This is a genomic window from Agromyces sp. S2-1-8, assembly GCF_021129215.1.
GTDB lineage: Bacteria > Actinomycetota > Actinomycetes > Actinomycetales > Microbacteriaceae > Agromyces > Agromyces chromiiresistens.
Genome location: NZ_JAJOLP010000001.1, coordinates 2,338,122 through 2,567,014, shown reverse-complemented (window position 1 = coordinate 2,567,014; position 228,893 = coordinate 2,338,122). Strand labels below are relative to the sequence as shown.

Sequence of the window (228,893 nt, the reverse complement as noted above, 5' to 3'; positions counted from 1 at the left end):
GAGGATGCGCGTGTAGTGCGTGATGAGCAGGATGCCGAGGCCCGTGTTCGCCTTGGCCCGGTTGACGCCCTCCGAGACGATCTTGAGCGCATCGACGTCGAGGCCCGAGTCGGTCTCGTCGAGGACCGCGAACCGCGGCTTCAGCAGCTCGAGCTGGAGGATCTCGTTGCGCTTCTTCTCGCCGCCCGAGAAGCCCTCGTTGACGTTGCGCTCGGCGAAGGCCGAGTCCATCTTCAGGTTCGACATCGACTCGCGGACGTCCTTCACCCACGTGCGGACGCTCGGCGCCTCGCCGTCGATCGCCGTCTTCGCCGTTCGGAGGAAATTCGTGACGGTGACGCCGGGAATCTCGACCGGGTACTGCATCGCGAGGAAGAGACCCGCGCGAGCACGCTCGTCGACCGACATCTCGAGGACGTTCTCGCCGTCGAGGAGGATCTCGCCCTCGACGACCGTGTACTTGGGGTGGCCGGCGATGGTGTAGGCGAGCGTCGACTTGCCCGATCCGTTCGGGCCCATGATGGCGTGGATCTCGCCCTCGTTGATGACGAGGTCGACGCCGCGGAGGATCTCGCGGGTGCCCTGGTCGGTCTCGACGTTGACGTGCAGGTTCTTGATCTCGAGCACAGACATGTTCTTGGGAATTCTCTTTCGGTAGCCGGCCGCGGCCGGAGCAGCGTGGGTCAGACGGTCAGCGTGACCGAGGGGTCGATGTGGACGTCGCCGCCCTCGATCTCGACCCGGTAGACGGGAACCGGCTCGTAGGCCGGGAGGGTGAGGGGCTTGCCGGTCTTCAGCGAGAACTTCGAGCCGTGGGCCCAGCATTCGAGCGTGTCGTCCTCGACGAAGCCCTCGGCGAGCGAGATGTCGCCGTGGGTGCACGTGTCGCCGATCGCGAAGACATCGCCCGCGGAGTCCTTCACGACCGCGATCGGCACGCCGTCCAGAACGAATCGCGACGCCTGGTTCTCGACGAGCTCGTCGACGGCGCAGACACGAACGGATGCCACGTCAGTTCCCCTGCAGTTCGGCTTCGATGGCGGCGGTGAGCCGCGATTCGAGCTCGGGCGAGCCGATCTTCTGCACGACCTCGGTGAGGAAGCCGCGCACGACGAGGCGACGCGCCTCCTCTTCGCGGATGCCGCGGGCCATCAGGTAGAAGAGCTGCTCGTCGTCGAACCGGCCGGTCGCCGACGCGTGGCCGGCGCCCTCGATGTCGCCGGTCTCGATCTCGAGATTCGGCACCGAGTCGGCGCGCGTGCCCTCGGTGAGCACGAGGTTGCGGTTCTGCTCGTAGCTGTCGGTGCCGGTCGCCTTCTGGCCGATGAGCACGTCGCCGATCCAGACGGTGCGCGCGCCCTCGCCCTGCAGGGCACCCTTGTAGGTCACGCGGCTCTTGGTGTGCGGCGCGTCGTGGTGCACGTAGACCTGCTGCTCGAGGTGCTGTCCGGCGTCGGCGAAGTAGAGGCCGAGCGCCTCGACGTCGGCGCCCTGCTCGGCGAGGTGGGTCGAGGGGTTCACCCGCACGACCTTGCCCCCGAGGGAGACGACGATGTGCTTGAGGAAGGCGTCGCGGCCGACCTTCGCGAACTGGCTCGCGAGGTGCACCGAGTCGTCGCTCCACTCCTGCAGCGAGACGACGGTGAGCTGAGCGCCCTCGCCCACGAGGATCTCGAGGTTCTCGGACAGGCGGGCGTCGCTGGTGCCTCGGAGGACGACGAGGCCGCGGCTGTTCGGCGCGATCTCGATGATCGTGTGGGCCGCGCGAGGCGTGGCGCCGAGACCCGAGCGGGTGACGGTCGCGACCTTGTCGTCCTCACCGGTCACGGAGATGAGGAGCGCCTCGTCGAAGCTCGACCAGGCGTTGGCGCTCGCGCGCTCCTCCGGCGTGCCGGCCGTGCCGATGCGGGCGTCGTCGCGGGCGATCCACGAGACGGCGACGCCGTCGACCTCATCGGCTTCGACGTCGGGACGAGAGCCGTCGAGCGCACCCGAGGTCAGGTCGGCGAACGCCGCGACGGGCGACAGCTTCCACTCGTGCTCGCGGCCGTTGACCGGCTCGAAGTCCTCGACGTTCACGGAGCGGAAGCGCTCGGAACGGGTCTGGACCGGGACGAACGCGCCGTCGGAGTGCGCGACGAGCCCGTGCTGCTCTGCGGTGGGCATAGCGGTGCTCTGCATTGCGGTGGTCATCGCTTAGCCGACCGATCCTTCCATGCCCATCTCGATGAGCTTGTTGAGTTCCATCGCGTATTCCATCGGCAGCTCGCGCGCGATCGGCTCGATGAAGCCGCGCACGATCATCGCCATGGCCTCGTCCTCGGGGATGCCGCGGGCCATCAGGTAGAACAGCTGCTCCTCCGAGACCTTCGAGACCGTGGCCTCGTGTCCGAGCTGCACGTCGTCGACCCGGATGTCGATCGCCGGGTACGTGTCGCTGCGCGAGATCGTGTCGACGAGCAGCGCGTCGCAGCGCACGGTGTTGGCCGCGTGGTGGGCGTTCGCGTCGACGCGGACCTCGCCGCGGTAGCCGGCGCGGCCGCCGCCGCGTGCGATCGACTTCGAGACGATCGACGACTGCGTGTACGGCGCCATGTGGATCATCTTCGCGCCCGCGTCCTGGTGCTGGCCCGGGCCGGCGAAGGCGACCGAGAGGGTCTCGCCCTTGGCGTGCTCGCCCATGAGGAAGATCGACGGGTACTTCATCGTCACCTTCGAGCCGATGTTGCCGTCGACCCATTCCATGGTGGCGCCCTCGGCAGCCGTGGCGCGCTTCGTGACGAGGTTGTAGACGTTGTTCGACCAGTTCTGGATCGTCGTGTAGCGAACGCGGGCGTTCTTCTTCACGATGATCTCGACGACGGCCGAGTGCAGCGAGTCGCTCTTGTAGATCGGGGCGGTGCAGCCCTCGATGTAGTGCACGTACGAGCCTTCGTCGGCGATGATGAGCGTGCGCTCGAACTGGCCCATGTTCTCGGTGTTGATGCGGAAGTAGGCCTGCAGCGGGATCTCGACGTGCACGCCCTTCGGCACGTAGACGAACGAGCCGCCCGACCAGACCGCCGTGTTCAGCGCGGCGAACTTGTTGTCGCCGGCGGGGATGACGGTGCCGAAGTACTCCTCGAAGAACTCGGGGTGCTCGCGCAGCGCCGTGTCGGTGTCCATGAAGATGACGCCCTGGCGCTCGAGCTCTTCGTTGATCTGGTGGTAGACGACCTCGGACTCGTACTGGGCCGCGACGCCCGCGACGAGGCGCTGGCGCTCGGCCTCGGGGATGCCGAGTCGCTCGTAGGTGTTCTTGATGTCGTCGGGCAGGTCCTCCCAGGTCTGGGCCTGCTTCTCGGTCGAGCGCACGAAGTACTTGATGTTGTCGAAGTCGATCTCCGACAGGTCGGCGCCCCAGGTCGGCATGGGCTTGCGCTCGAAGAGCTGCAGGCCGCGCTGGCGGCGCTGGAGCATCCACTCCGGCTCGTCCTTCAACCGCGAGATATCGGCGACCACCTCCGGCGAGATTCCGCGACGGGCCGAGGCCCCCGCGGCGTCGGAGTCGGCCCAGCCGAACTCGTAATTGCCGAGCCCTTCGAGCTCGGGGCGGTCGATCAGTACGTCCGTCATGCTCTCCCTCTTCTCCTCCCGTGCGACCGGCTATCAGTCCGGCTCATCCCCCTCGCCAGTCGAGGCACTCGGTGAGCGGGTGATGATGTGCGGGTGGCTCCAGTGCGAACCTAAGATGGCTGGTGCCTGCGTGCCGCGCTCTTGCGCGCGTCGCAACAGTTGCGCCAACCACTCAAGTCTATAGGGTCGCCGCCGTGTGGGTCCTGGGACTCCCAGCCCCGTCACAGCGCGACCCGGATCAGGAACGACCCGCGTGCCCCGTTCACTCCGCTTCTTCGCCTGGGCCTCCTTCGTCGCGCAGGTGACGATCATCGCGACCGGCGGCGCGGTGCGCCTCACCGGTTCGGGCCTCGGATGCCCGACCTGGCCGACGTGCACGCCGGAGTCGCTCGTGCCCACCGAGGAGCTGAGCTACCACTCGCTGATCGAGTTCGGCAATCGGACGATGACCGGAGTCGTGGGCGTCCTCGCCCTCATCGTGTTCCTGCTCGTCTGGCGCATCCGGCGCGAGCGGCGCGACCTGTTCGTGCTCTCGCTGATCGTCGGCATCGGCATCGTCGCGCAGGCGATCGTCGGCGGCATCACCGTCTGGACAGGCCTCAACCCGTTCATCGTCGGCTTCCACTACGTCTCCTCGCTCGTGCTCGTCTGCGTCACCGCAGCTTTCCTCGCCCGTCTCGACGAACCCGCAGGCCCTCGTGAGCGGGCCGTTCCCGCCTGGTACGCGGGACTCACGCATGCGACGAGCGCGGTGCTCGCGATCTCGATCGTCTTCGGCGTCCTCACGACCGGGTCGGGTCCCCACTCGGGCGACGCGGCAGCCGGTCGCACCGGCTTCGACTCCGAGGTCCTCGAGCACGTGCACGCGTGGCCCGGCTACCTGCTGTTCGTACTCACCCTCGTGCTCGTCATCGCCGCATGGCGCGACGGCCTGCCGACCCGCCGCTGGGCGACCGCGCTGCTCGTCGTCGAACTCGTGCAGATCGCGGTCGGCCTCTACCAGGCGCGCAACGGCCTGCCGCCGCTCGCCGTCGGGGTGCACATGGTGCTCGCCGCCCTCTCGGCCGCCGCGATGACCCTCGTCATCCTGCACCTGAAGCGCCCGATCGCTGCCGAGGTGTCGCGTACCCCGGTCGCGGCATCCGCCTGACCCGCGCCACCATTTCGGAGATCAGCGCAGGTTCGGGCACCTGGAGCCCGATCGCTCCGCGTTCACGGCGATCCCCGATCTCTGTCGCACTCCCGATCCGGATGCCATGACAAAGACAGCAGTCAGCGCCGGTGCAGGCCCTGCGCGACCGCCCGCGCGATGCGGTCCTGCACTCCCGGCCAGTCGTGGACGACGTGGTGAGAGCCCACCCTGATGACGTGGTAGCCGAGCAGAACGAGCCACGAGCGCAAGGACGTTCTCGATCGGGTCGAGGAGCGCGTCGGGATGCCGCGGCACAAGCGGTCTCGACCAGTGGACTCGTGCGGCGAGCGGCGGCACGGCGCCGTGCGCGTCCTTCGCGACGTGCGCGCCGTCGTCCTCGAGTACCCAGAGTCCGCCCGACGCCGCCCGATCGGAGATAATCCAGCTTTCGGAGCCACGGGCTGACACCCTTCCGAGTCGGTGGCGATCTCCGAAGAGGCGACGGGCGCAAATTGCGCCCGGAAGGGAGGTGAGACCCCGACTCAGAAGGGCAGCAGCGGGTCGACGCCGACCGCGAGGAACAGCAGCGACAGGTACGCGATCGAGCCGTGGAACACGCGCATCGGCGAGACCTGGACGTGCCGGATCGCGAGGTTGTACAGGCGGTGCGTCTCGTAGATGAACCAGACGCCCGTGACGATCGCGACGGTCGAGTACACCAGCCCCATGTCGGCAACGGGGATCAGCAGGAGCGAGCAGGCGACCGTCGCCCACGCGTAGAGGATGACCTGGAGTCCGACCTGCGCCCGACCGCGCACGACGGCGAGCATCGGAACACCGGCCGCCGCGTAGTCGTCCTTGTACTTCATCGACAGCGGCCAGTAGTGCGGCGGGGTCCACAGGAAGATGATGAGGAACAGGATGAACGGTGCCCAGTCGAGGCTGCTGGTGACGGCCGCCCAGCCGATGAGCACGGGCATGCAGCCCGCGATGCCGCCCCAGACGATGTTCTGCGCGGTGCGGCGCTTGAGGATCAGGCTGTAGAAGACGACGTAGAGCAGGATCGCCGCGAGCGAGAGCAGTGCGGCGAGCCAGTTCGTGAAGACCCACAGCCAGACGATGGATGCCGCGCCCAGCGCGTACGCGAAGACGAGCGCCTCGCGGTCGCTGAGTTCACCGGTGACGAGCGGGCGCCCCTGGGTGCGCTTCATGACCCGGTCGATGTCGCGATCGATGTAGCAGTTGAACGCCCCTGCGGAACCGGCGCTCATGGCACCGCCGATGAGGGTCGCGAGCATCAGCCACAGGCTCGGCAGCCCCTGCTGCGCGAGGATCATGGTCGGCGCCGTCACGACGAGCAGCAGCTCGATGACGCGCGGCTTCGTGAGCGCGAGATAGGCGGCGAGCTTGCGCCGAACGGTCATCGCCGGTCGGGCTTCACGGGTGTCTACGGCTGCCTGCATCGTTCCTCTTCCGAGGCGCGCGCGCAGGCTCGTGCCGGGCGCCGCGCCGCCTCCCGACGATTCTAGGCCATCCGGCCGGCCGGGCCCGGTTCGGCGCCACCGCAACCCTCACACGAGACACCGCGCGGTGTGAGTCATACCCCGTCATCGCGCGTCACGAAGTCCATATACTGAGGAATGCGCGCTTGGCGCCGTGATCCACGATTCCCCCCAAGGCATCCCAACCGGTTCACGCGCCCGGCGGTACCGCGCCGCAACGTCCTCGGCGGGTCGGGGACGAGTTCCCCGTCGCCGTCACGAACGGAAGGAACTGCACCTCGTGGCAACTCTGCACTGGGAATCCATCGACGATCGCGCGGTGGACACCGCCCGGGTGCTCGCGGCTGACGCCGTCGAGAAGGTCGGCAACGGCCACCCCGGCACCGCGATGAGCCTGGCCCCCGCCGCATACCTCCTCTTCCAGAAGGTCATGCGCCGCGACCCGGCCGACCACGCCTGGCTGGGCCGCGACCGGTTCATCCTCTCGGCGGGGCATTCGTCGCTCACCCAGTACGTGCAGCTCTACTTCGCCGGCGACGGCCTCGAGCTCGACGACCTGAAGGCGCTCCGCACCTGGGGCTCGAAGACCCCCGGCCACCCCGAGTACGGCCACACCGCCGGCGTCGAGATCACGACCGGCCCGCTCGGCCAGGGCCTCGCCTCCGCCGTCGGCTTCGCGTACGCCGCCCGCTACGAGCGCGGCCTCTTCGACCCCGACGCCCCGGCCGGCGAGAGCCCCTTCGACCACTTCGTCTACGTGATCGCAGGCGACGGCGACCTGCAGGAGGGCGTCACCTCGGAGGCGTCGAGCCTCGCCGGCCACCAGCAGCTCGGCAACCTCGTCGTCATCTACGACTCGAACCAGATCTCCATCGAGGACGACACCAACATCGCCTTCACCGAGGACGTCGCGAAGCGCTACGAGTCGTACGGCTGGCACGTGCAGACGGTCGACTGGAAGAAGACCGGCGAGTACGTCGAAGACGTCCACGAGCTCCACCGCGCGATCGATGCCGCGAAGGCCGAGCAGGCGAAGCCCTCGATCATCATCCTGAAGACGATCATCGGCTGGCCCTCGCCCGGCAAGCAGAACTCCGGCAAGATCCACGGTTCCGCCCTCGGCGGCGCCGAGCTCGCGGCGACGAAGGAGGTGCTCGGCTTCGACCCCGAGGAGAGCTTCGTCGTCGCCGAGGATGTGATCGCACACACCCGCGCCGCGCGCGAGCGCGGTGCTGCCGCGCACGCCGAGTGGCAGCAGACGTTCGACGCGTGGGCCGCGGCGAATCCCGAGCGCAAGGCGCTGCTCGATCGCCTCGAGGCGGGCGAGCTTCCCGAGGGCATCGCCGACGCGCTGCCCGTCTTCGAAGGCGGCACCGAGGTGTCGACGCGTGCCGCTTCCGGCAAGGTCATCAACGCCCTCGCCGCGGAGCTGCCCGAGCTCTGGGGCGGTTCGGCCGACCTCGCCGAGTCGAACCTCACGACCATCAACGGCGGCGGCTCGTTCGTGCCGACGGAGCACTCGACGCACGAGTGGGCGGGCAACCCCTACGGCCGCGTGCTGCACTTCGGAATCCGCGAGCACGCGATGGCCGCGATCGTGAACGGCATCGTGCTGCACGGCTCGACACGTGCGTTCGGCGGCACGTTCCTCATCTTCAGCGACTACATGCGGCCGTCGGTCCGGCTCGCCGCGCTCATGCAGGTCCCCTCGATCTTCGTCTGGACCCACGACTCAGTCGCCCTCGGCGAGGACGGACCGACCCACCAGCCGATCGAGCAGCTCGCGACGCTCCGCGCGATCCCGGGCCTCGACGTCGTGCGTCCCGCCGACGCCAACGAGGTCGCCCACGCGTGGCTCGAGATCCTGAAGCGACGCGGCGGACCGGCCGGCATCGCCCTCACCCGCCAGAACATCCCGGTGTTCGAGCGGGGCGACGGCGAGGCAGCCGGCGACGTGCTCGCGAGCGCCGCGAACACCGCGAAGGGCGCCTACGTGCTGGCCGACGCCGCGTCGGGCGAACCCGACGTGATCATCATCGCGACGGGCTCCGAGGTGCAGCTCGCACTCGCCGCCCGCGAGACGCTGGCCGCTGAGGGCATCGGCGCCCGCGTCGTCTCCGCCCCCAGCCTCGAGTGGTTCGACGAGCAGGATGCCGCGTACCGCGAGTCGGTGCTGCCTGCGTCGGTGACGGCACGGGTGTCGGTCGAGGCCGGCATCGCGCTCACCTGGCACCGGTACGTCGGCGACCGCGGCCGGTCGGTGTCGATCGAACACTTCGGCGCGTCCGCCGACTACAAGACCCTGTTCCGCGAGTTCGGCATCACGGCCGAGGCCGTCGTCGCCGCCGCGAAGGAATCGCTCGCGTCGGCCTGACGCGAGCCAGAAGAGGAGACACCCCATGACCAGCTCCCCCACCGCCGCCCTCTCGGAGGCCGGCGTCAGCATCTGGCTCGACGACCTCTCGCGCGAGCGCCTCGTGACGGGCGACCTCGCCCGCCTCATCGCCGAGCGCAACGTCGTCGGCGTCACCACGAACCCCACGATCTTCGCGAACGCGCTCACCGCGGGCAACGGCTACACCGAGCACCTGCACGAGCTCGCCGTCGCGGGCGCCGACGTCAACACCGCGGTGTTCGACATCACGACCGACGACGTGCGCGCGGCGGCCGACGTGCTGCGGCCCGTCTACGACCGCACCGGCGGCGTCGACGGCCGCGTCTCGATCGAGGTCGAGCCCGGTCTCGCCCACGACACCGAGGGCACCGTCGCCCAGGCGAAGGCCCTGTGGGCGAAGGTCGACCGGCCGAACGCGATGATCAAGATCCCCGCGACCGTCGAGGGCCTCGACGCGATCCGCGAGACGATCGGCGCCGGCATCAGCGTCAACGTCACGCTCATCTTCAGCCTCGACCGCCACCGCGAGGTCATCGAGGCCTACCTCTCCGGCCTCGAGCAGGCGAAGGCGGCGGGTCACGACCTGTCGCAGATCCACTCGGTCGCCTCGTTCTTCGTCTCCCGCGTCGACACCGAGATCGACAAGCGGCTCGTCGCCATCGGCACGCCCGAGGCGCTGGCCCTCAAGAGCAAGGCGGGCGTCGCGAACGCCCGGCTCGCGTACGAGCTGTTCGAGGAGCAGTTCGCGACCGAGCGCGCCCAGGCGCTGATCGCCGCCGGTGCGAACCTCCAGCGTCCGCTCTGGGCCTCGACCGGTGTCAAGGACCCGACGCTGCCCGACACGCTCTACGTGACCGAGCTCGTCGCCCGCGGCGTCGTCAACACGATGCCCGAGAAGACGCTCGAGGCGACGTTCGACCACGGCGTCGTCGAGGGCGACACCGTCACCGGCAACTACGCCGGCGCCGGCGAGGTGCTCGACGCGCTCGCGACCGTGGGCGTCGACTACGACGACGTCACCGCACTTCTCGAGCGCGAGGGCGTCGAGAAGTTCAACGTCTCCTGGGGCGAGCTGCTCGACTCCGTGCGCACCGCGCTGGAGGCCGCCCGATGAGCTTCCGCATCTCCGTCTCGGGCGCGGCCGCCGATGCGGTGCGCCGCACGGTCCCGGCACTCGTCGCCGACCTCGTGGCGAGCGGCATCACCGCGCAGGACCCCGCGCTCTGGGGCCCCGCGGCCGAAGAGGAGGCCGGCAAGCGCCTCGGCTGGACGGAGGCCGTCGCGGTCTCGCGCCCGCTCGTTGCCGAGATCGAAGCCCTGCGCGACGAACTCGAGGCCGCCGGCGTGCGCCACATCGTGCTCGCCGGCATGGGCGGCTCATCGCTCGCACCCGAGGTGATCACGCGCACCGCACGCGTCGATCTCACGGTCCTCGACTCCACCGAGCCGGGGCAGGTCCGCGCCGCGCTCGGCGACCGGCTCGAGGCATCCGCCCTCGTCGTCTCGTCGAAGTCGGGCTCGACCGTCGAGACCGACAGCCAACGCCGGGCCTACGAGCAGGCGTTCCGCGACGCCGGCATCGATCCGACCGACCGCATCATCGTCGTGACCGACCCGGGTTCGCCGCTCGACGAGTCGGCCCGCGCGGCCGGATACCGCGTCTTCAACGCCGACCCGAACGTCGGCGGCCGCTACTCGGCGCTCACGGCCTTCGGCCTCGTGCCCTCGGGCCTCGCGGGCGTCGACATCGCGGAGATCCTCGACGAGGCCGAGACCATCGAGCTCTCGCTCGCGATCGATACGCCCGACAACCCCGGACTCGTGCTCGGCGCCGCGATCGCCGCGACCGCGCCGCTGCGCGACAAGCTCGCGATCGTCGCCGACGGCACCCACATCGTCGGGTTCGCCGACTGGGCCGAGCAGCTGATCGCCGAGTCCACGGGCAAGGAGGGCACCGGCATCCTGCCCGTCGTGCTCGACGCCGATGCCCCCGAGCTCGGCGAGTCGCTCCCCGACCTGCAGGTCGTGCGCCTCGTCGACGACGCAGGAGACTCGATCTTCACCCACGACCGGTCGGGCGACATCCGCGTGTCGGGCACGCTCGGCGCCCAGTTGCTCGTGTGGGAGTACGCGACCGCCGTGGCGGGGCGTCTCCTCGGCATCAACCCGTTCGACCAGCCCGACGTCGAATCGGCCAAGGTCGCCGCGCGCGGCCTCCTCGACGCGCGTCCGGCACCCGAGCCCGCCGCGTTCGTCGCCGACGGCATCGAGGTGCGCGGCACCCCTGAGGTGATCGGCGCCGCGAGCGACCTCGTCTCGGCCGTCGACGTCCTGCTGGAGGAGCTGCCGGCGAACGGCTACGTGTCGATCCAGGCCTACGTCGACCGGGTCGCCCACCCCGAGGTCGCGAAGCTGCGCGACCTCATCGCGGCGCGAGCCGGTCGCCCCGTCACCTTCGGATGGGGCCCGCGGTTCCTCCACTCGACGGGCCAGTTCCACAAGGGCGGCCCCGCGGTCGGCGTGTTCCTGCAGATCACGCAGACGCCGGTCGACGACCTCGCCATCCCCGAGCGCCCGTTCACCTTCGGGCAGCTCATCGCAGCCCAGGCCTCCGGCGACGCGAGCGTGCTCGCCGAGCACGGGCGCCCGGTGCTCACACTGACGCTCACCGACCCGGCCGCGAACCTCGGCCCGCTCATCGACGCCATCGGGTGACCGAACGAAAGGACCGGCACGTGGTTTCGGCAGAGATCTCGGCGCACCACAACCCCCTCCGATCTCCCAAGGACTACCGGCTCAACCGCATCGCGGGGCCGTCGAGCCTCATCATCTTCGGCGTGACGGGCGACCTCTCGCGCAAGAAGCTGATGCCGGCGGTCTACGACCTCGCGAACCGCGGGCTCCTGCCCCCGGGCTTCGCGCTCGTCGGGTTCGCCCGCCGCGACTGGGAGGACGAGGACTTCGCACAGATCGTGCACGACTCCGTGAAGGAGTACGCCCGCACCGAGTTCCGCGAGGACGTCTGGCAGCAGCTCGCGCGAGGCATCCGGTTCGTCACCGGGACGTTCGACGACGACGCGGCGTTCGACCGCCTGCGTGACGTCGTCGCGACGCTCGACCGCGAACGCGGCACGATGGGCAACCACGCGTTCTACCTGTCCATCCCGCCGAAGTCGTTCCCGCTCGTCACCGAGCAGCTCAAGCGCTCGGGCCTCACCGAGCAGCGCGACGGCCAGTGGCGGCGGGTCGTGATCGAGAAGCCGTTCGGCAGCGACCTGGCGTCGGCGCGCGAGCTCAACGACGTCGTGGCGAGCGTGTTCCCGCCCGACTCGGTCTTCCGCATCGACCACTACCTCGGCAAGGAGACGGTCCAGAACATCCTCGCCCTGCGCTTCGCCAACCAGCTGTACGAGCCGATCTGGAACACCAACTACGTCGACCACGTGCAGATCACGATGGCCGAGGACATCGGGGTCGGCGGTCGTGCCGGCTACTACGACGGCATCGGCGCGGCCCGCGACGTCATCCAGAACCACCTGCTGCAGCTGCTCGCGCTCACCGCGATGGAGGAGCCGATCTCGTTCGACGCCGCCGACCTGCGCGCTGAGAAGGAGAAGATCCTTGCCGCCGTGCGCATCCCCGAGGACCTCGCGACGGGCACCGCGCGCGGTCAGTACTCGGGCGGCTGGCAGGGTGGCGAGCACGTCGTCGGCTTCCTCGAGGAGGACGGCATGAACCCCGCCTCGACGACCGAGACCTACGCGGCGATGAAGCTCACGATCGGAACCCGGCGCTGGGCCGGCGTACCGTTCTACCTGCGTGCCGGCAAGCGCCTCGGGCGTCGCGTCACGGAGATCGCCGTCGTGTTCAAGCGGGCGCCGCAGCAGCTCTTCGCCGACAGCCAGACCTCCGAGCTGGGCCAGAACGCGCTCGTCATCCGCGTGCAGCCCGACGAGGGCGTCACCATCCGGTTCGGCTCGAAGGTTCCGGGTGCCGGCATGCAGGTGCGCGACGTCACGATGGACTTCGGATACGGCCACGCGTTCACCGAGGCGAGCCCCGAGGCGTACGAGCGGCTCATCCTCGACGTGCTGCTCGGCGACCCGCCGCTCTTCCCCCGCCAGGAGGAGGTCGAGCTCAGCTGGAAGATCCTCGACCCGATCGAGGAGTTCTGGGCGACCCAGGGTCAGCCCGAACAGTACCGGCCCGGCACCTGGGGGCCGAGCTCGGCCGACGAGCTGCTCGCCCGCGACGGACGCACTTGGAGACGCCCATGATCGTCGAACTGCCCGACACGACCACGAGCCAGGTCTCGAAGACGCTCGTGAAGATCCGGGAGGACGGCGGCGTCGTCGCCCTCGGCCGGGTGCTCACGCTCGTCATCGCCACCACGCCCGACGCCGAGGAGGAGGCCATCGAGGCGGCCAACGACGCCTCGCGCGAGCATCCGATGCGCGTCATCGTGGTCTCGATCGAGCCCGGTACCGACTCCGATGCGATCGAAGCCCGACTCGACGCCGAGATCCGGGTGGGCGGCGACGCGGGTGCGAGCGAGGTCATCATCCTCCGCGCGCACGGCGACGCCGCGCGCTACGAGGAGAGCCTCGTGATGGCCCTGCTGCTGCCCGACGCCCCGGTGGTCACGTGGTGGCCCGGCGCCGCGCCGGCGGTGCCCGGGCGCTCACCGCTCGGGCGCATCGCGCAGCGACGCATCACGGATGCCTCGACCCAGCCCGATCCGCAGGCGGCCCTGCATGCGCTCGCGGCGAGCTACACCCCCGGGGACGCCGACTTCTCGTGGACGAGGCTCACGCTCTGGCGGGCCCAGCTCGCCGCCGTGCTCGACCAGCCGCCCTACGAGCCGATCACCGCGGTGCACGTGTCGGGCGCGATCGACTCGCCGTCGACGACCCTGCTCGGCGCCTGGCTGCGGCTGCAGCTCGGCTGCTCGACCGAGGTCGAGCTCACCGGCGTCGACGAGGGGTCGCACGGCATCCACGGTGTGCGGCTCGATCGCCCGAGCGGCCCCATCGAGCTCGTGCGCGACGTGCCGGGAGTTGCGACGCTGCGTCAGCCCGACCAGCCGCTGCACGACGTCGCGCTCCCCCGACGCAGCCTTCGCGACTGCCTCGCCGATGAGCTGCGCCGACTCGACCCCGACGAGCTGTACGGTGAAGTCATCGCGAAGGGGCTCCGGCTCCTCGCCGACGACGGTGCGGAGGAGATCGAGTGACGAACGAACGCCGGGTGCTCGTGCACCCCGACAAGGCGACGCTCGCCGGCGCGGTGGCCGCGCGATTCATCACGAAGACGCTCGACCTGCTCGACGCGCAGCCCGTCGTGCACGTCGTGCTCACGGGCGGGTCGATGGGCTCGGCCGTGCTCGAGGCCGTGGCCGCCTCCCCCGCTCGCATGTCGATCGACTGGTCGCGCGTGCACTTCTGGTGGGGCGACGAACGGTGGGTTCCGCACGGCGATGCCGATCGCAACGATCGCCAGTCGCGCGACGCCCTCCTCGACGATCTCGACCTCCCCGACGAGAACGTGCATCCGTTCCCGGCTTCCGACTCCGGACTGACGCTCGACGAGGCCGCCGTCGAGTACGCGGCCGAGCTGGCCGACCATGCCGCCGAGGGCGCCGAGCACCCGATCTTCGACATCACGTTCCTCGGCGTCGGACCCGATGGACACATCGCCTCGCTCTTCCCGCACCGGTCGGGCATCGAGGTCGCCGACCAGACGGTCATCCCCGTGCGCGATTCGCCGAAGCCGCCGCCCGAGCGCCTCAGCCTCACCCGCCCGGTGCTCAACGCGTCTCAGCGCGTATGGATGGTGCTCGCGGGTGCCGACAAGGCCTCCGCCCTCGGGCTCGCACTCGCCGGCGCGAGCCGCGACGAGGTGCCGGTCGCCGGCATCAAGGGACGCCGGCGCACCGTGTTCTTCGTCGACCGCGACGCCGCGGCCGAGGTGCCCGAGGCGCTCATCGCCCGGGAGTACTGACGCGGATCACCCCACGCACGACGAACGGGGCGGGCCGATGGCCCGCCCCGTTCTCGTCGCCCAGGGAGCGAAATCAGTCTTTGGGAAGCTGCCCGCGCCGGGTGCGGAGCTGGGTGAGCGCCTCGTCGAGCAGCGCGGCCGCCTCGTCTTCGGTACGACGCTCCTTCACGTACGCGAGGTGGGTCTTGTACGGTTCGAGCTTGGTCACCGCGGGAGGATTCTCACGGTCACGACCAGCCGGCAGCCCCGTGGACGGGCTGTCGATGACGTCGGGGATCTCCTCTTCGGGCAGGTTCGCCGCGAAGTACCGGACGGTCTCGTTGCCCTGGGCGTCCCAGTAGCTGATCGCGACGCGATCGGCGTGGAAGCCGCGGTCCTGCTCGCCCATCGGTCCGGCTCCCACGCGGGAGCCGCGGATGGCGCTGTTGCCTGATGCCATGTCTCCTCCTCGTCAGGCGCCGGTCTGGAACTTCGTGATGAGCCCGAGGATCACGATGCACGTGATCCAGACGAGGCCCAGCACCACCGTGATGCGGTTCAGGTTGCGCTCGGCGACGCCCGACGCACCCAGGCTCGAGGTGACGCCACCGCCGAACATGTCGGACAGACCGCCGCCGCGACCCTTGTGCAGCAGGATGAGCAGCGTCAGCAGCAGGCTCGTGAGGCCGAGCAGCACCTCGAGCACGACTTGGAGAATCTCCACGGTGAACCTTTCCGGGCACGACGCAGGGGGTCGATGCCGACAATCGAGTATAGCCGGGCGCGGCATCGGAGGTCGGAGACTCGCGCCGACCCCCGACGCGGGTCAGGCGCCGACGTGCTTCTTGAAGCGGACGATGCTCGAGAACTCGTCGATGTCGAGGCTCGCACCGCCCACGAGCGCACCGTCGACGTTCGGCTCGCGCAGGAACGCGGCGATGTTGGCCGCCTTGACCGATCCGCCGTAGAGGATGCGGGTCGACGCGGCGATCTCGTCGCCGGCGATCTCGGCGAGCACCGCGCGCAGGGCGGCGGCGACCTGTTCGGCCTGGGCGGGCGTCGCCGCCTGACCCGATCCGATCGCCCAGACCGGCTCGTAGGCGATGACGAGGCCCTTGGCCGCATCGACGCCCTCGAGCGCCGCGCGCAGCTGTGCGACCGGCACCGCGCTGGCACCGTGCGCCTCGAGGTCGTCCGCGGTCTCACCGACGCAGAGCACTGGCACGAGGCCGTGGCGGTGGGCGGCGATGACCTTCGCGTTCACGTCGTCGTCGGTCTCGCCGTGCAGCGTGCGCCGCTCGGAGTGGCCGATGATGACGTACCCGCAGTCGAGCTGCTTCAGGAACGCGCCCGAGATCTCACCCGTGTAGGCGCCGGAGTCGTGCTTCGACAGGTCCTGCGCGCCATAGCCGATCGACAGCGAGTCGGCTGCGACGAGCGTCTGCACGCTGCGCAGGTCGGTGAACGGCGGGAAGACCGCGACCTCCGCGTCGGCGAAGTCGTGCTTCGCGTCGCCGAGCGCCCACGCGAGCTTCTGCACGAACGCGATCGACTGCAGGTGGTCGAGGTTCATCTTCCAGTTGCCTGCGATGAACGGGGTGCGCTTCACTGCCATCCGAGGACCTCCAGTCCGGGGAGCTTCTTACCCTCGAGGAATTCGAGGCTCGCGCCCCCGCCCGTCGAGATGTGTCCGAATCGTTCGTCGTCGAAGCCGAGCACGCGCACGGCAGCGGCCGAGTCGCCTCCGCCGACGACGCTGAGGCCGTCGACCTCGGTGAGCGCCTCGGCCACCGCACGGGTGCCGGCGGCGAACGGGGCGAGTTCGAAGACGCCCATCGGGCCGTTCCAGAACACCGTCTTCGAGTCGCGCACGAGCTCGGCGAACCGCGCCGCCGTCTCGGGACCGATGTCGAGGCCGAGCCCGGAGGCACCGAACGGCGTCTCCTCGATCGCGTCGGCCGGGGTGACGACGTGCTCCGCATCGGCCGAGAACGATGCCGCGACCACGACGTCGGTCGGCAGCACGAGTTCGACCCCGCGCTCGGCGGCCTCGGCGAGGTAGCCGTTGACGGTGTCGATCTGGTCGGCCTCGAGCAGGCTCGACGCGACCTTGTGCCCCTGGGCGGCGAGGAACGTGAACAGCATGCCGCCACCGATGAGGAGGCGATCGACACGGGGCAGCAGGTGGGCGATGACCCCGAGCTTGTCGGAGACCTTCGAACCGCCGAGCACGACCGTGTACGGGCGCTCGGGGTTCTCGGTGAGCCGGTCGAGCACGTCGAGCTCGGCGGCGATCAGCAGTCCCGCGGCGCTCGGGCGCAGCTCGGCGAGCTCGTACACGCTCGCCTGCTTGCGATGCACGACGCCGAAGCCGTCGGAGACGACCGCGTCGGCGAAGGCCGCGAGCTCACCGGCGAACGCGGTGCGCTCGGCCTCGTTCTTCGAGGTCTCCCCCGGGTTGAAGCGCAGGTTCTCGAGCACGAGCACGTCGCCGTCGCCGAGCGCCGCCGCCTTCGCCGAAGCATCCTCGCCGACCGTGTCGGTCGCGAACGCGACGGGGGCGCCGAGCAGTTCGCCGAGCCGCGAGGCGACGGGCGCCAGGCTGTACTTGGGGTCGGGCGCGCCGTCGGGGCGACCGAGGTGGGAGATGACGATCACACGGGCGCCCTGCGAGCGCAGGGCGTCGATCGTCGGGACGGACGCGCGCACGCGGCCGTCGTCCGTGATGACCCCGTCGTTCAACGGAACGTTGAGGTCGCAGCGGACGACGACGCGCTTGCCCGCGAGGTCGCCGAGTGAGGAGATGGTTCGCAGGGTCACGTTTCTCGCTTTCAGAGCCGGTCGGCCACGTACTCGGTCAGGTCGACGAGGCGGTTGGAGTAGCCCCACTCGTTGTCGTACCAGGCGGACAGCTTCACCTGGTCGCCGATCACGCGCACGAGTCCGGCGTCGAAGATCGACGAGTGCGGGTCGGAGACGATGTCGGAGGAGACGAGCTCGTCCTCCGAGTACTTGAGGATGCCCTTCAGCGGCCCCTCGGCGGCGGCCTTGTAGGCGGCCTTGATCTCGTCGACCGTCACGGGGCGCGAGGCCGTCACGGTGAGGTCGGTGATCGAGCCGGTCGGCACGGGCACGCGGAGGGCGAAGCCGTCGAGCTTGCCGACGAGCTCGGGCAGCACGAGCCCGATCGCCTTGGCGGCGCCGGTCGAGGTCGGCACGATGTTGATCGCCGCGGCGCGTGCGCGACGCAGGTCCTTGTGCGGGCCGTCCTGCAGGTTCTGGTCGGCGGTGTAGGCGTGCACCGTGGTCATGAGACCGCGCTCGATGCCGAACGCGTCGTTGAACACCTTGGCGAGCGGCGCAAGGCAGTTCGTGGTGCAGGAGGCGTTCGAGATGATGTGGTGGCGCTCGGGCACGTACGTGTCTTCGTTCACGCCCATGACGAACGTCGCGTCCTCGTCGGTCGCGGGTGCGGAGATCAGCACCTTCTTCGCCCCGGCCTCGAGGTGCTTGCGCGCGTCGGCGGCCTTCGTGAAGAAGCCCGTCGACTCGATGACGATGTCGACGCCGAGGTCGCCCCACGGGAGGTTCGCGGGGTCGCGCTCCGCGAAGGCGCGGATCGGCGTGCCGTCGACGATGATGTGCTCGTCGTCGTACTCGACGGTGGCGTCGAGCTGGCCCGTGACCGAGTCGAACTTCAGGAGGTGGGCGAGCGTCTTGTTGTCGGTGAGGTCGTTCACCGCGACGATCTCGAGGTCGGCGCCCTGGGCGAGTGCCGCGCGGAAGTAGTTGCGGCCGATACGGCCGAAGCCGTTGATGCCGATCTTTACAGACACGGATGTCTCCTGACGTGGCGCGGATCGCGCCGTTTCACGGATGGACGGATCGGACGACGGCGTCCCCGGACGATGCCGGGGACACCATCCGATTTACGACAGTAGCAGCAGCCCTGAGGTCTTCTCACCAGCTGCGGTGAAGCGCTGCTGGACGTTCTCCCAGTCGACGATCGTCCAGAACGCCTTGACGTAGTCGGCGCGCACGTTCTTGTAGTCGAGGTAGTACGCGTGCTCCCAGACGTCGAGCATGAGGAGCGGAACGATCCCGGCCGGCAGGTTGCCCTGCTGGTCGAAGAACTGCACGATGATCAGGCGCTGACCGAGCGAGTCCCACGCCAGCACGGCCCAGCCCGAGCCCTGCACGCCGAGCGCCGTCGCGGTGAAGTGGGCCTGGAACTTGTCGAACGAGCCGAACTGGTCGTCGATCGCGGCGGCGAGCTCTCCGGTCGGCTTGTCGCCGCGGTTCGGCGACAGGTTCGTCCAGAAGATCGAGTGGTTGACGTGGCCGCCGAGGTTGAACGCGAGGTCCTTCTCGAGCTTGTTGACGTTCGCGAGGTTGCCCGAGTCGCGCGCCTCGGCGAGCTGGGCGAGCGCGGTGTTCGCGCCGGTCACGTACGCCTGGTGGTGCTTCGAGTGGTGCAGCTCCATGATCGTGCCGCTGATCGCCGGCTCGAGCGCCGAATAGTCGTAGGCGAGATCGGGGAGGGTGTAGTCAGCCATTGCTTCTCCTTGTCAGACGCGCCGGGGCACCCGGGCGTCTCACCCGGGTCTCCACGGCCGCTCTCCCGAGTCTATGCCCGACCCCGACGCCGCCATCGGGGCTCGTCACGCGGGGCAACGGCGGGAAGGACGACTGGGGCTCAGACCTCGTCGAGATCAGCAGGCAGGCTCGCCTCGGTGCCCGGGACGCCGAGGTCGGCGGCACGCTTGTCGGCCATCGCGAGCAGTCGCCGGATCCGTCCGGCGACGGCGTCCTTCGTCATCGGCGGGTCGGCGTGGTGGCCGAGCTCGTCGAGGCTCGCATCGCGGTGCGCGAGCCGGAGCTCGCCGGCGTAGCGCAGGTGGTCGGGGATGTCGTCGCCGAGCAGTTCCATCGCCCGCTCGACCCGCGCGCACGCGGCGACTGCGGCTTGGGCCGACCGGCGCAGGTTCGCGTCGTCGAAGTTGACCAGCCGGTTGGCCGTCGCCCGCACCTCGCGGCGCTGGCGGAGCTCCTCCCAGTTGCGGACGGTGCCGGTCGCCCCCATGGCCGAGAGCATCGCGCTGATCGCCTCTCCGTCGCGGATGACGACGCGGTGCACGCCCCGCACCTCGCGCGCCTTGGCGGAGATGCCGAGTCTCCCGGCCGCCCCGACGAGCGCCATCGCCGTCTCGTTGCCGGGGCAGGTGATCTCGAGCGCGGCCGAGCGGCCGGGATCGGTGAGGCTCCCCTGCGCGAGGAAGGCGCCGCGCCAGACCGCGGCGATCTCGTCGCGCGAGCCCGTCGTCAGCTTGTTCGGGAGGCCGCGCACCTGCCGGCGACGCGCATCGAGCAGCCCCGTCTGACGGGCGAGGGTCTCGCCGCCGTCGAGCACGCGGATGAGGTACTGGTTGGTGCGGCGGACACCGGACGGCGAGATCACCGAGACGTCGGGACGAACACCGTAGATCTCGCCGAGATCGCGGGTGACGCGCTTGGCGACCGTCTTCGAGTCGAGCTCCGCTTCGATCGCGATGCGGTTCTGGATGATGTGGAGTCCGCCGGCGAAGCGCAGCACGGACGCGAGTTCCGCGACTCGTACGCTCGTCTTGGAGACCTCGACGCGGGCGAGCTCCTCTTTCACATCAGCGGTCAATGGCACCTGTGTTCCAATCTGTGTTGCGGGCCCGGCGTCATTCGCGACCGAGGTCGCGATGCTTCACGCTCACGACGACGCCGGGCATGTTCGCGACGCGCTCGCTCAGCTCTCGGACCATCGCCACCGAGCGGTGCTTGCCGCCCGTGCAGCCGATCGCGATCGTCGCGTGCCGCTTGTTCTCTCGCTGGTAGCCGGCGAGGACGGGTTCGAGCGCCTTGGCGTAGGCGTCGATGAACTCCATGGCGCCCGGCTGGCCGAGCACGAAGTCGCGCACCGGGGCGTCTTCGCCCGTGAGGTGTCGCAGTTCGGGATTCCAGAACGGATTGGGCAGGAACCTGGCGTCGGCGATGAGGTCGGCGTCGGTCGGAGCACCGTACTTGAAGCCGAAGCTCTGCATCGTCACCCGGAGGCCCGCATGGTCGGCGTCGGCGAACGTCTCGGTGATGAGGTTGGCGAGTTGGTGGATGTTGAGGTCGGAGGTGTCGACGACGAAGTCGCTCGCCTCGCGAAGGGTCGCGAGGCGAGCACGTTCGGCGCCGATCCCGTCGAGGAGGGTGCCGTTGCCCTGCAGGGGGTGCGGCCTGCGGACCGCCTCGAAACGCCGCACGAGCACCGCGTCGTTCGCGTCGAGGAAGACGACGCGGACGTTCACGCCGGTGCGCAGCGCCTGGATGATGTCCTGGAGCTCGGCGAAGAAGTCACGGCCGCGGATGTCGACGACCGCCGCGATGCGCGGCAGCGACGTGCCGGCTCGTTCGACGAGCTCGACGAGCGGGCGCAGCATCTGCGGCGGCAGGTTGTCGACGACGTACCAGCCGAGGTCCTCGAGCGCATTGCCCACGGTCGATCGTCCGGCACCGGACATCCCCGTGACGATGAGCATCTCCTGCCGCTCGGGCTCCCCCGCCGCCATGCCAGCCCCCTTCTCGTACCGACACACCAGCCTAGCGGGGTGCGGGCGCGGGATCGGCGTGCAGCTGCGCGTGGACGGTCGCCGCGAGCGTCGGGCCGATGCCCTTCACTTCGGCGATGGCGTGCTCGTCGGCCGCACGCAACCGCGCGACCGAGCCGAAATGGCGCAGCAACTCCTTCACCCGGGCGGGGCCCAGGCCCGGGATCTCGGCGAGCACCGACCCGATGTCGCGCTTGCGACGCTGCCGCTGGTGCGTGATCGCGAACCGATGGGCCTCGTCGCGCACCCGCTGGAACAGGAAGAGCGCGTCGCTGTTGCGCGGCAGGATGACCGGGAAGTCGCTCTCGGGCGTCCAGATCTCCTCGAGACGCTTCGCGATGCCGCAGAGGTAGATGCCCTGGACTCCCGACTCCCGCAGGGCGCGCTCCGCGGCCGCGACCTGCGGCTGCCCGCCGTCGACGACGAGCAGGTTCGGCGGGTAGGCGAACTTCTTGCGCCGCTCGGGAGCGTCGCCGGCGTCTCCCTTGCGCTCGGCCGCAGCCTCGTACGCGTTCGCGAGGTACGCCAACCGTCGGGTGAGCACCTGATGGATCGAGTCGGTGTCGTCGCTCGACTGCGGGATCGTGAACCGGCGGTACTCGTCTTTGCGCGGCAGGCCGTCTTCGAAGACCACCATGGATGCCACGATGTTGGTGCCGCTCAGGTGCGAGACGTCGTAGCACTCGATCCGGAGCGGCGCATCGGCCATGCCGAGCGCCTCCTGGATGTCTTCGAGGGCACGCGAGCGCGTCGTGAAGTCGGCGCTACGACGGGTCTTGTAGAGCATGAGCGTCTGGCGTGCGTTCTGCGTCGCGGTCTGCAGGAGCGAGGCCTTGTCGCCGCGCTGCGCCACCCGCAGGCGCACCTTCCGTCCGGCGGTCGCGCCCAGCCAGTCCTCGAGCGCCGCAGCGTCGTCGGGGAGCTCGGGAACGACGACCTCGGCCGGCGGAGTCAGCCCATCGGCGTAGGCGTTCTGCACGATCGAGTCGACGAGGTCGCCGAGCGGCACGTCGAGCTCCTTGTCGACGGTCCACGAGTGCACGCCGCGCACTCGACCGCCCCGGACGATGAACAGCTGGACGGCGGCGGCGAGCTCGTCGTGGTCGACGCCGAAGACGTCGAGGTCGACCTTGTCGCCGAGCACGACCGCGCTCTTCTCGAAGAAGGCGTTCGCCGCCTGCAGGCGGTCGCGGTAGCGGGCGGCTGCCTCGTACTCCTGCGCGGCGGCGGCGGCCTGCATGCGATCGGTCAGCTCGCCGACGATGCGCCGGTCCTGATTCTGCATGAACCCGACGAAGCGGTCGACGTTCTCGCGGTGCTCCTCGATGGTGACGAGCCCTGAGCACGGCCCGAAGCAGCGACCGATCTGACCGGCGAAGCACGGCTTGCCGCTCGCCATCGCCCGCCGGTAGTCGCTGTCTTTGCACGTGCGGATCGGGAAGAGCTTCAGCAGGATCTCGAGCGTCTCGTTGATCGCCCACACCTTCGGGTACGGCCCGAAGTAGCGGGCGCCGCGGATCTTGCGATTGCGCGTGACGAAGGCGCGCGGCGCCTCGTCGGCCATCGTCACGGCGAGGTACGGGTACGACTTGTCGTCCTTGAAGCGGACATTGAACGGGGGATGGAACTCGTTGATCCACGTGATCTCGAGCTGGAGCGCCTCGACCTCGCTGCCGACGACCGTCCACTCGACCGACGAGGCGCTCGTGACCATGCGCCGGGTGCGCTCGTGGAGGCTCCTCAGCGGAGCGAAGTAGTTCGAGAGCCTCGCCCGCAGGTTCTTCGCCTTGCCGACGTAGAGCACCCGCCTGTCGGCGTCGCGGAAGCGGTACACGCCGGGACTCGTCGGGATCTCGCCCGGCTTCGGGCGGTACGGAACCGTGTCGGAGCTCGGTCGCGCGCTCACCATCGGCTCAGCTGGCGACGTCGGCGCGCTCGGCGGCGGCGTCGAAGATCTCGCGGAGGAAGTAGCCCGTGTGGCTCTCGGCGACCGTCGCGACATGCTCGGGAGTGCCGGTGGCGACGACCTGGCCGCCGCCCGAGCCGCCCTCCGGCCCGAGGTCGATGATCCAGTCGGCCGACTTGATGACGTCGAGCGAGTGCTCGATGACGATCACGGTGTTGCCCTTCTCGACGAGCTTGCCGAGCACCCGGAGGAGCTTCTGCACGTCTTCGAAGTGCAGGCCGGTCGTCGGCTCGTCGAGCACGTAGACGCTGCGGCCGTTCGACCGTCGCTGCAGCTCGGTCGCCAGCTTCACGCGCTGCGCCTCGCCGCCCGAGAGCGTCGTCGCGCTCTGTCCGAGCTGCACGTAGCCGAGTCCGACATCGACGAGCGTCTTGAGATAGCGGTGGATCGCCGAGATCGGTTCGAAGAACTCGGCCGCCTCGGAGATCGGCATCTCGAGCACCTCGGCGATGTTCTTGCCCTTGTAGTGCACCTGCAGCGTCTCGCGGTTGTACCGCTTGCCGCCGCACACCTCGCACGCGACGTAGACGTCGGGCAGGAAGTTCATCTCGATCTTGATCGTGCCGTCGCCCGAGCACGCCTCGCAGCGCCCGCCCTTGACGTTGAAGCTGAACCGCCCCGGAAGGTAGCCTCGGGCCTTGGCCTCGGTCGTCTCGGAGAAGAGCGTGCGGATGCGGTCGAACACGCCCGTGTAGGTCGCGGGGTTCGATCGCGGTGTGCGCCCGATCGGCGCCTGGTCGACGTGCACGACCTTGTCGAGCTGCTCGAGGCCGGTCACCCGGCGGTGCTTGCCCGGGACCTTGCGTGCGCCGTTGAGCTTGTTCGCGAGAACGCGGTAGAGGATGTCGTTGACGAGCGACGACTTGCCCGAGCCGCTCACGCCGGTCACCGCCGTGAACGTTCCGAGCGGGAACTCGACGTCGATGCCGCGGAGGTTGTTCGCCGCGGCGCCCTGCACCGAGATCATGCGGTCGCGGTCGATCGGCCGGCGTCGCGCCGGGGTCGCGATCTCTTTGCGGCCGGACAGGTAGTCGCCAGTGAGCGAGCGCGTGTTCTTCAGCAGGTCGTCGTAGCTGCCGGAGTGCACGACGGTACCGCCGTTGACACCGGCCCCGGGGCCGATGTCGACGATCCAGTCGGCCGTGCGAATGGTGTCTTCGTCGTGTTCGACGACGATGAGCGTGTTGCCCAGGTCGCGCAACGCGACGAGGGTGTCGATGAGACGCCGGTTGTCGCGCTGGTGCAGGCCGATGCTCGGCTCGTCGAGCACGTACAGCACGCCCGTGAGGCCCGAGCCGATCTGCGTGGCGAGGCGGATGCGCTGCGCCTCGCCGCCGGAGAGGGTGCCGGCGGCGCGCGCGAGGTCGAGGTAGCTGAGGCCGACCCGGATGAGGAAGTCGAGGCGGACCTTGATCTCGCGCAGCACCTGGGCGCCGATGGCCTGCTCGCGATCGGTGAGCTCGAGGCGGTCCATGAATGCGCGCGCATCGGTGAGGCTCAGCAGGCCGACGTCGGCGATGCTGTGATCGTGGATCAGCACGGACAGCACCTCGGGCTTCAGCCGCTTGCCGTCGCACACGGGGCAGGGCACCTCGCGCAGGTACTCGGCCCACCGCGCCCGCTGCACGTCGGTCTCGGCCTGGAGGTACTGCCGCTCGATGTACGGCACGACGCCCTCGAAGCCCGAGGTGTAGCTCATCTCACGGCCGTACCGGTTGCGCCAGCGCACCTTGACCTCGAAGTTCTGCCCGCGCAGGACCGCCTGCCGTGCCTCGTCGGGGAGCTCGGCCCACGGCGTGTCGAGGGAGAAGCCGAGGTCGCGGGCGAGCCCGTCGAGCAGCTTCTCGTAGTAGTTGTAGAGGCTCTTGCCCTGCGAGGTCCACGGGAGGATGACGCCGTCGGTGATCGAGAGGGCCGGGTCGCCGAGCAGCAGCTCTTCGTCGACCGACATGCGCGTGCCGAGGCCGGAGCACTCGGGACAGGCGCCGAACGGCGCGTTGAACGAGAAGGTGCGCGGCTCGATCTCGGTGAGCTGGATCGGGTGCTGGTTCGGGCACGAGAGCTTCTCGGAGAAGGTGTGCCAGGCGTCGGGACCCGACTCGTCGACGAAGTTGACCTGCACCAGGCCGTCGGTGAGCCGGAGCGCCGTCTCGAGCGAGTCGGTGAGCCGGCCCAGCACGTCGGGCCCGGCGACGAGCCGGTCGACGACGACGGAGATGTCGTGCTTGATCTGCTTCTTGAGCTTCGGCGGCTCGTCGAGGCGGATGAGTTCGCCGTCGACGACGGCACGCGAATAGCCCTGCGCCGCCAGTTCGCGGAAGAGGTCGACGAACTCGCCCTTCTTCTTCGACACCACGGGGCTCAGCACCTGGAACCGGGTGCCCTCCTCGAGCTCCATCAGCCGGTCGGCGATCTGCTGCACCGTCTGCCGCTGGATCTTCTCGCCGCAGACCGGGCAGTGCGGCACGCCGATGCGCGCCCACAGCAGTCGCATGTAGTCGTAGATCTCGGTGATCGTGCCGACCGTCGAGCGGGGGTTGCGGTTCGTCGACTTCTGGTCGATCGACACGGCGGGGCTCAGGCCCTCGATGAAGTCGACGTCGGGCCGGTCGACCTGCCCGAGGAACTGCCGGGCGTATGCCGACAGCGACTCGACGTAGCGTCGTTGCCCCTCGGCGAAGATCGTGTCGAACGCGAGCGACGACTTGCCCGAACCCGAGAGGCCTGTGAACACGACCATCGCGTCGCGCGGGATCTCGACGTCGACGTTGTGCAGGTTGTGCACGCGGGCACCGCGGACACTCAGGCGCGAATGGGCATCGAGACGTGAAACTGGCACCCTTCGAGTCTAGAGAGACCCACCGACACGGATGCCTCGACCGATGCGCTGTCGGCGAACAGATGTTCGAATCGGACCGGCGGGCGCCCCCGTCGAGACTGCAGCGCGCCCGCCGTACCCGTCAGCCCAGGTGCCCCGCCTTCTCCATCTGCCGGAGCTCGCGCTTGAGCTCGGACACCTCGTCGCGCAGTCGCGCGGCGAGTTCGAACTTGAGCTCGCCGGCCGCCTCGAGCATCTGGTCGTTGAGGTCGCGGATGAGCTCTTCGAGGTCGTTCGCGCCCTCGGCGGCGATGCCTTCGGTACGGAGGTTCGGCACCGGCGACTTCTTACGGCCGTCGCGGCCCGCGAGCAGCGCAGCGGTGTCGGCCTCTTCGCGCGCGAGCACCTCGGTGATGTCGGCGATGCGCTTGCGCAGTGGCTGGGGATCGATGCCGTTGACGCGGTTGTACTCGAGCTGCCGGTCGCGCCGACGCGTCGTCTCGTCGATCGCCTGCTTCATCGAGTCGGTGAGCACGTCGGCGTACATGTGCACCTCGCCCGAGACGTTGCGCGCGGCGCGCCCGATCGTCTGGATGAGCGAGGTCGACGACCGGAGGAACCCCTCTTTGTCGGCGTCGAGGATCGCGACGAGCGACACCTCGGGGAGGTCGAGACCCTCGCGCAGCAGGTTGATGCCGACGAGCACGTCGTAGACGCCTGCGCGAAGCTCGGTGAGCAGTTCGACCCGCCGGAGCGTGTCGACGTCGGAGTGCAGGTAGCGCACCCTGACCCCGGCCTCGGTGAGGAAGTCGGTGAGCTCTTCGGCCATCTTCTTCGTGAGGGTGGTGACGAGGACCCGCTCGTCGCGCTCGGCACGCTTGCGGATCTCTTCGAGCAGGTCGTCGATCTGCCCCTTCGACGGCTTCACGACGATCTGCGGATCGACGAGGCCGGTCGGCCGGATGATCTGCTCGACGACGCCGTCGGCGATGCCCATCTCGTATCGGCCCGGCGTCGCGGAGAGGTACACGGTCTGGCCGACGCGCGCCTTGAACTCGTCCCACTTGAGGGGGCGGTTGTCGAGGGCGCTCGGCAGCCGGAACCCGTGCTCGACGAGGGTGCGCTTGCGCGACGAGTCGCCCTCGTACATGGCACCGATCTGCGGCACCGTCACGTGCGACTCGTCGATCACGACGAGGAAGTCGTCGGCGAAGTAGTCGAGCAGGCAGTGCGGCGCTTCGCCGGGCGCGCGCCCGTCGATGTGCCGCGAGTAGTTCTCGATGCCCGAGCAGAACCCGATCTGCTCCATCATCTCCAGGTCGAAGGTCGTGCGCATGCGCAGCCGCTGCGCCTCGAGCAGCTTGCCCTCGCGTTCGAGCTCGGCGAGGCGCTCGTCGAGCTCGTCGCGGATGGTTCCGATGGCGCGCTGCATCACGTCGGTCGATGCGACGTAGTGCGATCCCGGGAAGACGGGAACCGCGTCGAGCTGGCGGACGATCTGCCCCGTGAGCGGATGCAGGCTGTAGAGCGCCTCGATCTCGTCGCCGAACATCTCGATGCGGATCGCCAGCTCTTCGTAGACGGGGATGATCTCGATCGTGTCGCCGCGCACGCGGAACGTGCCCCGCGAGAAGTCGACGTCGTTGCGCTGGTACTGCATCGAGACGAACTTGCGGATGAGCCAGTCGCGGTCGACCCGTTGGCCGACCTGCAGCGGCATCATCGCCCCGAGGTACTCCTCGGGCGTGCCGAGGCCGTAGATGCAGGACACGGTCGACACCACGACGACGTCGCGCCGGCTGAGCAGGGAGTTCGTCGTCGAGTGGCGCAGCCGCTCGACCTCGGCGTTGATCGAACTGTCTTTCTCGATGAACGTATCGGTCTGCGGGACGTAGGCCTCTGGCTGGTAGTAGTCGTAGTAGGAGACGAAGTACTCGACCGCGTTGTTCGGCAGCAGCTCGCGGAACTCGTTCGCGAGCTGCGCGGCGAGGGTCTTGTTGTGGGCCAGCACGAGGGTCGGACGCTGGACCTGCTCGATGAGCCAGGCCGTCGTCGCCGACTTGCCGGTACCGGTCGCTCCGAGCAGCACGACGTCGGTCTCACCCGCGTTGATGCGGCCGGCGAGTTCGGCGATCGCCTGCGGCTGGTCACCGCTCGGTCGATACTCGCTGATGACCTCGAACGGGCGAACTGAGCGCGTGGCCTGCATGCTCCAAGTCTAGGAGCGGCCTCCGACATCGCGTCCGGAGCGCTCGGCCACGACCCGCGCCCACAGGGCGTCGGTCTGGCTCATCGTGTGCGCGAGCGAGCCGTCGGTGTCGATGACCACGTCGGCGATCGCGAGCCGCCGAGTGTTGTCGACCTGCGCGTCGACTCGCGCCTCGGCCTGCATCAGGTCGAGGCCGCGCTCCTCGACGAGCCGCTTCACCTGGGTGCGGCGCGGCGCGTTCGTCACGACGACGAGGTCGAACGGGTGATCGACGGATGCCTCGACGAGGAGCGGCACGTCGTACACGACGACGGCATCGGGGTCATCGGCCTCGGCGCGGGCGATGAGCCGCGACGACAGCTCCCGCACCGCGGGGTGGACGATGGAGTTCAGGCGGGCCCGCGCGGCGTCGTCCTTGAAGACGATCTCGCCGAGCTTCGCGCGGTCGAGTGAGCCGTCGGGTCGGAGGACGCCCTCGCCGAACTCCGCGATGACCGCCGCGAGCCCGGGGGTGCCCGGTGCGACGACCCGCCGGGCGAGGTCGTCGGCATCGATGTGAACCGCCCCGTGTTCGTACAGCCTGCGCGCGACGGTCGACTTCCCCGAGGCGATACCACCAGTGAGCCCGATCAGATACACGACACCACTCTAATCGTGCGACACTCGACTCGACCCACGAGGAGGCGCGGATGCTCGAGCTGCTCACCGGCACCGGGCTCGCGCTCGCGGCCGGTCTCAACGCCTGGATCCCGCTCGTCGTGCTCGGTGCGCTCGATCGCTTCACGACCCTCGTCGAACTGCCGCCCGCGTGGGCGTGGCTCTCGAACGAGTGGGTCCTGCTCGTGCTGGTCCTCCTGCTCGCGGTCGAGTTCATCGCCGACAAGGTGCCGGGTCTCGACTCGGCCAACGATGTCGTGCAGACGGTCGTCAGGCCGACCGCCGGCGGAATCGTCTTCGGCACCGGGATCGACTCGACGACCGCCGTCGTGACCGATCCCGGGTCGTTCTTCAGCTCGAACGCCTGGGTTCCCGTCGCGATCGGCGTCGGCCTCGCGCTGCTCGTGCACGTGGCGAAGGCCGCCGCCCGGCCGGTCGTCAACACAGCGACACTCGGATTCGGCGGCCCGGTCGTGAGTGCCGCGGAAGACGCCGGGAGCTTCGCGCTCGCGTTCGCCGCAGTGCTGGCGCCCGTGCTCGTGGTCTTCGGCATCGTGGCGCTCGTGATCGCGCTCGTGTTCGTCGTGCGGCGTCGTCGCGCCCGCCGCGAGGCATCCGCGAGGCATCCCGCGACGACGCCCTGAAACGGCCGAAGGCCGGTTCCCCAGGGAACCGGCCTTCAGTCGTGTCGCAGGTGCGATCAGTTGTTGCTCGAGAGCTTCTCGCGCAGCGCCGCGAGCGAGGCGTCGTCGGCAAGGGTGCCCGTGCCGGCCGAGTCGCTCGAGTAGGAGGCACCGCCGGCCGAGAACGAGTCGTCGGCAGCCTGGGCGGCGAGCGAAGCAGCAACCTGCTTCTTGTGCGCCTCCCAGCGAGCCTGGGCGGCAGCGTAGTCCTGCTCCCACTTCTCGCGCTGGGCCTCGAAGCCCTCGCGCCACTCGTTGGTCTCGGGGTCGAAGCCCTCGGGGTACTTGTAGTTGCCCTGCTCGTCGTACTCGGTGAGCATGCCGTAGAGCGCCGGGTCGAACTCGGTGCCCTCGGGGTCGACGCCCTCGTTCGCCTGCTTCAGCGAGAGCGAGATGCGGCGACGCTCGAGGTCGATGTCGATGACCTTGACGAAGACCTCTTCGCCGACCGACACGACCTGCTCGGCGAGCTCGACGTGCTTGCCCGACAGCTCCGAGATGTGCACGAGGCCCTCGATGCCGTCGGCGACGCGAACGAACGCACCGAACGGCACGAGCTTGGTGACCTTGCCCGGAGCGACCTGGCCGATCGCGTGGGTCCGGGCGAAGACCTGCCACGGGTCCTCCTGCGTCGCCTTGAGCGACAGCGAGACGCGCTCGCGGTCGAGCTCGACGGAGAGCACCTCGACGGTGACCTCCTGGCCGACCTCGACGACCTCGCTGGCGTGCTCGATGTGCTTCCACGACAGCTCGGAGACGTGCACGAGGCCGTCCACGCCGCCGAGGTCGACGAACGCACCGAAGTTGACGATCGACGAGATGACACCCTTGCGGATCTGGCCCGGGTGCAGGTTCGCGAGGAACGTCGAACGCGACTCGGACTGCGTCTGCTCGAGCAGCGCGCGGCGCGAGAGCACCACGTTGTTGCGGTTCTTGTCGAGCTCGAGGATCTTCGCCTCGATCTCCTGGCCGAGGTACGGCGTGAGGTCGCGCACGCGGCGGAGCTCGATGAGCGACGCCGGGAGGAAGCCGCGGAGGCCGATGTCGACGATCAGGCCGCCCTTGACGACCTCGATGACCGAACCGGTCACGACGCCGTCGGCCTCCTTGATCTTCTCCACGTCGCCCCACGCGCGCTCGTACTGCGCACGCTTCTTCGACAGGATGAGGCGGCCTTCCTTGTCCTCCTTCTGGAGAACGAGGGCCTCGACGGTGTCGCCGACGCCGACGACCTCGCTGGGGTCGACGTCGTGCTTGATGGAAAGCTCGCGCGAGGGGATGACGCCCTCGGTCTTGTAGCCGACGTCGAGGAGGACCTCGTCGCGGTCGATCTTCACGACGGTGCCCTCGATGAGGTCGCCGTCGTTGAAGAACTTCAAAGTCTTCTCGACCGCGGCGAGGAAATCGTCAGCAGATCCGATGTCGTTGATCGCGACCTGCTTGGGCGCCTTGGTCGTTGCGGTTGTCATGTAGTGAATGCTCCGTAAAGGACAATATCGAGCCCATCGCGCGGTAGAGCGTTATGTGTTTCCGCGATGGGCATGCGGACAGGGATGTCACACGAGTGACGCTCCATCCTAACGGAACCGCTGCGTGCGCGGCAACCGCACGGCTCCGGGGCTCATCCGAGCCGAGCCGGGCCGGCGGCGACGGCACCCTCCGTCGGTCGGAGGATGCTCGCGAGCGCCGGTTCCAGCTCGGGGTACCTGAACTCGAAGCCGGCGTCGAGCAACCGCTGCGGCAGCACCCACCGGCTCTTGAGCAGGAGCTCGGTCTCGGTGCCGATGACCGCCGACCCGAGCTCGAGCATCCATCGCGTCGTGGGCAGGCCGACCGGCGCACCGACGAGTCGACGGATGGTGCGCATGAGGGTGCGGTCATCGCTCGGGTTCGGCGAGCTGACGTTCACCGGACCGCTGAGGTCGGCGCGGTCGCGAAGGAAGTCGATCGCGCGCGCGACATCCTCGACATGCACCCAGCTGAAGCGCTGCCGGCCGCGGGGCGTGCGGAACACGTGCTGCGTGCCGGCCCCGCGGCGCGCCCGCGACGACGGCCACCGGCCGTCGAGGTGCGCGCCGCCGAGCCCGAGCCGGGCGAGCATCGCGAGCGGGCGCAGCGCACTGCCGTCGCCGAGCACGATCGCGATCCGCAGCGCGACCCGCCGGGTCATCGGCAGCTCCCCGTCGAAGAACTCCCGCTCCCACGCTTTCGCGACGGCGACCGAGAACCCCGTGCCGAGCTCACCGCTCGACTCGGTCATCGGCCGGTCGTCGGCGTGCCGGTAGATCGTCGCGGTCGAGGAGTTGAACCAGACGGCCGGCGGCTCGTCGACGTCGGCGACCGCCTCGCGCAGTTCGGCGGTCGTCGTCAGCCGCGACTGCATGATCGCCTCACGGTTCGCAGGCGTGTACCTGCAGTTCACGCTCCGCCCGGCGAGGTTGACGAGCACGTCGGCGCCGTCGAGCAGCCGGCGGATCGCGTGAGGATCGGACCACGAGGCGTCCCCGCCGGACCGGCCGATCGTCGCCACCGAATCGCCCGCGACGCGGTAGCGGTGCACGAGGTGCGCGCCGATGAACCCGGACGCGCCTGCGATGACGATACGCGCCACGTCGCGCCCGGGACTCAGCCGAGCAGCGCGGAGCGCAGTGTGTCGAGTCCGACGCCGCCGAGCGCCAGCGCGCGCCGGTGGAAGTCGCGGATGTCGAAGCCGGAGCCCTCCCGGCGGGCGACCTCGTCGCGCAGCTGCTCCCAGATGCGCTGGCCCACCTTGTACGAGGGTGCCTGCCCCGGCCAGCCGAGGTAGCGGTGCACCTCGAAGCGCACGAAGCCCTCGTTCATGTTGACGTTCTGCCCGAGGAACTCGAAGGCGTAGTCGCCCGTCCAGACTCCCTGCCCGTCGGGGCGCTGCTTGCCGAGGTGCACGCCGATGTCGAGCACGACGCGGGCGGCGCGCATGCGCTGGCCGTCGAGCATGCCGAGCCGGTCGGCCGGATCGTCGAGGTAGCCGAGCCCCTGCATCAGACGCTCTGCGTAGAGCGCCCATCCCTCGGCGTGACCCGACGTGCCGGCGAGCTGCCGGCGCCAGGTGTTGAGCTGGCCGCGGTTGACGACCGCCTGGCCGATCTGGAGGTGGTGACCCGGGACCCCCTCGTGGTAGACCGTGGTGAGTTCGCGCCAGGTGTCGAACTCGGTGACGCCCTCCGGCACCGACCACCACATGCGACCTGGCCGTGAGAAGTCGTCGCTCGGGCCCGTGTAGTAGATGCCGCCCTCCTGGGTGGGGGCGATCATGCACTCGAGGGTGCGGATCTCGGCGGGGATGTCGAACTGCGTGCCGGCGAGCTCCGCGACCGCGCGGTCGCTGGTCTCCTGCATCCACCGTTGGAGTGCGTCGGTGCCGTGCAGCTTGCGGCTCGGATCGTCGTCGAGGAACGCGATGGCCTCGGCAACGGATGCCCCGGGCTTGATCTCGTTCGCGATCGACTCCTGCTCGGCGACCATGCGCGCGAGTTCTTCGATGCCCCATTCGTAGGTCTCGTCGAGGTCGATCACGGCGCCGAGGAAGCGCCGCGACTCGAGGGCGTAGATGTCGCGGCCGACGGCATCGGCGTCGCCCGCTACCGGCGCGAGCTCGGACTCGAGGAACTCGGCGAGCCGGTCGTACGCCTCGCTCGCCGTGCCGGCGCCCGCCTCGAGGTCGCGCCGAAGCGCGTCGGGGAGCTCGGACTCCCCCGCCTTCGCGCTCGCGGCGAACGTCGCGAAGAAGCCGTCGGCCTTCGCGATGCGCCGCGCCTGCGCCGCGACCTCGTGCACCTGCCGGACCGCGGGGACGATGCCCGCCCCGACGCCCGCGCGCAGGGTCTCGATGTAGCCGTCGAGCGCGCCCGGGACCGCTCCGAGGCGATTCGCGATGCGCGACCAGTCGTCGACCTCGGCGGTCGGCATGAGGTCGAACACGTCGCGGATCTCCTGCGTCGGGCTCGCGATCACGTTGAGGTCCCGGAGGTGGAGCCCGGCGTCGTGCCGGGCGAGCTCGAGCTCCAGCTCGGAGCCGAGGTCCGCGACCGTGATGCGGTCGACGTCGTCGGCCGGGTCGGCGGCCCGAAGCGCGGCGGCCGCCTCGCGGATCGCGGCGACCCGCCGCTCGTGCCCGGCCGGCGAGTAGTCGGCGAGCCGGTCGTCGTGGCTCGTCCGGCCGATGTAGGTGCCGATGCTCGGGTCGAGGTCGACCAGCGTGTCGACCCAGCCTTCGGCGATGCGGTCGACGTCGGTCGGGGTGCGCTCACTCGATGCCATCCTCCGAACCTAGGACAGCGAACCCGCCCGTGTCGACGTCGAGGATCCCTCGATCAGTGCGCCGCGTCCTCCCAGTCGCTGCCCCGCCCGACCTGTACGTCGAGCGGCACCTTGAGTTCGGCCGCGTTCGCCATCTTGTCGCGCACGAGCGCCTCGAGCGCCTCGGATTCGCCGCCCGCCACCTCGAAGATGAGCTCGTCGTGGACGGTGAGCAGCATGCGGCTCTCGAGCCCCTGCGCGCGGATCTCGCGCTCGACGCCGACCATCGCGATCTTCATGATGTCGGCGGCCGAACCCTGGATCGGCGAATTGAGCGCGGCGCGCTCCGCGTTCTCGCGGTGCACGCGGTTCGGGCTGTTGAGGTCGGGGAACGGACGGCGCCGGCCGAAGATCGTCTCCGTGTAGCCGTCGATCTTCGCCTGCTCGACCACGCCGCGCAGGTAGTCGCGCACCGCTCCGAAGCGCTCGAAGTACTCGCGCATGAGCTGCTGCGCCTCAGCGCGATCGATGCGCAGCTGCTTCGAGAGGCCGAACGCGCTCAAGCCGTAGGCGAGGCCGTACGACATCGCCTTGACCTTCGTGCGCATGAGCGGCGTGACGTCGGCGGGGTCGACCGCGAACACGCGCGCACCCACGAACCGGTGCAGGTCTTCGCCCGCGTTGAACGCCTCGATGAGCCCGGGGTCGCCGGAGAGGTGCGCCATGATGCGCATCTCGATCTGCGAATAGTCGGCCGTCAGGAGTTCTGCGTACCCGGCACCGTGGCGGAACGCCTTTCGGATGCGTCGCCCGTCTTCGGTACGGATCGGGATGTTCTGCAGGTTCGGATCGTTCGACGACATGCGCCCGGTCGCCGCGCCGATCTGGCCGTAGTTCGTGTGGATGCGGCCGTCGGCCGCGATCGACTTGTCGAGCGAATCGACGATCTGGCGCAGCTTGGTCGCATCGCGGTGCTCGAGCAGGTAGCCGAGGAACGGGTGCGGGCTGGACTCCTGGAGGTCGGCCAGCGCACTCGCATCCGTCGTGTAGCCGGTCTTCGTGGCGCGCGTCTTCGGCATGCCGAGCTGGTCGAACAGCACCTCCTGCAACTGCTTCGGCGAGCCGAGGTTCACCTCGCGACCGATCTCCGCGTACGCGGCCTCGGCGAGGCCGGCGGCCCGCTCGCCGAGTTCGGCGGACAGCGCTGCGAGCTCGGCGTGGTCGACGGTCACGCCGCGCAACTCCATCGCGGCCAGCACGGGGACGAGCGGCATCTCGATGTCGGCGAGCAGCTGACGCGACCGCTCGGGCAGGGCACGCAGAACGGCGGGCGCCACGCGCACCGTGAACCACGCGTACTCCGGCGCGCCGGCGTCGGTGCCCTCTTCGGGGACGAGCTGCGCGGGATCGGCCTGCGGCACCGTCTCGCCGAGGTAGCGGTCGACGAGGTCGGGCAGGGTCTTCTCGACCAGGTTCGGTCGCACGAGCCAGCCGGCCACGAGCGTGTCGAGGACGAGCCCGTCGAGGGCGAGACCGGATCGCGCGAGTGCCTCGAGCTGCGGCTTCGCATCGGTCATGATCTTCGGGGAGTCGGAGGCGAGCCACGCCTCGAACGGCCCTGCTTCGGCCGCGCCGGATCGCCAGGCGAGGTGCACCGTCTCGGTCGCCGTCGCAATGCCGGCACCCACCACGAGGCCGTCGATGACCTCGAGGCTGAGGCCGAGCCCCGCGGGCTCTGCGGCGACGGCGCGCTCGAGCCACGCCGCGAGTTCGGCGCCGGCGAGGCTCTGCGAGGTCGGCATCGTCGGCGCGGCGATGAGCGGTGCCGGCTCGGCCGCGGGCGCCGCCCCGTTGCCGTTGCCGTTCGTCTCGCCCGCCGCGAGCTTGCGCAGGCGCTCGAAGAGCGTGCGGAACTCGAGCCGCTCGAAGAGCGGGCGGACCGCTTCGATGTCGATCGGACGCGCGGCGAGCTCGGGGATCACGACGTCGAGTTCGACGTCGTCGACGAGACGGTTGAGCTTGCGATTGCGGATCGCGTTCTCTTTCTCGTCGCGCAGGTTCTGCCCGACGACGCCCTTGATCTCGTCGGCGTGGGCGAGGATGCCGTCGAGGTCGCCGTAGAGCCCGAGCCACTTGACCGCGGTCTTCTCGCCCACCTTCGTGATGCCGGTCAGGTTGTCGCTCGTCTCACCGACGAGTGCCGCGACGTCGGGGTACTGCTCGGGGCGGATGCCGTACCGCTCGACGACCGCCTCGGGGTCGTACCGCTTGAGCTGCGAGACGCCCTGGGCGTTCGGGTAGAGCAGCGTGACGTCGTCGTTCACCAGCTGGATGGTGTCGCGGTCGCCCGAGACGAGCAGCACGCGATAGCCCTCGGTGCGCCCGCGCGCCGCCAGGGTCGCGAGGATGTCATCGGCCTCGAAGTCCTCTTTCTCGAGGACCTGGATCCCCATCGCCTGCAAGGCCTCTTGCAGCAGCGGCACCTGGCCCTTGAACTCGGGCGGGGTCTCGCCCCGGGTGCCCTTGTACTCGGCGTACTCGCGCGTGCGGAAGGAGTGCCGCGACACGTCGAACGCGACCGCGAGGTGCGTGGGCTTCTCGTTCTGGAGCAGGAGCAGCAGCATCGAGAGGAAGCCGTGGATGGCGTTCGTGTGCTGACCGTCGCGCGTCGTGAAGCTGTCGACCGGAAGGGCGTAGAAGGCTCGGAAGGCCAGCGAGTGGCCATCGACGACGAGGAGGGTGGGCTTGTCTGCGTCCGTCACCGCACCAGCCTACAAGCGGCCGCCGACACCGCCGGACGTCCGGCCGGCTCCCGGCCCCGGCCCACGTGCCGCGACCACGAACGGCGGATGCCTCGACGAGACCGTGCTCGTCGAGGCATCCGCCGTTCGATGTTCTGCGGGCCCTACTTCTTGGGCGCGAGCTGTTCGATGATCGCCTGCGAGACGTCCTTCATCGTGAGGCGGCGATCCATCGACGCCTTCTGGATCCAGCGGAACGCCTCGGGCTCGGAGAGGCCCATCTTCTCGTTGAGGAGGCCCTTCGCCCGGTCGACGAGCTTGCGGGTCTCGAAGCGCTCGACGAGGTCGCCGACCTCGGCCTCGAGGGCGATGATCTGCGCGTGGCGGGCCAGGGCGATCTCGATCGCCGGCAGCAGGTCGTTCGGGGTGAAGGGCTTCACGACGTAGGCCAGTGCACCGGCCTCGCTCGCGCGCTCGACCAGCTCCTTCTGGCTGAAGGCGGTCAGCAGCACGACCGGGGCGATGTGGCCCTTCGAGAGGCGCTCGGCCGCGGAGATGCCGTCGAGCTGCGGCATCTTGACGTCCATGATGACGAGATCGGGGCGCAGTTCGGTCGCAAGCGCCACGGCGGTCTCGCCGTCGCCCGCCTCGCCGACGACCTCGTAGCCGTTGTCGCGCAGGATCTCGACGATGTCGAGGCGGATGAGCGACTCATCTTCTGCCACGACCACGCGGCGCGGAGCTGCCGGCTGAGTTGATTCGGTGTCAGTCACGCAGGAAAGCCTACGGTATTCTGGGCGAGGCCTCTGGCCGGTGTGGCGGAATGGCAGACGCGGAGCACTCAAAATGCTTTGCCCGAAAGGGCGTGTGGGTTCGACCCCCACCACCGGCACCATCGCCCGCGCGGCGTTCGCGTATCAGCCCGTCCCGCGCTCCGCGAGGTGGGCGTTCCGAGCCTCGATGAGATGCCGCAGATAGGGCCCGAGCACGACCTCCGCGATCCGACCGAGCGGGCCGAACGGCGCGTCGAACTCGACCTCGTCGGTCATGATCGCGCCGGTGCCGTCGGCGGTCGGTTCGAACCGGTGCACATGACGAAACGACCGGAACGGGCCGCGCACCTGTTCGTCGATGAAGCATCGCGGTTCGTCGTACGCGGTGATGCGGCTCGTCATGCTGAGCGGAACGCCGAAGTGCCACGCGCGCCAGGTCACCTGCTCGCCGGGCCCGATCCTGCCCGACGTCACCCCGGCGACGGCGCGCTCGCGGGAGCGTGCCATCGACGCCATGTGCAGGTCGATGTCGAGCGAGCGCTCGAACGCCTCCGACGGGCTCAGGGCGAGGACCGTCCGGCACTCGAATCTCACGACCACGATCGGATTCTGCCACGACGCGCGACCGAGGCATCCCGCCGCGGTGCCCGGAAGACGGCGAAGGGCCGGTCATTCCTGACCGACCCTTCACCGAGGAACCGCTAGAGCACCTCGCCGACGACGTGCACGCGCACGTCGTTCGTGGTGCCCGGAATGCCGGGAGGCGAACCCGAGATGATGACGACCTTCTCGCCGTTGACCGCCTTGCCGGTCTTCGCGAGCGCCTCGTCGACCTGCCCGACCATCTGGTCGGTGTGGGTGACGCGCGAGACCACGAACGACTCGACGCCCCAGTTGAGCGCCATGCGGCGTCGGATCGCGGGGTCGGGCGTGAACGCCAGGATCGGGATCTTCGAGCGCAGGCGCGTCATGCGGCGCACCGTCTCGCCCGACTCGGTGAACACGCAGAGGTACTTCGCCTCGACGAAGTCGGCGACCTCGACCGCGGCGGCGGTGATGGCGCCCGACTGGGTGCGCGGCTTCGTGCCGAGCGGGGCGATCCGGTCGAGCCCGTGCTGTTCGGTCGACTCGATGATGCGGGCCATGGTCTGCACCGTGATCACGGGGTACTCCCCCACGCTCGTCTCGCCCGAGAGCATGACCGCGTCGGCGCCGTCGAGGACGGCGTTCGCGACGTCGGAGGTCTCGGCGCGCGTCGGCACGGGGCTGTGGATCATCGACTCGAGCATCTGCGTCGCGACGATGACCGGCTTCGCGAGGCGGCGGGCGATCTCGACGGCGCGCTTCTGCACGATCGGCACGGCCTCGAGCGGCAGCTCGACGCCGAGGTCGCCGCGCGCGACCATGACCGCGTCGAACGCCTCGGTGATCTCCTCGAGCGCGTCGACCGCCTGCGGCTTCTCGACCTTCGCGACGACGGGCACGCGGCGGCCGACCTCGTCCATGATCTCGTGCACGCGGGTGATGTCGGCGGCGTTGCGCACGAACGACAGCGCGATGAGGTCGGCGCCGAGCTCCAGGCCCCAGCGCAGGTCGGCCTCGTCCTTGTCGGAGAGGGCCGGGACGTTGACCGCGACGCCGGGCAGGTTGATGCCCTTGTTGTTCGAGACGGGACCCGCGACGATGACCTTGGTCGTGACGACCGTGCCGTCGGTCTCGAGCACCTCGACCCGAACCTTGCCGTCGTCGATGAGCAGGAAGTCGCCGGGCTTCACGTCCTGCGGCAGCCCCTTGAACGTCGTGCCGACGATCTCCTTCGTGCCGAGGATGTCTTCAGTGGTGATCTTGAAGATGTCGCCCTCGGCGAGCTCGTGCGGCCCGTCGGCGAACTTGCCGAGGCGGATCTTCGGCCCCTGCAGGTCGACGAGGACGGCGACCGCACGGCCGGAGTCGGCCGCCGCCTTGCGCACGTTCTGGTAGACGCCCTCGTGGACGTCGTACGTGCCGTGGCTGAGGTTCATGCGGGCGACGTCGACGCCCGCATCGATGATCGCCCGGATCTGCTCGTAGCTCGATGTCGCCGGCCCGAGGGTGGCGACGATCTTCGCTCGTCTCATGTGGTGTTACTCCCGGTGTTCCGCGCCGAGGCGCTGATCGTGGTTCGGACGACGCGCCGAGCGGCGCGCCTGGGGTTCAGACGGCGATGGCGCGCGCCGTCGCCGCGATGGGGCTCGGCAGCGAGGTCTCGCCTTCAAGGTACCGGTCTACTGCGGCGGCCGCAGCACGGCCCTCGGCGATCGCCCAGACGATGAGCGACTGGCCGCGGCCCGCGTCGCCAGCCACGAAGACGCCCGGCTCGGCCGTGGCGTACGCCGCGTCGCGCGAGAGGTTGCCGCGGTCGGTGACCGCGAGCTGCAGCTGCTCGTCGAGCTCGTTCGTCTCGGGACCGGTGAATCCGAGGGCGAGCAGTACGAGGTCGGCGGGGATCTCGCGCTCGGTGCCCGCCTTGGGCACGCGGCGGCCGTCGAGGTACTCGGTCTCGGCGACCCGGATGGCTCGGACCTCGCCCGCCTCGTTCGCGAGGAACTCGACCGTGGAGGCGAGGAACTCGCGACGGCCGCCCTCTTCGTGGGCGCTCTGCACCTCGAAGACGGTCGGGTGCATCGGCCACGGCTGGTGGTCGGGCCGCTCCTGCCCCGGCTGCTTGCCGATCGCGAGGTTCGTCACCGACAGCGCGCCCTGACGGTGCGCGGTGCCGATGCAGTCGGCGCCCGTGTCGCCGCCGCCGAGGACGACGACGTGCTTGCCCTCGGCCGTGAGCTGGTCGAAGACCTCGTCGCCCGCGATGTGCCGGTTCGACTGCGTGAGGTACTCCATCGCGAAGTGCACGCCCGGCAGGTCGCGGCCGGGAACGGGCAGGTCGCGCGGGACCATGGCGCCGGTCGCGATCACGACGGCGTCGTAGCGCTCGCGGAGCTGGTCCCACGTGATGTCGACGCCGATGTTCATGCCCGCCCGGAAGCGGGTGCCCTCGGCGGTCATCTGGGCGAGACGGGCCTCGAGGTGCTTCTTCTCCATCTTGAAGTCGGGGATGCCGTAGCGGAGCAGGCCTCCGATGCGGTCGTCGCGCTCGAAGACCGCGACCGTGTGACCGGCGCGGGTGAGCTGCTGCGCCGCGGCGAGCCCGGCGGGCCCTGAGCCGACCACGGCGACCGTCTTGCCGGTGAGACGCCCTGGCGGCTGCGGCTGCACCCAGCCGTTGCCGAACGCCTGGTCGATGATCGACACCTCGACCTGCTTGATCGTGACGGCGGGCTGGTTGATGCCGAGCACGCACGCCGACTCGCAGGGTGCCGGGCAGAGCCGGCCCGTGAACTCGGGGAAGTTGTTCGTCGCGTGCAGCCGCTCGATCGCCGCGCGGCCCTCGCCGCGGTACATGAGGTCGTTCCACTCGGGGATGAGGTTGCCGAGCGGGCAGCCCTGGTGGCAGAACGGGATGCCGCAGTCCATGCAGCGTCCCGCCTGCCGACGGAGCTGGGCCGGGTCGCCCTGCTCGTAGACCTCTTTCCAGTCCATGATGCGCACCGGTACGGGCCGCCGCTTCGGCAGCTCCCGCTCGGTGACCTTCAGGAAGCCCTTGGGGTCAGCCATTGGTCACCTCCAGGCAGTTCATGTGCGCAGCCGTTCCCAGCGTCTGAAGGATCTCAGCCATTGGTCACCTCCAGAATTCGACCCCAGACGACGTCGCCGTCGGGGTCGAGCCCCTCGTCGACCGCGCTCTGGCGGGTACGGAGCACTGCCGCGTAGTCGCGCGGCAGCACCTTGGTGAAGCGGTCGAACGCGGCGTCGCCCTCGGCGAGGAGCGCCGCGGCCACCGCGGAGTCGGTCTCGGCGACGTGCTGCTCGAGCAGGTCGCGCACGATCTCGCCGTCGGCGCTGCCGAGCGGGAGGAGTTCGAGCTCGCCGGCCGCGAGCGACTCGCGGTTGACCCGTCCTTCGCGCAGGTCGAGCACGTAGGCGGTGCCGCCCGACATGCCGGCCCCGAGATTGCGCCCGGTCTCGCCGAGGATGAGCGCGAGCCCGCCGGTCATGTACTCGAGCGCGTGGTCGCCCACGCCCTCGACGACCGCCGTCGCGCCGGAGTTGCGGACGAGGAACCGCTCGCCCACGATGCCGCGGATGAACATGCTGCCGCTCGTCGCGCCGTACCCGATGACGTTGCCGGCGATGACGTTGCGCTCGGCGACGAACCCGCTGTCGCGCGCGGGTCGCACCACGATCCGCCCGCCCGAGAGGCCCTTGCCGACGTAGTCGTTCGAGTCGCCCTCGAGCCGGATCGTGATGCCGCCGGGCAGGAAGGCGCCGAGCGACTGGCCGGCCGATCCGCTGAGCGTGACCTCGATCGAGCCCGTCGGCAGCCCCTGCTCGCCGTGCCGCGAGGTGACCTCGTGGCCTAGCATCGTGCCGACCGCGCGCTCGGTGTTCTTGATCGGCAGCTCGATCGAGACCGACCCGCCCTCCTCCAGGACGATGCCGGCCCGGCGGATGAGCTCGTTGTCGAAGTGCTCGTCGAGCTCGTGGTCCTGAGCGCGGGCGTTTCGGCGGGCGTCGGCCTCGGAGAAGTCGGGACCGACGAGCACGGGCGTGAGGTCGAGCCCCGACGCCTTCCAGTGGTCGACCGCGCGGTCGACGTCGAGCAGCTCGCGGCGGCCGATGATCTCGTCGATCGAGCGGTAGCCGAGCTCGGCGAGGTACTCGCGCACCTCCTGGGCGATGAACTCGAAGAAGTTGACGACGAACTCGGGCTTGCCGCTGAATCGCTTGCGGAGCTCGGGGTTCTGCGTGGCGACGCCGACCGGGCAGGTGTCGAGGTGGCAGACCCGCATCATGACGCAGCCCTCGACGACGAGCGGCGCCGTCGCGAAGCCGAACTCCTCGGCGCCGAGCAGCGCGCCGATCACGACGTCGCGACCCGTCTTCAGCTGGCCGTCGACCTGCACGACGACGCGGTCGCGCATGCCGTTGAGCATGAGCGTCTGCTGCGTCTCGGCGAGGCCGAGCTCCCACGGGGTGCCCGCGTGCTTGAGCGAGTTGAGCGGGCTCGCTCCCGTGCCGCCGTCGTGCCCCGAGACGAGGATGACGTCGGCGAGGGCCTTGGCGGTGCCCGCCGCGACCGCGCCGATGCCCGACTGGCTGACGAGCTTCACGTGGATGCGAGCCTTCGGGTTCGCGCGCTTGAGGTCGAAGATGAGCTGCTTGAGGTCTTCGATCGAGTAGATGTCGTGGTGCGGCGGGGGCGAGATGAGCCCGACGCCCGCGGTCGCGTGCCGCGTGCGGGCGACCCACGGGTACACCTTCGTCGGTGGCAGCTGGCCGCCCTCGCCGGGCTTCGCGCCCTGCGCGAGCTTGATCTGAATGTCGTCGGCGTGCGTGAGGTACATGCTCGTGACGCCGAATCGACCGGACGCGACCTGCTTGATCGCGCTGCGGCGCTCGGGGTCGAGCAGGCGGTCCAGGTCCTCGCCGCCCTCACCGGTGTTCGACTTGGCGCCGAGGCGGTTCATCGCGATCGCGAGGGTCTCGTGCGCCTCCTTCGAGATCGAGCCGTAGCTCATCGCGCCGGTGGAGAACCGCTTGACGATCGACGAGACCGGCTCGACCTCGTCGATGGGCACCGCGGGCCGGGTGCCGGTGCGCAGCGCGAACATGCCGCGCAGCGTGAGCAGCTCCTCGGCCTGCGAGTCGACGAGCGAGGTGTACTCGCGGAACACGTCGTATCGGCGGTTGCGCGTCGAGTGCTGGAGCCGGAACACGGTCTCGGGGTTGAACAGGTGCGGCGAACCGTCGCGACGCCACTGGTACTCGCCGCCGGTGGCGAGCCGCTCGTGGGCACGGACCGCTTGGTCCTGCGGATAGGCCCGGGTGTGGCGGTCGAGGTTCTCGGCTGCGATGACGTCGATGCCGACTCCGCCGAGCTTCGACGTCGTGCCGGTGAAGTACTCGTCGATGAGCGCCTGCGACAGGCCGACAGCCTCGAACGCCTGGGCTCCGGCGTAGGACGAGATCGTCGACACGCCCATCTTCGACATGATCTTGAGCACGCCCTTGCCGAGCGCCTTGATCACGTTGTGCACGGCCTGCTCCGGCGAGACCCCGCTGATGATGCCGGCTCGAACGAGGTCCTCGCAGGTCTCCATCGCGAGGTACGGGTTGACGGCAGAAGCGCCGTAGCCGACGAGGAGTGCCACGTGGTGCACCTCGCGCACGTCACCGGCCTCGACCACGAGCCCCACCTTCATGCGGTTCTCCGACCGGATCAGGTGGTGGTGCACGGCCGACAGCATGAGCAGCGACGGGATCGGCGCGAGGTCCTTGTTCGAGTCACGGTCGGAGAGCACGACGAACTTCGCGCCCTCCTCGATCGCCTCGTCGACCTCGGCGCACATCGCCGCGAGCCGGTCGCGCATCGCGTCGGGGCCCTCGTCGAACCGGTAGAGGCCACGGATCGTGACCGTCGTGCGACGACCGGGCATCGGGTCGATGTGCACGATCTTCGCGAGCTCGTCGTTGTCGATGACCGGGAAGGTCAACGAGACCTGCCGTGCGTGCTCGGGGCCGGCGCTCAACAGGTTGCGCTCGGGCCCGAGCGAGGTGCCGAGCGAGGTCACGACCGCTTCGCGGATCGAGTCGAGCGGCGGGTTCGTCACCTGCGCGAACTGCTGCGTGAAGTAGTCGAAGAGCAGGCGCGGGCGCTTGGAGAGGACCGCGATGGGCGTGTCCGACCCCATGGCGCCGAGCGGCTCCTGCCCCGTCTTCGCCATCGGCGTGAGCAGGATCTTCACCTCTTCTTCGGTGTAGCCGAAGGTGCGCTGGCGGCGGTTGACCGAGGCGGGCGGATGCACGATGTGCTCGCGCTCGGGCAGGTCGGCGAGGCGGATGCGCCCCTCTTCGAGCCACTCGCCCCAGGGCGATGCCTGCTCGAGCTCGGACTTGACCTCGTCGTCCTCGATCAGGCGGCCGTGCTCGGTGTCGACGAGGAACATGCGCCCCGGCTGCAGCCGGCCCTTGCGGACGATGCGCGACTGCTCGAGGTCGAGCACGCCGATCTCGCTCGCGAGAACGACGAGGCCGTCGTCGGTGACGATGTAGCGACCGGGGCGGAGGCCGTTGCGGTCGAGCGTCGCACCGACGAGCGTGCCGTCGGTGAAGACGATCGCGGCCGGGCCGTCCCACGGTTCCATGAGCATCGAGTGGTACTCGTAGAACGCGCGGCGCTCGGGGCTCAGCTCGGCCTGGTTCTCCCACGCCTCGGGGACCATCATCATGATGGCGTGCGGCAGGCTGCGGCCGGCGAGCGTGAGCAGTTCGACGACCTCGTCGAACGAGGCCGAGTCGCTGGCGCCGGGCGTGACGATCGGCAGGATCGGGTCGAGGTCGCCGAGCACCTCGGACTCGAGCTGCGACTGGCGGGCGCGCATCCAGTTGCGGTTGCCCTGGATGGTGTTGATCTCGCCGTTGTGCGCGATCATGCGGAACGGCTGAGCGAGCGGCCACGACGGGAACGTGTTCGTGGAGTACCGCGAGTGCACGAGCGCCAGCTTCGAGGCGAACCGCTCGTCGGACAGGTCGGGGTAGAACGGCTCGAGCTGGAGCGTCGTCACCATGCCCTTGTAGACCATGGTTCGGCACGAGAGGGACGCGAAGTAGAGCTCGAGCTCGCGCTCGGCCCGCTTGCGGAACCGGAAGGTCAGCCGGTCGAGCGCGATGCCGGAGAGCCGCGCGCCCGTCGACGTCGTCGCGGACGATCGCACGAAGAGCTGCTGCACCGCCGGCATGGCGGCGCGAGCGAGCGTGCCGAGCTCGTCGGGGCGCACCGGGACCTCGCGCCAGCCGAGCACCTCGAGGCCCTCGGAGGCCGCGAGCTCGGCGAGCTGCTGCTTCACGCGGCTGCGCGTCGTCGGGTCGACCGGCAGGAACGCGTTGCCGACGGCGTAGGCCCCCGCCTCGGGCAGCGGGAACGAGCTCACCGCGCGCAGGAATTCGTCGGGGATCTGGGTGATGATGCCCGCTCCGTCGCCGGTGCCGGCGTCGGAGCCGACCGCACCGCGGTGTTCGAGATGCCGCAGCGCGTCGAGCGCCGCGGTGATGATGTCATGCCCCGCGGTGCCGCGGAGCGTGGCGACCATCGCGAGGCCGCACGCGTCTTTCTCCGCGGCGGGGTCGTACATGCCCTGGGCAGGCGGAACGGTTCCGAACCGCGAGAAGGGAGGAGTGAGCGACACAGGGAACCGTCCTCATCAACTAAGGGGAAGCGGGGACGCCATCGGCCCTACACGGGGATGCACGACGCATGGTGCGGCGTCGCTTCGGAGAACGGGTGGGGCGGCCTGCCTACGAGGTGGTACGGCTCGGGCTTGTGGCCGCCGTCTCGCCCTGGGGGTCGTTCTCGCCCTCGACGCCGTCGTCGAGAGAGTCTGAGTCGGACTCGATTTCGTCTGAGTCTACCTCAGCGTCGGGGCCCTTCCATTCACGTCCGGGAACGTACGGGCTGGGCTCGTCACCCGTGTGGCGACGGCGCTGCACGAGGTACAGCACGATGCCGAGCACGATCGCGGCGAACGAGGTCCAGACGTTCACGCGGATGCCGAGGAACATCTCGCTCGGGTCGACGCGGATCGACTCGAAGAACGAACGACCGAGCCCGTACCAGATGAGGTAGATCGCGAACGCCTTGCCCCAGCGCAGGTTGATGCGGCGCTCGAGCATCACGATCACGGCAGCGCCGAGGAGGTTCCAGATGAGCTCGTAGAGGAACGTTGGGTGGAAGAGCGTCCCCTCGACGAGTCCCTGCGGCCAGGCCGGGTTGCCGAACTCGATCTCGAGACCCCACGGCAGGTCGGTGGGGGCGCCGTACAGCTCGTGGTTGAACCAGTTGCCGAGCCGGCCCACGGCCTGGGCGACCAACAGGCCCGGCGCGAGCGCGTCGGCGAACGACCAGAATCGGAGTCCGGTGAACCGGCAGCCGATGATCACACCGATCGCGCCACCGATGAGCGCACCGTAGATGGCGTTGCCGCCCTCCCAGATCGCGAGGACCTTCCACGGCTCCTGCCCGGCGAAGTAGTCGGCCGGGTGCGTGAACACGTGATACGCACGGGCGCCGATGATGCCGAGCGGCACCGCCCACAGTGCGATGTCGAGCACGACGCCGGGCTCGGCCCCGCGCTTCGTGAGACGCCGCGAGGTGATGATCACGGCCAGGATGATGCCGGCGAGGATGCACAGCGCGTACGTCTGGATCGGGATGATGCCCCACGGCACGGGGATCTCGATCGTGCGCCAGTCGTAATCGGGGCTCGGGATGCTGATCGGGGCGATCACTCGGGATCTTGCCTTTCCTCGGAAGCGACGTCGGCCGCGTGGGCCTCAGTCAGCGTACTTCAACTCGCGACCGTGCCGCGTGCGAGCTCCGCGGCGAGGTCGCCCGCCCCGCGGACCCCGCCGTCGGCGAGGGCCTTCACGAGCGCCGAGCCCACGATCGCGCCCTCGGCGTACTCGAGCACCTCGGCGACCTGCGCGGCCGTCGAGATGCCGACGCCCACGCAGCTGGCGGGCGCACCGGCGGCCTGCAGGCGCTCGACGACGCCACGCGCCGCACGGTCGACATCGGCGCGCGCACCGGTGATGCCCATGGTCGACACGGCGTACACGAAACCCCGGCTCGCCTCCACCACGCGCGCGATGCGCGCATCGGTCGACGTCGGTGCCGCGAGGAAGACCCGGTCGAGCCCGGTTCGCTCGGATGCGGCGATCCAGTCGGCGCCTTCGTCGGGGATCAGGTCGGGCGTGATGAGGCCTGCTCCCCCGGCGGCGGCGAGGTCGTCGGCGAACCGCTCGACGCCGTACTGCACGACGGGATTCCAGTACGTCATGACGAGCACCGGAGCGTCGACCCGCTCGGTGATGCGCCGGACGGCCTCGAAGCCGTCGGCGAGGCGGAAGCCGTTCGCGAGCGCCTGCTGGGTCGCCGCCTGGATCACCGGGCCGTCCATCACGGGATCGGAGTACGGCAGGCCCAGTTCGAGCGCGTCGACGCCGTTCTCGACGAGGGCGACGGCGGCCTCGACGCTCTCGTCGAGTGTCGGGAATCCGACCGGGAGGTACCCGATGAGGGCTCCGGATGCCTCGACGTTGCGCCGAGCGATGACCGGGCCGACCGTGCTGCGGGCGCTCATTCGCCGGCCTCCTCGTCGTAGAGCTCGAAGTACCGCGCCGCGGCGTCCATGTCCTTGTCGCCGCGGCCGGAGAGGTTCACGAGGATCGTCGCGCCGTCGCCGAGCTCGCGACCGAGCTCGAGTGCGCCCGCGAGCGCGTGCGACGACTCGATGGCCGGGATGATGCCCTCGGTGCGGGTGAGCAGGCGCAGCGCCTGCATCGCGGCGTCGTCGGTGACCGGGCGGTACTCGGCCCGCCCGATGGCGGCGAGCCAGGAGTGCTCGGGTCCGACGCCGGGGTAGTCGAGTCCTGCCGAGATCGAGTGCGATTCGATCGTCTGGCCGTCTTCGTCCTGCAGGAGGTAGCTGCGGGCGCCGTGCAGCACACCGGGCCGGCCCATCGTGATGGTGGCCGCGTGCCGCTCGGTGTCGACGCCCTCGCCGCCGGCCTCGAAGCCGTAGAGGCCGACGCCCTCGTCGTCGAGGAAGGCGTGGAAGATCCCGATCGCGTTCGAGCCGCCGCCGACGCACGCCGCCACCGCCGTCGGCAGCGAACCCGTGAGGTCGAGCACCTGCTGGCGGGCCTCCTCGCCGATGATCTTCTGGAAGTCGCGCACCATCTCGGGGAACGGGTGGGGGCCAGCGACCGTGCCGAAGATGTAGTTCGTCGTCTCGACGTTCGTGACCCAGTCCCGCATCGCCTCGTTGATCGCGTCCTTCAGCGTGCGCGAGCCCGCCGTGACCGCGACGACCTCGGCGCCGAGCAGGCGCATGCGGGCCACGTTGAGGGCCTGCCGCTCGGTGTCGACCTCGCCCATGTAGATGGTGCAGTCGAGCCCGAAGAGGGCCGCCGCCGTCGCCGTCGCGACGCCGTGCTGGCCGGCACCGGTCTCGGCGATCACGCGCTGCTTGCCGATGCGCTTCGTGAGCAGCGCCTGCCCGAGCACGTTGTTGATCTTGTGCGAGCCCGTGTGGTTCAGGTCTTCGCGCTTCAGGATGATGCGCGCACCACCGGCGTGCTTCGCGAACCGCGGCACCTCGGTGATGATCGACGGCCGGCCCGTGTAGCTCCGGCCGAGCTCCGCGAGTTCGGCGCCGAACGCCGGATCGAGCTTCGCGAGGTCGTACGCCTCACCCAGTTCGTCGAGGGCGGCCACGAGGGACTCGGGCACGAAGCGCCCGCCGAAGTCGCCGAAGTACGGACCGGTCTGCGCTCTGAGCGCCATGTCACACCGCCAGGAATGCTGAGAGATTGGCAATCGGGTCGCCCGTGACGAGCGCCTCACCCACGAGCACGACGTCGGCGCCCGAAGAGCGGTAGTGCGCGACGTCGGCCGGTGAGAGCACCGCCGACTCTGCGACACGGATCGCGTCGGCCGGGAATCGGTCGGCCAGTCGGCCGAACAGGTCGCGATCGAGTTCGAAGGTCGAGAGGTCGCGGGCGTTCACGCCGATCAGGCGTGCGCCGAGCGCGGCGGCCCGATCGAGCTCGTCGGCCGAGTGCGTCTCGACGAGCGGCGTCATGCCGAGCTCGACGATGAGGTCGAAGAGCTCGCGCAGCACCCGGTCGTCGAGCGCGGCCACGATCAGCAGCACGAGGTCCGCACCGGCGGCGCGAGCCTCGAACACCTGATACGGCGTCGCGATGAAGTCCTTCCGCAGCACCGGGAGCGCGACCGCGGCGCGCACGGCCTCGAGGTCGGCGAGCGATCCGCCGAACTTGCGCTGCTCCGTGAGCACGCTGATCGCGCTCGCGCCACCGAGCTCGTAGCTGCGCGCGAGCGCAGCAGGGTCGGCGATCGCGGCGAGCGAGCCGCGCGAGGGGCTCGAGCGCTTGATCTCGGCGATGACCTTGACGTGCGACGCCGGCCGGAGGGCGGCCAGGGCGTCGAGTGCGGCCGGGCGAGCCATGGCGGCGGCCTCGACCTCGTCGAGCGGACGCGTCTCACGGCGCGCGAGCGCGTCGGCGACCGCGTTCGCCGTCAGCTCGGCCAGCACCTAGTGCGCCTTCTCAGCGACCTTCGCGCCGCCGACACCGTAGCCGGCACGGGCAAGCACCCAGCCGACGATGAGGCCGACGACGAGGAGTCCTGCCGACGCCCAGACGAGCCACTGCACGTCGAGGAAGAACGCGACCGTGCCGATCACGAACGCGATGAGCATGATGGTGACGGAGGTCCACGCCGCGGGCGAGTGTCCGTGGCCGGGATCTGCGGTCTCAATGCTCATGATGCTCCTTCGTGCGGGGGTTTTCGCCCGCAAGTCTAGCGGGTCGGTTCGGGGCCGGTCGTGTCATCGGTCGGGTCGTCGCCCCGGCTGAGCTCGTCCCAGTCGTCGACGGCGCGCTCGGCCGCGCCGCGCTCGACGGCGGGCGCGCCGTCGGCGGGTTCGAGGCCGCTGCGGTAGCGGCGGGAGGATCCGGGCCAGCGGGTCCCTGTGGCGAGCACGAGTCCTCCGGCGGCGGCGACGAGCACGCCGCCGACGACGGCGACGGCGGGCCAGGCGGTCGCCACGGCGGCGCCCACGAGCTCGGCCGTCGGTCCGTCGCCGGCGACGCCCGTCGCCTCGGTGACCGACGCCGAGACGGCGGCCACGGGGTCGGCGAGTGCGAGCCAGGCGGCGAGCACGAGGCATCCGCCCAGCACGATCTCGAGCACGCCGAGCACGACCCTGATCGCGGGACCGGCGAGGGCGAGCGCCGCGGCGAGGGCGAGGCCGGCGAGGCCGAGCGCGGCCAGCGCCGGGGAGGCGACGCTGCCGGGTACCGCGATGACCTCGGCGTTCACGTGCGCGCCGGTGCCGCTCGCGAGGACGAGGCCGAACCAGGTCTGGCTCCATGCCAGCAGGGCGAGGCCCGATCCGACCACGGAGGCGATGATCGCGGGGAGCTTCATGCGGGCGCGGCTCACGACTCCACCCTCCGCATCGCGTTGGCGACGGCGACGGCCCGAAGCGGCGCGGCCGCCTTGTTGCGCGACTCCTCGAACTCGCTCGCGGGGTCGGAGTCCGCGACGAGGCCCGCACCCGCCTGCACGCGGGCGACACCCCCCGAGATCGCCGCCGTGCGGATCGCGATCGCGAGGTCGGCGTCGCCGCCGAATCCGAAGTACCCGACCACTCCCCCGTACAGTCCGCGCTGGGCGGGTTCGAGCTCGTCGATGATCTCGAGCGCCCGCGGCTTCGGCGCGCCGGAGAGGGTGCCGGCGGGGAACGTCGCCCGGAACACCTCGATCGCGTTCACACCGGGCTCGAGGTCGCCCTCCACCGAGGACACGAGGTGCATGATGTGGCTGAACCGCTCGACCCGCATGAACTCGGTCACCTCGACCGAGCCGGCTGCGCAGACCTTCGCGAGGTCGTTGCGCGCGAGGTCGACGAGCATGAGGTGCTCGGCCTGCTCCTTCGGGTCGGCGACGAGCGCCGCCTCGAGGTCGGCGTCCTCCTCGGGGGTCGCACCGCGGGGCTTGGATCCCGCGATCGGGTGCGTGAAGACGCGTCCGTGCTGCACCTTGACGAGGGCCTCGGGCGACGACCCGACGATCCAGTAGGGCTCGCCCGCTGCATCCTCGAGGTGGAGGTAGTACATGTAGGGGCTCGGGTTGAGGCTGCGCAGCACCCGGTAGACGTCGAGCGCCGGCGCGGTCGCCTCGTGCTCGAATCGCTGGGAGATGACGACCTGGAAGACGTCGCCGTCGCGGATGAAGTCCTTCGACCGGTCCACCGCCGCCAGGAAGTCGGCCTCTGCGGTGCGATGCGTCGGCGTCGCGGCCCGGGCGAGGTCGATCTCGGCCAGCCACGCCTCCGCCGGGGTGGCGAGGCCCCGCTGCATGCGGTCGAGGCGCTCCTGCGCGTCGTCCCACAGCTCGCGGGCGTCGGCGCCGGTGTCGTTCAGCACCGAGGCGATGAGCTGCACGGTGCCCGTGCGGTGGTCGATGACCACGAGCTCGGCGACGAATGCGAACGCCTGCCCAGGGATCGAGGACTCGGCCGGCGGCCGGTCGGGCAGGTGCTCGATCTGGCGCACCGCCTCCCAGCCGATGAAGCCGACGAGGCCGCCGGTCAGCGGCGGCGCGCCCGGCACGTCCTCCGTGCGCCAGCGCTCGAACAGCGCCTCGAGCGCCGCGAGCGGCGGCAGCCGGGATGCCTCGCCGAGCGCCCGCTCCGCCGACAGCCCGTGGTCGTGCCATTCGACGCGGTCGTCGTGCTCGGTGATGACGCCGTACGACGAGACGCCGACGAACGAGTAGCGCGACCAGATGCCGCCCTGCTCCGCGGACTCGAGCAGGAAGGTGCCCGGGCGCCCCTCGGCGAGCTTGCGGTAGATGCCGACCGGGGTCTCGCCGTCGGCGAAGAGCTCGCGCACGACGGGCACCACCCGACGGCCGGCGAGCAGGCCCGAGAACTCGTCGAAGGTCGTCGTGGCGGTCATCGTGTCTCCTCGTCGCGTGTGTCGGTCGGGGTGGCCGGTCCGTCAGCCGACAGGCGCCGGATCATCGGGAAGCCGCCCCTGCACGACGTCGATCGGGTCGCCGTCGAAGCAGGTGCGGGTGCCCGTGTGGCAGGCCGCACCGATCTGCTCGACCTTCACGAGCAGGGTGTCTGCGTCGCAGTCGAGCGCGGCCGAGCGCACGTACTGGGCGTGGCCCGACGTGTCGCCCTTGCGCCAGTACTCCTGGCGCGAGCGCGACCAGAACGTGACCCGGCCCTCCGTGAGCGTGCGGCGCAGCGCCTCGCGGTCCATCCAGCCGAGCATGAGCATCTCGCCGGTGTCCCACTGCTGGATCACGGCGGGCAGGAGCCCCTGATCATTGAAGACGGCACGTTCGAGCGCCTGCTCCGCGGTCGACGGGTTCTCGTTCATCGCACGATCCTTCCGTCGGCCGCGAGCGCCTGCTTGACCTCGCCGATCGTCAGCTCGCCGTTGTGGAAGACCGAGGCCGCGAGCACCGCGTCGGCGCCCGCTGCGATCGCGGGCGGGAAGTCGGCGACGCGACCCGCGCCGCCGGAGGCGATGACGGGCACCGTCGACAGCTCGTGCATGAGGGCGGTGAGCTCGAGGTCGAAGCCCTGCTTCGTGCCGTCGGCGTCGATCGAGTTCACGAGCAGCTCGCCGGCGCCGAGCCCGATCGCACGCCGGGCCCACTCGAGCGCGTCGAGGTCGGTCTCGGTGCGGCCGCCGTGGGTCGTCACGACGAAGCCCGACTCGGTGCGTTCGGATCGCTTGACGTCGAGCGACAGCACGCAGACCTGCGCGCCGAAGCGGTCGGCGATCTCGGCCACGAGCGCGGGCCGGGCGATCGCCGCGCTGTTCACGCCGATCTTGTCGGCGCCGTGGCCGAGCAGCCGCGCGACGTCGTCGGTCGAGCGCACGCCGCCGCCGACGGTGAGCGGGATGAACACCTGCTCGGCGACGCGCTGCACCATGTCGTAGGTCGTCGACCGGTCGTCGACCGTCGCGGTCACGTCGAGGAACGTCAGCTCGTCGGCGCCCTGTTCGGCATAGCGGGCGGCGAGCTCGACGGGGTCTCCGGCATCGCGCAGGTTCTGGAAGTTGACGCCCTTCACGACGCGGCCGGCGGCGACGTCGAGGCACGGGATCACGCGGACGGCGAGGCTCATGCGCTCACCTCACAACCGTGCCGCGTGGATGGCGCTCACGAGGATCGCACGAGCGCCGAGGGCGTAGAGCTCGTCCATCACGTGGTTCATGTCGACGCGCGGGATCATGACGCGCACGGCGACCCACTCGGGGTCGTGCAGGGGCGACACCGTCGGCGACTCGAAGCCGGGCGCCGCAGCGGTCGCCTGCTCGAGGTGCTCGACCGGCACGTCGTAGTCGAGGAGAACGTACTGCCGGGCGACGAGGACGCCCTGGAGGCGCCGCAGCAGCGTCGCCGCGCCGGGCTTGTCGACGCCCGAGCCGATGAGCACCGCCTCGGACTCGAGGATGACGGGCCCGAAGATCTCGAGCCCGGCCTGACGCAGGGTCGCACCCGTCGACACGACGTCGGCGACCGCGTCGGCCACGCCGAGCCGCACGGCCGACTCGACCGCGCCGTCGAGCTTCACGAGCTTCGACGGGGTGACGCCCCGGCCCGTGAGGAAGGCGCCGACGAGGCCGGGATAGCTCGTCGCGACGCGGACGCCCTCGAGGTCGCCGAGCTCGGCGAACCGGCCGGCCGGGCCTGCGAACCGGAAGGTGGAGTCGCCGAAACCGAGCGGGGCGATCTCCGAGGCATCCGACCCGGAGTCGAGCAGGAGGTCGCGACCGGTGATGCCGACGTCGAGCGCGCCCGACCCGACGTAGGTCGCGATGTCGCGCGGCCGCAGGTAGAAGAACTCCACCCCGTTCCGCGGGTCGGCGGTGTGCAGGTCGCGCTGGTCCCGGCGACCGGTGTACCCGGCCTCCCACAGCATCTGCGCGGCGGTCTCGGCGAGCGAACCCTTGTTGGGCACGGCGATTCTGAGCATGTCTGAGCTTTCGTGTCGACGGAACTGATCGGGCATGGCGCGATCAGAGATGTCGGTACACGTCGGCCGGCGAGAGCCCCTTCGCGAGCATGAGCACCTGCAGGTGGTAGAGCAGCTGCGAGATCTCTTCGGCCGTCTCGGCGTCGCTCTGGTACTCGGCGGCCATCCACACCTCGGCGGCCTCTTCGACGATCTTCTTGCCGATGGCGTGCACGCCGGCGTCGAGCTCGCGCACGGTGCCGGAACCCTCTGGGCGGGTGCGGGCCTTGTCGCTCAGCTCGACGAAGAGTTCGTCGAAGGTCTTCACGCTCACAGACTACCGGTGGCGGCGAGGGGTCAGTGCGCGTGGGTCGCTGCGGCGGCCCGCAGGGCGGCGATCTGGTCCTCGGGGATGCCGCGGAACACCGCCGAGCCGGCGACGAACGTGTCGGCCCCCGCCTCGGCCGCGATGCCGATCGTGTCGACCGTGACGCCGCCGTCGACCTGCAGCCACACGTCGAGGCCGCGAGCGCGAACGGCGTCGGCCACGCGCCGCAGCTTCGGCATGGTCTCGGGCATGAACGACTGCCCGCCGAACCCCGGCTCGACCGTCATCACGAGCACCTGGTCGAACTCGTGCAGGACCTCGAGGAAGGGCTCGGCCTCGGTCCCGGGCTTCAGTGCGATGCCGGCTCGGGCCCCGATCTCGCGCAGGCGGCGAGCGACGGCGACGGGATCGCTCGCGGCCTCGACATGGAACGTCACACTCGCAGCGCCCAGCTCCGCGTAGCCGGGCGCCCAGCGGTCGGGATCGTCGATCATGAGGTGCACGTCGAGCGGGATCGGGCTCGTCGCCTGGATGCGCTCGACCATCTGCGGACCGAACGTGAGGTTCGGCACGAAGTGGTTGTCCATGACGTCGACGTGCACCAGGTCGGCGGTCGCGATGCGGGTGAGCTCGTGCTCGATGTTCGCGAAGTCGGCGGCCAGGATGCTCGGGTTGATGCGCGTCGTCATGGGCAGCAGCCTAGCCAGCGGCGGGATGCCTCGTGCCGGCGCCGACCTCGGCCGCGTGGTGCCGCCCTCAGGCGCTGCGGCGGACGAGCGCGATGAACATGGCGTCGGTGCCGTGCCGGTGCGGCCACAGCTGCACGGTCTCGGCGTCGCCGGCGAGATCGAGCTGCTCGCGCGCGACCGACTGCAGCACCGCGCGCGTGTCGAGCTGCTCGAGCTCGGGGTGGCGCTGCAGCCCCGCGCGGAGGGTGCCGCGCGTCTCGGCGGTGTGCGGCGAGCAGGTGACGTAGGCGAGGACGCCGCCGGGTGCGAGCAGGCGCACGGCATGGTCGAACAGCTCGCCCTGGAGCCTCGTGAGCTCGGGCACGTCGGCGGGCTGCTTGCGCCAGCGTGCTTCCGGCCGGCGCCGGAGCGCGCCGAGTCCGGTGCACGGCGCATCGAGCAGGATGCGATCGAAGCCGCCCTCCGCACCGAGTGCGACGGCCGCGGTCTCGCGTCCGTCGCCGACGGAGACGTGGACCTCGAGCGGGACGCCGGCGATCGCGCGGCGCACGAGTTCTGCCCGGGCGGGCACGAGTTCGTTGGCGACGAGCGTCGCATCGGCGGCGAGCGCCTCCGCCGCGAGGATCGCGGTCTTGCCCCCGGGGCCGGCGCAGAGATCGAGCCAACGCTCCCCCGGACGGACCGGCGCCGCCCTCGTGAGGGCGAGTGCTGCGAGCTGCGACCCTTCGTCCTGCACGCGGACGCGGCCCTCGTGCGCGGCGACGAGGGCGAGCGGCCGGTCGGCCGTGAAGCCGATCGGCGAGAAACGGTTCGGGGTGCCGAGCGCCGCGGCATCCTCGTCGCCGAGACCCGGCAGGGCGACGAGGTTCACCCGCGGAGCGGCGTTGTCGGCCTCGAGCAGGTCATCGAGTTCGTCGGCGCGACCTTCGCCGTCGAGCGCGGCGCGCAGGGCGCGCACGACCCACTCGGGGTGGGAGGCGAGCACGGCCGTGCGGGCGTCGCCGTCGTACTCGGCGGCGACCGCGTCGCGCCACTCCTCGGCGCTCGTGCGGGAGATCGTGCGGAGCACGCCGTTCACGAACCCGCTCGCCGTCGGCGCGACGCGCTTCGCGATGACGACCTGCTCGTTGACGGCCGCGTGCGTGGGCACCCGAGTCGAGAGCAGCTGGTGCACGCCGAGGCGGAGCACGTCGAGCACGGGCGGGTCGATGCGGTCGACGGGACGGCCCGCGGCGATCGCGATGACCGCGTCGTAGAAGCCCAGCATCCGGAGGGTCCCGTACGTGAGCTCGGTCGCGAGCGCGGCGTCGGCTTCGGTCAGACGGGAGCGCTCGATGCGATTCGGCAGCAGCAGGTTGGCGTACGCCTCGTCGTCGCGGACGGCCTCGAGCACCTCGAATGCGACGATGCGCGGCGGCGACACCCTGACCTGCGCGGGTGCGCGTCTGCGGTCGGGCCTGCGGGAGCGGCGTTCGTCGTTCACCCGTCAACTGTACGCGGCGCCGGCCCGGCCCGGCGATGCGCCGCTACTCGAGCGTGCGCGTCTCCGGCGCGAGTCCGCGTGCCCAATCGGCCCCGGCCATCGCGCCCTTGCCTGCGGGCTGCACGCGCACGAGCTCGACGGGCTCGGTCGCGGTGCCGACGAGCACGCGCCGGCGCTCGGGGCGCAGCTCGCCGGGGGCGAGCACGCCCTGCTCCCCCGCCTGCCCGAACTCGACCGGCCGCGCCTCGAGCACCTTCAGCCGTTCGCCGCCGATCGTCGTCCACGCACCCGGTTCGGGGGTCACCCCGCGGTACCTCGCGAGCACCGCGCGTGCGTCACCCGTCCAGTCGAGGCGGCCGTCGTCGATCGTGAGCTTCGGCGCGAAGCTCGGCTCGCCCGCCTGCGGCACCGCGACCGCCGTGCCGCCGGCGATGCCGTCGACCACCGCGGCGAGCACCTCGGCCCCCTCGTCGGCGAGCAGCTCGAGGGCGCCGCCGGCGGTCAGCCCGTCGGCGGCCGGGCGCCGGTGCACCGCGAAGACGTCGCCCGCGTCGAGCTCGGGCACCAGCTGGAAGACGGATGCCGCGAGCTCGGCGTCGCCGGCGATGATCGAGTGCTGCACGGGAGCGGCCCCGCGCCAGGCGGGAAGCGCCGAGAAATGCAGGTTGATCCACCCGTGTCGCGGCAGAGAGAGCAGCGGCTCGCGCACGAGGCCGCCGTACGCGACGATGACGCCCAGATCGGGACGGAGCGCCTCGATGCCGGCCGTCGCCGCGTCGTCGAGCCGGGCGGCCTTCACGACGGGAAGCCCCAGCCGCTCGGCCGCGGCCGCCACCGGCGACGGCGTGAGCACTCGCTTGCGGCCGAGCAGGGCGTCGGGCCGCGTGACGACGCCGACGATCTCGTGGGGGCCCGCGGCGAGGCGTTCGAGGCTGGGCACGGCCGGGGCGGGCGTTCCGGCGAAGACGAGGCGCAGGGTGTTCACCCGGCCATTCTTCCGGATCCCGACGACGGGCTCGCTCGGCGACGTGCGGCTACGGCACGTCGGGATCGTCGAAGCGGACGCGCAGCACCCGGGGCCGGCGGGGCGGGCGACCGCCCACCGGTCGGCGCCGTTCGGTCGCGACCGTGATCATCTCGGCCCGCAGCGCCTTCGCGACGGCGTTGCCCGCACCGTAGTCGAAGCGGACGATCGCCCGCTCGAGGTCTTCTTCGGCGGGGGTCGGACCGAGCACGTCGACGCCGGGGGCGGCCGCCTTCGACGCGGTGATCGCCCGCTCGACGCCCGCGTGCGGGGCGGTGACGCTCGCCACCCGCACCGCGGGCGGGAATCGCAGCGCCCGGCGGGCGGCGAGCTCGGTGCCGGCCCACTCCAGCTGGCGCCAGCCGGCGAGCGTCTGCGCGAGCGCGCCCGCGACGCCGACGAGGAAGACTGGTGCGCCCGGCGCGGCGAGGGCCGCGGCGTTCGACCACCAGCGCAGGCAGTCCTCCGCGACGCGGAGCGATTCGCGCAGCAGCATCCGCTCGCCGTCGAGGAGCAGCACCGCACGATATCCACCGTCGGCGATGGGTTCGGCCCCGCGGGTCGCGACGACGAGTGCCGGTTCTGGACCGACCCGCAGCACGGGGCGCTCGCCGTCGGAGAGCACGACCTTCGCCCGAGGGAAGGCTCGCCCGAGCTCGTCGGCGGTGCGGGTGGCTCCGACGGTCGCGGCGCGGAGCTTCGTCGACTCGCAGACGGGACACGTCCAGGAGGCGGCGCTCGCGCCGCAGAGCGTGCAGCGCGGGACACCGCCCGACCGCGGCACGGCGAGGCCGCCGCCGCAGGCGGCGCACCGGGCGGGTTCGCGGCAGCGGTCGCACACGAGCATCGGCGTGTGCCCGGGACGGGCGACCTGCACGAGGACGGGGCCCTCCCGCACGGCCTCCTGCGCCTGACGCCACGCGGTCGACGGGATGCGCGCCGACCCCGGCTCGGGGCTCGACTGCTGCTCGGTCAGGATGACTCGGGGCCGGGTGTGCCGGTGCGACGCGACGTGGCGCACCCAGCCGATCTCGACGAGCCGTTCGACTTCGACGCTTCGCGTGTGGCCGAGGAAGATCAGCGCGGCACCCGACTGCTCCTGGCGGATGAGCGCCGCGTCGCGCGGGTGGACCCCCGGTGACAGCGGCTCGTGCTGGAGCGCGTCGCCGTCGTCCCACATCGCGATGAGCCCGAGGCGCGCGGCAGGTGCGTACACCGTCGACCGGTTGCCGATGATGATGCGGGCCGCGTCGCCGGTCGCGTCGAGGAAGGCCCGGAAGCGCGCGCCGCCCGATTGCCTGGCGTCGGTGCGCAGCACCCGTCTCGGGTCGACGACGGCGGCCAGCGCCGCCTCGAGCTGTTCCTGGTCGCGGTAGTCGGGCACGATGACGAGGCTCGACCGGTCGCCCGCGAGCGTGCGCGCGGCAGCCTGCGCGAGCGTGACCGCCCATGCGCCGACCCACTCGCCGTTCGGCAGTCGCACCGGTCGCGGGTCGGCGGCGAGCGACAAGCGCTCCCCGGCCGCGATGCCCGCCTCGACGGCACCGGGTTCGAAGCCGCCGACGGCGACGGCCTCGGAAGGCAACGGGCCGGCATCGGGTTCGGCGGCACGCCACGCGCGCTCGACCCGCACATACCGGCTCGGGATCGCGAGGCGCAGGATGTCGCTCGCATTGCCCGCGGCACGGTCGGCTGCCGCGCGGGCGAGCCTCCAGACGTCGGGCGTCAGCAGCGGCACCTCGGACACGACGTCGTCGACGTCGGAGAGACGGCCCTCGTACTCGCTCGACGCGGCGAGCTCGACGAGCCAGCCGTCGGCGATCCGCCCCCCGGAACGCAGCGGAACCCGGACCCGGACGCCGGGCCGGGCGGCCTCGGCGAGGCGATCGGGCACGCGGTAGTCGAAGAGCTGGTCGAGCTGCGGCAGCGGCGAGTCGACGAGCACCCTGGCGACCGGGCCGCCCGTCACCTCAGAGCCCGGCGGCCGTGCGGAGATCGGCGACGCGGTCGAGCCGCTCCCACGTGAAGTCGGGCAGCTCACGGCCGAAGTGGCCGTAGGCGGCGGTCTGCGCGTAGATCGGGCGGAGCAGGTCGAGGTCGCGGATGATCGCGGCCGGGCGCAGGTCGAACACCTCGCGGATCGCCGCGATGATCTGCTCGTCGGGCAGCGCACCGGTGCCGAACGTCTCGACGTAGAGACCGACCGGCGAGGCCTTGCCGATCGCGTAGGCGACCTGCAGCTCGAGTCGGTCCGCGAGCCCCGCCGCGACGGCGTTCTTCGCGACCCAGCGCATCGCGTACGCCGCCGATCGGTCGACCTTCGACGGGTCCTTGCCGCTGAAGGCGCCGCCGCCGTGCCGGCTCGCGCCGCCGTAGGTGTCGATGATGATCTTGCGGCCGGTGAGACCCGCGTCGCCCTGCGGCCCGCCGATCTCGAAGCGGCCGGTCGGGTTGATGAGCACCGCGAGCTCGGGGCGGGCCAGTTCGACGGTGTCGAGCACCGGGCGGATGACGAGCTCTTCGACCTCTGCGCGCAACTGCTCGTTGGAGACCGCCGGCGAGTGCTGCGTCGAGAGCACGACGGTCTCGATCGTCTTCGGCACCTGGCCGTCGTAGCCGACGGTGACCTGGGTCTTGCCGTCGGGGCGCAGGTAGTCGAGCTCGCCGGCCTTGCGCACCTGCGCGAGCCGCTCGGCGAGGCGGTGCGCGAGCCAGATGGGCACCGGCATGAGCTCGGGCGTCTCGCGGGTCGCGTAGCCGAACATGATGCCCTGGTCGCCGGCGCCCTGCCGGTCGAGCGCGTCTTCGCTCGAACGCTCGCGTGCCTCGAAGGCGTGGTCGACCCCCTGCGCGATGTCGGGCGACTGGCCGCCGATCGACACCGAGACGCCGCAGGAGCGACCGTCGAACCACACGTCCGAGGAGTCGTACCCGATCGACGTGACCCGCTCGCGGACGATCGCGGGGATCTCGACGTAGCCCGAGGTCGTGACCTCGCCCGCGACGTGCACGAGGCCGGTCGTCACGAGCGTCTCGACCGCGACGCGGCTGTGCGGGTCGACCGCCAGCAGTGCGTCGAGGATCGAGTCGGAGATCTGGTCGCAGATCTTGTCGGGATGCCCCTCGGTCACGGACTCGGAGGTGAACAGTCGGAGGGCGCTCATGCGGGGTCGGCTTCTTTCGTGCGTTCGGCGGTGCTCGTCAGCTTCGAGACAACCACGTCGAGGATGCCACCGGCCACCGACGCCTTCGTTCCGTGAAGCCGTGTGACGATCGAGTCGTCGCCGTCGATGACGACGACCGCGTTCTCCTCGGTCGCGAAGCCCTCGCTCCAGCCGACCCGGTTCACGACGAGCAGGTCGGCGCCCTTGGCCCGGCGCTTGGCCCGGCCGAGTTCGAGCAGCCGGTCGTCGTCGGGCTCGGTCTCTGCGGCGAAGCCGACGAGCAGCGTGCCGTCGTGCGGTGCCGCGCCGAGGCCGGCCAGGATGTCGGGATTGCGGACGAGCTCGAGAGTGAGGCCGTCGTTCGAGGCATCCTTCTTGATCTTCGACTCGCTGACGCTCGCGGGCCGGTAGTCGGCGACCGCCGCGGCCATGACGACCGCGTCGGCGCCCTGCGCCGCCTCGGTCACCGCCGCCTGCAGTTCGAGGGCGCTCGACACGCGGCGTACGTCGCAGCCGTCGGGTTCGGCGATCTCGAGGTTCGCGGCGACGAGCGTGACGCGGGCCCCGCGGGCCCGTGCCGCCTCGGCGATCGCGACGCCCTGCTTGCCGCTCGATCGGTTGCCGAGGAAGCGCACGGGGTCGAGCGGTTCGCGCGTACCGCCGGCCGTCACGACGATGCGGCGTCCGGCGAGGTCGCCCTCTGACGGGGATGCCGCGCGCTCGAGCGCCGCCGCGACGATGACCTCGGGCTCCTCCATCCGGCCCGGTCCGCTGTCGGCGCCCGTGAGCTGGCCGACCGCCGGGCCGACGACGGTGACGCCGCGCGCCTCGAGGGTCGCGATGTTCGCCCGGGTCGCCGGGTTCCGCCACATCTCGGTGTGCATCGCCGGCGCGATCACGACCGGCGCCTCGCTCGCGAGGACCGTGTTGCCGAGCAGGTCGTCGGCGAGGCCGGCGGCGAGCTTCGCGATCGTGTTCGCCGTCGCCGGCGCGATCACGATGAGGTCGGCCGCCTGGCCGATCGCGACATGGCGCACTTCGGCGACACCCTCGTAGAGATCGGTGTGCACCGGGTTGCGCGAGATCGCCTCGAGCGTCGGGCGGCCGACGAAGCGCAGGGCTCCCTCGGTCGGCACGACGTGGACGTCGTGCCCGGCGAGCACGAGGGCCCGCACGACGCCGACGGCCTTGTACGCCGCGATGCCGCCGGTGATGCCGACGACGATGTTGAGGGTCATGCGGCCCTCGGCGTCACTCGCCGAGGGGGCGGAGCCGCAGCTTGTCTTCGTTGATCTCGTGCATGGCGACCGAGAGCGGCTTGTCGTCGATCGACGAGTCGACGAGCGGGCCGACGTTGTCGAACAGGCTGCCCTCGTGCAGGTCGGCGTAGTAGTCGTTGATCTGGCGCGCGCGCTTCGACGCGAAGATGACCAGCTGGTACTTCGAGTCGACCTTCGAGAGCAGGTCGTCGATGGGCGGGTCGATGATGCCGGACTGCTTCTCAGCCATGGAATGACTCCTTGATCGTGGGATGCGCTCGTGGCGCTCGAAAGCTCGTGGCGAGGGAGGCCGAACCGGGAACGGCTCAGCGTCGGCCCTTGCGAGGTCGCATCAAGTCTACGACCTTCTGGGCGGCCTCGCCGACGTCGTGGTTGACGACCTGGTGGTCGAACTCGTCGACGGCGGCCAGTTCGACCTTCGCCGTCTCGAGTCGACGCTGCTGCTCGGCGGCCGTCTCGGTGCCCCGGCCGACGAGCCGGCGCACCAGCTCGTCCCAGCTCGGGGGCAGCAGGAACACGAGGGTCGCGTCGGGCATCGCACGTCGCACCGAGCGTGCGCCCTGGATGTCGATCTCGAGCAGCACGCTCTGGCCGGCGGCGATCGCCTGCTCCACCGGCTTGCGAGGGGTGCCGTAGCGGTACGCGTTGTGCACGGTCGCCCACTCGAGCAGTTCGCCCGCCTCGACCATGCGGTCGAACTCGGCGTCGTCGACGAAGTAGTAGCTCTCGCCCTCGACCTCGCCCGGCCGCGGCGCGCGCGTGGTCGCCGAGACCGAGAGCCGGACCTCGGGGTGGTGCTGGCGGATGTACCCGGCGACGGTGCCCTTGCCGACCGCGGTCGGCCCCGCGAGCACCACGAGACGATCGCCGGTGCCGCCGTGGGCGGCGACCCACTCGGCGATGAACTCGCGCAACCGACGTCGCTGCAGGCGGCCGAGGCCGCCGAGACGCTTCGACGTCGAGATCTCGAGGTCCTGCATGATGCGGGCCGACTTCGTCGCGCCGATCGCGGGGATCGACGTCAGGAACTCGGTGACCCGGAGTCGCCCCTCGACGCCCTCCGGCTCTTCGTAGGCGACGCGGAGGACATCGAGCGGGCTCCTTCGCGAGGCGGCGACCTCGGCCTTGACGCCCGCGCGCGCCCGTCGCGCGGCGACGGCGGCGCGCGAGGCTGCGACGCGGTCGACCTCGGGCGGGTTGGCGGCGGTGACGGGACGATCAGACATCGATGGCGCCGATCTCGTCGATGCGGCGCGCGACGGCGTCGGCGAGGCCGTCGGGACCGGCCGAGAGCAGCGACCGCGACTCGCTCACGATGACGCCTGCCGAGAGGGCGCCGAAGATCGCGCGCAGGTCGCGGACTTCGCCGCCCTGGTGGCCGAACCCGGGAGCGAGGACCGGGAGACCCGGCCGGGGCACGTCGCCGTGCACGTCGATCCCCGCTGCCGAGAGGTCGACGGTCGCGCCGAGCACGAGGCCGATCGAGGCGAACTCGCGCTCCGCCGCGTCGGGACGACCCTGGTTCCAGCTCGTCACGCCCGAGGCGATCGCGCCGGCGACCGTCGACCCCTCGCGGCTCGACTGGGTGAGCACGGCGCGCTGGATGGCGGCCGCCTCGGGGTTGGAGGTCGCCGCGAGCACGAAGAGCCCCTTGCCCCATCGCTCGGCCGCGCCCATGACCGATTCGATCGACCCGAGGCCCTGGAAGGCGCTGATCGTCATGGCATCGGCCTCGAGCGACGAGCCGGGCCGCAGCCACGCCTCGCCGTAGGCGTCGACGCTCGTCCCGATGTCGCCGCGCTTCGCGTCGGCGATCACGAGGAGCCCGGCGTCGCGCGCCTCGGCGAGCACGCGCTCGAGGGCCGCGTAGCCGGCGGCGCCGTGCCGTTCGAAGAAGGCGACCTGCGGCTTGACGATGCCGGCGCGTCCGGCCGCGGCATCCACGGCGCGCAGCCCGAATTCGCGGACGCCCGCTGCCGAGTCGTCGTAGCCCCACGCCGACAGGAGCGAGGCGTGCGGGTCGATGCCGACGCAGAGCCGACCGTAGGCCGCGAAGACGGCGCCGAGCCGCTCGCCGAACGGGATGAGCTCGTCGGTCACGCCGTCTCCTCCCGCTTGCGGGCGTAGTCTTGCAGGCTCGTCACTTCGAAGCCGCCGTCCTTCGCGTCGAGCGACGCCACGGCGGCCGACAGTTCGGCGATGGTCGTGAAGAGGGGGATGTCGGCGGCCACGGCCGCGGCACGGATCTCGTAGCCGTCGGCGCGCGAGCTGCGACCGCTCGGCGTGTTCACGACGACGTCGACCTCTCCGCGGTGGATGAGCTCGACCACGCTCGTCGCGTCCGCGGTGGGCTTGTCGTGGAACTTCAGCACTTCGCTCGCCCGGATGCCGTTGCGACGCAGCACCTCGGCGGTGCCCTCGGTCGCGGTGATCTCGTAGCCGAGCTGCTGCAGGCGGAGCACCGGCAGGATGATCGCGCGCTTGTCGCGATCGGAGACCGAGACGAAGACCGTGCCCGAGTCTGGCATGCCGCCGTAGGCCGCGAGCTGGCTCTTCGCGAAGGCACGCGGGAAGTCGCGATCGATGCCCATGACCTCGCCGGTCGAGCGCATCTCGGGGCCGAGGACCGAGTCGACCATGATGCCCTCGCGGGTGCGGAACCGGTGGAAGGGCAGCACGGCCTCCTTCACGGCCACCGGTGCGTCGAGCGGGACGCGCGACCCGTCGGACGCGGGCAGCATGCCCTCTGCGATGAGCTCGGCGACGGTCGCGCCGACCATGATGCGGCTCGCGGCCTTCGCGAGCGGAATGCCGAGCGCCTTCGACACGAACGGCACCGTGCGACTCGCGCGCGGGTTCGCCTCGAGCACGTAGAGCACGCCCGCGCCGATCGCGAACTGCACGTTGAGCAGGCCCTTCACGCCGACGCCCTCGGCGATCGCGCGCGTCGCCTCGCGCACGCGGTCGACCTCGGCGCGGCCGAGGGTCACGGGCGGCAGGGTGCAGCTCGAGTCGCCGGAGTGGATCCCGGCCTCCTCGATGTGCTCCATGACCCCGCCGATGTAGAGATCGGTGCCGTCGTAGAGCGCGTCGACGTCGATCTCGATCGCGTCGTCGAGGAAGCGGTCGACGAGGAGCGGATGGCTCGGCCCGACGATGCCCTGACCCTCGATGCGAACGAAGTAGTCGGCGAGCGAGGCCGTGTCGTAGACGATCTCCATGCCGCGTCCGCCGAGCACGTAGCTCGGACGCACGAGCACCGGGTAGCCGATGCCCTCGGCGACCTGCTGGGCACCGGCGAGATCGATCGCGGTGCCGTTGCGCGGCGCGAGCAGCCCGGCGCTCTCGAGGATGCCGGAGAAAAGCCCGCGCTCCTCGGCGAGGTCGATCGCGTCGGGAGTCGTGCCGAGGATCGGCACGCCGGCCGCCTCGAGGCCCTTGGCGAGGCCGAGCGCCGTCTGGCCGCCGAGCTGCACGACCACGCCGACGAGCTCGCCCGTCTGCGACTCGGCGTGGATGACCTCGAGCACGTCCTCGAGCGTGAGCGGCTCGAAGTAGAGGCGGTCGCTCGTGTCGTAGTCCGTCGAGACCGTCTCGGGGTTGCAGTTGATCATGATCGTCTCGAAGCCCGCGGCCGAGAGCGCGAAGGACGCGTGCACGCACGAGTAGTCGAACTCGACGCCCTGGCCGATGCGGTTCGGACCGGAGCCCAGGATGACGACCTTGCGACGCTCGCTCGGCTCGACCTCGGTCTCGACGTCGTAGCTCGAGTAGTGGTACGGGGTGAGCGCCGGGAACTCGCCCGCGCAGGTGTCGACCGTCTTGTACACCGGTCGGATGCCGAGGATGTGGCGCACCTCTCGTGCGTCCGCCTCGCTGCCGAAGCCGCGGAGCTCGGCGATCTGCGCGTCGGAGAACCCGTGGTCCTTCGCGAGCAGCAGCGTGTCGTGATCGAGCGCCTCGGCGGCCGCCACGTGCGCCGCGACCTCGTTGATGAGCACGATCTGGTCGAGGAACCAGGGGTCGATCTTCGTCGACTCGAAGGCCTGCTCGATCGTGGCGCCCTTGCGGAGCGCCTGCTGCACGAGGACGATGCGCCCGTCGGTGGGGACCGACGCGAGCTCGAGCAGCTCGTCGGCCGAGCGCTCCTCCTCACCCCAGTGGAAGGACGAGCCGCGCTTCTCGAGGGAACGCAGGGCCTTCTGCAGCGCCGTCGAGAAGTTGCGGCCGATCGCCATCGCCTCGCCGACCGACTTCATGGTCGTCGTGAGGGTCGGGTCGGCGGCCGGGAACTTCTCGAACGCGAACCGCGGAACCTTGACGACGACGTAGTCCAGCGTCGGCTCGAAGCTCGCGGGCGTCACGCGGGTGATGTCGTTGGGGATCTCGTCGAGCCGGTAGCCGATTGCGAGCTTCGCGGCGATCTTCGCGATCGGGAAGCCGGTCGCCTTCGACGCGAGCGCGCTCGAACGCGACACTCGCGGGTTCATCTCGATGACGATGATGCGGCCGTCGGCCGGGTCGACCGCGAACTGGATGTTGCAGCCGCCGGTGTCGACGCCGACGGCGCGGATGATGTCGATGCCGATGTCGCGGAGCTTCTGGTACTCGCGGTCGGTGAGCGTGAGCGCCGGGGCGACGGTGATCGAGTCGCCCGTGTGCACGCCGACGGGGTCGACGTTCTCGATCGAGCAGACCACGACGGTGTTGTCGTGGGTGTCGCGCATGAGCTCGAGCTCGTACTCCTTCCAGCCGAGGATCGACTCCTCGAGGAGCACCTCGGTCGTGGGCGAGTCGTGCAGGCCCTGCGTGACGATGCGGACGAGGTCGTCCTCGGTGTAGGCGAAGCCCGAGCCGAGGCCGCCCATCGTGAACGACGGGCGCACGACCAGCGGGTACCCCAGGTCTTCGGCGAACGCCTTCGCCTCGTCGAGCGTCTTGGCGACGTGCGAGCGGGCGACGTCGGCGCCCGCCTCGATCACGAGGTCCTTGAAGAGCTGGCGGTCCTCGCCCTTGCGGATGGCCTCGACCTTCGCGCCGATGAGCTCGACGCCGTGCTTCTCGAGGATGCCGGCGTCGTGCAGCGCGATCGCGGCATTGAGCGCGGTCTGCCCGCCGAGCGTCGGGAGCACCGCGTCGGGGCGCTCCTTGATGATGATCTGCTCGATGATCTCGGGCGTGATCGGCTCGATGTAGGTCGCGTCGGCGAAGTCGGGGTCGGTCATGATCGTGGCCGGGTTCGGGTTCACGAGGATGACGCGGACGCCCTCGGCACGGAGCACCCGGCACGCCTGGGTGCCGGAGTAGTCGAACTCGGCCGCCTGGCCGATGACGATCGGTCCGGAGCCGATGACGAGGACGGAGTTGATGTCGTCGCGCTTGGGCATTAGTTGCCTGCCTCCTGGCTGGTCTCGGTGGTTGGCGACTCGCCCTGGGCCTGTCGAAGGACGACCATGTCGCGGAACCGGTCGAAGAGGTAGTTCGCGTCGTGCGGGCCGGCCGCCGACTCGGGGTGGTACTGCACGCTGAATGCGGGGATGTCGAGGCAGTTGAGTCCCTCGACGACGTTGTCGTTGAGGCCGATGTGGCTGACCTCGACGCGCCCGAAGCCCTCGCTCGACTCGCTCACCGCGTCGATCGGCGCATCCACGGCGAAGCCGTGGTTGTGGGCGGTGATCTCGACGCGACCCGTCGCGCGGTCGAGGACCGGCTGGTTGATGCCGCGGTGCCCGAAGGTCAGCTTGTAGGTGCCGAAGCCGAGCGCCCGGCCGAGCAGCTGGTTGCCGAAGCAGATGCCGAAGTACGGCACGCCGGCGCGCAGCGCGGTGCGCAGGATCTCGACGTGCTGGTCGGACGCCGCGGGGTCGCCGGGGCCGTTCGAGTAGAAGAGCGCGTCGGGCTGCATCGCGAGGATCTCGTCGGCGGTCGCCGTCTGCGGGAGCACGTGCACGTCGAACCCGCGCTCGGCGAGGTAGTGCAGGGTCGACGTCTTCACGCCCAGGTCGAGCACGGCGACCGAGCCGACGCGCTCGCCCTCCGCCGGCAGGGTGTAGGGCTCCGCGGTCGAGACGGCGGCCGACAGGTTCTGCCCCGCCATCTCGGCACCCGACTGCACGACGGCGAGCTGCTCGCCGGCGCTCAGGCGCGCATCGTCACCGGAGAAGATGCCCGCCCGCATGGCGCCGGCCGAACGAAGGTGCCGGGTGAGCGCGCGGGTGTCGATGCCCGAGATGCCCACCACGCCGGAGCGCACGAGGTCGTCGTCGAGGCTCCGCTGCGAGCGGAAGTTCGACACGACCCGGGAGGGATCGCGGACGATGAAGCCGGCCACCCAGATGCGGTTCGATTCCTCGTCGTCGTCGTTCATGCCCGTGTTGCCGATGTGCGGCGCCGTCATCATGACGATCTGCCCGGCGTACGACGGGTCGGTCAGCGTCTCCTGATAGCCGGTCATGCCGGTGGCGAAGACGGCCTCGCCGACGGTGCGCCCGCGGGCGCCGTAGGCACGGCCCTCGTAGCGGGTGCCGTCCTCGAGGACGAGCACGGCCGGCTCTGACATTGGGGTGGCGGTCTCAGTCATCCGAGGCCTCGCTCTCGTGTTCCGGCCGCGGCGCGTCGGGCGCGGCGGCGATGTCGTCGATGGCCCGGATGATCCGGGCCTGGTCGCCCGGGTACCGGGCGCGGAGGTAGCTGTCGACGCGGGGAGGTTCGGCCTCCGCGTCGTCGAGGGCGGCGATCCAGCCGACGGCGATGAGGCCCTCGGGTTCGACCGCACGGTCGATCGCGTACGTCGCCGTGGACGCTCCGATCAGCTTGTCGGCCGGGATGAAGGTGACCGGCTCCCCCGCGATGCGGAGGACCAGCCCCTCCGGCACGATCTCGACACGTCCCGACCCGCGGAACGCGAGGCCGGGGATCGCGAGCCGCTCGAGCGGCTCGCCCGCCGGAGTCGTGGCGACGTAGAGCACCTCGGACTCGAGGGTCGCGACGCCGAGGTCGGCGGGCACCGGGTGCGCCGACAGCGTCGCGTCGCGTCGCGTTCGTCGGCGCCACGATCGGAGCACGAGCCAGGCGACGAGCGCGATGACCGCGACGGCGACGATCGCGCCGATCACCTTATCCATGCGCGCCTCCTGCGGCCTCGGCCGCGAGTCGCGCGACCTCGTCGGCCGGACGCGCACGTCCATCGAGGCAGGTCGCGTAGCCCGCATGGAAGGTCGCGACCACGCGACCGGGCAGGGTGCGGCCGAGGTAGGGCGAGTTCACGCTGCGGCCGGCGAGCCGGTCGAGGTCGAACACGCCGCTCGACTGCGGGTCGTAGAGCGTGAGCTCGGCCGCGGCGCCGGCGGCGATCGCTTCGCCGTGCCCGCGAAGCCGGCCGATGCGGGCGGGCGCCTGCGACAGCACCCGGGCGACGTCGGCCCAGCCGATGAGGCCGGTCTCGACCATCGCCGCGTGCACGACCGGCAGCGCCGACTCGAGCCCGACCATGCCGTTGGCCGCGGCGTCCCACTCGCTCTCCTTCGCCTCCACCGGATGCGGGGCGTGGTCGGTGGCCACGATGTCGATCGTGCCGTCGGCCAGGGCCTCGCGCAGCGCCAGCGTGTCCTCGGTGCGGCGCAGCGGGGGGTTCACCTTGAAGCGCGGGTCGTACCCGGCGACGAGGTCGTCGGTGAGGAGCAGGTGGTGCGGTGTGACCTCGGCGGTGACGTCGATGCCGCGGGCCTTCGCCCAGCGGATCACCTCGACCGAGCCGGCGGTCGAGACATGGCAGACGTGCAGGCGGCTGCCGACGTGCTCGGCGAGCAGCACGTCGCGCGCGATGATCGACTCCTCGGCGACGGCCGGCCAGCCGGTGAGCCCGAGCTCCGCCGAGAGCGGACCCTCGTTCATCTGCGCGCCCTCGGTGAGCCTCGGCTCCTGGGCGTGCTGGGCGATGACGCCGTCGAACGCCTTCACGTACTCGAGCGCGCGGCGCATGAGCAGCGGGTCGAAGACGCAGAAGCCGTCGTCGCTGAACACCCGCACGTTCGCACGCGACCGCGCCATCGCCCCGAGCTCGGCGAGTTCCGCGCCCTTGAGCCCGACGGTCACCGCGCCGATCGGCTGCACCGTCGCGAAGCCGGCGGCACGACCGAGGCTCGCCTCCTGCTCGACGACACCGGCGGTGTCGGCGACGGGGAAGGTGTTCGCCATCGCGAACACGGCGGTGAACCCGCCGACGGCCGCGGCCTGGGTGCCGGTCAGCACGGTCTCGCTCTGCTCGTAGCCGGGCTCACGGAGGTGCGTGTGCAGGTCGACGAGTCCGGGCAGTGCCACGAGGCCGTCGGCGTCGTGGACCGTCGCGCCCGAAGCATCCGTGATGGTGCCGACCTCGGCGATGACGCCGTCCGACAGCAGGATGTCGGCGCGTTCGCCGCTCGGCAGCGTGGCGCCGGTGATGAGGTGGCGCTCGCCCATCAGACCTCACCCCGTTCGCCCGACAGCAGCAGATAGAGCGCGGCCATTCTCACTGATACTCCGTTCGCGACCTGTTCTCGCACCGTCGACCGCGGCGAATCCGCCGCACGGGCCGAGATCTCGAGCCCGCGGTTCATGGGGCCGGGGTGCATGACCATCGTAGTCGGCGGCAGCGCGTCGAACCGGGCGTCGTCGAGCCCCCACGTGCGGGTGTACTCGCGGCTGTTCGGGAAGAACGCGGCGTGCATGCGCTCGGCCTGGATGCGCAGCATCATGACGACGTCGGGCGAGCTCGCGAGGGCGGCGTCGAGGTCGTAGCCGACCACGGCGGGCCAGGAGCCCGTCGCGACGGGAACGAGCGTCGGCGGCGCGACGAGTTGGACCTCTGCACCGAGGGTGTCGAGCAGCCACACGTTCGAGCGGGCGACCCGCGAGTGCAGGATGTCGCCGACGATGACGACGCGCACGCCGTCGAGCCCCTTCCCGCGCGACGCGGTGCCGTGCAGGCGCCGGCGCATGGTGAAGGCGTCGAGCAGGGCCTGAGTCGGATGCTCGTGCGTGCCGTCGCCGGCGTTGACGACGCCCGCGTCGATCCAGCCGCTCGTCGCGAGCGTGTGCGGGGCGCCCGACGCGTGGTGCCGGATGACGACGCCGTCGGCGCCCATCGCCTGGAGGGTCTGGGCGGTGTCCTTGAGGCTCTCGCCCTTCGAGACGCTCGAGCCCTTCGCGCTGAAGTTGATCACGTCGGCCGAGAGCCGCTTCGCGGCGGCCTCGAACGAGATGCGGGTGCGGGTCGAGTCCTCGAAGAAGAGGTTCACGACGGTCTTGCCGCGCAGCGTCGGGAGCTTCTTGACCTCGCGCTCCTGCACGGCGGCCATGTCCTCCGCGATGTCGAGCAGGGCGATCGCCTCGTCGCGTGCGAGGTCGCGCGTGCCGAGCAGGTGCTTCATTCGTCGCCCCCCTCGATCGTGACGGCGTCGTCGCCGTCGGTCTCGACGAGGCGCACGTTGATGCGCTCGCGCGTCGAGCTCGGGAGGTTCTTGCCGACGAAGTCGGCGCGGATCGGGAACTCGCGGTGCCCACGGTCGACGAGCACGGCGAGGCGCACCGCGCGCGCCCGGCCGAGGTCGGCGAGCGCGTCGAAGGCGGCGCGGATGGTGCGACCCGAGTAGAGCACGTCGTCGACGAGCACGACCGTCTTGCCGTCGATGCCGCCCGGGGGCAGCTGCGTCGGCGAGGGCGTGCGGGTGCGGGTGCGGCCGAGATCGTCACGGTACATCGTGACGTCGACGGCGCCGGCGAGCACCGCGGGCTCCGGCGCATCTGGTTCGATGCGCGCGATGGTCTCGGCGATGCGGCGGGCGAGGAACACGCCGCGCGTCGGAATGCCGAGGAGGACGAGATCGCGGCTCCCGCGATTCGATTCGAGGATCTCGTGCGAGATGCGGGTCAACGCCCGCTGGATGTCAGCCTGACTGAGCACAGCACGTGCCATCAACCGACTCCCTTCTCCGCCTCTCAGGACGGCCTTAAAGGTTGCCAAGTCCAGCAAGTCTACCGGGTCGGCCGCACGCAGCATGTCGCGGCGCGGCCGCACCGCGGTGCGCCGGACTGTCGCGGTGCGACGGTCGGCGCTAGGGTTCGGGCATGCGACGGCACCCTTCGAGACCCTGGTGCGTGGTCGCCGCCCTCGCGGCGGCGGCATGGGCCTTCTTCCTGCTTCCACCGCAGCAGGCGGTGTGGTCGGGCGCGGATTCGCCCGACTGGCTCGCGGCACTCGACGACTCCGCCGTCTACGACGCGCTGCGGTCGGCGCTCGCCTCGATGGGATGGGGCGACTTCTACCTCGTGTTCGGCGCCGCCTCGGCCCTGTCGTTCGTGCTCGTGTGGCTCGCCACGGGCCCGGCCTTCGCGGCGCTCGGCTGGACCGGACGGGTGCTCGGCTGGCTCGTACTGGCCACTGCTCCGATCACCGCGCTCTCGTACGCGAACCATCCGCTGGACGCCCCGTGGCACGCGATCTGGGGCGCGGAGCTGTTCGCCCTCCTCGCGATCGGCGTCTGGGCGATCGTCGTCGCCCTGGCGAACGGCCGCGGTGCACCGCTCTGGGAGCGGCTGCTGCTCGCGGCGACGCTGCCGATCATCGTCGGCTCGACGGTGCTGCTCACGTACTGGCCGCACGGCAGCCTGGTCGGCCTCGGCCTCGTCGCCGCCGCCCTCGCGGCCTGGGGCGAGCGTGCCGACGATGCCGACGCCGGAACGGCTCCCGCACGGGGCGGGAGCCGTTCGGGCTCGGGCGATGTCGGCCGGGGCGGTACGGCCCGTGCGCTCAACGGCGGCGGATCGGGCGCGTGAGCGCACCAGCGGCCACGACCATCGCCGCGGCCACGAGCACGACGTCCTTGAGGATGTACTGGGCCGTGAGCGTCGGCCCGGCGGTGCTGAAGAGCTCGCCGGTGAAGAAGACGAGCGGCGAGAAGATGCCGACGAACGTCGCCGCGAGGGCCAGCAGGCCGATGCGCAGGAACCAGCCGGTGATGAAGGTGAGGCCGACGAACACCTCGAGCGCGGCCGTGAGGGCCATCGCCGCGTAGCCGTCGACGATGCCGAACGAGAGCGCGTTCCACGTGCGCGTCACGAGTTCGTCGACGGGGCTCGCGCCGGGGATGAACTTGAGTGCGCCGAAGACGGCGAACACGAGTCCGAGCGCGATCCGCAGGGCCGGCGCTCCGGTGCGGGCGAAGAAGCGCTGCAGCACGGCCTGGGCCGCGTCGGCGCGCTCGAGGACGTGGTCGAGGCCGGCGGTCGGTGCGGTGCGACCGGTGCCGAGAGTGGTGGAGGACATGACGGAGCCTTTCGGTTCTGGGTGATGGGATGCACGCCGAGGGGGCGACGGTTCCCCATCCCATCGCGGGCTCGGGTCGCCGTCGCCCGGAGTACCGCTGAATCCCGCTCGGGGCGGACACCGAGCCCGCGCTCGGGGTCGGCCTCGCACTCCCCCCGTTCACGGGCCGCGGCCGTGGCACCGTCGGTGGTGGAATCGTGCATGGCCGACGTGATGATCGCCGTGACGCCGTTCCACGGTCACGCCGCTCCGATGGCCGCGGTCGCCGCGGCGTTCGTCGAGGCCGGCCACTCGGTTCGCGTCGACACCGGCGAGGCGTATGCGGCCCGATTCGAGGCGGTCGGCGCGGAGGTGCTGCGGTGGCGGACGGCGCCGGACTTCGACGAGCACGACCTCGCGGCGACGTTCCCCGCGCTCGCCGGCCGGAAGGGTCCCCGGCAACTGCTCCTCAACGTCGAGCACCTCTTCGTGCGCACCGGTTCGGGGCAGTTCGACGACCTGCGCGCGGCCTTCGCCGCGCGCCCATGGGACGTCATCGTCGCGGAGTCCACGAGCCTCGGGGCGGCACTCGTGGCCGAGTCGACGGGCACCCCGTGGGCGACGGTCGCACTCACGCCGCTCACGTTGCCGAGCATCGCGCTGCCGCCTCCGGGGCTCGCCCTTCGGCCCGCTCGCGGTGGCCCGGGCCGCGCGCGCGACCGCCTGCTGCACCGGGTCGCCCGGCTCGTGACGAGGCCCATCCAGCGGGCGTACGCCGAGCAGCGGCTCGCGGCGGGACTCCCGCCGACCGCGACGACGTTCGACGAGGCGTGCTACTCACCGCAGCTCGTCTGCGCGAACGGCGTCGCCGAGCTCGAGAACCCCCGCCCCGAGGCATCCGGTCGCCTTCGTTCCGTCGGCCGGCTGGCCCGACCGGGCGACGACGACCTCGAGCGGCCGGATTGGTGGCACGAGGTGCCGCCCGCGTCGCATGGGCGGGCGCCGGCGTCGACCTGCACACGAGGCGGCCGACGGCGCGAGCGGTCGCCCGCGCGGTTCGCCGGCTCGCACGGGACCCCGCGTACCGGGTGAACGCGCGTGCGATCGGTCGGTCGCTCAGGACACACGACGCCCCTCGCGAGGTCGTCGAGCACACGATGCGGATGCTTCGGGGCGTCCGCGACCCGCGGGCGTGAGCGGCGATCGAGCCGCCGAGTGCGGTATGGCGGCGGCGGCGGAGATCAGGCCTTGGCGTGCGAGACCGCGGCGAGCAGCCCGTTGACGAAGCCGGCGGAGTCGTCGGTCGACAGCACCGTCGCGGCCTCGACCGCCTCGGCGATCGCGACCGGGTCGGGCACCTCGTCGTTGTAGACGATCTCCCAGACGCCGATGCGCAGCAGGGCGCGGTCGACCGCCGGCATGCGCTCGAGCGTCCACCCGCGCGAGTGGGTCTCGATGAGCTCGTCGATCTCGGTGCGATGGTCGACGATGCCGTCGACGATCTCGCGCGCGTAGAGCCACGAGGCGGCCCGCTCGGGCTCGTTCGCGGCCTTCTCCGCCTCGACGACGAGCATCTGCTCGACCGGCACCTGGCGCATGTCGGCCGAGTACAGCATGTCGAGCGCGCGCTTGCGCGCCTTCGTGCGTGCGCTCACTAGTCGTTCACGCGGCCGAGGTAGTCACCCGTGCGGGTGTCGACCTTGACCTTGGTGCCCGTCTCCAGGAAGAGCGGCACCTGGATCTCGTAGCCGGTCTCGACGGTCGCGGGCTTCGTGCCACCCGTCGAGCGGTCGCCCTGCAGGCCGGGCTCGGTGTAGGTGATCTCGAGCACGACCGACGCGGGAAGGTCGACGTAGAGCGGGTTGCCGTTGTTCAGGGCGATGGTGACGGCCTGGTTCTCGAGCATGAAGTTCGCGGCGTCGCCGACGACCGTCGCGGGCACGGTGATCTGGTCGTAGTCGGTCGCGTCCATGAACACGAAGCCGTCGCCGTCGTTGTAGAGGTAGGTGAAGTCGCGGCGGTCGACGTTCTCGATGTCGACCTTCGCGCCGGCGTTGTAGGTGCGGTCGACGGTCTTGCCGCTGACGACGTTCTTCAGCTTGGTGCGCACGAAGGCACCGCCCTTGCCGGGCTTGACGTGCTGGAACTCGATGACGCTCCAGAGCTGGCCGTCGATCGAGAGGACGACGCCGTTCTTGATGTCAGCGGTGCTTGCCATGCGTATACGATCCGTTCGGTTGCGAAGAGGCTCGGCCGGAGATCGGCCCGAGAGAGTTCAGTCGGTCGAGTTTAGTCGCTCGGCTCCGGCAGCGCCAACGCGCGCGGGCCGCAGGCGGATGCCTCGTGCCGGGCCTGCGCCGATGACCTACGCTGACGGGATGATCGCACCTCCCCGACGCGGCCCCCGGCCGCAGGTCTCCACCGAGGGCCCGCAGCGCCAGCTCACCCAGCAGGCTCCGCCCGAGATGTGGGGGCGGCTCGTCGCGGCCGTGTTCGCCCTCGACGGCGTCGTCGAGGGCCACAGCCAGGTGTCGCCGATGTCGTCGCGCGCGGTGTTCCTCACCGAGGTCGAGACCGCAGGCTCCCCCGAGACCTCGCTGTTCCCCGACGGCCGGCTCGAGCCCGTGCACCTGCACGGAGTCTCCGACACCTCGATGCACCTGGTGCTGCCCGCCTGGCGCGGGGCTCGGTTGACCGAGCTGGGGTGGGCCGAACCCCACCAGTACGAGGACCACGGGACGGAGTACATGGTCTACGGTCCGCGCGACGAGGCCGAACTCGCGGTCGTCGTGGCGATCGTCGTCGAGAGCCTCGACTTCGCTCGGGGCGGCTGAGCGACGGCCGGCCGGCCGGCATCGGGTCAGCCGTCGGCCTGGCCCTCGATCGCAGCGATGAGCCGGCGCACCGCGGTCGCGTAGCCGGCGACCCCCTCGCCGACGACGTGCACCACGGCCACGTCGGCGACGTACGAGTGGTGGCGGAACGGCTCGCGCTGCATGACATCGGAGATGTGCACCTCGGCGACGGGCAGTGCGACGCCCGCGAGTGCGTCGCGGAGCACGACCGACGTGTGCGTCAACCCGCCCGGGTTGATCACGATGCCGGCGCAGTCGGCGCGCGCATCGTGGATGGCGTCGATGAGCACGCCCTCGTGGTTGCTCTGCACGGCCCGGACGTCGAAGCCGAGCACTGCCGCCGAATCCTCGACCAGCCGCTCGACATCGGCGAGCGTCTCGGTGCCGTAGACCTCGGGCTCGCGGGTGCCGAGCAGGTTCAGGTTGGGTCCGTTGACGAGCAGGAGCCGACGCCCGGTCATGCCGCGGGTCCCTTCGGGGCAGTGGTGTTCGTCATCCGGGCAGCCTACCGCTGCCGCGCGCGTCGGCCCGTTCTGCCCCGCGGTCCGCCGATGCTCACCGACTCGCGCACCACCTCACTCCGCGGGCTGCGGCTCCCCCTGATCCTCAGCGTGGTACTGCGCGAGCAGTTCGCGCTCCCGCTGGGCGTTCGGGAACTTCCAGATGACGAGCACCGCGCCGATCAGCACCGCGATGATGCCCGCGAGGTACGCCCAGTCCTGCCCCTGCTCGAACGACTGCTTCGCCCCCTGGATGATGGCATCGGAGTACTTCGGGTACTGCTCGGCGATGTCGGTCGCGCTCGCGAACGACTTCGTCAGCTGGCTCTGCACCGAGCTCGTGATCTGGTCGGCGTCGGGCGAGCCCTTCATGAGCGCGGTCGCCGACGCGGCGTAGCCCGCGGTGAGCAGCGCACCGAGGATCGACTGCATGATCGCGCCGCCGAGGTCGCGCTGCAGGTCGGCGGTGCCCGAGGCCATGCCCGCACGTCGCACCGGCACGGCACCGGTGAGCGACCTCGACGCCGGCGTGCCGGCGAGCCCGACGCCGGCGCCGACGAACGCGTAACCGAGGCCGACCACCCAGTACTGCGCGCCCTCGCGCCAGAGCAGCAGCATCGTCAGGAATCCGAGGAGCACGCCCGTGTAGCCGAGCAGCAGCGTGAAGCGGGCGCCCCGCGTCTCGACGAGCTTCGCCGACCGGGGTGCGAGCAGGACCATGAAGATCGCGGCCGGCAGGATCGCGAAGCCCGATTCGACGGTCGTGTACCCGAGCACGTTCTGCAGGTACTGCTGGCCGATGAACATGGCGCCCATGAGCGAACCGAACACGATGATCCCCGCACAGGCCGCGACCCAGAAGATCGGGCGAGCCGCGATCGCCAGATCGTACAGCGGGTTCTTGGCGAGGCGCTGGCGGATGACGAAGCCGATGAGCGCCGCCGCGCCGATGATCGACAGGCCGAGCACGAGGGTGCCCGAGTTCGGTACTGCCGCGAAGTTGATCGCCAGGATGAGGCCGCCGACCATGAGGGCCGAGAGCAGGCCACCGAGGTTGTCGACCCGCTCGGTCGACTCGTTCACGTGCGCGGGCACGAACTTCAGCACCATCGGCACCGCGACGACGATCAGGGGCAGCGTCACGAGGAAGACCGACCCCCAGGAGAAGATCTCCAGCAGGAACCCGGAGATGAGCGGCCCGAGCGCGGAGATGGCGCCGCCGATCGCCGACCACAGCGCGATCGACCTGGTGCGTTCGGCACCCGACCACAGGGCCGTGATGAGCGCGAGGGTCGTCGGGTACGCCATGCCCGCGGCGAGGCCGCCGACGATGCGGGCGATGATGAGCACCTCGATCGTCGGCGCGAACGCCGCGACGAGGCAGGCCGGCAGCGAGAGCAGCACGCCGATGAGCAGCATCGACTTCCGGCCGTAGCGGTCGCCGACCGCGCCGAGCCACAGCACCGACGCGGCGAGGCCGAGCGAGTAGCCCACCGCGACGAGGTTGAGCTCCGTCTGGGATGCGTCGAACGCCTTGCCGATGTCGGGCAGCGCCACGTTCGCCACGGCGAGCGGCAGGTTCGCGACCGCCGCCACGAGGATGAGCGTGACGAGTGTCGCGCCCGTGGCCGTCTTCTTCATCGTGCTGCTCATGCCGTTCCCCCTCGGGCGCCCCTGCGCGGGCGCCAGTCTGGCACCGACGTCACGGGGCCGGCATCACGCGATCTCTGTGAATCGCGGCGGGGCGTTCAGCTCGCGATCTCCTGATAGGCGGCGAAGAGCAGCGACTGGTCGGGCGCCAGCATGACGGTGGGCTTCGCGAGGTCGTCGAGCACGATGAACCGAAGCTGGCCGGCTCGTGCCTTCTTGTCGCGCTGCATGGTCGCGAGCAGCGTGTTCCATCGCCCGGCCGGGTAGCTCGTCGGCAGGCTGAGCAGGTCGAGCACTCGCTTGTGGCGGTCGGCGACCTCGTCGGAGAGGCGGCCCGAGAGCCGTCCGAGCTCCGCGGCGAACGCGAGTCCGACCGACACCGCCGCGCCGTGCCGCCACTGGTAGCGCTCGGCATGTTCGACCGCGTGGCCGAGCGTGTGCCCGTAGTTCAGGATCTCGCGCAGGCCCTGCTCGGTGAAGTCCTCGGAGACCACGTCGGCCTTCATGCGGATCGACAACTCGATCACGCGACGGAACTCGGGCGTCGACGGGTCGGTGGCCCGCTCGGGGTCGGCCTCGATCGTGTCGAGGATCTCGGGGTAGCGGATGAAGCCGGCCTTGACGATCTCGGCGAACCCGGCGAGGATCTCGTTCTTCGGCAGGGTATCGAGCAGGTCGAGGTCGCAGATCACCTCGGCGGGGGCGTGGAAGACGCCGACGAGGTTCTTGCCCTCGTTCGTGTTGATCCCCGTCTTGCCGCCGACGGCGGCGTCGACCATGCCGAGGACGGTGGTCGGCACCTGCACGACGCGCACGCCGCGCAGCCACGTGCCGGCGACGAAGCCCGCGAGGTCGGTGATCGCTCCACCCCCGAAGCCGACGATGGCATCGCTGCGCGTGAAGTCGGCCTGGCCGAGCACCTGCCAGCAGAAGGCCGCGACCTCGATGCGCTTTCCGGCCTCGGCGTCGGGCACCTCGGCGAGCAGCACCTCGAACCGGTCGGAGAGCGATTCACGCAGTTCGGCGGCGCGCGCGCCGAGCGTCGCCGGGTGCACGACGAGCACCTTCTTGACCGCCGATCCGAGTGCGTCGGCGATGCCGGCGGTGACGCCCCGTCCGATGATCACGTCGTAACCGGACTCGCCGCCGACCCGGATGCTCGTGCGCTCGTCGCCTGCGGTCATCGTGCTCCTCCGAAACGCTCGGTGATGTCGTCGACGATCCGCGCGACCGAGCGGCGCGAGGTGTCGATGGCGAGGTCGGCGACCGCCTCGTAGAGCGGTCGGCGCGCCTCGAGGATCGCCGCCCAGGCCTCGATGCCGCCGGCCGCGATCAGCGGCCGGTTGCCCCCGGTGAGCCGCGGCGTCACCGCCTCGCGCGAGACCTGCAGCCACACGACCGGCAGCGACGCGAGATCGTCGCGGGTGTCGGCGTGCAGCACGGCGCCGCCTCCGAGCGACACGACCGCCTCCTCGCGGAGCGCCTCGGCGACGACCTCGCGCTCGACGATGCGGAAGTACTCCTCGCCCTCGCGGTCGAAGATCTCGTCGATCGGGCCGTAGCGCTCGGCGATGCGCACGTCGGTGTCGACGAACGGCGCCCCGGCGTCGTTCGCGAGCCGCTGTCCGACGCGCGACTTGCCGGCGCCCATCGGCCCGACGAGCACGATCGGCAGCGCGAGGCGTGCGCGCTCAGACACCGGCGACCGTCGCACCGGTCGCGCCCTGGGTGCGGAGTGCTTCGGGGATGGCGGTGAGGTACGACTCGAGGTTGCGGCGCGTCTCGACGACGGAGTCACCGCCGAACTTCTCGAGGACGGCGTTCGCGAGGACGAGCGCGACCATCGCCTCGGCGACGACGCCGGCCGCCGGAACCGCGCAGACGTCGGAACGCTGGTGGTGCGCAGGAGCGGGCTCCCCCGTCGCGACGTCGATCGTGGGCAGGGCGTGGGGCACGGTCGCGATGGGCTTCATACCGGCACGTACGCGCAGGACGGTGCCGGTCGACATGCCGCCCTCGGTGCCGCCGGCCCGATCGCTGGCACGTTCGATCCGCCCGTCGGCGAGGTGCAGTTCGTCGTGCGCGGCCGACCCGCGACGACGCGTGGTCTCGAACCCGTCGCCGACCTCGACGCCCTTGATCGCCTGGATGCCCATGAGTGCGGCCGCGAGCTGGGCGTCGAGCCGACGGTCCCAGTGCACGTGCGACCCGAGTCCGGGCGGCACACCGTAGGCCAGCACCTCGACGACGCCGCCGAGCGTGTCACCCGACTTGTGCGCGTCGTCGACCTCGGCGACCATGCGGGCGCTCGTGTCGGCGTCGAAGCAGCGCAGCGGGTCGGCATCGACCGCTGCGAGGTCGGCCGGCAGGGGCAGCGCCGCGTCGTCGGGCACGCGCACCGGGCCGATCGAGAGCGTGTGGGCGATGGTCGTGATGCCGAGCTCGGCGAGGAACGACTTCGCCACCGCGCCGAGGGCGACCCGGGCGGCGGTCTCACGCGCGCTCGCCCGCTCGAGCACGGGGCGCGCCTCGTCGAAGCCGTACTTCTGCATGCCGACGAGATCGGCGTGTCCGGGGCGCGGGCGGGTGAGCGGTGCTCCGCGGCCACGACCGAGCTTCGCCGGGTCGATGGGCTCAGGGCTCATGACCTCCTGCCACTTCGGCCACTCCGTGTTGCCGACGCGCAGCGCGATGGGGCTGCCGAGGCTGAGCCCGTGACGCACGCCGCCCGAGATCGCCAGCTCGTCCTGCTCGAACTTCATGCGGGCGCCGCGGCCGTAGCCGAGCTTGCGGCGCGCGAGATCGTCGCGGATGAGATCGAGTGAGACGGGGGTGCCGGCGGGAAGACCCTCGAGGATCGCGACGAGCTCAGGGCCGTGCGACTCTCCGGCAGTGAGCCAACGGAGCATGCCTTCTATACTTCCACAGCGTCAGCGCACGGCTTCGCGCATGACGCGGAGCACGTCGTCCTCGTCGGGCAGCTCGGTGAACGGGTCGCCGTGCACGAACACGCGCACCTGCAGCAGCGCCTGGTGCAGCAGCATGCCGAGTCCGTGCACCACTCGCCCCGATCGCGCGAGCCAGGCCGCGCCGAGGGTGCTCGGCCACGGGTCGTAGGCCACGTCGAGCAGCACGCTGCCGTCGACGAGTACGGCCGACGGCGCGACCCCGAGGTCGGAGCCGCCCGGCACGGTCGCGATCACGAGCTCGGCATCACCGGCGCCGAGCTCCGCGAGCGCGTCGATCGGAAGCTCGTCGACGACGACCCCTGCACGCCGCCCGAGGTCGCCGAGCGCCGCGGCCGAACCCGGTCGGCGCACGAGCACCCGCACCTCACGGGCGCCGAGCTCGGCCATCGCGATGAGTGCCGATGCCGCCGTCGCACCCGCGCCGATGAGCGCACCCGTGCGGACCCGGCCGACGCCCGACTCCCCCAGCGCACGCACGATCCCGCCGACATCGGTGTTGAAGCCCCGCCGCACACCGTCGTCGAAGACGACGGTGTTGGCCGCCCCCGTCAGCCGTTCGAGCTCGTCGACCTCGTCGACGAGCGCCAGCACGTCCTGCTTGAGCGGCATCGTGAGCGACAGGCCGCGCCACGAGTCATCCAGCCCGTCGATGAAGCCCGGCAGTCGCTCACCGGTCATCTCGACCGCCGTGTACTCCCAGTCCAGGCCGAGCCGCGAGTAGGCGGCGCGATGCAGCGCCGGACTCTTCGAGTGCGCGATCGGCGACCCGAGCACCGCGAGGCGAGCGCCCGGTCGAGAAGGCAGCGGCTCAGCCATACTCGGGGTGGTCCTCCATCCAGGCGAGCCACTTCTCGACGGCGGCATCGTGCTCCTCGACGGTCGAGGAGAAGATCGTCTCGCCGGTGTCGAGGTTCCACGTCACGAAGAACAGCCACGGTCCGTCGGCGGGATGGACCGCCGCATCGATGGCGAGGTCGCCGGGGTTCGAGATGGGGCCGACCGGCAGGCCGGGGTGCACGTACGTGTTGTACGGGTTCGACGCGTCCTCGCGCTCGGCGTCGGTCGTCGTGACGAGGTGGGTGTTGCCGGTGCCGTAGGCGACGGTCGCGTCGGACTGCAGCAGCCCGCTCTCCCACTTCGCCGGGTCGAGCCGGTTGAGGAAGACGCGGGACACCTTGTAGTAGTCGTCCTTGAGGCCCGCCTCGCGCTGCACGAGGGCGGCGAGCACGATCGTCTTCCAGCGGTCCTCGGGGGCGACCCCCGCCTCGTCGAGCGCCTGGAACTGCCGGTCGACGAGCGTCTGCAGCACGGCACGGGCGTCGGCGTCTGGGTCGAGCGTGTACGTCGCCGGGAAGAGGAATCCTTCGAGGCTCTTCGCCTCGGCGGGCAGCCCGTACGACTGCGGCGACTCGGCCGCAGCGGCCTCGAGCTCCTCGAGCGGGATGCCGGTGCCCTCTGCGATCCTCGGCAGGGCGTCGACGGTCGCGGTGCCCTCGGGGATCACGAAGGTGTTCTCGAGCTTGCTCGCCGGGTCTTCGAGGGCGTCGAGCGCGGCCTGGGCGCTCATCTTCTCGGCGAGCTTGTATGCGCCCGGGTAGAAGATCGGCGACGGGTCGGCGTCGGCGACCGCCTCGAGGAAGGCGTCCTCGCTCGCGACGACCTTCTCGGCGACGAGGTTCGTGGCGATCGACTCGCCCGTGTCGCCCTCGTGGATCATGAAGACGACCTCGCCCGTGCCCTGGCCTTCGTAGTCGGCGGCGGGCTGGAACCGCTCGATGACGGCGTTGATCGGGCCCTGCAGGAAGAAGAAGGCGCCGACGCCGAGACCCGCGACCACGAGGAGGCCGATGAGGCAGCCCCAGCCTCCGCGGCGACGGGGCTTCTCGTGCCCATCGGGTTCGTGATGGTCGAAGGATGCCGCGGCGCGGCGTTCGGCGCGGGTGGGCTTGCGCCGCGGCGGCTCGGGTCCGTCGCCGGTCTCGGGCCCGCCGAGCAGCGCCGCGAAGGCGGCGGCCGGAGCGTCGGGCGCGAGCGCGGTGGCGTCGGTCTGCGACGCGCCGGGTGCCGAGACCGGGGCGATCGACGGCACCGGGCCCGACGCCGCTGCGGCGGCGGAGACCGGCGCCGCGAACTGCTCGGCCACGGCCGAGAGGCCCTGACTCGTCGGGGCCGGTCCGGTCGGCGGCGTGGTCGGCGCGGGACCGGTCGCCGTGGGCCCGTCCCACGGCGCGGCCGTTCCGGCGCCGGTCGGTGCTGCGGCGGGGGCGGGGCCCGTCCAGGGCGCCGCCGGGGTGGGACCGGTCGAGGGGGCGACCGGCGCGGCGCCGTTCGATGTCGCGGCTTCGACGGCCGCCCGGCGCTGTTCGGCCTCGCGGGCTTCTCGACGGGTCATCTGCCGACCCTCGGGAGGTCCGTCGGGGGCCGCGGATCCCGGTGCGGGCTCGACGGGTGCAACCGGCCGGTCCGCAGCGGGTCGGACGGGCTGCCGGGGAGACGCCGGCGGTGCCGCCTGCGCGCCGGGCGAGGTCGACTGCGCCGGCGGAGCCGTGGGGAGCGGCATGACCGGCGAGGGCTTCGTCGTCGTCGGCTGCTGGCCGGCGAGCATCGCCTGCCAGTCGCGCATGAGCGCGTCAGCCTCTGGGTGCTCTGGGGGGAGCTGGGTCACAGGGGTCAGGGCCCTTCATCGGTGTCGAGGGTTCGACCCGGAGCGTGCCCGGAGGCGCGCTCGGCGTCGATCGCATGTTGCAGAATGATAACGGCTGCGACTTGGTCGACGATGGGACGCTGCTGCTTCGCCTTCTTCCCGGTCGCGCGCAGCGCCTGCTGCGCGCTCACGGTCGACAGTCGCTCATCGACGAGGCGCACCGGACGTCCGGGGCTCGCGCCCGCGAGCCGGCCCGCGAACTCGACGGCATCGTCCGTCGACGGCGTCGGCGCGCCCGAGAGCGACAGCGGGTTGCCGACGACGAGCTCGATCGCCTCGTACTCGTCGGCGATGGCGAGGATGCGTCGCACGTCGGCGTCGCCCTCGGCCGAGCGCGGCACCGTCTCGACCGGTACCGCGAGCAGCCCGCCGCTGTCGCATCGCGACACGCCGATCCGGGCGCGCCCGACGTCGATGCCGAGCCTCGCCCCGGATCGCATCGCTCGTCTACCCGCCGAGCCCGCGGCGCACGGCCTCGAGGGCCGCGGGGATCGCCGAGAGGTCGCTGCCGCCGCCCTGCGCGAGATCGGGCTTGCCGCCGCCACCGCCGCCGAGCGCGGCCGCGGCCGCCTTCGCGAGGGCGCCCGCGTTCGCACCGTGCTCGCGCGCACCCGGCGTCGTCGCGACGATCGTGAGCGGCTTGCCGCCGACCTCGCCCGCGAGGGCGACGACCGCGTCGACGTCGCCGAGCTGTGCGCGCACCGAGAGCGCGAGCGAGCGCAGCTCGTCGCCCGAGCCCAGTTCTCCGGCCGGCTCGGCCACGAGCAGCACGTCGCCGACACGCGTGGCCTTCGCGGCCAGCGCCGGGACGCGGTCCTTCAGCGCCTTCGCCTCGAACGCCTGAATGCGCTTCTCCGCGGCCTTCAGGCTGGTCACCAGTTCGCCGACGCGGTCGACGAGCTGCTCGGGTCGCGTCTTCAGCGTCGAGGTGAGCTCCGTGACGAGTGCGCGCTCGGCAGCGAATCGCCGGAACGCCTCGAGACCGACGAGGGACTCCACACGGCGATTCGACGCACCCACCGACGACTCGCCGACGATGTTGATCATGCCGATCTCGGAGCTCGTCGACACGTGGGTGCCCGCGCAGAGCTCGCGCGACCAGGGACCGCCGATGTCGACGACGCGCACGACGTCGCCGTACTTCTCGCCGAAGAGCGCCATCGCCCCGAGCGCCTTCGCCTCGTCGAGCGGGAGCTCGCGCGTGACGACCTGCAGGTTGTCGCGAATCGCCGAGTTCGAGATCTCCTCGATCTCGCTGCGCGTCTCAGCCGAGAGCGCCGAGTTCCAGCCGTAGTCGAGGCGCAGGTAGCCGGCCTTGTTGAACGAGCCCGACTGGTGCGCGTTCGGACCGAGCACCTGACGCAGCGCGGCGTGCACGATGTGCGTCCCCGAGTGCGCCTGGGTCGCCCCTCGCCGGTAGTCCTCATCGACGAGGCTCGTCGCCCGCTCCCCGACGCCGACCTCGCCCGAGACGACCTTGACCGTGTGGCTGATGAGGCCCTTGACGGGCTTCTGCACGTCGAGCACCTCGAGCTCGTAGCCGTCGCCGACGATGCGCCCCTGGTCGGGCGCCTGTCCGCCGGACTCCGCGTAGAGCGCCGTCTCGGCGAGGATGACCTCGGCCGTCTGTCCGGCGACGGCGCGCTGCGCCGGCCGGCCGTCGACGAGCAGGCCGAGCACGCTCGACTCGGTCGCCAGTTCGGTGTAGCCCGTGAAGACCGTCTCGCCCTTGGCCCGGAAGTCGGCGTACACCGAGAGATCGGCGAGCACCTTCTTCTTCGACTTCGCGTCGGCCTTCGCACGGGTGCGCTGCGCCGTCATGAGTTCGTCGAACGCGGCACGGTCGACCGCGAGGCCGGCCTCGTCGGCCATCTCGAGCGTGAGCTCGATCGGGAAGCCGTACGTGTCGTGAAGGAGGAACGCCGTGTCGCCGGCGAGCTGCGCGCGCCCGGCGTCCTTCGTCTTCTCGACGGCGAGGTCCAGGATCGACGTTCCGGCCGACAGTGTGCGGAGGAACGTCTCCTCCTCGCCGAGGGCGAGCTGCTCGATGTGCGCGTAGTCGCGCGCGACCTCGGGGTAGGCCGACTTCATCGCGTCGCGCGATGCCGCGAACAGCTCGCGGAACGTCGGGCCCTCGACGCCGAGCAGCCGCATGGCCCGGATGCTGCGGCGGAGGAGCCGTCGCAGGATGTAGCCGCGCCCCTCGTTCGACGGGCTCACCCCGTCGCTCATGAGCATCAGCGCAGAGCGGATGTGATCGGCGATGACGCGCATCCGCACGTCGTCCTCGTGGTCGGCGCCGTACCGGCGCCCGGAGAGCTCGGCGGCCTTGTCGAGCACCGGACGCACCTGGTCGATCTCGTACATGTTGTCGACGCCCTGCTTGATGAAGGCGACGCGCTCGAGCCCCATGCCGGTGTCGATGTTCTTCTTCGGCAGTTCCTTGACGATGCGGAAGTCGGTCTTCGACACCACGTCGTCGATGAGGTACTGCATGAACACGAGGTTCCAGATCTCGACGTAGCGGTCGTCGTCGGTCGCGGGACCGCCGTCGATGCCGTACTCGGGGCCGCGGTCGAAGAAGATCTCGGAGCAGGGTCCCGCGGGGCCGGGCTGCCCGGTGTGCCAGTAGTTCGTGTCCTTGCCGAGGCGCTGGATGCGCTCGTCGGGCAGGCCCGCGACGCGCTTCCAGATCTCGATCGCCTCGTCGTCGTCTTCGTAGACGGTCACCCAGAGGTCGTTCGGGTCGAAGCCGTAGCCGCCGCCGTCCTCGGGCGTGGTGAGCAGTTCCCACGCCATCGAGATGGCGCCTTCCTTGAAGTAGTCGCCGAACGAGAAGTTGCCGTTCATCTGGAAGAACGTGCCGTGACGCGGCGTCTTGCCGACCTCTTCGATGTCGTTCGTCCTGATGCACTTCTGCACGCTCGTGGCACGCGGGTACGGAGCGGGCACCAGCCCGGTCAGGTACGGCACGAACGGCACCATGCCGGCGACCGTGAAGAGCAGCGTCGGGTCGTCGGAGACGAGCGAGGCCGAGGGCACGACGGTGTGGCCGCGCTCGGCGAAGAAGTCCAGCCAGCGCTGGCGGATGTCGGCAGTCTGCATGGTTCCGTTCTGGGGTCGAGCCCGGGGTCGCCCGGGCCGGAAGGAGATGGGGTGGTGGCTCAGCGCTCGGCGGCGGGGCCCGCCTCGGCGCGCAGCTCGGCGTCGCGGGCGTGGTAGCCCTCGGCGATCGCGTGGCCGAACGCTCGCGCCTTCGCGTCGATCGACTCGAAGAAGTCGCGGCCCTGCTTGGTCTGGTTGACCTGGTGCGCGACCACGAATCCGGCCGCGACGCCGACGGTGAACCACAGAATGCTCTTCACGGGTGCTCCCTGTTCGATCTCTCGCCGACGCCATGGCGCTCGGCACGCCTCGGATCAGTCTAGTGGCGCGGGCCGGGCCGCCCGCCGAATGCGGAACAGGGGCCGCGGGAAACCCCGCGACCCCTGTTCGGTGCAGCCTGCGTCAGCGAGCCGCGTAGTACTCGACGACGAGCTGGACGTCACAGGTCACGGGGACCTCGGCCCGCTTCGGGCGACGGACGAGCTTGGCCTGGAGCTTGTCGAGCTCGACCTCGAGGTAGCCCGGAACCTTGGGGAGCACGTCGGCGTGACCGCCGGCGGCGGCGACCTGGAACGGCTCGGTGCCCTCGCTGCGGGTCTTCACGTGCACGAGCTGGCCCGGCTTCACGCGGAACGACGGGCGGTCGACGAGCTGGCCGTCGACGAGGATGTGGCGGTGCACCACGAACTGGCGGGCCTGCGAGATGGTGCGGGCGAAGCCGGCGCGCAGCACGAGCGCGTCGAGGCGCATCTCGAGCAGCTCGACCAGGTTCTCACCCGTCTGGCCGGCGGTGCGCTTGGCCTCGACGTAGGCGATCTTCAGCTGCTTCTCGCGGATGCCGTACTGGGCGCGCAGGCGCTGCTTCTCGCGCAGACGGACCGCGAAGTCGCTGTCGGCCTTGCGCTTGGTGCGGCCGTGCTCACCGGGAGCGTAGGGGCGCTTCTCCATGTAGCGGGCGGCCTTCGGGGTGAGGGCCACGCCGAGCGCACGGGAGAGGCGGGTCTTGCTGCGGGAACGGTTCGACACGAATGTCCTTTCGGAAGAATCTCAAGTGAAACCCGCGGCGCGTTCGTGCGCCGCAGATCTGTGTCAGAGGGATTCGCCAGGGGTGGATCGGCTACAGATCGCACCCACTCGCCGGTGACCCTCTCGCAGCCGCGCTCGAGGATCTGGCTTCAGGCCAGCGACCATCGTATCACGCCGGGGGCGCGCCGACTTCGAGGGCGCTGCCGTCTCGCGACGCCCGCCGGCGCCCCGACTCAGCGCTCGCCGCGCACGATGCGCCGGATCTTCGCGAGGCGTGCGGAGACCTCGCGCTCGTTGCCGTGCTCGGTCGGCTCGTAGTAGACCGCGCCGCGCAGGGTGTCGGGCAGGTACTCCTGCGCGACGACGCCGATCGCGTCGTCGTGCGGATACCGGTAGCCCTTGCCGTGCCCGAGCCGCTTCGCCCCCGGGTAGTGCGCATCGCGCAGGTGTTTCGGCACTCGCCCGGCCTTGCCCGCGCGCACGTCGGCGATGGCCTGGTCGATGCCGAGGTACGCGGCGTTCGACTTCGGCGCCGTTGCGAGGTGCACCACGGCCTGCGCGAGCGGGATGCGCCCTTCGGGCATGCCGATGTACTGCACCGCGTCGGCGGCGGCGACCGCGACGCCGAGCGCCTGCGGGTCGGCGAGGCCGATGTCTTCCGAGGCGAGCACGATGATGCGGCGCGCGATGAACCGCGGGTCTTCGCCCGCCTCGATCATGCGCGCGAGATAGTGCAGTGCAGCGTCGACGTCGCTGCCGCGCACCGACTTGATGAAGGCGCTGATCACGTCGTAGTGCTCGTCGCCGTTTCGGTCGTAGCGCAGGAGCGCCCGGTCGACGGCGCGCGCCACCACATCGGCGGTGATGACCGGCGAGGATGCCTCGGCCTCGCGCTCCCCCGACTCGGAGTCGCCGTCGGACGTCTCCGCCGCCACGGCCGGCTCGGCCGCGGCGGAGATCGCCGAGGCCTCGAGCGCGGTGAGCGCGCGACGGGCGTCACCCGAGGCGAGCCGCACGATCGCCGCTCGCGCCTCGGGGTCGAGCACGACCTTGCCCGCGAGCCCTCGCGGATCGGCGACGGCACGGTCGACGAGCACACCGAGATCGTCGTCGCTCAGGAGTTCGAGCGTCAGCAGCAGGGACCGCGACAGCAAGGGCGAGATCACCGAGAACGACGGGTTCTCGGTCGTCGCGGCGACGAGGATCACCCACCCGTTCTCGACGCCCGGCAGCAATGCGTCTTGCTGCGCCTTCGTGAAGCGGTGGATCTCGTCGAGGAAGAGGACGGTGGAGATGCCGTAGAGGTCGCGGCTGGCCTGGGCCTCCTCCATCACGTGGCGCACGTCGCGCACGCCGGCAGTGACGGCGGAGAGTTCGACGAACTTGCGCCCCGACGATCGGGCGATCGCCTGGGCGAGCGTCGTCTTGCCCGTACCGGGCGGCCCCCAGAGGATGACCGACACCGACCCGCTCTCGCCGGTGCGATCGCCGGCCAGCGCCACGAGCGGCGAACCGGGGGTCAGCAGATGCCGCTGCCCGGCGACCTCGTCGAGGCTGGTCGGGCGCATGCGCACTGCGAGCGGGGTCGCGCCCGAGCGCAGTCCCGGGCCGGAATCCACCATGCGATCAAGCGTAGCCGCGGCATCCGACACCGCCTTCTGCGCCGCCGTGCAGCGCGGCGATTGGTGCACGCCCGAGGGCTTTTGTAGAGTCGGCTCGCAGCAGCACTCCCACGAGGGGGTCGGCCGAGAAGGAGCAGGCGTGGCATCGAACGACCGTCAGGCACGCGAGGAACGCGCACGCCTCCGCACCTACCAGGCCAGGCAAGAGGTGCACGCCGGCAAGCAGCGGCGTCGCACGCGCGACAACGTCATCGCGAGCATCACGCTCGTCGTCGTGCTGGCCCTCGCCGTCGGTGCGCAGCTCTTCTTCTTCAACGGCGGCCCGGGGAGCCCGGAGCCCGAGGCCTCGGCCACGCCGACGCCGTCGGCCGCCGCCGGCGAGAACCAGGGCGACGTGCCCTCGGCCGACCTGGCCGAGGACCGGACCTGGACCGGGACGCTGACGCTCAACGAGATCCCGCTCGGGGTCGAGCTCGACGGCGCCGCGGCACCGCAGGCGGTGTCGAGCGAGATCAGCCTCATCCAGTCGGGCTTCTACGACGGCGTCAGCTGCCACCGGCTCACGAAGGACTCGATCTGGGTCCTGCAGTGCGGCGACCCGAACGGCGACGGCAGCGGTGGCCCGGGCTACAGCTACGGCCCCATCGAGAACGCGCCGGCCGACGGGGTCTACCCCGCCGGCACGATCGCGATGGCGCGCCAGCCCGGAAACACGTACAGCCAGGGCAGCCAGTTCTTCATCGTCTATGAGGACACGACGCTCCCGACCGACGACGGCGGATACACGGTGATCGGTCGGGTGACGAGCGGGCTCGACGAGCTGCGGGCGGGCATCACCGATGCCGGACCGGCCGATGGAGCGTCCGACGGCGCCCCGACCGTCCCCACGACGATCACCTCCGTCACGATCGAGTGAGCGCGGCGCCGTCTTCGACCGGTGCAATAGGCTTGACAGCACATCGCCGCCGATGGCGGCATCCGACCTACGACGCGGCGGCACAGCCCGTGACCGCCGCTCAGTAGGCTTGACCGCAGCATCGCCGCCGATGGCGGCATCCGACCTACGACGCGGCGGCACAGCCCGTGTCCGCCGCTCAGTAGGCTTGACCGCAGCATCGCCGCCGATGGCGGCATCCGACCTACGACAGGGTGAGGCCGTGACCGAATCAGATCAGCAACCGTGGGGCCGCGTCGACGAGACGGGCACCGTCTTCGTCCGCACGAGCGACGGCGAACGCGAGGTCGGCCAGTACCCCGATGCCACGGCTGAGGAGGCGCTCGCGTACTTCGAGCGCAAGTACGCCGACCTCGCCGGTCAGGTCACGCTGCTCGAGCAGCGCGTGCGTCGCGGCGCGCCCGCGGCCGACGTGGCGAAGGCCGTGGCGGCGCTCACCGACTCCGTCGCCGATGCCCACGCGGTCGGCGACCTCGACGCGCTCTCCCGTCGGCTCGAGGCCCTCTCGGGCACGACGAAGGAGCTCACCGAACAGCAGCAGGCCGAGGCGAAGGCGGCGCTGGGCGAGGCGATCACCGAGCGCACGCGCATCGTCGAGCAGGCCGAGCGGCTCGCTGCTCAAGACCCGGCGAAGACCCAGTGGAAGCAGACCTCCGCAGAGCTCGACGCCCTCTTCGCGAGCTGGCAGCGCCACCAGCAGGAGGGCCCCCGGCTTCCCAAGGGCGAGGCGAACGACCTGTGGAAGCGGTTCCGCGCCGCACGCTCGACCATCGAGCAGCATCGCAAGGCCTTCTTCGCCGAGCTCGACGCGAGCCACCGCGATGTGCGCGCTCGCAAGCAGCGACTCATCGAGCGCGCCGAGGCGCTCGCACCGCGCGGTGCCGACGCGGTCGGCGATTACCGCAGTCTCCTCGACGAGTGGAAGCTGGCCGGACGCGCCGGCAAGAAGCTCGACGACCAGCTCTGGGCACGCTTCAAGGCCGCGGGCGACGTGCTCTTCGACGCCAAGGCCGAGATCGACGCGAAGGAGGACGAGGCGTACCGCGCGAACCTCGACGAGAAGCTCGTGCTCCTGACCGAGGCCGAGGTCCTGCTCGGCGAGAAGGACCCGAAGCCCGCGCGCGCCGCGCTCAACCGCATCCAGCGCCAGTGGGACGAGATCGGCCGCGTCCCCCGCGATCAGGTCCGCCCGATCGAGGATCGCCTCCGCAAGGTCGAGAACCACGTCCGCTCGCTGGAGGACGAGCGCTGGCAGCGCGAGGACCCCGAGAAGAAGGCGCGTTCCGAGGGCATGCTCGGTCAGCTCCAGGAGGCGATCGAGAAGCTCGAGTCCGAGCTCTCCGCCGCAGAGGCGGCCGGCGACGACAAGGCCGCCGCAGAGGCACGCGAGGCGCTCGAGGCTCGCCGTGCTTGGCTGAAGGCCGTCGGCGGCTGAGGTTCGACTCCTCCGCGACATCCACGTGTGATCGGCCGTTCTCCACAGGACGGCCGATCGCCCGTTTCCGGCACCGCGGATACCGCAGCATGGGGTGATGGCGCGACTTCCCGCAGTGCTCGGCACCGATGACCTGCCGCTCGCCGAGCTGTGCGCGGCCCGCATCGACGGCGAACTCTTCCATATCGACGACGCCTGGGCGCCGATCGACGAACCCGACCTGCCGAGCCTGCGCGCGGCGGTTGTCGCCCGGCGCGCGCCCCGCGCACTCATCATCGAGCGGTTGTCAGCGGCCTGGGTGCACGGCGCGCTCGACGCTCCGCCGGAGGTCGCGCAGTTCTGCGTGCCGCACGAGGCCCGCGTCGCTGTCGTCTCCGCCCGTGCCGCGGTGGTCCGCGAGGTGTCGATCGGCGACGACGAGGTCGTGCGCCACGACGGCATCGCGTGCACCGACGACGTGCGCACGGCGTTCGACCTGCTGCGCGATCCCACGATCGGCGACGAGCCGGTCGAGCAGGTGCTGGCGCGCATGATCGGCGCTCGCGACGGCTTCGCCGGACGGGTGCGCGATCGTCTCGCCGACGCACACCGGCTGCCGCACCGTGCCCGAGCGTTCGAGCGCCTCGGCCGCGCCGAGACGGCCGTACGCGTCGAGGGGAGGCTGCGTGCGGAGTTCGCGCGCGAACCGTCCTCGGCGCGGTTCGGCCGTCGCTGACGGTTCGGCCGTCGCTGACGCTTCAGCCGTCGCTGACGCGGTAGACGTCGTAGACGGCGTCGATGCGGCGGACGGCGTTCAGCACCCGGTCGAGGTGCGTCGTGTCGCCCATCTCGAAGACGAAGCGGCTGAGCGCGAGACGGTCGGTCGACGTCGAGACGTTCGCCGAGAGGATGTTGACGTGGTGCTCCGAGAGGACGCGCGTCACGTCGGAGAGCAGGCCCGATCGATCGAGCGCCTCGATCTGGATCTGCACGAGGAAGACGCTCTTCGAGCTCGGCGCCCACTCGACGTCGATCATCCGCTCCGGCTCGCGCATGAGCGACTGCACGTTGTGGCAGTTCGCCTGGTGCACCGAGACGCCGGCACCTCGGGTGATGAAGCCGACGATCTGGTCGCCCGGCACGGGCGTGCAGCAACGAGCCAGCTTGACGAGGATGTCGGGCGCTCCGCGCACGAGCACCCCGGAGTCGGAATGTCGCGGAAGCGGCCGCGAACGGGCCGGCAGCGGAAGGTCGGGCTCGTCGACGTCGTCGATGTCGCGCACGAGCGAGACGACCTTCTCGAGCACCGACTGCGTCGAGACGTGCCCCTCGCCGACGGCCGCATAGAGCGAGGAGACGTCGTCGTAGTGCAGCTGCGCGGCGACCTCGGCGAACGACTCCTGGCTCATGAGCTTCTGGAGCGGCAGGTTCTGCTTGCGCATCGCGCGGGCGATCGCGTCGCGGCCCTGCTCGATCGCCTCGTCGCGGCGCTCCTTCGTGAACCACTGCCGGATCTTGTTGCGGGCGCGCGGACTCTTGACGAACCCGAGCCAGTCTTTGCTCGGGCCGGAGTCGGGGTTCTTCGAGGTGAACACCTCGACGACGTCGCCGCTCGACAGCTCGCTCTCGAGCGGGACCAGTCGCCCGTTGACCTTGGCGCCCATCGTGCGGTGGCCGACCTCGGTGTGCACCGCGTACGCGAAGTCGACCGGCGTGGCCCCTGAGGGAAGGCCGATCACACGCCCCTTCGGCGTGAACACGTACACCTCTTTCGCACCGATCTCGAACCGGAGCGAATCGAGGAACTCCCCCGGGTCGGCCGTCTCGGCCTGCCAGTCGGAGATGTGGGCGAGCCAGGCCATGTCGGTCTCGTTCGCGAGCGCCGGACCGCCGGCCGACTTGCCGGTCGTCTGCTCCTTGTACTTCCAGTGCGCGGCGACGCCGTACTCGGCGCGCTGGTGCATGTCGTGCGTGCGGATCTGGATCTCGACCGCGCGGCCCTTCGGCCCGATCACCGTCGTGTGCAGCGACTGGTAGAGGTTGAACTTCGGAGTCGCGATGTAGTCCTTGAACCTGCCGGGCAGCGGGGTCCAGCGGGCGTGGATGGCACCGAGCACGGCGTAGCAGTCGCGCACCGAGTTGACGAGCACGCGGATGCCGACGAGGTCGTAGATCTCGTCGAAGTCGCGGCCCCGCACGATCATCTTCTGGTAGATCGAGTAGTACTGCTTCGGACGCCCGACGACCTTGCCGCGGATCTTCGCAGCCTTGAGGTCGTCATTGACGAGGTCGATGACGTTCTGCACGAACTCCTCGCGCTGCGGGGTGCGCTGCTTCACGAGGCTCTCGATCTCGGCGTAGAGCTTCGGGTAGAGCACCGCGAACGAGAGGTCCTCGAGCTCCCACTTGATCGCCTGGATGCCGAGGCGATGCGCGAGGGGGGCGTAGATCTCGAGCGTCTCGGTCGCCTTGCGCGCCGCCTTCTCGGCCGGCACGAAGCCCCACGTGCGTGCGTTGTGGAGTCGGTCGGCGAGCTTGATGATCAGCACGCGGATGTCCTTCGACATCGCGACGATCATCTTGCGCACCGTCTCGGCCTGGGTGGAGTCGCCGTACTTGACCTTGTCGAGCTTCGTCACGCCGTCGACGAGCATCGCGATCTCATCGCCGAAGTCGGCACGCACCTCGTCGAGCGTGTATGCCGTGTCTTCGACGGTGTCGTGCAGCAGCGCCGCCGCCACCGTCTTGGAGCCGATGCCGAGGTCGGCGAGGATCTGCGCGACGGCGATCGGGTGCGTGATGTACGGCTCGCCGCTCTTGCGCTTCTGCCCCTCGTGCGCCCGATCGGCGACCGTGTACGCGCGTTCGATGAGCGCGACGTCGGCCTTCGGGTGGTGCATGCGCACCGTGCGGATGAGCGTGTCGACCGCACCCGACGGCTGCGCCTTGGAGAAGATCCGCGGCACGAGACGGCGCAGCGACGCCGTCGAATTGACCCCGGTCTCCGTCACCCGCGCACCTCCAGAACTCAATTATCACCGCTCCGGAGGGTGCGGCGTGCACGAGGGCGCACGCCGGGGGCGAACGTCATGCGCTGGGCAGCGCCTCGACCGTGCTCGCCGACGACCCCGCGCGCTCCCGCTCCTTGAGGACCTTCTGGTCGTGACGCTTGATCTCGGGCTCGCCTTCGCGGAGCAACGAGTACAGTGGCGCCGCGAGGAAGACGGTCGACCAGGTGCCGACGAGGATGCCGATGAGCAGTGCGAGCGAGATGTCGCGCAGGGTGTCGGCACCGAGCACGCCCGCACCGATGAACAGGATCGACGCGACCGGGAGGGCGGCCACGACGCTCGTGTTGATCGAGCGAACGAGGGTCTGGTTGACCGCGAGGTTCACCGACTCGGCGAAGGTGCGCCGCGACTCCTGCCCGTCTTCGGCGGTGTTCTCGCGGATCTTGTCGAACACGACGACCGTGTCGTACAGCGAGTAGCTGAGGATCGTGAGGATACCGATCATCGCCGCCGGGCTGATCTCGAAACCGACCGCGGCGTACACGCCCGTCGTGATCACGAGGTCGGCCATGAGCGCGAGGATCGCGGCGAGCGACATCTTCCACGTGCGGAAGTACAACGCCATGACGAGCGCGGCCAGCAGCACGAACGCGATGAGGCCGACGACGGCCTGGCGCGTGACGTCCGCGCCCCAGCTCGGGCCGACGAACGAGGTCGTGACCTCGGACTCGGGCACGTCGTACGCCTCGGCCAGCGCCGAGGCGACCTCGTGCGAGTCGTCCTGCGAGAGCTGGTCGGTCTGCACGCGAACGCCGACGTCGCCGACGATGGTCACCTTGGTGGTCGTGTCGGGGACGACCGACTCCACCGCATCGATCGCCGGCTGCGCCGTCGCGTTGTCGACGCCGGAGATCTGGAACTGCGACCCGCCGCGGAACTCGATGCTGAAGTTCACGCCGGTCAGGAGCGGGATGACGACCGAGAGCAGGACGATCACGCCGGCGATCGTGAACCACTTCTTGCGGCCGCCGACGAAGTTGAACGAACGCTTGCCGGTGTAGAGGTCGTTACCGAAGGTCGTGAGACGGTTCGCCATCAGGAGTCCTTCCCCTCGTTCTCGGTACTGCCGGCCCCGACGGCGGCCGCCTTGCGCTCGGCGATCGTCTGCCGGCGCTGCGCCTCCTTGGCGCTCGATGCGGCCTTCTTGGCGGGCAGGGCCGTCGGCTTGCGGAACTCGGCACGACCGCGATACACGGCGCCGAGGGCGTTCGGGTCGAGACCCGACCACGGGTTGCCGCTCGAGAAGAACTTCGTCTGCGCGAGCAGCTGCAGCATCGGGTGCGTGAACAGGATGACGATGACGACGTCGATGATCGTCGTGAGGCCGAGGGTGTAGGCGAAGCCCTTCACGCTGCCGACCGCGAGGATGAACAGCACGATCGCGGCGAGCAGGTTGACGCCCTTCGAGGCGAGGATCGTGCGGAAGGCGCGCTTCCACCCGGCCTCGACCGCCCCGACGAGCGGACGGCCGTCGCGCAACTCGTCTCTCACGCGTTCGAAGTACACGATGAACGAGTCGGCGGTGAAGCCGATCGCGACGATCAGACCCGCGATGCCGGCGAGCGACAGTCGGTAGCCCTCGCGCCACGACAGGATCGTGATCATCAGGTAGGTGATGAGCGCCGCGATCATGAGCGACGCGATCGTCACCGAGCCGAGCGCGCGGTACTGGAACAGGGTGTAGATCACGACGAGGATGAGACCGATGAGACCGGCGACGAGCCCCGACTGGAGCTGGGAGGAGCCGAGCGTCGCCGAGATCGTGTCGGACGACTGCACCGTGAAGCTGATCGGCAGGGCACCGAACTTCAGCTGATCGGCGAGGGCCTTCGACGACTCCTGCGTGAAGCTGCCGGTGATCTGCGGGCGACCGTCGGTGATCGCGCCGTTCATCGCGGGCGCCGTGAGGACGGCGCCGTCGAGCACGAACGCGAACTGGTCGCGCGGCGTCTGCCCCGACAGGGCGAAGAGCCGCGTGCTGACCTTGGCGAACTCGTCGGTGCCCTTCTCGTCGAAGGTGATGTTCACGGCCCACTGGCCGGTGGAGGCACCGGTCTGCGTGGTGACCATGCCGTTCGTCGCGTCGACGATGTTCTCGCCGCTCGCCTCGACGGGGCCGAGCAGGTACTTCGCCGTGCGGGTCACGTCGCACGTGACGAGCGGCTCGTCGGCCGGCGCGACGCTCGCGTCGGTCTCGTCCATCTGCGAGCAGTCGAACGAATCGAACTCCTCCTGCAGCGCGGGCGTGATCCACGCGGGGTCGCTGCCGTCGGTCGGCACGGCCGTCGGCGTCGATTCGAGCTCCTCCGCAGGGGCCTCGGTCGGCGACGGGCTCGCGCTCGGGTCGATCGTCTGGTTCGTCGCCGCATCGGCGAGCAGCACCGCGCGCAGTTCGAGCTTCGCGGACTGCTCGATGCGAGCACGGGTCTGGTCGTCGAGCTCACCGGGGATCCGAACGACGATGTTCTGGCCCTCGGTGTTGATCTCGGCCTCGGCGACACCGGACGCGTCGACGCGCTGGCGGATGATCGACACCGCCTGGTCGAGCTGCTCCTGCGACGCCGTGTCACCCGTCTCGAGCTTCGGCGCGAGGATGATCTGCGTGCCGCCCTCGAGGTCGAGGGCGAGCTTCGGCGTCCACGAGCCGCCGCCCCACATCACGCCGGCCGCGTTGATGCCGAACAGGAGGGCGATGATGACCCCGAGCCAGATGAGGGATCGCCATGCCTTGCGGACGGGCGTCGGCCGGGATGACCGCTTCGATGGTGCAGCCACGTGTTCTGCTTTCTCTGCAGGAGCCCGCGCGACATCGCGCGGGCCGAGCCTCGTTGGGTGAGTCTGAGCCGCCGACTACTTGGTGTCGGGCGTCTCGTCGGTGTTCGACTGGTCGGTGCCCGACGTGTCGCTCGGCGTCTCGTCGGCCGGCGCCTCCGACACGCGCTCGCCGAACTCCGGCTCGCCGTCATCGGTCGTCGCGGACTCGTCAGCGACCGCGGTCGGCTCCACGACGCGCGCGATCGTCTGGCGGTGCACGGTCAGGATCGTGCCGGGCGAGGTCTCGAGCAGCACCTGGTTCTCGTCTTCGTCGATCGAGAGGATGGTGCCGAAGACGCCGAAGTTCGTCATCACCTGCGCACCGGGCTGGACCTTCGACTGCATCTCCTTCGCGTCGGCCTGGCGCTTCCGCGAGTTGCGGAACATGAAGAAGATCAGCACCGCCAGGACGGCGAGCATGATGATGGTGATCGGATCGAACGTCATGAGGGTGAAATACCTTCCGGGGTGCGCTTCGCGCACGAAGTCGAGTGGCGTTGAGGGTGACGCCTCAAAGGATTATAGGTCATCGATCGGAAGGACCGCTGCCGCACTCTCGACGCCCTCGGAGAGCCCGAAGTGCCGCCAGGCCGCAGGGGTCGCCACCCGCCCCCGCGGCGTGCGCGTGATGAGGCCGATGCGCACCAGGAACGGCTCGACGACCGCCTCGATCGTCTCGGCCTCCTCGCCGACGGACACCGCGAGCGTGTTGAGGCCGACCGGGCCGCCGCCGAAGCGGGTGAGGATCGTCTCCATCACCGCGCGGTCGAGCCGGTCGAGGCCGAGGGCGTCGACGTCGTAGAGCTCGAGCGCGGCGCGCACGGCTTGGATGTCTGCCCGGCCGGTGCCGTCGAACGAGCCCGACGACGTGTGCACGAGCGCGTAGTCGCGCACCCGGCGCAGCAGGCGGTTCGCGATGCGCGGCGTGCCGCGGCATCGGCCGGCGATCTCCGCGAGAGCCGCGCGATCGATGTCGAGCCCGAGCAGCTCGGCGGCGCGGCCGAGCACCTGCTCGAGCTCCGACTCGTCGTAGAACTCGAGATGCGCCGTGAAGCCGAACCGGTCTCGGAGCGGGTTCGGCAGCAGCCCCGCGCGCGTCGTCGCCCCGACGAGCGTGAACGGAGCGAGGTCGAGCGGCACCGACGTGGCACCGGCGCCCTTGCCGACCATGATGTCGATGCGGAAGTCCTCCATCGCGAGGTACAGCATCTCTTCGGCCGACCGCGCCATGCGGTGGATCTCGTCGATGAACAGCACCTCGCCCGGCACGAGCGAGCTCAGGATCGCGGCGAGGTCGCCGGCGTGCTGGATCGCCGGACCGCTCGACATGCGCAGGGGGCGGCCGCCCTCGTGGGCGACGATCATCGCGAGCGTCGTCTTGCCGAGCCCGGGCGGCCCCGCGAGCAGGATGTGGTCGGGAGTACGCTGCTGGAGCGTCGCCGCGGTGAGCAGCAGCTGCAACTGGCCGCGAACGCGGGTCTGCCCCACGAACTCGGCGAGGCTCCGGGGTCGCAGCGCACCCTCGAACGCGAGTTCCGCCTCCGACGCGAGCCCGGGGTCGGTGAGGTCTTCACCGGGGCGGCTCATCGACCGCCCCTCCCCGACTGCTGGGCCGGACCGAGCCGGGCGAGCGTCAGTCGCAGGAGGGTCGGCACCGACGTGGACTCGACCTCGCCCGCCGTGGCGAGCGTCTCGTCGAGTGCCTCTGCGGCCACCCGCTCGGACCACCCGAGCCCGGTGAGCGCTGCGAGGACGCTTTCGGCGACGCCGCCCGATGCGACCGGCGCCGTCGTCGGGCGAGCGGCCGGCGCCGCGAGCTTGCCCGCGAGCGAGACCGTGATGAGCTTCGCCGTCTTCGGCCCGATGCCGCTGACCTTGCGGAACACCGCATCGTCTTCACGGTGCACGGCCTCGGCGACCTGCTCGGGCGAGAGCGAAGACAGCACGCCGAGCGCCGACTTCGGGCCGACCCCGGTCACGCCGATGAGCAGCTCGAACACGTCGAGCTCGTCGCGGGTGCCGAACCCGAAGAGGGTCAGCGAGTCTTCCCGGACGATCAGCGAGGTGTGCACCGCGAGCTCGTGCCCCTCGCGGCTCGCGAGTACGAGCGCCGGGGTGGTGTTGACCTGGAAGCCGACGCCGCCCACGTCGATGACGACGGAACTGCCGGCGGCGGCGAGCACGCGCCCACGGAGAGAGGAGATCACTCCTTCACCCTACGGGCCGCCCCCGACACGGCGGCGGAGCGCTCCGCGGCGAGCCACGCGCGTTGCGCCGGGGTCAGCGCCGAGGCATCCGCCGTCGCCGCGCCGCCCCGCGCGCGACCGAGCGCCTCCTCGCGGATGGCCGCCCCCGCGACGCCGCCGGTGCGCCAGGCGTGGCAGATCGCGAGCGCGAGCGCATCCGCGGCGTCGGCGGGCTTCGGCACCGCCTCGAGCCCCAGGATGCGCGCCACCATCGCCCCGACCTGCTTCTTGTCGGCGCGGCCGTAGCCGGTGATCGCGGCCTTCACCTCGGACGGCGTGTGCAGCGCGACGGGCAGTTCCCGGCGCGCAGCGATGAGCATCGCGACGCCCGAGATCTGCGCCGTGCCCATGATCGTCGACACGTCGGACCGGGCGAACACCCGCTCGAGCGCGACCGCCTGCGGCCGGTGCTCGTCGAAGATCGCCTCGAGCCCGTCGGCGATGCGCGCGAGGCGACGCTCGATCGGCGCGTCGGTCGGCGACCGCAGCACGACGACGTCGACCAGCCGCGCCGTGCGGTCGCCCTGGACGTCGACCACGCCGACGCCGCAGCGGGTGAGCCCGGGGTCGATGCCGAGCACCCGCATGGCGATCGACCTACTCCGCCTCGAGCTCGGCCTGCACCTCGGGCGTCAGGTCGAAGTTGCTGTAGACGTTCTGCACGTCGTCACTGTCTTCGAGCGCGTCGATCAGGCGGAACACCTTGCGCGCCGTGTCGGCGTCGATCTCGACCTTGAGGTTCGGCACGAACTCGATGTCGGCCGACTCGTAGTCGAGGCCGGCCTCCTGCAGCGCCTTGCGCACCTCGACCATGTCGGACGGGTCGGTGATGACCTCGAAGCCCTGCGCGTGCGGCTCGATCTCCTCAGCACCCGCCTCGAGCGCCGCCATCATGACGTCGTCCTCGGTGGTGCCCTCGCCCGAGACGACGATGACGCCCTTGCGGGTGAAGTTGTAGGCGACCGAACCGGGGTCGGCGAGCGTGCCGCCGTTGCGGTTGAGCCCCGTGCGCACCTCGGCGGCGGCACGGTTCTTGTTGTCGGTCAGCACCTCGACCATGAGGGCGACGCCCGACGGGCCGTAGGCCTCGTACGTGATGCTGAGGTACTCGACGGCTTCGCCGCCGATGCCCGCGCCGCGCTTGATCGCGCGATCGATGTTGTCGTTCGGCACCGAGGTCTTCTTGGCCTTCTGCACCGCGTCGTACAGGGTCGGGTTGCCGTTCAGGTCGGCGCCGCCGAGCTTGGCCGCGACCTCGATGTTCTTGATGAGCTTCGCGAACGACTTCGCGCGACGCGCGTCGATGACGGCCTTCTTGTGCTTGGTCGTCGCCCACTTGGAATGCCCGGACATGCTGCTCCTGTATCGACTTCTCGGCGGGGGCGCCCGCCGACGGTTCATTCTAGTCGAGCGCGCGGGTCGCGCTCGGGCGCACGGTCCGGATGTCTCGCCCGCGCTCCGTGCTCACGCGGCGAGCTTGCGCAGCGTTCGCAGGTTGCGCGTCGTGATGCTCGGTTTGAACCGCGCCTTCGCCGTGACCTTCGAGAACGCGCTGTCGACCCCGCGTGCGCGACGGTTGTGCCAGTAGAGCACCCCGTCGCCCGGGGCGACGACGTCGTCGGCCGCATCGACCCCGACGGCCGCCGCGAAGAGTTCGTCGAGCGCGGCCTGCGACGACGAGAAGACCACGTACGGGTGCCAGCCTTCGCGCTCGTCGTCGAACGGGAACGATGCGATGACCCGCTCGAGCTCGTCGCGCGAGACGAGCACGATCCACGCCTCGTACCCGAACCGGTCGGAGAGCGCCCGCTCGATGGTCGACTTCAGCGCCGAGGCATCCGCCTCGCCCGCCGCGCCCGTCGAGAACGCGACGTTGCCGCTCGCGAGCACGGTGCGCACGGCATCGAAGCCGAGCCCCCTGAAGAGCTCGGCGAGCTCGGCCGACCGCACGGTGATGCCGCCCACGTTGACCCCGCGCAGCAGGGCGATCCATTCGCTCACGTGGGCGAGCGTAGCGCGCGCCGCCGACGGGCGGAGCGCGCGCCGCCGCGCCCGGCGACCGGGCACGGGCTCACACGAGCGCGGGCATCCCCTCCGGGAACAGCTCACGCTGCCACGCCGTGTACTTGCGGCGCATGAGCAGCACCCAGAGCAGGCGGATCGGCGCGGGCAGGTTCGAGCGCACCCATTCGTCACGCTCCGCCGTCGGCACGGCGTCGATCATGAGGCCGAGCTGGACGGGCATCGCGTCCTTCGGCAGCGCCCTGCGTCCGTGCTCGCCGATCTCCTCCCACTCGGCCTGGCTGAGCACCCGCGCGGCGACCGGCACCATGTCCGCCTCCTCTCGGCCGAGGTGCACGCCGAGGGTCGAGCCGACGTCGTCGAGCGCCGCGGCGAGCCGCTCGGCCGTCGCCGGATCGGCCGTCGTGCGCCACTCGGCGACGATCGGGTCGACGAGTGCGAGCAGCTCGGCGACCTGCGCATGCTGCGCCTTCATCACGTCGACGTGCATCGAGCACCCCGGCTCGCGCCGCTCGAGGCGATCCCAGAGCAGCTCGTCCTCGCCCTCGTGATGGACGTGCAGGCCCTGGTCGATCCGGTCGACCGCCTGCGCGACGGTCTCGGCGCGACGGACGTCGCCCGCCGGGACCTCGCGCACGGCCCTCGGCAATTCGCGATACCCCCAGCGGAAGATGCGGTGGATGAGGAAGATGTCGCTCGTGTCGCACCCGGTCTCGTCGACGATGCGGTCGTCGGCCCCGGTGCTCGGCAGTCGTCTGGTCATGCGGGCGACGCTATCGACGCATCCCGCCGCCGGAATCGGTGCCGGCACTGAGAACCGCTCCCCCGTTCGGGGCTCAGACGCGCGCTCGCACCTTCGACAGGAAGTACTCGTGGAAGCGGTGCTCGCCGTTGATCTCAGGGTGGAAGCTCGTGCCGAGGAGGCTCCCCTGCTCGACCGCGACGACCCGGCCGTCGTCGAGCGTCGCGAGCGCGGTCGCCGCGGGACCGACCGACTCGACCACCGGCCCGCGGATGAACACGGCGTGCACCGGCGCGTCGCCGAGTTCGGGGATCGCGAGGTCGGTCTCGAACGACTGGTTCTGCGAGCCGAAGGCGTTGCGCCGCACCACGACGTCGAGGCCGCCGAGGGACTGCTGCCCCTCGATCGCGTCGAGCACGGTGTCGGCGAGCATGATGAGGCCGGCGCACGTGCCGTAGACCGGCAGTCCGGCGGCGATCGCGGCCTTGAGCGGAGCGGCGAGGCCGAACGTGCGCGACAGCTTGTCCATCACACTGGACTCGCCGCCGGGGATCACGAGGCCGTCGACCTCGGCCAGCTCTTCGGGACGTCGCACGAGCGTGACGCGCGCACCGAGCGCGGCGAGCACGTGCGCGTGCTCGCGGAAGTCGCCCTGCAGGGCGAGCACGCCGACGCGGGGTCCGGCCGTTGCCGGCCCCGCGTCGACGGAGCCGGCTCGCAGGGTCGTCGTCACCAGCCGCGCTCGGCGAGTCGGTGCGGCGCGGGCAGGTCGCCGACGTTGATGCCGACCATCGCCTCGCCGAGGCCGCGCGACACGTCGGCGATGACCGAGGGGTCGTCGTAGAACGTCGTGGCCTTGACGACCGCGGCGGCGCGGGCCTCGGGGTTGCCCGACTTGAAGATGCCCGAGCCGACGAAGACGCCGTCGGCCCCCAGCTGCATCATCATGGCCGCGTCGGCCGGCGTCGCGACGCCGCCCGCGGTGAACAGCACGACCGGCAGCTTGCCGGTCTCGGCGACCTCGGCGACGAGCTCGTACGGCGCCTGCAGCTCCTTCGCGGCGACGTACAGCTCGTCCTTCGTCATCGACGAGAGCGCGTTGATCTCGGAGGTGATCTTGCGGATGTGCTTCGTCGCCTCGGAGACGTCGCCGGTGCCGGCTTCGCCCTTCGAGCGGATCATCGCCGCACCCTCGTTGATGCGGCGGAGCGCCTCGCCGAGGTTGGTCGCACCGCAGACGAACGGCACCGTGAAGTTCCACTTGTCGATGTGGTTGACGTAGTCGGCGGGCGAGAGCACCTCTGACTCGTCGATGTAGTCCACGTCGAGAGCCTGCAGCACCTGCGCCTCGACGAAGTGACCGATGCGTGCCTTCGCCATGACGGGGATCGAGACCTCGGCGATGATCGCCTCGATGAGGTCGGGGTCGCTCATGCGGGCGACGCCGCCCTGGGCGCGGATGTCGGCGGGCACGCGCTCGAGCGCCATCACGGCGACCGCGCCGGCGTCCTCGGCGATGCGGGCCTGCTCGGGGGTGACGACGTCCATGATGACGCCGCCCTTCAGCATCTCGGCGAGGCCGCGCTTCACGCGGCTCGAGCCCGTCTCGGGTACGGTCACGGGGAATCCTTTCGATGAGCGCGCAGCGACTCGCGCTTCAGAACAGACCAACGGAATGATTGACCTAGGCCAAAAGATAGCATGGTCGGAGAACGACGAAAGGGCGGTGACGTGATCATCGACATCGAGGGACGATCGGCGGCTGAGATCGCGGAGAGCCTGCGCGCCCTGGTCGAGCGCGGGGCACTGCGCCCGGGCGACGCGCTCCCACCGGTGCGCAGCCTCGCCGAGCAACTCGGCGTCAATCGCAACACCGCCGTGGCCGCATACCGGCAACTCACCAGCGCAGGCATCGTCGTGACGCTCGGCCGTGGCGGCACCCGCGTCGCGGGCTCGGCACCCGTCGCCCAGGAGGGCTTCGCCGCCGACACCGCGCTGCGCGACATCGGCACGGGCAATCCGGATGCCTCGCGCATCCCCGATCCCTCGCCGGTGCTCGCGAGCATCGCCCGACGCCCGGTGCTCTACGGCGAACCGGTCATCGACCCCGGACTCGAACGCTGGGCCGACGACTGGATGCGCGGCGACCTCCCACCCGGCACCCCGATGCGCCTGACCGTCACGAGCGGTGCCGCCGACGCGGTCGAGCGACTGCTCGCGCAGGCGCTCACGCGCGACGACGCCGTCGCCCTCGAAGATCCGTGCTTCCTCACGAGCATCCACACGGTGCGGGTCGCCGGCTACCGCCCCGTGCCGGTGGCCGTCGACGAGGAGGGCATGACGGTCGACGGGCTGCGCGCCGCGCTCGAGCAGGGGGTGCGCGCCGTCATCTGCACGCCGCGCGCCCAGAACCCGACCGGTGCGAGCCTCACGGCCGCACGCGCCGCCGAACTGCGCGCCGTGCTGCGCGACCACCCGTACGTGCTCGTCATCGAGGACGACCACTACTCGCTCCTCTCGCGTCAGCCGTTCCATTCGCTGATCGGCCCCGAGCACCGCCGCTGGGCGCTCGTGCGGTCCGTCTCGAAATTCCTCGGCCCCGACATGTGCCTGGCGGTGTCCGCCTCCGACCCCGAGACCGCCGACCGCCTCGCGATGCGGCTGACTCCGGGCACGACGTGGGTGAGCCATCTGCTGCAGCGCCTCGTGCACGCGCTGGCGACCGACCCGGCCGTCGCCCATGGCATCCGCACCGCAGGCGAGCACTACGCCGCCCGGAACGCCGAGTTCGCAGCACTGCTGACGGCGGCCGGCGTGCCGACGGCCCCGGGCGACGGGCTCAACGTCTGGGTGGGGCTCGACGCTCCGGCCAGGGACGTCGCCGAGCAGCTCATGCGCCGGGGCTGGCTGGCCCGACCCGGCGACGAGTTCGCCCTCGGCGACCGGGCGCCGTCGGATCGGCTGCGGCTCACGGTGCACGATCTCGACGACGCCGACCTGGCGAAGCTCGCGGCCGACGTCGCGGCCTCGATCCGAGCGGTGTCGAGCCCGGGGGCACCCGTCGCGCGGGCGCGCTCGTCGGAGATGCGATGATCGAACGGTGAAGATCCTCTCGATCCAGTCGGCGGTCGCCTACGGCCACGTCGGCAACTCCGCGGCCGTGTTCCCCCTGCAGCGCATCGGCGTCGAGGTGCTCCCCGTCTACACGGTGAACTTCTCGAACCACACCGGCTACGGCGCCTGGCGCGGGCCTCTCATCTCCCCCGACGACGTCCGCGAGGTCATCACGGGCATCGAGGAGCGCGGCGTGCTCGGCGGCATCGACGTCGTGCTGAGCGGCTACCAGGGCAGCGACGGCATCGCCGACGTCATCCTCGACGCCGTGTCGCGGGTGAAGGCGGCGAACCCGTCGGCGATCTACGCCTGCGACCCCGTGATGGGCAACGCGAAGTCGGGATGCTTCGTCGCCCCCGCGATCCCGGTGCTGCTCCGCGAGCGCGTCGTGCCGGCGGCCGACCTCATCACCCCGAACCAGTTCGAACTCGGCTACCTGACCGGCACCGAACCCGACACGCTCGAGTCCACCCTCGCGTCGGTCGACCTGGCGCGCGCGTCGGGGCCGTCGACGGTGCTCGTCACGAGCGTCGAGCGGCCCGACCGCACGCCCGGCACGATCGAGATGCTCGCGGTCGACGAGCGCGGCGCATGGCTCGCGCAGACCCCGCACCTGCCGCTCAAGGCGAACGGCTCAGGGGATGTCACGGCGGCGCTCTTCACCGCGCACTATCGCCGCACGGGCGACGCCGCCGATGCCCTCGCCCGCACGATCTCGAGCGTCTACGACCTGCTGGCGACCACGCACGAGTCGGGCGAACGCGAGCTGCAGCTCGTCGAGTCGCAGGAGTTCTACGCGAATCCGCGCATGCAGTTCGAGGTGCGGCAGGTTCGCTGACCCGAGGCCGGTCGAGCAGGCGCGAGGCGCCGACTCGAGACCATCCCGCGATGGTCTCGAGACGCCGCTCCGTCGCCACTCGACCGACCGGAGGCCTATCCGGCCGGGGCGGGCCAGCCGTCCGCGATCTCCTGCCGCACCTCGCCGAGCAGCCGCGGCAGCGCCTTCGTGCCCGCGATGATCGGGAAGAAGTTCGAGTCGAGCGCCCAGCGCGGCACGATGTGCTGGTGCAGGTGCTCGGCGATGCCGGCACCCGCGATGCGCCCCTGGTTCATGCCGATGTTGAACCCGTCGCACTTCGAGACCTGCTTGACGACGCGCATGGCGGTCTGCGTGAGCTCGCCGATCTCGGCGACCTCGTCGGCGTTCGCCTCGTCGTAGGTCGCGATATGGCGGTACGGGCAGACCAGCAGGTGGCCCGAGTTGTAGGGGAACAGGTTGAGCAGGACGTAGGCGTGCTCCCCGCGCGCGACGATGAGCGACTGCTCGTCGCTCATCTCGGGCGCTCGGCAGAACGGGCAGGCGTGCTCGTCGGGCTGCTGGCCCTGCTGGATGTAGACGAGCCGATGCGGGGTCCAGAGTCGCTGGAACGCGTCGGGCACGCCGGCCAGGTCGGCCGAGGCATCCGTGGGCACCCCGTCGAACTCGTCGGCCCCGTAGCTGGTCATGCGAAGAGGTCGTCGCGGGTGGTGACCTGGCGGTGGTCGGCGATCGCCGCTCGCACGAGGTCGATCGCCCGGGCGATCGGCACCCCGTTCTCCTGGCTGCCGTCGCGGAACCGGAAGCTGACCGTCTCGCCCGAGCGGTCGTTGTCTCCCGCGATGAGCTGGAACGGCACCTTCTGGGTGGTGTGGGTGCGGATCTTCTTCTGCATGCGATCGTCGCTCACGTCGAGCTCGGCGCGCACGCCGAAGCCCTTCAGCTGCTCGATGATCGCCCCGAGATACGGCGCGTACTCGTCGGCGACGGGAATGCCGACGACCTGCACCGGCGCGAGCCACACCGGGAAGACCCCGGCATAGTGCTCGAGCAGGATCGCGAAGAAGCGCTCGATCGAGCCGAACAGCGCTCGGTGGATCATGATCGGCCGGTGCTTCTCGCCGTCGGGGCCCATGTACTCGAGCTCGAACCGCTCGGGCAGGTTGGGGTCGACCTGCACGGTCGACAGCTGCCAGGTGCGACCGATCGCGTCGCGGGTCTTGAGGTCGATCTTCGGGCCGTAGAACGCCGCCTCGCCGGGCACCTCGGTCAGCTTCAGCCCGCTCGCGAGGGCGACGTTGCGCAGCGCGTTCGTCGAGTACTCCCAGAACTCGTCGGTACCGATCCACTTCGACTTCTCGTCGTCGCGCATCGAGAGCTCGAGCTCGAAGTCCTCGAGGCCGAAGTCGCGCAGCATCGAGATGACGAACTCGAGCACGCGGGTCGTCTCCTCCTCGAGCTGCTCGGGGGTGACGAACAGGTGGGAGTCGTCCTGGGTGAACCCGCGCACGCGAGTGAGGCCGTGCAGGGCGCCAGAGAGCTCGTTGCGGTACACGGTGCCGTTCTCCGCGAGCCGCATCGGCAGGTCGCGGTAGCTGCGCGCGCGCTCCTTGTAGATGAGGATGTGCATCGGGCAGTTCATCGGCTTCAGGTAGTAGTCCTGGCCCTGCTTCGTGACGTTGCCATCGGCGTCGCGCTCCTCGTCCATGACGATGGGCGGGAACATCCCCTCGCGGTAGGTGACCAGGTGGTTCGACTGGAGGAAGAGGTCCTCCTTCGAGATGTGGGGCGTGTACACGTAGGTGTAGCCGCCCTCGACGTGGCGGCGACGGGCGTGCTGCTCCATCTCACCGCGCACGATGCCGCCCTTGGGGTGCCACACCGACAGGCCCGAGCCGATCTCGTCGGGGAAGCTGAACAGGTCGAGCTCCTTGCCGAGCTTGCGGTGGTCGCGCTTGGCCGCCTCCTCCAGGCGGTGCTGGTACGCGCGCAGCTCGTCCTTCGTCGGCCATGCGGTGCCGTAGATGCGCTGGAGCTGCGGGTTCTTCTCGCTGCCGCGCCAGTAGGCGCCGGCGACGCGCTGCAGCGCCCATCCGTTGCCGATCATGCGGGTGTTCGGCAGGTGGGGCCCGCGGCACAGGTCCTTCCAGGCGACCTCGCCGGTCTTGGGGTCGACGTTGTCGTAGATCGTCAGCTCGCCCGCGCCGACCTCGACGTTCTCGTTGTCACCGCCGGTCGAAGCCGCCCCCTTGAGCCCGATGAGCTCGAGCTTGTACGGCTCGTTCGCGAGCTCGGCGCGCGCCTCGTCGTCGGTGACGACCCGGCGCACGAAGCGCTGGCCGGCACGGATGATGCGCGCCATCTCCTTGTCGAGGGCCTTCAGGTCGTCGGTCGAGAACGCCTCTTCGACGTCGAAGTCGTAGTAGAAGCCGTCGGTGACGGGCGGACCGATGCCGAGCTTCGCCTCGGGGTTGACGTTCTGCACGGCCTGCGCCAGGACGTGCGCAGTCGAGTGGCGCAGGATGTTCAGGCCGTCGGGCGAGTCGATGGTGACCGGTTCGGCGACGTCGGCGTCCGTCACCGTCGTGGCGAGGTCCTTGAGCTCGCCGTTGACGCGCATCGCGACAACGGATCGGTCGGTGAAGAGCTCGAAGCCGTCAGCCACCTGGATCCACTCCTTGGATTCTCTTGAAACGAACCCTTCAACTGTAGTCGGCCGCCGACCCTCGCTCCGGCGCACGGCTTGCGCCGAGTTGCGTGCGATCGGATGCCTCGGCGCACGAGGGCTTGCACCCGCTTGCGTCCGATCGCGCAAGAACTCGACACTTCATCGACATTTCACATCAGTGCCTTGTGCGACATCGGGCCGCGCTCCTACAGTCGGCCGCATCCGGGCCGTGCAGTGCCCGCGAGCTGTCCGATGGCGCACACGACTCGAGAGGACCCGTGCCGACATGACCCGCCGCTCCCCCACCTCATCGATACGATCGAGCGGCGCCGCCGCCGCCGCCGCCGCGACCATCGTGATCGCCGTCGCCGCGACGGCGCTCCTCACCGCCCCCGCCGCGGCGATCGCCGCACCGGCCTCGACGCCCCCGGCAGCCGCCGTGCACGTCACCCGCGCCGGGCTCGACCCGGCGCTCGTCGCCGGCCGCGGCGCCGACGTGGCCTTCCTCGAGCAGGAGGCCGAGCACGCGACGACGAACGGTACGGTCCTCGAACCGGTCCGGGACGCCTACACCCTCGCGGCCGAGGCCTCCGGTCGGTCGGCCGTGCAGCTCGCCCCTGGCGACTACGTCGAGTTCGCGCTGCCGGAGCGCACGAACGCCATCACGGTGCGCTACTCCATCCCCGACGCGCCGGGCGGCGGCGGCATCGAGGCTCCGCTCGAGGTCACGGTCAACGGCAAGCAGCAGCGCTCGATGACCCTCACCAGCGAGTACTCGTGGCTCTACAACCAGTACCCGTTCACGAACGATCCGAACGCCGGGCTCCTCCACCCCGACTGGTGGATCACCGAGTGCGGCTGCGTGCCGGGCGACGGGTTCGAGGTGCAGAAGCCGTTCCGCCCGATGCACTTCTACGACGAGCAGCGCCTGCTGCTCAAGAAGACCTACCGGGCGGGCGACATCCTCCGGCTCACCGCCCCCGCGGGCTCGAGCGCCGCGCTCACGACGATCGACCTCGTCGACACCGAGTTCGTCGGGGCGCCGCACGTCCGCGTCGAGGCCGCCAACGTGCTCGCGTTCGGCGCCGACCCCACCGGGCGGCGCGACGCCGCCGATGCGATCGACCGCGCGATCGCGTTCGCCAAGCGCAAGGACGTGCCGGTGTACCTTCCGCCCGGAACCTTCCGCGTCGATCGCCACATCATCGTCGACGACGTCACGATCGAGGGGGCCGGCAGCTGGTACACCGTCGTCCGCGGTTCCGAGGTCGCACTCGACGAGCCCTCACCCGACGGCTCGGTGCACACGGGCGTCGGCTTCTACGGCAAGGACGCGTCGGACGGCGGCAGCACGAACGTGCACCTGTCGGGCTTCACCGTTCGCGGCGACGTCGCCGAGCGGATCGACACCGACCAGGTGAACGGCGTCGGGGGCGCGATGAGCGACTCGACGATCGAGGGGCTGTACATCGAGCACACCAAGGTCGGAATGTGGTTCGACGGCCCGATGAGCGGCCTCGTGGTGCGCGACAACATCATCGTCGACCAGGTCGCCGACGGACTGAACCTGCACCGCGGCGTCACCGACTCGCTCGTCGAGCACAACTTCGTCCGCAACACCGGCGACGACGCGCTCGCGATGTGGTCGGAGGGCACCGCGAACGCCCGCAACTCCTTCGCACGCAACACGGTGCAGACGCCGACCCTCGCGAACGGCATCGCGATCTACGGCGGCACCGACAACACCGTCTCCGGCAACCTCGTCGCCGACCCGATCCGCGAAGGCAGCGGCATCCACATCGGAGCCCGCTTCGGTGCCGAGGCGTTCGCCGGCACGCTCGCGATCACCGACAACACGACGGTGCGCGCCGGCACGTACGAGCTGAACTGGAACATCGGGCTCGGCGCGATCTGGTTCTTCGCACTCGACCGGTCGATCGAGGGGGCAGACATCACGGTGTCGGGCGACCACTACCTCGACAGCACCTACAACGCGATCATGCTCGTGACCGACTGGCCTGTGAAGGACCGCCACCGGATCGAGCACGTCGCATTCCGCGACCTCCGCATCGACGGCACGGGCACCTCCGTGCTCAGCGCCCGGACGGCCGGCAGCGCCTCGTTCGAGAACGTCGACGCGCGCAACGTCGGCGCGGTCGGCATCAACAACTGCGGCGCGTTCAACTTCCCGCCATCGGGCTCGGAGTTCTCGGTCGCCGATCTCGGCGGCAACGACGGCGGCGGCACGACGGGACCGTGGCTCGCACCGTGGGAGCTCCCGAACACGATCACGTGCGACGACCGGCCGCCGGTCGTCGCGCCGCCTGCACCGGGCGCCTGGGCGCAGCCCTGACGCCGCGGGCGGTGCGGACCGGTTGGACCCGGGTCGCACCGCCCCGCAACCGATTGCCCCGAACGGGGGTGTACCCCGAAGTAGGTGATTCGGGGGACAATTCCCCGTGGACCGACCATGTCGGCCCACCGGATCCCGGTGAAAGCGAAAGCCGGTCACCGGGGTCCGGCCCACCGCTCCGACCCACCGCTCCGGCTCGCCGCGACGGGGATGTCTCGCGCCAGCGCCGAACCTCGCACTGCGGTCGCCGCAGCGACGAGAAAAGCCCCGGCTGAGCCGGGGCTTTCATTGTGGTGGGCGATACTGGGATCGAACCAGTGACCTCTTCCGTGTCAGGGAAGCGCGCTACCGCTGCGCCAATCGCCCGAGTCGAGATGGGAGGATCTCGGCTTGGAGGTGGATACGGGATTCGAACCCGTGTATACGGCTTTGCAGGCCGCTGCCTCGCCTCTCGGCCAATCCACCGTTCATGGGTTCACCACCAAAGAACAGGAGCCGGGCTTTCGCCCGACCCTGATCAGAGCGGATGACGAGACTCGAACTCGCGACCCTCACCTTGGCAAGGTGATGCGCTACCAACTGCGCCACATCCGCGTTGCTCCGCATTTCTGCGTGCAGAGAAGACTTTATACACACTTCGAGCGATTCACAAACCGAGCGGGCCTCGCGCGATGTTCTCCCCGGTCACAGTGCCATTCGTCCCATGATTCCCGGGCGTGTCGATCGAAGCGGCACCCCCGCGCCGCGCCCGGCGGCAGCTCGATGTGCATTCGCCCTGCTCCGTCGGCTAGTATCGAGTCCGGTCACCGCAACGGAGACCGAAACCCACTTGGGCGATTGGCGCAGCTGGTAGCGCGCTTCCTTCACACGGAAGAGGTCGTCGGTTCGAGCCCGGCATCGCCCACAACGAGAAGCCCCCGGTAGCCCGGGGGTTTCCGCATTTCACGGCCGCATCCGATTCGGAACCCCTCGAGCACGCCGCACGCCGACAGCGAGACACCGCGTTCCGCGCCGATGGCACGTGGCTGCACGTGTCTGCCGGAAGTCAACGCACCGAATGCGTTCGGCCCGCATGATCTGCCGCCATGGCCTGAGCCCTGCGATTCGCCTTCACGAGGATCGCCACGATGAAGATCGCCAATGCGTCCACGACCGACACCATGAACACCGAGGCGTTGGCTGCCAGCCAGAGCAGGTTGGCGTTCGGCGGCATTCGCGACGCGTCCCAGCCGGACGCGGACTCCATGTGATTGATCGCAGCAGTGTCCGCGATCTGCCAGAGAACGTAGAACGCGACGACGGCGATGTTCAGGCCGACGAGCGCCAGCCCGCCGATCACACCAACCGTCCTCTCAAAAGCCTGCGACATTCCGGCTCCTCGTTGCATCCGTTCGAAACAGGTCCCCAGCCCCAGCCGCCATGCGGCCCGTCGTGCTGCCGCTGCGGAGATTCGACCAAACCCGGTGGGATACGGACGTTCATCGTTTCGAGGTCGGCGATCAGCTCCAGCCGTAGCGGCGATTGAGCGCATCGGCCACCCGCGTGTAGCGCTCGGCGTCGAGCGAGGCGGCCTCGCGCCGCATGCCGCCGGTGCGCACCCTGAAGACGCGATCGGTCTTCGCCCAACTCGGCCGCCCCTCGGCGTCCCAGGCGCCCTCGCCGAGCGAGACGTAGTCGCGGTCGCCGTCGTGCGGCTTGCTCGTGAGTTGCACGGCGAGGAAGTCCCCCGCCCCCGACGCCGCCACGATCACGACCGGACGGTCCTTGCCCCGGCCGTCGCGCTCCTCGTAGGGCACCCACGTCCAGACGACCTCACCGGGATCGGGATCGCCGTCGCGACTCGGCGCGTAACCGAGCCGGACTCCCCGGAGGCGCCGCGGATCGACCTCGACGGTCGCATCGGATCCCATCTGCCCCGGGGAGGGCTCGCCATCGGCGAGCCGCGCCGGCGAGGCATCCCGCCCGGTCGTCGTCCGTGGCGCGGCCGATGTCTTCGAACCGCCCGAACCGAGCGCCCGCAGGAAACGGCCGACGGCGGTGAGGAGGCGGCCGGTGTCAGTCACACCGGGCACACTACCCCACCGCCGTCGGCCGGCCGAGGCTCGATGACTCGCGTCAGACGGTCTCGAGCTTGTAGGCGTCCTCGCCGTGCACGACGGTGTCGATGCCGGCGATCTCGTCCTCGTTCTTCACCCGGAAGCCCATCGTCTTCTGGATGAGCGTGCCGATGCCGAAGGTCAGTGCGAAGGAGTACACGAGCACCGAGACGGCCGCGATGGCCTGCACGGCGAGCTGCGTGAAGTTGCCGCTGTAGATGAGACCGGTCCCGTTCGCGAAGATGCCGAGGTACAGCGTGCCGATCAGGCCGCCGACGAGGTGGATGCCCACCACGTCGAGCGAGTCGTCGAAGCCGAACTTGAACTTGAGGTCGATCGCGAGGGCGCAGACGGCACCGGCGATCAGGCCGAGCACGATCGCCCAGATCGGCGTCAGCGAGGCGCAGGCGGGCGTGATCGCCACGAGACCGGCGACGGCGCCCGAGGCGGCGCCGACGGACGTCGGCTTGCCGTCCTTGATCTTCTCGACGAGCAGCCAGGCGAGGAGCGCCGCGGCGGGCGCGGCGATCGTGTTCACGAACGCGAGCGCCGCGGTGCCGTCGGCTGCGAGCTCCGAGCCGGCGTTGAAGCCGAACCATCCGAACCAGAGCAGGCCAGCGCCGAGGAGCACGAACGGCGGGTTGTGCGGGACGTGCGCGCCCTTCGAGAACCCGACCCGCTTGCCGAGCACGAGCGCGAGGGCGAGCGCCGCAGCGCCGGCGTTGATGTGCACCGCCGTGCCGCCCGCGAAGTCGATCGCGCCGACGCCGAACGCCTCCTGCAGGCCGTACGTGATCCAGCCGCCGTAGGCGAAGCTGCCGTCCTCGGCGAGGCCGAAGTTGAACACCCAGCTCGCGACCGGGAAGTAGACGATCGTCGCCCAGATCCCGGCGAACACCATCCAGCCGCCGAACTTGGCACGGTCGGCGATGGCGCCGGAGATGAGCGCGACGGTGAGGATCGCGAAAGTCGCCTGGAACGCCACGAACGCGAGCGGGGGGTACGCCGCGCCCTCGGGCGTCTCGAGGAGGCTCTCGAGCCCGATCGCCGACCAGTCGATCGACCACGGCGGCACGAGGCCCTCCGAGCCGGGGAAGGCGATCGCGTAGCCGTAGAGCACCCAGAGGACGCCGATGAGGCCCATCGCGCCGAAGCTCATCATCATCATGCTGATGACGCTCTTCGCCTTGACGAGGCCGCCGTAGAAGAACGCGAGCCCAGGGGTCATCAGCAGCACGAGTGCCGCCGAGATCAACAGGAACGCGGTGTTGCCTTGATCCATCTCTCGAACCTCTCTCGGATGCAGGTCGTGGGGGGAACCTGTGCCGCAAGTGTCACGAGTGGGCGTTTCGATCGATTCGTCGTTGTGTTTCGGGGCCGTTACGGTCGGGCGTCTCGTGTGAACAGCAGATTTCGGGATGCCTCGACGGCACGGTGAATCGGCTGCGGGAGTGCCCCGATCAGTCGTGCGGCGGCAGCTCGCCCGACGTCAGCGCGATCATGCGGCTCATCGACCGGAGGTACTTCTTGCGGTAGCCGCCGGCCATCATCTCGGCGTCGAACACCTCGTCGAGGGCGACGCCGCTCGCGACGACCGGCACCTCGGCGTCGTAGACGCGATCGATGAAGGCGACGAGGCGCAGCGCCGCGTTCTGGTCGTGGAGTTCGTGGGCGCCGGTGAGCGCGATCGTGTCGAGCCCCTCGACGAGTCGCACGTACTTCGACGGGTGCACGGTCGCGAGGTGGGCGATGAGCTCGTCGAACCCGTCGAGCGAGACACGATGGCCGCGCTCGGCCAGCGCGCCGGCCGTGCGCCGCACGGCGGCGTCGTCGCCCGCGACGACCGCATGCCCTTCGGTGTCGCGCCGGCGATAGTCGAGTCCGTCGATGCGGAGCGTCTCGAAGTTCGACGAGAGCGCGTGGATCTCGCGGAGGAAGTCGGCCGCCGCGAAGCGCCCTTCGCCGAGCGCATTCGGCGGGGTGTTGCTCGTCGCGGCGACGCGCGTGCCGCCGGCCATGAGCTCACCGAGGAACCGCGTCATCAGCATCGTGTCGCCGGGATCGTCGAGTTCGAACTCGTCGATGCAGATGAGCTTGGCCCCGCGCAGCAGTTCGACCGCCTGCGCGTAGCCGAGGGCCCCGACGAGGGCCGTGTACTCGATGAAGGTGCCGAAGTACTTCGGGCCGTGCGCCACGTGCCAGAGCGAGGCCAGCAGGTGGGTCTTGCCGACGCCGAAGCCGCCGTCGAGGTAGACGCCGGGCAGCTCGATGCGCGCGGGCCGCTTGCGCGAGAAGAACCCGCCGGGACGCTGGGCGGCTCGCCACGCGCCGGCGAACTGGTTCAGCCGGTCGAGCGCCGCCTGCTGCGAGGGGAAGTCGGGGTCGGGCCGGTAGGACTCGAACGAGGCGTGCTCGAACTGCGGCGGTGGCACGAGCTCGGCCGCGATCTCTGTCCCCGAGATCGACGGATTGCGGTCGACGAGGTGGATGGGCGCCTGGCTGGAGGCCGTGGTCATGCTGGAGAGCTCCCGTGTTGCACCGGATGACGGGTGCTGTGACTGCGCCCCGCGGGCCGCGTAGATTCGGAGGGTGGACAGGTCATCAGCCTAGTCCGCTCCCCCGATCACCCCGCCCGACCGGGCGACCACAGGAGGCCCCCATGTCCGCCGAGTTCGACTCCGCCGCGAAGTTCGCCGAGTACGCCCATCCCGAGCGTCTCGTCTCCACCGCCTGGCTCGCCGAACACCTGGGCGAACCCGGCCTCGTCGTCGTCGAGTCCGACGAGGACGTGCTGCTCTACGAGACCGGCCACATCCCCGGTGCGGTGAAGATCGACTGGCACACCGACCTCAACGACCCGGTCGTCCGCGACTACGTCGATGCCGAGCAGTTCGCCGCGCTCCTCGGCTCGAAGGGCATCGCCCGCGACACGACCGTCGTCGTCTACGGCGACAAGAACAACTGGTGGGCGGCGTACGCGCTCTGGGTGTTCACGCTCTTCGGCCACGAGGACGTGCGCCTGCTCGACGGCGGTCGCGACCTGTGGATCGCCGAGGGGCGCGAGCTCACCACCGACGCATCCGACGTGACCCCCGTCGAGTACCCCGTCGTCGAGCGCGACGACCGCGCCGTGCGGGCGTTCAAGGACGACGTGCTCGCCCACCTCGGCAACCCGCTCATCGACGTGCGCTCGCCCGAGGAGTACACGGGCGAGCGCACGACCGCCCCCGCCTACCCCGAGGAGGGCGCGCTCCGCGCCGGGCACATCCCGACCGCGGCATCCGTGCCGTGGGCGCGCGCAGCTGCGGGCGACGGCACCTTCAAGTCGCGTGCGGAGCTCGACGCGATCTACCGCGACGAGGTCGGACTCGCCGACGGCGACGACATCGTGGCGTACTGCCGTATCGGCGAGCGGTCGAGCCACACGTGGTTCGTCCTGCAGCACCTCCTCGGCTTCGAGAACGTGCGCAACTACGACGGCTCGTGGACCGAATGGGGCAGCGCGGTGCGGGTGCCGATCGTGACGGGTGCCGAGCGCGGCGAGGTGCCCGGCCGCTGATCGTCGGCCGAGCGGACCGTCGGCGACCGGCCGACGGTCCGGCCGCCCGTGGGAGAATGGACCGGATGGAACAGACGACCCTGCCCCCCGCCCTCGCCGAGATCCGCGACGACTTCCTCGCGCTCGGCGTGCGCGATCGGCTGCAGCTGCTGCTCGAGTTCTCGAACGAACTGCCCGCGCTCCCCGAACGGTATGCCGACCACCCCGACCTGCTCGAGCGGGTCGAGGAGTGCCAGTCGCCCGTCTTCATCTTCGTCGAGGTGGCCGACGGCGTCGTGCACCTCTTCGCGACCGCGCCCGCCGAGTCGCCGACGACGCGCGGGTTCGCATCGATCCTCGTGCAGGGGCTCGCCGGGCTCTCCGTGCAGGAGGTGCTCGACATCCCCGCCGACTACCCGCAGTCGCTCGGCCTCGCCGAGGCGGTGTCGCCGCTCCGGGTTCGCGGCATGACGGGCATGCTCGCCCGCACGAAGCGGCAGCTGCGCGAGCGCGTCGCCGCCTGATCAGCCGACGATCTCGGCGTCGCCCTCGGCCGCCGGTTCGTCGCGTCGTCCTCTCGTCGCGAGGAAGGCGACGATCAGCTCGCTCCACCGCTCGGGATCGTGGTTCCACAGCTTCGTGTGACGGGCTCCGGTGAACTCCTCGAACTGCACGAGATCGGGGCGGGATGCCGCCAACCGGCGCGACCCGTCGATGGGGACGAACCCGTCGTCCACGCTGTGCATGAGCAGCATCGGCACGGTGAACTCCTCGGCCCTGGCCACGAGGTCGAGCGCCACGAGGTCGATCGGTGCGGCGGCACCCGTGAGTCCCGCGCCGACGGGTGCTCCGAGCACACCGGCGACGAGATCGCCGAGGCCTGCGGGCAATCCCATGGCGGAACCCTGGAACCGGAGGATGTCGACCCAGTCGATCGCGGGAGAGTCGAGGACGACCCCGACCAGGTGCTCGCGCACCTCCTCCGAGCGCAGCACCGCCTGCAGCGAGATCATGCCGCCCATCGACCAGCCCATCAGCACGATCTCGCGGGCCCCCCGCGCGACGACGAAACGCACCGCGGCGACGACGTCCTCCCACTCGGTGCCTCCGAGACCGTATCGGCGATCGGTGCTCTCGGGAGCCTCGCCGTCGTTGCGGTAGGAGATGAGGAGGCTGTTCCAGCCGGCCTCGCGCACGGGGCGGACGGCTCGCAGGGTCTCGTGCCGTTTCGCCCCCCGGCCGTGCACGTGCACGACCCAGCGATCGGTCGGTGCGTCTGCCGGCACCGACCACGCCGGCGCGGCGCCGAGGGGCGTCTGCACGACGGCCTCGCGGTATGGGACGTCGAGTTCCCAGGGGCCGAGGAAGTACCAGCCGTCGATCCGGCCCCGTCGGGCTCGGTCGAGGCGTCCGAAGTCGACCGAGTCGATCCCCCTGATGACCATGCCGCCGCGCGCTTCGTCGACCTCGGCGATGCGGGCGTGGCCGGCGTCGCCGTCGAACCAGAGGCCGTACCGGCCACGCATCCTCGCTTCGTCGCCGTCGGCGAGCGTGATCCGCCGCCCGGCGAGATCGACGGCGAGGATCCGCACGTCCTCCTCGCGCTTCGTGGAGGGGGTGACGACCTTGCGGGCGAACACCACGGTGGCCAACGCCGTGACGGCGGCCGTGATGACGGCGATCGCGCCGGCGACCATTCCGACCGCGGCGAGCGTCGTGCCGATGATGCGGAACCCGCCCCGCCGCTGTGCCATCCGCCGCTTCCTCCCCGATGAACCGATCCCACTGCGTGCCGGTGCGGCGTGCCGCCGCTGCCGGTTCCGATGGAGACTCTAGTCTGCACTCGTGCCCGACCACCCGACCTCCTCCCCCGCCGAGTTCGAGAACGCACTCGCCTCGATCCGGGCCGCCGCGCCGCGCGCCGAGCTCTCGGTGTCGGAGATCCCGGCGCCCGGCGGTCTGGCCCCGTTCGCGGCGGCGCTGTCGGCCGACGTCTCGCCGACGCGCCACGGCGACGACTCCGAACTCGGCACCGGCCGGTTCATCGTGCTGTACGACCCGAGCGAGCCCGAGGCCTGGGGCGGGCGGTTCCGCATCGTGTGCTTCGCGCAGGCACCCCTCGAGACCGACATCGGCCTCGATCCGTTCCTCGCGGACGTGGCGTGGTCGTGGCTGATCGACGCGTTGGACGCACGCGGCGCGCGCTACATCGCGGCGTCGGGCACGGCGACGAAGATCCTCTCGACCGGCTTCGGCGAGCTCGCCCACCAGGGTGACGGCGCGCAGATCGAGCTGCGCGCGTCCTGGACGCCCCTCGACGCCGCCATCGGCGCCCATGTGGAAGGCTGGGGTGAGTTGTTGTGCATGCTCGCGGGACTGCCGCCGCGTGCTGAAGGGGTGACCGCACTGCCCCGCCGGAGGTCGGATCGTGGATGAGTATCGGGTGATCGAGACGCCCGCGGCGTTCGACGAGGCCGTTGACCGGTTGCTGGGCGGATCGGGGCCCATCGCCGTCGACGCCGAGCGTGCGAGCGGCTTCCGCTACTCCCAGCGCGCCTACCTCATCCAGATGTACCGGCGCGGTGCGGGCGTCTTCCTCTTCGACGCCCCCGAGGTGCCCGACTTCTCCGCGCTCGAGAACGGCATCCGCTCGGAGGAGTGGGTGCTGCACGCCGCGAGCCAGGACCTCGCATGTCTTCGCGAGGTCGGCCTCGACCCCGATCGCATCTTCGACACCGAACTCGCGGCGCGCCTGCTCGGCATGCCTCGCGTGGGCCTCGCGTCGGTCGTGGAGGACCTTCTCGGCATCAAGCTCGCGAAGGAGCACTCGGCGGCCGACTGGTCGACGAGACCGCTGCCGCAATCGTGGCTGAAGTACGCGGCCCTCGACGTCGAACTGCTCGTCGACGTGCGCGATCGGCTCGCCGAGCGCCTCGACGCGACCGGCAAGGCCGGCCTCGCCGTCGAGGAGTTCGACGCCGTGCTGCACCGCGCGGCGAAGCCGCCCGCCGCCGAGCCCTGGCGACGCCTCTCCGGCATCCACGCCATGCGGAGTCCCCGCAACCTCGCCGTCGCCCGCGAACTGTGGGTGTCGCGCGACGCCCTGGCCGCCGAGACCGACATCGCGCCGGGCCGACTCGTTCCCGACGCCTCGATCGTCGCCGTCGCGCGCGCCCTGCCGTCCACTCGGCGCGCACTGGCGGACCTCCGAGAGTTCACCGGTCGCGCGAGCCGTACCGAGCTCGACCGCTGGTGGACGGCGCTCGAGCGCGGCCTCACCACCGACGAGCTGCCGGCGGTGCGCGTGCCGAGCGATGCCCCGCCTCCGCCGCGTGCATGGGCGAGCCGGAATCCCGAGGCCGACGCCCGTCTGAAGGCCGCGAAGGCCGCGGTGGCCGAGGTCGCTGAAGAGCTCGAGATGCCCCTCGAGAACCTCCTCACGCCCGATTTCCTGCGTCGGGTGGCCTGGCACCCCCCACAGCCGGCCGACGCCGCGGGCGTCGGCGCGACCCTCGCGCAGCTCGGCGCGCGCCCGTGGCAGATTGCGGCAACCGCACAGACGATCGCCGATGCGTTTGTCGAGGCGTCACAATCGCTCCTCGACGCGACCTCCGAGGGTTCGTAGGAACCGTCAAGCGATTCACGGGCGCTCGGCACCGGTTCGTAGGATCGAGGCATCCTGATTTCGAAACGGAGCTGCAGCGTGGCTGAACGAGCTGATGTCGTGTTCGTCGATGGGGTTCGGACCCCGTTCGGACGAGCCGGTGAAAAGGGCATGTACTGGAACACGAGGGCCGACGACCTCGCGGTCAAGGCGATCACCGGGCTCCTGGAGCGCAACCCGAACCTTCCTCCCGAGCGCGTCGACGACGTCGCCATCGCTGCGACGACGCAGCAGGGCGACCAGGGCCTGACGCTCGGCCGCACGGCGGCGATCCTCGCCGGCCTGCCGATGAGCGTTCCCGGCTTCGCGATCGACCGCATGTGCGCCGGCGCCATGACCGCGGTGACGACGACGGGTTCGGGCATCGGCTTCGGGCAGTACGACGTCGTCATCGCCGGCGGCGTCGAGCACATGGGCCGTCACCCGATGGGCCTCGACGCCGACCCGAACCCCCGGTTCCTCACCGAGAAGCTCGTGGCCGCCGACGCACTCAACATGGGCAACACGGCCGAGCGCCTGCACGACCGGTTCCCCGAGCTCACGAAGGAGCGCAGCGACCGATTCGGCATGCTGAGCCAGCAGAAGGTGCAGGCCGCCTACGACGCCGGCCACATCCAGCCCGATCTCGTGCCGGTCGCGATCCGCACCGCCGAGGGCTGGGGCCTCGCGAGCGAAGACGAGGGTCGCCGCCCCGCGACCACGATGGAGGGGCTCGCGAGCCTCAAGACCCCGTTCCGCCCGCACGGCCGGGTGACCGCGGGCAACGCGTCGCCGCTCACCGACGGTGCGACCGCTGCGATCCTCGCGAGCTCCGACGCCGCGAAGGAGCTCGGCCTCACGACGAAGATGCGCATGGTGAGCTTCGGCTTCGCCGGCGTCGAGCCCGAGGTCATGGGCATCGGGCCGATCCCCTCGACCGAGAAGGCGCTCAAGCGCGCCGGCCTCTCGATCGACGACATCGGCCTCTTCGAGCTCAACGAGGCCTTCGCCGTGCAGGTGCTGAGCTTCCTCGACCACTTCGGCATCGCCGACGACGACGCCCGGGTCAACCCGTGGGGCGGCGCCATCGCGATCGGCCACCCGCTCGCCGCCTCGGGCGTTCGCCTCATGCTGCAGCTCGCGCGCCAGTTCGAGCAGCACCCCGAGGTCCGCTACGGCATCACCGCGATGTGCGTCGGCCTCGGCCAGGGCGGCACCGTCATCTGGGAGAACCCCCACCACAAGCGCTACGGAAAGGGCCGCTGAGCGACATGACCGACTACTCGAAGATCGACTTCTCCGAGCTGGCGGCCGCGTTCGCCGACGACGAGGTCGTCACGCACTCCTACGTGCGCGACATCCGCCTGGCGTCGGGCCGCGTGATCGCGCTCATCACGCTCGACAACGGTCGCGACCACACCCGGCCCTCGACGCTCGGCCCGGTCACGCTGATCGAGCTCGGCGAACGGCTCGACGAGCTGACGGCCCGTGCCGCCGCCGGCGAGATCCAGGCGGTCGCGATCACCGGCAAGCCGTACTTCCTCGCCGCAGGCGCCGATCTCTCGAAGGTGGGCGAGATCCCGAGCCGCGACATCGCGCTGAAGATGGGCCAGCTCGGCCACATGGTGTTCGGCAAGCTGGGCGAGCTCGGCGTGCCCTCGTTCACGTTCATCAACGGCCTCGCCCTCGGCGGCGGCCTCGAGGTCGCGCTCAACAGCGACTACCGCACCGTGGATGCCTCGGCGCCCGCGATCGCGCTGCCCGAGGTCTTCCTCGGCATCGTGCCCGCCTGGGGCGGGGCGTACCTGCTGCCGAACCTGATCGGCATCGAGAACGCCCTCAAGGTGGTCATCGAGAACCCCCTGAAGAACAACCGGATGCTGAAGGCGAAGGACGCCCTCGAGCTCGGCATCGCCGATGCGATGTTCGCGCCGGTCAACTTCCTCGAGGATTCGCTCAAGTGGGCCGACGGCGTGCTCGGCGGCTCGGTTCAGGTGAAGCGTCCCAACGTTCCCGGCAAGCTCGAGCGGCTCGCCAAGTGGGACGTCGCGGTCGGCATCGCCCGCAAGAGCATCGAGGGCAAGCTCGGCACGACCGCGAAGTCGCCGTACGTCGCGCTCGACCTCCTCAAGGCGGCGAAGTCCGGCACCAAGGCGGAGGGCTTCGCCCGTGAGGATGAGGCGCTCGCCGACCTCGTCTCGGGCGACCAGTTCGTCGCCTCGATCTACGCCTTCAACCTCGTGCAGAAGCGTGCCAAGCGCCCCGCCGGCGCGCCCGACAAGTCGCTCGCCCGGAAGGTGACGAAGGTCGGCATCATCGGCGCCGGCCTCATGGCGAGCCAGTTCGCACTGCTCTTCGTGCGTCGCCTGCAGGTGCCCGTCGTCATCACCGATCTCGACCAGGCCCGCGTCGACAAGGGTCTCGCCTACATCCGCGACGAGATCGGCACGCTCGAACAGAAGGGCCGCATCGACGCCGACGAGGCGAATCGACTGCGGGCGCTCGTCTCGGGCACGACCGACAAGGCCGACTTCTCCGACTGCGACTGGGTCATCGAAGCGGTCTTCGAAGACCTCGCCGTGAAGCAGCAGGTGTTCGCCGAGGTCGAGCCGCACCTCTCGGAGACCGCGATCATCGCGACGAACACGTCGTCGCTCTCGGTCGAGGAGATCGGCGAGAAGCTCACCCACCCCGAGCGCCTCGTCGGCTTCCACTTCTTCAACCCGGTCGCGGTCATGCCCCTCATCGAGATCGTGAAGACCCCGAAGACCGACGACGAGACGCTCGCCACCGCGTTCGCCACCGCCGCGAAGCTCAAGAAGAGCGCCGTGCTCACGGCCGACGCGCCCGGCTTCGTCGTGAACCGACTGCTCGCGAAGGTCATGGGCGAGGCGGCGCGCGCCGTCGACGAGGGCACCCCGGTGCCGGTCGTCGAGAAGGCGCTCGCGCCGATCGGGCTGCCGATGGGGCCGTTCGAGCTCATCGACCTCGTCGGCTGGGCGGTCGCCGCCCACGTCCAGGACACGATGGTGCGCGAGTTCCCCGAGCGGTTCTACGCCTCGGAGAACATGCACGCCCTCTCGAAGCTGGGCTCGCCCGTCGTCGAGAAGGACAAGCACGGCAAGGTCACCGATCTGACCAAGGACGCGAAGAAGGCGATCACCGTCGGCAAGACGTCGGTCGACGCCGCGACGATCCTGCGCCGCGTCGAAGACGAACTCGCACGTGAGATCAAGCTCATGCTCGACGAAGGCGTGGTCACCGCGGCCGAAGACATCGACCTCTGCCTCATCCTCGGCGCCGGCTGGCCCTTCCAGGCCGGCGGTGCGACGCCGTACCTCGACCGGGTCGGGGCCTCGGAGCGTGTGTTCGGCGACACCTTCCACCATCCGGCGATCCGCGGCGTGGGCGCGTAGCGCACTCGCCGAACCAGAGCGGGCCCGCGACCACACGGTCGCGGGCCCGCTCTCGTTCGAGGTCCTCGTGCCCTGCGGCGATCCTCCGCAAGGCGGTGGTCTCAGTCTGCGACGTGCGCGATGACGGGCTGCGTGCCCGTGTCGCCCGACGCGCCGCGCGCATGCGGCAGCTTCGTGCCGAGCACCATTGCGGTGACGTCTTGGGCGATGTGCTGCGGGGTGAGGCCGACGCGCTCCAGGATGTCGGAACGGGAGCCGTGCTCGAGGAACTCGTCGGGCAGGCCCAATTCGGTGACCGCGGTGTCGACCCCGGCCTCGCGCAGGTCCTGACGGATGCGTGTACCGACACCGCCGACGCGGATGCCGTCTTCGAGCGACACCACGATGCGGTAGTCGCCGGCGAGCCCGACGAGGCTGCGCGGCACGGGCACGACCCACCGGGGGTCGACGACGGTGGCGCCGATGCCCTGCGCCTCGAGGCGCTCGGCGACCTCGAGGCCGATGCCGGCCATCGGCCCGACGGTGACGATGAGCACGTCCTTGCGCTGGGACTCGACGAGCACGTCGACGCCGTCGTCGGTGCGACGCACCGCGTCGTACTCGGTGCCGACCGAACCCTTCGGGAATCGCAGGACGGTCGGTGAATCCGTCACCTGCACGGCCTCGCCGAGCTCTTCGGCGAGGCGGATCGCGTCGCGCGGTGCGGCGATGCGGATGCCGGGGACGACCTGGAGGATCGAGAGGTCCCAGACGCCGTGGTGGCTCGGGCCGTCGGGCCCGGTGACGCCGGCGCGGTCGAGGACGAACGTGACCCCCGCCTTGTGGAGGGCGACATCCATGAGCAGCTGGTCGAACGCCCGGTTCATGAACGTCGCATACACCGCGACGACCGGGTGCAGGCCGCCGAACGCCAGGCCGGCGGCGGACGTCACGGCGTGCTGCTCGGCGATGCCGACGTCGAAAACCCGTGTCGGGAAGCGCTCGGCCATCCGGTGAAGGCCCGTCGGGCGGAGCATCGCGGCCGTGATGCCCACGAGGCGGTCGTCGCCCTCGGCGAGGTGGACGAGCTCGTCGGCGAAGACGCTCGTCCAGCTCTTCGCCCCGCCGGTGTCGAGCGGCTCACCGGTCTCGGGGTCGATCTGCCCGACGGCGTGGAACTGGTCCGCGACATCGTTGCGGGCGGGCTCGTAGCCGCGGCCCTTCTCGGTGATCGCGTGAACGATGACCGGCGCGCCGTAGTGCTTCGCCTGCCGGAGCGCGGCCTCCATCGCCTGCTCGTCGTGCCCGTCGACGGGACCGACGTACTTGATGTCGAGGTTCGAGTAGAGCGCCTCGTTCCCGGTGAATCGGGAGAGGAAGCCGTGCAGGCCACCGCGCACGCCGCGGTAGAACGCCCTGGCCGGGCCGCCGAGGCGGTTGAACGCGTCGCGGCTCGAGAGGTGGAGGTTGCGGTACGTGCTCTTCGTGCGCACCGAGTTGAGGAAGCGCGCCATGCCCCCGATGGTCGGCGCGTACGAACGGCCGTTGTCGTTCACGACGACGATGAGCTTGCGCGTGTTGTCGTCGGAGATGTTGTTGAGCGCCTCCCACGTCATGCCGCCGGTGAGGGCGCCGTCGCCGACGACCGCGACCACGTGCCGGTCGTGCTGCCCGGTCATCTCGAACGCCTTCGAGATGCCGTCGGCCCACGACAGGGAGCTCGAAGCGTGAGAGGACTCGACGATGTCGTGCTCCGACTCGCTGCGCTGCGGGTATCCGGCCAGACCGCCGGTCTGCCGAAGGGTCGAGAAGTCCTGCCGGCCGGTGAGCAGCTTGTGCACGTACGACTGGTGACCGGTGTCGAACACGATCGCGTCGCGGGGCGAGTCGAACACGCGGTGGATCGCGATGGTGAGCTCCACCACCCCGAGGTTCGGACCCAGGTGCCCGCCCGTCTTGGCGACGTCGGAGACGAGGTGCTCTCGCACCTCGACCGCGAGTTGCTCCAGTTGCTCCTTCGAGAGAGCGTCGAGGTCGCGCGGGCCTCGGATCGTCTCGAGCAAGGTCATGCGTTGGGCCTCCGGGATGACGCGGGCGATGCCGCCGAACGGAACGAGTCTACGCCGGGCAACCTGAGCGCCCGGGCAGACGACAGGGCGATCGGCGGAAACGCCGATCGCCCTGTCGTCGAATGCGTCTGCGTCAGACGAGGCTGCGCAGCACGTACTGCAGGATGCCGCCGTTGCGGTAGTAGTCGGCCTCACCCGGCGTGTCGATGCGGACGACCGCGTCGAACTCGACAGTCGCCTTGCCGGGCGCCGAGTGCTCGCTCGGCGATGCGACGACGTGCACCGTCTTCGGGGTGGTGCCCTCGTTGAGCTGCTCGAGACCCGTGATCGAGACGATCTCGGTGCCGTCGAGGCCGAGCGACGCCCAGCTCTCGCCCGCCGGGAACTGCAGCGGAACGACGCCCATGCCGATCAGGTTCGAGCGGTGGATCCGCTCGAAGCTCTCGGTGATGACCGCCTTGACCCCGAGCAGGCTCGTGCCCTTGGCCGCCCAGTCGCGCGACGAACCCGAGCCGTACTCCTTGCCGCCGAAGATGACGAGCGGAGTGCCCTGCGCCTGGTAGTTCTGCGATGCGTCGTAGATGAACGACTGCGGACCGCCGGCCAGCGTGAAGTCGCGGGTGTAGCCGCCCTCGACGCCGTCGAGGAGCTGGTTCTTCAGGCGGATGTTCGCGAACGTGCCGCGGATCATCACCTCGTGGTTGCCACGGCGCGAGCCGTACGAGTTGAAGTCCTTGCGGTCGACGCCGTGCTCGGTGAGGTAGCGGCCCGCCGGGCTGTCGGCCTTGATCGAACCGGCCGGCGAGATGTGGTCGGTGGTGACCGAGTCGCCGAGCTTCGCGAGCACGCGCGCGCCCGAGATGTCGGTGACCGGGGTCGTCTCCATCGTCATGCCGTCGAAGTACGGGGGCTTGCGAACGTAGGTCGACGCCTCGTTCCACTCGAACACCGCACCGGTCGGCGTCTCGAGGTTGCGCCAGCGCTCGTCGCCCTCGAACACGCTCGCGTACTGGTGCACGAACATGTCCTTGTTGATCGAGTTGTCGATCGTCTCCTGCACCTCGGCCGCGTCGGGCCAGATGTCCTTCAGGAAGACGTCGTTGCCCTCGGTGTCCTTGCCGAGCGCGTCGACCTCGAAGTCGAAGTTCATCGAACCCGCGAGGGCGTACGCGATCACGAGCGGCGGCGACGCGAGGTAGTTCATCTTCACGTCGGGGTTGATGCGGCCCTCGAAGTTGCGGTTGCCGGAGAGCACCGCGGTGACGGCGAGGTCGGACTCGTTGACCGCCGTCGAGATCTCATCGATCAGCGGACCCGAGTTGCCGATGCAGGTCGTGCATCCGTACCCGACGGTGTAGAAGCCCAGCGCCTCGAGGTCGTCGGTCAGGCCGGCCTTCTCGTAGTAGTCGGTGACGACCTTCGACCCGGGCGCGAGCGTGGTCTTCACCCACGGCTTCGCCTTCAGGCCCTTCTTCGCCGCGTTGCGGGCCAGCAGGCCGGCCGCGAGCATGACCGACGGGTTCGAGGTGTTCGTGCACGAGGTGATCGCGGCGATCGCGACCGCACCGTGGTCGAGCGTGAACTTCTCGCCGTCGGCGAGCGTCACCGGAGTCGGGTTCGACGCCGTGGCGGGCGCGTGGCTCGCGTGGTGGTGCTCGTGGTGGCTGTGCTCGTCTTCGGGCGAGTTGCCGGGCGGGTCGGACGCGGGGAACGACTCGGCGATCTCGAGGTCGACGAGGTCGTGGTCGACCGTGGCGTAGTTCAGGAGGTCCTGCTCGAAGGCCGACTTCGAGTTCGACAGCTCGATGCGGTCCTGCGGACGCTTCGGACCCGCGATGGAGGGAACGACCGTCGAGAGGTCGAGCTCCATGTACTCGCTGAAGGCGGGCTCGTTGTCGGCGTCGTGCCAGAGCTTCTGAGCCTTCGAGTAGGCCTCGACGAGCGCGATCTGCTCGTCGCTGCGGCCGGTGAGGCGCAGGTAGTCGAGCGTGACGTCGTCGATCGGGAACATCGCGGCGGTCGAGCCGAACTCGGGGCTCATGTTGCCGATGGTCGCGCGGTTCGCGAGCGGCACCGAGGCGACGCCCGACCCGTAGAACTCGACGAACTTGCCGACGACGCCGTGCTTGCGCAGCATGTCGGTGATCGTCAGCACGACGTCGGTCGCGGTGACACCGGTGGGGATCGAACCGGAGAGCTTGAAGCCGACGACCTTCGGGATGAGCATCGACACGGGCTGGCCGAGCATCGCGGCCTCGGCCTCGATGCCGCCCACGCCCCAGCCGAGCACGCCGAGGCCGTTGACCATCGTCGTGTGCGAGTCGGTGCCGACGCAGGTGTCGGGGTACGCGCGGAGGACGCCGTCGACGGTGCGGGTGAAGGTCACCTTCGCGAGGTGCTCGATGTTCACCTGGTGCACGATGCCGGTGCCCGGCGGGACGACCTTGAAGTCGTCGAACGCCGTCTGGCCCCAGCGGAGGAACTGGTACCGCTCGCCGTTGCGCTCGTACTCGATCTCGACGTTGCGCTCGAGGGCGTTCTCGGTGCCGAAGAGGTCGGCGATGACGGAGTGGTCGATGACCATCTCGGCCGGAGCGAGCGGGTTGATCTTGTCGGGGTCTCCCCCGAGGGCGACGACCGCCTCGCGCATGGTGGCGAGGTCGACGATGCACGGCACGCCCGTGAAGTCCTGCATGACCACGCGCGCGGGCGTGAACTGGATCTCGGTGTCGGGCTCGGCCGTCGGCACCCACGAGCCGAGCGCCTCGATCTGCTCCTTGGTGACGTTCGCGCCGTCCTCGGTGCGCAGCAGGTTCTCGAGCAGCACCTTCAGGCTGAACGGCAGCTTCTCGTGCCCCGGCACGGTGTCGAGCCGGAAGATCTCGTAGGACTTGTCACCGACGTGGAGCGTGTCCTTCGCCCCGAAACTGTTCACTGCAGACACGATGTCCTCTCCTTCGCGGATGACGCCCGGCACGCGGGCGACTCTCCATCTTCTCCGTCAGACAGGGGGCCGATCCAGCAAGGGTAACCTAAGCCGTTCGCCCGCCGACAGGCTTCGCACGGTGTGCGGATTTATCTTGACGTCGAGATAACTGTATCACTCGGCCGATCGATGTGCCGACGGGTAGACGGCACGTACGACAAGCCACGAGAAGATGAGCGCGAGGGCGTAGAGCGGGACCCCCATGAGCAGCCTGAACGCACCGAGCGCCTCGACGTTGTCGACCAGGTAGAAGGGCACCTGGACGGCGAGCCGGGCGACGAAGAGGCCGATCCAGACGAGCGTCAGGAACTGTGCTGCGCGATACTTGCGGCGGTCGTTGCGCCAGGCGACGCCCTCGCCCATGAGGAATCCGACGATGAGCCCGATCGCCGGCCACTTCACGAGCAGCGACACGAGCAGCGCGAGCGCATAGGCGGCATTCGTGAAGAAGCCGAGCACGTAGTTGTCGCGCGCGTTGCCCGTCCACAGCGCGAGCGCAGCGGACGCGAGCACGCCGATGAGGCCGGCGATCGCCTGCGTGGGCTGACCCTTCGTCGCGATGCGGACGAGCGTGAAGACGACGGCCAGCCCGACCGACGCGATGAGGGCGGGAACCAGGGCCGCCTGGGCGTCCTGGCCGGCGAAGCTCGTGAGCGTGCTGTAGACGATGAGGAAGACGAGCCCGGGCAGCAACGCCTCGAGGATGCCTCGCACCCCGCCGACGGCGACGAGCAGGTCGCGACCGCTCAGCTTCTCATCGCGTGCGAGGGCGCCGAGCCCGCTCTTCTCGGCCGCGGCCGCGAAGGCCCGGCCGAACTCACCGCCGTCCGCCCCGGCCTGCGCCGAGGCATCCTGCTCGTGCTCGTCGGGGTCGCGGCGCCCTGCGCCCGTCGCGTCGGTCACGCCTACGCCGTCGGAGCGCCGGTGGAGGATGCCGGCATCCGCAGCGGAATCAGGTCGCGCGGCGGCATCGGCGTCGCCCCGCGGACGACGACGATCGAACGGAAGAGGTCCTCGACCTGCGCGGCAGCGGCGGGGTCGACCGCCGCCTGACCCGCGATCACACCGCGCAGGAACCAGCGCGGTCCGTCGACGCCGATGAAGCGCGCCAGGCGCATCTGGCCCTGCTGCGCCTCGCCCGCCGCGACCGGGATCTGCGCGAGGAGCTCAGGGCCGAACGTGCCCTCGCGCACCGTCGTCGTGCCGCCCTGGCGGGCGATCTGGTCGGCGATCTGCGCACGGATCTCGTGCCAGAGCCCACTCGAGCGCGGCGCGGCGAACGGCTGGACCTGCAGGGTCGAGTTCGCGTAGTCGAGCCCGATCGCGACGACGCGCTTCGTGCCCTCCTCCACCTCGAGGCGGAGGTGCAGGCCCTCGCGCGGAAGGATCTTCACGCCGCCGAGGTCGACGTAGGGGCGCACGGGATTCGCCTCGGCCTCGTCGAGCGGACCCGCGCTCGCGCGGTCTTCGGGGGCGGACTTGGGCTGATCGACGGGAGCCCCGTCGGTGTTCTCGATGTCGCTCACGCGTTCACTCCTGACTTGTGCTCCCCGAATCCCGTGGAGCCGAATCCCCCCTCGCCGCGCAGGCTGCCCGGCAGACGCTCGACCTCGACGAAGCGTGCGCGGCTGACCGGCATCACGACCATCTGTGCGATGCGGTCGCCCACCGCGATGGCGTACGACTCGCTCGTGTCGGTGTTGAGCAGTGCGACCTTGATCTCGCCGCGATAGCCGGCGTCGACGGTGCCCGGTGCGTTCACGATCGTGATGCCGTGCTTGAACGCGAGCCCGGATCGCGGCACCACGAAGGCGACGTAGCCGTCGGGCAGGGCGATCGAGACGCCGGTGCCGACCGTCGCGCGCTCACCGGGCTCGAGGACGACGGCCTCGGCGGCGTGGAGGTCTGCGCCGGCATCACCCGGGTGGGCGTAGTTCGGCAGGCGCTCGGCGGTGATGAGGACGTCGACGGAATCGGTCACCGTTCGAGGGTAGTCCAGAAGTGTCGGAGGCTCGTGCAGAAGTCTGATCTGATAGAGCCATGCCCGACTATCGCGAGAAACTGTGGCCGACGCCGTGGATCTACCTCTCGAGCCTGCTGCTCGTGCCCGCGAGCATCCTCGTGCTCGCACCGGTGTCGATGCCGGCCGGAATCGCCACCGGCATCATCCTCTATGCCGCGGTCGCCGGCGCCCTGAGCATCACGGCACCCGTCATCGAGGTCAGGAGCGGACGCCTGCACGCAGGGCGTGCCGAGATCTCGCTCGAACTGCTCGGCGAGGCCGTCGCGGCCGACGATGCCGCTGCTCGCATCGAACGGGGCACCGGGCTCGACGCCCGCGCCTTCCTCGTGATCCGGGGCTGGATCCGACCGGTCGTGCGCGTGCCCGTCATCGACCCGGCCGACCCGACGCCGTACTGGCTGGTCTCGACGCGGCATCCCAAAGAACTGGCCGCCGCGATCAACGGATCGCGACGGCCTGACGACACTGAGCGGAGCGCTTAGGAGGCGCACTCCAGGCAGATCGGCCCGAGCTTCGTCTCGTGGTCGATCTGCGAGCGGTGCTTCACGAGGAAGCAGTTCACGCACGTGAACTCATCGGCCTGCGGAGGCAGCACGACGACGTCGAGCTCGACATCCGACAGGTCGGCACCCGAGAGGTCGAAACCTCCGGGGTTGTCGGCGTCATCGACGTCGACCACACCCGACATCTTGTCGGGGACGCGTTCCTTGAGGGCCTCGATCGACTCCGAGTCGTCTTCGGTCTTCCGCGGGGCGTCGTAATCCGTTGCCATTCCCATCCATTTCCTCAAGCGCCGGAGATTCGGCGGCCATAGTCTGCATCAAAACGAGGACGTAAGCAAACCCTTTGTACGACGGATCGTCCGATGCTTCCTGCTCAACTTCCGCCGCGCCCGGGCTATTCCCGCGAGCACCGGTCCGGGCGTGGCATCCTTGGGCGGAGACGAAAGCACGGAAGGGCTTGTCGCGATGCAGGAACTCAAGGTAATCGGGGTCGAGAACGGCGCGCTCCTCGCCGCCTCCGACGATGGCGCGCGCTTCCGGATCGAGATCGACGAAGTGCTCCAATCGCGGATCCGCCAGGCGCAGCCGGAGCAGCTCACCGGACCGAAGCCGTCGCCACGCGAGGTGCAGGCCCATATCAGGGGCGGCATGTCGGCCGAGGAGGTCGCCCAGCTCACGGGCGCCGCGGTCGAGTACATCCGTCGCTTCGAGGGGCCGGTGATGGCCGAACGCGAACACGTCGTGACGTCCGCCCTCGCCGTGCCCGTGAACGTGACCCTCGACGTCGACCCCGCCGACGAGCCCGCCTCGTTCGGCGGCGTGATCCGCGACCGGCTCGCGAAGCTCGGCGCCGAGGGCGAGCGATGGGCGAGCTGGAAGGACGACGAGCGCGGCTGGATCGTCAAGCTCGAATTCACCGCCGACACCATCGACCACGACGCGCGCTGGACCTTTGAGCCGCGCAAGCAGTCGCTGCAGCCGCTCAATTCCGAGGCGATCACGCTCTCGCAGCAGGGCGAGCTCACGGGCGGCCTGATTCCGCGCCTGCGCGCCGTCGGCCCCGACTCCGACGAGTCGCGCTTCGACAGCGGCGCCTTCACGTTCGACGAGATCGAGCAGAGCGACAACGACACCGCCCCGCACCTCGAGCCGCTTCCGTACGCACGCACGGCCCAGACCTCGAGCCCCGCGGCGGCGCGCGCCGCGATCAAGCGAGCCGACGAACCCAAGCCGTCGCTCGGCGAGACCGCCGACCTCCTCGAGGCACTCCGCCGTCGGCGCGGCGAGCGCGAGTCGGCGACGCTCGACGCTCCCGCTCCCCTGCAGCCCGCGACGCTCGACGTGCCCAGCGAGCCGTCACCGGCCACTGAGACGCTGAGCGAACCCGCCGCCGAGGAGAAGCCGGGCGCCGGCGCCCGAAGCCTGTGGGGCAAGGTCTCGTCGTCGTCGTCCTCGACGTCGGGATCGGGGCGCGCAGCCAAGAAGGGCCGCGCATCGATGCCGAGCTGGGACGAGATCGTCTTCGGCGCCCGCACCGACGACGATCTGGCCTGACGCCGCCCACGACCGCACGAGGCCCGGTTCACCGAACGGTGACCGGGCCTCTTCCGTCGTCGAGCGGCTACGCCGACTTCTCGGCGCGACGCGCCTTGTGCGGCACGATCGTCGGCGCGGCATTGTCGAGCACCGCGGCCTTGGTGACCACGACTCGGGCGACCCCGGTCGACGAGGGGACCTCGAACATGATCGGCCCGAGCACCTCCTCCATGATGGCGCGCAGGCCTCTCGCACCGGTCTGACGGAGAACGGCGAGGTCGGCGATCGCCTCGAGCGCCGCGTCTTCGAAGTCCAGCTCGACGCCGTCGAGCTGGAACATGCGCTGGTACTGCTTCACGAGTGCGTTCTTCGGCTCGGTGAGGATCTCCATGAGCGCCTCGCGATCGAGCGGCGTGACCGTCGCGACGACGGGCAGGCGACCGATGAACTCGGGGATGAGGCCGAACTTGTGCAGGTCTTCGGGGAGGACCTCGCTGAAGATGTCGGCCTCCTCCTCTTTATTGTGCAGGGGGGCGCCGAACCCGATGCCGCGCTTGCCCGCACGCGAGGAGATGATGTCCTCGAGCCCGGCGAACGCACCCGCGACGATGAACAGCACGTTCGTCGTGTCGATCTGGATGAACTCCTGATGCGGGTGCTTGCGTCCGCCCTGCGGCGGGACGGAGGCGACGGTGCCCTCGAGGATCTTCAGCAGCGCCTGCTGCACGCCTTCGCCGGACACGTCCCTCGTGATGGACGGGTTCTCGGCCTTACGGGCGATCTTGTCGACCTCGTCGATGTAGATGATGCCCGTCTCGGCGCGCTTGACGTCGTAGTCGGCGGCCTGGATGAGCTTCAGCAGGATGTTCTCGACGTCCTCGCCCACGTAGCCGGCCTCGGTCAGGGCGGTGGCGTCGGCGACGGCGAACGGCACGTTCAACTGCTTCGCGAGCGTCTGCGCGAGATAGGTCTTGCCGCATCCGGTCGGACCGATGAGCAGGATGTTCGACTTCGCGATCTCCACGTCGTCGTGGGCGCGGTCGGCGGTCGTCAGCGTCGTCTTCGCGCGCACGCGCTTGTAGTGGTTGTAGACCGCGACGGCGAGCGCCTTCTTCGCGGCCTCCTGGCCGATCACGTACTCCTCGAGGAAGCCGAAGATCTCCTTCGGCTTCGGCAGCTCGAACTCGCCCGTCTCGGTCTCGCCGGCCTCGGCCAGGCGCTCCTCGATGATCTCGTTGCAGAGTTCGACGCACTCGTCGCAGATGTAGACGCCGGGCCCGGCGATGAGCTGCTGCACCTGCTTCTGGCTCTTTCCGCAGAAGGAGCACTTGAGCAGGTCGGCGCTCTCCCCGATGCGTGCCATCGCACCCTCCTCTCGACGAGCCTGTTCCGAGCCTAGCCCGAGTTCGAGCGGTTGCGGCGTAGCCTGTGCGATTCGACACGCGAGCCGTTTCGCCGGTCGCGAACCGCGCCGGAATCAGAACGACGGATGCCTCGGCCGAGTGTTCGGCCGAGGCATCCGTGCGTGCTGCAAGCGGTCAGCGCGTGATCGCCGGCAGGTTCTTGCGCGACGTGAGCACCTGGTCGATGAGGCCGTATTCGAGGGACTCCTCGGCCGACAGGATCTTGTCGCGGTCGATGTCGTCGTGCACCTGCTGCTGGTCGCGGTTCGAGTGACGCGCGAGCGTCTCTTCGAGCCAGGTGCGCATGCGCAGGATCTCCGCGGCCTGGATCTCGATGTCGCTCGCCTGGCCGTGACCCGCCTCGCCCATCGCGGGCTGGTGGATGAGCACGCGCGCGTTCGGCAGCGCGAGGCGCTTGCCGGGCGTGCCTGCGGCGGCGATGACGGCCGCCGCCGAGGCGGCCTGACCGAGGACGACGGTCTGGATCTGCGGGCGGATGTACTGCATCGTGTCGTAGATCGCCGTCATCGCGGTGAACGAGCCGCCGGGCGAGTTGATGTAGAGGATGATGTCGCGGTCGGGGTCCATCGACTCGAGCACCAGGAGCTGCGCCATGATGTCGTCGGCCGAGGCGTCGTCGACCTGCACGCCGAGGAAGATGATGCGATCCTCGAAGAGCTTGGCGTAGGGGTCTTGCCGCTTGTAGCCGTAGGCGGTGCGCTCCTCGAAGCTCGGCAGGATGTACCGCGAGCCGGGCGCCTGCACGCCGTTGAAGGCGGTGCCGCCGAAAGCAGGGCCACCGATAGTAGGTACTGACATTCGCTCGTTCTCTCTTCTCTCGCTGCCTACGCCTGGGTGCCGCCGCCGCCGGCCACGTCGAGGGCCGACTCGCGGATGTGGTCGACGAAGCCGTACTCGAGGGCCTCCTGCGCGTTGAACCAGCGGTCGCGGTCGCCGTCGGCGTTGATCTGCTCGACGGTCTTGCCGGTCTGCGCGGCGGTGATCTCGGCGAGGCGGCGCTTCATGTCGAGGATGAGCTGCGCCTGAGTCTGGATGTCGCTCGCGGTGCCGCCGAAGCCGCCGTGCGGCTGGTGCAGGAGGACTCGGGCGTTCGGGGTGATGTACCGCTTGCCCTTGGTGCCGGCGGTGAGCAGGAGCTGCCCCATCGACGCGGCCATGCCGATGCCGACGGTGACGATGTCGTTGGGCACGAACTGCATGGTGTCGTAGATCGCCATGCCGGCCGTGATCGAGCCACCGGGCGAGTTGATGTAGAGGTAGATGTCCTTCTTGGCATCTTCCGCGGCGAGCAGCAGCAGCTTCGCCGCGATCTCGTTGGCGTTCTCGTCGCGCACCTCGGAGCCAAGCCAGATGATGCGGTCCTTCAGCAGTCGATCGAAAACACCGGTGCCTGGTGTCGGTTCGGCCATGTGTCGCTCCGTTTCGGTTGTCGCGTTGGAATCGAATCTATCCGTTGCAACGCGCGCGAACCCCGGTGTTCGCCCTAGGCGGATGCCGTGAGCGCCTCCGCGTATGCGGCGACCGACACGCGATAGCGGGCGAGGTGCGGCGCGAGCGCCGTGAGTGCGACGGATGCTGCGTGGCGGGCGTCGCCCGTATCGACGAGCGCGAGCACGCGGAACGCCGCGACGGCGTCGCGGAGCTCTCCTGCCTCGGACTCGATCGCGTCGAGCAGCGCGAGCGACTCCAGCGGCCGGCCGAGGTTGCGCAGCGTCGATGCGAGCTGCACGTGCGCCTGCACGCGCTCGGATCCAGTCAGGCCCGCGTCGATCGCGTGTCGGTAGAGCGGTTCGGCCTCGGCCTCCAGCCCGGCCGAGTCGCGGGCGCCGGCCCGCTCGAAGAGCGCGAGCGGATCGTGCTCGTCCCGTTCGGCGGCCAGCGCGTCGATGCGCTCGACGACCTCGAGCTCGCCGAGCTCGTCGGCCGCCGCCCAGACTTCGTCGACCCGACGCTGCCACTCGCTCGCTTCGCTCATCCCATCCTCTTTCCTCGTCCGCCGGTCGTCGAGACGACGAAGGGGCCGAGCGAGAACGCTCGGCCCCTTCGCACTGCGATGCAGGATTACTCCGCGTCGGCCTTCTTCGGCGCGCGCTTGCGAGCCGGCTTCTTCTCCTCGGTCGGGGCCTCGGCCGCCTCCTCGGCGGGAGCCTCTGCCGCGGCCTTCTTCGGCGCGCGCTTCTTCGCGGCGGGCTTCTTCTCCTCGGCGGGCTCCTCGGCGGGGGCCTCGACGGCCTCCTCGGCCTCGTCGTCGCCGGCGACTGCGGTGAACTCGGAGAGGTCGACGGCGTTGCCCGAGGCGTCCGTCACCTTCGCCTTGCCGAGCGCGATCGCGAGCGCCTTGTTGCGCGCGACCTCGCCGACCATGGCGGGGATCTGGCCCTGCTGGCTGAGGATCTGGACGAACTCGTTGGGGTCCATGCCGTACTGGGCTGCGCCCTGCACGAGGTACTGGGTGAGCTCCTCCTGGCTGACCTGGACCTTCTCGGCCTCCGCGATCGCGTCGAGCAGGATCTGCGTCTTGAACGCCTTCTCGCTCGCCTCGGCGACCTCGGCGCGGTGCTCGTCGTCCTCGAGGCGGTTCTCGCTCTCGAGGTGGCGGTGCACCTCGTCGTCGATGACGCCCTGGGCGACGGGCACCTCGACGAGCTCGAGGAGCTTGTCGACGAGCAGGTCGCGGGCCTGGTTGCCCTGGCCGAAGACCTTGTTGCGTCCGGCCTGCTCCTTGAGCGAGTCCTTCAGCTCGGCGAGGGTGTCGAACTCGCTCGCGATCTGCGCGAAGTCGTCGTCGGCCTCGGGGAGCTCGCGCTCCTTGACGGCGGTGACGGTGACGCTGATCTCGGCGGTCTCGCCCTCGTGGTCGCCGCCGAGCAGCTTCGACGAGAAGGTGGTCGACTCGTCGGCCGACAGGGTGTCGAGCGCCTCGTCGATGCCCTCGAGCAGTTCGCCCGAGCCGAGCTCGTACGAGATGCCGCTGGCCTTGTCGACCTCGGCGCCGTCGATCGTCGCGACGAGGTCGAGCGTGACGAAGTCGCCCGTCTTGGCCGGGCGGTCGACCGTGATGAGCGTGCCGAAGCGGCTGCGCAGGCGCTCGAGCTCGGCCTCGATCTCGTCGTCGCCGACCTCGACGGAGTCGACCGTCAGCTCGAGGCCGTCGTATGCGGGAAGCTCGATCTCGGGACGCACGTCGACCTCGATGGCGAGCAGCAGGTCGCCGGAGAAGTCCTTCTCGCTCGGCCACTCGACGATGTCGGCCTCGGGGCGGCCCATCGGGCGCAGCTCGTGCTCGGCGACGGCGGCGCGGTAGAAGCCGTCGAGGCCCTCGTTCACCGCGTGCTCGAGCACGGCGGCCTTGCCGACCCGCTGGTCGATGATGGGGGGCGGCACCTTGCCCTTGCGGAAGCCGGGCACGTTGACCTGCTCGGCGATGTGGCTGTAGGCGTGGGTGATGCTGGGCTTCAGCTCCTCAGGCGTCACCGAGATGGTGAGCTTGGCGCGCGTCGGGCTCAGCTTCTCAACCGAAGTGGTCGGCATGGGGAAGTTCTCCTGTTGTGTGGAAGTTCGTGTCGAGTCGGATCGACTCGTCGGGGCGACAGGATTCGAACCTGCGACCTCCCGCTCCCAAAGCGGGCGCTCTACCAAGCTGAGCTACGCCCCGAGTCGCGACTCAACTCGTCGGACCACCGGCGCGGGCATGCCGAAGCACACGTCGGGCCGAGGGACCCCGGAAAGTCTACTGCACGCGCGCAGGCCGGCGCTGTGCGCTCGGTCGACCTGCGGTTGTGGATGGCGCATGCACACCGTCGAACCGCCATGGCAGAGTGTGCGCATGACCGACCGTCGCTCCGCCGGGCCAATCTCCCCCGGACTCCGTCGCTGGCCGACCTCGCCCGCGCACTTCACCGACACGACGCTCTGCCCGTCGTGCTTCGAGCGCCTCGCGTCATCGCACTGCGGGATGTGCGGCCTCGACCTGTCGACTCCCGACGCGACGCGACTGCTCGCCGCAGGAGAACGGGTGCGCGAGGCGGAGACCGACCGTCAGCGGTTGCTCGCCGAGGTCGGCGCGGCTCAGGCGGCGACCCTCGTCGCACCGGTTTCGGCGTCGACCGCGGTCGTCGCCCGGCCCGCGCCGGCCGCGCCGCCGTCGCAGCCGATCGTCATGCCGGTGGCCCCGCCGGTGCCTGGCACGGTGCCGGCCGAGCACGTCGTCGCGCGGCCCGCACCGCCCGCCGTCTCGCCGTCGCGCGTCGCGGCCACCGCGGACCGGCAGCCGTCGTCGCCGCTCGCGCCCGTCGTGGGCGATGCCCCCCGCCGCCGGTCGGGCGTGCAGGTCTTCTTGCTCGCGCTCGGCGTCGTGCTCATCTCGATCACCGCGATCGTGTTCCTCTTCGTGGCCTACCTCGTGGCCGGCCTGGAGGTGCGGTCCGTCATCATCGCCGCCGCGAGCGTGCTCGTGCTCGGTGTCGCCTGGCTGTTGCGGGCGCGCCGTCTGCCGGGCACGGCCGAGGGTGTCGCCGCGGTCGCGGTGGTCCTGCTGCTGCTGGACGTCTGGATCGTGCGCGCGAACGGACTCTTCGGGACGGACGCGCTCGGTTCGGCCGGCTACACGGGCGGCGCCCTCCTCGTCGTCGCCGGCCTCCTCGCCCTCACCCGCGTCGTCACCGGGATCCGCGTGCCCGGGTTCGCCGCAGCGGCGCTGATCCCGGTCGCCGCGTTCCTGCTCGGCGTCCAGGCCGCGCCCGAGACCGAGGTCGCGACCGGTGCGTGGGTCGGCGGACTCGCGATGACCCTCGTCGGCGCTGTCGGCGTGCTGGTGCCGACGCGCGTCGAGCGCACGATCCTGCTCTCGGGCGGGTTCGCGGGCGGTGCGCTGGCGTTCGTCGTCGCGGTCTGGGCGCTGCCCGAGACAGCGTGGCCCGAGCTGTGGACCTTCGGACTCGTCGCGGTCGCCTGGCTGGTCGTGCTGGCCGCCCTGCGCATGCGCGCTGCGGCGGTCTCGGGGGTGTGGACCGACGTCGCCGCGGCGGGCCTCGGCCTCGCTGCGGCGATCGCGCCCGCCGCGGCCATCGCGTCGGAGCTTCCGGCTGGCCCCGCGAGTTGGCTCGCTCCCGCGGCGTCCGGGGCCGTCGTGTGCCTGTTCGCACTCGTCCACCGGCTCAGCGGGGCGCGCGCATGGCTCGTGGCACTGGTCGCCGCGGCCGCGGTCGCCGCTGCGGCCGCGCTTCCCGGTCTCGCCGTAGGCGCGGCCGCGGTGGGTGCGAAGGTGTTCGGCAGCACCCTGCCGACCGGCCCGTTCCGCGCCGGATCGGCGTTCCGCCTCGACGACGAGGCCGAACTCGGTGCGGTGCTCGTGCCGCTCGTGATCGCCGTCGTCAGCACCGCGGTGCTCGCCCTCCTCGGCCGGCTCCGCGGCGTCGCCGCCGTGCCCATCGGTGCCGTGCTGGCAGCGCTGATCGTCGTCGGCGCCGTCGTCGACCCGGCGTGGGCGTCGGCCGCCGTCTGGCTCGCCATCGCAGTCGGAGCACTGGTCTGGGCCGCGCTCGCGGGACGCCGGGTGCCCGGCCTCACGACCGTGCTCGCGGTCGCCGGGGCGTCCGCCGCCGGACTCGGCTGGTGGCTCGGCTTCGGTGATCCCGGCGTCTGGCCGTGGGCGAGCGCCGTCGTCATCGCGGCGGCGTTCGCGGGACGGGTGCTCGCCGCCCTCATCTGGTCGAGGGGCGCCCGGCCGATCGGGCTCGTCCACGTCGTGCTCGCGAGCGCGCTGCTCGTCACGACGCTCGGCTCGTTCGCCTGGTGGCTCGACGCCGTCGGCGTGCCCCTCGCGCAGCCCGTGACGACCGGATGGATCATCGCGGGCCTCGGCACCTCGCTCCTGCTCGGACTCGCGATGCTCGTCGCGGTCGCCACGCCCGGAGACCGGCTCGCCTTCGCGATTCCGATGCTGGCCACGGCGATCATCGCCGTGGCGGCACTCGCATTCACGACGACGGATGCGTCATGGCGGTGGACGCCTGCGGCGGTCCTGACCCTCGCAGCGGCCGTGGGGCTCCGTCGGTCGGCACCGTCGGGGCTCAGGATCGCGTTCGCCGCGGTCGCACCGCTCAGCCTGGGCGTCGCGGTCGCGCTGATCACCCTCGAGCTCGCCGGATCCCGGGCGATCGGGTACGCCCTGGCCGCGACGACGCTCGCGACCGCGGCGATCGCGCACCTCGTGGCGCGCCACCGCGCCGGCGCGGCGACCATCGCCTGGGTGGCCGCCGTCGCCGTGCTCGGCACCGCGACGCTCGCGATGACGACCGCGCCCGCCGGCGAGCCCTGGCTCGTCCTCGCGGTCCTGGCACCGGTGCCGATCGTGCTCGCCGCCATCGCCGGCGACCCGATCGCGGGCGATGCGCCGTGGCGCCACGTCGGCTGGCTGACGCCGGTGCTCGCGATCGGCTCGGTGTGGGCCTGGCTCCTCGGCGACGGCGTCGAGACGGCCGAGGCCTACACGCTTCCGCTCGCGGTCGTCGTCGCCGGCTGCGGCACGCTGATCGCGTGGCGGCGCCCCGCGAAGGCTGCGGCGGACGCCGGCAGGACGGCGCTGTTCGGCACGGCCGCGGCGATCGCGGTGCTGCCGAGCGTGGCGTCGGCCGGCGACTCGGCGCTCCGCACCCTCGTGCTCGTCGGTGGCGGCGCGGTGGTCGCGATCGCGGGCGGGTTCCTGCCGACGTCCCTCGGCGGGGTCCCGGCACGGCTCCTCGTCGTCGCGACGGGCTGGACGGCACTGAGCGGCGCCGCGATCGTTCGCGGGCTCGCACTCGCCCGCGGCGTCGAGGGCGCCGACCCGATCGAGCTGTGGCCCGCCGTGGCGCTCGCCGCCGGCGTCGTCGTCGCCCTGGTCTGGGCCCGCTCTGAGTCGCGGCCCGCGTGGCTCGCCGAGGTGTCACTTGCGGCGTCGCTCGTGCTCGCCGTGCTGCCCACGCTCCTCGCGATCGTCTCCGATGAGCACCCGCTCGCCCGCACGGCCGTGCTCTTCTGGGCCGTCGCCGTGGCGCACGTCGTCGGCGTCGCGGTCCGTGCCAGGCCCGTCGCCGGCCCGGTGTTCGCGTGGACGACGCGCGGCATCCTCGTGATCGGCGGCGTCATCGTGCTGGCTCGCGGGAGTGTCGAGCCGTTCGACCTCGTCACCGTGCCGGTCGGCCTCGCGTTCACGGTCGCAGGAGTGCTCGCCATGCGCCGCTCCCCCGCGCTCGGCAGCTGGCCGGCGCTCGGCGCCGGGCTCGCCGTCCTGCTCGTGCCACCGCTCGTCGCCGACTTCACGGACCCGCAGTTGTGGCGCGTCGTCGCGCTCGGCGTCGCGAGCCTGACCGTGCTCGTCGTCGGCGTCGTGCGCCGGCTCCAGGCACCCGTGCTGATCGGCGGCGGCGTGCTGCTCGTCCACGCCGTCGTGCAGCTGTGGCCGTACATCGCGACGCTCTACGAGGCGGTGTGGTGGTGGCTGTGGCTCGGCATCGCCGGTGTGCTCCTCGTCGTGCTCGCGGCGACGTACGAGCGGCAGCTGCGGTTCGCCCGCTCGACGATCGGCTCGATCGCGGCGCTCAGATAGGCGCCCACGTGCACGGGCGGGCCGCCGCCGTGTACTACGATGATCCATGGCCCGCGAGCGGGTCGCGGGGATGTAGCTCAATGGTAGAGCCTCAGTCTTCCAAACTGATTACGCGGGTTCGATTCCCGTCATCCCCTCCGAGCGCAACGAGAACGGCCCCGCGACACCGTCGCGGGGCCGTTCTGGTATCTCCGGCTCAGTACCGTTCTCCTGCTCAGTACTTGTTGCCGATCGCCTTGTTCTTGATCGCCTCGAACTCGCCCTGCGTGATCGTGCCCGCGTCGAGCAGCGCCTTCGCCTTCGCGATCTCGTCGGCGGGATTCGCGAACGAGACCGAGCGGATGTACTCCTCGCTGTACTCCTGGTACTCGCGTTGCTTGCGCCCCGCACGCTCCGCCATGCCGTTGCCGCGCGCGATCAGGTACACGAGCGCGGTGATGAACGGCACGAAGATCAGGAAGATCGTCCAGGCCGCCTTGGCCCACCCGTTCAGCTCGTGGTCGCGGAAGATGTCGATGAGGATGTAGACGAGCGCGAAGATGTACGCCACGTAGGCGAACATCCAGAAGAGGAACCAGAACCAGTCCCACACGCTGTTGAGGAAGTACATGGCAGACCCTTTCGTTCGTGCGGCCAAATTATCGGTTCGACGGCACGGAACGCGAGCATGACGCGCGGCACTGGGCCGCGACATCCGGTCATTGTCGGCCATGCCGTGTCAGGAAGCCAGCCCTGCCTACCCTTCCTTGAAATACCGGGGCAGGTGCGTAGCGTTGAGGAGGACATACTCCAGGGAAGGTGGACACGATGACCGACATCCAGACCGCACCGAAGACCGGCTCCAACGCCGACGTCGCCGCAGGCGTCGCCCAGTACCTCACCCCCGTCGTGCATGAGCTCGTCGCCCTCGTCGTCAACGGCAAGCAGGCGCACTGGCACGTTCGCGGCGCGAACTTCATCGCCGTGCACGAACTGCTCGACGACGTCGTCGCCCACGCGCAGGAGTGGGCCGACCTCGCGGCCGAACGCGTCGTCGCCCTCGGGCTGCCGATCGACGGGCGCCTCGGGACCGTCGCCGCGAAGAGCGGCGCCAAGGACCCGAAGCTCGGCTTCCTCTCGTACGAGGAGGCGATCACGGGCGTCGTGACCCAGATCGACCTCGCGACCGAGAAGGTCAACGCCGCGATCGACGGGCTCGCCGACCTCGACCCCGCCAGCCAGGACGTGGTGATCGAGATCCGTCGCGGCCTCGACAAGGACCGCTGGTTCCTGTTCTCGCACATCGCCGTCGAGTAGGCGACTCCCGACGGGCTGACGGGCCCGGATGCCGCACGCCGGGCGCCCCGGTGGCCCGGCGTCCGGGCCCGAGCCGTCTCCGACGCGGCAGCGGGCGGGATTTCACGCGGTTCGCACGAACCGCACGTGCCGCGGGTGCGCGAGAATCGTCCCAGGGCCCGAAACCGACCGGGCGGCACGACGGAAGGGGATGCGACGATGGCGAGCACAGAGGCAGCCTCGAACCGGCATCGGGAGCGCAAGACGCCCAAGCGCCCGCAGTCGAAGCTCGCCGAGCACTGGACCAACGTCGACGGCCTCGACGTCTTCTACCGGGAGTCGCCGGCGCCGCCGCCCGGCGCTCCCGTCGTCATGCACGTGCACGGGTTCGGGCTGTCGGGGCATTACCTGCTGCCCACCGCCGAACTCCTCGCCGACGACTTCCACACGCTCGTGCCCGACCTGCCGGGTTTCGGGCGCAGCGCACGGCGCTCGCGCTCGGAAGGCCTCACCCTGAGCTCGCTCGCAGAGGCGGCCGCCAGGTTCCTCGACGACCGCGGCATCGAGAAGGCCACCCTCGTGGGCAACTCGATGGGCTGCCCGGTGATCTGCGAGTTCGGCCACCACTTCCCCGACCGCCTCGAGCGGGCGATCCTCGTCTCGCCGGCCGGCGGCTACCACAACCAGCCCCTCGCCCGCGCGATGGTGCAGCTCGCGCGCGACGGCGGCCGCGAGCCGAAGCGCATGGTGCGCGTCGCCGCACCCGACTACCTGAAGTTCGGCGTCGCGAGCACCGTCAAGATGTTCGGCGCACTGACCCGGTACCCCACGCTCGAGCGCCTCCTCTCGCTGCCGGTGCCGATCCTGGCCGTCATCGGCGACCGCGACCCGCTCATGCCCGACCCGGCGCGCGTGCACGAGGTCGTCGCCCATGTCGACACCGACGTGATCGTCGTCGTGATGGAGGGCGCGGCGCACGCCATCAATTTCAGCCACCCCGGCGAGCTCGCGCACATCATCCGGCAGTTCATGGCCGATGAGCCGATCACCGACGACCCCGACTCCCCCGGCGAGACCAAGGTCATCGAGCTGCATCGAGGCGCGCGCCGCGACGACTCCGACGACTGAACACGCCGCGAGGATGGCGGGCCGCCCGGCCCGGGTGGAGAATGCCGATATGGCGACGGTCGAACCCGAGCCCGAGCCGTCGACCCACGGCGACACCGCATCGTTGAGCGATGCGCAGCGTTCCCTGCGCGCGCAGATGCTCGCGACCGAGCACTGGAGCCTGCTCGCATCGAGGAGCACCACGCAGAGCGAGGTGCTCACCCGCATCGCGATCTTCCTCACCCTCGTGTCGGCGGGGCTCGTCTCGCTCGGCGTGCTCGGCAACGCGACCGGCTTCCGCGGGTGGTTCGGCGCGGCCGCCCTCGGGGTGCTCGCACTGCTGGTGCTGCTCGGGGTGATCACCCAGCTGCGGGTGTTCAACACGGCGACCGAGGACCTCGTCTACGTCCTCGCGATGAACCGCCTCCGCCGGGCGTACGTGGATCTCGACCCCGGCATCGAGCCCTATCTCATGACCGGTACGACCGACGACGAGGCCGGCGCGAAGACGACCTACTTCCCGTTCGCGGCGCGCGATCGTTCGCAGGTGTTCGCGAGCTCGATGATGGTCATGCTCGTGGTGAACACGGCGCTCGTCGGCCTCTTCATCGGCGCGCTGGTCTTCGCTGCGACCGGGTCGATCGCGTGGTCGATCGCCCTCGGCGCGCTCGCCGCCGTCGCCCAGTTCGTGCTCTGGATGCTGCGGGGCTATCGCAGCTATCGCGGAGTGTTCGCCGCCCACGCACCGCTGCGGGGCACGACGCGGTGAGCGTTCAGCGCTGCAGCCAGGTGAGCACCGCGAGGACGCGCCGGTGATCGGTGCCCGAATCCTCGAGGCCGAGCTTCTGGAAGATCGACGTCACGTTCTTCTCGACCGCGCCGACCCCGATGAAGAGCTGCTTCGCGATGCCGGCGTTCGTGCGGCCCTCGGCCATGAGCTCCATGACCTCCCGCTCGCGCGGGGTCAGGGTGGCGAGCGGGTCGCTGCGCCGGGCGAGCAGTTCGCGCACGACCTGGGGGTCGAGCACCGTGCCGCCCTCGCTGACCCGTTCGACCGCGTCCTCGAGTTCGTCGAGGGAGGCCACCCGGTCTTTCAGCAGGTAGCCCATGCCCCCCTCGCCCGACGAGAGGAGCTCGTGCGCGTACGTGCCCTCGACGTACTGGCTGAGCAGCAGCACGCCGAGTCCGGGGCGGCGCTTGCGCAGCTCGATCGCCGCGCGAACGCCCTCGTCGCGGAACGTGGGCGGCATGCGCACGTCGAGCACGGCGAGGTCGGGATCCGTCTCGTCGATCGCGGCGAGCAGGGAGTCGGCTTCGCCGTAGGCGGCGACCGTCTCGAAGCCGGCCTCGTCGAAGAGGCGCACGAGCCCCTCGCGCAGGAGCACCGAGTCTTCGGCGAGGACGATGCGGAGGGGCCGGGCCGAGTCGGTCATGCCCCCCACATTATCGGGGGCGGACGACCCGGGGTGGGCGTGCTCCGGGGCGGGGTCTTGCCCCTCCGTCGCCGCTCGAACGCCCCGGTGCCGTCGTCGCTCGACCGCCGGCGCGGCTCGCGGCTACCCGACCAGCGGGCTGTACGGGATGTGCGCGCCGATCGTCGTCGGGCCGCCGGCGGGGCTGTCGACCACGAACAGTCCGCGCAGACCGTTGACCCGCTCGGCGAGTCCGGCGAGTCCGTGCCCGGGCACCGTCGATGCGCCGCCCCGGCCGTTGTCGGTCACCCAGACGTCGACCCAGTGCCCCGTGGCGCCGGTGTCGCGCGTCGAGACGGCGAGCCGCACGCTCGTCGCCTCGGCGTGCTTCGCCGCGTTGGTCAGGAGTTCGGCGGCCACGAAGTAGACGTTGCGTTCGATCGGGGCCGGCAGCGAGGCATCCTCGGGCAGCGTGATCTGGACCGCGACCGGCACGGGGCTGCGCGCGGCGAGCGATTCGAGGCCGACGGCGAGCCCCCGGTCCTGCAGGATCGGCGGGGCGAAACCGCGTGAGAGCGCACGGAGTTCGTCGAGCGTCTCCCGCGCCTGGTCGCGCGCCTCGCCGAGCAGTTCGCGCGCCGACTCGGGATCGCGGTCGAGCTTGCGCTCGATGGCCGCGAGGTCCATCTGCAGGCGCACGAGCCGTTGCTGCGGCCCGTCGTGGATGTCCCGCTCGAGACGTCGCAGCGAGGCGTCCTCGGCCTGCACGGCGGCGCCGCGCGAAGCAGCCAGCTGCGCGACCTCGCGCTCGAGGGCCTCGGACCGCCATGCCCCGAGCATTCCGCGCGCGACCACGTCGTGCAGGAGCGTGAGCCCGCGGAAGACGTAGGGCAGCGTCGCGAGGAAGATCACGCCGAGGATGAGCTCGAAGACGGTCTCGCCGACCCGCGGGTCGAACTGCCACGTGTTGCCCGGGAACAGGAAGTCGAGCACGGTGTCGAACAGCCAGAAGTCCTCGTCGGCGCGACCGTCGGGGATGTAGCGCTGCCAGATCCAGCCCGTCGTGCCGGCGAGCGCGACCGAGGTCCAGGCGACGGTCAGGCTCCACGAGACGATGCTGACGATCGGGTTCACGACGAGCCCGTGCAGCAGGTACAGCCAGTAGTGCCCGTCGATGAAGGGCGCGAACATCGTGCGCCAGAAGCCCTGGTCGCGATCGCCCCGCTCCCAGGCGGGGCGGGCGACCTCGCGGCGACCGGCCCAGCGCAGCCGTACCAGCTCGAGCGTGCCGAAGCCGCGCGCCATGAACATCGAGGCGACCACGATGAAGATGCCGAAGACGAGGAAGATCAGGCCGAGCCCCGTGAAGAAGGTCGTCGACAGCAGCACGAGCGCCGTGATCGCGATCGGCATCGTCAGAATGAGGAAGGCGAACTCCCTGGGCACGGTCGCCCACAGCGCCCAGTAGCCGCGGCGCCGCGGCGCGGCATCGGTCGTGGTGTTCGTGGTCATCGCCTCGGTGCTCATCGCCTCGGTGCTCGTCGCCTCAGTGCTCATGGTGGGTTCCTCCCGTCATCGTGGCAGACCCGGTGGGATCGAGGGTCGCGGACTGACCTGGTTCGACGACGGCGAACTGCCCCATCATCCCCTGGTCCTCATGCCACAGCAGGTGGCAGTGGTACATGTACGGCGTGTCGGTGTCGGTGTAGTCCTCGAACCGCATCAGCAGCTCGTACTCGGTCTCGGGCTCGGTGAAGATCGTGTCCTTCCAGCCCGAGAGCTCGGGCGGCGGCGCCTCGCCGCCGATCGAGGCGATGCGGAACTGCACGTCGTGCACGTGGAAGCTGTGGGGCACCTGCGTCGCGTTCTCGACCACCCATCGTTCGAGCGTGTCGACCGTGACGGTCTCGTCGATGCGCCCCATGTCCATCGCCTCGCCGTTGATCTCGAAGCTGTCGCTGAGTTCGAAACGTCGGGTCGTCGCGACCTCGGTCTCGTCGATGTCGTCGATCGTGTTGAGCTGCGCCGGCACCGCTGGCGCCGGCTCGAGCGCGTCCCCAGCGCGCACCTCGAGGACGTCGAACGCGTCGCTGCCGCCGTTCGTCGCCGCGACCGGCCCGACGAGGCCGGCGACCTCGGGCGTCATCCTCGATTGCAGCACCACGCGCTGGCCGGGCGTGACCCGCAGCAGGACCTCGGCGCGCTCGCCGGGCGACAGGCGCACCTGGTCGAGCTCGACGGATGTCTCGAGCAGGCCGCCGTCGGTCGCGATGAGCTGGACGGGGCGGGCGTCGCTCCAGGTGAACGCGTAGGTGCGCGCCGTCGAGGCGTTGAGCAGCCGCAGCCGAACGAGCTCGTCGGTCACCTCGAGGTAGGGACTGCGCGTGCCGTTCACGATGAGTTCGTCGCCGAGCCCGCCCGCGTAGGTGCGCTGCCTCGATTCCTGCTCGCCCTCGGCCGAGAACCCCGTGTCCTGCACGATGACCGGGATGTCGTCGACGCCGTACTCGCCCGGCAGCCCGAGCGAGCGCTCGTGCTCGTCATGGAGGATGAACATGCCGGCGAGTCCGCGTGCGACGTGGTCCTCGGTCTCGCCGTGCGGGTGGGGGTGGTACCAGAGGGTCGCCGCCTGCTGGTCGATGTCCCACTCGGGCGACCACGAGGCGCCCGGTTCGACCATCTGGTGGGGACCGCCGTCCATCTCGGGCGGCAGGTGCATGCCGTGCCAGTGCACGGTCGTCGGTTCGTCGAGCGAGTTCGTCACCTCGACGCGCACGTGCTCGCCGCGGTCGGCGACGAGCGTCGGGCCGAGGTAGCTGCCGTTGAACCCCCACGTGTCGCTCGGTTCGCCCGGCTCGAACTCGGTCGCGCCGGCCTGCGCCTCGAGGGAGAAGACGCGCGTTCCGCCGGCGTCGACCGTCGATTCGGCGAGCGGCGGGATCACGAGCGGGCGGTCGAAGTCGACCTTCCCGATCGTGGAGACCGGAGCGGGGGTGACGAGGCCGCAACCGGCGAAGGCGACGGCGACGAGGCCGCCGGCGGCGATGGCGGCGATGGCGCTGCCGATTGCGGCGCGCGGCCTGCGGAGACGTGTCTGAAGCATGCCTCCAGCCTCGCGAGCGGCGCGCAGCCAGCACAGCCGGCGTGCGCCCGGATCGCGGCGGGGGTTATCCCCACCGTGCCGTCACGCCTGGCAGGACGGGCACCAGTAGAGCTTGCGGGCGCCCATCTCTTCGAGCACGATGTGCGTGCCGCAGACCCGGCACGGCAGGCCTTCGCGCTTGTACACCCAGTGCCGGTCTTCGCGGCTCGCCATGGCGGCGCGGTACGCCTCGGGGTCGAGGTCGTCCATCGTCATCATCTGGCCGGTCTCGACGCCGATGCGCAAGAGTTTCGACCAATCGCGCCAGAGCTCGCGCACGAGCTCCTCGGGCACCTGCTTGCCCGGCGTGTGCGGATTGAGGCGCGCCCGGAACAGCAGCTCGGCGCGGTAGACGTTGCCGATGCCGGCGACGACGTTCTGATCCATGAGCAGCAGCCCGATGGGCGTCGGCTTCTTGCGGACGACGCTCGTGAAGCGCTCCTCGGCGACGGCGCCTGGATCGAGCAGCGGGTCGGGGCCGAGCTTCGCGACGATCGCCTCGACCTGGGCGGGGTCGAGCACCTCGCACGCGGTCGGCCCGCGGAGGTCGGCGCAGATCGTGTCGGTGAGCAGCCGAACCCGCACCTGCCCGATCGGTTCGGGCGGGAACGTCTCGAGGCCGTTGCCCTCCTTCTCGGATTCCGACATGCGCAGCCGCGTCGTGCGGGGCGCCCCGATCGAGGTGAGCGAGTTCTCTCCGGCCGAGTCGAAGACGACGGCGTCGGGGTTGGGCGCGTCGAGGAACGTGCCGCGCTGGTTCGTCTGCCCCATGCGCCCGTTCGCCGATGCGATCGTGGCATCCATGAGGATGTCGCCCGCGAAGTCCCAGGCACCGTACATGCCGAGGTGCACGCGCAGCCAGACGTCGCCCTCGAATCCGAGGAACATCTGCTTCCCCACGGCGCGCGCATCGATCATGCGTCGGCCGTCGAGCTCGGCGGCGCCGACGGCGAACCGGCCCTGCGGGCTCGAGGCGTGCACGACGTGGCCGACGAAGTTGCGCTCGAACTGCCGGGTGATGCGGTGGACGGAGTGGCCTTCGGGCACCCTGCTACTCCGCCGGCGCCTCGGCGCGCGGCTCGACGTCCACGCCCTTGCCTGCGATGTCGCCCGTCGTCTCGTACTCTGCGAGCTGCGCGATGCGGCGCACGTGGCGCTCGTCGCCCGAGAACCGCTCGGCGATGAACGCATCGATGTAGCGGATCGCCTCTTCGACGGTGTGCTGGCGCGCACCGATCGAGATGACGTTGGCGTCGTTGTGCTCCCGGGCGAGGATCGCGGTGTCCATGCTCCAGACGAGGGCGGCGCGGATGCCCTTCACCTTGTTCGCGGCGATCTGCTCGCCGTTGCCCGAGCCGCCGAACACGACGCCGAGGGCCTTCACGCCGGCGGCCTGGTCGCGCGCGACGCCGAGCGCGGCATTGATGCAGAACGCCGGGTAGTCGTCGAGCGCGTCGTACTCGACCGGGCCGTGGTCGATCACCTCGTGACCGCCGTTCGACAGGTGGGCCTGGAGGGTCCGGCTGAATTCGAGGCCGGCGTGGTCGGTCGCGATGTGGATGCGCATGCAGCAATTCTAGGGATTCGGCACCCACGTGACGGCGCGCCCGTGCGGCTGCGCCCACGCCCGCTGCACCCCGTCGAGCGCGAGCACGAAGTCGGTCGAATCGTTGGGCACGTCGTCGCGGACGCGGATGCCCGGCACGATCGATCGCCCCTCGACCGAGAGCCAGTGACCCGGCAGCTCGCGCACCGTCTCGACGAACCGGGCGCGCGCGGCCTCGTCGAGGTAGGCGATGACGGCGGTGTGGAGGACGACGAGGGTCGCCTCGGCGGGCGCCTCCGCGGCGAGCGCGGCGAGCCGCTCGTTGAGGTCGCCTGCTTCGAGGCGCGGCGGATCGGCGGCGACGATCGTCGCCGCGGCGCGCAGCCGCTCGCGGCGGTCGTCGTGCTCGGGCCAGATGAGCGCGTCGAGCCAGGCGAGGTCGTCGGGGTCCGTGACGTCGAGCGGATTGAGGTCGATGCCGGCGCGCCAGGCGACCTCGGGCAGGCTGGCGGGTACGGGCACCGGTTCGGTGCCGCGCGTCTCGCAGTCGAGGATGACGCGGCTCGTGCCGTCGGCCGGGTCGAGTCGCCCGTGGCCCGGGTATCGGTAGCTGTACCGGTCGGGGTACAGGCAGAGGCCCGCCGAGGCTCCGACCTCGAGGAGCGCGAGCGGGCCCGGGATCTCGGCGAGCGCGGGAACGTGCAGTGCGCAGCGGCCGGCTTCGTTGGTCTGGGTGGCGTGGGTCTCGGCGGTCTCGCGCACCTCGGGCCAGTGCGCCGCCAGCCACCGCCTGAAGTCGTCGTACGGCGCCGGTTCCGAACCGTGGAATCGCGCGGCCGAGAACACGAGGTTCGGCTGGCGCTTCGCCGGCGGAAGCTCGTCGATGAGCGCGATCGTCGCCGGGTCGTCGGCGACGCCGAGCGCCCATGCATCGTACGTCTCCGACATCCCGCGGGCCTCGACCTCGGCGAACGCGCGGTAGCGCTCGGCGGTCGGGGCGTCGTTGTCGACGGTGGTGCGCATGGGGTCAGGCTACGCCTGCGGCGCGGCGACGGGGATGCCTCGGCGGGAGCTGCGGCATCCCGTCGCCGGAGCGCTCCCTCACACGTCCTCGGTCATCGGCGGCCGGAGCAGCGAGATCGCGTACGCAGCGATCCAGGCGAATCCGAGGGCGACGCCGAGGAGGAGCCGCACGCTCATGCCGGGCCCGAACGGGACGCAGAGCACGAGGCAGGCGACGCCGATCACCCGCGACCAGGCCGCCGCAGCGCGGTGCCCCTCCCAGGCGAGTCGGCGGGCGACGACCCACGTCGCGGCGACGAGCGCGAGGAACGCGAGCGGCGCCGCGAACGCGTGCAGCCACCCGTGCAGGGTCAGCTCGGTCGGCGTGCCGGCGGGCGCACCGGCCGGGAAGCCGAGCGCCGGGTCGGCGGTGAACGCCCCGCCGAGCACGAGCCCGACTCCGTAGAGCGCGAACAGCACCGGGGCAGCGATGCGTCCGGGCCCGTCGCCGAGGCTCCGGCGAGCGCCCGCGGCGAACGCGAGCATGAGCACGCCCGCGATGACGAAGTTCGCGATCTGCACCCAGCCGAGGTCGCCGAGCGAGAGCAGGCTGAGCGGGTGCCGGGCCAGATCGAATCCCTCGCGGGTGAGGACCTGCGCGACGCCCACCACGACGAAGAGCGGTCCGGCGACGACCCCTGCGGCGACGAGACCGCGCGTCGCGGGGTCGCCGGCACGGGCGGCACGTCGTCGGTCGGCGGTCTCGCCCGGTTCGGCGCTCGAGCGGTCGATGCGGGTATCCATGGTGGTGCTCCTTCCGGTCGTGACCCGGTCGATCGACCGGGTCGTTCACCATGGCGTCGCCGCGAGGCATCCGATCTCGACATCGATTCGCAGAATTTCTCGCGACCATGTCGAGAACCGGCAGGAACCGCCGACGCTATCGTGAAGGCACACGCCACCCGGGCGGGCCTCATCGAGGAGGAATCCGATGCGTTACCTGTGCATGATGAAGTCGAGCGAGTCGAACGGCGAGACGCCGCCGGCCGTCTACGAGGCGATGGCCGAGTACGACCGCTGGGGCCGCGCGAACGGCGTGCTGCTCGACAGCCGGGGACTGCTGCCCAGCGAGACCGGCGCGATCATCTCGCTGGCCGACGGCGACATCAAGGCCGTCGACGGTCCGTTCACCGAGGCGAAGGAGCTCGTCGGCGGCTACGCCGTGATCGAGGTCGGCACCCGGGAGGAGGCGCTCGAGCTCGGCCGACGGCTCATGCAGATCCACAAGGACTTCTGGCCGGGATTCGTCGGCAGCGTCGAGATCCGGCAGATCGCAGAGTTCTGACGCCCCCGCGGTTGCGGCCGCGTGGCGCGCGTGGTCTCATGCACCCGTGAGCGAGATGACCACGCGCGCCGCGATCGAGGCGGTCTGGCGGCTCGAGTCGGCGCGCATCATCGCCGCGCTCGTTCGCATCGTGCGCGACGTCGGCCTCGCGGAGGACGTCGCGCAGGACGCGGTCATCGCGGCGCTCTCGCAGTGGCCGGCGTCGGGGATCCCCGACAACCCGGGCGCGTGGCTCATGACCACGGCCAAGCGGCGGGCGGTCGACGCGTTCCGGCGTCGCGCACGGAACGACGAGACGGCGGCCGCGCTCGCGCGCGAGCTCGAGCAGACGATCGACGACGACCCGGCTGCGGGCATCGACCACGTCGAGGACGACGTGCTGCGGCTGATGTTCATCTGCTGCCACCCCTCGCTCACGCAGGAGGCGCAGACGACGCTCACGCTGAAGCTCGTCGCCGGGTTGACGACCAGAGAGATCGCTCGGGCCTTCCTCACGACCGAATCGACGATCGCGCAGCGCGTCTCACGGGCGAAGCGCACGCTCGCCGACACCGGGGCGGCGATCGAGGAGCCGAGCGGCGACGAGCGCGCGGCACGGCTCGAGACCGTGCTCCGTGTCGTGTACCTCCTCTTCAACGAGGGCTACTCGGCGACCGAGGGCGACGACTGGGTCCGCCCGGCGCTCTGCGACGAGTCCGTACGGCTGGGGCGCATCCTCACGGCGATCGTGCCCGAGGGCCCCGAGGTGCACGGGCTCTCGGCGCTCATGGAGCTCCAGTCGTCGCGGCTCGCCGCGCGCATCGGCACCGACGGCGAACCGGTGCTGCTCGACGCTCAGGATCGCAGGCGATGGGATGCCTCGCGCATCCGCCGCGGCATCGAGGCCCTCGCGCGGGCGGAGTCGCTCGCCGTGGCCGGCGAGGGGCCCGGGCAGTACGCGCTGCAGGCGGAGATCGCCGCCGAGCACGCACGTGCGGCCTCGGTCGCCGACACCGACTGGGCGCGCATCGCCGACCTCTACGAGCAGCTCGGCCGGCGCACGGGCTCCCCCGTCGCCGAGCTCAACCGGGCCGTCGCGCTCGCCCGTGCCCACGGACCTGCGGCCGGGCTCGCACTGCTCGACCAGCTGGCCGAGCTGCAGGCGCTGCGCGGCTACCACCTCGTGCCGAGCGTGCGCGGCGACCTCCTCGAGCAGCAGGGCCGCGGCGCCGAGGCTGCCGCCGAGTTCGACCGGGCCGCCGCGATGACGGCGAACGAACGGGAGCGGCGACTGCTGCTGCATCGAGCGGAAGCGGCGCGGCGGCCGCCGTCCGATCGATGAGGTGATCGGCGGCGCCCGTCCCCGGTCGCCCTCCCGGCCTTCGGCGCAGCGGTCGTGTCGATCGTGCGCGGTTGAGGCGACCGTGCCGATCATCCGGCTACTCCACCGACGGCCCGAGGGCTAGGCTGGGACGCGTTGCCTGCGGCCACGAGCCGCGTCGATACTTGCGAAGGAGCGCACGTGCCCGGAGAGAACCTCACCCGACTCGAAGCCGAGGAGCGCGCCGCGCTCGTCACGGTGCACGACTACGACGTCGTGCTCGACGTCACCGTCGGCCCCGAGGTCTTCAAGACCACCACGACCGTGCGGTTCGACGCGGCCACGCCCGGCGCCTCGACGTTCATCGACGCGATCACCGCGACCGTGCACTCGGTCACCCTCAACGGGGTCGAGCTCGACCCGGCCGAGGTGAGCGACGGCGTGCGCATCCAGCTGCCGAACCTCCAAGCGCAGAACGTGCTCGTCGTCGAGGCCGACGGGCGATACATGAACACCGGCGAGGGCCTGCACCGCTTCGTCGACCCCGCCGACGGCGAGGTGTACCTCTACACCCAGTTCGAGGTGCCCGACTCGCGCCGCATGTTCGCCGTGTTCGAGCAGCCCGACCTGAAGGCCGCATTCACGTTCACCGTCACGGCCCCGTCGCACTGGCAGGTCGTCTCGAACATGCCGACGCCCGAGCCCGAGCTGCACCCGTCGGGCCGCCGCGCCGACGACGTCTCGACGGCGACGTGGTCGTTCGAGCCCACCCATCGCATCTCGAGCTACATCACGGCGCTCGTCGCCGGCCCCTACGACGTCGTGCGCGACGAGCTCATCTCGCGCGACGGCCGCGTCATCCCGCTCGGCGTGTTCAGCCGCAAGAGCCTGTCGCAGTACCTCGACGCCGACTACATCTTCGAGAAGACGAAGCAGGGCTTCGAGTACTTCGAGCAGAAGTTCGACGTGCCCTATCCCTTCACGAAGTACGACCAGCTCTTCGTGCCCGAGTACAACGCGGGCGCGATGGAGAACGCCGGGTGCGTCACCTTCACCGAGGTCTACGTCTTCCGTTCCAAGGTGACCGATGCCATCAAGGAGCGCCGGGTCGTCACGATCCTGCACGAGCTCGCGCACATGTGGTTCGGCGACCTCGTCACGATGAAGTGGTGGAACGACCTGTGGCTCAACGAGTCGTTCGCCGAGTGGGCCTCGACGATCGCGACCGCCGAGGCGACCGAGTGGCACCACGCGTGGACGACGTTCAACTCGATGGAGAAGAGCTGGGCGTACCGCCAGGACCAGCTGCCCTCGACCCACCCGATCGTCGCCGAGATCCGCGACCTCGAAGACGTGCTCGTGAACTTCGACGGCATCACGTACGCCAAGGGCGGCTCGGTGCTGAAGCAGCTCGCCGCCTGGGTCGGCATCGACGCGTTCTTCACTGGCGTCTCGGCGTACTTCAAGAAGCACGCGTGGGGCAACACGACCCTCGCCGACCTGCTCGCCGAGCTCGAGGTCGCCTCGGGCCGCGACCTGTCGGGCTGGTCGAAGCTGTGGCTCGAGACGGCGGGCGTCAACACGCTGCGCCCCGAGATCGAGACGGATGACTCGGGCGCGATCACGTCGTTCACGGTGCTGCAGTCGGCGCACCCCGACTACCCGACCATCCGACCGCACCGCCTCGCGATCGGCTTCTACAACCTGAAGGACGGCAAGCTGGTGCGCGAGCACCGCGTCGAGCTCGACGTCGACGGCGAGCGCACCGTGGTCGCCGAGCTCTCGGGTCTCGCTCGCCCCGACCTCGTGCTCCTCAACGACGACGACCTCGCCTACGCGAAGATCCGCCTCGACGAGGCATCGCAGAAGGTCGCGATCGCGAACCTCTCGAAGATCGAGGACCCGCTCGCCCGCGCGCTGGTCTGGTCGAGCGTCTGGGACGCGACGCGCGACGCCGAGACGAGCGCGAGCGACTACCTCGACCTCGTGCTCGGCAACATCGCGAGCGAGACCGAGTCGACGACGCTGCGCATCATCCTCGCGAACGCGCAGCTCGCCGCGAGCTCGTACGTCGCACCCGAGCACCGCGCCGACGCGCGCCGCACGCTCGCCGACGGGTTCTGGCAGCTCGCACAGCAGGCCGAGGCCGGCAGCGACGCGCAGTTCCAGTTCGTGAAGTCGTTCGCCGCGATCGCCGAGGCCGGCACCCAGGTCGACGCCCTCGCCGGTCTCTTCGACGGCTCGATCTCGCTCGACGGGCTCGACATCGACACAGACCTCGGCTGGGAGCTGCTCATCGCGCTCGTCGCCGCGGGCCGCGCCGGCGATGCCGAGATCGACGCCCGACTCGCCACCGACAAGACCGCGACGGGCCAGGAGTCGGCGGCGCACGCCCGTGCGGCGATGCCGACCGCCGCGGGCAAGCAGCGCGCGTGGGACTCGATCGTCGTCGCCGACACCGCGACGAATTCGGTCGTCCGCACGACCGCCGCCGGCTTCGTGCGCGCCGACGAACAGTCGCTGCTCGCGCCCTTCATCGAGCGCTACTTCGGCATGATCGGCGAGGTCTGGAAGGCCCGCAGCTACGCGATCGCCGAGAAGCTCGTCGAGCTGCTCTACCCCGCCACGCTCGCGAACCGCGAGCTCGTCGACGCGAGCCACGCCTGGCTCGACCAGAACACCGATGCCGCGCCGGCCCTGCGCCGTCTCGTGATCGAGAATGTCGCCGGTGTCGAGCGCGCGCTCGCCGCGCAGGCGCGCGACGCGCAGTAGTCGCACCGCGGCCTCACCGGGGCGGCGGCGAGTGGTACCCCGGTACCACCCGCCGCCGCCCCGAACCATTCCCGCGGCCGATGCGCCGGAGGCGGTCGCATCCGTAGCGTCGAAGGCATGATCACCGCAACCGCGCTCACCAAGCGCTACGGCCAGAAGACGGCCGTCAACGACATCACGTTCACCGTGCGGCCCGGCCAGGTCACCGGGTTCCTCGGTCCGAACGGCGCCGGCAAGTCGACCACGATGCGCATGATCGTCGGCCTCGACCGCCCGAGCGCCGGCACCGTCACCGTCGGGGGCAAGCCGTACGCCGCGCACCGCGCACCCCTCCACGAGGTCGGTGCGCTCCTCGACGCGAAGGCCGTGCACACCGGCCGCACAGCCGAGAACCACCTGCTCGCGATGGCGGCGACCCACGGCATCGGCAAGCGCCGCGTGCGCGAGGTCATCGAGCTCACCGGCCTCGAGTCGGTCGCCCGCAAGCGCGTCGGCGGCTTCTCGCTCGGCATGGGCCAGCGACTGGGCATCGCCGCGGCGATGCTCGGCGACCCCTCGACCCTCATCCTCGACGAGCCGGTCAACGGGCTCGACCCCGAGGGCGTGCTCTGGGTGCGCCAGTTCGTCCGCCACCTCGCCGGCGAAGGCCGCACCGTCTTCCTCTCGTCGCACCTCATGAGCGAGATGGCGCAGACCGCCGATCACCTGATCGTGCTCGGCCGCGGCGAGATCATCGCCGACGCGCCCGTCGACGAGATCGTGGCCGGAGGCACGCGTCCCCGCGTCCGCGTGCGATCGCCGCACGCGTCGCAACTCGCCGACCTGCTCGCAGCGCCCGAGGTCGCCGTGCTCCGATCCGAAGCCGGCGTGCTCGAGGTCACGGGCGTCGAGGCGGCCGGGATCGGCGACCTCGCCGCCGCGCACGGCCTCGCCGTCCACGAACTCACCCCGCAGAACGCGTCGCTGGAGGAGGCCTACATGGCCCTCACCGCCGACGCCGTCGAATACCGTACGGAGGCCGTCCGATGACCACGATCACCCCGACCGCGACGCACCCAGCGCAGGGCGCGCGCTCGACCCGCCTCACGTTCGGCGGCGTGCTCTCGTCCGAATGGATCAAGCTGCGGAGCCTGCGCTCGACCGTCTGGTCGTACCTCATCGTGATCGCGATCTCGCTCGGCATGGCGCTGCTCATGTCGCTCAGCATGGTGAACGGCATGGGCGGCGGCATGGACATCGACGGCGCTCCCGTGGAGCAGCAGCACGAGCTCGTGATGCAGGCCTCGACCTTCGGCGTCTACTTCGGCCAGCTCGTCGTCGGCGTGCTCGGCGTGCTCGTCATCAGCGGCGAGTACACGACCGGCATGATCCGCTCGACGCTCACGGCCGTGCCGCAGCGCCTGCCCGCCCTCGCCGCGAAGGGCGTCGTGCTGTTCGTGGCGACGTTCGTCATCGGCATGCTCGCCAACCTGGGCGCATACCTGACCGCGACGATCGTGTTCGGCACCGACCTCGAACTGCTCGACGCCGACACGCTCCTCACGCTCGCCGGCGGCGCCCTGTACCTCGCGCTCGTCGCGGTGTTCGCCCTCGGGGTCGGCACGATCATCCGGTCGAGCGCAGGTGGCATCGCCGCCGTGCTCGGCCTGCTGCTGCTGCTGCCGACGGTGCTGCAGCTCATCCCGGCCGACTGGGCGCACGACGCCATCCCGTACCTGCTGTCGTCGTCGGGCATGACGATGTTCATGGCGATCGGCGCCGAGGACTCGGCGATCGTGGGCCCGAACGCCTGGCAGAGCCTCCTGGTCGTGCTGGCGTGGGTGGGGGTCTCCATCGCCGGCGCCTCGGTGCTCCTGAAGCGCAGGGACGCGTAGAGTCCTGCCTATGACGGAAGCACCGTTCTCCCCCGGCCGCCCGGCTTCGGCGGTCGGGGGAGAACTCCGTCTGCCGAAGCCGCCCGGAGTGATCAGGCAGTTCTGGGCGAGGCATCCACGACTGACCGACTCGCTGATCACGGCGGTGTACGTCGTCCCGACGTTCATTGCCGCGATCGTGATGGCGAGCGACGACCCCGAGCCGCCGCTCTGGTCGACGGTGCTGCAACTGGTCGGCATCGCACTGGGCGGCGCCGCGCTGCTGCTGTTCCGCCGAACCAGGCCCTGGCTCGTGATGGGCGTCGCCTGGCTCGTCTGCATCATCGTCTCGCCCTTCGGCCAGAGCGACATCTTCCCCATGCTGTTCGCGCTCTACGGTCTCGGCGTCTACCGATCGACGAGATCGGCGTGGATCGGCTTCGGCGCCTCGGTGCTCGTGGCCGTCGCCAGCTCGTACGTCGAGGCGTGGACGTCGGCGGTGTTTCCCGGCGGACCGGTCGCCGCATCGTCGCAGTACACCGTGATACTGCTGATCGCGACGCTCATCGGCGTCACCACCGGCAACCGGCGGCGCTACCTCGAGGCGTTGATCGCCCGCGCCCACGACCTCGCGCGCGAGCGCGACCAGCAGGCGCAGCTCGCAGCGGCCGCCGAGCGCGCCCGCATCGCCCGCGAGCTGCACGACATCGTCTCGCACGGGCTCACCGTCATGGTGACCCTCGCCGACGGTGCGGCCGCGACCGTCGCACGCGACCCTGAACGGGCTGCCGACGTCATGCGGAGCGTGGCCGAGACCGGCCGGGATGCGCTCGGCGAGATGCGGCGGATGCTCGGTGTGCTCGCCGAGCCGGGCACCGAGCCGGCCGAACGGGCGCCGCAGCCGGGGCTCGCCGCGATCCCCGAGCTCGTCGACGGGTTCCGTGACGCGGGGCTCCCCGTGGGCCTCACGACGATCGGCGCGCCCGCCCCCGACCCCGCGCTCGGACTGGCGATCTACCGCATCGTGCAGGAGGGGCTCACGAACGCGCTGCGCCACGGCGAGCGGGCGCACCAGGTCGACGTCCGCATCGAATACGCCCCGGGAGCCGTCGAAGTCGTCGTCGACGACGACGCACCCGCCGAGACCACCGATGCCATGCCGTCCACTCGCGGAGCCGGTCGCGGTCTCGCCGGCCTCCGCGAGCGCGTCGCCCTCTACGGCGGCTCGCTCGAGGCCGGCCCGCGGGATGGACGAGGCTGGCGACTGCGGGCGACGCTCCACCCCAGACCGGCCACGGATGCCTCGGCCCCTCACCGCGGTGACGACGCGTCCGAGCCCACCGATGGCCGGGGCTTCCCCGGAGTCCCGGAACGGCCCGGCTCCGCCGACTCCCACGACCGCCCGACGATCCCGAACGAGGACGCCGAATGACCGACGCATCACCGCAGACCGCTTCCCCGACGGCGCCGGTGCGCGTCGCCCTCGTCGACGACCAGGCGCTCGTCCGGACCGGATTCCGGCTGGTGCTCGACGCGGAGCCCGGCATCGACGTGGTCGGCGAGGCCGGCGACGGCCGCGCCGCGGTCGAGCTCGCCGACGCGACCGAGATCGACGTGCTGCTGATGGACGTGCGGATGCCCGGCGTCGACGGCATCACCGCCACCGCCGAGGTGACGGCGAGCCATCCCGGGACCCGCGTCATCGTGCTCACGACATTCGATCTCGACGAGTACGCGTTCGCCGCGATCCGGGCGGGGGCGAGCGGCTTCCTGCTGAAGGATGTGCGGCCGAATGAACTCGTCGCCGCGATCCGTACGGTGCACGAGGGCGAGGCGACGCTGTCGCCGCGGGTGACCCGGCGCATGCTCGAGCTCTTCGCAGCCGAGCTGCCGACGGAGCCGGCACGCCCCGACGGCGCCTCGCCGGCCGGTCCGCTCGACGCGCTCACCGCGCGCGAGCGGGAGATCCTCGTCGGGATCGCCGAGGGGCTCAACAACACCGAGCTCTCCGAGCGGTTCTTCCTCTCGGAGTCGACCGTGAAGACCCACGTCGGGCGAGTGCTGCAGAAGACCGGTGCCAGGGACCGGGTGCAGCTCGTCATCCTCGCGTACGAATCCGGCCTCCTCGACGCGCACGGCTGACGCCACGTGCATCGCTAGGCTGGCTTGGCGCCATCGCTACGAAGGGATCGTCCATGCCTGCTGCCAACCTCACCCGCACCGAAGCCGAGGAGCGGGCGGCGATCGTCGGCTCCCCGAGCTACGAGGTCGTGCTCGACCTCACGGGCGACGGCGCGACGTTCCGCAGCGAGACGACGGCACGGTTCACCGGGGTGGCCGGGGCCTCGACCTTCATCGAGGCCTGCACCGACCGGGTGCACGAGGTCGTGCTCAACGGGCGGGTCCTCGACCCCGCCACGGTGAGCGACGGCACCCGCATCCGTCTCGACGAGCTCGAGGTTGAGAACGAGCTGCGCGTCGTCGCCGACGCACGCTACACGAATTCCGGCGAGGGCCTGCACCGCTTCGTCGACCCCGTCGACGACGAGACGTACCTCTACACCGAGTTCGCCGTCGCCGAGGCGAATCGCGTCTACGCCGTGTTCGACCAGCCCGATCTCAAGGCGGGCGTGCGCTTCACGATCACGGCACCGGCGCACTGGACGGTGCTGTCGAACGCGCCCTCCCCCGAGCCGGTCGCCGGCCCCGCGGCATCCGCGGTCGCGACGTGGGCCTTCGAGACCGGCCCCGTCATCTCGAGCTACATCATCGCGATCATCGCAGGCCCCTACGCGAGCTGGCGCGGCAGCGCCACGAGCGTCGACGGCCGCGACGTGCCGCTCGGCCTCTTCACGCGTGCGTCGCTCGCCCAGTACGCCGACCCCGAGATGATGTTCTCGACCGTGCAGGCGGGCCTGGGCTTCTACGAGCAGGCGTTCGGCGTGCCGTACCCGTACGGCAAGTACGACCAGATCTTCGTGCCCGAGTACAACTGGGGCGCGATGGAGAACGTCGGTGCCGTGACGTTCAACGAGGGCTACCTCTTCCGCTCGCGCGTCTCCGATGCTCGCCGCGAGCAGCGCGCCATCGTGGTGCTGCACGAGCTCAGTCACATGTGGTTCGGCAACTCGGTGACCATGAAGTGGTGGAACGACCTCTGGCTCAACGAGTCGTTCGCGACGTGGGCGTCGACGCTCGCGACGTCGCAGGTCACCGAGTTCACGGGCGTCTGGTCGACGTTCGCGAACGACGAGAAGACGCACGCCGCCGAGCAGGACCAGCTGCCCTCGACGCACCCGATCGTCGCGGAGATCGGCGACCTCGAGGACGTCGAGGTCAACTTCGACGCGATCACCTACGACAAGGGCGCCTCGGTGCTGAAGCAGCTCGTCGCCTGGGTGGGCCTCGATGCGTTCAAGCGCGGCGTCGGCGCCTATCTCGCGAAGCACTCGGGCGGCAACGCGACCCTGCGCGACCTGCTCGACGAGCTCGAGGCCGCGAGCGGGCGCGAGCTCACACGCTGGTCGGAGCTGTGGCTCGAGACGGCCGGCGTGAACACCCTGCGCGCCGAGATCGAGACGGACGCCTCGGGCACCATCACGTCCGCGGCGATCGTGCAGACCGCGGCCTCGTCGCATCCGACGCTGCGCCCGCACCGGGTCGCGCTCGGCGGCTACGAGCTCGACGATTCCCGGCTCGACCGGGTCTTCCGCGCCGAACTGGACGTCGACGGCGCGCGGACCGAGGTGCCCGAGCTCATCGGTAGAGCGCGGCCCGACCTCCTGCTCGTGAACGACGACGACCTGACCTACGCGAAGGTGCGGCTCGACGAACGATCGTTCGACACGGCGGTGCACCACCTCGCCGAGCTCGCCGACCCGGTCGCCCGCGCCGTCGTGCTCGGTTCCGCCTGGGATGCGGTGCGCGACGCGGAACTGCCCGCAGCCGCCTTCGTGCGTCTCGTGCTCGCGTCGATCGGGCACGAGACGCAGTCCTCGGCACGTTCGCTCGCGCTCTCCAGGCTCGACCACGCCGTGTCGCGCTACCTGGCCGACGAGCACCGCGAGCGCCTCGCCTCCGAGGCTGGCGACGCCATCTGGGCCCTCGCCGAACTCGCACCGGCGGGCTCCGACGCGCAGCTGCAGTTCGTCAAGGCCTTCACCGGCCTCGCGTCGACCGACGCGCACGGCGACGTCCTCGGGAGCCTGCTCGAGGGCTCGATCGCCCTCGACGGGCTCGCGATCGACCTCGACCTCCGCTGGGAGCTCGTCATCGCACGATCGGCGCTCGGAGCGGGCGACGACGACGAGATCGCCGCGGCGCTCGCGGCCGACGACACCGCGAAAGGTCGCCAGCTCGCGGAAACCGCGCGGGCGGCCCGCCCCGACCAAGCCGTCAAGGACGCCGCGTGGCGGCGCGCGATGACCGACGAGGGCCTCTCCAACGACGTCGCCCGGGCGATCGCCGACGGCTGGCGCCGCACGAACTCCCCCGAGCTGCTCGCGACGGTCGTGCACGAGTACTTCGCCGCGCTTCCCGGAGTGTGGGCCGACCGCAGCTACAACATGGCGTCGATCCTGTCGAAGCGGTTGTTCCCGACCCTGCTCATCGACGCAGAGCTCGCCGAGCTCACCCGCACGTGGCTGGCCCGCCACCCCGAGCCCGCATCGATGCATCGCGCGGTCACGGAGCACCTCGCCGAACTCGACCGCGCGCTCGCCGCGCGCGCCCGCGATGCCAGCGAGCTCTCGGGCGGGGCTCAGTAGACTTGCACACCATGTTCGGGTTCGAGATCTTCCGCACCACCGGCGACGAAGGCAACCCGGTCGACGTCGACTACTGGACCGGTCTCGGCACCTGGTGGGCGACCCACTGGGACGAGATCCTCGGCAAGCTCATCTCGATCGTCTTCATCATCGCGATCGCCCTGCTCATCCGCTGGGTGCTGCACTTCGTGATCGAGCGCGTCGTCAAGCAGATCGTCTCCGGCGTCAAGAAGAAGCAGGACGTCACCGACACCCAGGCCCTGCAGGCGTCGCCGCTCGCGACCGTGCGGCTCGTGCAGCGAACCCGCACCCTGGGCACGGTGCTCACGAACATCGTCAACGTGACCCTGTTCGTCGTCGTCGTGCTGCTGATCGTCAACACCATCAACTCGGCGATCCTCAGCTCCTTCGCGCTGCTGACCGCCGCGGTCGGCGCCGGCCTCGGCTTCGGTGCGCAGAACATCGTGAAGGACGCACTCAACGGCCTCTTCATGGTCGTCGAGGACCAGCTCGGCGTCGGCGACATCGTCGACCTCGGCCCTGCGACCGGGATCGTCGAAGAGGTGCGCATCCGCATCACGACCGTCCGCGACGTCAACGGCACCCTCTGGTTCGTGCGCAACGGCGAGATCCTGCGCGTCGGCAACATGTCTCAGGGCTGGGCACGCGTGATCATCGACCTCGCGGTGCCCTACGACGCCGACGTCGACGCCGTCGAGGCGGAACTGCTGCGAGCGGCGACCGAGATGGCCCATTCGAGCAAGTGGCGCAGCCGCATCATGGAGAAGCCCGAGGTCTGGGGCCTCGAGTCGATCTCGGCCGACGCGCTCGTCATCCGCGTCGTCATGAAGGTGCGCTCGTCGGCGAAGGACGACGTCGCACGCGAACTGCGCATGCGCCTGAAGCGCGCCCTCGACGAGATGGGCGTCAAGCTGCCGAGCCTCACGAGCGTCGTGCCGACCGGCTTCGAGGGGGCGACCCGGGTCAAAGGCGCGAAGCCCCCGCGCACGGCGCCCAATGCCGTCGTCGCCGACGCGAGCGTGCCGAGCGGGAAGAAGCCGAAGAACCAGGCTCCCCGCGTCCCGCGGACGAAACCGCCCACCCCGCCGACCGGAGGCACTGCATGACCGAGTTGCAGTCGTTCTACGACCAGGTGGGCGGCAGCGCGACGTTCGAGAAGCTCGTGGCCGAGTTCTACCGCGGCGTCGCCGACGACCCGGTGCTGCGCCCCATGTATCCCGAGGAGGACCTCGGGCCCGCCGCACGGCGCCTGCAGCTCTTCCTCGAGCAGTACTGGGGCGGCCCGACGACCTACGGTGACGAGCGCGGTCACCCGCGGCTGCGAATGCGCCACATGCCGTTCAAGGTCAACCCCGACGCCCGCGACCGCTGGCTCGCCCACATGCGCACGGCCGTCGACTCGCTCGATCTCCCCCCGCTCGCCGAGGAGACGCTGTGGGACTATCTGCAGCGGGCCGCGTTCGCGATGGTGAACACGTTCGACGACTGATCGACCCACCGCCACCCACCCGAAGCGACGAAGGAGTCACTGTGGCAATCACCCCCAACCCCGATGCGATCGTCGTCGGCGCAGGCCTCTCCGGCCTCGTCGCGGCATCCGAGCTCGTCGACGCCGGCCGCAGGGTCGTGATCGTCGACCAGGAGCCCGAGGCGAGCCTCGGCGGCCAGGCCCACTGGTCGTTCGGCGGCCTCTTCCTCATCGACTCCCCCGAGCAACGGCGCATGGGGGTGAAGGACTCCATCGACCTCGCCCGCCAGGACTGGCTCGGCACGGCGGGATTCGACCGCGAGGAGGACGAGTGGGGCCGTCGGTGGGCCGACGCCTACCTCGAGTTCGCGGCCGGCGAGAAGCGTGCCTGGCTGCACGAGAAGGGCGTCCGCTTCTTCCCCGTCGTGGGCTGGGCCGAGCGCGGCGCGGGCGCCGCGTACGGCCACGGCAACTCGGTGCCCCGCTTCCACATCACCTGGGGCACCGGCCCCGGCGTGCTGGCGCCGTTCATCGCCCGGGTGAAGGCGGGCGAGGCGGCCGGACTCGTCGAGTTCCGGCACCGCCATCGGGTCGACGAGCTCATCGTCGAGTCGGGCGCCGTCGTCGGGGTCCGCGGCGCCGTGCTCGCGCCCGACGAGGCGGCCCGGGGCGAGGCATCCAACCGTGACGAGGTCGGGGAGTTCGAACTGCGCGCCCCCGCCGTCGTCGTCGCATCGGGCGGCATCGGCGGCAACCACGACCTCGTGCGCGCCGCGTGGCCCGAGCGGATGGGCGAGCCGCCCGTCGACCTGCTCTCGGGCGTGCCCGCGCACGTCGACGGACGCATGCTCGGCATCGCCGAGGCGTCGGGGGCGCGGCTCGTCAACGGCGACCGCATGTGGCACTACACCGAGGGCATCACCAACTGGGACCCCGTGTGGCCGCTGCACGGCATCCGCATCCTGCCGGGTCCGTCGTCCCTCTGGTTCGACGCAGAGGGACGCCGGCTGCCGGTACCGCTCTTCCCCGGCTTCGACACGCTCGGCACGCTCGAGCACCTCGCCGCGACCGGGCACGCCCACTCGTGGTTCGTGCTGACGCAGAAGATCATCGAGAAGGAGTTCGCGCTCTCGGGCAGCGAGCAGAACCCCGACCTCACCGGCAAGGACCTGAAGCTCCTCGCCCAGCGCGTTCGCGCGGGCGCGCCCGCCCCCGTCGAGGCCTTCAAGCAGCACGGCGCCGACTTCGTCGTCGCCGACACGCTCGACGAATTGTTCGACGGCATGCGCGCCCTCTCCCCCGACGTCGAACTCGACACGGCGAACATCGAGCGCGAGATCGTCGCGCGCGACCGCGAGGTCGACAACGAGTTCTCCAAGGACCTGCAGCTCATCGCCGTCCGCGGCGCGCGCAGGTACCGCGGCGACAAGCTGATCCGGGTGGCGACGCCGCACCGCATCCTCGATCCGGAGGCCGGGCCGCTCATCGCGGTGAAGCTGCACATCCTCACCAGGAAGAGCCTCGGCGGCATCCAGACCGACCTCGACTCGCGCGCCCTCGGCGCGGACGGCGCTCCCGTGCCCGGACTCTACGCGGTCGGCGAGGCCGCCGGTTTCGGCGGCGGCGGCGTGCACGGCTACCGCGCGCTCGAGGGCACGTTCCTGGGCGGATGCCTCTTCACCGGTCGCTCGGCGGGGCGGGCGATCGCTCGGGGCTGACCTCAGGCCTTCAGCGTCCAGGGCTTCCGACGCACGAGCACGTGCCCGCGCCGCGACGTGAGACGCGTCCACGGTCCCGTCTCGAAGAGCCTGACCGGGTCGTCGCCGAGGAATCCCAGGCTGAACGCCGCGAAGGCGGCACCGGTCGGCACGTACTCGAGCCCGTCGACTCCGCGCCCCCACACCTCGGAGCGCACCCGCTGCACGAGCTGCTCGCCGGTGCCCTCCGGGATCGCCTTCGCGACCTCGTCGATACCCGCCCGTGCGGCGGACTCCAGCACCGAGGCATCCGCCTCGCCGAGCGCTCGCCAGCCGCCGCGCGGCGGCGAGATGCCGGCCCAGGTGACGGTGTTCACCTCCGGAGGGCGCGACATCGACACGGGTCGCGACTCGTCGTCGTCGGCGAGCTCCCCGCGGGCGCGCACGATGCGCTCCACGAGCGAGCGCATCGGCACGACCGAGTCGAACTCCTCGTCGTCGGCCAGGGCGAAGGTGCGCAGGCCGAGCACGGTGGGGCTCTCGTCGAGGATGCCGCGCGGGTAGAGGATCGCGGTGTAGACGGCGAGGATTCCGGAGCCCGCGACGAGGCGCACCGACCCGTCTTCGACGCGGCCGGCCCGCTGCAGGTACGTGTGCAGATCGCCGAGCGACAGGCTGTCGGCGAGCGTGAGTCGTTCAACCATCTCCTGTCTAAACTACCAAGTGCACGGGCCCGTTCACGGCGGTCCGGGTTCCACGGCGCCGGCGGCGGCCGCCCACCGACACGGAGGAACGATGAACGGACCGATCGACGGCCTGCTGAGCACGCTCAACCTGACCGACACGGGCGCGCGCACGACGGAGGACATCTTCACGGGCCCGTCGCAGTGGATGCCGCTCGGTCGCGTGTTCGGCGGCCAGGTGCTCGCGCAGTCGATCGTCGCGGCGCTCCGTACCGTGCCGGAGGACCGGAACATCCACTCGATGCACGGCTACTTCCTGCGGCCGGGCGACGTCGCCCATCCGATCACGTTCTCGGTCGACCGGATCCACGACGGCCGTTCGTTCTCGACCCGACGCACCCAGGCGTTCCAGCACGGCGAGCCGATCCTCTCGCTCATCGCTTCGTTCCAGACGGAGGACGGCGGGGTCGAGCACCAGCTCGACATGCCCGACGACCTGCCGGACCCCGAGTCGTTGCCGTCGACGGCCGACGTGCTCGGGGCGGTCGACCACGACGTCGCGCGCTACTGGTCGAGCGAGCGCGCCTTCGACGTGCGGCACGTGCCGTCGCCCGTCTACCTCAGCGTCGAGGGCGAGCGCACGCCCAGGCAGGCCGTGTGGATGAAGGCGTTCGGCCGCCTGCCCGACGACCCGAAGCAGCATCGGGCCGCGCTCGCGTACGCGAGCGACTACTCGATCCTCGAACCGGTGCTGCGCGCGCACGGCGTCGCGTGGGCCACCCCCGGGCTCAAGGTCGCGAGCCTCGATCATGCGATGTGGTGGCACCGGGACGCCCGCGTCGACGAGTGGCTGCTCTACGTGCAGGAGTCGCCGTCGGCGAGCGGCGGTCGCGGCCTCTCGCTCGGTCGCATCTACACGCGCGACGGGCTGCTCGTGGCGAGCGTCGCCCAGGAGGGCATGGTGCGGGTACCGCACTCCGAACACTTCTCCTGACCGGAGCCGTCGCAATCCCGTCGCCCGAGGCTCGGATAGCCCAGAATGGGGGCAGGGGCGCGGTCGGGCGCCCGACGCGGACGAAGGAGTTCGGCGATGACGGCTTCCCACGATCTCACGCGACGCGCGGCGCTCACGTTCGGCACGGCCGGCGCCCTCGCCCTCGCGGGCTGCGCGGATGTCTCCGGCGACGGCTCGAACGACGACGCGAACTCGTCTCCCATCGCCCCCGACGACACGGCGTCGGCTGAGCCGCCGGCGGCCGGCGAAGCGGTCGCGGCGACCGCCGACGTGCCGGTCGGCGGCAGCATCGACGCGAAGCTCGGCAGCGATCCAGTCCTGGTGGCGCAGCCCAGCGAGGGCGAGTTCGTCGCATACAGTGCCATCTGCACGCACCAGCAGTGCGTCGTCGCGGCGGCGGGCGCGGAGTTCCACTGCCCCTGCCACGGTTCGATCTACGATGCCGCGACCGGCGAGGTGCTCGCCGGACCGGCACCCGAACCGCTGAGCCCCATCGCGGTCACCGTCGCCGGCGACCAGGTCGTCACGGCCTCCTGAGATGGACTACGAATTCGCCGGCCTGCCGGCGCACGTGCTGCTCGTGCACGCGGTGATCGTGCTGACGCCACTCGTGGGGCTCCTGCTCGTCGTGATCGCCGCGTGGCCCAGCGCCCGCCGAGTGCTCTGGCTGCCGGCGCTCGTCGGCGCCGTCGGAGTGCTCGTGCTCGGCCTGCTCACCGTCGAGGCCGGAAAGTGGCTCGAAGTACGGGTTCCGCCGGCGCCGCTCATCCAGCAGCACACCGCGATCGGCGAGGACCTGACGCCCTGGCTCATCTCGATGCTCGTCGTGGCCGTCGCGATCGCCGCGTGGGCGATCGTCGAGCGCAGGTCGGCTTCACGCTCGACGGGAGGCACCGGCGTCGCGTCGCCGTCGCACGGTGTCACGATCGCCGCCGGTGCGATGTTGACGCTCGCCGCGCTGACCGTCGCGATCGGCTCGACCTGGAAGGTCGTTCAGATCGGCGAGGCCGGCAGTCGCGCCGTGTGGGAGGGCTCGTTCAGCGACGAGCCGGTCGAGCGCTGACGGCACGCCCGCTCGGCGATGCTTTCGCGCACGGCATCAGCGACGCGGGCGGACCCGTTGGGCGGCTCAGCGCCGCCGGAACTCGATCGTCGGCTCGAGATAGGGCTCCCACGCCGCACGCTCCGACTCGCTCATGCGCCGCGGTCGCTCGGTCGCCGCGTCGACGAGCACGATCGTCGTCACGGCACGCGTGTAGAGCGCCCGCGGTTCGGCGCCCGCCGGCGAGTACACCTCGTAGCAGACGTCGAGACTCGCCCCGCCCATGTGCCCGATCCAGAGCTCGATGTCGAGGGGCAGGCGCTGGTACGGGATCGGCGCAAGGTACTCGACCTCCTGCCGGGCGATCAGCGTGATCGTGGCCGCTCCGGGCGTGGCGTCGAGCACGGCCGTCGACGCGCCGACCGCATGTTCGGCGGTGCCGTCTTCGTTCACCCAGAACGCCTGGATGCGAGCCTCCTCGAGGAGGCTCAGCATCCGGGCGTTGTTCACGTGCCCGTAGGCGTCGAGGTCGCTCCAGCGGAGCGGTGTCGGCACGTGCAGGCGCATGTCAGTCTCTCGTGAGCTTGCGGTAGGTGGACCGGTGCGGCTTCGCCGCGTCGGCGCCGAGCCGTTCGACCTTGTTGGCCTCGTAGGCCTCGAAGTTGCCCTCGAACCAGTACCAGTTCGACGGGTTCTCGTCGGTGCCCTCGTAGGCCAGGATATGCGTGGCGATGCGGTCGAGGAACCACCGGTCGTGGGTGATCACGACGGCGCAACCGGGGAACTCGAGGAGCGCGTTCTCGAGGCTCGAGAGCGTCTCGACGTCGAGGTCGTTCGTCGGCTCGTCGAGCAGCAGCAGGTTGCCGCCCTGCTTGAGGGTGAGCGCCAGGTTCAGGCGGTTGCGCTCGCCTCCCGAGAGGATGCCGGCCCGTTTCTGCTGGTCGGGCCCCTTGAAGCCGAACGTCGACACGTACGCGCGACTGGGCACCTCGGTCTTGCCGACCTGGATGTAGTCGAGCCCGTCGGAGACGACCTCCCACAGCGACTTGTTCGGGTCGATGCCGCCGCGGGTCTGGTCGACGTACGAGATCTGCACGGTCTCGCCGATCTTCACCGATCCGTCGTCGGCCGGCTCGAGGCCGACGATCGTCTTGAAGAGCGTGGTCTTGCCGACGCCGTTCGGGCCGATGATTCCGACGATGCCGTTGCGCGGCAGCGAGAAGCTGAGACCGTCGATCAGGACGCGATCGCCGAAGCCCTTCTTGAGGTTCTTGACCTCGAGCACCACGTCGCCGAGGCGCGGACCCGCCGGGATCTGGATCTCCTCGAAGTCGAGCTTGCGCGTGCGCTCCGCCTCCGAGGCCATCTCCTCGTAGCGCGCGAGTCGCGCCTTCGACTTCGCCTGCCGGCCCTTCGCGTTCGAGCGGACCCACTCGAGCTCTTCCTTCAGGCGCTTCGCGAGCTTGGCGTCCTTCTTGCCCTGGACGGTGAGGCGCTCCTGCTTCTTCTCGAGGTAGGTGGAGTAGTTGCCCTCGTACGGGTAGAGCCGGCCGCGATCGACCTCGCAGATCCATTCCGCGACGTGGTCGAGGAAGTACCGGTCGTGGGTGACGGCGAGCACGGCACCGGGGTACTTGGCGAGGTGCTGCTCGAGCCAGAGCACGCTCTCGGCGTCGAGGTGGTTGGTGGGCTCGTCGAGGAGCAGCAGGTCGGGCTTCTGAAGCAGCAGCTTGCAGAGCGCGACACGGCGCTTCTCGCCGCCCGAGAGCACCGAGACCAGTTCGTCGCCCGGCGGGCAGCGCAGGGCGTCCATGGCCTGCTCGAGCTGCGAGTCGAGGTCCCAGGCGTCGGCCGCGTCGATCTCTTCCTGGAGGGAGCCCATCTCGGCGAGCAGCGCATCGAAGTCGGCGTCGGGCTCGGCCATGAGCAGCGAGATCTCGTTGAAGCGGTCGAGCTTCGCCTTGATCGGACCCACGCCCTGCTGCACGTTCTCGAGCACGGTCTTCGACTCGTCGAGCTCGGGCTCCTGCATGAGGATGCCGACCGAGTACCCGGGGCTCAGCTTCGCCTCGCCGTTCGACGGCTGGTCGAGACCGGCCATGATCTTGAGGATCGTCGACTTTCCGGCGCCGTTCGGGCCGACCACGCCGATCTTCGCCCCGGGGAGGAACGCCATCGTCACGTCGTCGAGGATGACCTTGTCGCCGACCGCCTTGCGGGCGCGCACCATCGAGTAAATGTATTCAGCCAAGACTTTCCCTCACAGCGTTCGGCGGCCGCCGAGCACGGGCCGCCGCATGTCGGCTACCAGTCTATGGGGCGCGTCTGCCCGATGAGGCAGCCGCCGGTGCCGAGCGCCGGACGCACCGCACCGTGATATCCGCCGGACTTCGGGCCGTACTGTCCGACGAGGCACTCGTCCTGGAAGAGCACGGCGAACTGGATCGAGTCAGCCTGATCGCCCTGAGTCGTCTCGTCGGAGGTCACCTGCATCGCCGCCTTGTCGAAGCCTGCGGCGACGAGCGCGTCGATGAAGTCGCGACCGCCGGCTGCGGCGTTGGCGACGACGACGGCGGTGTTCACCGAGTTGAAGAAGTCGAGGTTCTCGCCGGCCGAGAGCTCGGGCCGGAGGGTGGGCGGAGCGGCGGGATCGGTGGTCGCCGGCGCGGATGCCGACGGGTCGGCGGACTGGGACGACTGCGGAGTGGGCGGGCCGCCGAACAGCGTGCAACCCGCGAGCGACAACGTCGTCGTCGTCGCGGCGAGCGCGAGCATCACCGTCGTTCCGAACCGCCGTGCCATGCTTCCCCTCACCGCGGTGTCGACCGCCCGAGCCGAGTCTATTGGGTCGCTCGGGCCCGGACGGTCGAAGGCCGGTCAGTCGCTCACCGCCGCGGTGTACACAGCCCGCCCGGCATCGTCGGCCTCCAGTTCATCGTCGAGGTCATCGTCGACCACGGCGTCACCGTCGGCGAACGGTGCACCGTCGTCGAAGCCCGTCGAGCCCCCGCTCGCGAGTCCCGACCAGTCCGTGCCGCCGCCGAGCCCCGAGAGATCGGCCCGCTCCCCCTGCTCGCCGAGCCCGTCGGGCGAGGCGGCCTCGCCGATCGGGTCGTGCTCGGCGGGCTTCGCCTCCGACTGCATCCGGGCGTAGGTCGAGACGCACCAGGCCATGTCGTGCCCGATCGAGTCGGCGTCGATCTCGACCGACTTCCCGGACTTCGTGCCGGTCTCCCATGCCCGCACCCGCAGTCGTCCCTGCACGATGACGTGCTGGCCCTTGCGCACCGACAGGCTCGCGTTGCGGGCGAGCTGCCGGAAGGCCGAGACGGAGAACCAGTTGGTCTCGGCGTTCTCCCATGTGCCCTTCGCACGGTCGAAGTATCGCCGCGTCGACGCGAGACGGAACGTCGTGATGACGAGGCCGTCGCCCGTCACCTTCTGGATGGGATCGGTGCCGACGATGCCGGTCACCGTGATGCTGTCGGTCATTTGCACTCCTCGTTCGGACGCCGTCGCGAGTCGACGGCTCGTGGTCCCGGAGCGGCCTCGTGCCGGACACCGCCCCGGAACCACGTGGACCCACGATCGCGCCGACATCGAGTCATCCGCCGGGGTTCTCGCCGAATGTGGGTTCTCCACGCTGATCGGCACTTGTCGAGGAGGAGTCGCGACCGCGCGATGTCGGAGGCTCGGGATACCGTCGCATCGACCACCTGCAGGGCCGGCTGCGCGATCGAGAAGGAGCCTCATGACGACCATCGCCGCCCGCCTGCGCGAGTCGTTCCCCGTCGCCGTTCCCGGCCTCGTCATCGTGCCCGCCGCACCTGATCTGTGGAGGGTCGCGCGCCCGGGTGGTGCCGTACTCGGCCACGTCGAACGCCGCGGCGACGGCGACGGCGTTCGGTTCGCCGCTCGCCGCTACGTTCCCGGAGGTCGCCCGCCAGTCCAACTGGGAGAATTCTGGTCGGCCGAGGCGGCCATCGAGCTCTTCCGGTGAGCACGTCCCGATCCCGGCCACGCCGTCGGCACGCGGCCGCACCGCGCGCCGGCCGCAGTAGCCTACGGCCATGCAGTGGTGGAACGACTTCATCTCCTGGCTGACCTCGAGCTCGTCGCAGTCGGCGGTCTTCGCCGCCGGCGTGCTGTTCGTCGCGGTGCTCGCGTCCGGCCTCCTCGCGGCGTGGATCTCGACCGCCGCCGTCCGACGCGTCGTCGCGCAGCGCGACAGAGAAGCGAGGGTCGCGGCGATCGCCGCCCTCGTCGACGCGGCCACCGAGGCCTCCGTCTGGAACTCGCTCACCCCGCACGAGCAGGTGCTGGCCGACCGTACCGTCGGCCAGGCCGACATCGTGGTCCGACTCCTGCCGATCCGCGGCTCGGACGTCGCGGCGAACTGGGCGGCGCACCAGCTGCACGAGCTCAAGCGCGCCTCGGCGACGTTCGGCTATCAGCTCGACCCCGCCGTCGTGGAGTTCCGCGACCGACTCCTCGAGTGGCAGCGTCACCCGGGCCGCACTCGTCGGCAGTTCCAGAACGACCTGGATCGCTGGCGAACGCAGCGCCAGGAGCCCGATCAGGGCATGATCGACGCGCAGGACACCTGGGTCGCCGAGCAGCACCACGATCGGTATCGCGACGTCGCCGGGACGGCCGACGCCTCGACCGCGCCCACCCGGACCTTCGCGTCCGAGTCCGCAGCGCCGGCGACCGCCGCGCTGCCCGAGACCGAACCGCAGCGCTGAGCCGACGCGCCGGTCAGCGCCACCATTCGTCGAACATCGACGCCGGGACGGTGCGCTTGTGGCGCGTCTGCAAGTACCGCGCCTCGATCCGATCGGCGATCTCGTCGTCGATCGCCTCACCCTCGAGGTACGCGTCGAGATCCTCGTAGCGGAGCCCCAGGTTCGCCTCGTCGGCCTGTCCGGGATCACCGTCCAGGAGGTCGGCGGTCGGCACCTTGAGATACAACCGCTCGGGCGCCCCGAGTTCCTCGAGCAACGCACGGCCCTGCCGCTTGGTCAGGCCCGTGAGCGGCACCAGGTCGACTCCGCCGTCGCCGAACTTCGTGAAGAAGCCCGTGACCGCCTCCGCGGCGTGATCGGTGCCGACGACCAGCAGACCGCCCTCACCCGCGAGCGCGTACTGCGCGACCATGCGCATGCGAGCCTTCACGTTGCCCTTGCCGAAATCGCTGAGCGCACGAGCGGTCGCGGTCGCGAACTCGGACGCGATCCCGTCGACGCCGTCCTTGATGTCGAAGACGACGGTCTCCTGCGGGGCGATGAACGTCAGCGCGAGTTGCGCGTCGTCCTCGTCGCGCTGGACGCCGTACGGCAGGCGCACCGCGATGAACCGCGCGTCGACGCCCTCGTCGACGAGTTCGGCCACCGCCATCCTGCAGAGCCGGCCGGCGAGCGTCGAGTCCTGCCCGCCGCTGATGCCGAGCACGTATCCACGCGCGTGCGACGCGGTCAGGTACTCCTTCAGGAAGTCGACGCGACGACGCACCTCTGCGGCGGGGTCGATCCGCGGGCTGACGTTGAGCTCGGCGATGATTCGCGCCTGGAGATCTCGCATGCCCCGACGATACCGCCGTCATGTTTCGGCGAGGAAACGCGCGCGCTCCACTAGCATCGCGGCAGGAGACTCACCCGCTCAGGAGGTCACGTGGAGTACTCGATCAGCACGATGGTGCTCGTGCCGGCGATCGCGGTCGCCGCACCGCTCATCGTCCGCGGACTCGGGCGATGGGTCGCGATTCCGCTCGTCGTGTTCGAGATCGTGCTCGGGCTGATCGTCGGCCCGTCGGTGCTCGGCTGGGTCGTGCCCGAGGAATTCATGGGCATGCTCGCGGAGTTCGGCCTCGCGACGCTGTTCTTCCTCGCCGGCAACGAGATCGACTTCAGGGCGGTTCGCGGGCGCCCGCTCAGTCGCGCGGCGATCGGGTGGATCATCTCGCTCGCGGCGGGCATCAGCATCGCGGTGCTGTTCGCCCCCGACCTTCCCGCCGCCGGGTTCATCGGCATCGCGCTGACCTCCACGGCGCTGGGAACGCTCATGCCCGTTCTCCGCGACTCGGGCGACCTGACCACGCCGTTCGGCCTCTCGGTCCTCGCGATCGGCGCGGTCGGCGAGTTCGGACCGCTCCTCGCGATCTCGCTGTTCCTCAGCGGGCGCTCGCCGCTCATCGCCGCGGTCGTGCTGGTCGTGTTCGCCGTCGTCGCCGGCATCGCGATCTGGCTCGCGGCGAAGGGGTACGGCAAGCGCATGCATGCCATGATCACGTCGACGCTCCACACGAGCGGGCAGTTCGCGGTGCGACTCGTCATCTTCATCCTGCTCGCGCTCGTCGCGCTCAGCATCGTGCTCGATCTCGACATGCTGCTCGGCGCATTCACGGCGGGCGTGCTCTACCGGCTGCTGCTGAACGGGGCTCCGGAACGCGACGCCGAAGCGATCGAGTCGAAACTCGAGGCGGTCGGCTACGGCTTCCTGGTGCCCGTGTTCTTCATCAACACCGGCATCACCTTCGACCTCGAGGGCCTCTTCGCCGACGGCAGGACGACGGCCATGCTGCCGATCTTCCTCCTCCTGATGCTCGTCGTACGCGGCATTCCCTCGATGCTCGCGGCACCGGCCGGATCGAGCCGGCGCGACCTCGCCGCGACCGCGTTGTTCGGTGCCACGGGGCTTCCGATCATCGTCGCGGTCACGGCGATCGGCGTCGATGCCGGCGACCTCTCGAGCGGCACGGCCGCCGCGCTCGTCGGCGCCGGCATGCTCTCGGTGCTGCTGTTCCCGCTCATCGCCCTCCTGGTCCGGCGTCGCGGCGGCGCGTCGCGCGATCGCGCCGTGACCGACGACGTGCACGTGCCGACCGAGGGCTGATCGCCCTCGGCGGGTATGCTTGCCACGACCGCCCCCGTAGCTCAGCGGATAGAGCAGGAGCCTTCTAATCTCTTGGTCGCAGGTTCAATTCCTGCCGGGGGCACCGACGACGCGGATGCCGCGTCGAACACGCTGTCGGCGCCTCCGGTTAGACTCGCCGCATGGCTTCTTCGAGCGACAGACTGGTCTGGATCGACTGCGAGATGACCGGACTCGACCTCGAAGTCGATGAGCTGGTCGAGATCGCCGTCGTCATCACCGACTACGACCTCCGCCCCGTCGACGGTGGGCTCAGCATCGTCATCAAGCCCGACGCGAGCGCACTCGAGTCGATGGGCGAGTTCGTGCGGCAGATGCACACCACCTCGGGGCTCATCGAGGAGATCCCCAACGGCGTCTCCGTCGCAGAGGCCGAGTACCAGGTGCTCGAGTACGTGCTGAAGCACGTGCCCGACGAGCAGAAGGCGCCGCTCGCCGGCAACTCGATCGGCACCGATCGCGCATTCCTCACGAAGTACATGCCCCGACTCGATGCGCACCTGCACTACCGCAACGTCGACGTCTCGTCGATCAAGGAGCTGGCCAAGCGCTGGTTCCCGCGCGCGTACTTCAACTCCCCCGCGAAGAACGGCGGTCACCGCGCTCTGGCCGACATCCTCGAGTCGATCCGCGAGCTGCACTACTACCGCCGCGCGGTCTTCGTCGCCGACCCGGGCCCGGCCAGTCACGAACTGCAGGCGCTCGCCGCCGAAGTGGTGGCCGAGTTCGAGCAGGGCTCCAACGTGTAGTAGGCTCTATCCGTTGTCCTGATCGCCCCGGCGGTCGACACATGGTGGGTATAGCTCAGTTGGTAGAGCGCCTGGTTGTGGTCCAGGAGGTCGCGGGTTCAAGCCCCGTTACTCACCCCAAGCGGTGTGCGAAGCGCGGGTCCGGAAACGGCCCGCGCTTCGTGTATCAGCCCTCTGGACGGACGGATGGGAGAGGCCGTGGAACTCGATGCCGAAGCGTTCGAAGCCCTCGTCGTCGATGAGCTCGACCAACTGCCCGACGACATGATCGACGGGCTCGAGAACGTCGTCTTCGTCGTCGAGGACCGCCCGGAGGACGGCTCGCTCGACCTGCTCGGCCTCTACGACGGCTGGGCGCTGACCGAGCGCGACCGCTACGGATTCGGCGAGATGCCCGACCGGATCATCCTCTACCGCGAACCGCTGCTTGCGATCTGCGACGACGAAGACGAGCTCCGTGAGGAGATCCACGTCACCCTCGTGCACGAGATCGCCCACTTCTACGGCATCGACGACGACCGCTTGCACGAACTGGGCTGGGCGTGAGCTCGGCCGAGATACCCTGAACGTCATGAGTCTGTCGCCCGGCCGCATCGTCGGCATCGCCATCGGCGCCGTCGCGATCCTCGCGGTCGGCGTCTACGGCCCCGCCATGCTGCTCGGTCCCCTGCCGGAGGCGGAGGTCCACGTCAGCGCGGCGGGCGAGGGCGCCGCCGGGAAGCCCGAGCCGATCGTGCTGCCCGAGAGCGGAGCGAGTGCCGTCGCGCTCGTCGACGAGGACGGCAGCGCCTCGATGCTCGCGACCGCCGGCGAGACCGGTGTGGTCCCCATCGGCGGCGCCGCGAAGCTCGTGACCGTGCTGGCGACCCTCGACTCGCTGCCGTTGCCCGACGACGGACCCGGCCCCGCGATCAAGATCGGCCCCGCCGACTACACCGACTACCTCGATCACTCGAAGGCCGGCAACCGCACGCTGCAGGTCTCGCCCGGAGACAGCTGGTCGGAACGCGACGTCGTTCGAGCGGTGCTCTTCGCCTCGAGCAACAACCACGCCGACACGCTCGCCCGATGGGCGTTCGGCAGTGTCGACGGATACGTCGACGAAGCGAACGCGTGGCTCGAGGCACAGGGCTTCGAGTCGACGCGAGTGGCTGATGCGACGGGCCTCTCGGCCGACAACGTCGGTACGGCTGAAGAGCTCGCGCGGCTCGCCGCAATGACGCTCGCGAACCCGCAGCTCGCGGCCCTCGTCGCCGATCCCGAGCGCAGCGACCCGACCTCGCGCAACGTCCCCGACGTCATCGACCACCTCGGCGACGAGGGCGTTCGGGCACTCTCGCGCAGTTACACCGACGAAGCCGGCGTCTGCTTCATCTTCACGGCCACCGTTCCCGGGGCCGACGACGAGCCGCAGCGCATCGTGGGAGCGATGACGACCATGCCGGACTACGAGACGCTCGACCCTGCCGTGGTCGAGGCGTTCACGTCGGTCGCGGCATCCGCGGCGCCCGTCACCGTCATCGCCGAGGGCGCCCGCTACGGCACGGTCGAGACCGCATGGGGCGATGAAGCCGACCTCATCGCCCGCACCGAGCGGACCGACGCCGCCTGGGGCAGCGACCCGGGCGAGGCATCCGTCGCCGTCGAACCGTTCACGACGGCGCGTGCAGGGCGCGCGGTCGGTACCGTGACCGTGCCGACCGCGAACGGCGACATCGGCAGTGAACTCGAGCTCTCCGCCGACATCGACGACCCGGGGCCGCTCTGGCGGCTCGCGAACCCGTTCGTGCTGATCGACGCGTTCGTCAACGGCCGATCGGGCTGAGCGAGCGCGTCATCCGCCGTCGACGGCGACGCCGGCCGGTTCAGTCGTTCTCGTCGTCGGACTCCACCGGATCGGAGTCGTCGGCGTCGAAGCTGAAGCGAACGCGCAGCTGGCCGCCCATCTCGCGCTCGTCGACGGCGTTGTACCAGAACAGCGACTCCAGCCCGTCGACCGCGGCGACCATGCCGACGCGCTTCTCGGGCTTGCCCCCGACGAGGGCGCGATGGTCGAACTCGCCCTCGAGCGGTCCGTCGATGAACTCTGCGACGTACTGGGCGCCGACCGAATCTGCACTCATAGCACTACCGTAGCCCCCGGGCTCCGCACTCGGGCAGTTCGACGACCAGGTCGGCCGAACCCAGTGGGTCGGTACGGTGCACGTATCGGCGCCACTCGGTCTCCCAGAGGTCCCAGAACGGGTCGAAACCCCCCGCATCGCGCTCGAGCGCACGGCGCTTCCGCGTCGCCTGCGCCGCTCGCACCCACACCCTGACCACCCCGGTGCGACCCGCTGTCGCCTCGAAGGCACCGCAGCCCTCGACGATGAGCGGCCGACCCGGGAGGACGGTGACGGAGGCCGCCGGCCGATTCCGCGCCCAGTCCCACCCGCGCCATCCGCCCGGCACGCCGCGCGCGAGCGGGGCGAGCAGAGTTCGTTCGAGCGATCCGGAGGCGGTCGCGAGCCCCCGCCAGCCGGGATAGATCGCATCGAGCCGGACGAGTCGGGGGGACGCCCCCGCACGCCACGACCGCGCGAGCGCATCGGCGAGCGTCGACTTGCCGGCACCGCTCGGGCCGTCGATCGCGATGAGCGGCCACGCCGCGCTCGCCTGACGCCGCCGTGCCGCGACCAGTACCCTGGCGACGGCCGCCGCCTCGCTCACGACCACACCGGATGGAAGGTGCCCGCCGCGATCGCGGCGCCGATGGCCGCCACCGCGATGGCGAACGCGATCGCGATCAGTACCCAGTCGCTCCAGCCGATCGTCGACGCCCTGGCCCAGGTGCGCGGCCGATCGCTCCCGAACCCTCGAGCCTCCATCGCGGTCGCGAGCTTCGACCCCCGGCGGATCGCGAGCACGAGCAGGGCGAACGCCATGGTCGCGAACCGCCGCACCACGCCCGTGTCGCCGATCCCTCTCGCGCGACGGCTGAGCGCCATCGCGTGCCAGTCCTCGATGAAGAGCCCGACGAGCCGGGCGCCCGCGAGTGCGCCGAGCACGAAGCGACTCGGGAGCCGCCACACCTGCGCGAGACCATCCGCGAGCTCGGTCGGATCGACCCGCATGAAGAGCAGCACCGCGGGCAGGCCGACCGCGAGCACTCGAACGGTCACCGCGATCGCGAGCTCGATCGAGCCGTCGGTGATGCGCGCGAGCCAGAAGCTCCAGTACTCCTCCCCCGACGGACGGCCGTAGAGGAGCATGCTGATGCCGGCGATCGGCGCGGCGATGAGGATCGGCCAGGCCCGTCGGACGAGCATCCGGGGGCGCACGCCCGCGGCCATGAAGAGCACGAGCTCGATGACGAGTGCGGTCGCGGCGCTCACCCAGTCGACGGTGAGCAGCAGCGGGGCGGTGAGCAGCATCGCCGCGGCGAGCTTCGTCACGGGGTTGACTCGATCGATGAACCGGAGTCGGGGAGCGTCGACGGCTCCGGAGGCGACGGCACTCATGCGAACGCCCGGGTGTTCGTCGGCTCCAGGCGGATGCCGCGGTCGCCCAGGGCTGCGATGTACGCGGCGTCGTGGGTGACCGACAACAGCGTGAGGCCCTCGTCGACGAGTTCGCGCAGCAGCGCGGTCAGCTCGAGCCAGGTGATCCGGTCCTGGCCGAACGTCGGTTCGTCGAGGACGAGCACCGAGGGCCGGGCCGCAAGGACGGCAGCGACGGACAACCGGCGCTTCTCGCCGCCCGACAGGGTGAACGGATTCGCCAAGGCGATGCGGTCGAGCCGCAGGCGCGCCAACAGGTCTTCGACGCGAGCGGCCGTCTCGCGGTCGCCGAGCCGGAGCGCCCGCGGCGCCACCTCGAGCTCGGCGCGCACGCTGGACGTGACGAACTGGTGCTCGGGCTCCTGGAACACGGTTCCGATGCGCGTCAGCAGGTCGCGGGAGCGCCAGCCGATCGGGTCGCCTCGAAGCCCTGCCGACAACGACGCGGATGCCTCGACCCGACCGTCGAGCGGGCGCAGGAGGCCGCCCAGGGTCAGGGCGAGGGTCGACTTGCCGGCACCGTTCGGGCCGGTCAGCACCGTGCTGGTGCCGCGCGGAAGCTCGACGTCGAGTCCGCGCTGGACGATGTCGCGCGGACGACGGCCGACCGCGAGTCCGTTCGCGGTGAGCAACGGCTCGGTCGGCTCGTCCACGGCGACTCGACGGCGAGGGGCCGTGGGGCCGAGGCCGCCGGGAACCCATACGCCCGCGGCGAGGAGCGCCGCGCGTTGACGCGAGAGCACGACGTCGGGAGGCCCGTCGGCCATGAGACGCCCGTCGAGCCCGAGCACGACGACGCGGTCGACGAGATCGGCCCACACCTCGACGCGGTGCTCGACGACGACGAGTGTCGAGCCGTGCCGATCGAGTACCCGCTCGACCGCCGCCCTGACCTCTCGGACCCCGTCGGGGTCGAGATTCGCGGTGGGCTCGTCGAGCAGCAGCAGCCCCGGGCGCATCGCGAGGGCGCCCGCGAGGGCGAGCCGTTGCTTCTGCCCGCCCGACAGCGCCGAGCTCGGATGGTCGATCGCCACGTCGAGACCCACCTCGTCGAGCGATTCGCGCACCCGACGCCAGATCTCGTCGCGAGGGACACCGAGGTTCTCGCATCCGAACGCGACGTCGTCGCCCACCCGTGCGAGGATCACCTGCGAGTCGGGATCCTGCAGCACGAGCCCCGAACGCCCCCGCACCCGCGCCGGCTCGGCTCCGTCGACCAGGAGCTCGCCGACGGCCTCGCCCTCGTCGTCACCGCCGTGCACACCGGCCATGGCGTGCAGCAGGGTCGACTTGCCGGCGCCGCTCGGCCCGAGCAGGAGCACCCGCTCGCCCGGCTCGATGCGGAGGTCGATCCCCTCGAGCGCGGGGCGGAGCCGGGAGGCGTGACGCCATCCCCAGCCGCGCACGTCCACGGCGGCCGGGGTCGGCGAAGATGCGGTGTTCGCCACGTCAGACCCGTCGGGTCGCTTCCTGTCCCGCCGCGAACCGGCTGAGCGCGCCCGTCGCGGCGAGCGCGCGAACGAGCAGCCACCCGAGCACGCCGGCGAGCACCGCGCCCGAGACGACGACCGTGCAGAAGTAGAGCGTCAGGAACTCGGCCGACTTCTGCAGGTTTCCCGAGGTGAACAGCTCGAGCGTCCACGCGCCGGCGCCCGCGGCCGCACCGGCGAGGATCGCCTGGAGGAGCCCGAAGCGACGGTAGAGGAAGATCGCGAAGACGAGCTCGGCGCCGATGCCCTGCGCGAGACCCGACCAGATGGTCTCGACACCCCACTGGTTGCCGACGATCGCGGAGACCATGGCCGCGACGAGCTCGACGAAGAGGGCGGCGCCGGGCTTGCGGATGATGAGGCCGCCGAGCACACCGCCGATGAGCCAGATGCCGACGGCGATGCCGCCGAGTCCGGGGGTCACTGCGTCGGCAGCCACGAACCAGGCGTAGCCGATGTTGTTCCAGAACAGGAACAGCAGCCCCGTCGCCACGGCGACGACCGAGGCGACGACGATGTCGACGACACGCCAGCGGAGATTGCGCGCCGGCGCGGCACCGGTCGTGGAGGCGGTGGGGGTTGGTGCGGATGCGTGCACTGTCGTGCCCTTTCGTTCGGTGGAAAGAGGCACGGGATGTTGAGATCGATTGCCCTCCCTGCGCTGGCATGACCCAGATCAGGTTCGACGGTCGAAGGTTGAGAACCTTCCTCTCAGCCCGGCTCACCGGACTCCCGTGTTCATCGACGAGTATACGCAGGCCACGACCGCATGACGCCGCGCGACGGACGAGCGGCGCGGTCGCCCGTCGAGCCGCGCCCCGCCTTCAGGACCGCGTCAGTGCTTGAGCGCGCGGATGACGGCGCGGAGCGCCTTGCCCGTCACCCAGATGAGCGGGGTCGCGACGAGGAGGAGACCGATGAGGTTCGGTTCGAAGCGGACGTCGCCGCCACGGCCGACGTATGCGCCGAGCGGAATGGAGAGCCCACCGCCACCGCCGCCGCCGGCCTGGTCGCCGCCGGAGTCGCTGCCGCTGCCCGCCCCGAACCCGTAGTACCCGAGCGCGACGGGGACGACCTTGGTGCCGTCGAGATCGACGGGTTCGCCGTACGAGGTCTTCACGCCCACGCCGGCGACGGTCTCTGCGAGTTCGAGCACGAGATCAGCCATGACCGCCACGCTACCCGCCGAACTGCGTTCGATCCACCCCCGCCCGGCCTTCGGCCGCCTCGGCGGCGTCCGCCGCGTCGCGCGATGCGCCCGCTGCGTCGAGGGGCCGACGTCGCATGGACTCGACGCGCGCCGCGGCTTCGCCGGGTCGGACGAGCGCGGCCGGTCGCACCGCACCGCGTCCGAACCGGGCCGTCACCTCGTCGACGGCCCGCTCGGCCCCGCGCCACTCCTCATCGGGGTCCCAGAGGGCGGCCCCGCCGCCGGAGGGACGCAGCTGCTCGGCGCGCACCCCGATCAGGCGAATCCGGGCGCCGTCGCCGACGAGCTCGCCGAGCGCGGCCGACGCCTCGTCGTAGATGCGGCGGGCGACGTCGGTCGGCTCACCGAGCGTGCGCGAACGGGTGACGGTGCGGAAGTCGCCGTAGCGCAGCTTCAGCACGACCGTGCGCCCCACGACGCCCGCACGGCGCAGCCGGACCGCGACGTCGTCCGAGAGTCGCAGCAGCTCGCGGCGGATCTGCGTCGGATCGGTGAGGTCGTGGCCGAAGGTGACCTCATGTCCGATGCTCTTCTCCGAACGGGCGGTCTCGACGTCGCGCGGGTCGATGCCGTTGGCGAGCCTCGTCAGACGTGACGCGAGCGCCGGCCCGACGGCGCGCTGGAGGGCATCGGCCGGCATCTCCGCCACGTCGCCGACCGTGCGGAGTCCGAGCCGCGTCAGCGACTCCTCGGTGACGCGCCCGACACCCCAGAGCGCCGACACCGGGAGCGGATGCAGGAATGCGAGGGTCTCGGCGGCGGGCACGACGAGCATGCCATCGGGCTTCGCACGACTCGACGCCACCTTCGCCACGTACTTCGTCGCGGCGACGCCGATGGAGCAGGTGAGGCCGGTCTCGGAGCGGACGCGTTCACGAATCGCCCACGCGATCTCCGCCGGGCTGCCGTGAAGCCGACGAGCACCGGACACGTCGAGGAAGGCCTCGTCGATCGAGAGGGGTTCGACGAGCGGTGTGACCTCCTCGAAGATCTTCATGACCTGCTTCGAGTAGCGCGAGTAGCTCGCGTAGTCGCCCCGGAGCACGATCGCGTTCGGGCAGCGCTGCAACGCCACCGACATCGGCATCGCCGAGTTGACGCCGTACCGGCGGGCCTCGTAGCTCGCTGCCGAGACCACGCCGCGGCCGGCGGTGCCGCCCACGAGCACGGGCTTGCCACGGAGCTCGGGGCGGCGCAGGAGTTCGACCGAGACGAAGAACGCGTCCATGTCGACGTGCAGGATCGGGGTGGCCGAATCGTCGACCGGTCCAGTCGTGACCTGGCGCGACGAGCCGTCCTGCTTGCTCATGTTGCGACTCTATCCCGGTCCGCCGACGTCGCCCGGCCGACCGGAGTCATGCCGGACGGCGGCGAGCCCGACGCACGACGAAGACGGCGCCGGGCCTCAGAACCCGAAGTCGCCGCCGCCGAAGTCTCCCCCGCCGAAGTCGCCGCCGAATCCGCCGAAGTCGCCACCGGTGTCACCCCCGGCTTCGACCGAGCCGGCATCCGCGCCGGCATCGGCGCCCCCGGCGTCGAACGATGCGGGGTCGGGCAGGATCGCATCGGCGATCGCCGTGCCGACGACGACACCCGCGATCGAGCCGAGGAGCGAGCCGCCGAACATCTGGCCGAACGACGGTCCGGGTCGCCCCGCACCCTGCGGGCCGCCCTGCGCGCCGGCGTTCGAGAACGCGCGCTCCATGCTCCCCGGCGCCCGCAGCTCCTGGCGGGTGGCGGCCCGGGCGAGGGCGCTCGGGTCGTCGGAGACGAGCCGCTCCCCTGCCGGCGCCTGGTCGGCGAGGGCCCGGTAGACCTGCTGGCGCTGCTCGGGCGTCAACTTCGCGAACGCCTCCGCGTGCACCTGCTCGATCGCCTCCGGCGGTGCGGTGCGCAGCAGGTAGCGGTAGCGCTCGATCGCGAGCTCGTCGGGCGTGAGCCCGCGCCCGGGCGCGGGCGGCACCGGCCGTTGCGGCTCCGGGGCGCCGAAGAGTCGATCGAAGAATCCCATGGTGTCCTCGCCAATCGTGAAGGTGTCATCGAATTCTCGCGGGCCTCGCCTTGAAACGGCTGAGAGCCGGGTCCGAGGCGTCTCCGCCTCGGACCCGGCTCTCAGCATCGGCCTCGGCTATGCTCCGCCCGAGCCGGCTCGCTCCAGCACGAGCTCGCGAACGCGAGCCGCGTCGGCCTTGCCCTGCATCGCCTTCATGACCGCGCCGATCACGGCGCCGGCGGCCTGAACCTTGCCGTCACGGATCTTCTCGAGCACATCGGGCTGCGACGCCAGCGCCTGGTCGATCGCCGCGATCAGTGCACCGTCGTCGGACACGACGGCGAGCCCTCTCGCGTCGACGATCTCCTGCGGCGAGCCCTCACCGGCGACGACGCCCTCGAGCACCTGCCGCGCAAGGCGGTCGGTGAGGGTGCCCGCGTCGACGAGCGCCGCGAGCTGGGCGACCTGCTCGGGCGTCGCGAGCCCCGAGGCATCCGTCTCGCTCGCGTTCGCGAGCCGGGTGAGCTCGCCCGTCCACCACTTGCGTGCAGCGGCGGGCGTCGCACCCTCCGCGATCGTCGCGGCGACCTCGTTCAGGAGACCGCCGTTCACCACGTCCTGGAACTCGAGGTCGGTGAAGCCCCATTCGCCCTTCAGGCGGCGGCGGCGGGCGGCCGGCGGCTCGGGCAGGGCTGCACGCAGCGACTCGATGAGCTCGGTCGTCGGCACCACGGGCACCAGGTCGGGCTCGGGGAAGTAGCGGTAGTCGTCGGCGTCGGACTTCGGACGGCCGGGGCTCGTGGTGCCCGTGTCCTCATGCCAGTGCCGCGTCTCCTGCGTGATCGTGCCGCCCTTCGCGAGGATCGCGGCCTGGCGCTGGATCTCGTAGCGCACCGCCCGCTCGATCGAGCGGAACGAGTTCACGTTCTTCGTCTCGGTGCGGATGCCGAGCTGCTCGGCACCGCGCGGGCGCAGCGACACGTTCGCGTCGCAACGGAGGTTGCCGCGCTCCATGCGCGCCTCGGAGATGCCGAGCGAGAGCGCCATGTCGCGAATCGTCGAGACGTACGCCCTCGCGAGCTCGGGCGCATCGGCCTCGGCGCCGAAGATCGGCTTCGTGACGATCTCCACGAGCGGCACGCCGGCACGGTTGTAGTCGACGAGCGAGTACTCCGCACCCTGGATGCGGCCCGTCGCACCGCCCACATGCGTGAGCTTGCCCGCGTCCTCCTCCATGTGCGCCCGCTCGATCGGCACCTGGAAGGTGCGCCCGTCGGCGAGCTCCACCTCGACCGATCCCTCGAACGCGATCGGCTCGTCGTACTGGGAGATCTGGTAGTTCTTCGCGAGGTCGGGGTAGAAGTAGTTCTTGCGCGCGAAGCGGCTCGACGCGGCGATCGAGCAGCCGAGCGCGAGGCCGAGCGAGATCGACTTCTCGACGGCGTCGCCGTTCACGACCGGGAGCGACCCCGGCAGGCCGAGGCACACGGGCGAGACGAGCGTGTTGGGCTCGGCACCGTGGTACTTCTCGTTGGCCGGGTTCGGCGCGGGCGAGAACATCTTCGTCTCGGTGTTGAGCTCGACGTGCACCTCGAGGCCGATCACCGGCTCGAAGAGCTCGAGGGCCTTCTCGTAGTCCATCAGTTCGACGCGCGCCATCAGAGTGCGCCCTCCTCGGTCGCGGTGAGCTCGTGGGTCGTGAGGTCGGGCGCCTTCGCGAGGATCGGCCCGCCCCACTCTGCGATCAGCAGCTGCTCGAGCGCACCGCCGACGTTGTAGAGGCGTGCGTCCTCACGCGCGGGCGCGAGGAACTGGATGCCGACGGGCAGCCCGTCTTCGGGCGCGAGGCCCGACGGGACCGAGATACCGGGCACGCCGGCGAGATTCGCCGGGATCGTCGCGACGTCGTTGAGGTACATCGCGAGCGGGTCGTCGAGCTTCTCGCCGAGCCTGAACGCCGTCGTGGGTGCGGTCGGCGTGGCCAGCACGTCGACCTTCGCGAAGGCGGCGTCGAAGTCGCGCTGCACGAGCGTGCGGACCTTCTGGGCGCTGCCGTAGTACGCGTCGTAGTACCCAGCGGAGAGGGCGTAGGTGCCGAGGATGATGCGGCGCTTCACCTCGGGGCCGAAGCCGGCCTCGCGGGTCGCGGCCATGACCTGCTCGACCGTGCCGCCGCCGTCGGGCGTCACGCGCAGGCCGAAGCGCACCGAGTCGAACTTCGCGAGGTTCGACGAGGCCTCAGCCGGCAGGATCAGGTAGTAGGCCGCGATCGAGTACTCGAAGTTGGGCGCGGAGACCTCGACGATCTCGGCGCCCTGCTGCTCGAGCAGTTCGAGCGACTCGTGGAAGCGCTGGCGGACTCCGGCCTGGAACCCGTCGGAATCGAGCTCCTTCACGACGCCGATACGCAGCCCCTTGACGTCGGCGTTGCGCGCGGCCTCGGCCATCGAGGGCCAGCGCATGTCGATCGAGGTGGAGTCGTGCCGGTCGTGCCCGGCGATGACGTCGTGCAGGAGCGCGGCGTCGAGCACGGTGCGCGTGACGGGGCCGATCTGGTCGAGGCTCGAGGCGAGCGCGATCGAGCCGTAGCGGCTGACGGCGCCGTAGGTCGGCTTCACGCCGACCGTGCCGGTCACGTGCGCGGGCTGGCGGATCGAGCCGCCCGTGTCGCTGCCGAGTGCGAGGGGCGCCTCGAACGCCGCGACCGACGCGGCCGAGCCGCCGCCGGAACCGCCGGGGATGCGCTCGAGGTCCCACGGGTTGTGCGTCGGGCCGTACGCCGAGTGCTCGGTCGACGAGCCCATCGCGAACTCGTCCATGTTGGTCTTGCCGAGCGGGATGAGCCCGGCCTCGCGCACCTTGCGCACGGGGGTCGCGTCGTACGGCGGGATCCAGCCCTCGAGGATCTTGGAACCCGAGGTCGAGGGCATGCCCTCGGTGACGAGCACGTCCTTGATCGCGATCGGCACGCCCGCGAGCTCGCCGAGCGATTCGCCGGCGGCACGCGCACGGTCGACCTCGGCGGCGGCCGCGAGGGCGCGGTCGGCGTCGACGTGGAGGAACGCGTGCACGGCGCCGTCGACGGCGGCGATGCGATCGAGGTGGGCACGCGTCGCCTCGACGGACGAGACGTCGCCCGCGGCGAGGCGGCCGGCCAGGTCGGCGGCGTTCAGCCGGATCAGGTCGTCGGCGTGGCTCACTGCTCCTCCCCCAGGATCGCGGAGACGACGAAGCGGTCGCCGTCGCGCTCGGGGGCGCCGGCGAGCGCCTGCTCGGGGCTGAGCACGTCGTCGGTCACGACGTCGGCGCGGAAGACGTTCTGCATCGGGATCGGGTGGCTGGTCGGCGGCACCTCGGGAGTCGCGACGCGATTCACCTGCTCGACGGCCTGCATGATCTGGCCGAGCTCGGTGGTGAGGTGCGCGATCTCCTCTTCGGTGAGCGCGATGCGAGCGAGGGTCGCGAGATGCGCGACCTGCTCGGCACTGATTTCAGGCATGCTGCTCCGAACGTGTCGTGACGGGGATACCGGCAAGTCTATTCGAGCGGCCCCCGCGTCGCCTGCGGCGCCGTCGATCGGTCGAGGATGCCTCGCCACCCTGCCGATCACCCGTCGAGCGCCGCCGGCCCCTCGCTCACGAGCACGGCGAACTGCGCGGCGTCGAGTACGCGGATGCCGAGTTCTTCGGCCTTCGCGAGCTTCGAGCCCGCACCCGGTCCGGCCGCCACGAAGTCGGTCTTCTTCGAGACGCTCGACGCGGCCTTGCCGCCGGCGGCGATGATCGCCTCCTGGGCGCCCTCGCGCGTGAACCCGTCGAGCGAACCCGTGGCGACGACGGTGAGGCCGGCGAGCACGCCGCCGGCCTCGGCGGCGGCGCCGGGGCCCGCGTGCCCCGGCGTCGACCACTGCACGCCCGCGGCCGTCCAGCGGTCGACGATCTCGACGTGCCAGTCGACGCCGAACCAGTCGATGAGCGAGTCGGCGATGATGCCGCCGACCCCCTCGACCTCGGCGAGCTGTTCGCGGCTCGCCGCGCGGATGGCCTCGAGCGAGCCGAACCAGTCGGCGAGGGCGCGGGCGGCGACCGGGCCGACGTGACGGATGTTGAGCGACACGATGAGGCGCCACAGCGGTTTGGTCTTCGCCTTCTCGAGTTCGGCGAGGAGCTTCGTGGCCGCCTCCGACGGCCCGAGCTCGCGGAAGTCCTTCTTCACGCCCGCGGCCCGGCGCTCGGCGGCGGTGAGCTGCTCGGTGCCCGGCGGGTAGGTGATGCGCACCTTCTGGAACGGGGCGCGCTTCACCGGCTCGCCCGTCGCCTCGTCGACCTTGGGCTCGCCGGTCTCGGCATCGCGCACGACGACCTCGATCGGCACCAGTTCTTCGATGGTGAGCTCGAAGAGACCCGCCTCGGTCGGCAGCGGCGGGTCGGCCGGGAACGACGGCTGCGTGAGCGCCGCGGCGGTCACCTCGCCGAGCGCCTCGATGTCGAGGCCGCCACGGGAACCGATGTGCTCGATGCGGCCGCGCACCTGCGCCGGACACGACCGCGCGTTGGGGCAGCGCAGGTCGATGTCGCCCTCTTTCATGGCGCGCAGCGGCGTACCGCACTCAGGACACAGCTCGGGCATGTGCCATTCGACCTGCGTGCCGTCGCGGAGCTGCTCGACCGCACCCAGGATCTCGGGGATGACGTCGCCCGCCTTGCGCAGCACGACCGTGTCACCGATCATGACGCCCTTCGCCCGCACCACCTGCTGGTTGTGGAGCGTCGCCTGCCGCACCGTCGAGCCGGCGACCTTCACCGGCTGCATCACCGCGTAGGGCGTGGCGCGACCGGTACGGCCGACGCCCACGACGATGTCGAGGAGCTTGGTGTGCACCTCTTCGGGCGGGTACTTGTACGCGATCGCCCAGCGGGGCGCACGACTCGTGGCGCCGAGCTCGTCGTGCAGGTCGAGCTCGTCGACCTTGACGACGATGCCGTCGATCTCGTGCTCCACCGAGTGCCGGTGCTCGCCGCGTTCGGCGATGTAATCGGCGACCTCGTCGACCGTGTCGAACACGCGGGAGTGCGGTGAGACCGGCAGGCCCCAGCCGGCGAGCAGGCCGTAGATCTCGGACTGGTTGCGGACGTCGGGGTGCGCCCAGGCGCCGATGCCGTGCAGGTAGAGCTCGAGCCGGCCCAGTCGTTCGCGCATGAGCTCGAGTTCGAGACCCGTCTTCTTCTCGCGGCGCTGGCGCAGGCTGCCCGCGGCCGTGTTGCGGGCGTTCGCGAACTCGGGGTACTTGGTCGGGATCTGGTCGGCCGGCCGGCCCTTCGCGAGCTGATCGGCCTCGTAGGCGGACTGCAGCTCGTGCTGGCGCTCGTTGAGGGCCTCGAAGTCGGTCGTGCGCAGGAAGACCTCCCCGCGCACCTCGAAGAAGCCGGGATACCCATCGCCGGTGAGCCGCCGCGGGATCGCCGGGATGAAGTCGACGTTCTCGGTGATGTCTTCGCCGACCCGGCCGTCGCCGCGGGTCGTCGCGGTCTCGAGCACGCCGTCGCGGTAGGCGAGGCTGATCGCGAGCCCGTCGATCTTCAACTCCGACAGCCAGCGCACCGGCCGCCCGGCCGCAGCGGCCGTCTTCGCCGCCCAGTCGCGGAACTCGTCGATCGAGAAGACGTTGTCGAGGCTCAGCATGCGCTCGGCGTGCTCGTGCTCGGGGAACCCGGCGGAGACGACCGCGGCGCCGACCTGCTGCGTCGGGCTGTCTTGGCCGGAGAGCTCGGGGAACGCGCGCTCGAGCGCCTCGAGTCGGTGGAAGTCGGCGTCGTACTCGGCGTCGGACAGCGGCGAATCGCCGTCGCCGTAGTAGGCGAGCCGGGCGCTCTCGATGCGCGCGGTGAGCGCGTCGGCCTCGGCGCGGGCCGTCTCGAAGTCGGTCGGAAGGTCGTTCTCGGCGGGAGTCTCGCTCACAGGCCAATCCTAGGGAGGCCGTCCGACAGTGGGGGTCCGATCGACGAGCCCGCGGGGCGCCGACTCCTGCTCTCGGCACCCGAGGAGATGGCGGGTGCCGGATGGATCGACCGGGATGCCGCTGCGCGTCGAGCCCGAACGAATCGACGCGACGGTGGTACCGGACGCCGATGACACCGCCGAGGATCGCACCGCCCGGGCTCACGACGACCGCCACGAGGCCGGCGACGGCGACGGCGACGGCGATCGACAGTGCGTCGTCGGGCACCGGGAGCCGCGGGAAGGCGTCGAAGGAGCCGAGCACGGAGGCGCTCCTGCCGGCCACCACGCTCACCACCGCACCCACGATCGCGGCGAGGAGGGCCCCCGCCCGGACCGCGAGTCCCTGCACGACGCCGCTGAAGCGGGCCATGCGACCGGCGACCCCGAGGGCGAGGGCGAGGCGCACCCGCCGTCGATCTCGACGGCAGCAACGCGGAGCGCCCGGCGGTGCGGCCCGGCGGCGAGCCTATGCCTCGACCGGCACCGCGCTCACGGTTCGGTCGATCGTGAACTGGCCGAGCACTCGCGTGCCGACGTAGAGCACCGCGGTCTGGCCCGGGGCGACGCCGCCGAGCGGCTCGGCGGGGCGGACGACGAGTTCGGCGGAGCCGGGAGCATCCTGATCGATGCGGGCGACGGCCGGCACCGGGTCGGCGTGCGCGCGGATCTGCACCTCGCAGTCGAACGCCTCGCCGGGCGAGGCGATGATTCCCGACGCGACGGGATCGAGCCCGGCCCACGAATATCGCGCTCCCGCGATCTCGGCGACGGCGAGCGCCTCTTTCGGGCCGACGACGACGGTGTTCTCCTTCGGTCGCACCTCGAGCACGAAGCGCGGCTTGCCGTCGGGCGCGGGCGTGCCGAGGCGCAGGCCCCTGCGCTGCCCGACCGTGTACGCATGCGCCCCATCGTGCGATCCGACGACGGAGCCCGATCGGTCGACGATGTCGCCTTCGGCGACGCCGACCTTGTCGGCGAGCCAGCCCTTCGTGTCGCCGTCGGGGATGAAGCAGATGTCGTACGAGTCGGGCTTCTGCGCGACGCTGAGCCCGCGCCGGGCCGCCTCGGCACGTACGAGCTGCTTCGACGCCGTGTCGCCGAGCGGGAAGTACGCGTGCGCGAGCTGCTCGGCCGTGAGCACGCCGAGCACGTACGACTGATCCTTCGCCTCGGCGTTCGCCCGGTGCAGCTCGAGCGCACCCGAGTCGCCCGTGACGACCTTCGCGTAGTGTCCGGTGGCGACGGCGTCGAACCCGAGGGCGAGCGCCTTCTCGAGGAGGGCCGCGAACTTGATGCGCTCGTTGCAGCGCATGCACGGATTCGGCGTGCGGCCGGCCGAGTACTCGGCGATGAAGTCGTCGACGACGTCGGCCTTGAACCGCTCGGAGAAGTCCCACACGTAGTACGGGATGCCGAGCACGTTCGCCGCGCGCTGCGCGTCCATCGAGTCTTCGATGGTGCAGCACCCGCGGCTGCCGGTGCGCAGGGTGCCCGGCATGCGGCTCAGCGCGAGATGCACGCCGACGACCTCGTGGCCGGCTTCGACGGCGCGCGCGGCCGCGACGGCGCTGTCGACGCCGCCTGACATCGCTGCAAGGACCTTCACCCCTCCAGTGTAGGCAGGGCAGTCTGAAGAGGCGGTGGGCGGCTCCTCGATGCGCGGCGCGCCCGAAGCGATCACCGATCGACGGTCAGCGGTCGAACGAGGTCGCCCGGCCGGCGAGCCCGGCCTTCGCCGCCTGGGCGTGCGCAGCGGGCAGTGCGGCGAGGAAGGCATCGACGTCGGCCTCGGTCGACGCGTGCCCGAGCGTGATCCGCAGCGCACCGCGCGCGTCGGACTCGGACCGACCCATCGCCATGAGCACGTGGGACGGCTCGGGCACACCCGCCTGGCAGGCGGAGCCGGTCGAGACGGCCACCCCGGCCGCATCGAGCAGGAAGAGCAGGGAGTCGCCTTCGCAACCGGGGAAGGAGAAGTGCACGTTTCCCGGCAGCCGGGCGGATGCCCCGGGCCCGGCATCGCCCGACAGTCGCGCAGTCGGCACCGCCTCGACCACGCCGGCGATGAGACGGTCGCGGAGCCCGGCCATGCGGGTCGCATCGTCGTCGAGGCGCGCCGCGACGATCTCGGCCGCCGCCGCGAAGGCCGCCGCCGCCGCCACATCCTGGGTGCCGGACCGCACCTTGCGCTGCTGCCCGCCACCGTGGATGAGCGGCTCGACCGCTGCGGAGCGGTCGAGCACGAGTGCGCCGATGCCCGCCGGCCCGCCGATCTTGTGCGCCGAGACGCTGAGTGCGACGAGCCCGGCGCCACGCGGTGCCTCCGTCGCGCGGCGCAGCGCGCGCACGTCGATCGGCACCTGGCCGTAGGCGGCGATGGCATCCACGTGCAGGGGCACCCCGGCGCGGGCGGCGAGTCGGGCGACCTCCTCGACCGGCTGGATCGTGCCGACCTCGTTGTTGGCCCAGAGCATGGTGACGAGCGCGACCGTTTCGGCATCGGCGAGTTCCGCCGCGAGCACGTCGAGCCGCACCCGCCCGACCTCGTCGAGCGGGATCTCGACGATCTCGGCGCCCTCGTGCTCGGCGAGCCAGTCGACCGTGTCGATCGTGGCGTGGTGCTCTCCGGCCGGAACCAGGATGCGAGAGCGGTCGGCACCGCCCGCGCCGCGCCGCTGCCACCACAGTCCCTTGATCGCGAGATTGACCGCCTCGGTGCCGTTGCCGGTGAACACGATCTCGATGCCGTCGACGCCGAGCGTCGCGGCGATCCGCTCGCGCGACTCCTCCAGCAGGCGCTTCGCCTGCTGGCCCGCGCTGTGGATCGACGAGGGGTTGCCGACCACGGCGAGCGCGGCGGTCATCGCCTCGATCGCCTCGGGCAGCATCGGCGTGGTCGCCGCGTGGTCGAGGTAGACCATTCGCCCGCCCTTCGTGGTCGTCCGATCCGAGATGGATGCCTCGGCGCGCCGCCTGCATGCGCTTCCAGCGGTCGCTCCCGCAAGAACTACTGTAGATCGCATGCCCGCGCCCGATCCCCTCGATGAGCTCGGCGTCCGCGCCGACGCCGACGGCGGGCGCATCCGGGTGTGGTCGGAGCACGCGACGAGCGTCGACCTCGTCGTGTTCGATCCCGACGACCTCGACTGGGCGGCCGAACGCGTGCCGCTCGCCCGCGATGCCGACGGCGTCTGGACGGGGGACTCCCCGTCGCTGGTGCCCGGCGCGCACTACGGGCTGCGGGTCGACGGTCCCGCCGGGTTCGATCATGCGTTCAACCCCGTGCACACGCTGCTCGATCCGTACGCGCGCGGCCTCGCCCGTGCCGATGACGGCTCGTGGCGCGGCGTCGTGCTCGGCGGACTCGCCGACGCGGCCTTCGATTGGGGCGGCGTCGGCAAGCCCGCGGTGCCGCTCGATCGCACGGTCGTCTACGAGACGCACGTGCGCGGGTTCTCGAAGCTCAACCACGCGATCCCCGAGCCGCTCCGCGGCACCTATGCCGGGCTCGCCCACGACGCCTCGCTCGAATACCTGACGGGCCTCGGGGTGACGACGGTCGAGTTGCTGCCGGTGCAGGCGTTCGTCCCCGAGCAGCGGCTCGTGCGCCAGGGCAAGCCGAACTACTGGGGCTACAACACCCTCGCGTTCTTCGCCGCCCACGCGCCGTACGCGAGCGCCGCAGCGCAGGCCGCAGGCGCGCACGCCGTGCGCCGCGAGTTCGCCGGCATGGTCCGTCGCCTGCACGAAGCGGGCCTCGAGGTCGTGCTCGACGTCGTATACAACCACACGGCCGAGGAGGGGCGCGAAGGGCCGACCTACAGCTTCCGCGGCATCGACAACGCGAACTACTACCGACACGACGCGCACGGCCGGTACGTCGACACGACCGGCTGCGGCAACACGGTCGACTTCGGGCACGACGCCGCGGTGCGGCTCGTGCTCGATTCGATGCGCTACTTCAGCGGCGAACTGCAGGTCGACGGGTTCCGCCTCGACCTCGCGGCGACGCTCGGTCGCGATGCCAACGGCGAGTTCACCCCCGACCACCCGTTGCTGCGCGGCATGCTCGACGACCCGGTGATCGGCGCCTCGAAGCTCATCGCCGAGCCGTGGGACGTCGGTCCGGGCGGATGGCGCACGGGCGGATTCCCGACGGGCTTCAGCGAGTGGAACGACCGCTACCGCGACCGCATGCGCGACTTCTGGCTCGGCGACCTGCGCCGCGAGCGCGAATCGGGTTCGGCGGGCAGCGGCATCGGCCGCTTCGCGACCCGGCTCGCGGGGTCGTCGAACACGTTCTCGCCCGAGCGCGGCCCGCTCGCGAGCCTCAACTTCGTCACCGCGCACGACGGGTTCACGCTCGCCGACCTGACCGCGTTCGACGTCAAGCACAACCTCGGCAACGGCGAGCAGAACCGCGACGGCACCGATCACAACAACTCGTACAACCACGGGGTCGAGGGTGAGGCGGCCGACCCCGTCGTCCGGGCGGCACGGCGGCGAAGCATCCGCAACCTGCTCGGCACCCTGCTGCTGTCGGCCGGGGTTCCGATGCTGACCGCGGGCGACGAGTTCGGACGAAGCCAGCGCGGCAACAACAACGCGTACTGCCACGACTCGCCGCTCACCTGGCTCGCGTGGGATCCGGCCGAGCGCCCCCGGTATGCACCGGCGCTCCTCGCCACAGCGAGGCACCTGCTGCGCCTGCGCGCCGAGAACCCGGCCCTCCGGCCGATCCGCTTCGGCCGCGACGGCGAGACGACGCCGAGCGCCTCGGAGATGTACTGGTTCAACGCCGACGGCGAGACCATGGGCATCGACGACTGGAACTCGCCGGTCGAACGCACCCTGCAGTTCGTCGCGGCGTCGACGCCCGAGACCGAGGCGTTCAACCGGATCCTGCTCGTCGTGCACGCCCGCGAGACGGAGGCCGACGTGGTGCTGCCGGCCGTCGACGGCGTCACCGGCTACCTGCCGCTGTGGGACTCCGCCGAGGAGACGCCCGAGACCGATTCCTCGGGCGGGGGCGAACTCGCCCCCGGTGCGCGCCTGCGCATCACCGGCCCGTCGATGCGCCTGTTCCGCGCCGAGGGCGGTGGGCGGTGACCAAGAAGGCGGATGCCTCGTCGGCGGGTACGCCCGCGACGCTCGCCCTCGCTCGGGCCGGCGTCGCGTTCACCCCGCTCGCCTATGAGCACGACCCGCGCGCCGCCGCGTACGGCCTCGAGGCCGCTGAGAAGCTCGGAATCGACCCGGGCCGCGTGTTCAAGACCCTGCTGGCCGACGTCGACGGCGCGCTCGCGGTCGGCATCGTGCCCGTCGCCATGCAGCTCGACCTCAAGGCGCTCGCGGCCGCGCTCGGCGGGAAGCGCGCCGAGATGGCCGACCCCAGGGTCGCCGAGCGGAAGACCGGGTACGTCGTCGGGGGCATCAGCCCCATCGGCCAGAAGACTCCGCTGCCGACGGTGCTCGACGAGTCGGCGATCATCTGCGAGACGATCTGCGTCTCGGGCGGCCGGCGCGGTCTCGACCTCGAGCTCTCCCCCGACGACCTCCTCGCCGTCACCGGCGGCCGCTACGCGCCGATCGCCCGCGCCCGCTGACGCGACCCGGCGTCGAGTCCGCCGCCGGTCGCGGTCATCGCCCGGTCGTCAGGATGCGATCGCGACGAGTCCGAGCTCCGCCGGGTTCGTCATGAGCGGATGCGACGGGACGACCCGGACCGAGTAGCCGAACGCTCCGGCACGATCGAGCGTGACGGTGCACTCGTACCCGCCTCCGGCCGCGGGGACGAGCGCGGTGCGGCGCGGGTCGCCGATCGAGTCGTCCGCGAGGCTTCGGCCCGAGACGAGTTCGACGGCGACGTCGTCCGCGCCCAGGCCCCCGAGCTCGACCTCGGCGCGCACGTGCAGCTCGTCGCCGACCGCGGGCTGGTCGAGCCCGCCCGATTCGACGTGCAGCACCTTCACCCCGGGCCACGCGGCACGCACCCTCGCGGCCCAGGCCGCGAACTCGCGCGCACCCCTGGCATCGTCGGCGCGCATGCGCTCGAAGGACTCGCCGGCATGCCGATAGAGCCGCTCGACGTACTCGCGCACCATGCGATCGGCACCGAGCTCGGGCACGAGGCGGGTCATCGTCGTGCGAAGCATCTGCAGCCACTCGGCCGGCACCCGATCAGCGTCGCGTTCGAAGTAGCCGGCCCGCCCGTCCGCTTCGACGGGCCGGTCGTAGAACGCCGGCACGATGCGGTGCTCGAGGAGGTCGTAGAGCGCCCCCGCCTCGCGGGCATCGCGCTCGGCCGCGTCGCCGGCCGCATCCGACGAGGGGATGACCCAGCCGAAGTCGTCACCCGCGTACTCCGCCCACCATCCATCGAGGATCGAGAGATTGAGCGCGGCGTTCATCGCCGCCTTCATGCCCGAGGTGCCGCAGGCCTCAAGGGGACGCAACGGGTTGTTGAGCCAGACATCGCAGCCCGGGTACAGCCGCTCGGCCATCGCCATGTCGTAGTCCGGCAGGAAGACGAATCGCTCGCGCACGTCGGGCTGCGCCGCGAACTGGACGAGGCGCTGGATGAGGCGCTTGCCCTCGTCGTCGGCGGGGTGCGCCTTGCCGGCGACCACGAACTGCACGGGGCGGTCGGGATCGGTGAGGATCGCCCTCAGGCGTTCCGGATCCTGCAGCATCAGCGTCAGGCGCTTGTACGTCGGAACGCGACGGGCGAAGCCGATCGTGAGCACCTCGGGGTCGAGTGCGTTCGAGATCCACTCGGGAGCGGGCGCACCCGCGTGCTGCTCGCCGAAGCTCGCCTCGAGCCGCCGCCGGGCATCCGCGACGAGTCGGGCGCGCATCTCCCGCTTGACGGCCCAGAGATCGGCGTCGGCGACCGCAGGGCTCAGCCAGTCGGCGTGCTCGCTGTCGTCGGTGCCGAGTTCGCGCTCGGCGAGCGCGGTGAGCGACGGATCGGTCCATGTCGGCGCGTGGACCCCGTTCGTGATCGAGGTGATCGGCACCTCGTCCGCGTCGAAACCCGGCCAGAGGTCGCCGAACATGCGACGGCTGACCTGCCCGTGCAGCTGGGAGACACCGTTGGCGTGGCCGGCGAGCCGGAGCCCCATGACGGCCATGTTGAATGCGCTCGCCGCAGGGTCGGCGCCGGGCTCGACGCCGAGCGAGAGCGCTGCGTCGGGATCGACCCCGGGCAGCAGTTCCGCCGTGACGTAGCGCTCGACGAGCGCGCGGTCGAAGCGATCGATGCCGGCCGGCACGGGGGTGTGGGTCGTGAAGACCGTGCCCGAGCGAACGAGCTGGAGCGCCTCGTCGAAGGCGAGTCCCTCGCCGATGTAGGCCGAGATCCGCTCGAGGCCGAGGAAGCCGGCGTGCCCCTCGTTCATGTGGAAGACCTCGGGCGCCGGGGCGCCGACGAGCTCCGCCCAGGCGCGCAACGCCCGCACCCCGCCGATGCCGAGCAGCAGTTCCTGCAGCAGCCGGTGCTCACTGCCGCCGCCGTAGAGCCGGTCGGTGATCGCGCGATGCTCGTCGCTGTTCGCCGGGACGTCGGTGTCGAGCAGCAGCAGCTCGACGCGGCCGACGGCCGCTCGCCAGACACGGGCGCTCAGCGTGCCGCCGTCCGGCAGCGCGAGCGAGACCTGGACCGCGCTGCCGTCGGAGCGGCGCAGCACCGTGAGCGGCAGGCCGTCCGGATCCTGCACGGGATAGCGCTCCTGCTGCCATCCGTCGGAGGAGATCGACTGCGCGAAGTATCCGGCCTTGTAGAAGAGGCCGACCGCCACGATCGGCACGCCGAGGTCGGACGCCGCCTTGAGGTGGTCGCCGGCGAGGATGCCGAGTCCGCCCGAGTACTGCGGCAGCGCCGCAGTGATGCCGTACTCGGGCGAGAAGTACGCAACGAGTCCGGGGCGCTCGCCCTCGAGGCCCTGGTACCAGCGCGGCTCTTCCAGATACCGGCGCAGTCCCTCGCGTTCGCGCTCGGCCCATGCGACGTAGTCGTCGTCGGCGGCGAGCGCGTCGAGCCGTGCCGGATCCACCTCGCCGAGGAAGGTGACCGGATCACGTTCGGACCGCGACCACGCGTCGGGGTCGATGTGCTCGAAGAGGCGGCGCGTCGGTTCGTGCCATGCCCAGCGCAGGTTGGCCGCGAGCTCCTCGAGCGCGCCGAGGCGGACGGGGACGACGGCTCGGACGGTGAACTTCCGGATCGACTTCACGGCTCCACCCTAGGTCGCGCTCGTGTCGGGCGTGTGAACCGTGCGCAACGCGGGCGTGGTCCTCCTCGACCCGCGAGGAACGATTGGGGCCGCGCGCGGGCCGACGCGCTACGGTCGGAACGTGACCACCGTTACCGCGCTCGCCGGCCGCATCCCCGTGACGCGGCTCACCCCGGCCGTGCCCGACCCCCGCTGGCATCCGAAGGCGTTCGAGGGCGAGGTCGTGCCGTTCCGCGCGACGGTGTTCCGCGAAGGGCACGACCGGGTCGGGGCGATGCTCGTCATCAACGGTCCCTCGGGCGTGGAGCAGCGGCACCGGATGGCCCCGCTCGCCCCCGGCACCGATCGGTGGGAGGCGCTCGTCCAGCTCGACGAGACCGGCGAGTGGCGATGGCACGTCACCGGGTTCGACGACGAGATCGCCACCTGGCGTCACGACGCGGGCGTCAAGATCGACGCGGGCGTCGACGTCGAGCTCATGTACGAGGTCGGCGCGAGGCTCGTCGAACGGGCTGCCGCGGAGACCGACCGCCCTCGGGCGGTGCGCAAGCGCCTCACGGCGCTGGCCGGCGCGCTGCGAGACGGCGAGGCATCCCCCGCCGACCGCCGCGCCCTCGTGGACGCACCCGTGCTCGCGGAGTTCGACGCGCGGCCGCTCGCCCGGCTGTCGACCGATTCGCCCGAGCAGCGCCTGCTCGTCGAACGACGCCGCGCCGGAGTGGGGTCGTGGTACGAGTTCTTCCCACGCTCCGAGGGCGCGAAGCGCCAGAAGGACGGCACCTGGAAGAGCGGCACCTTCCGCACCGCGCAGAAGCGGCTCGACGGGGTCGCCGCGATGGGGTTCGACGTCGTGTACCTGCCTCCGATCCACCCGATCGGCGTGACCAACCGAAAGGGCCCCAACAACACGCTCGACCCGGGCCCCGGCGACCCGGGCTCGCCATGGGCGATCGGCGGGCCGCAGAAGGACGGCAGCGCCGGCGGGCACGACGCCGTGCACCCCGACCTCGGCACCCTCGCCGACTTCCGCGCCTTCGTGCGCCGCGCGAATCAGCTCGGCATCGAGGTCGCCCTCGACCTCGCTCTCCAGGCCTCGCCCGACCACCCCTGGGTCGCCGAGCACCCCGAGTGGTTCACGGTGCTGCCCGACGGCACGATCCGGTTCGCCGAGAACCCGCCGAAGAAGTACCAGGACATCTACCCCGTCAACTTCGACGACGACCCCCAGGGCATCTTCGACGAGGTGCTGCGCATCGTGCGGCACTGGATGAAGCAGGGTGTCCGCATCTTCCGCGTCGACAATCCGCACACCAAGCCGCTCGCCTTCTGGGAGCGGCTCATCGGGGCCGTGAACGCCGACGACCCGGGCGTCGTCTTCCTCGCCGAGGCGTTCACGCGACCGGCGATGATGCAGGCGCTCGCGATGGCGGGATTCCAGCAGTCGTACTCGTACTTCACGTGGCGCAACACGAAGGCCGAGCTCGAGGAGTTCCTCACCCAGGTGTCGCAGGAGACCGCCGACTTCATGCGGCCGAACCTGTTCGTGAACACGCCCGACATCCTCACCGAGTACCTGCAGTTCGGCGGGCCCGCCGCGTTCACCGTGCGGGCGACCATCGCCGCGACGGCGGCCCCGCTGTGGGGCGTCTACTCGGGTTTCGAGCTCTTCGAGTCGGTCGCGCGCCCCGGCGCCGAGGAGGCGATCGACAACGAGAAGTACGAGTACAAGCCGCGCGACTTCGCCGCGGCCGAAGCCGAGGGCCGCTCGCTCGCGCTCTACCTCGGCATCCTCAACCGCATCCGCGCGGAGCACCCCGCACTCGGGCAGCTCCGCAACATCCGCTTCCACGCGAGCGACGACGACTCGGTGCTCGTCTACTCGAAGCACCTCGACGGCCGGTTCACGCCCGACGGCGAGGACGACACGCTGATCGTCGTCGCCAACGTCGACCCGCACTCGGTGCGCGAGACCACCGTGCACCTCGACCTCGAGGCGATCGGGCTCGGGGCCGGCGCCCGGTTCGAGGTCGACGACCTCGTCACCGGGTCGCGCTGGGAGTGGGGTCCGTCGAACTACGTCCGGCTGGACGCCTTCACCCGACCCGCACACATCCTGCACGTGAGAAGAGGCTCGGATGCCTGACACGCCCCCCTCCCCGGTGACCGCGCCCGTCGTGCCCGACGAGGTGCTCGCGGCGGTGGCCGAGGGCCGGCACAGCGATCCCCACTCGGTCCTCGGCCAGCACGGGTTCGACGCACCGCAGGAGCCGGGGCCGCTCACCGCGATCCGCACGCTCCGACCGCTGGCCGCGGGCGTCGACGCCGTGCTCGCCGACGGCACCACCCTGGCGCTCGAGCACGTCGGGCACGGCGTCTGGGCGGGCGCGGGCCGCTTCGGTCCGACCGACTACCTCGTCGAGGCCCGCTACGACGACGGCTCGGAATGGACCGCCGACGATCCGTACCGATTCGCACCGACGATCGGCGAGCTCGACCTGCACCTCATCGCCGAGGGCCGACACGAGCAGCTCTGGCAGGTCCTCGGCGCGCGCTTCCGCGAGCACTGGGGCGTCGACGGGCGCGTGAGCGGCACCGCGTTCACCGTCTGGGCCCCCCGCGCCCGCGCGGTGCGGGTCGTCGGCGCCTTCAACCGCTGGAACGGCTCGGGTCACGCCATGCGGAGCATGGGGGCGTCGGGCGTCTGGGAGCTGTTCGTACCCGACCTCGAGTCCGGGGCGCTGTACAAGTTCGAGCTGCTCACCTCCGGCGGCGAGTGGATCATGAAGGCCGACCCAATGGCCAGGCGCGCCGAGACCGCCCCGGCGACCGCCTCGATCGTCGACGACAGCCGGTACGAGTGGGGCGACGGCGACTGGCTCGACCGGCGTGCCACGACCAATGCGCACGAACGCCCGATGTCGATCTACGAGCTGCACCTCGGATCGTGGCGCCCGGGCAAGGGGTACCGCGAGGTCGCCGACGAGCTCATCGAGTATCTCGACTGGCTCGGCTACACGCATGTCGAGTTCCTGCCGCTCGCCGAGCACCCGTTCGGCGGGTCGTGGGGCTACCAGGTGACCGGCTACTACGCCGCCACCAGCCGGTTCGGCTCTCCCGACGACCTCCGCTACCTCATCGATCGGCTGCATCGCGCCGGCATCGGCGTGATCATGGACTGGGTGCCGGGGCACTTCCCGAAGGACGAGTGGGCACTCGCGCGGTTCGACGGCGAACCCCTCTACGAGCACGCCGACCCGCGGCGCGGCGAGCAGCACGACTGGGGCACCCTCGTCTTCGACTTCGGCAACCCCCGGGTGCGCAACTTCCTCGTCGCGAACGCCCTGTTCTGGCTCGAGGAGTTCCACGTCGACGGACTGCGGGTCGACGCCGTGGCATCCATGCTCTACCTCGACTACTCGCGCGCCGAGGGCGAGTGGCTGCCGAACGTGCACGGCGGCCGCGAGCACCTCGAGGCGATCGCCTTCCTGCAGGAGGCGACGGCGACCGCGTACAAGCGCAATCCCGGCATCGTGATGATCGCCGAGGAGTCGACGTCGTGGCCGGGTGTCACCGCACCGACCTCATCCGGTGGGCTCGGGTTCGGCTACAAGTGGAACATGGGGTGGATGCACGACTCGCTCCAGTACATCCAGAACGACCCGCTGTACCGCTCGCACCACCACCACGAACTCACGTTCTCGTTCCTCTACGCGTTCAGCGAGCACTTCATCCTGCCGATCAGCCACGACGAGGTCGTGCACGGCAAGGGCTCCCTCGTGCGCAAGATGCCGGGCGACCACTGGCAGCAACTCGCGAACACGCGCGCCTACCTCGCATTCATGTGGGCGCATCCCGGCAAGCAGCTGCTGTTCATGGGCCAGGAGTTCGGCCAGCTCAGCGAGTGGAGCGAAGAGCGCGGCCTCGACTGGTGGATCCTCGACCAGCCATCGCACCGGCAGCTCGCCGAGTTCGTGGGCGCGTTGAACCGCCGGTATCGCACGACCGCGGCGCTCTGGCAGCTCGACGACGACGCGGCGGGATTCGAGTGGGTGGAGGGCGGGGCGGCCGCCGAGAACGTCCTCGCGTTCCTGCGTTACGACGGCGACCGGCGACCGCTCCTGTGCATCGTCAACTTCGCGGGCAGGCCGCACGACCGGTTCCGGCTGGGCCTCCCGTTCACCGGCCGGTGGCGCGAGGTGCTCAACTCGGATGCCTCCGAGTTCGGCGGCTCGGGCGTCGGCAACCTCGGCGGGGTCGAGGCCGAGGCAGTGCCGTGGGCGGGGCGGCCGGCCTCGGCGGCCTTCACGCTGCCGCCGCTCGCCGCCGTCTGGTTCGAACTCGACGAGTAGGGCTCGGGGCCGGGTCGTCGCTCGCCGATTCGACGGGTGTCAGTAGAGCAGGCTCGCGAGCCGGGCGCGGGCCGCTGCGACTCGCGGGTCGTCCGTTCCGACGACCTCGAACAGCTCGACGATCCGCTCCCGCACCGCCTTGCGACCGTCGGCATCGAGCTCGGGGAAGAGCGTCAGCAGGCGGTCGAAGGCGTCGTCGATGTGGCCGCCCGAGATGTCGAGGTCGGCGACGTCGAGTTGCGCTCCGAGGTCGTCGGGAGAGGCGGCGGCCGCGGCGCGGATGGAATCGAGCGTCTTGCCGGCGAGCCGGCCGAGCAGGCTCACCTGGGCGAGGCCGGCGACCGCGAGCGCGTCGCGGGGGTCCTGCGCGATGGCCGTGCGGTACGCGGCGGCGGCCGCGTCGTAGTCCCGGCGTTCGATCGCGTCGTACGCCTCCTGGTGGAGCGGCGGCAGGGGCTGCTCGGTGGGCGGCGCCTCGCCTTCCGCCTCGTCACCGGTCTCGATTCGCCCGCCCGCGCCGTGCTGCGCGCCGAGCTCGAGGAGCTGGTCGAACAGCTGCGAGACGACGTCGTCGGGCTGCTCGCCCGCGAACAGGGGCACGGGCTGACCGGCGACGAGGGCGACGACCGTCGGGACCGACTGCACCTGGAGCGCCTGCACGAGCTGCGGGCTGCGATCGGCATCGGCCGCCGCGAGCACGAGCCGGCCCTCGCGAGCACGCACGAGCCGCTCGAGCGACGCGAGCACCTGCTGGGACGGTTCGCTCCACGACGCCCATACCGCGACGACGACGGGCAGCGTGCGCGAGAGCTCGAGGACCTGGCCGAACGAGGCGTCGTCGGTCTCGACGACGATGCGATCAGCTGACGCCGGCGCATGGGCGCCGGCCGGCTGGGCGGCCGCCTGCTGGCGCTGCACGAGCGCCGTGAGATCGACGGCACCGCGCAGCGATGCGCCTGAGGGCGGAATCGGGTTCGTCATCTACTTGACCTCCGATGCTGCGGTGAGACTCTCGGACCAGCCGAGGAGTTGGATCTGGGCGCCTTCCCCGGCGCCGACGCCCGGCACGTAGAAGAGCAACTGGATGTCGCTCGCGCGCTGCACGCCCTTCGCGCTCTGCCCAGTGAACCCCGAGAGCGCTGCGGCACTGCCGCCTTCCTGGAAGCCGGTCGTGCCACCGTCGTTCGGCACGCTCTTCTCGCCGCGGATGACGTTGACCGACACGATCGCTCCGGCGTCGATCGTGCCGAACCCGATCGCAGGGGCGGTACCGGCTGCGGTCGAGACCGTGAGGGTCGCGGTTGGGTTCGCCTTCTCCGCCTCCGCCTTGCGCGTCGCGGCGTTGAGCGCTTCATCGAGGTCGGACGCCTCGAGATCGAACATCGGCGCGAAGGTGCTCGCAGCCCCGTTCTGCAGGATGTCGGCGTACGCGGCGGCGACCTCGCCGGTCGGCATGACGAGGCCCTTGAACTCCGGCGAGATCGGCGGTGCGCCGATCGACGCCGGTGCCACCTCGGGAATCTCCGTGTCGGGAACCAGCGCGGTCTGCGAGACCACGTGGTAGTTCTCGCGGGGAGTCTCCTGCACGAGCACGAGCGCGGTCGGGGCGATCGTCTCGTCGTCCGCGTTCTTCGCGATCGTGAGCACCGTCCGCGGCCATCCGGTCGACTGCTGCGGCAGGGTCAGGGTCAGGGGCGCCGCCGGGATGGCGGGCGGGAGCGGATGGTCGGCGAGCGTCGCGCGGATCTTGTAGTTCGCCGCGCGCGCGGCACGCGCGGGCCCGGCGAATCGCTCGGACAGGCGGGCGGTGTCGCCGGCCTGGTCGACCTCGCTCGTGAACACCGCGATCCTCCGCATGATGCGCTCCATCTGGGGCACGGTGACGGCGGGCTCGACCACGGGCTCTTCGGGGTCGGCGGCCTCCGTCGCCGCGACGCTCGCGTCGGGGGTCGCCGGCGCCGTGGTCGCGGGAGCCTCTTCGCTCTCGAAGCTCGGCCAGTAGTCGGCCGAGCACGCGCTGAGCGCGAGCGCAGGCACGAGGAGGGCGGGCACGATCACGACCCGCTTCGCGCGACCGATCGCGCGCCGACCAGCCGTGACCTGATTGCGCCTCGAGGGCTTCGGCGCGCTCGGCAGCCTGCCACGGGGGCCCTTCGGGAGATTTCTGCGCGGGCCGCGCGACCGACGGTGGCGCACGAAGCCGGAGATGAGCAGGCCGAGTCCGACGAGGAACACGAGCGCGCCCCCGGCGATGAGCGGGCCGGCCCACGGGGTCTTCGTGTCACTCGGCCAGTCGAGCGCGACTCGGGCCGGCGCGGGATTCACCCCGTCGGAGGCGATGAGCACGGAGATGCCCTCGGGTACGTCGATCGTCGTCGTCACGAAACGGTCGCCCGTGAACTCGTCGAGCCAGAGGTCGGAACCGACCGGCGTCGCAGCCGCGAGCACCTCGGGATCGACCGGGGCCGGCGTCGCGGTCGCACCCGGCGTCGCCGGCGCGGTCGCCGTCGGGGCAGGGGTCGTGGTGGCCGGCTCGGGGGTCTCGGTGGGTGTCTCGGCCTGCGGGTCGTCGGCGGGGTCGGTCGTGACGACCTCGCCCACGAGCGATTTCGCCTCGGGGTCGTAGTGCACCGACTGGTACGGCGTCGACCCGAGCCAGGCGACCATGTCGGCGCTGCGCCCGTACGAGATGAAGATGGCGCCGTCGCCGGCGACGGTGATCTCCTGCTTGCCGGGATTCGCTTCGAGCGCGTCGGGTTCGAGCACGGTGAACGCCGTCTCTCCGTCGGACTCGATCGCCATCGACGCCCGGTCGGGCTCCATGAGCACCGTGCGCTGGGCGATACCGAGCCCGATCATCACGGCCGCGGCGACGAACGCCACGATAGCGAAGACGAAGCGCACGAACTGACCTCCCAAGCCGCTGTTGCGGCATCCGACAAAGACATTCCACACTACCGGCAGAGTCTGGGAGTCGCCTGCCCACCGCCTGAACGACACGCGCAAACGCGGCATCGCGAAGCCCCGTACAATCAGAACGATTCCCGCATGAGCCCCCACAAACGCGGGACACGACCCGGAGGAAGCATGGCCGTCGAAGAGACCGAGTTCACACAGGTGTTCCGCGGATACGACAAGGACGAGGTGGACAAGGCCATCAACGGCCTTCGTCGCGACATCATCGCCGCGAACACCCAGTCCGCGGACACGGTGAAGGAGAACAAGCGCCTGCTGGCCCGTATCGACGAGCTCACCGCCGAGCTCGAAGAGGTCGGCAGTCCGACCTTCTCGGGGCTCGGCACGAAGCTCGAGAACACGCTGCGCGTCGCCGAGGAGCAGTCCACCCGCCTCATCGCCCAGGCCGACATCGACGCCGAGAAGCTCCGCCGCGCCGCCGAGGACGAGGCGCACCTCATGCGCTCCGATGCACAGGAGTTCGCCGAGCGCACGCTCGGCGAGGCCCGCGCGCAGGCGAGCCGCGTCGTCGAGAACGCCCGGGCCGAGGTCGACGACATGGTCGCCCGCGCCCACGAGACGAGCGAGCAGCTCCGCCAGGACGCCGCCCGCGACGCTGGGGCGATCCGGGGCGCGGTCGCGACCGAGACGGCCGAGCTTCGCTCGAGCGCGAAGCGCGAGTCCGCCGCGGTCATCTCCGCGGCGGAGCGCAAGGCCTCCGAGATCCTCCTCGCTGCGAACACCGAGGCGAGCGAGGCCCGGGCCACCGCCGCCGGGCTCACGCAGGAGACCGAGCAGACCCGCGCGGAGGTCGCCGTCGAACTCGACCGGGCACGGGCCGAGCTCGCGAAGGAGACGGAACAGGCGCGCATCGACCTCGCCCGCGAGACCGAGCAGTCGCGCCTCGACCTCGAGCGCGAGTCCGCCGAGGCCCGCGCCGCCATCGACGCGGAGATCGAAGAGCGTCGCGCCGCTCTCGCGCACGAGCTCGAGCAGGCCCGCACCGACCTCGAGCGCGAGCTCGCGACCGGTCGCGCGGCGCTCGCCGAGGAGCGCGAGCAGTCGGCGGTCGACCTCGAGCGAGAAGCCGAGTCGGCACGCCTGAAGCTGCAGCACGAGCTCGAGCGCATCCGCGCGAAGCACGCCGCCGACCTCGACCAGATGCGCGCCGACCTCGCCCTCGAGCAGGAGCAGGCCCGCGCCGACTTCGAGGCCGAGGCCGAGCAGGCGCGCATCGATCTCGACAACCAGCTCACCGCCATGCGGAAGAAGACCACGCACGAGGTCAACCGCATGCGACGTGAGATCGAGAAGAGCCGCCTGGACCTCGAGTCCGAGCTCACCGCCAAGCGCGACGAGGCCGAGCAGGAGCTGCTCGCCGCCCACCAGGAGGCGGTCGCCCAGACGCAGAAGTTCCTCGACGACGCGAACGCCGAGCTCGCCGAGACGAGCGCCCGCACGGCCGAGAGCCGCGCCGAGTCCGAGCGTCTCGAGACGGAGGCGCGCTCGGCGATCTCCGGCATCCGCGAGAAGGCCGAGCAGGAGGCGTCCGAGCGCATCTCCGCTGCGCACGACCAGGCGCGCAAGCTCATCGCCGACGCAGAGGAGCGCACTCGTGCGCTCGTCGCCGACGCCGAGGACCGGCTCTCGCAGATTAGGATCGAGCGCGACGCGGTCGCCGGCTACTTCGAGAGCCTGCGCGGCGTGCTGACGCAGGCCGAGCAGGTCGCAGCCGACACGAAGTAGTCCGGAAGGGGCGCGGTGGTTCCGTGAAGATCCTCAACGCGTTCCGCATCGGCCTCGTCGGCACCCTCGGTGTCGGCGTCGGCCTGTTCATCCTGACCTCGATCGTCAGCCTCTCGACGATCATCACCTACATCGGAGCGGCGCTCTTCCTGGCCCTCGGCCTCGACCCGGCGATCAGCTGGCTCGAGCGCCGAGGGCTTCCGCGTTGGTCCGCGATCCTCATCGTGATGAGCGGGGTCGGCATCATCGTCGCCGCGCTCGTGCTCGCCGTCGTCCCGATCATCGTCGATCAGATCGGCGACCTCGTCGAGGAGATCCCCGGCATCATCGAGCGGTTCAACTCGCAGGACTGGCTCGCCGTGCTCCAGGAGCAGTTCCCGCAGCTGCAGGTCGAGGAGATCAACGCGCAGGTCACGACGGGCCTCACCGACTTCTTCACCAACCCCGACAAGCTCTCCGAGCTCGCGGGCGGCGTGCTGCAGGTCGCGATCGCCATCGGCTCGGGCGTCTTCGCGGTCGTGATCGTGTTCATCCTGATGCTCTACTTCGCCGCGTCGCTGAACACGATGAAGCGCGCCACGTACCAGCTCGTGCCGGCGTCGCGGCGCGCCAGGTTCGCCGACCTCACCGAGCAGATCACGCAGTCGGTCGGCCGCTACGTGCTGGGTCAGGTCTCGCTCGCGGCGGTGAACGGGGTGCTGAGTTTCATCTACCTGTCGATCATCCGTGCGCCGTTCCCGGCCGTGCTCGCGTTCCTCGCCTTCATGTTCTCGCTCGTGCCGCTCGTCGGCACGCTCTCGGGCTCGATCGTGATCGTGCTCGTCTGCCTGATTCCCGGCCTCGGTTCGCCCATCACCGCCCTCGCGGCGGCGATCTACTACATCGTCTACATGCAGGTCGAGGCGTACATCCTGAGCCCGCGCATCATGCATCGGGCGGTGAAGGTGCCCGGCGCCCTCGTCGTGATCGCCGCCCTCGCCGGCGGCGCGCTCGGCGGCATCCTCGGTGCGCTCGTCGCCATCCCGGTCGCCGCCGCCATCCTGCTCATCATCAAGCAGGTCGTCATACCGCGCCAGAACGAACGCTGAGCCGGCTCAGTCCTCGTCGGAGGCGGACGCCGCAGGCCACCGAGTCGGCAGCGGCGCAGCCTCGGGGTTCACCGCGGCCACGATCTCGTCGAGCACGCGCCGCGTCTGCGTCTCCCCCACCCACAGGTGGCGCCCGCCGGCGACGTCGATGCGCCGCAGCTTCGGCAGCCCGGAGAAGCGTTCGGCCGCCTCGGCCGGCCTGAGGTAGTCGTCGTGCTCGGGGATGAGGGCGACGAGCGCGGGGCTCGCGGTCGACCAGCGTGCGAGTTCGGCCGTGCTCGTGCGGTGCAGCGGGGGCGAGAGCAGGATCGCGCCGTCGATGCCGTGCTCGAGCCCGTACTTCAGGGCGAGCTCGGTGCCGAACGACCACCCGACCAGCCACGGGTGCGGGAGTCCGCGCTGCTGCACGAACGACATCGCCGCCGCGACATCCGCCCGCTCGGCGACGCCGTCGCCGAACTCGCCCTCGCTGCGCCCGCGCGGCGACGCCGTGCCTCGCGTGTTGAACCGCAGCACAGCGAGGTCGGCCAGCGCGGGGAGCCGCGCGGCGGCCTTGCGCAGGATGTGCGAGTCCATGAAGCCGCCGGCCGTCGGCAACGGATGCAGCGTGACGAGCGTCGCGACGGGATCGCGCTCGAGGGGCAGCGCCAGCTCGCCGACGAGGCGCAGGCCGTCTGCCGTGTGCAGTTCGATCTCCTCCCGGCGGGCCGGAAGCTCGACTCCCGATCGGATCTCGATCGTGTCATCCGTCTCGTTCACCGTGCGCCCAACCTCCAGCAGTGCGTGTGCCAATGCCGACGCGCCGCAAGGTCGGCCGCGTCGCCCAGCACGCCGTCGGCCCGCCAGGCGACGAGATGCGCGACACCCGGTGCGACCTCGAGGCCGCACCCCGGGCACACGTACGCCTTGACGGCCTGCGCCTCGGAGACGGGCTGCACGTTCCATTCGCGGCCCGCGCGCACCTCGGTGCGGCGCCAGCCGGCGCTCAGCCGATCGACGTCGAGCTCGGGGTGCCCCTCGCGTGCACGGGCGGCACGCGACCGGGGTCGGTTCGAGCGTGCCATGCGTCCAAGTCTAGAACGGCCGCGCATCGAGGCCGCATCGCCGAGGATGCCTCGGCTGGACGGCCCGGCTCAGTACCAGCCGACCGACTCGGAGTGGGCCCAGGCGCCGCAGGGCGTGCCGTAGCGGCCCGAGACGTAGCCGAGACCCCATTCGATCTGCGTCGCCGCGTTCGTCTCCCAGTCGGCCCCCGCGGTCGCCATCTTCGACCCGGGCAGGGCCTGCGGGATGCCGTAGGCGCCGCTCCCGGCGTTGTAGGCGTTGACCCGCCAGCCCGACTCCTTGTTCCAGAGCGCGACGAGGCAGTCGAACTCCGAGGTGGGCCAGCCGCGTGCGGCGACGGCACCGGCGGCGTATGCCTGCGCGGAGCCCGGGTCGGGCGTCACCGCGGGCGGTGCCCAACCGGCGCCGGACGAAGCCGGCTCCACGACCGGCTCGGGCTTCTCCTCGACGACGTACTGCTCGTGCCCGTCGACGGTGACCTCGTAGTCGCCGCCGGCGGCGATCGACTGCACGGCCTCGCCGCCGAACCGGTCGCCCTGCGCGAAGTCGGGCGAAGCGGTCGCCCCGCTGTACGGGTCGACGATGTTCACCAGCACGAAGCTGACCGAGGCGAGGAACGCGAAGACGACGGTCGCGGCCTGCTTCACGGGCCCGCGGGTGATTCTGGGAACGGTCGGGGACGACGGCTGCGCCGCCTCGCCCGATCCTGCATGCCTACCCACGATTCGACGAGTGTAGCGGAGTGGCGGCCGGACGGGCCAATGCCGCGCGCGGGCTCACCGGACCGCCAGCATGACGTCGACGACGGCGTCGAGCACGAGGTCGACCTGCGCCTCGCGGTACCCGCCGCGCTGGGTCGCGAAGACGACCGAGCGGACGTCCTCGACGGAGATGGGCCAACCGTCTCTGAAGTACCGGGTGAGTTTGTCGGCGAACTTGTCGACCTCGCGGACGCTGTAGCCGAGCACGAGCGGATTCATTCGCTCGAACCGCTCGCCCTCGGGCCGCGCGAGCCGGTTGGAGACCACCTGCGCGGTCAGGCGCGCCTCGCGCAGCCACGCCTCGTCGCCGTGCAGCCGGGCCGCATCCTGCCGCTCCTGGGCGGCGAACGCGTCCTCCAGGCGGGCGAGCGCTGCGTCGACGTGCTCCGTCGAATAGCCGCCCTTCTGCATCGCGAAGGCGGTCAGCCGGATGCGCTCGCTCGTCATCGGCTCGTCACCCGGCGTCGCCGTGCCGTCGTAGGCACGGCGGGCGAGCTGCAGGAACTCCTCGACCTGATCGATCTTGTACCCGAGTCTGGGCTTTCTGGCGCGCGGGAACGTCGAATCCACTGCACCAGTATCGCGCACGCTCATCCGAAGAGCCGGAACGCCACGAAGGCGACGGCCGCCGACGGCAGGATCGAATCGAGCCGGTCGAGGAACCCGCCGTGGCCCGGCAGCCACGAGCTCATGTCCTTGATGCCGATGTCGCGCTTGACGAGCGATTCGACGAGATCGCCGAGCGTGGCGGTGAGGAAGATCGCACCGCCGAAGACGAGCCCGAACCACCACGGCTCGCCGAGCATGAACAGGGCGAGCAGCACACCGGCGACCAGGCTCGTCGCGGCGCCGCCGGCGAAGCCCTCCCAGGTCTTCTTCGGGCTGATCACGGGCGCCATCTTGTGCTTGCCGAACATGAGACCGAACGCGTAGGCCCCGGTGTCGGCGGCGACCGCCAGCACGATGAACGCGAGGGTCCACCACTGTCCACCGTCGGCGGCGGTCAGCACGACCGCGAACGTTGCGAGGAACGTCACGTATCCCTGCACGAACGCACCTGCGGCGAGGTCTCGCCCGAGCGCCGCGCCGTCGGTCCGGCGGGACGGCAGTGCCTGCTCGACGAGCCTCCACGCCGTCACGATCGCGACTCCCGCGACGACCGCGAGGAACTGCCCGCCCGCACCGCCGTAGTAGGCGACGGGCACCGCGATCACCGCGACCGCCACGGTCGGTGGCCGCGGCACGCGGAGGTCGCCCTTGCGGAGTGCCTGCGCGAGTTCGTAGCTCGCGAACCCGGCGATCACGACGGCGAAGAGCATGAAGAGCTCTTTGACGACGAGCAGGCTCAGCAGCAGCGCGCCGCCGAACACGAGCCCGATGAGGATCGCGACGATGAGGTTGCGACCCGTGCGCGCCTTGATCCGTTCCTGGGCCTCGTCGAACTGCGCCTTGGATGCCTCGAACTGACGCTCGAGGTCGGCCTTGCGCGCCGTGACCTGTGCGCGGAAATCGTCGCGCGCGGTGCGGTCCTGCCCCCCGGCGTCCGACTGACCCTCTTCTGGGACGCCTGACATGGCCCTCCCTCAGCCCCCGAGCCCTCAGACCTCGAGGAGTTCGGCTTCCTTGCGCTTGAGGGCCTCGTCGATCGCGTCGACGTGCGTCTTCGTGATCTGCTCGAGCTCCTTCTCGCCGCGCCCGACCTCGTCGTCGCCGACCTCGCCCTTGAGCGCGTCGAGGTCGTCCTTCGCCTTGCGGCGGATGTTGCGGACCGACACCTTCGCGTCTTCGGCCTTCGAACGGACCATCTTGACGTACTCCTTGCGGCGCTCCTCCGTCAGCTCGGGCAGCGTCACGCGGATGAGGTTGCCGTCGTTCGTCGGGTTGGCGCCCAGGTTCGGGGTGTCGCGGATCGCCTGCTCGATGTCGCGCAGCGCGCCCTTGTCGTAGGGCGTGACGACCAGCGTGCGCGCCTCGGGGTTCTGCAGCGACGCGAGCTGCGCGAGCGGCGTCGGCGTGCCGTAGTAGCTCACCATGATCTTCTGGAAGAGCTGGGGGTTCGCCCGCCCCGTACGCACGGTGGCGAAGTCGTCCTTGGCGACTTCGACCGCCTTCTGCATGCGTGCGGTGGCATCGGAAAGTACATCCGCGATCACGGGAACTCCTTTACGGTTCGCTACTCGTGCCAGTCTATCGACTGGCCGGGTCCACACCGTTGCTCGCCGCGACGCCACGTTCGGCGTCACGGCCCGGCGCGGTCGGGTTCTATCGGTTCGACGACTCCACGCCGTTGCTCACGACGGTGCCGAGGTCGGCGCCGAGGATCGCCGCCGTGACGTTGCCGGCCGGCTCCATGCCGAACACCTGCATCGGCATGCCGTTGTCCATGCAGAGGCTGAAGGCGGTCGAGTCGACGACCTTGAGGCCGCGCTGCAGCGCCTCCTGGTAGCTGATGCGGTCGATCTTCGTGGCGTCGGGGTTCGTCCGGGGGTCGTCCGAGTAGACGCCGTCGACGCCGTTCTTCGCGACGAGCACCACGTCGGCATCGATCTCGAGCGCTCGTTGCGCGGCGACGGTGTCGGTCGAGAAGTACGGGAGCCCCGCACCCGCGCCGAAGATCACGACGCGGCCCTTCTCGAGGTGCCGCTCGGCGCGACGCGGGATGTACGGCTCGGCGACCTGGGTCATCGAGATCGCCGACTGGACGCGGGTCTCTGCGCCGGCCTGCTCGAGGAAGTCCTGGAGCGCGAGCGAGTTCATGACGGTGCCGAGCATGCCCATGTAGTCCGCGCGACCGCGATCCATGCCGCGCTGGCTGAGCTCCGCGCCGCGGAAGAAGTTGCCGCCGCCGACGACGATCGCGACCTCGACCGTCTGCGCCGCATCGGCGATCTCGCGCGCGAGGGCGCTCACGACGTCGGGGTTGACCCCGAGCGCTCCCCCGCCGAATGCCTCTCCCGAGAGCTTCAGCATCACCCTGCGCTTGCGTTCCGTCATCCCCGCCGTCCTTCCGGTGCCCGTGTCAAAACTAGTGCTTCACCCGACCGGGTGCACAGCATCCGGTCGAGGCGCGCGGCGCGGCGTCGTCCGAGGACGAGCACGGCGAAGCATCCGCGCATGGAAAAGGGAGCCCGGATCGAATGGACGATCCGGACTCCCTCATGTCGGCGTTACGCCGTGGCCTTGAAGCGGGCGAACCCGGTCACGGTGAGACCGGCGTCGTCCAGGATCTTCTTGACCTGCTGCTTGTTGTCGCGGGCGTAGTCCTGCTCGAGCAGGGCGACCTGCTTGAAGAACGCGGTGAGGCGGCCCTCGACGATCTTCGGCAGGGCGGCCTCGGGCTTGCCCTCGTTGCGGCTGATCTCGGTGACGAGCTCGCGCTCCTTCTCGACGACATCGGTCGGAACCTCGTCGCGCGAGATGAACGACGGGTCGAACATCGCGATGTGCTGCGCGATCCCGCGAGCGGTCTCGGCGTCGGCACCCGTGTAGGCGACGAGCACGCCGATCTGCGGCGGCAGGTCCTTCGACGTCTTGTGCAGGTAGACCGCGAACTCGTCGCCCGAGAGGGTGACGACCTTCGCGAGCTCGACCTTCTCGCCGAGCGTGGCGGCCTGCTCGTCGATGACCTCGCCGACGGTCTTGCCGTCGACCGGCGCCGCGAGAGCGGCCTCGACGTCGGCGGCACCGGCGGCGGCGACCGCGTCGAGCACCTTGTCGGCGAGCGCGATGAACTTGTCGTTCTTCGCGACGAAGTCCGTCTCGCAGGCGAGCTGGATCATCGTGTAGCCGGCGGGCGACTCCTTGGCGGCGACAAGGCCCTCGCTCGTCGAGCGGTCGGCGCGCTTCGCGTTGCCCTTGGCGCCCTTCAGGCGCAGGATCTCGGTGGCCTTCTCGAGGTCGCCACCGGCCTCCTCGAGCGCCTTCTTCGTGTCGACCATGCCCGTGCCGAGCTGCTCGCGCAGGGCCTTGATGTCAGCGATGCTGATTGCCATGTGTGGCTGTCTCCTTCGGGGACTTATTCGGCGGGGGTGGCGGCGGCCTCGGCGGCCTCTGCGCCTTCGACGTCGGCGGCCGACTCGGTCGCAGCGATCTCGGTCGCGGCCTCGTCGACGACCTCAGCAGCCTCGGCCTTGGCCTCGGCCTCGGTCTCGGCGGTCTTCTCGGTCGCGGCGCCCTGCTGGAGGAGCTCCTGCTCCCACTCGGCGAGCGGCTCGACGGCCGAGACGTTGCCGGCCTCTTCAGGCTTCTGGTGGCGCTCGATGAGCCCCTCTGCGGCGGCGTCGGCGATGATGCGGGTGAGCAGGCTCACCGAGCGGATCGCGTCGTCGTTGCCCGGGATCGGGTACTGGACCTCGTCGGGGTCGCAGTTGGTGTCGAGGATGCCGATGACGGGGATGCCGAGCTTCTTGGCCTCGTCGATCGCGAGGTGCTCCTTCTTGGTGTCGACCACCCAGAGGGCCGACGGCGTCTTCGACAGGTTGCGGATGCCGCCGAGCGACTTGTGCAGCTTGTCGAGCTCGCGCTTCTTGATGAGGAGCTCCTTCTTGGTGAAGCCGCTCGTGGTGCCCTCGAAGTCGAGCTCCTCGAGCTCCTTCATGCGCGCGAGGCGCTTGGAGACCGTCTGGAAATTGGTGAGGAGGCCGCCGAGCCAACGCTGGTTGACGTAGGGCTGGCCGACGCGGGTCGCCTGCTCGGCGATCGACTCCTGCGCCTGCTTCTTCGTGCCGACGAAGAGGATGGTGCCGCCGTGGGCGACCGTCTCGCGGACGAAGTCGTAGGCCTTGTCGATGTAGGCGAGCGACTGCTGCAGGTCGATGATGTAGATGCCCGAGCGCTCGGTGAAGATGAAGCGCTTCATCTTCGGGTTCCAGCGGCGGGTCTGGTGCCCGAAGTGCACGCCGCTGTCGAGCAGCTGGCGAATGGTGACGACGGCCATGAGCCGTTCTCCTTCTGTTCTCAGTTGTCGCAACCGGCCGGCGGCCGGGAGCCCTGGTGCCCGGCACGGCTCCGCCGGTCTCGCTCGCGATGAGCGGGTCGGACTGAATGGAGTCGGCTGCCGAATGGGCACGCGTAGTCACCTCGACATGCGAGGCGCTCCGGATACTCTACCATCGGCACCCGTCCTCCCCAACCGCGGCAGGGGCACCGCAGCCCACAAGCCGCGGCTTCCGCCGAGGGGATGCCTCCCGCCGACGCACGATCGGTGGATGGATGATCTCGACCGTTCCGTTCCGACCCGTCCGCGGCCTCGACGAGCCGCCTGGACCGTCGCCGCACTGTCCTGCCTCGTCGTGGGCCTACTCGCCGCTGTGGGCGGCGCGACCTCGCCCACGGCTTCCGCGCTCGATCGCGCTCCGACCCCCGCGGGGGCGACGGGCCCGGCTCGGGGGCCGTTGCAGTGGGTCTGGCCCGCGCCGGCGCCCATCAGGGTCGTCGCACCGTTCCGTGCTCCGCCGACGCCCTACTCGGCCGGACACCGCGGCATCGACCTCGCGGTCGCACCCGGCGCGACCGTCGTCGCCGCCGCGGGTGGCACCGTCCGCTTCGCCGGCATGGTCGCGGGCCGGGGCGTCGTGTCGATCGACCACGGCGACGGCGTCATCAGCTCCATCGAGCCGATCACCGCGCTCGTGCGGGAGGGCGACCTGCTCGCCGCAGGCGATCGGATCGGTGCCGTCGACCGCGGCGGCCACTGCGAGGGCGACTGCGTGCACTTCGGCATCAGGGTCGACGGCGAGTACGTCTCGCCCTTCCTGTTCTTCGGCGGATTGCCCAGGTCGGTGCTGCTGCCGCTGTCGTGACGATCGCCTCGAAAGGCGGCTCACGCCCGCGGATGCGCGGTGCGGTAGCTCTCCTTCAGGCGCTCGGCCGACACGTGCGTGTAGATCTGGGTGGTGCCGAGGCTCGCATGGCCGAGGAACTCCTGCACGGCCCGAAGATCGGCGCCGCCGTCGAGCAGGTGGGTCGCCGCGGTGTGCCGGAAGGTGTGCGGCCCGCTCGGGCCGGTGCCGGGGATCTGCGCGAGCAGGCCGGCGACGAGGCGGTACACGCTGCGCGTGCCCAACCGAGCCCCCCGCTCGCCGACGAAGACGGCCTCGGTCGTCGGCGCACGTGACGACGCGTCGCCGTGCCGTTCGTCGGCCGCGGCGAGGATCTCGCCCCGGGCGGCATCGAGATAGCGGTCGAGCGCCCGCGCTGCGGGAGCGCCGTACGGCACGACGCGCTCCTTCGACCCCTTGCCGAGCACGCGGACCGTGCGGCGCCGCCGGTCGAGATCGCCGCGATCGATGCCGACGAGCTCCGAGACTCGAAGCGCCGACGCGTACAGGAGCTCGGCGATCGCGACGTCTCGCGCCGCGATCGGATCCCCCGTCGTCACGGCGCGCGCCTCCAGGCGCGCGAGCGCGGCGGCGAGCGCATCGGCCGTGACCACCCGCGGCAGCGCACGCTGGGCGCGCGGCGCCCGAAGACGCGCGCCGGGATCGGCGGCCAGTTCGCCTTGGCGGGTGAGCCACGCCGTCAGCCCGCGCGCCGAGGCCGCGCGCCGGGCGATGCTCGACCGGGCGAGACCGCGCTCGGTCGACGCCCAGAGCCAGTCGCGAAGCAGCGCGAGGTCGAGGTCGCGCGCATCGCCGACGCCGTGCGACTCCGCGAACGTCGCCAGGTCGAGGAGGTCGGCCCGGTAGGCGGCGACGGTGTGCTCCGAGTAGCCTCGCTCCGCACGGACGCCGCCGAGGTAGTCGTCGATGGCCGCGTCGAGGTTCATGATTCCGGCTTGCGTGAGAACCGGTCGAGCCGTCGGGCCGGTTCGAGGGACTCGAGCTCGGCGAGATACGCCTCGTCGAATCGGGTGACCACCTGGCCGGGTGGCAGCGGGACGACCGAGCTGGTGACCGCATCGTCGAAGAGATGGACGAGCGAGAAGGAGCGACCGCCGTCGACGCCGACGAGTTCGCGCGGCGGCGCCGAGAGGTCCATCGTGTACGCCGTCGCCCCCGCGACCGCGACCGGCACCCCTGCGAACATTCCCTGCGTCGGATAGTGCAGGTGCCCGCCGAGGATGAGCCGTACGTCGCGACCCCAGACGACCTCGGCGAGCGCGCGCTGCCCGCGGAGCTCGAGCACGTCCATGAGGACGAGCGGGGTCGGGATCGGCGCATGATGGAGCGCGAGCACCGTGCCCCGTGGTGCCGGCACCGACAGCACCCCGTCGAGCCACGCCAGCGCCGAGGCGTCCAGCTCGCCGTGGTGGTAGCCCGGCACGCTCGAGTCGAGTGCGACGATGCGGAGCCCGTCGAGGTCGAACACCTGGTGCACGGGGTCGTCGCTCGCGGGCTCGTCGAGGAGCTCGGTACGGAAGGGCGCACGTTCGTCGTGGTTGCCCATCACCCAGACGAGGCGGGCACCGGCGCCGGCGGCGACCGGCTCGAGTGCCGCGCGTGCGCGGGCGTACGCGTCGGGTTCGCCGAGGTCGGCCACGTCGCCGGTCACCACGATGGCGTCGAGCGCCGGACCGAGCCTCCGCAGCTGCGTCGCAGCCTGCGCGAGCGCGCCCTCGGTGTCGGCGACTCCACCGAGCGGCGCGCCGCCCGCGAGCAGGTGGGTGTCGCTCACGTGCGCGATGACGGTTCGCGCCGCCGGATACAAGCCGAGTCGTGGGTGCACGGGTCCTCCTCGCGGCCAGCCTAGACGTGGGCGCCGACACGTCCGCGGACGACGCCGGGCGTGCCGGTGCACCCGTCCTCGACAGTGCGGGCGACCCCTCCTCGACAGCTCGGGGTGCGACGGATCCGTCGGTTCGACGGCAGTCGATGGCGGACCGCCGTCCTAGACGGTCGACGCTGGACGCGGAGGTGGTGCCGATGAACCACAACACCGAACTCGGACGACGTGGCGAACAGCTCGCCGCCGAGCATCTCGAAGGCGCCGGCATGACGGTCGTCGACCGGAACTGGCGCTGTGCGCTCGGCGAAGTCGACCTGGTGGCCCGTGCGGGTGCGACCCTCGTGTTCGTCGAGGTGAAGACACGCTCGGGGGCCGGCTACGGCCACCCGTTCGAGTCGATCACGCCGCGCAAGCTCGCGCGACTCCGACGACTCGCGGCGGCCTGGTGCGACCAGACCGGCGCGCGCGCCGACCTCATCAGGATCGACGCCGTCTCGGTCCTCGCGCCGCCCTCCGGTGCGGTGGTCATCGAGCACCTCGAGGGGGTGAGCTGATGTCGGTCGCCCGGACGCGCTCCGTCGCCCTGCTCGGCCTCACGGGATCGATCGTCGAGGTCGAAGCCGACCTCTCCTCGCAACTGCCCGCCGTCGTCATCATCGGGCTGCCCGATGCCGCACTCGGCGAGGCCCGCGACCGTGTCCGTTCGGCCGCCAGCAACGCCGGGTGCCCGCTGCCGACCCGACGACTCACGGTGAACCTCTCCCCTGCCGCCCTCCCGAAGCACGGGTCGGGGTTCGACCTCGCGATCGCGCTCGCCTGCCTCGGCGCCGCGGGCGAGGTGCCGACGGCGTCGATCGACCGGGTCGTGCATCTCGGCGAACTCGGGCTCGACGGGCGCCTCCGCCCGATCGACGGCGTCCTGCCGGCGGTGCTCGCGGCGGCGAGGGCGGGGCACGACCTCGTGATGGTGCCGACCGCCAACGCCGCCGAGGCGGCACTCGTCCCCGGGGTGCGCGTCGTCGGGGTCGCGTCGCTCCTGGAGGCGGCGATCTGGCACGGCGCCGCGTACCCTCCGCGCGAGGTGGCAGCGGTCGAGGCCCCCGCCGTCGACGACGTCGTCTGCGAGCTGCCCGGCGATCTCGCCGACGTCGCGGGCAACACGGACGCCGTCGATGCGATGCTCGTGGCCGCCGCAGGCGGACACCACCTCTCCCTCCTGGGGCCGCCCGGTGCCGGCAAGACGATGCTCGCGGCGCGGCTGCCCGGCCTGCTGCCCGATCTCGATGCCGACGCCGCGCTCGAGGTCGCGTCGATCCGATCGCTCGCCGGCCTCCGTCCCAACGGGTCGCTCTCGTTCCGTCCCCCGTTCGAGGCGCCGCACCACACCGCGACGGCGGCGGCGATCGTCGGTGGCGGCAGCCGGATGATCCGTCCGGGGGCCGCCGCCCGCGCGACCCACGGGGTGCTCTTCCTCGACGAGGCCCCGGAGTTCCCGAGGGCGGTGCTCGACGTGCTGCGGCAGCCCATCGAGTCGGGCACGATCTCGATCCATCGCGCGAACGCCGTCGCCACGTTCCCGGCGCGCTTCCAGCTCGTCCTCGCCTCCAACCCGTGCCCGTGCGGCAATGCGGGCACGAGCGACTGCACGTGCGCGCCGATCGTGCAGCGGCGCTATCTCGCTCGACTCTCGGGCCCGCTGCTCGACCGGATCGACCTCCAGCTGCGGGTGCCTCGCATCACCGTGGCGGCGATGCGCCTGGCCGGCGACGGTTCGACCGTCTCGACCGCCGAAGCACGACATCGCGTCGGCGAGGCGAGGCTGGCGGCGGCCGAACGCCTGCGCGGTACGCCGTGGCGCACCAACGCGGAGATGCCCGGTACCTGGCTGCGCGGCGCCGGCCGGCTGCATCCCGGCGGCGCAGCCACGAAGGGCATCGACCGGATGCTCGAGCTCGGTGCCATCACGATGCGCGGCTACGACCGAATCCTCAAGGTCGCGTGGACCCTCGCCGATCTCGCGGGGGCCGGATCGCCCGGAGCCGAGCACGTCGGCCGCGCGAGCTTCTTCAAGACGGGAGCAGAGGCATGAGCACCGACCCGTTCCGCCATGTCGACGCCGCCGTGTTCGACGCCGTCCGCGCACATGCCCGCACCGGCGACGAGCGCCGCGCCGATGCCGAGGCCCGGGCACTGCTCGGGTTCCTGGCCGAACCCGGCGACGGCGTGCTCGGCAGGGCGGTCGCCGCTGCCGGCGCCCGCGCCGTCGCAGGCCTCGTCGCCGGCGGGGCACCCGCTTCGGCGCTCGCCGAGGTGCTGGGCCGCGACGGCGAGACGGCGACCCTGCAGTCGGCCGTGCAGGCGCTCGGGCGGTGGCGACCGCGCCTCGACGACGAGGCCTTCGCCCGCTCGCTCGTGCAGGCGGCGCGCGTCGGGGCGCGCCTGCTCGTACCGGGCGATCCCGAGTGGCCGTGGCGCATCGACGATCTGGGCGCGGCCGCGCCGGTCTCGCTGTGGGTGCGAGGGCGCCCGGAGGCCCTCGCCGAGGGGCAGGCCACCATCTCGCTCGTGGGCGCCAGGGCGGCCACCGGCTATGGCCAGCACGTCACCGCCGAGGCCTCGGCCGGGCTCGTGGACCGCGGGTTCGCGATCGTCTCGGGCGGCGCATACGGCATCGACGGCACGGCGCACCGGGCCGCGCTCGCGAGCGACGGGACGACGGTCGCGTTCCTCGCCGGCGGGATCGACCGCTACTACCCCAGCGGTCACGAGGCACTGCTCTCACGCATCGCCGAGACGGGCGCCGTCTATTCGGAGGTCGCGTGCGGCACCGCGCCGTCGAAGTGGCGGTTCCTCATGCGCAACCGACTCATCGCCGCGGCCGGCGATGCGACCGTCGTGCTCGAGGCCGGACTGCGGTCGGGCTCGCTCAACACCGCCACGCACGCCACCGAGCTCGGCCGACCGCTCGGGGCGGTGCCCGGGCCCGTCACGAGTCCTGCGTCAGCAGGCTGCCATCGGCTCTTCCGCGAACGCGACGCGATCTGCGTCGTCGACGCGGCCCAGATGGCCGAACTCGCCTCGGGCCTCGGCGCCGCCATCGGCGGGGCTTCCCCGTCGGGCGGCCGAGTTTCGACGTCCGCACCCGTCGAGCCGAGCCACGACGGGCTCCGCGTGCTCGATGCGCTCAGCACGCGTGCGGCCCGCGGAGTCGACGACCTGGCCCGCCGAAGCGGTATGTCGCCGGGACATGTCATGTCCACGCTCGCCGAACTCGAGGTCGAGGGGCACGCCCGGCGCGACACCGGAGGGCTCTGGACGCGACGGATCCGACGACGATGAGCCGTGAGTCAGAGGCCCCGCCCTCTCGGAGCGGTGCCGGGGAGCGGGCCCCCGCGGGCTCACTCGTCGAGCGCGAGCTCCTTCGGAAGCTCGAACTCGCGGGTGGCGAGCTCCTCGACGTTGACGTCCTTGAAGGTGAGCACGCGCACGCTCTTCACGAAACGGTCGGCTCGGTAGACGTCCCACACCCAGACGTCCTTCATCGTGAGCTCGAAGTAGAAGTCGTGCTCGGTGTCGCGTCGAACGAGTTCGACCTCGTTCGCGAGGTAGAACCGTCGCTCGGTCTCGACCACGTACTTGAACTGCGCGACGATGTCGCGATACTCGCGGTACAGGGCCAGCTCGACCTCGCGGTCGTAGTCTTCGAACTCGTCTTCATCCATCGCGAATCATCCTACGCCGAGGTCGAACAACGCCGGCGCCTCGCGCTCGCGCTCGTGCAGCCAGGTCCGGCGGTGCAGGTCGCTCGGACCGTGCTCGTCGATCGCGGCGAAGTGCGCGCGGCTCGAGTAGCCCTTGTTCTCGTCCCACGAGTACAACGGGGTCTCGGTGTGCGCCAGGCGCATGCCGCCGTCGCGGTGCACCTTCGCGATGACCGACGCCGCAGCGACCGACGCGCAGTCGCGGTCGGCCTTGATGCGCGTGCGCACGCGGGCGCGGTACTCGATCGCCGGGCTCAGCCAGTCGTGGTTGCCGTCGAGGATGAGCGGCGCCCCACGGAGCTCGGGGGCGAGTTCTGCCGGCAGCGAGGCGAGTGCCCTGGCCCCCGCCAGACCCAGGCAGGCCATGATGCCGAGCGCGTCGATCTCGTTCGCCGACGCCTCGCCGACCGCAGCCGCCATGACCCATGCGGCAGCTCGGGGCGCCATCGCCTCGCGGCGGGGCTCGGTCATGAGCTTCGAGTCGCGCAGCCCCGTCGGCATGCGCCTGACCGTCTGGTCGATGACGACCAGTCCGACCGTGACCGGGCCGGCGAGCGCACCCCGGCCCACCTCGTCGCAGGCGAGCACGAACGGGGCCCCCTCGTCGAACAGCTCGCGCTCGAGCTTGAGGTTCGGGATCGCCTGCTTCGGCATCAGCCCGTACCCTCGTCGACGCCCTCGAACACGTCGGGGTAGTTGTCGAGCCACGACCAGTGCGAGAGCGGCCAGCTGACGACGAACGCGCGACCGACGACGTTCTCGATCGGGACGAAGCCCTTGAGCGGGGTGTCGGCGTTGTAGCGCGAGTCCTTCGAGTTGTTGCGGTTGTCGCCCATGACCCAGAGCGAGTCGTCGGGGACGACCTCGTCGAAGTCCACCTCCGAGGCCTTCGTGTCGCCCGGCGGCAGGAAGATGTACGGCTCGTCGAGCGGCACCCCGTTGACGCTCATCTGGCCGAGCGCGTTGCAGCACTCGACGTGATCGCCCGGCAGCCCGATGACGCGCTTCACGAGGTGGTCGTTCGAGTCGGGCGCACTCAGCCCGACGAACGCGAGGAACCAGTCGACGGCCGCGACGAGCGGCGGCTGGTTCGGCTCGGGCACCGACGTCAGCCAGCCCCCCGGATCCTTGAAGACGACCACGTCGCCGCGCGAGATCGGCGTGAGCTCCGGCACCAGCTGGTTCACGATGATGCGGTCGTCTTTCACGAGCGTCTCCTCCATCGACTGCGATGGGATGAAGAACGATCGGATGAGGAACGTCTTGATGAGGAACGAAACGAGCACCGCCACCACGAAGATGACGAGCAGGTCCCTCAGGAAGAGGAGGAAGCTGCGCTGCCGTCGTGCCGTTGCCGTACCCGCGCGATCTGCGCGCGTGGTGGTGTCTTCTTCTGTCATTTAACCGCCCGAGCTCCCCACCAGTCTATGGTGGGGAGCTCGGTCGGAAGTTCGCGGCAGGCCGCGATTCACGCGCGCCGGATCAGGCGTCGCGCTTCTCCTTGATCTTCGCCTTCTTGCCGCGCAGCTTGCGCAGGTAGTAGAGCTTCGCGCGACGCACGTCACCGCGGGTCACGACCTCGATGTGGTCGATGACCGGGGAGTGCACCGGGAACTTGCGCTCGACGCCGACCTGGAAGCTGACCTTGCGGACCGTGAAGGTCTCGCGCACGCCTTCGCCCGAGCGGCCGATGACGACGCCCTGGAAGACCTGGATGCGCGAGCGCGTGCCTTCGATGATGTTCACGTGCACCTTGACGGTGTCACCCGCCCGGAACTCCGGGATGTCGGAACGCAGGCTCGCCGCGTCGACATGGTCGAGGATGTGCATGATGATTCGCTCTCTGCGCCCGCCACCGGTCGAACGCGGATCTTGATGGGAAAGTGTCTGGTGCCGCCTCGCACGGTGACCGTGCGTCGCATGCTCCCCGGAGGCAGAGTCGTCGGCAGGATCGCTCCTGCAGCGGCACAATCCTCTATTGTGCCATGCCGACGGCCCGACAGCCAAAGCGACGAGACGGATGCCTCGACCGCGCCGCGACGGTGATCAGTCGCGCACCTCGTGGACGATGATGACATCGCCGTCGTCGTCGCCCCGCCCCGAGCCGGTCGACGGGAACGGCGGACGCCGCGCCGAGGCATCCCCCGCCGGTCCGCCGCCGCGCTGCTCGGCCGCGAGCCGCTCGAACTCGGCCATCGACGCGTTCATGCGCCTCGCGCCGTCGCGCACGAGTTCCCACAGGACCACCCAGAACGCGGCGATCGCACCGACCACCGCGAGGAGGCCGAACACGCCGCTGGAGGCGAGGTAGAACCCGGTGCCGATGATGGCGGCGTGCCAGGCGCCGAGCACGCCGACGTCGGTCCACGAGACCGCCCGCTCGCGGCGGACCGTCGGCCTCGCGTTCACGAGCAGGGCGACCACCCCGAGCGTGAGGAACGCGATCGGCACGACGATGACGAGCCCGAGCGTGCCCCAGCCGCCCGAGCCGAAGATCGCCCAGCCCACGAGCAACCACACCGGCAGCGCGACGATCGCGATGAACTGCCAGCGGTAGAAGAGGCGCCGGATGAGCATGTGCCAAGGCTAATCCCGACCGCCTGCGAGCGCGCCGGGTGTTCACTCAGGGCGGAGCCGACAGAATGGACTCGGAGAGGATGACCGTGATCGAACTGAGGACCCCCGCCGAGATCGAGGAGATGCGGCCCGCCGGCCGCTTCGTCGCGAGCGTCATCGAGGCGACGTCGAAGGCCGCGGCCGTCGGCGTCAACCTGCTCGAGCTCGACGCGCTCGCGCACGAGATGATCCGCAAGGCCGGAGCGGAGAGCTGCTACATCGACTACCACCCGTCGTTCGGCGCGAGTCCGTTCGGCAAGGTCATCTGCACCTCGGTGAACGACGCGGTGCTGCACGGGCTCCCCCGCGACTACAAGCTGCGCGACGGCGACCTGCTGAGCCTCGACTTCGCCGCCTCGGTGAACGGCTGGGTCGCCGACTCGGCGCGATCGATCGTCGTCGGCACCCCTCGCGACGAGGATCTGCGGCTCATCGACTCGACGGAGCGCGCGCTCGCCGCCGGCATCGCCGCCGCGCGTCCCGGCAACCGCATCGGCGACATCTCCCGGGCGATCGGCGACGTCGCGAAGGCGTCGGGCTACCGCGTCAACACCGACTTCGGAGGGCACGGCGTCGGCCGCACCATGCACGGCGACCCGCACATCCCGAACAGCGGGCGCCCGGGTCGCGGGCTTCCCCTCAAGCCCGGCCTCGTGATCGCGATCGAGCCGTGGTGGCTCGAGACGACCGACGAGATCTTCACCGATCCCGACGGCTGGACGCTCCGCAGTGCCGACGGCTCGCGCGGCGCGCACTCGGAGCACACGATCGCCGTCACCGACGGCGACCCGATCGTGCTCACGCAGCGCGGCTGAACCGACGGCGTACAGGTTCACACGTCGAGCTCGACCTCGATCATGCCTCCGACGATCCGGGTGCGGTAGGTGCGAAGCGCGAGCGAGCCGTCGGTGAAGCACTCCCCCGTGCCGAGGTCGTAGACCTCCTTGTGCAGCGGCGAGGCGATCGTCGGGCGCTCGCCCCGCGACCCCACGATGCCGCGCGCCATCACGGGTGCGCCCGTGTGCGGATCGTGGTGGTCGACGGCGTAGACCTCGCGATCGTCGAGCAGGACCAGGGCGATCTGGCGAGACCCGTGCAGTGCGACCTCGCCCCAGCCAGGCTCGAGGTCGTCGACGCCGCAGGTCCGCACCCAGGCGACCCTCGACTCGATCGTCGTCGACATGGCGGCTCCTCTCCTCGGCGGCGCTCGGGGCGCCGGCGCGTGCGTCCGACGCTAGCGGCCGCCTGTTTCGACGACCCTCCCGTCGCCGTTACACCCGCATGACGTCCGCCTCACACCCGGCGACCGGGCGCGTGCGGCGCCGGTGCGCCGAGGTTACCCCGCCGTAACAGCCCCGAAACCGCCCCCACCTACGCTCGCCTCATCCGAGCCCGGGGAGGCAGCATGACCGAGAACAGCCGTGCCGCGGTGCGCGACGTCGTCATCGTCGGCGGCGGGCCCGCGGCCCATCGCCTCGCCGACAGCCTGCACGCCCGCGACGCCGACCACGCGCTGCGCGTCACCGTCGTCGGCGAAGAACGCCATGCGCCGTACGACCGGGTCGCGCTCAGCACCCGGCTCGCGGATGCCGCGACGGACCTCACCCTCGAACCGAGCGCGATGTGGGATGACGGCCGCGTCGAGCTCGTCGTGGGCGACCGGGTCGTCGACGTCGACGCCTCGGCGCGCACCGCGACGACCTCGAGCGGCCTGGTCCTGCCGTGGGACGAGCTCGTGCTCGCGACGGGTTCGAGCGCACCGGTTCCCGACCTCCCCGGGGCCGAGCACGCCCGCGTGTACCGCACGATCGACGACGTCGACGCGCTCGTCGCCGAGACCGCGGCGATCGCCCGGGAGCGAGGCAGGCCCGCCCAGGTCGTCGTCGCAGGCGGCGGGCTGCTCGGCCTCGAGGCCGCGGGCGGGCTCGCCGGGCTCGGCGCGCACACGGCCGTCGTGCACTCGGGCGGCTGGCTCATGTCGGCCCAGCTCGACGAGGGCGCGGGACGCGCACTCGGCCGCATCATGGCGGGCCAGGGCATCGGCCTGCACCTCGGCACCCGCCCGGCGGCGGTCGTCGTCGAGCACGGTTCGGTGGTCGGCGTCGAGCTCGCGAACGGGCGTCGCATCGACTGCGACGTGATCGTCTTCGCGATCGGCATCACCCCGCGCGACGAGCTCGCCCGCGACCTCGGCCTCGAGCTCGGCCCGCGCGGCGGCGTCGCCGTCGACACCTCGTGCGCGACGTCCCTGCCGAACGTCTGGGCCATCGGCGAGGTGGCGAGCTTCGACGGGCGGTGCACGGGTCTCGTCGCCCCGGCGAACGCCATGGCGGAGGTCGTCGCCGACCGGCTGCTCGGCGGGACCGCGGAGTTCACGACGGTCGACGACGCGACCAAGCTCAAGCTCTCGGGCGTCGACGTCGCGAGCTTCGGCGACGCCCTCGCGCGAACCGAGCACGCACTCGAGATCGTCTACGCCGACCCCGCTCGCGGGCTGTACCAGAAGCTCGTCATGACCGACGACGCGAAGACGCTGCTCGGCGGCGTGTTCGTCGGCG

Annotated in this window: 206 protein-coding genes, 9 tRNA genes and 1 riboswitch (2 of these 216 cut by a window edge); of the genes, 66 read left to right on the top strand and 149 right to left on the bottom strand. The window is 70.8% G+C overall.

The annotated features are described in order from the left end of the window. The 4 genes in view from sufC to sufB are tightly spaced (at most 50 nt apart) and all read right to left on the bottom strand, a layout consistent with a single transcriptional unit that may run on beyond the window. Positions 1-633 carry the 5' portion of a Fe-S cluster assembly ATPase SufC gene (gene sufC, locus LR269_RS11680; protein ID WP_231430950.1) on the bottom strand. It extends 147 nt beyond the left edge of the window, so only the first 633 of its 780 coding nucleotides appear in the window; it begins with the start codon at positions 631-633; the stop codon falls past the left edge of the window. A 50-nt stretch (positions 634-683) separates the two neighbouring features. After that, a complete protein-coding gene (locus tag LR269_RS11675) occupies positions 684-1,010 on the bottom strand; it encodes a non-heme iron oxygenase ferredoxin subunit (protein ID WP_231430949.1) in 327 nt (108 codons plus the stop codon). A gap of 1 nt (position 1,011) precedes the next feature. Beyond that, on the bottom strand, positions 1,012-2,166 hold the full coding sequence (sufD, locus tag LR269_RS11670; RefSeq protein ID WP_231430948.1) for a Fe-S cluster assembly protein SufD: 1,155 nt from the start codon (positions 2,164-2,166) through the stop codon (positions 1,012-1,014). 30 nt (positions 2,167-2,196) lie between these two features. Continuing rightward, positions 2,197-3,615: a Fe-S cluster assembly protein SufB gene (sufB, locus tag LR269_RS11665; protein ID WP_231430947.1), complete on the bottom strand. Its 1,419-nt coding sequence runs from the start codon at positions 3,613-3,615 to the stop codon at positions 2,197-2,199. Between the two features lie 253 nt (positions 3,616-3,868). On the opposite strand from sufB, the gene LR269_RS11660 reads away from it, so the two are divergent. Next, positions 3,869-4,765, top strand: coding sequence for a heme A synthase (locus tag LR269_RS11660; RefSeq protein ID WP_231430946.1), 897 nt, complete (start codon positions 3,869-3,871; stop codon positions 4,763-4,765). A gap of 524 nt (positions 4,766-5,289) precedes the next feature. Here LR269_RS11660 and LR269_RS11655 read toward each other — a convergent pair. Continuing rightward, entirely contained in the window at positions 5,290-6,210 is a 921-nt protein-coding gene (locus tag LR269_RS11655) for a heme o synthase (RefSeq protein ID WP_231430945.1), read from the bottom strand. A gap of 319 nt (positions 6,211-6,529) precedes the next feature. Between LR269_RS11655 and tkt the strand changes: the two genes are divergently transcribed. Genes tkt through pgl form a run of 6 tightly spaced genes read left to right on the top strand, consistent with a single transcriptional unit; the run spans position 6,530 to position 14,644 of the window. Continuing rightward, positions 6,530-8,623 carry a transketolase gene (tkt, locus tag LR269_RS11650; RefSeq protein WP_231430944.1) on the top strand — a complete coding sequence of 698 codons (2,094 nt, stop codon included), beginning with the start codon at positions 6,530-6,532 and terminating at the stop codon, positions 8,621-8,623. 25 nt (positions 8,624-8,648) lie between these two features. Further along, positions 8,649-9,758, top strand: coding sequence for a transaldolase (gene tal, locus LR269_RS11645; RefSeq protein ID WP_231430943.1), 1,110 nt, complete (start codon positions 8,649-8,651; stop codon positions 9,756-9,758). Continuing rightward, positions 9,755-11,359 carry a glucose-6-phosphate isomerase gene (locus LR269_RS11640; protein WP_231430942.1) on the top strand — a complete coding sequence of 535 codons (1,605 nt, stop codon included), beginning with the start codon at positions 9,755-9,757 and terminating at the stop codon, positions 11,357-11,359. The genes tal and LR269_RS11640 overlap by 4 nt, the downstream gene beginning before the upstream one ends. Positions 11,360-11,379: 20 nt before the next feature. Continuing rightward, on the top strand, positions 11,380-12,921 hold the full coding sequence (gene zwf, locus LR269_RS11635) for a glucose-6-phosphate dehydrogenase (protein ID WP_231430941.1): 1,542 nt from the start codon (positions 11,380-11,382) through the stop codon (positions 12,919-12,921). Continuing rightward, the gene (locus tag LR269_RS11630; protein WP_231430940.1) at positions 12,918-13,877 is read left to right on the top strand and encodes a glucose-6-phosphate dehydrogenase assembly protein OpcA; all 960 of its coding nucleotides are present in this window, start codon (positions 12,918-12,920) and stop codon (positions 13,875-13,877) included. Before zwf ends, LR269_RS11630 begins: the two co-directional genes overlap by 4 nt. Then, positions 13,874-14,644 carry a 6-phosphogluconolactonase gene (gene pgl, locus LR269_RS11625; protein ID WP_231430939.1) on the top strand — a complete coding sequence of 257 codons (771 nt, stop codon included), beginning with the start codon at positions 13,874-13,876 and terminating at the stop codon, positions 14,642-14,644. The genes LR269_RS11630 and pgl overlap by 4 nt, the downstream gene beginning before the upstream one ends. Positions 14,645-14,717: 73 nt before the next feature. Here the strand turns inward: pgl and LR269_RS11620 are convergent, their stop codons facing one another. The 12 genes from LR269_RS11620 to coaE form a co-directional block, all read right to left on the bottom strand. Further along, positions 14,718-15,083 (bottom strand): RNA polymerase-binding protein RbpA, encoded by a 366-nt coding sequence (locus LR269_RS11620; protein ID WP_231430938.1) that lies wholly within the window; start codon positions 15,081-15,083, stop codon positions 14,718-14,720. A 12-nt stretch (positions 15,084-15,095) separates the two neighbouring features. Further along, positions 15,096-15,347: a preprotein translocase subunit SecG gene (secG, locus tag LR269_RS11615; protein WP_231430937.1), complete on the bottom strand. Its 252-nt coding sequence runs from the start codon at positions 15,345-15,347 to the stop codon at positions 15,096-15,098. A gap of 102 nt (positions 15,348-15,449) precedes the next feature. Then, positions 15,450-16,238, bottom strand: coding sequence for a triose-phosphate isomerase (gene tpiA, locus LR269_RS11610; protein ID WP_231430936.1), 789 nt, complete (start codon positions 16,236-16,238; stop codon positions 15,450-15,452). Then, positions 16,229-17,443, bottom strand: a complete 1,215-nt coding sequence (pgk, locus tag LR269_RS11605) for a phosphoglycerate kinase (RefSeq protein ID WP_231430935.1) — start codon at positions 17,441-17,443, stop codon at positions 16,229-16,231. The genes tpiA and pgk overlap by 10 nt, the downstream gene beginning before the upstream one ends. 11 nt (positions 17,444-17,454) lie before the next feature. Beyond that, complete coding sequence (gene gap, locus LR269_RS11600) at positions 17,455-18,459, bottom strand: type I glyceraldehyde-3-phosphate dehydrogenase (protein ID WP_231430934.1); 1,005 nt, start codon at positions 18,457-18,459, stop codon at positions 17,455-17,457. Positions 18,460-18,552: 93 nt separating this feature from the next. After that, the gene (locus LR269_RS11595) at positions 18,553-19,179 is read right to left on the bottom strand and encodes a superoxide dismutase (RefSeq protein ID WP_231430933.1); all 627 of its coding nucleotides are present in this window, start codon (positions 19,177-19,179) and stop codon (positions 18,553-18,555) included. A gap of 140 nt (positions 19,180-19,319) precedes the next feature. Then, positions 19,320-20,300: a DNA-binding protein WhiA gene (whiA, locus tag LR269_RS11590; protein ID WP_231430932.1), complete on the bottom strand. Its 981-nt coding sequence runs from the start codon at positions 20,298-20,300 to the stop codon at positions 19,320-19,322. Positions 20,301-20,331: 31 nt separating this feature from the next. Further along, the gene (gene rapZ / locus LR269_RS11585) at positions 20,332-21,210 is read right to left on the bottom strand and encodes an RNase adapter RapZ (RefSeq protein ID WP_231430931.1); all 879 of its coding nucleotides are present in this window, start codon (positions 21,208-21,210) and stop codon (positions 20,332-20,334) included. A gap of 31 nt (positions 21,211-21,241) precedes the next feature. Further along, on the bottom strand, positions 21,242-23,155 hold the full coding sequence (uvrC, locus tag LR269_RS11580) for an excinuclease ABC subunit UvrC (protein WP_231430930.1): 1,914 nt from the start codon (positions 23,153-23,155) through the stop codon (positions 21,242-21,244). Positions 23,156-23,162: 7 nt separating this feature from the next. Continuing rightward, positions 23,163-26,054: an excinuclease ABC subunit UvrA gene (uvrA, locus tag LR269_RS11575; protein WP_231430929.1), complete on the bottom strand. Its 2,892-nt coding sequence runs from the start codon at positions 26,052-26,054 to the stop codon at positions 23,163-23,165. A gap of 121 nt (positions 26,055-26,175) precedes the next feature. Beyond that, positions 26,176-28,242, bottom strand: coding sequence for an excinuclease ABC subunit UvrB (uvrB, locus tag LR269_RS11570; protein WP_231430928.1), 2,067 nt, complete (start codon positions 28,240-28,242; stop codon positions 26,176-26,178). Positions 28,243-28,251: 9 nt separating this feature from the next. Further along, positions 28,252-28,881 carry a dephospho-CoA kinase gene (gene coaE / locus LR269_RS11565; protein WP_231430927.1) on the bottom strand — a complete coding sequence of 210 codons (630 nt, stop codon included), beginning with the start codon at positions 28,879-28,881 and terminating at the stop codon, positions 28,252-28,254. Between the two features lie 50 nt (positions 28,882-28,931). Here coaE and LR269_RS11560 point away from each other — a divergent pair, with 50 nt between their 5' ends. Beyond that, positions 28,932-29,543, top strand: a complete 612-nt coding sequence (locus LR269_RS11560; protein WP_231430926.1) for a DUF4126 domain-containing protein — start codon at positions 28,932-28,934, stop codon at positions 29,541-29,543. Positions 29,544-29,599: 56 nt separating this feature from the next. Here LR269_RS11560 and rpsA read toward each other — a convergent pair whose 3' ends face one another. The 5 genes from rpsA to LR269_RS11535 all read right to left on the bottom strand — a co-directional run bounded on the left by rpsA (position 29,600) and on the right by LR269_RS11535 (position 37,374). Further along, the gene (gene rpsA, locus LR269_RS11555) at positions 29,600-31,051 is read right to left on the bottom strand and encodes a 30S ribosomal protein S1 (RefSeq protein ID WP_231430925.1); all 1,452 of its coding nucleotides are present in this window, start codon (positions 31,049-31,051) and stop codon (positions 29,600-29,602) included. Positions 31,052-31,203: 152 nt separating this feature from the next. Further along, positions 31,204-32,193 carry an epimerase gene (locus LR269_RS11550; protein ID WP_231430924.1) on the bottom strand — a complete coding sequence of 330 codons (990 nt, stop codon included), beginning with the start codon at positions 32,191-32,193 and terminating at the stop codon, positions 31,204-31,206. Positions 32,194-32,207: 14 nt separating this feature from the next. Further along, entirely contained in the window at positions 32,208-33,881 is a 1,674-nt protein-coding gene (locus LR269_RS11545) for a DUF885 domain-containing protein (RefSeq protein ID WP_231430923.1), read from the bottom strand. A gap of 53 nt (positions 33,882-33,934) precedes the next feature. Beyond that, positions 33,935-36,622, bottom strand: a complete 2,688-nt coding sequence (polA, locus tag LR269_RS11540; protein WP_231430922.1) for a DNA polymerase I — start codon at positions 36,620-36,622, stop codon at positions 33,935-33,937. Between the two features lie 143 nt (positions 36,623-36,765). After that, positions 36,766-37,374 carry an ANTAR domain-containing response regulator gene (locus tag LR269_RS11535; RefSeq protein WP_231430921.1) on the bottom strand — a complete coding sequence of 203 codons (609 nt, stop codon included), beginning with the start codon at positions 37,372-37,374 and terminating at the stop codon, positions 36,766-36,768. Between the two features lie 36 nt (positions 37,375-37,410). Between LR269_RS11535 and LR269_RS11530 the strand changes: the two genes are divergently transcribed. Further along, a tRNA-Leu gene (locus LR269_RS11530) sits at positions 37,411-37,496 on the top strand. Between the two features lie 22 nt (positions 37,497-37,518). Here LR269_RS11530 and LR269_RS11525 read toward each other — a convergent pair. The 30 genes from LR269_RS11525 to pyrR all read right to left on the bottom strand — a co-directional run bounded on the left by LR269_RS11525 (position 37,519) and on the right by pyrR (position 71,964). After that, complete coding sequence (locus LR269_RS11525; protein ID WP_231430920.1) at positions 37,519-37,974, bottom strand: SRPBCC family protein; 456 nt, start codon at positions 37,972-37,974, stop codon at positions 37,519-37,521. 101 nt (positions 37,975-38,075) lie between these two features. After that, entirely contained in the window at positions 38,076-39,491 is a 1,416-nt protein-coding gene (gene pyk / locus LR269_RS11520) for a pyruvate kinase (RefSeq protein WP_231430919.1), read from the bottom strand. 76 nt (positions 39,492-39,567) lie between these two features. Further along, positions 39,568-41,025 carry a glutamate synthase subunit beta gene (locus tag LR269_RS11515; protein WP_231430918.1) on the bottom strand — a complete coding sequence of 486 codons (1,458 nt, stop codon included), beginning with the start codon at positions 41,023-41,025 and terminating at the stop codon, positions 39,568-39,570. Between the two features lie 53 nt (positions 41,026-41,078). Beyond that, the gene (gltB, locus tag LR269_RS11510; protein ID WP_231432328.1) at positions 41,079-45,602 is read right to left on the bottom strand and encodes a glutamate synthase large subunit; all 4,524 of its coding nucleotides are present in this window, start codon (positions 45,600-45,602) and stop codon (positions 41,079-41,081) included. 163 nt (positions 45,603-45,765) lie between these two features. Then, positions 45,766-46,755, bottom strand: coding sequence for a prolipoprotein diacylglyceryl transferase (gene lgt / locus LR269_RS11505; protein WP_374201116.1), 990 nt, complete (start codon positions 46,753-46,755; stop codon positions 45,766-45,768). Positions 46,756-46,814: 59 nt separating this feature from the next. Continuing rightward, a complete protein-coding gene (gene trpA, locus LR269_RS11500) occupies positions 46,815-47,609 on the bottom strand; it encodes a tryptophan synthase subunit alpha (RefSeq protein WP_231430917.1) in 795 nt (264 codons plus the stop codon). Next, positions 47,606-48,814 carry a tryptophan synthase subunit beta gene (trpB, locus tag LR269_RS11495; protein WP_231430916.1) on the bottom strand — a complete coding sequence of 403 codons (1,209 nt, stop codon included), beginning with the start codon at positions 48,812-48,814 and terminating at the stop codon, positions 47,606-47,608. The genes trpA and trpB overlap by 4 nt, the downstream gene beginning before the upstream one ends. A 1-nt stretch (position 48,815) precedes the next feature. Next, positions 48,816-49,586 carry an indole-3-glycerol phosphate synthase TrpC gene (trpC, locus tag LR269_RS11490; RefSeq protein ID WP_231430915.1) on the bottom strand — a complete coding sequence of 257 codons (771 nt, stop codon included), beginning with the start codon at positions 49,584-49,586 and terminating at the stop codon, positions 48,816-48,818. Continuing rightward, positions 49,587-49,817, bottom strand: coding sequence for a DUF6704 family protein (locus LR269_RS11485; RefSeq protein ID WP_231430914.1), 231 nt, complete (start codon positions 49,815-49,817; stop codon positions 49,587-49,589). Positions 49,818-49,852: 35 nt separating this feature from the next. Beyond that, a complete protein-coding gene (locus LR269_RS11480; RefSeq protein ID WP_231430913.1) occupies positions 49,853-50,497 on the bottom strand; it encodes a Trp biosynthesis-associated membrane protein in 645 nt (214 codons plus the stop codon). Further along, complete coding sequence (locus LR269_RS11475; RefSeq protein WP_231430912.1) at positions 50,494-52,017, bottom strand: anthranilate synthase component I; 1,524 nt, start codon at positions 52,015-52,017, stop codon at positions 50,494-50,496. The genes LR269_RS11480 and LR269_RS11475 overlap by 4 nt, the downstream gene beginning before the upstream one ends. 42 nt (positions 52,018-52,059) lie before the next feature. Continuing rightward, a complete protein-coding gene (gene hisI / locus LR269_RS11470) occupies positions 52,060-52,449 on the bottom strand; it encodes a phosphoribosyl-AMP cyclohydrolase (protein WP_231430911.1) in 390 nt (129 codons plus the stop codon). Then, the gene (hisF, locus tag LR269_RS11465) at positions 52,446-53,207 is read right to left on the bottom strand and encodes an imidazole glycerol phosphate synthase subunit HisF (RefSeq protein WP_231430910.1); all 762 of its coding nucleotides are present in this window, start codon (positions 53,205-53,207) and stop codon (positions 52,446-52,448) included. Before hisF ends, hisI begins: the two co-directional genes overlap by 4 nt. A 9-nt stretch (positions 53,208-53,216) precedes the next feature. Further along, a complete protein-coding gene (hisG, locus tag LR269_RS11460) occupies positions 53,217-54,059 on the bottom strand; it encodes an ATP phosphoribosyltransferase (protein WP_231430909.1) in 843 nt (280 codons plus the stop codon). A 43-nt stretch (positions 54,060-54,102) separates the two neighbouring features. Then, positions 54,103-54,366, bottom strand: coding sequence for a phosphoribosyl-ATP diphosphatase (locus LR269_RS11455; RefSeq protein WP_157424159.1), 264 nt, complete (start codon positions 54,364-54,366; stop codon positions 54,103-54,105). Between the two features lie 29 nt (positions 54,367-54,395). Beyond that, a complete protein-coding gene (rpe, locus tag LR269_RS11450) occupies positions 54,396-55,055 on the bottom strand; it encodes a ribulose-phosphate 3-epimerase (protein WP_231430908.1) in 660 nt (219 codons plus the stop codon). Positions 55,056-55,122: 67 nt separating this feature from the next. Continuing rightward, complete coding sequence (locus tag LR269_RS11445) at positions 55,123-56,538, bottom strand: RsmB/NOP family class I SAM-dependent RNA methyltransferase (protein WP_374201115.1); 1,416 nt, start codon at positions 56,536-56,538, stop codon at positions 55,123-55,125. Between the two features lie 43 nt (positions 56,539-56,581). Next, on the bottom strand, positions 56,582-57,514 hold the full coding sequence (gene fmt / locus LR269_RS11440) for a methionyl-tRNA formyltransferase (RefSeq protein WP_231432325.1): 933 nt from the start codon (positions 57,512-57,514) through the stop codon (positions 56,582-56,584). A 58-nt stretch (positions 57,515-57,572) separates the two neighbouring features. Beyond that, positions 57,573-59,531: a primosomal protein N' gene (locus LR269_RS11435; RefSeq protein ID WP_231430907.1), complete on the bottom strand. Its 1,959-nt coding sequence runs from the start codon at positions 59,529-59,531 to the stop codon at positions 57,573-57,575. Between the two features lies 1 nt (position 59,532). Then, the gene (gene metK, locus LR269_RS11430; protein WP_231430906.1) at positions 59,533-60,726 is read right to left on the bottom strand and encodes a methionine adenosyltransferase; all 1,194 of its coding nucleotides are present in this window, start codon (positions 60,724-60,726) and stop codon (positions 59,533-59,535) included. Then, positions 60,723-61,964, bottom strand: a complete 1,242-nt coding sequence (gene coaBC, locus LR269_RS11425) for a bifunctional phosphopantothenoylcysteine decarboxylase/phosphopantothenate--cysteine ligase CoaBC (RefSeq protein WP_231430905.1) — start codon at positions 61,962-61,964, stop codon at positions 60,723-60,725. The genes metK and coaBC overlap by 4 nt, the downstream gene beginning before the upstream one ends. 13 nt (positions 61,965-61,977) lie before the next feature. Continuing rightward, positions 61,978-62,235, bottom strand: coding sequence for a DNA-directed RNA polymerase subunit omega (gene rpoZ, locus LR269_RS11420; RefSeq protein WP_231430904.1), 258 nt, complete (start codon positions 62,233-62,235; stop codon positions 61,978-61,980). A 76-nt stretch (positions 62,236-62,311) separates the two neighbouring features. Further along, a complete protein-coding gene (gene gmk / locus LR269_RS11415) occupies positions 62,312-63,232 on the bottom strand; it encodes a guanylate kinase (RefSeq protein ID WP_231430903.1) in 921 nt (306 codons plus the stop codon). Further along, positions 63,225-64,106: an orotidine-5'-phosphate decarboxylase gene (gene pyrF / locus LR269_RS11410; RefSeq protein ID WP_231430902.1), complete on the bottom strand. Its 882-nt coding sequence runs from the start codon at positions 64,104-64,106 to the stop codon at positions 63,225-63,227. The genes gmk and pyrF overlap by 8 nt, the downstream gene beginning before the upstream one ends. After that, positions 64,103-67,393 carry a carbamoyl-phosphate synthase large subunit gene (gene carB, locus LR269_RS11405; RefSeq protein ID WP_231430901.1) on the bottom strand — a complete coding sequence of 1,097 codons (3,291 nt, stop codon included), beginning with the start codon at positions 67,391-67,393 and terminating at the stop codon, positions 64,103-64,105. Before carB ends, pyrF begins: the two co-directional genes overlap by 4 nt. Continuing rightward, positions 67,393-68,586 carry a glutamine-hydrolyzing carbamoyl-phosphate synthase small subunit gene (gene carA / locus LR269_RS11400; protein WP_231430900.1) on the bottom strand — a complete coding sequence of 398 codons (1,194 nt, stop codon included), beginning with the start codon at positions 68,584-68,586 and terminating at the stop codon, positions 67,393-67,395. The genes carB and carA overlap by 1 nt, the downstream gene beginning before the upstream one ends. Beyond that, complete coding sequence (locus LR269_RS11395; RefSeq protein ID WP_231430899.1) at positions 68,579-69,130, bottom strand: hypothetical protein; 552 nt, start codon at positions 69,128-69,130, stop codon at positions 68,579-68,581. Before LR269_RS11395 ends, carA begins: the two co-directional genes overlap by 8 nt. Continuing rightward, positions 69,123-70,466 carry a dihydroorotase gene (locus tag LR269_RS11390; RefSeq protein WP_231430898.1) on the bottom strand — a complete coding sequence of 448 codons (1,344 nt, stop codon included), beginning with the start codon at positions 70,464-70,466 and terminating at the stop codon, positions 69,123-69,125. Before LR269_RS11390 ends, LR269_RS11395 begins: the two co-directional genes overlap by 8 nt. Beyond that, positions 70,466-71,416, bottom strand: coding sequence for an aspartate carbamoyltransferase catalytic subunit (locus LR269_RS11385; RefSeq protein WP_231430897.1), 951 nt, complete (start codon positions 71,414-71,416; stop codon positions 70,466-70,468). Before LR269_RS11385 ends, LR269_RS11390 begins: the two co-directional genes overlap by 1 nt. Then, on the bottom strand, positions 71,413-71,964 hold the full coding sequence (gene pyrR, locus LR269_RS11380) for a bifunctional pyr operon transcriptional regulator/uracil phosphoribosyltransferase PyrR (protein WP_231430896.1): 552 nt from the start codon (positions 71,962-71,964) through the stop codon (positions 71,413-71,415). The genes LR269_RS11385 and pyrR overlap by 4 nt, the downstream gene beginning before the upstream one ends. 149 nt (positions 71,965-72,113) lie before the next feature. On the opposite strand from pyrR, the gene LR269_RS11375 reads away from it, so the two are divergent. Further along, entirely contained in the window at positions 72,114-72,821 is a 708-nt protein-coding gene (locus tag LR269_RS11375) for a hypothetical protein (RefSeq protein ID WP_231430895.1), read from the top strand. Here the strand turns inward: LR269_RS11375 and LR269_RS11370 are convergent. Next, on the bottom strand, positions 72,796-73,311 hold the full coding sequence (locus tag LR269_RS11370; protein WP_231430894.1) for a DoxX family membrane protein: 516 nt from the start codon (positions 73,309-73,311) through the stop codon (positions 72,796-72,798). The genes LR269_RS11375 and LR269_RS11370 overlap by 26 nt on opposite strands. Before the next feature lie 201 nt (positions 73,312-73,512). On the opposite strand from LR269_RS11370, the gene LR269_RS11365 reads away from it, so the two are divergent. Further along, positions 73,513-74,382: a hypothetical protein gene (locus LR269_RS11365; protein ID WP_231430893.1), complete on the top strand. Its 870-nt coding sequence runs from the start codon at positions 73,513-73,515 to the stop codon at positions 74,380-74,382. Positions 74,383-74,531: 149 nt separating this feature from the next. On the opposite strand, the gene nusB is transcribed toward LR269_RS11365, so the two are convergent. Together nusB and efp are read right to left on the bottom strand one after the other, a co-directional pair. Continuing rightward, positions 74,532-74,945 (bottom strand): transcription antitermination factor NusB, encoded by a 414-nt coding sequence (gene nusB / locus LR269_RS11360; protein WP_231430892.1) that lies wholly within the window; start codon positions 74,943-74,945, stop codon positions 74,532-74,534. Further along, positions 74,945-75,508, bottom strand: a complete 564-nt coding sequence (gene efp / locus LR269_RS11355; protein WP_231430891.1) for an elongation factor P — start codon at positions 75,506-75,508, stop codon at positions 74,945-74,947. Before efp ends, nusB begins: the two co-directional genes overlap by 1 nt. 160 nt (positions 75,509-75,668) lie before the next feature. Here efp and LR269_RS11350 point away from each other — a divergent pair, with 160 nt between their 5' ends. Continuing rightward, positions 75,669-76,124 (top strand): luciferase family protein, encoded by a 456-nt coding sequence (locus tag LR269_RS11350; RefSeq protein ID WP_231430890.1) that lies wholly within the window; start codon positions 75,669-75,671, stop codon positions 76,122-76,124. 26 nt (positions 76,125-76,150) lie between these two features. On the opposite strand, the gene aroQ is transcribed toward LR269_RS11350, so the two are convergent. From aroQ to LR269_RS11290, 12 genes are all read right to left on the bottom strand, one after another. Continuing rightward, positions 76,151-76,606 carry a type II 3-dehydroquinate dehydratase gene (aroQ, locus tag LR269_RS11345; protein ID WP_231430889.1) on the bottom strand — a complete coding sequence of 152 codons (456 nt, stop codon included), beginning with the start codon at positions 76,604-76,606 and terminating at the stop codon, positions 76,151-76,153. A 114-nt stretch (positions 76,607-76,720) separates the two neighbouring features. Next, on the bottom strand, positions 76,721-78,298 hold the full coding sequence (locus LR269_RS11340; RefSeq protein ID WP_231430888.1) for an MFS transporter: 1,578 nt from the start codon (positions 78,296-78,298) through the stop codon (positions 76,721-76,723). Between the two features lie 95 nt (positions 78,299-78,393). Then, positions 78,394-79,479: a 3-dehydroquinate synthase gene (aroB, locus tag LR269_RS11335; protein WP_231430887.1), complete on the bottom strand. Its 1,086-nt coding sequence runs from the start codon at positions 79,477-79,479 to the stop codon at positions 78,394-78,396. Continuing rightward, positions 79,476-79,994: a shikimate kinase gene (locus tag LR269_RS11330; RefSeq protein ID WP_231430886.1), complete on the bottom strand. Its 519-nt coding sequence runs from the start codon at positions 79,992-79,994 to the stop codon at positions 79,476-79,478. Before LR269_RS11330 ends, aroB begins: the two co-directional genes overlap by 4 nt. Next, positions 79,987-81,204, bottom strand: coding sequence for a chorismate synthase (aroC, locus tag LR269_RS11325; protein ID WP_231430885.1), 1,218 nt, complete (start codon positions 81,202-81,204; stop codon positions 79,987-79,989). Before aroC ends, LR269_RS11330 begins: the two co-directional genes overlap by 8 nt. Positions 81,205-81,225: 21 nt before the next feature. After that, positions 81,226-82,080: a shikimate dehydrogenase gene (locus LR269_RS11320; RefSeq protein ID WP_231430884.1), complete on the bottom strand. Its 855-nt coding sequence runs from the start codon at positions 82,078-82,080 to the stop codon at positions 81,226-81,228. Further along, complete coding sequence (gene mltG / locus LR269_RS11315) at positions 82,073-83,656, bottom strand: endolytic transglycosylase MltG (RefSeq protein ID WP_231430883.1); 1,584 nt, start codon at positions 83,654-83,656, stop codon at positions 82,073-82,075. Before mltG ends, LR269_RS11320 begins: the two co-directional genes overlap by 8 nt. A 278-nt stretch (positions 83,657-83,934) precedes the next feature. After that, entirely contained in the window at positions 83,935-84,408 is a 474-nt protein-coding gene (gene ruvX, locus LR269_RS11310; protein WP_231430882.1) for a Holliday junction resolvase RuvX, read from the bottom strand. Positions 84,409-84,415: 7 nt separating this feature from the next. Further along, a complete protein-coding gene (alaS, locus tag LR269_RS11305; protein WP_231430881.1) occupies positions 84,416-87,073 on the bottom strand; it encodes an alanine--tRNA ligase in 2,658 nt (885 codons plus the stop codon). Between the two features lie 59 nt (positions 87,074-87,132). Next, positions 87,133-87,333, bottom strand: a complete 201-nt coding sequence (locus LR269_RS11300; RefSeq protein ID WP_231430880.1) for a hypothetical protein — start codon at positions 87,331-87,333, stop codon at positions 87,133-87,135. Positions 87,334-87,475: 142 nt separating this feature from the next. Then, positions 87,476-88,099 (bottom strand): 30S ribosomal protein S4, encoded by a 624-nt coding sequence (gene rpsD / locus LR269_RS11295; RefSeq protein ID WP_231430879.1) that lies wholly within the window; start codon positions 88,097-88,099, stop codon positions 87,476-87,478. A gap of 233 nt (positions 88,100-88,332) precedes the next feature. Continuing rightward, a complete protein-coding gene (locus LR269_RS11290; RefSeq protein ID WP_231430878.1) occupies positions 88,333-89,721 on the bottom strand; it encodes a replication-associated recombination protein A in 1,389 nt (462 codons plus the stop codon). Between LR269_RS11290 and LR269_RS11285 the strand changes: the two genes are divergently transcribed. From LR269_RS11285 to LR269_RS11275, 3 genes are all read left to right on the top strand, one after another. After that, complete coding sequence (locus LR269_RS11285) at positions 89,720-90,637, top strand: peptidylprolyl isomerase (RefSeq protein WP_308191644.1); 918 nt, start codon at positions 89,720-89,722, stop codon at positions 90,635-90,637. The two genes, LR269_RS11290 and LR269_RS11285, sit on opposite strands and share 2 nt — an antisense overlap. A 241-nt stretch (positions 90,638-90,878) precedes the next feature. Beyond that, positions 90,879-92,111 (top strand): DUF349 domain-containing protein, encoded by a 1,233-nt coding sequence (locus LR269_RS11280; protein WP_231430877.1) that lies wholly within the window; start codon positions 90,879-90,881, stop codon positions 92,109-92,111. Positions 92,112-92,208: 97 nt separating this feature from the next. After that, the gene (locus LR269_RS11275) at positions 92,209-92,826 is read left to right on the top strand and encodes a hypothetical protein (protein ID WP_231430876.1); all 618 of its coding nucleotides are present in this window, start codon (positions 92,209-92,211) and stop codon (positions 92,824-92,826) included. Between the two features lie 22 nt (positions 92,827-92,848). Here LR269_RS11275 and LR269_RS11270 read toward each other — a convergent pair whose 3' ends face one another. The 12 genes from LR269_RS11270 to pdxS form a co-directional block, all read right to left on the bottom strand. Then, on the bottom strand, positions 92,849-95,101 hold the full coding sequence (locus LR269_RS11270; protein WP_275506907.1) for a bifunctional (p)ppGpp synthetase/guanosine-3',5'-bis(diphosphate) 3'-pyrophosphohydrolase: 2,253 nt from the start codon (positions 95,099-95,101) through the stop codon (positions 92,849-92,851). Between the two features lie 76 nt (positions 95,102-95,177). Next, positions 95,178-96,197, bottom strand: a complete 1,020-nt coding sequence (secF, locus tag LR269_RS11265) for a protein translocase subunit SecF (RefSeq protein WP_231430875.1) — start codon at positions 96,195-96,197, stop codon at positions 95,178-95,180. After that, on the bottom strand, positions 96,197-97,819 hold the full coding sequence (secD, locus tag LR269_RS11260) for a protein translocase subunit SecD (protein ID WP_231432322.1): 1,623 nt from the start codon (positions 97,817-97,819) through the stop codon (positions 96,197-96,199). Before secD ends, secF begins: the two co-directional genes overlap by 1 nt. Before the next feature lie 192 nt (positions 97,820-98,011). Next, the gene (gene yajC / locus LR269_RS11255; protein ID WP_231430874.1) at positions 98,012-98,422 is read right to left on the bottom strand and encodes a preprotein translocase subunit YajC; all 411 of its coding nucleotides are present in this window, start codon (positions 98,420-98,422) and stop codon (positions 98,012-98,014) included. A gap of 72 nt (positions 98,423-98,494) precedes the next feature. Continuing rightward, positions 98,495-99,562 carry a Holliday junction branch migration DNA helicase RuvB gene (gene ruvB, locus LR269_RS11250; RefSeq protein ID WP_231430873.1) on the bottom strand — a complete coding sequence of 356 codons (1,068 nt, stop codon included), beginning with the start codon at positions 99,560-99,562 and terminating at the stop codon, positions 98,495-98,497. Then, positions 99,559-100,182, bottom strand: a complete 624-nt coding sequence (gene ruvA, locus LR269_RS11245) for a Holliday junction branch migration protein RuvA (protein WP_231430872.1) — start codon at positions 100,180-100,182, stop codon at positions 99,559-99,561. Before ruvA ends, ruvB begins: the two co-directional genes overlap by 4 nt. Next, a complete protein-coding gene (gene ruvC / locus LR269_RS11240; RefSeq protein WP_231430871.1) occupies positions 100,179-100,808 on the bottom strand; it encodes a crossover junction endodeoxyribonuclease RuvC in 630 nt (209 codons plus the stop codon). The genes ruvA and ruvC overlap by 4 nt, the downstream gene beginning before the upstream one ends. 10 nt (positions 100,809-100,818) lie before the next feature. Next, a complete protein-coding gene (locus tag LR269_RS11235; protein ID WP_231430870.1) occupies positions 100,819-101,574 on the bottom strand; it encodes a YebC/PmpR family DNA-binding transcriptional regulator in 756 nt (251 codons plus the stop codon). 111 nt (positions 101,575-101,685) lie between these two features. Then, positions 101,686-102,222, bottom strand: coding sequence for a DUF1697 domain-containing protein (locus tag LR269_RS11230; RefSeq protein WP_231430869.1), 537 nt, complete (start codon positions 102,220-102,222; stop codon positions 101,686-101,688). A gap of 70 nt (positions 102,223-102,292) precedes the next feature. Then, entirely contained in the window at positions 102,293-103,006 is a 714-nt protein-coding gene (locus tag LR269_RS11225; RefSeq protein ID WP_231430868.1) for a hemerythrin domain-containing protein, read from the bottom strand. 73 nt (positions 103,007-103,079) lie between these two features. Beyond that, complete coding sequence (gene pdxT, locus LR269_RS11220) at positions 103,080-103,718, bottom strand: pyridoxal 5'-phosphate synthase glutaminase subunit PdxT (RefSeq protein ID WP_231430867.1); 639 nt, start codon at positions 103,716-103,718, stop codon at positions 103,080-103,082. Continuing rightward, on the bottom strand, positions 103,715-104,605 hold the full coding sequence (gene pdxS / locus LR269_RS11215) for a pyridoxal 5'-phosphate synthase lyase subunit PdxS (protein WP_275506905.1): 891 nt from the start codon (positions 104,603-104,605) through the stop codon (positions 103,715-103,717). The genes pdxT and pdxS overlap by 4 nt, the downstream gene beginning before the upstream one ends. A 111-nt stretch (positions 104,606-104,716) precedes the next feature. Between pdxS and LR269_RS11210 the strand changes: the two genes are divergently transcribed. Together LR269_RS11210 and pdxY are read left to right on the top strand one after the other, a co-directional pair. Further along, entirely contained in the window at positions 104,717-106,078 is a 1,362-nt protein-coding gene (locus LR269_RS11210) for an aminotransferase class I/II-fold pyridoxal phosphate-dependent enzyme (RefSeq protein WP_231430866.1), read from the top strand. 7 nt (positions 106,079-106,085) lie between these two features. Further along, positions 106,086-106,937 (top strand): pyridoxal kinase PdxY, encoded by an 852-nt coding sequence (gene pdxY / locus LR269_RS11205; protein WP_231430865.1) that lies wholly within the window; start codon positions 106,086-106,088, stop codon positions 106,935-106,937. Between the two features lie 95 nt (positions 106,938-107,032). Here the strand turns inward: pdxY and LR269_RS11200 are convergent, their stop codons facing one another. Continuing rightward, on the bottom strand, positions 107,033-107,605 hold the full coding sequence (locus LR269_RS11200) for an HIT domain-containing protein (RefSeq protein ID WP_231430864.1): 573 nt from the start codon (positions 107,603-107,605) through the stop codon (positions 107,033-107,035). After that, positions 107,602-109,536 (bottom strand): threonine--tRNA ligase, encoded by a 1,935-nt coding sequence (gene thrS, locus LR269_RS11195; protein WP_231432320.1) that lies wholly within the window; start codon positions 109,534-109,536, stop codon positions 107,602-107,604. Before thrS ends, LR269_RS11200 begins: the two co-directional genes overlap by 4 nt. A gap of 334 nt (positions 109,537-109,870) precedes the next feature. Here thrS and LR269_RS11190 point away from each other — a divergent pair, with 334 nt between their 5' ends. After that, on the top strand, positions 109,871-111,937 hold the full coding sequence (locus tag LR269_RS11190) for a glycosyl hydrolase family 28-related protein (RefSeq protein WP_231430863.1): 2,067 nt from the start codon (positions 109,871-109,873) through the stop codon (positions 111,935-111,937). 291 nt (positions 111,938-112,228) lie between these two features. Here the strand turns inward: LR269_RS11190 and LR269_RS11185 are convergent. The 3 genes from LR269_RS11185 to LR269_RS11175 all read right to left on the bottom strand — a co-directional run bounded on the left by LR269_RS11185 (position 112,229) and on the right by LR269_RS11175 (position 112,531). Beyond that, positions 112,229-112,303, bottom strand: a tRNA-Val gene (locus LR269_RS11185). A gap of 25 nt (positions 112,304-112,328) precedes the next feature. Continuing rightward, a tRNA-Cys gene (locus LR269_RS11180) sits at positions 112,329-112,402 on the bottom strand. 56 nt (positions 112,403-112,458) lie between these two features. Continuing rightward, positions 112,459-112,531: transfer RNA gene (locus LR269_RS11175), tRNA-Gly, on the bottom strand. A gap of 237 nt (positions 112,532-112,768) precedes the next feature. On the opposite strand from LR269_RS11175, the gene LR269_RS11170 reads away from it, so the two are divergent. Beyond that, positions 112,769-112,841: transfer RNA gene (locus LR269_RS11170), tRNA-Val, on the top strand. 141 nt (positions 112,842-112,982) lie between these two features. Here the strand turns inward: LR269_RS11170 and LR269_RS11165 are convergent. The 4 genes from LR269_RS11165 to zapE form a co-directional block, all read right to left on the bottom strand. Then, a complete protein-coding gene (locus LR269_RS11165; protein WP_231430862.1) occupies positions 112,983-113,306 on the bottom strand; it encodes a hypothetical protein in 324 nt (107 codons plus the stop codon). 130 nt (positions 113,307-113,436) lie between these two features. Next, on the bottom strand, positions 113,437-114,000 hold the full coding sequence (locus tag LR269_RS11160; protein ID WP_231430861.1) for a type II toxin-antitoxin system PemK/MazF family toxin: 564 nt from the start codon (positions 113,998-114,000) through the stop codon (positions 113,437-113,439). A gap of 52 nt (positions 114,001-114,052) precedes the next feature. Then, positions 114,053-115,315, bottom strand: coding sequence for an ammonium transporter (locus LR269_RS11155; RefSeq protein ID WP_231430860.1), 1,263 nt, complete (start codon positions 115,313-115,315; stop codon positions 114,053-114,055). A 178-nt stretch (positions 115,316-115,493) separates the two neighbouring features. Continuing rightward, positions 115,494-116,549 (bottom strand): cell division protein ZapE, encoded by a 1,056-nt coding sequence (gene zapE, locus LR269_RS11150; protein ID WP_231430859.1) that lies wholly within the window; start codon positions 116,547-116,549, stop codon positions 115,494-115,496. Positions 116,550-116,692: 143 nt separating this feature from the next. On the opposite strand from zapE, the gene LR269_RS11145 reads away from it, so the two are divergent. Both LR269_RS11145 and LR269_RS11140 read left to right on the top strand, forming a co-directional pair. Next, positions 116,693-117,592, top strand: a complete 900-nt coding sequence (locus LR269_RS11145) for a sulfurtransferase (RefSeq protein ID WP_231430858.1) — start codon at positions 116,693-116,695, stop codon at positions 117,590-117,592. Positions 117,593-117,657: 65 nt separating this feature from the next. Continuing rightward, positions 117,658-118,095, top strand: coding sequence for a SufE family protein (locus tag LR269_RS11140; RefSeq protein ID WP_231430857.1), 438 nt, complete (start codon positions 117,658-117,660; stop codon positions 118,093-118,095). On the opposite strand, the gene LR269_RS11135 is transcribed toward LR269_RS11140, so the two are convergent. Beyond that, positions 118,096-119,325, bottom strand: coding sequence for a S9 family peptidase (locus LR269_RS11135; protein WP_231430856.1), 1,230 nt, complete (start codon positions 119,323-119,325; stop codon positions 118,096-118,098). A gap of 91 nt (positions 119,326-119,416) precedes the next feature. Between LR269_RS11135 and LR269_RS11130 the strand changes: the two genes are divergently transcribed. The 4 genes from LR269_RS11130 (at position 119,417) to LR269_RS11115 (ending at position 124,630) form a co-directional block, all read left to right on the top strand. Beyond that, a complete protein-coding gene (locus tag LR269_RS11130; protein WP_231430855.1) occupies positions 119,417-120,007 on the top strand; it encodes a DUF3000 domain-containing protein in 591 nt (196 codons plus the stop codon). Beyond that, on the top strand, positions 120,000-121,196 hold the full coding sequence (locus LR269_RS11125; RefSeq protein ID WP_231430854.1) for an HRDC domain-containing protein: 1,197 nt from the start codon (positions 120,000-120,002) through the stop codon (positions 121,194-121,196). The genes LR269_RS11130 and LR269_RS11125 overlap by 8 nt, the downstream gene beginning before the upstream one ends. Before the next feature lie 78 nt (positions 121,197-121,274). After that, positions 121,275-122,480, top strand: coding sequence for a thiolase family protein (locus LR269_RS11120; RefSeq protein ID WP_231430853.1), 1,206 nt, complete (start codon positions 121,275-121,277; stop codon positions 122,478-122,480). 5 nt (positions 122,481-122,485) lie between these two features. After that, positions 122,486-124,630, top strand: coding sequence for a 3-hydroxyacyl-CoA dehydrogenase NAD-binding domain-containing protein (locus LR269_RS11115; protein ID WP_231430852.1), 2,145 nt, complete (start codon positions 122,486-122,488; stop codon positions 124,628-124,630). 101 nt (positions 124,631-124,731) lie between these two features. Here the strand turns inward: LR269_RS11115 and dxs are convergent, their stop codons facing one another. From dxs to dut, 5 genes are all read right to left on the bottom strand, one after another. Further along, positions 124,732-126,678 (bottom strand): 1-deoxy-D-xylulose-5-phosphate synthase, encoded by a 1,947-nt coding sequence (gene dxs / locus LR269_RS11110; RefSeq protein WP_231430851.1) that lies wholly within the window; start codon positions 126,676-126,678, stop codon positions 124,732-124,734. Between the two features lie 133 nt (positions 126,679-126,811). Further along, a complete protein-coding gene (gene acnA, locus LR269_RS11105) occupies positions 126,812-129,622 on the bottom strand; it encodes an aconitate hydratase AcnA (RefSeq protein WP_308191642.1) in 2,811 nt (936 codons plus the stop codon). 156 nt (positions 129,623-129,778) lie between these two features. Beyond that, positions 129,779-130,567 carry a DUF3159 domain-containing protein gene (locus tag LR269_RS11100; protein ID WP_231430850.1) on the bottom strand — a complete coding sequence of 263 codons (789 nt, stop codon included), beginning with the start codon at positions 130,565-130,567 and terminating at the stop codon, positions 129,779-129,781. 2 nt (positions 130,568-130,569) lie between these two features. Further along, positions 130,570-131,190 carry a DUF3710 domain-containing protein gene (locus LR269_RS11095; RefSeq protein WP_231430849.1) on the bottom strand — a complete coding sequence of 207 codons (621 nt, stop codon included), beginning with the start codon at positions 131,188-131,190 and terminating at the stop codon, positions 130,570-130,572. After that, on the bottom strand, positions 131,187-131,645 hold the full coding sequence (gene dut, locus LR269_RS11090) for a dUTP diphosphatase (protein ID WP_231430848.1): 459 nt from the start codon (positions 131,643-131,645) through the stop codon (positions 131,187-131,189). Before dut ends, LR269_RS11095 begins: the two co-directional genes overlap by 4 nt. 59 nt (positions 131,646-131,704) lie before the next feature. On the opposite strand from dut, the gene LR269_RS11085 reads away from it, so the two are divergent. Continuing rightward, the gene (locus tag LR269_RS11085) at positions 131,705-132,169 is read left to right on the top strand and encodes a DUF3093 domain-containing protein (RefSeq protein ID WP_231430847.1); all 465 of its coding nucleotides are present in this window, start codon (positions 131,705-131,707) and stop codon (positions 132,167-132,169) included. Here the strand turns inward: LR269_RS11085 and LR269_RS11080 are convergent. Beyond that, positions 132,166-132,459, bottom strand: coding sequence for a DUF4193 domain-containing protein (locus tag LR269_RS11080; RefSeq protein ID WP_026378289.1), 294 nt, complete (start codon positions 132,457-132,459; stop codon positions 132,166-132,168). The genes LR269_RS11085 and LR269_RS11080 overlap by 4 nt on opposite strands. 196 nt (positions 132,460-132,655) lie before the next feature. On the opposite strand from LR269_RS11080, the gene sepH reads away from it, so the two are divergent. Then, entirely contained in the window at positions 132,656-133,744 is a 1,089-nt protein-coding gene (gene sepH, locus LR269_RS11075) for a septation protein SepH (protein WP_231430846.1), read from the top strand. 67 nt (positions 133,745-133,811) lie between these two features. Here the strand turns inward: sepH and clpX are convergent, their stop codons facing one another. The 6 genes from clpX to LR269_RS11045 form a co-directional block, all read right to left on the bottom strand. After that, positions 133,812-135,089, bottom strand: coding sequence for an ATP-dependent Clp protease ATP-binding subunit ClpX (gene clpX / locus LR269_RS11070; RefSeq protein WP_231430845.1), 1,278 nt, complete (start codon positions 135,087-135,089; stop codon positions 133,812-133,814). Between the two features lie 175 nt (positions 135,090-135,264). Continuing rightward, positions 135,265-135,948 (bottom strand): ATP-dependent Clp protease proteolytic subunit, encoded by a 684-nt coding sequence (locus tag LR269_RS11065; RefSeq protein WP_231430844.1) that lies wholly within the window; start codon positions 135,946-135,948, stop codon positions 135,265-135,267. 26 nt (positions 135,949-135,974) lie between these two features. Continuing rightward, complete coding sequence (locus LR269_RS11060) at positions 135,975-136,559, bottom strand: ATP-dependent Clp protease proteolytic subunit (protein WP_231430843.1); 585 nt, start codon at positions 136,557-136,559, stop codon at positions 135,975-135,977. Positions 136,560-136,633: 74 nt separating this feature from the next. Then, entirely contained in the window at positions 136,634-137,125 is a 492-nt protein-coding gene (locus LR269_RS11055) for a tetratricopeptide repeat protein (RefSeq protein ID WP_231430842.1), read from the bottom strand. A gap of 86 nt (positions 137,126-137,211) precedes the next feature. Next, positions 137,212-138,681 carry a trigger factor gene (gene tig / locus LR269_RS11050; RefSeq protein ID WP_231430841.1) on the bottom strand — a complete coding sequence of 490 codons (1,470 nt, stop codon included), beginning with the start codon at positions 138,679-138,681 and terminating at the stop codon, positions 137,212-137,214. A 50-nt stretch (positions 138,682-138,731) separates the two neighbouring features. After that, positions 138,732-138,805 (bottom strand) — tRNA-Pro (locus LR269_RS11045). 171 nt (positions 138,806-138,976) lie between these two features. Here LR269_RS11045 and LR269_RS11040 point away from each other — a divergent pair. Continuing rightward, the gene (locus tag LR269_RS11040) at positions 138,977-142,738 is read left to right on the top strand and encodes an SCO7613 C-terminal domain-containing membrane protein (protein WP_231430840.1); all 3,762 of its coding nucleotides are present in this window, start codon (positions 138,977-138,979) and stop codon (positions 142,736-142,738) included. 66 nt (positions 142,739-142,804) lie between these two features. After that, positions 142,805-142,875: transfer RNA gene (locus LR269_RS11035), tRNA-Gly, on the top strand. A 77-nt stretch (positions 142,876-142,952) separates the two neighbouring features. On the opposite strand, the gene LR269_RS11030 is transcribed toward LR269_RS11035, so the two are convergent. Continuing rightward, a complete protein-coding gene (locus tag LR269_RS11030) occupies positions 142,953-143,348 on the bottom strand; it encodes an SHOCT domain-containing protein (RefSeq protein ID WP_231430839.1) in 396 nt (131 codons plus the stop codon). A gap of 197 nt (positions 143,349-143,545) precedes the next feature. On the opposite strand from LR269_RS11030, the gene LR269_RS11025 reads away from it, so the two are divergent. The 3 genes from LR269_RS11025 (at position 143,546) to LR269_RS11015 (ending at position 145,889) form a co-directional block, all read left to right on the top strand. After that, positions 143,546-144,034, top strand: a complete 489-nt coding sequence (locus LR269_RS11025) for a Dps family protein (protein WP_231430838.1) — start codon at positions 143,546-143,548, stop codon at positions 144,032-144,034. Positions 144,035-144,232: 198 nt separating this feature from the next. Next, complete coding sequence (locus LR269_RS11020; protein ID WP_231430837.1) at positions 144,233-145,141, top strand: alpha/beta fold hydrolase; 909 nt, start codon at positions 144,233-144,235, stop codon at positions 145,139-145,141. 49 nt (positions 145,142-145,190) lie between these two features. Continuing rightward, positions 145,191-145,889: a hypothetical protein gene (locus LR269_RS11015; RefSeq protein WP_231430836.1), complete on the top strand. Its 699-nt coding sequence runs from the start codon at positions 145,191-145,193 to the stop codon at positions 145,887-145,889. A gap of 4 nt (positions 145,890-145,893) precedes the next feature. Here LR269_RS11015 and LR269_RS11010 read toward each other — a convergent pair whose 3' ends face one another. The 7 genes from LR269_RS11010 to LR269_RS10980 form a co-directional block, all read right to left on the bottom strand. Beyond that, complete coding sequence (locus LR269_RS11010) at positions 145,894-146,553, bottom strand: response regulator transcription factor (protein WP_231430835.1); 660 nt, start codon at positions 146,551-146,553, stop codon at positions 145,894-145,896. 123 nt (positions 146,554-146,676) lie between these two features. After that, positions 146,677-148,089: a sensor histidine kinase gene (locus LR269_RS11005; RefSeq protein WP_231430834.1), complete on the bottom strand. Its 1,413-nt coding sequence runs from the start codon at positions 148,087-148,089 to the stop codon at positions 146,677-146,679. Continuing rightward, positions 148,079-149,635, bottom strand: coding sequence for a multicopper oxidase family protein (locus tag LR269_RS11000; RefSeq protein ID WP_231430833.1), 1,557 nt, complete (start codon positions 149,633-149,635; stop codon positions 148,079-148,081). The genes LR269_RS11005 and LR269_RS11000 overlap by 11 nt, the downstream gene beginning before the upstream one ends. Positions 149,636-149,716: 81 nt before the next feature. Continuing rightward, positions 149,717-150,721, bottom strand: coding sequence for an Fpg/Nei family DNA glycosylase (locus tag LR269_RS10995; protein WP_231430832.1), 1,005 nt, complete (start codon positions 150,719-150,721; stop codon positions 149,717-149,719). Between the two features lie 4 nt (positions 150,722-150,725). Beyond that, positions 150,726-151,241: a ribose-5-phosphate isomerase gene (locus LR269_RS10990; RefSeq protein WP_231430831.1), complete on the bottom strand. Its 516-nt coding sequence runs from the start codon at positions 151,239-151,241 to the stop codon at positions 150,726-150,728. Between the two features lie 9 nt (positions 151,242-151,250). Beyond that, positions 151,251-152,243 carry a DUF2332 domain-containing protein gene (locus LR269_RS10985; RefSeq protein ID WP_231430830.1) on the bottom strand — a complete coding sequence of 331 codons (993 nt, stop codon included), beginning with the start codon at positions 152,241-152,243 and terminating at the stop codon, positions 151,251-151,253. A gap of 78 nt (positions 152,244-152,321) precedes the next feature. Next, positions 152,322-153,026 carry a DUF998 domain-containing protein gene (locus LR269_RS10980; RefSeq protein ID WP_231430829.1) on the bottom strand — a complete coding sequence of 235 codons (705 nt, stop codon included), beginning with the start codon at positions 153,024-153,026 and terminating at the stop codon, positions 152,322-152,324. A gap of 187 nt (positions 153,027-153,213) precedes the next feature. On the opposite strand from LR269_RS10980, the gene LR269_RS10975 reads away from it, so the two are divergent. The 11 genes from LR269_RS10975 (at position 153,214) to LR269_RS10925 (ending at position 167,465) form a co-directional block, all read left to right on the top strand. Beyond that, on the top strand, positions 153,214-153,567 hold the full coding sequence (locus LR269_RS10975) for a YciI family protein (RefSeq protein WP_231430828.1): 354 nt from the start codon (positions 153,214-153,216) through the stop codon (positions 153,565-153,567). A 55-nt stretch (positions 153,568-153,622) separates the two neighbouring features. Then, complete coding sequence (locus LR269_RS10970; protein ID WP_231432318.1) at positions 153,623-154,888, top strand: RNA polymerase sigma factor; 1,266 nt, start codon at positions 153,623-153,625, stop codon at positions 154,886-154,888. A gap of 180 nt (positions 154,889-155,068) precedes the next feature. Next, entirely contained in the window at positions 155,069-157,639 is a 2,571-nt protein-coding gene (gene pepN / locus LR269_RS10965; RefSeq protein ID WP_231430827.1) for an aminopeptidase N, read from the top strand. Positions 157,640-157,756: 117 nt separating this feature from the next. Beyond that, positions 157,757-158,668, top strand: a complete 912-nt coding sequence (locus tag LR269_RS10960; RefSeq protein WP_231430826.1) for an ABC transporter ATP-binding protein — start codon at positions 157,757-157,759, stop codon at positions 158,666-158,668. Next, complete coding sequence (locus LR269_RS10955; RefSeq protein ID WP_231430825.1) at positions 158,665-159,513, top strand: ABC transporter permease; 849 nt, start codon at positions 158,665-158,667, stop codon at positions 159,511-159,513. The genes LR269_RS10960 and LR269_RS10955 overlap by 4 nt, the downstream gene beginning before the upstream one ends. A 10-nt stretch (positions 159,514-159,523) precedes the next feature. Continuing rightward, positions 159,524-160,924 (top strand): sensor histidine kinase, encoded by a 1,401-nt coding sequence (locus LR269_RS10950; RefSeq protein ID WP_231430824.1) that lies wholly within the window; start codon positions 159,524-159,526, stop codon positions 160,922-160,924. Then, positions 160,921-161,634 (top strand): response regulator transcription factor, encoded by a 714-nt coding sequence (locus LR269_RS10945; protein WP_231430823.1) that lies wholly within the window; start codon positions 160,921-160,923, stop codon positions 161,632-161,634. The genes LR269_RS10950 and LR269_RS10945 overlap by 4 nt, the downstream gene beginning before the upstream one ends. A gap of 53 nt (positions 161,635-161,687) precedes the next feature. After that, positions 161,688-164,258, top strand: coding sequence for an aminopeptidase N (pepN, locus tag LR269_RS10940; RefSeq protein WP_231430822.1), 2,571 nt, complete (start codon positions 161,688-161,690; stop codon positions 164,256-164,258). A gap of 11 nt (positions 164,259-164,269) precedes the next feature. Then, positions 164,270-165,385 (top strand): mechanosensitive ion channel family protein, encoded by a 1,116-nt coding sequence (locus tag LR269_RS10935; RefSeq protein WP_231430821.1) that lies wholly within the window; start codon positions 164,270-164,272, stop codon positions 165,383-165,385. Next, entirely contained in the window at positions 165,382-165,768 is a 387-nt protein-coding gene (locus tag LR269_RS10930) for a globin (protein ID WP_231430820.1), read from the top strand. Before LR269_RS10935 ends, LR269_RS10930 begins: the two co-directional genes overlap by 4 nt. Before the next feature lie 47 nt (positions 165,769-165,815). After that, positions 165,816-167,465 (top strand): FAD-binding dehydrogenase, encoded by a 1,650-nt coding sequence (locus LR269_RS10925; RefSeq protein WP_231432317.1) that lies wholly within the window; start codon positions 165,816-165,818, stop codon positions 167,463-167,465. A 2-nt stretch (positions 167,466-167,467) separates the two neighbouring features. Here the strand turns inward: LR269_RS10925 and LR269_RS10920 are convergent, their stop codons facing one another. Then, positions 167,468-168,148, bottom strand: a complete 681-nt coding sequence (locus LR269_RS10920) for a hypothetical protein (protein WP_231430819.1) — start codon at positions 168,146-168,148, stop codon at positions 167,468-167,470. 91 nt (positions 168,149-168,239) lie between these two features. Between LR269_RS10920 and LR269_RS10915 the strand changes: the two genes are divergently transcribed. The 3 genes from LR269_RS10915 to LR269_RS10905 all read left to right on the top strand — a co-directional run bounded on the left by LR269_RS10915 (position 168,240) and on the right by LR269_RS10905 (position 170,205). Next, complete coding sequence (locus tag LR269_RS10915; protein ID WP_231430818.1) at positions 168,240-169,121, top strand: acyl-CoA thioesterase II; 882 nt, start codon at positions 168,240-168,242, stop codon at positions 169,119-169,121. A 96-nt stretch (positions 169,122-169,217) separates the two neighbouring features. Next, positions 169,218-169,679 (top strand): ubiquinol-cytochrome c reductase iron-sulfur subunit, encoded by a 462-nt coding sequence (locus tag LR269_RS10910; protein WP_231430817.1) that lies wholly within the window; start codon positions 169,218-169,220, stop codon positions 169,677-169,679. Between the two features lies 1 nt (position 169,680). Beyond that, on the top strand, positions 169,681-170,205 hold the full coding sequence (locus LR269_RS10905; RefSeq protein ID WP_231430816.1) for a hypothetical protein: 525 nt from the start codon (positions 169,681-169,683) through the stop codon (positions 170,203-170,205). Positions 170,206-170,271: 66 nt separating this feature from the next. Here the strand turns inward: LR269_RS10905 and LR269_RS10900 are convergent, their stop codons facing one another. The 4 genes from LR269_RS10900 to LR269_RS10885 form a co-directional block, all read right to left on the bottom strand. After that, positions 170,272-170,751 carry a thioesterase family protein gene (locus LR269_RS10900; RefSeq protein WP_231430815.1) on the bottom strand — a complete coding sequence of 160 codons (480 nt, stop codon included), beginning with the start codon at positions 170,749-170,751 and terminating at the stop codon, positions 170,272-170,274. Between the two features lies 1 nt (position 170,752). Further along, entirely contained in the window at positions 170,753-172,435 is a 1,683-nt protein-coding gene (ettA, locus tag LR269_RS10895) for an energy-dependent translational throttle protein EttA (RefSeq protein ID WP_231430814.1), read from the bottom strand. Positions 172,436-172,488: 53 nt separating this feature from the next. Then, positions 172,489-172,986 (bottom strand): hypothetical protein, encoded by a 498-nt coding sequence (locus tag LR269_RS10890; RefSeq protein WP_231430813.1) that lies wholly within the window; start codon positions 172,984-172,986, stop codon positions 172,489-172,491. Between the two features lie 75 nt (positions 172,987-173,061). Next, complete coding sequence (locus LR269_RS10885) at positions 173,062-173,676, bottom strand: single-stranded DNA-binding protein (protein WP_231430812.1); 615 nt, start codon at positions 173,674-173,676, stop codon at positions 173,062-173,064. 259 nt (positions 173,677-173,935) lie between these two features. Here LR269_RS10885 and LR269_RS10880 point away from each other — a divergent pair, with 259 nt between their 5' ends. Together LR269_RS10880 and LR269_RS10875 are read left to right on the top strand one after the other, a co-directional pair. Beyond that, the gene (locus LR269_RS10880) at positions 173,936-174,184 is read left to right on the top strand and encodes a hypothetical protein (protein ID WP_231430811.1); all 249 of its coding nucleotides are present in this window, start codon (positions 173,936-173,938) and stop codon (positions 174,182-174,184) included. A 70-nt stretch (positions 174,185-174,254) separates the two neighbouring features. Continuing rightward, complete coding sequence (locus LR269_RS10875; protein WP_231430810.1) at positions 174,255-174,929, top strand: hypothetical protein; 675 nt, start codon at positions 174,255-174,257, stop codon at positions 174,927-174,929. A gap of 13 nt (positions 174,930-174,942) precedes the next feature. On the opposite strand, the gene nadE is transcribed toward LR269_RS10875, so the two are convergent. Beyond that, the gene (nadE, locus tag LR269_RS10870; RefSeq protein ID WP_231430809.1) at positions 174,943-175,764 is read right to left on the bottom strand and encodes an ammonia-dependent NAD(+) synthetase; all 822 of its coding nucleotides are present in this window, start codon (positions 175,762-175,764) and stop codon (positions 174,943-174,945) included. Positions 175,765-175,854: 90 nt separating this feature from the next. Between nadE and LR269_RS10865 the strand changes: the two genes are divergently transcribed. From LR269_RS10865 to LR269_RS10840, 6 genes are all read left to right on the top strand, one after another. Then, positions 175,855-177,075, top strand: coding sequence for a cation:proton antiporter (locus tag LR269_RS10865; RefSeq protein WP_231430808.1), 1,221 nt, complete (start codon positions 175,855-175,857; stop codon positions 177,073-177,075). A 30-nt stretch (positions 177,076-177,105) separates the two neighbouring features. Next, positions 177,106-177,178 (top strand) — tRNA-Arg (locus LR269_RS10860). A 58-nt stretch (positions 177,179-177,236) separates the two neighbouring features. Continuing rightward, the gene (gene orn / locus LR269_RS10855) at positions 177,237-177,863 is read left to right on the top strand and encodes an oligoribonuclease (RefSeq protein ID WP_231430807.1); all 627 of its coding nucleotides are present in this window, start codon (positions 177,237-177,239) and stop codon (positions 177,861-177,863) included. Positions 177,864-177,907: 44 nt separating this feature from the next. Beyond that, positions 177,908-177,983 (top strand) — tRNA-His (locus tag LR269_RS10850). A gap of 78 nt (positions 177,984-178,061) precedes the next feature. After that, on the top strand, positions 178,062-178,409 hold the full coding sequence (locus LR269_RS10845) for a metallopeptidase family protein (protein WP_231430806.1): 348 nt from the start codon (positions 178,062-178,064) through the stop codon (positions 178,407-178,409). 25 nt (positions 178,410-178,434) lie between these two features. Beyond that, positions 178,435-179,688, top strand: a complete 1,254-nt coding sequence (locus LR269_RS10840; protein ID WP_231430805.1) for a hypothetical protein — start codon at positions 178,435-178,437, stop codon at positions 179,686-179,688. Positions 179,689-179,728: 40 nt separating this feature from the next. On the opposite strand, the gene LR269_RS10835 is transcribed toward LR269_RS10840, so the two are convergent. From LR269_RS10835 to LR269_RS10770, 14 genes are all read right to left on the bottom strand, one after another. Continuing rightward, positions 179,729-179,986, bottom strand: coding sequence for a hypothetical protein (locus LR269_RS10835; RefSeq protein WP_231430804.1), 258 nt, complete (start codon positions 179,984-179,986; stop codon positions 179,729-179,731). A gap of 4 nt (positions 179,987-179,990) precedes the next feature. Continuing rightward, positions 179,991-180,572, bottom strand: a complete 582-nt coding sequence (locus LR269_RS10830; protein ID WP_231430803.1) for a (d)CMP kinase — start codon at positions 180,570-180,572, stop codon at positions 179,991-179,993. Further along, the gene (locus LR269_RS10825; protein ID WP_374201112.1) at positions 180,569-181,297 is read right to left on the bottom strand and encodes an energy-coupling factor transporter transmembrane protein EcfT; all 729 of its coding nucleotides are present in this window, start codon (positions 181,295-181,297) and stop codon (positions 180,569-180,571) included. The genes LR269_RS10830 and LR269_RS10825 overlap by 4 nt, the downstream gene beginning before the upstream one ends. A 62-nt stretch (positions 181,298-181,359) precedes the next feature. Continuing rightward, positions 181,360-182,850: an ABC transporter ATP-binding protein gene (locus LR269_RS10820; protein ID WP_231430801.1), complete on the bottom strand. Its 1,491-nt coding sequence runs from the start codon at positions 182,848-182,850 to the stop codon at positions 181,360-181,362. Position 182,851: 1 nt separating this feature from the next. Beyond that, positions 182,852-183,490, bottom strand: a complete 639-nt coding sequence (locus LR269_RS10815) for an ECF transporter S component (RefSeq protein WP_231430800.1) — start codon at positions 183,488-183,490, stop codon at positions 182,852-182,854. 38 nt (positions 183,491-183,528) lie between these two features. Next, positions 183,529-183,638: riboswitch (TPP riboswitch) on the bottom strand. 89 nt (positions 183,639-183,727) lie between these two features. Then, a complete protein-coding gene (locus tag LR269_RS10810; RefSeq protein WP_231430799.1) occupies positions 183,728-184,060 on the bottom strand; it encodes a hypothetical protein in 333 nt (110 codons plus the stop codon). 10 nt (positions 184,061-184,070) lie between these two features. Continuing rightward, positions 184,071-185,411 carry a DNA polymerase IV gene (locus tag LR269_RS10805; RefSeq protein WP_231430798.1) on the bottom strand — a complete coding sequence of 447 codons (1,341 nt, stop codon included), beginning with the start codon at positions 185,409-185,411 and terminating at the stop codon, positions 184,071-184,073. A gap of 96 nt (positions 185,412-185,507) precedes the next feature. Next, positions 185,508-186,113: a hypothetical protein gene (locus tag LR269_RS10800; protein WP_231430797.1), complete on the bottom strand. Its 606-nt coding sequence runs from the start codon at positions 186,111-186,113 to the stop codon at positions 185,508-185,510. Between the two features lie 117 nt (positions 186,114-186,230). Next, positions 186,231-187,754: an Asp-tRNA(Asn)/Glu-tRNA(Gln) amidotransferase subunit GatB gene (gene gatB, locus LR269_RS10795; protein WP_231430796.1), complete on the bottom strand. Its 1,524-nt coding sequence runs from the start codon at positions 187,752-187,754 to the stop codon at positions 186,231-186,233. Then, positions 187,754-189,295 carry an Asp-tRNA(Asn)/Glu-tRNA(Gln) amidotransferase subunit GatA gene (gene gatA / locus LR269_RS10790; protein ID WP_231430795.1) on the bottom strand — a complete coding sequence of 514 codons (1,542 nt, stop codon included), beginning with the start codon at positions 189,293-189,295 and terminating at the stop codon, positions 187,754-187,756. Before gatA ends, gatB begins: the two co-directional genes overlap by 1 nt. Beyond that, positions 189,292-189,594 (bottom strand): Asp-tRNA(Asn)/Glu-tRNA(Gln) amidotransferase subunit GatC, encoded by a 303-nt coding sequence (gene gatC, locus LR269_RS10785; RefSeq protein ID WP_231430794.1) that lies wholly within the window; start codon positions 189,592-189,594, stop codon positions 189,292-189,294. Before gatC ends, gatA begins: the two co-directional genes overlap by 4 nt. A 107-nt stretch (positions 189,595-189,701) precedes the next feature. After that, a complete protein-coding gene (gene ligA / locus LR269_RS10780; RefSeq protein WP_231430793.1) occupies positions 189,702-192,053 on the bottom strand; it encodes an NAD-dependent DNA ligase LigA in 2,352 nt (783 codons plus the stop codon). 508 nt (positions 192,054-192,561) lie between these two features. Next, on the bottom strand, positions 192,562-193,701 hold the full coding sequence (gene mnmA / locus LR269_RS10775; RefSeq protein ID WP_231430792.1) for a tRNA 2-thiouridine(34) synthase MnmA: 1,140 nt from the start codon (positions 193,699-193,701) through the stop codon (positions 192,562-192,564). 85 nt (positions 193,702-193,786) lie between these two features. Further along, positions 193,787-195,016 carry a cysteine desulfurase family protein gene (locus LR269_RS10770; protein WP_231430791.1) on the bottom strand — a complete coding sequence of 410 codons (1,230 nt, stop codon included), beginning with the start codon at positions 195,014-195,016 and terminating at the stop codon, positions 193,787-193,789. A 100-nt stretch (positions 195,017-195,116) separates the two neighbouring features. Between LR269_RS10770 and glgX the strand changes: the two genes are divergently transcribed. Continuing rightward, positions 195,117-197,204, top strand: a complete 2,088-nt coding sequence (gene glgX, locus LR269_RS10765) for a glycogen debranching protein GlgX (RefSeq protein ID WP_231430790.1) — start codon at positions 195,117-195,119, stop codon at positions 197,202-197,204. Further along, positions 197,201-197,701, top strand: coding sequence for a Cys-tRNA(Pro) deacylase (gene ybaK, locus LR269_RS10760; RefSeq protein WP_231430789.1), 501 nt, complete (start codon positions 197,201-197,203; stop codon positions 197,699-197,701). The genes glgX and ybaK overlap by 4 nt, the downstream gene beginning before the upstream one ends. Before the next feature lie 48 nt (positions 197,702-197,749). On the opposite strand, the gene glgP is transcribed toward ybaK, so the two are convergent. Then, positions 197,750-200,329 carry an alpha-glucan family phosphorylase gene (glgP, locus tag LR269_RS10755; protein WP_231430788.1) on the bottom strand — a complete coding sequence of 860 codons (2,580 nt, stop codon included), beginning with the start codon at positions 200,327-200,329 and terminating at the stop codon, positions 197,750-197,752. A gap of 121 nt (positions 200,330-200,450) precedes the next feature. Between glgP and LR269_RS10750 the strand changes: the two genes are divergently transcribed. Together LR269_RS10750 and glgB are read left to right on the top strand one after the other, a co-directional pair. Further along, positions 200,451-202,472, top strand: coding sequence for an alpha-1,4-glucan--maltose-1-phosphate maltosyltransferase (locus tag LR269_RS10750; RefSeq protein WP_231430787.1), 2,022 nt, complete (start codon positions 200,451-200,453; stop codon positions 202,470-202,472). Next, positions 202,465-204,678, top strand: coding sequence for a 1,4-alpha-glucan branching protein GlgB (gene glgB / locus LR269_RS10745; RefSeq protein ID WP_231430786.1), 2,214 nt, complete (start codon positions 202,465-202,467; stop codon positions 204,676-204,678). Before LR269_RS10750 ends, glgB begins: the two co-directional genes overlap by 8 nt. 39 nt (positions 204,679-204,717) lie before the next feature. On the opposite strand, the gene LR269_RS10740 is transcribed toward glgB, so the two are convergent. Together LR269_RS10740 and LR269_RS10735 are read right to left on the bottom strand one after the other, a co-directional pair. Further along, positions 204,718-205,659: a tetratricopeptide repeat protein gene (locus LR269_RS10740; protein ID WP_231430785.1), complete on the bottom strand. Its 942-nt coding sequence runs from the start codon at positions 205,657-205,659 to the stop codon at positions 204,718-204,720. Next, positions 205,660-207,582: a hypothetical protein gene (locus LR269_RS10735; RefSeq protein WP_231430784.1), complete on the bottom strand. Its 1,923-nt coding sequence runs from the start codon at positions 207,580-207,582 to the stop codon at positions 205,660-205,662. Between the two features lie 144 nt (positions 207,583-207,726). Here LR269_RS10735 and LR269_RS10730 point away from each other — a divergent pair, with 144 nt between their 5' ends. Together LR269_RS10730 and LR269_RS10725 are read left to right on the top strand one after the other, a co-directional pair. Continuing rightward, positions 207,727-209,379 carry a DivIVA domain-containing protein gene (locus LR269_RS10730; RefSeq protein WP_231430783.1) on the top strand — a complete coding sequence of 551 codons (1,653 nt, stop codon included), beginning with the start codon at positions 207,727-207,729 and terminating at the stop codon, positions 209,377-209,379. Between the two features lie 23 nt (positions 209,380-209,402). After that, the gene (locus LR269_RS10725; protein ID WP_231430782.1) at positions 209,403-210,467 is read left to right on the top strand and encodes an AI-2E family transporter; all 1,065 of its coding nucleotides are present in this window, start codon (positions 209,403-209,405) and stop codon (positions 210,465-210,467) included. 6 nt (positions 210,468-210,473) lie between these two features. On the opposite strand, the gene LR269_RS10720 is transcribed toward LR269_RS10725, so the two are convergent. From LR269_RS10720 to rpsB, 9 genes are all read right to left on the bottom strand, one after another. Then, a complete protein-coding gene (locus LR269_RS10720; protein WP_231432316.1) occupies positions 210,474-211,205 on the bottom strand; it encodes an alpha/beta hydrolase in 732 nt (243 codons plus the stop codon). A gap of 17 nt (positions 211,206-211,222) precedes the next feature. Continuing rightward, on the bottom strand, positions 211,223-211,531 hold the full coding sequence (locus LR269_RS10715; RefSeq protein ID WP_231430781.1) for a hypothetical protein: 309 nt from the start codon (positions 211,529-211,531) through the stop codon (positions 211,223-211,225). 69 nt (positions 211,532-211,600) lie between these two features. After that, positions 211,601-212,179 (bottom strand): lytic transglycosylase domain-containing protein, encoded by a 579-nt coding sequence (locus LR269_RS10710; RefSeq protein WP_231430780.1) that lies wholly within the window; start codon positions 212,177-212,179, stop codon positions 211,601-211,603. A gap of 129 nt (positions 212,180-212,308) precedes the next feature. Next, complete coding sequence (locus tag LR269_RS10705; protein WP_231430779.1) at positions 212,309-212,863, bottom strand: DivIVA domain-containing protein; 555 nt, start codon at positions 212,861-212,863, stop codon at positions 212,309-212,311. A 20-nt stretch (positions 212,864-212,883) separates the two neighbouring features. Continuing rightward, positions 212,884-213,867 (bottom strand): phosphatidate cytidylyltransferase, encoded by a 984-nt coding sequence (locus tag LR269_RS10700; RefSeq protein WP_231430778.1) that lies wholly within the window; start codon positions 213,865-213,867, stop codon positions 212,884-212,886. A 24-nt stretch (positions 213,868-213,891) separates the two neighbouring features. Then, positions 213,892-214,446 carry a ribosome recycling factor gene (gene frr, locus LR269_RS10695; RefSeq protein ID WP_231430777.1) on the bottom strand — a complete coding sequence of 185 codons (555 nt, stop codon included), beginning with the start codon at positions 214,444-214,446 and terminating at the stop codon, positions 213,892-213,894. A gap of 109 nt (positions 214,447-214,555) precedes the next feature. Further along, positions 214,556-215,287, bottom strand: a complete 732-nt coding sequence (pyrH, locus tag LR269_RS10690) for a UMP kinase (protein ID WP_231430776.1) — start codon at positions 215,285-215,287, stop codon at positions 214,556-214,558. 173 nt (positions 215,288-215,460) lie between these two features. After that, positions 215,461-216,285 (bottom strand): translation elongation factor Ts, encoded by an 825-nt coding sequence (tsf, locus tag LR269_RS10685; protein WP_231430775.1) that lies wholly within the window; start codon positions 216,283-216,285, stop codon positions 215,461-215,463. A gap of 23 nt (positions 216,286-216,308) precedes the next feature. After that, the gene (gene rpsB, locus LR269_RS10680; protein WP_231430774.1) at positions 216,309-217,229 is read right to left on the bottom strand and encodes a 30S ribosomal protein S2; all 921 of its coding nucleotides are present in this window, start codon (positions 217,227-217,229) and stop codon (positions 216,309-216,311) included. 271 nt (positions 217,230-217,500) lie between these two features. Here rpsB and LR269_RS10675 point away from each other — a divergent pair, with 271 nt between their 5' ends. Next, positions 217,501-218,094, top strand: coding sequence for a murein hydrolase activator EnvC (locus LR269_RS10675; RefSeq protein WP_231430773.1), 594 nt, complete (start codon positions 217,501-217,503; stop codon positions 218,092-218,094). A gap of 20 nt (positions 218,095-218,114) precedes the next feature. Here the strand turns inward: LR269_RS10675 and LR269_RS10670 are convergent, their stop codons facing one another. Then, complete coding sequence (locus LR269_RS10670; protein WP_231430772.1) at positions 218,115-219,059, bottom strand: tyrosine recombinase XerC; 945 nt, start codon at positions 219,057-219,059, stop codon at positions 218,115-218,117. Then, the gene (locus tag LR269_RS10665; RefSeq protein WP_231430771.1) at positions 219,056-219,958 is read right to left on the bottom strand and encodes a phosphodiesterase; all 903 of its coding nucleotides are present in this window, start codon (positions 219,956-219,958) and stop codon (positions 219,056-219,058) included. Before LR269_RS10665 ends, LR269_RS10670 begins: the two co-directional genes overlap by 4 nt. A 197-nt stretch (positions 219,959-220,155) precedes the next feature. On the opposite strand from LR269_RS10665, the gene LR269_RS10660 reads away from it, so the two are divergent. From LR269_RS10660 to dprA, 3 genes are read left to right on the top strand one after another with little or no spacing between them, the layout of a single operon-like run. Further along, a complete protein-coding gene (locus LR269_RS10660) occupies positions 220,156-220,512 on the top strand; it encodes a YraN family protein (protein ID WP_231430770.1) in 357 nt (118 codons plus the stop codon). Beyond that, a complete protein-coding gene (locus LR269_RS10655) occupies positions 220,512-222,047 on the top strand; it encodes a YifB family Mg chelatase-like AAA ATPase (protein WP_231430769.1) in 1,536 nt (511 codons plus the stop codon). Before LR269_RS10660 ends, LR269_RS10655 begins: the two co-directional genes overlap by 1 nt. Next, positions 222,044-223,297 carry a DNA-processing protein DprA gene (gene dprA / locus LR269_RS10650; protein ID WP_231430768.1) on the top strand — a complete coding sequence of 418 codons (1,254 nt, stop codon included), beginning with the start codon at positions 222,044-222,046 and terminating at the stop codon, positions 223,295-223,297. The genes LR269_RS10655 and dprA overlap by 4 nt, the downstream gene beginning before the upstream one ends. 59 nt (positions 223,298-223,356) lie before the next feature. Here dprA and LR269_RS10645 read toward each other — a convergent pair whose 3' ends face one another. The 5 genes from LR269_RS10645 to LR269_RS10625 form a co-directional block, all read right to left on the bottom strand. Beyond that, a complete protein-coding gene (locus tag LR269_RS10645; protein WP_231430767.1) occupies positions 223,357-223,680 on the bottom strand; it encodes a DUF2469 family protein in 324 nt (107 codons plus the stop codon). 6 nt (positions 223,681-223,686) lie between these two features. Continuing rightward, complete coding sequence (locus LR269_RS10640) at positions 223,687-224,373, bottom strand: ribonuclease HII (RefSeq protein WP_231430766.1); 687 nt, start codon at positions 224,371-224,373, stop codon at positions 223,687-223,689. Beyond that, positions 224,373-225,119, bottom strand: a complete 747-nt coding sequence (gene lepB, locus LR269_RS10635; RefSeq protein WP_231430765.1) for a signal peptidase I — start codon at positions 225,117-225,119, stop codon at positions 224,373-224,375. Before lepB ends, LR269_RS10640 begins: the two co-directional genes overlap by 1 nt. Before the next feature lie 82 nt (positions 225,120-225,201). Then, complete coding sequence (gene rplS, locus LR269_RS10630) at positions 225,202-225,549, bottom strand: 50S ribosomal protein L19 (RefSeq protein WP_231430764.1); 348 nt, start codon at positions 225,547-225,549, stop codon at positions 225,202-225,204. 216 nt (positions 225,550-225,765) lie between these two features. Next, a complete protein-coding gene (locus LR269_RS10625) occupies positions 225,766-226,296 on the bottom strand; it encodes a hypothetical protein (protein WP_231430763.1) in 531 nt (176 codons plus the stop codon). Positions 226,297-226,382: 86 nt separating this feature from the next. Between LR269_RS10625 and map the strand changes: the two genes are divergently transcribed. After that, positions 226,383-227,150 carry a type I methionyl aminopeptidase gene (gene map / locus LR269_RS10620; protein WP_231430762.1) on the top strand — a complete coding sequence of 256 codons (768 nt, stop codon included), beginning with the start codon at positions 226,383-226,385 and terminating at the stop codon, positions 227,148-227,150. Positions 227,151-227,167: 17 nt separating this feature from the next. Here map and nirD read toward each other — a convergent pair whose 3' ends face one another. Continuing rightward, on the bottom strand, positions 227,168-227,518 hold the full coding sequence (nirD, locus tag LR269_RS10615; protein WP_231430761.1) for a nitrite reductase small subunit NirD: 351 nt from the start codon (positions 227,516-227,518) through the stop codon (positions 227,168-227,170). A 222-nt stretch (positions 227,519-227,740) separates the two neighbouring features. On the opposite strand from nirD, the gene nirB reads away from it, so the two are divergent. Then, positions 227,741-228,893: the beginning of a nitrite reductase large subunit NirB gene (gene nirB, locus LR269_RS10610; RefSeq protein WP_231430760.1), read on the top strand. The gene runs 1,448 nt beyond the window's last position; the window shows 1,153 of its 2,601 coding nt (coding positions 1-1,153); the start codon lies at positions 227,741-227,743; its stop codon lies off the right edge, out of view.

What these genes read in the sequence shown, in the direction of transcription:
- sufD (WP_231430948.1), bottom strand. Translation starts at nt 2,166, where the DNA reads ATGCCCACCGCAGAGCAGCACGGGCTCGTCGCGCACTCCGACGGCGCG.
- sufB (WP_231430947.1), bottom strand. Translation starts at nt 3,615, where the DNA reads ATGACGGACGTACTGATCGACCGCCCCGAGCTCGAAGGGCTCGGCAAT.
- LR269_RS11655 (WP_231430945.1), bottom strand. Translation starts at nt 6,210, where the DNA reads ATGCAGGCAGCCGTAGACACCCGTGAAGCCCGACCGGCGATGACCGTT.
- tal (WP_231430943.1), top strand. Translation starts at nt 8,649, where the DNA reads ATGACCAGCTCCCCCACCGCCGCCCTCTCGGAGGCCGGCGTCAGCATC.
- LR269_RS11640 (WP_231430942.1), top strand. Translation starts at nt 9,755, where the DNA reads ATGAGCTTCCGCATCTCCGTCTCGGGCGCGGCCGCCGATGCGGTGCGC.
- LR269_RS11630 (WP_231430940.1), top strand. Translation starts at nt 12,918, where the DNA reads ATGATCGTCGAACTGCCCGACACGACCACGAGCCAGGTCTCGAAGACG.
- LR269_RS11620 (WP_231430938.1), bottom strand. Translation starts at nt 15,083, where the DNA reads ATGGCATCAGGCAACAGCGCCATCCGCGGCTCCCGCGTGGGAGCCGGA.
- tpiA (WP_231430936.1), bottom strand. Translation starts at nt 16,238, where the DNA reads ATGGCAGTGAAGCGCACCCCGTTCATCGCAGGCAACTGGAAGATGAAC.
- LR269_RS11595 (WP_231430933.1), bottom strand. Translation starts at nt 19,179, where the DNA reads ATGGCTGACTACACCCTCCCCGATCTCGCCTACGACTATTCGGCGCTC.
- rapZ (WP_231430931.1), bottom strand. Translation starts at nt 21,210, where the DNA reads ATGGCGGCGGGGGAGCCCGAGCGGCAGGAGATGCTCATCGTCACGGGG.
- uvrB (WP_231430928.1), bottom strand. Translation starts at nt 28,242, where the DNA reads ATGCAGGCCACGCGCTCAGTTCGCCCGTTCGAGGTCATCAGCGAGTAT.
- LR269_RS11560 (WP_231430926.1), top strand. Translation starts at nt 28,932, where the DNA reads ATGCTCGAGCTGCTCACCGGCACCGGGCTCGCGCTCGCGGCCGGTCTC.
- rpsA (WP_231430925.1), bottom strand. Translation starts at nt 31,051, where the DNA reads ATGACAACCGCAACGACCAAGGCGCCCAAGCAGGTCGCGATCAACGAC.
- LR269_RS11545 (WP_231430923.1), bottom strand. Translation starts at nt 33,881, where the DNA reads ATGGCATCGAGTGAGCGCACCCCGACCGACGTCGACCGCATCGCCGAA.
- pyk (WP_231430919.1), bottom strand. Translation starts at nt 39,491, where the DNA reads ATGAGACGAGCGAAGATCGTCGCCACCCTCGGGCCGGCGACATCGAGC.
- LR269_RS11515 (WP_231430918.1), bottom strand. Translation starts at nt 41,025, where the DNA reads ATGGCTGACCCCAAGGGCTTCCTGAAGGTCACCGAGCGGGAGCTGCCG.
- gltB (WP_231432328.1), bottom strand. Translation starts at nt 45,602, where the DNA reads ATGTACGACCCCGCCGCGGAGAAAGACGCGTGCGGCCTCGCGATGGTC.
- trpA (WP_231430917.1), bottom strand. Translation starts at nt 47,609, where the DNA reads ATGAGCGCCCGCAGCACGGTCGGCCCGGTCATCGCTCGGCGCAACGTC.
- trpB (WP_231430916.1), bottom strand. Translation starts at nt 48,814, where the DNA reads ATGGCGCTCAGAGCGCAGACCGGTCCGTACTTCGGCGACTTCGGCGGG.
- LR269_RS11485 (WP_231430914.1), bottom strand. Translation starts at nt 49,817, where the DNA reads ATGAGCATTGAGACCGCAGATCCCGGCCACGGACACTCGCCCGCGGCG.
- LR269_RS11475 (WP_231430912.1), bottom strand. Translation starts at nt 52,017, where the DNA reads ATGACCGCCACGACGACCTTCGACGAGTTCTCGGGCCTGCTCGCCGGC.
- hisI (WP_231430911.1), bottom strand. Translation starts at nt 52,449, where the DNA reads ATGAACGAGAACCCGTCGACCGCGGAGCAGGCGCTCGAACGTGCCGTC.
- hisF (WP_231430910.1), bottom strand. Translation starts at nt 53,207, where the DNA reads ATGAGCCTCGCCGTCCGCGTGATCCCGTGCCTCGACGTCGCCGCCGGC.
- hisG (WP_231430909.1), bottom strand. Translation starts at nt 54,059, where the DNA reads ATGCTCAGAATCGCCGTGCCCAACAAGGGTTCGCTCGCCGAGACCGCC.
- rpe (WP_231430908.1), bottom strand. Translation starts at nt 55,055, where the DNA reads ATGACGACGCGCATCAACCCGAGCATCCTGGCCGCCGACTTCGCGAAC.
- metK (WP_231430906.1), bottom strand. Translation starts at nt 60,726, where the DNA reads ATGAGCGCCCTCCGACTGTTCACCTCCGAGTCCGTGACCGAGGGGCAT.
- coaBC (WP_231430905.1), bottom strand. Translation starts at nt 61,964, where the DNA reads ATGACCCTCAACATCGTCGTCGGCATCACCGGCGGCATCGCGGCGTAC.
- rpoZ (WP_231430904.1), bottom strand. Translation starts at nt 62,235, where the DNA reads ATGGCTGAGAAGCAGTCCGGCATCATCGACCCGCCCATCGACGACCTG.
- gmk (WP_231430903.1), bottom strand. Translation starts at nt 63,232, where the DNA reads ATGTCTGATCGTCCCGTCACCGCCGCCAACCCGCCCGAGGTCGACCGC.
- carB (WP_231430901.1), bottom strand. Translation starts at nt 67,393, where the DNA reads ATGCCCAAGCGCGACGACATCAACTCCGTCCTCGTCATCGGCTCCGGA.
- carA (WP_231430900.1), bottom strand. Translation starts at nt 68,586, where the DNA reads ATGACTGAGACCGCCACCCCAATGTCAGAGCCGGCCGTGCTCGTCCTC.
- LR269_RS11395 (WP_231430899.1), bottom strand. Translation starts at nt 69,130, where the DNA reads ATGGATAAGGTGATCGGCGCGATCGTCGCCGTCGCGGTCATCGCGCTC.
- LR269_RS11390 (WP_231430898.1), bottom strand. Translation starts at nt 70,466, where the DNA reads ATGGGCGAGCGCCACCTCATCACCGGCGCCACGCTGCCGAGCGGCGAA.
- LR269_RS11385 (WP_231430897.1), bottom strand. Translation starts at nt 71,416, where the DNA reads ATGAAGCACCTGCTCGGCACGCGCGACCTCGCACGCGACGAGGCGATC.
- LR269_RS11375 (WP_231430895.1), top strand. Translation starts at nt 72,114, where the DNA reads ATGCGACGGCACCCTTCGAGACCCTGGTGCGTGGTCGCCGCCCTCGCG.
- LR269_RS11370 (WP_231430894.1), bottom strand. Translation starts at nt 73,311, where the DNA reads ATGTCCTCCACCACTCTCGGCACCGGTCGCACCGCACCGACCGCCGGC.
- LR269_RS11365 (WP_231430893.1), top strand. Translation starts at nt 73,513, where the DNA reads ATGGCCGACGTGATGATCGCCGTGACGCCGTTCCACGGTCACGCCGCT.
- efp (WP_231430891.1), bottom strand. Translation starts at nt 75,508, where the DNA reads ATGGCAAGCACCGCTGACATCAAGAACGGCGTCGTCCTCTCGATCGAC.
- LR269_RS11350 (WP_231430890.1), top strand. Translation starts at nt 75,669, where the DNA reads ATGATCGCACCTCCCCGACGCGGCCCCCGGCCGCAGGTCTCCACCGAG.
- aroQ (WP_231430889.1), bottom strand. Translation starts at nt 76,606, where the DNA reads ATGACCGGGCGTCGGCTCCTGCTCGTCAACGGACCCAACCTGAACCTG.
- LR269_RS11340 (WP_231430888.1), bottom strand. Translation starts at nt 78,298, where the DNA reads ATGAGCAGCACGATGAAGAAGACGGCCACGGGCGCGACACTCGTCACG.
- aroB (WP_231430887.1), bottom strand. Translation starts at nt 79,479, where the DNA reads ATGACCGCAGGCGACGAGCGCACGAGCATCCGGGTCGGCGGCGAGTCC.
- aroC (WP_231430885.1), bottom strand. Translation starts at nt 81,204, where the DNA reads ATGCTCCGTTGGCTCACTGCCGGAGAGTCGCACGGCCCTGAGCTCGTC.
- LR269_RS11320 (WP_231430884.1), bottom strand. Translation starts at nt 82,080, where the DNA reads ATGGCTGAGCCGCTGCCTTCTCGACCGGGCGCTCGCCTCGCGGTGCTC.
- mltG (WP_231430883.1), bottom strand. Translation starts at nt 83,656, where the DNA reads ATGACCCGTCGAGAAGCCCGCGAGGCCGAACAGCGCCGGGCGGCCGTC.
- ruvX (WP_231430882.1), bottom strand. Translation starts at nt 84,408, where the DNA reads ATGCGATCCGGGGCGAGGCTCGGCATCGACGTCGGGCGCGCCCGGATC.
- alaS (WP_231430881.1), bottom strand. Translation starts at nt 87,073, where the DNA reads ATGCAGACTGCCGACATCCGCCAGCGCTGGCTGGACTTCTTCGCCGAG.
- LR269_RS11285 (WP_308191644.1), top strand. Translation starts at nt 89,720, where the DNA reads ATGCGATCAAGCGTAGCCGCGGCATCCGACACCGCCTTCTGCGCCGCC.
- LR269_RS11290 (WP_231430878.1), bottom strand. Translation starts at nt 89,721, where the DNA reads ATGGTGGATTCCGGCCCGGGACTGCGCTCGGGCGCGACCCCGCTCGCA.
- LR269_RS11275 (WP_231430876.1), top strand. Translation starts at nt 92,209, where the DNA reads ATGGCGCGACTTCCCGCAGTGCTCGGCACCGATGACCTGCCGCTCGCC.
- secF (WP_231430875.1), bottom strand. Translation starts at nt 96,197, where the DNA reads ATGGCGAACCGTCTCACGACCTTCGGTAACGACCTCTACACCGGCAAG.
- secD (WP_231432322.1), bottom strand. Translation starts at nt 97,819, where the DNA reads ATGTGGGGCGGCGGCTCGTGGACGCCGAAGCTCGCCCTCGACCTCGAG.
- yajC (WP_231430874.1), bottom strand. Translation starts at nt 98,422, where the DNA reads ATGACGTTCGATCCGATCACCATCATCATGCTCGCCGTCCTGGCGGTG.
- ruvB (WP_231430873.1), bottom strand. Translation starts at nt 99,562, where the DNA reads ATGAGCCGCCCCGGTGAAGACCTCACCGACCCCGGGCTCGCGTCGGAG.
- ruvC (WP_231430871.1), bottom strand. Translation starts at nt 100,808, where the DNA reads ATGCGGGTGCTCGGCATCGACCCCGGGCTCACCCGCTGCGGCGTCGGC.
- LR269_RS11235 (WP_231430870.1), bottom strand. Translation starts at nt 101,574, where the DNA reads ATGTCCGGGCATTCCAAGTGGGCGACGACCAAGCACAAGAAGGCCGTC.
- LR269_RS11225 (WP_231430868.1), bottom strand. Translation starts at nt 103,006, where the DNA reads ATGACCAGACGACTGCCGAGCACCGGGGCCGACGACCGCATCGTCGAC.
- LR269_RS11200 (WP_231430864.1), bottom strand. Translation starts at nt 107,605, where the DNA reads ATGACCAGCTACGGGGCCGACGAGTTCGACGGGGTGCCCACGGATGCC.
- thrS (WP_231432320.1), bottom strand. Translation starts at nt 109,536, where the DNA reads ATGCGCGTCAACGGCGAGCTCAAGGACCTCGCCACGACGGTGACGGAC.
- LR269_RS11190 (WP_231430863.1), top strand. Translation starts at nt 109,871, where the DNA reads ATGACCCGCCGCTCCCCCACCTCATCGATACGATCGAGCGGCGCCGCC.
- LR269_RS11165 (WP_231430862.1), bottom strand. Translation starts at nt 113,306, where the DNA reads ATGTCGCAGGCTTTTGAGAGGACGGTTGGTGTGATCGGCGGGCTGGCG.
- LR269_RS11155 (WP_231430860.1), bottom strand. Translation starts at nt 115,315, where the DNA reads ATGGATCAAGGCAACACCGCGTTCCTGTTGATCTCGGCGGCACTCGTG.
- zapE (WP_231430859.1), bottom strand. Translation starts at nt 116,549, where the DNA reads ATGACCACGGCCTCCAGCCAGGCGCCCATCCACCTCGTCGACCGCAAT.
- LR269_RS11145 (WP_231430858.1), top strand. Translation starts at nt 116,693, where the DNA reads ATGTCCGCCGAGTTCGACTCCGCCGCGAAGTTCGCCGAGTACGCCCAT.
- LR269_RS11140 (WP_231430857.1), top strand. Translation starts at nt 117,658, where the DNA reads ATGGAACAGACGACCCTGCCCCCCGCCCTCGCCGAGATCCGCGACGAC.
- LR269_RS11135 (WP_231430856.1), bottom strand. Translation starts at nt 119,325, where the DNA reads ATGGCACAGCGGCGGGGCGGGTTCCGCATCATCGGCACGACGCTCGCC.
- LR269_RS11115 (WP_231430852.1), top strand. Translation starts at nt 122,486, where the DNA reads ATGACCGACTACTCGAAGATCGACTTCTCCGAGCTGGCGGCCGCGTTC.
- dxs (WP_231430851.1), bottom strand. Translation starts at nt 126,678, where the DNA reads ATGACCTTGCTCGAGACGATCCGAGGCCCGCGCGACCTCGACGCTCTC.
- LR269_RS11085 (WP_231430847.1), top strand. Translation starts at nt 131,705, where the DNA reads ATGCCCGACTATCGCGAGAAACTGTGGCCGACGCCGTGGATCTACCTC.
- LR269_RS11080 (WP_026378289.1), bottom strand. Translation starts at nt 132,459, where the DNA reads ATGGCAACGGATTACGACGCCCCGCGGAAGACCGAAGACGACTCGGAG.
- sepH (WP_231430846.1), top strand. Translation starts at nt 132,656, where the DNA reads ATGCAGGAACTCAAGGTAATCGGGGTCGAGAACGGCGCGCTCCTCGCC.
- clpX (WP_231430845.1), bottom strand. Translation starts at nt 135,089, where the DNA reads ATGGCACGCATCGGGGAGAGCGCCGACCTGCTCAAGTGCTCCTTCTGC.
- LR269_RS11065 (WP_231430844.1), bottom strand. Translation starts at nt 135,948, where the DNA reads ATGTCAGTACCTACTATCGGTGGCCCTGCTTTCGGCGGCACCGCCTTC.
- LR269_RS11060 (WP_231430843.1), bottom strand. Translation starts at nt 136,559, where the DNA reads ATGGCCGAACCGACACCAGGCACCGGTGTTTTCGATCGACTGCTGAAG.
- LR269_RS11055 (WP_231430842.1), bottom strand. Translation starts at nt 137,125, where the DNA reads ATGAGCGAAGCGAGCGAGTGGCAGCGTCGGGTCGACGAAGTCTGGGCG.
- tig (WP_231430841.1), bottom strand. Translation starts at nt 138,681, where the DNA reads ATGCCGACCACTTCGGTTGAGAAGCTGAGCCCGACGCGCGCCAAGCTC.
- LR269_RS11040 (WP_231430840.1), top strand. Translation starts at nt 138,977, where the DNA reads ATGACCGACCGTCGCTCCGCCGGGCCAATCTCCCCCGGACTCCGTCGC.
- LR269_RS11030 (WP_231430839.1), bottom strand. Translation starts at nt 143,348, where the DNA reads ATGTACTTCCTCAACAGCGTGTGGGACTGGTTCTGGTTCCTCTTCTGG.
- LR269_RS11025 (WP_231430838.1), top strand. Translation starts at nt 143,546, where the DNA reads ATGACCGACATCCAGACCGCACCGAAGACCGGCTCCAACGCCGACGTC.
- LR269_RS11020 (WP_231430837.1), top strand. Translation starts at nt 144,233, where the DNA reads ATGGCGAGCACAGAGGCAGCCTCGAACCGGCATCGGGAGCGCAAGACG.
- LR269_RS11015 (WP_231430836.1), top strand. Translation starts at nt 145,191, where the DNA reads ATGGCGACGGTCGAACCCGAGCCCGAGCCGTCGACCCACGGCGACACC.
- LR269_RS11010 (WP_231430835.1), bottom strand. Translation starts at nt 146,553, where the DNA reads ATGACCGACTCGGCCCGGCCCCTCCGCATCGTCCTCGCCGAAGACTCG.
- LR269_RS11005 (WP_231430834.1), bottom strand. Translation starts at nt 148,089, where the DNA reads ATGAGCACTGAGGCGACGAGCACCGAGGCGATGAGCACCGAGGCGATG.
- LR269_RS11000 (WP_231430833.1), bottom strand. Translation starts at nt 149,635, where the DNA reads ATGCTTCAGACACGTCTCCGCAGGCCGCGCGCCGCAATCGGCAGCGCC.
- LR269_RS10990 (WP_231430831.1), bottom strand. Translation starts at nt 151,241, where the DNA reads ATGCGCATCCACATCGCGACCGACCACGCCGGCCTCGAATTCAGCCGG.
- LR269_RS10985 (WP_231430830.1), bottom strand. Translation starts at nt 152,243, where the DNA reads ATGCGCACCACCGTCGACAACGACGCCCCGACCGCCGAGCGCTACCGC.
- LR269_RS10980 (WP_231430829.1), bottom strand. Translation starts at nt 153,026, where the DNA reads ATGGATACCCGCATCGACCGCTCGAGCGCCGAACCGGGCGAGACCGCC.
- LR269_RS10975 (WP_231430828.1), top strand. Translation starts at nt 153,214, where the DNA reads ATGCGTTACCTGTGCATGATGAAGTCGAGCGAGTCGAACGGCGAGACG.
- LR269_RS10970 (WP_231432318.1), top strand. Translation starts at nt 153,623, where the DNA reads ATGACCACGCGCGCCGCGATCGAGGCGGTCTGGCGGCTCGAGTCGGCG.
- LR269_RS10960 (WP_231430826.1), top strand. Translation starts at nt 157,757, where the DNA reads ATGATCACCGCAACCGCGCTCACCAAGCGCTACGGCCAGAAGACGGCC.
- LR269_RS10955 (WP_231430825.1), top strand. Translation starts at nt 158,665, where the DNA reads ATGACCACGATCACCCCGACCGCGACGCACCCAGCGCAGGGCGCGCGC.
- LR269_RS10950 (WP_231430824.1), top strand. Translation starts at nt 159,524, where the DNA reads ATGACGGAAGCACCGTTCTCCCCCGGCCGCCCGGCTTCGGCGGTCGGG.
- LR269_RS10945 (WP_231430823.1), top strand. Translation starts at nt 160,921, where the DNA reads ATGACCGACGCATCACCGCAGACCGCTTCCCCGACGGCGCCGGTGCGC.
- pepN (WP_231430822.1), top strand. Translation starts at nt 161,688, where the DNA reads ATGCCTGCTGCCAACCTCACCCGCACCGAAGCCGAGGAGCGGGCGGCG.
- LR269_RS10935 (WP_231430821.1), top strand. Translation starts at nt 164,270, where the DNA reads ATGTTCGGGTTCGAGATCTTCCGCACCACCGGCGACGAAGGCAACCCG.
- LR269_RS10930 (WP_231430820.1), top strand. Translation starts at nt 165,382, where the DNA reads ATGACCGAGTTGCAGTCGTTCTACGACCAGGTGGGCGGCAGCGCGACG.
- LR269_RS10920 (WP_231430819.1), bottom strand. Translation starts at nt 168,148, where the DNA reads ATGGTTGAACGACTCACGCTCGCCGACAGCCTGTCGCTCGGCGATCTG.
- LR269_RS10915 (WP_231430818.1), top strand. Translation starts at nt 168,240, where the DNA reads ATGAACGGACCGATCGACGGCCTGCTGAGCACGCTCAACCTGACCGAC.
- LR269_RS10910 (WP_231430817.1), top strand. Translation starts at nt 169,218, where the DNA reads ATGACGGCTTCCCACGATCTCACGCGACGCGCGGCGCTCACGTTCGGC.
- LR269_RS10905 (WP_231430816.1), top strand. Translation starts at nt 169,681, where the DNA reads ATGGACTACGAATTCGCCGGCCTGCCGGCGCACGTGCTGCTCGTGCAC.
- LR269_RS10900 (WP_231430815.1), bottom strand. Translation starts at nt 170,751, where the DNA reads ATGCGCCTGCACGTGCCGACACCGCTCCGCTGGAGCGACCTCGACGCC.
- LR269_RS10890 (WP_231430813.1), bottom strand. Translation starts at nt 172,986, where the DNA reads ATGGCACGGCGGTTCGGAACGACGGTGATGCTCGCGCTCGCCGCGACG.
- LR269_RS10885 (WP_231430812.1), bottom strand. Translation starts at nt 173,676, where the DNA reads ATGACCGACAGCATCACGGTGACCGGCATCGTCGGCACCGATCCCATC.
- LR269_RS10880 (WP_231430811.1), top strand. Translation starts at nt 173,936, where the DNA reads ATGACGACCATCGCCGCCCGCCTGCGCGAGTCGTTCCCCGTCGCCGTT.
- LR269_RS10875 (WP_231430810.1), top strand. Translation starts at nt 174,255, where the DNA reads ATGCAGTGGTGGAACGACTTCATCTCCTGGCTGACCTCGAGCTCGTCG.
- nadE (WP_231430809.1), bottom strand. Translation starts at nt 175,764, where the DNA reads ATGCGAGATCTCCAGGCGCGAATCATCGCCGAGCTCAACGTCAGCCCG.
- orn (WP_231430807.1), top strand. Translation starts at nt 177,237, where the DNA reads ATGGCTTCTTCGAGCGACAGACTGGTCTGGATCGACTGCGAGATGACC.
- LR269_RS10840 (WP_231430805.1), top strand. Translation starts at nt 178,435, where the DNA reads ATGAGTCTGTCGCCCGGCCGCATCGTCGGCATCGCCATCGGCGCCGTC.
- LR269_RS10835 (WP_231430804.1), bottom strand. Translation starts at nt 179,986, where the DNA reads ATGAGTGCAGATTCGGTCGGCGCCCAGTACGTCGCAGAGTTCATCGAC.
- LR269_RS10810 (WP_231430799.1), bottom strand. Translation starts at nt 184,060, where the DNA reads ATGGCTGATCTCGTGCTCGAACTCGCAGAGACCGTCGCCGGCGTGGGC.
- LR269_RS10805 (WP_231430798.1), bottom strand. Translation starts at nt 185,411, where the DNA reads ATGAGCAAGCAGGACGGCTCGTCGCGCCAGGTCACGACTGGACCGGTC.
- LR269_RS10800 (WP_231430797.1), bottom strand. Translation starts at nt 186,113, where the DNA reads ATGGGATTCTTCGATCGACTCTTCGGCGCCCCGGAGCCGCAACGGCCG.
- gatB (WP_231430796.1), bottom strand. Translation starts at nt 187,754, where the DNA reads ATGGCGCGCGTCGAACTGATGGACTACGAGAAGGCCCTCGAGCTCTTC.
- gatC (WP_231430794.1), bottom strand. Translation starts at nt 189,594, where the DNA reads ATGCCTGAAATCAGTGCCGAGCAGGTCGCGCATCTCGCGACCCTCGCT.
- LR269_RS10770 (WP_231430791.1), bottom strand. Translation starts at nt 195,016, where the DNA reads ATGGTCTACCTCGACCACGCGGCGACCACGCCGATGCTGCCCGAGGCG.
- glgX (WP_231430790.1), top strand. Translation starts at nt 195,117, where the DNA reads ATGCCCGCGCCCGATCCCCTCGATGAGCTCGGCGTCCGCGCCGACGCC.
- glgB (WP_231430786.1), top strand. Translation starts at nt 202,465, where the DNA reads ATGCCTGACACGCCCCCCTCCCCGGTGACCGCGCCCGTCGTGCCCGAC.
- LR269_RS10740 (WP_231430785.1), bottom strand. Translation starts at nt 205,659, where the DNA reads ATGACGAACCCGATTCCGCCCTCAGGCGCATCGCTGCGCGGTGCCGTC.
- LR269_RS10730 (WP_231430783.1), top strand. Translation starts at nt 207,727, where the DNA reads ATGAGCCCCCACAAACGCGGGACACGACCCGGAGGAAGCATGGCCGTC.
- LR269_RS10715 (WP_231430781.1), bottom strand. Translation starts at nt 211,531, where the DNA reads ATGGCACGCTCGAACCGACCCCGGTCGCGTGCCGCCCGTGCACGCGAG.
- LR269_RS10700 (WP_231430778.1), bottom strand. Translation starts at nt 213,867, where the DNA reads ATGTCAGGCGTCCCAGAAGAGGGTCAGTCGGACGCCGGGGGGCAGGAC.
- pyrH (WP_231430776.1), bottom strand. Translation starts at nt 215,287, where the DNA reads ATGACGGAACGCAAGCGCAGGGTGATGCTGAAGCTCTCGGGAGAGGCA.
- tsf (WP_231430775.1), bottom strand. Translation starts at nt 216,285, where the DNA reads ATGGCAATCAGCATCGCTGACATCAAGGCCCTGCGCGAGCAGCTCGGC.
- rpsB (WP_231430774.1), bottom strand. Translation starts at nt 217,229, where the DNA reads ATGGCCGTCGTCACCATTCGCCAGCTGCTCGACAGCGGCGTGCACTTC.
- LR269_RS10675 (WP_231430773.1), top strand. Translation starts at nt 217,501, where the DNA reads ATGGATGATCTCGACCGTTCCGTTCCGACCCGTCCGCGGCCTCGACGA.
- LR269_RS10670 (WP_231430772.1), bottom strand. Translation starts at nt 219,059, where the DNA reads ATGAACCTCGACGCGGCCATCGACGACTACCTCGGCGGCGTCCGTGCG.
- LR269_RS10660 (WP_231430770.1), top strand. Translation starts at nt 220,156, where the DNA reads ATGAACCACAACACCGAACTCGGACGACGTGGCGAACAGCTCGCCGCC.
- LR269_RS10655 (WP_231430769.1), top strand. Translation starts at nt 220,512, where the DNA reads ATGTCGGTCGCCCGGACGCGCTCCGTCGCCCTGCTCGGCCTCACGGGA.
- dprA (WP_231430768.1), top strand. Translation starts at nt 222,044, where the DNA reads ATGAGCACCGACCCGTTCCGCCATGTCGACGCCGCCGTGTTCGACGCC.
- LR269_RS10645 (WP_231430767.1), bottom strand. Translation starts at nt 223,680, where the DNA reads ATGGATGAAGACGAGTTCGAAGACTACGACCGCGAGGTCGAGCTGGCC.
- LR269_RS10640 (WP_231430766.1), bottom strand. Translation starts at nt 224,373, where the DNA reads ATGCCGAAGCAGGCGATCCCGAACCTCAAGCTCGAGCGCGAGCTGTTC.
- lepB (WP_231430765.1), bottom strand. Translation starts at nt 225,119, where the DNA reads ATGACAGAAGAAGACACCACCACGCGCGCAGATCGCGCGGGTACGGCA.
- rplS (WP_231430764.1), bottom strand. Translation starts at nt 225,549, where the DNA reads ATGCACATCCTCGACCATGTCGACGCGGCGAGCCTGCGTTCCGACATC.
- LR269_RS10625 (WP_231430763.1), bottom strand. Translation starts at nt 226,296, where the DNA reads ATGCTCATCCGGCGCCTCTTCTACCGCTGGCAGTTCATCGCGATCGTC.
- nirD (WP_231430761.1), bottom strand. Translation starts at nt 227,518, where the DNA reads ATGTCGACGACGATCGAGTCGAGGGTCGCCTGGGTGCGGACCTGCGGC.